This window comes from Corynebacterium testudinoris, from assembly GCF_001021045.1.
GTDB lineage: Bacteria > Actinomycetota > Actinomycetes > Mycobacteriales > Mycobacteriaceae > Corynebacterium > Corynebacterium testudinoris.
Genome location: NZ_CP011545.1, coordinates 1,142,314 through 1,372,999, shown reverse-complemented (window position 1 = coordinate 1,372,999; position 230,686 = coordinate 1,142,314). Strand labels below are relative to the sequence as shown.

Annotated in this window: 209 protein-coding genes, 5 tRNA genes, 3 rRNA genes and 2 pseudogenes (2 of these 219 running past the window's edge); 104 read left to right on the top strand and 115 right to left on the bottom strand. The window is 62.6% G+C overall.

Features of this window, described 5'->3' with window-relative positions; genetic code table 11:
* Positions 1-649: the 5' portion of a YncE family protein gene (locus CTEST_RS06635; protein ID WP_201774801.1), read on the bottom strand. The gene continues 380 nt to the left of window position 1, outside the view; 649 of the gene's 1,029 nt are visible here — the first part of the coding sequence; it begins with the start codon at positions 647-649; its stop codon lies beyond the left edge, outside the window.
* Between the two features lie 23 nt (positions 650-672).
* Entirely contained in the window at positions 673-1,635 is a 963-nt protein-coding gene (locus CTEST_RS06630; RefSeq protein ID WP_047253078.1) for an aldo/keto reductase, read from the bottom strand.
* On the opposite strand from CTEST_RS06630, the gene CTEST_RS06625 reads away from it, so the two are divergent.
* The 10 genes from CTEST_RS06625 (at position 1,618) to CTEST_RS06580 (ending at position 12,345) form a co-directional block, all read left to right on the top strand.
* Entirely contained in the window at positions 1,618-2,484 is an 867-nt protein-coding gene (locus CTEST_RS06625) for an undecaprenyl-diphosphate phosphatase (protein WP_047253077.1), read from the top strand. The genes CTEST_RS06630 and CTEST_RS06625 overlap by 18 nt on opposite strands.
* A gap of 10 nt (positions 2,485-2,494) precedes the next feature.
* Positions 2,495-3,748 (top strand): cysteine--1-D-myo-inosityl 2-amino-2-deoxy-alpha-D-glucopyranoside ligase, encoded by a 1,254-nt coding sequence (gene mshC / locus CTEST_RS06620; protein ID WP_047253076.1) that lies wholly within the window; start codon positions 2,495-2,497, stop codon positions 3,746-3,748.
* Positions 3,749-3,772: 24 nt separating this feature from the next.
* On the top strand, positions 3,773-4,153 hold the full coding sequence (locus CTEST_RS06615) for a hypothetical protein (RefSeq protein WP_047254276.1): 381 nt from the start codon (positions 3,773-3,775) through the stop codon (positions 4,151-4,153).
* Between the two features lie 5 nt (positions 4,154-4,158).
* Positions 4,159-4,830 (top strand): HAD family hydrolase, encoded by a 672-nt coding sequence (locus tag CTEST_RS06610; RefSeq protein ID WP_047253075.1) that lies wholly within the window; start codon positions 4,159-4,161, stop codon positions 4,828-4,830.
* Between the two features lie 18 nt (positions 4,831-4,848).
* Positions 4,849-5,112 carry a phosphoribosyl-ATP diphosphatase gene (locus CTEST_RS13795; RefSeq protein WP_047253074.1) on the top strand — a complete coding sequence of 88 codons (264 nt, stop codon included), beginning with the start codon at positions 4,849-4,851 and terminating at the stop codon, positions 5,110-5,112.
* A 15-nt stretch (positions 5,113-5,127) separates the two neighbouring features.
* Positions 5,128-5,973 carry an ATP phosphoribosyltransferase gene (gene hisG / locus CTEST_RS06600; RefSeq protein WP_047253073.1) on the top strand — a complete coding sequence of 282 codons (846 nt, stop codon included), beginning with the start codon at positions 5,128-5,130 and terminating at the stop codon, positions 5,971-5,973.
* Positions 5,974-6,126: 153 nt separating this feature from the next.
* Positions 6,127-7,629 carry an aspartate ammonia-lyase gene (aspA, locus tag CTEST_RS06595; protein WP_047253072.1) on the top strand — a complete coding sequence of 501 codons (1,503 nt, stop codon included), beginning with the start codon at positions 6,127-6,129 and terminating at the stop codon, positions 7,627-7,629.
* A 139-nt stretch (positions 7,630-7,768) separates the two neighbouring features.
* On the top strand, positions 7,769-9,079 hold the full coding sequence (locus tag CTEST_RS06590) for an anaerobic C4-dicarboxylate transporter (RefSeq protein ID WP_311775542.1): 1,311 nt from the start codon (positions 7,769-7,771) through the stop codon (positions 9,077-9,079).
* Between the two features lie 60 nt (positions 9,080-9,139).
* Positions 9,140-10,798, top strand: coding sequence for a formate--tetrahydrofolate ligase (locus tag CTEST_RS06585; RefSeq protein ID WP_047253071.1), 1,659 nt, complete (start codon positions 9,140-9,142; stop codon positions 10,796-10,798).
* Between the two features lie 239 nt (positions 10,799-11,037).
* Positions 11,038-12,345 carry an HNH endonuclease signature motif containing protein gene (locus CTEST_RS06580; protein WP_236686165.1) on the top strand — a complete coding sequence of 436 codons (1,308 nt, stop codon included), beginning with the start codon at positions 11,038-11,040 and terminating at the stop codon, positions 12,343-12,345.
* Between the two features lie 81 nt (positions 12,346-12,426).
* Here the strand turns inward: CTEST_RS06580 and CTEST_RS06575 are convergent, their stop codons facing one another.
* Together CTEST_RS06575 and CTEST_RS06570 are read right to left on the bottom strand one after the other, a co-directional pair.
* A complete protein-coding gene (locus CTEST_RS06575; protein ID WP_144413238.1) occupies positions 12,427-12,630 on the bottom strand; it encodes a hypothetical protein in 204 nt (67 codons plus the stop codon).
* A 362-nt stretch (positions 12,631-12,992) separates the two neighbouring features.
* Entirely contained in the window at positions 12,993-13,817 is an 825-nt protein-coding gene (locus tag CTEST_RS06570) for a RecB family exonuclease (RefSeq protein ID WP_047253069.1), read from the bottom strand.
* A gap of 36 nt (positions 13,818-13,853) precedes the next feature.
* On the opposite strand from CTEST_RS06570, the gene CTEST_RS06565 reads away from it, so the two are divergent.
* From CTEST_RS06565 to CTEST_RS06515, 11 genes are read left to right on the top strand one after another with little or no spacing between them, the layout of a single operon-like run.
* Positions 13,854-15,107, top strand: coding sequence for a M18 family aminopeptidase (locus CTEST_RS06565; protein WP_047254273.1), 1,254 nt, complete (start codon positions 13,854-13,856; stop codon positions 15,105-15,107).
* Between the two features lie 25 nt (positions 15,108-15,132).
* Entirely contained in the window at positions 15,133-15,969 is an 837-nt protein-coding gene (locus CTEST_RS06560) for a tRNA (adenine-N1)-methyltransferase (RefSeq protein ID WP_047253068.1), read from the top strand.
* Positions 15,970-15,990: 21 nt separating this feature from the next.
* Entirely contained in the window at positions 15,991-17,490 is a 1,500-nt protein-coding gene (gene arc, locus CTEST_RS06555; protein ID WP_047253067.1) for a proteasome ATPase, read from the top strand.
* A gap of 20 nt (positions 17,491-17,510) precedes the next feature.
* Positions 17,511-19,052 (top strand): depupylase/deamidase Dop, encoded by a 1,542-nt coding sequence (gene dop, locus CTEST_RS06550; protein ID WP_047254272.1) that lies wholly within the window; start codon positions 17,511-17,513, stop codon positions 19,050-19,052.
* A 21-nt stretch (positions 19,053-19,073) separates the two neighbouring features.
* Positions 19,074-19,262: a ubiquitin-like protein Pup gene (locus tag CTEST_RS06545; RefSeq protein ID WP_047253066.1), complete on the top strand. Its 189-nt coding sequence runs from the start codon at positions 19,074-19,076 to the stop codon at positions 19,260-19,262.
* A gap of 3 nt (positions 19,263-19,265) precedes the next feature.
* Entirely contained in the window at positions 19,266-20,690 is a 1,425-nt protein-coding gene (gene pafA, locus CTEST_RS06540) for a Pup--protein ligase (protein WP_047253065.1), read from the top strand.
* A complete protein-coding gene (locus CTEST_RS06535) occupies positions 20,687-21,640 on the top strand; it encodes a helix-turn-helix transcriptional regulator (protein ID WP_047253064.1) in 954 nt (317 codons plus the stop codon). The genes pafA and CTEST_RS06535 overlap by 4 nt, the downstream gene beginning before the upstream one ends.
* Before the next feature lies 1 nt (position 21,641).
* The gene (locus tag CTEST_RS06530) at positions 21,642-22,616 is read left to right on the top strand and encodes a helix-turn-helix transcriptional regulator (protein ID WP_047253063.1); all 975 of its coding nucleotides are present in this window, start codon (positions 21,642-21,644) and stop codon (positions 22,614-22,616) included.
* Between the two features lie 38 nt (positions 22,617-22,654).
* A complete protein-coding gene (gene tatA, locus CTEST_RS06525; protein WP_047253062.1) occupies positions 22,655-22,951 on the top strand; it encodes a Sec-independent protein translocase subunit TatA in 297 nt (98 codons plus the stop codon).
* 6 nt (positions 22,952-22,957) lie between these two features.
* Positions 22,958-23,944, top strand: a complete 987-nt coding sequence (gene tatC, locus CTEST_RS06520) for a twin-arginine translocase subunit TatC (RefSeq protein WP_376701782.1) — start codon at positions 22,958-22,960, stop codon at positions 23,942-23,944.
* A gap of 22 nt (positions 23,945-23,966) precedes the next feature.
* Positions 23,967-26,759, top strand: a complete 2,793-nt coding sequence (locus tag CTEST_RS06515; protein WP_047253061.1) for a DEAD/DEAH box helicase — start codon at positions 23,967-23,969, stop codon at positions 26,757-26,759.
* Here the strand turns inward: CTEST_RS06515 and CTEST_RS06510 are convergent.
* Positions 26,756-27,403, bottom strand: a complete 648-nt coding sequence (locus CTEST_RS06510) for a trypsin-like serine peptidase (RefSeq protein ID WP_047253060.1) — start codon at positions 27,401-27,403, stop codon at positions 26,756-26,758. The two genes, CTEST_RS06515 and CTEST_RS06510, sit on opposite strands and share 4 nt — an antisense overlap.
* On the opposite strand from CTEST_RS06510, the gene CTEST_RS06505 reads away from it, so the two are divergent.
* The 3 genes from CTEST_RS06505 to CTEST_RS06495 are packed head-to-tail and all read left to right on the top strand — an operon-like array spanning position 27,393 to position 29,981.
* Positions 27,393-28,478 (top strand): M24 family metallopeptidase, encoded by a 1,086-nt coding sequence (locus CTEST_RS06505; protein WP_047253059.1) that lies wholly within the window; start codon positions 27,393-27,395, stop codon positions 28,476-28,478. The two genes, CTEST_RS06510 and CTEST_RS06505, sit on opposite strands and share 11 nt — an antisense overlap.
* Before the next feature lie 7 nt (positions 28,479-28,485).
* On the top strand, positions 28,486-29,256 hold the full coding sequence (gene ygiD, locus CTEST_RS06500) for a 4,5-DOPA-extradiol-dioxygenase (protein ID WP_047253058.1): 771 nt from the start codon (positions 28,486-28,488) through the stop codon (positions 29,254-29,256).
* Between the two features lie 2 nt (positions 29,257-29,258).
* On the top strand, positions 29,259-29,981 hold the full coding sequence (locus CTEST_RS06495) for an SDR family oxidoreductase (RefSeq protein ID WP_047253057.1): 723 nt from the start codon (positions 29,259-29,261) through the stop codon (positions 29,979-29,981).
* On the opposite strand, the gene CTEST_RS06490 is transcribed toward CTEST_RS06495, so the two are convergent.
* The gene (locus CTEST_RS06490) at positions 29,978-30,424 is read right to left on the bottom strand and encodes a hypothetical protein (RefSeq protein ID WP_052844318.1); all 447 of its coding nucleotides are present in this window, start codon (positions 30,422-30,424) and stop codon (positions 29,978-29,980) included. The two genes, CTEST_RS06495 and CTEST_RS06490, sit on opposite strands and share 4 nt — an antisense overlap.
* Positions 30,425-30,453: 29 nt before the next feature.
* Here CTEST_RS06490 and CTEST_RS06485 point away from each other — a divergent pair, with 29 nt between their 5' ends.
* The 4 genes from CTEST_RS06485 to CTEST_RS06470 are packed head-to-tail and all read left to right on the top strand — an operon-like array spanning position 30,454 to position 34,568.
* Positions 30,454-31,752 carry a lipase family protein gene (locus tag CTEST_RS06485; RefSeq protein ID WP_083985471.1) on the top strand — a complete coding sequence of 433 codons (1,299 nt, stop codon included), beginning with the start codon at positions 30,454-30,456 and terminating at the stop codon, positions 31,750-31,752.
* A gap of 10 nt (positions 31,753-31,762) precedes the next feature.
* The gene (locus CTEST_RS06480; protein WP_047254268.1) at positions 31,763-32,278 is read left to right on the top strand and encodes an FxsA family protein; all 516 of its coding nucleotides are present in this window, start codon (positions 31,763-31,765) and stop codon (positions 32,276-32,278) included.
* Positions 32,275-33,738, top strand: a complete 1,464-nt coding sequence (gene lnt, locus CTEST_RS06475) for an apolipoprotein N-acyltransferase (RefSeq protein WP_047253056.1) — start codon at positions 32,275-32,277, stop codon at positions 33,736-33,738. The genes CTEST_RS06480 and lnt overlap by 4 nt, the downstream gene beginning before the upstream one ends.
* A 32-nt stretch (positions 33,739-33,770) precedes the next feature.
* Positions 33,771-34,568, top strand: a complete 798-nt coding sequence (locus CTEST_RS06470; protein ID WP_047253055.1) for a polyprenol monophosphomannose synthase — start codon at positions 33,771-33,773, stop codon at positions 34,566-34,568.
* Positions 34,569-34,627: 59 nt separating this feature from the next.
* Here the strand turns inward: CTEST_RS06470 and CTEST_RS06465 are convergent, their stop codons facing one another.
* Positions 34,628-35,005 (bottom strand): RNA polymerase-binding protein RbpA, encoded by a 378-nt coding sequence (locus CTEST_RS06465; protein WP_047253054.1) that lies wholly within the window; start codon positions 35,003-35,005, stop codon positions 34,628-34,630.
* A gap of 127 nt (positions 35,006-35,132) precedes the next feature.
* Between CTEST_RS06465 and CTEST_RS13850 the strand changes: the two genes are divergently transcribed.
* The 5 genes from CTEST_RS13850 to CTEST_RS06450 all read left to right on the top strand — a co-directional run bounded on the left by CTEST_RS13850 (position 35,133) and on the right by CTEST_RS06450 (position 38,617).
* Positions 35,133-35,480, top strand: coding sequence for a hypothetical protein (locus tag CTEST_RS13850; RefSeq protein WP_083985469.1), 348 nt, complete (start codon positions 35,133-35,135; stop codon positions 35,478-35,480).
* Between the two features lie 6 nt (positions 35,481-35,486).
* Positions 35,487-36,197 carry a YceI family protein gene (locus tag CTEST_RS06460; RefSeq protein WP_047253053.1) on the top strand — a complete coding sequence of 237 codons (711 nt, stop codon included), beginning with the start codon at positions 35,487-35,489 and terminating at the stop codon, positions 36,195-36,197.
* Entirely contained in the window at positions 36,194-36,376 is a 183-nt protein-coding gene (locus CTEST_RS06455) for a hypothetical protein (protein ID WP_047253052.1), read from the top strand. Before CTEST_RS06460 ends, CTEST_RS06455 begins: the two co-directional genes overlap by 4 nt.
* Positions 36,377-36,821: 445 nt before the next feature.
* Complete coding sequence (locus CTEST_RS13340) at positions 36,822-37,682, top strand: serine hydrolase domain-containing protein (protein ID WP_158408152.1); 861 nt, start codon at positions 36,822-36,824, stop codon at positions 37,680-37,682.
* Between the two features lie 173 nt (positions 37,683-37,855).
* A complete protein-coding gene (locus CTEST_RS06450) occupies positions 37,856-38,617 on the top strand; it encodes an amidohydrolase family protein (protein ID WP_047253051.1) in 762 nt (253 codons plus the stop codon).
* An 8-nt stretch (positions 38,618-38,625) separates the two neighbouring features.
* Here the strand turns inward: CTEST_RS06450 and CTEST_RS06445 are convergent, their stop codons facing one another.
* Both CTEST_RS06445 and CTEST_RS06440 read right to left on the bottom strand, forming a co-directional pair.
* Positions 38,626-39,105: an SRPBCC domain-containing protein gene (locus CTEST_RS06445; protein WP_047253050.1), complete on the bottom strand. Its 480-nt coding sequence runs from the start codon at positions 39,103-39,105 to the stop codon at positions 38,626-38,628.
* Between the two features lie 37 nt (positions 39,106-39,142).
* On the bottom strand, positions 39,143-40,132 hold the full coding sequence (locus CTEST_RS06440) for a bile acid:sodium symporter family protein (protein ID WP_083985465.1): 990 nt from the start codon (positions 40,130-40,132) through the stop codon (positions 39,143-39,145).
* Positions 40,133-40,287: 155 nt separating this feature from the next.
* On the opposite strand from CTEST_RS06440, the gene CTEST_RS06435 reads away from it, so the two are divergent.
* Entirely contained in the window at positions 40,288-43,218 is a 2,931-nt protein-coding gene (locus CTEST_RS06435) for an FAD-binding and (Fe-S)-binding domain-containing protein (protein ID WP_047253049.1), read from the top strand.
* Here the strand turns inward: CTEST_RS06435 and CTEST_RS06430 are convergent.
* Entirely contained in the window at positions 43,215-44,495 is a 1,281-nt protein-coding gene (locus CTEST_RS06430) for an SAM-dependent methyltransferase (protein WP_047253048.1), read from the bottom strand. The genes CTEST_RS06435 and CTEST_RS06430 overlap by 4 nt on opposite strands.
* Positions 44,496-44,647: 152 nt before the next feature.
* Between CTEST_RS06430 and CTEST_RS06425 the strand changes: the two genes are divergently transcribed.
* The 7 genes and pseudogenes from CTEST_RS06425 to CTEST_RS06390 all read left to right on the top strand — a co-directional run bounded on the left by CTEST_RS06425 (position 44,648) and on the right by CTEST_RS06390 (position 53,808).
* Positions 44,648-46,060 (top strand): NAD(P)/FAD-dependent oxidoreductase, encoded by a 1,413-nt coding sequence (locus tag CTEST_RS06425; protein ID WP_047253047.1) that lies wholly within the window; start codon positions 44,648-44,650, stop codon positions 46,058-46,060.
* Between the two features lie 209 nt (positions 46,061-46,269).
* Complete coding sequence (locus CTEST_RS06420) at positions 46,270-48,363, top strand: pyruvate formate lyase family protein (protein WP_047253046.1); 2,094 nt, start codon at positions 46,270-46,272, stop codon at positions 48,361-48,363.
* Between the two features lie 13 nt (positions 48,364-48,376).
* A complete protein-coding gene (grcA2, locus tag CTEST_RS06415) occupies positions 48,377-48,628 on the top strand; it encodes an autonomous glycyl radical cofactor GrcA2 (protein WP_047253045.1) in 252 nt (83 codons plus the stop codon).
* A 9-nt stretch (positions 48,629-48,637) separates the two neighbouring features.
* Positions 48,638-49,516, top strand: coding sequence for a pyruvate formate-lyase-activating protein (gene pflA, locus CTEST_RS06410; protein WP_047253044.1), 879 nt, complete (start codon positions 48,638-48,640; stop codon positions 49,514-49,516).
* Between the two features lie 125 nt (positions 49,517-49,641).
* Positions 49,642-50,460: a hydroxyethylthiazole kinase gene (gene thiM / locus CTEST_RS06405; protein WP_047253043.1), complete on the top strand. Its 819-nt coding sequence runs from the start codon at positions 49,642-49,644 to the stop codon at positions 50,458-50,460.
* Between the two features lie 38 nt (positions 50,461-50,498).
* Positions 50,499-52,609 (top strand): annotated as a pseudogene (locus tag CTEST_RS06395) (bifunctional hydroxymethylpyrimidine kinase/phosphomethylpyrimidine kinase).
* Positions 52,610-52,632: 23 nt separating this feature from the next.
* On the top strand, positions 52,633-53,808 hold the full coding sequence (locus tag CTEST_RS06390; RefSeq protein WP_047253040.1) for a saccharopine dehydrogenase family protein: 1,176 nt from the start codon (positions 52,633-52,635) through the stop codon (positions 53,806-53,808).
* A gap of 119 nt (positions 53,809-53,927) precedes the next feature.
* On the opposite strand, the gene CTEST_RS06385 is transcribed toward CTEST_RS06390, so the two are convergent.
* A complete protein-coding gene (locus tag CTEST_RS06385; RefSeq protein ID WP_047253039.1) occupies positions 53,928-54,527 on the bottom strand; it encodes a class I SAM-dependent methyltransferase in 600 nt (199 codons plus the stop codon).
* Positions 54,528-54,621: 94 nt separating this feature from the next.
* On the opposite strand from CTEST_RS06385, the gene CTEST_RS06380 reads away from it, so the two are divergent.
* Positions 54,622-55,671 carry a magnesium and cobalt transport protein CorA gene (locus CTEST_RS06380; protein WP_047253038.1) on the top strand — a complete coding sequence of 350 codons (1,050 nt, stop codon included), beginning with the start codon at positions 54,622-54,624 and terminating at the stop codon, positions 55,669-55,671.
* A gap of 258 nt (positions 55,672-55,929) precedes the next feature.
* On the opposite strand, the gene CTEST_RS06375 is transcribed toward CTEST_RS06380, so the two are convergent.
* Positions 55,930-56,391, bottom strand: coding sequence for a PaaI family thioesterase (locus CTEST_RS06375; RefSeq protein WP_047253037.1), 462 nt, complete (start codon positions 56,389-56,391; stop codon positions 55,930-55,932).
* A 103-nt stretch (positions 56,392-56,494) separates the two neighbouring features.
* Here CTEST_RS06375 and gndA point away from each other — a divergent pair, with 103 nt between their 5' ends.
* The 6 genes from gndA to CTEST_RS06345 are packed head-to-tail and all read left to right on the top strand — an operon-like array spanning position 56,495 to position 64,047.
* A complete protein-coding gene (gndA, locus tag CTEST_RS06370) occupies positions 56,495-57,949 on the top strand; it encodes an NADP-dependent phosphogluconate dehydrogenase (protein WP_047253036.1) in 1,455 nt (484 codons plus the stop codon).
* A 57-nt stretch (positions 57,950-58,006) separates the two neighbouring features.
* The gene (locus CTEST_RS06365) at positions 58,007-59,323 is read left to right on the top strand and encodes a DEAD/DEAH box helicase (RefSeq protein ID WP_047253035.1); all 1,317 of its coding nucleotides are present in this window, start codon (positions 58,007-58,009) and stop codon (positions 59,321-59,323) included.
* A gap of 23 nt (positions 59,324-59,346) precedes the next feature.
* Complete coding sequence (locus CTEST_RS06360; RefSeq protein WP_047253034.1) at positions 59,347-60,729, top strand: hemolysin family protein; 1,383 nt, start codon at positions 59,347-59,349, stop codon at positions 60,727-60,729.
* The gene (locus tag CTEST_RS06355) at positions 60,726-61,778 is read left to right on the top strand and encodes a hemolysin family protein (RefSeq protein ID WP_047253033.1); all 1,053 of its coding nucleotides are present in this window, start codon (positions 60,726-60,728) and stop codon (positions 61,776-61,778) included. The genes CTEST_RS06360 and CTEST_RS06355 overlap by 4 nt, the downstream gene beginning before the upstream one ends.
* A complete protein-coding gene (locus CTEST_RS06350) occupies positions 61,765-62,634 on the top strand; it encodes a hypothetical protein (RefSeq protein WP_047253032.1) in 870 nt (289 codons plus the stop codon). Before CTEST_RS06355 ends, CTEST_RS06350 begins: the two co-directional genes overlap by 14 nt.
* A gap of 33 nt (positions 62,635-62,667) precedes the next feature.
* Complete coding sequence (locus CTEST_RS06345; RefSeq protein ID WP_047253031.1) at positions 62,668-64,047, top strand: hypothetical protein; 1,380 nt, start codon at positions 62,668-62,670, stop codon at positions 64,045-64,047.
* An 86-nt stretch (positions 64,048-64,133) separates the two neighbouring features.
* Here CTEST_RS06345 and CTEST_RS06340 read toward each other — a convergent pair whose 3' ends face one another.
* From CTEST_RS06340 to secA2, 5 genes are all read right to left on the bottom strand, one after another.
* Positions 64,134-64,697, bottom strand: a complete 564-nt coding sequence (locus tag CTEST_RS06340) for a MerR family transcriptional regulator (protein WP_047253030.1) — start codon at positions 64,695-64,697, stop codon at positions 64,134-64,136.
* Positions 64,698-64,825: 128 nt separating this feature from the next.
* Positions 64,826-65,425: a bifunctional nuclease family protein gene (locus CTEST_RS06335; RefSeq protein WP_047253029.1), complete on the bottom strand. Its 600-nt coding sequence runs from the start codon at positions 65,423-65,425 to the stop codon at positions 64,826-64,828.
* Positions 65,422-66,159 carry a transcriptional regulator FtsR gene (gene ftsR / locus CTEST_RS06330; protein ID WP_047253028.1) on the bottom strand — a complete coding sequence of 246 codons (738 nt, stop codon included), beginning with the start codon at positions 66,157-66,159 and terminating at the stop codon, positions 65,422-65,424. Before ftsR ends, CTEST_RS06335 begins: the two co-directional genes overlap by 4 nt.
* 20 nt (positions 66,160-66,179) lie before the next feature.
* Complete coding sequence (gene odhI / locus CTEST_RS06325; RefSeq protein ID WP_047253027.1) at positions 66,180-66,608, bottom strand: oxoglutarate dehydrogenase inhibitor Odhl; 429 nt, start codon at positions 66,606-66,608, stop codon at positions 66,180-66,182.
* 105 nt (positions 66,609-66,713) lie between these two features.
* Positions 66,714-68,975 carry an accessory Sec system translocase SecA2 gene (secA2, locus tag CTEST_RS06320; protein ID WP_047253026.1) on the bottom strand — a complete coding sequence of 754 codons (2,262 nt, stop codon included), beginning with the start codon at positions 68,973-68,975 and terminating at the stop codon, positions 66,714-66,716.
* A 103-nt stretch (positions 68,976-69,078) separates the two neighbouring features.
* On the opposite strand from secA2, the gene CTEST_RS06315 reads away from it, so the two are divergent.
* The 3 genes from CTEST_RS06315 (at position 69,079) to CTEST_RS06305 (ending at position 70,777) form a co-directional block, all read left to right on the top strand.
* The gene (locus tag CTEST_RS06315; RefSeq protein ID WP_047253025.1) at positions 69,079-70,239 is read left to right on the top strand and encodes a bifunctional alpha/beta hydrolase/OsmC family protein; all 1,161 of its coding nucleotides are present in this window, start codon (positions 69,079-69,081) and stop codon (positions 70,237-70,239) included.
* Positions 70,236-70,625 (top strand): YchJ family protein, encoded by a 390-nt coding sequence (locus CTEST_RS06310; RefSeq protein ID WP_047253024.1) that lies wholly within the window; start codon positions 70,236-70,238, stop codon positions 70,623-70,625. The genes CTEST_RS06315 and CTEST_RS06310 overlap by 4 nt, the downstream gene beginning before the upstream one ends.
* A gap of 78 nt (positions 70,626-70,703) precedes the next feature.
* Positions 70,704-70,777: transfer RNA gene (locus CTEST_RS06305), tRNA-Pro, on the top strand.
* A gap of 402 nt (positions 70,778-71,179) precedes the next feature.
* Here CTEST_RS06305 and CTEST_RS06300 read toward each other — a convergent pair.
* From CTEST_RS06300 to CTEST_RS06255, 9 genes are all read right to left on the bottom strand, one after another.
* Entirely contained in the window at positions 71,180-72,532 is a 1,353-nt protein-coding gene (locus CTEST_RS06300) for an HNH endonuclease signature motif containing protein (protein WP_144413236.1), read from the bottom strand.
* Between the two features lie 170 nt (positions 72,533-72,702).
* Positions 72,703-73,895 (bottom strand): IS3 family transposase gene (locus tag CTEST_RS06295; RefSeq protein WP_407919233.1). Its coding sequence is split into 2 segments (ribosomal slippage): positions 72,703-73,608 and positions 73,611-73,895, totalling 1,191 coding nucleotides; the frame shifts between segments, so codons are not numbered across the junction.
* A 655-nt stretch (positions 73,896-74,550) separates the two neighbouring features.
* Entirely contained in the window at positions 74,551-75,342 is a 792-nt protein-coding gene (locus tag CTEST_RS06285) for an ABC transporter ATP-binding protein (RefSeq protein ID WP_047253022.1), read from the bottom strand.
* A gap of 1 nt (position 75,343) precedes the next feature.
* Positions 75,344-76,255, bottom strand: a complete 912-nt coding sequence (locus CTEST_RS06280; protein ID WP_047253021.1) for an ABC transporter permease — start codon at positions 76,253-76,255, stop codon at positions 75,344-75,346.
* Complete coding sequence (locus CTEST_RS06275; RefSeq protein WP_047253020.1) at positions 76,252-77,256, bottom strand: ABC transporter substrate-binding protein; 1,005 nt, start codon at positions 77,254-77,256, stop codon at positions 76,252-76,254. Before CTEST_RS06275 ends, CTEST_RS06280 begins: the two co-directional genes overlap by 4 nt.
* Before the next feature lie 96 nt (positions 77,257-77,352).
* On the bottom strand, positions 77,353-78,381 hold the full coding sequence (locus tag CTEST_RS06270) for a diacylglycerol/lipid kinase family protein (RefSeq protein ID WP_047253019.1): 1,029 nt from the start codon (positions 78,379-78,381) through the stop codon (positions 77,353-77,355).
* 10 nt (positions 78,382-78,391) lie between these two features.
* Positions 78,392-79,261, bottom strand: a complete 870-nt coding sequence (locus CTEST_RS06265) for an alpha/beta hydrolase family esterase (protein ID WP_052844317.1) — start codon at positions 79,259-79,261, stop codon at positions 78,392-78,394.
* Positions 79,258-81,015, bottom strand: a complete 1,758-nt coding sequence (locus tag CTEST_RS06260) for an ABC transporter ATP-binding protein (RefSeq protein WP_047253018.1) — start codon at positions 81,013-81,015, stop codon at positions 79,258-79,260. The genes CTEST_RS06265 and CTEST_RS06260 overlap by 4 nt, the downstream gene beginning before the upstream one ends.
* Positions 81,012-82,478, bottom strand: a complete 1,467-nt coding sequence (locus CTEST_RS06255; protein WP_047253017.1) for an ABC transporter transmembrane domain-containing protein — start codon at positions 82,476-82,478, stop codon at positions 81,012-81,014. Before CTEST_RS06255 ends, CTEST_RS06260 begins: the two co-directional genes overlap by 4 nt.
* 35 nt (positions 82,479-82,513) lie before the next feature.
* On the opposite strand from CTEST_RS06255, the gene CTEST_RS06250 reads away from it, so the two are divergent.
* A complete protein-coding gene (locus CTEST_RS06250) occupies positions 82,514-83,296 on the top strand; it encodes a class I SAM-dependent methyltransferase (RefSeq protein ID WP_047253016.1) in 783 nt (260 codons plus the stop codon).
* A 30-nt stretch (positions 83,297-83,326) separates the two neighbouring features.
* Here CTEST_RS06250 and der read toward each other — a convergent pair whose 3' ends face one another.
* From der to CTEST_RS06225, 5 genes are all read right to left on the bottom strand, one after another.
* Entirely contained in the window at positions 83,327-84,877 is a 1,551-nt protein-coding gene (gene der, locus CTEST_RS06245; protein WP_047253015.1) for a ribosome biogenesis GTPase Der, read from the bottom strand.
* On the bottom strand, positions 84,874-85,554 hold the full coding sequence (gene cmk, locus CTEST_RS06240) for a (d)CMP kinase (protein ID WP_201774837.1): 681 nt from the start codon (positions 85,552-85,554) through the stop codon (positions 84,874-84,876). Before cmk ends, der begins: the two co-directional genes overlap by 4 nt.
* Positions 85,555-85,565: 11 nt before the next feature.
* Positions 85,566-86,507: a pseudouridine synthase gene (locus tag CTEST_RS06235; RefSeq protein WP_047253013.1), complete on the bottom strand. Its 942-nt coding sequence runs from the start codon at positions 86,505-86,507 to the stop codon at positions 85,566-85,568.
* Between the two features lie 62 nt (positions 86,508-86,569).
* Positions 86,570-87,121, bottom strand: a complete 552-nt coding sequence (gene scpB / locus CTEST_RS06230; protein ID WP_047253012.1) for an SMC-Scp complex subunit ScpB — start codon at positions 87,119-87,121, stop codon at positions 86,570-86,572.
* The gene (locus tag CTEST_RS06225) at positions 87,118-87,732 is read right to left on the bottom strand and encodes a sulfurtransferase (RefSeq protein ID WP_052844316.1); all 615 of its coding nucleotides are present in this window, start codon (positions 87,730-87,732) and stop codon (positions 87,118-87,120) included. Before CTEST_RS06225 ends, scpB begins: the two co-directional genes overlap by 4 nt.
* Before the next feature lie 149 nt (positions 87,733-87,881).
* On the opposite strand from CTEST_RS06225, the gene CTEST_RS06220 reads away from it, so the two are divergent.
* A complete protein-coding gene (locus CTEST_RS06220; RefSeq protein ID WP_047253011.1) occupies positions 87,882-88,445 on the top strand; it encodes a GNAT family N-acetyltransferase in 564 nt (187 codons plus the stop codon).
* 3 nt (positions 88,446-88,448) lie between these two features.
* On the opposite strand, the gene bioD is transcribed toward CTEST_RS06220, so the two are convergent.
* Positions 88,449-89,123, bottom strand: coding sequence for a dethiobiotin synthase (bioD, locus tag CTEST_RS06215; RefSeq protein WP_047253010.1), 675 nt, complete (start codon positions 89,121-89,123; stop codon positions 88,449-88,451).
* Complete coding sequence (locus CTEST_RS06210) at positions 89,120-90,409, bottom strand: adenosylmethionine--8-amino-7-oxononanoate transaminase (protein WP_047254264.1); 1,290 nt, start codon at positions 90,407-90,409, stop codon at positions 89,120-89,122. The genes bioD and CTEST_RS06210 overlap by 4 nt, the downstream gene beginning before the upstream one ends.
* 85 nt (positions 90,410-90,494) lie before the next feature.
* Here CTEST_RS06210 and CTEST_RS06205 point away from each other — a divergent pair, with 85 nt between their 5' ends.
* Positions 90,495-91,979, top strand: coding sequence for a peptide MFS transporter (locus CTEST_RS06205; RefSeq protein WP_047253009.1), 1,485 nt, complete (start codon positions 90,495-90,497; stop codon positions 91,977-91,979).
* Between the two features lie 63 nt (positions 91,980-92,042).
* On the opposite strand, the gene CTEST_RS06200 is transcribed toward CTEST_RS06205, so the two are convergent.
* From CTEST_RS06200 to argC, 27 genes are all read right to left on the bottom strand, one after another.
* Complete coding sequence (locus CTEST_RS06200; RefSeq protein ID WP_047253008.1) at positions 92,043-92,366, bottom strand: hypothetical protein; 324 nt, start codon at positions 92,364-92,366, stop codon at positions 92,043-92,045.
* Positions 92,367-92,438: 72 nt separating this feature from the next.
* On the bottom strand, positions 92,439-93,251 hold the full coding sequence (locus CTEST_RS06195; protein ID WP_201774836.1) for a segregation and condensation protein A: 813 nt from the start codon (positions 93,249-93,251) through the stop codon (positions 92,439-92,441).
* Between the two features lie 50 nt (positions 93,252-93,301).
* Positions 93,302-94,171, bottom strand: a complete 870-nt coding sequence (locus tag CTEST_RS06190) for a ParA family protein (RefSeq protein ID WP_047254262.1) — start codon at positions 94,169-94,171, stop codon at positions 93,302-93,304.
* A gap of 154 nt (positions 94,172-94,325) precedes the next feature.
* On the bottom strand, positions 94,326-95,228 hold the full coding sequence (gene xerD / locus CTEST_RS06185) for a site-specific tyrosine recombinase XerD (RefSeq protein ID WP_047253007.1): 903 nt from the start codon (positions 95,226-95,228) through the stop codon (positions 94,326-94,328).
* Positions 95,225-95,899: an NUDIX domain-containing protein gene (locus tag CTEST_RS06180; RefSeq protein WP_047253006.1), complete on the bottom strand. Its 675-nt coding sequence runs from the start codon at positions 95,897-95,899 to the stop codon at positions 95,225-95,227. The genes xerD and CTEST_RS06180 overlap by 4 nt, the downstream gene beginning before the upstream one ends.
* 35 nt (positions 95,900-95,934) lie before the next feature.
* Complete coding sequence (locus CTEST_RS06175) at positions 95,935-97,566, bottom strand: CTP synthase (protein ID WP_047253005.1); 1,632 nt, start codon at positions 97,564-97,566, stop codon at positions 95,935-95,937.
* Positions 97,567-97,666: 100 nt separating this feature from the next.
* Positions 97,667-98,602 (bottom strand): copper transporter, encoded by a 936-nt coding sequence (locus tag CTEST_RS06170; RefSeq protein WP_047253004.1) that lies wholly within the window; start codon positions 98,600-98,602, stop codon positions 97,667-97,669.
* Between the two features lie 21 nt (positions 98,603-98,623).
* Positions 98,624-99,805 (bottom strand): putative cytokinetic ring protein SteA, encoded by a 1,182-nt coding sequence (steA, locus tag CTEST_RS06165; protein ID WP_047253003.1) that lies wholly within the window; start codon positions 99,803-99,805, stop codon positions 98,624-98,626.
* A gap of 48 nt (positions 99,806-99,853) precedes the next feature.
* Positions 99,854-101,575, bottom strand: coding sequence for a DNA repair protein RecN (recN, locus tag CTEST_RS06160; RefSeq protein ID WP_047253002.1), 1,722 nt, complete (start codon positions 101,573-101,575; stop codon positions 99,854-99,856).
* Between the two features lie 27 nt (positions 101,576-101,602).
* Positions 101,603-102,553: an NAD kinase gene (locus CTEST_RS06155; protein ID WP_047253001.1), complete on the bottom strand. Its 951-nt coding sequence runs from the start codon at positions 102,551-102,553 to the stop codon at positions 101,603-101,605.
* Positions 102,550-103,374: a TlyA family RNA methyltransferase gene (locus CTEST_RS06150; protein WP_047253000.1), complete on the bottom strand. Its 825-nt coding sequence runs from the start codon at positions 103,372-103,374 to the stop codon at positions 102,550-102,552. Before CTEST_RS06150 ends, CTEST_RS06155 begins: the two co-directional genes overlap by 4 nt.
* Before the next feature lie 10 nt (positions 103,375-103,384).
* Entirely contained in the window at positions 103,385-103,585 is a 201-nt protein-coding gene (locus CTEST_RS06145; RefSeq protein WP_144413234.1) for a hypothetical protein, read from the bottom strand.
* Positions 103,582-104,574 (bottom strand): HAD-IIA family hydrolase, encoded by a 993-nt coding sequence (locus CTEST_RS06140; RefSeq protein WP_047252998.1) that lies wholly within the window; start codon positions 104,572-104,574, stop codon positions 103,582-103,584. The genes CTEST_RS06145 and CTEST_RS06140 overlap by 4 nt, the downstream gene beginning before the upstream one ends.
* Positions 104,575-104,591: 17 nt before the next feature.
* Positions 104,592-105,470: a tetratricopeptide repeat protein gene (locus CTEST_RS06135; protein ID WP_047252997.1), complete on the bottom strand. Its 879-nt coding sequence runs from the start codon at positions 105,468-105,470 to the stop codon at positions 104,592-104,594.
* Positions 105,471-105,590: 120 nt separating this feature from the next.
* Positions 105,591-105,708, bottom strand: a 5S ribosomal RNA gene (gene rrf / locus CTEST_RS06130).
* A gap of 194 nt (positions 105,709-105,902) precedes the next feature.
* A 23S ribosomal RNA gene (locus CTEST_RS06125) occupies positions 105,903-109,000 on the bottom strand.
* 463 nt (positions 109,001-109,463) lie between these two features.
* Positions 109,464-110,993: ribosomal RNA gene (locus tag CTEST_RS06120) — 16S ribosomal RNA — on the bottom strand.
* Together the 16S, 23S and 5S rRNA genes form the textbook arrangement of a ribosomal RNA operon.
* A gap of 611 nt (positions 110,994-111,604) precedes the next feature.
* A complete protein-coding gene (tyrS, locus tag CTEST_RS06115; protein ID WP_201774835.1) occupies positions 111,605-112,876 on the bottom strand; it encodes a tyrosine--tRNA ligase in 1,272 nt (423 codons plus the stop codon).
* A 9-nt stretch (positions 112,877-112,885) separates the two neighbouring features.
* Entirely contained in the window at positions 112,886-113,077 is a 192-nt protein-coding gene (locus CTEST_RS06110; protein ID WP_047252995.1) for a Trm112 family protein, read from the bottom strand.
* An 82-nt stretch (positions 113,078-113,159) separates the two neighbouring features.
* Positions 113,160-114,593, bottom strand: a complete 1,434-nt coding sequence (argH, locus tag CTEST_RS06105) for an argininosuccinate lyase (protein WP_047252994.1) — start codon at positions 114,591-114,593, stop codon at positions 113,160-113,162.
* A complete protein-coding gene (locus CTEST_RS06100; protein ID WP_047252993.1) occupies positions 114,594-115,793 on the bottom strand; it encodes an argininosuccinate synthase in 1,200 nt (399 codons plus the stop codon).
* A gap of 70 nt (positions 115,794-115,863) precedes the next feature.
* The gene (locus CTEST_RS06095) at positions 115,864-116,340 is read right to left on the bottom strand and encodes an arginine repressor (protein ID WP_047252992.1); all 477 of its coding nucleotides are present in this window, start codon (positions 116,338-116,340) and stop codon (positions 115,864-115,866) included.
* On the bottom strand, positions 116,337-117,299 hold the full coding sequence (argF, locus tag CTEST_RS06090; protein WP_047252991.1) for an ornithine carbamoyltransferase: 963 nt from the start codon (positions 117,297-117,299) through the stop codon (positions 116,337-116,339). The genes CTEST_RS06095 and argF overlap by 4 nt, the downstream gene beginning before the upstream one ends.
* Before the next feature lies 1 nt (position 117,300).
* A complete protein-coding gene (locus tag CTEST_RS06085; RefSeq protein ID WP_047252990.1) occupies positions 117,301-118,482 on the bottom strand; it encodes an acetylornithine transaminase in 1,182 nt (393 codons plus the stop codon).
* 2 nt (positions 118,483-118,484) lie between these two features.
* Positions 118,485-119,420 carry an acetylglutamate kinase gene (gene argB / locus CTEST_RS06080; RefSeq protein WP_047252989.1) on the bottom strand — a complete coding sequence of 312 codons (936 nt, stop codon included), beginning with the start codon at positions 119,418-119,420 and terminating at the stop codon, positions 118,485-118,487.
* A gap of 12 nt (positions 119,421-119,432) precedes the next feature.
* Positions 119,433-120,593: a bifunctional glutamate N-acetyltransferase/amino-acid acetyltransferase ArgJ gene (gene argJ / locus CTEST_RS06075; RefSeq protein WP_047252988.1), complete on the bottom strand. Its 1,161-nt coding sequence runs from the start codon at positions 120,591-120,593 to the stop codon at positions 119,433-119,435.
* A gap of 30 nt (positions 120,594-120,623) precedes the next feature.
* A complete protein-coding gene (gene argC, locus CTEST_RS06070; protein WP_047252987.1) occupies positions 120,624-121,676 on the bottom strand; it encodes an N-acetyl-gamma-glutamyl-phosphate reductase in 1,053 nt (350 codons plus the stop codon).
* 150 nt (positions 121,677-121,826) lie between these two features.
* Between argC and CTEST_RS06065 the strand changes: the two genes are divergently transcribed.
* From CTEST_RS06065 to CTEST_RS06055, 4 genes and pseudogenes are all read left to right on the top strand, one after another.
* Positions 121,827-123,143 (top strand): LGFP repeat-containing protein, encoded by a 1,317-nt coding sequence (locus CTEST_RS06065; RefSeq protein WP_052844315.1) that lies wholly within the window; start codon positions 121,827-121,829, stop codon positions 123,141-123,143.
* Between the two features lie 293 nt (positions 123,144-123,436).
* Positions 123,437-123,808: a hypothetical protein gene (locus CTEST_RS13330; RefSeq protein WP_083985459.1), complete on the top strand. Its 372-nt coding sequence runs from the start codon at positions 123,437-123,439 to the stop codon at positions 123,806-123,808.
* A 1,264-nt stretch (positions 123,809-125,072) separates the two neighbouring features.
* Positions 125,073-126,310: pseudogene (locus tag CTEST_RS06060) on the top strand (IS256 family transposase).
* A 210-nt stretch (positions 126,311-126,520) separates the two neighbouring features.
* Positions 126,521-126,799 (top strand): ATP-binding protein, encoded by a 279-nt coding sequence (locus tag CTEST_RS06055; RefSeq protein ID WP_052844314.1) that lies wholly within the window; start codon positions 126,521-126,523, stop codon positions 126,797-126,799.
* Between the two features lie 297 nt (positions 126,800-127,096).
* Here the strand turns inward: CTEST_RS06055 and pheT are convergent, their stop codons facing one another.
* The 9 genes from pheT to CTEST_RS13065 form a co-directional block, all read right to left on the bottom strand.
* The gene (pheT, locus tag CTEST_RS06050) at positions 127,097-129,610 is read right to left on the bottom strand and encodes a phenylalanine--tRNA ligase subunit beta (protein WP_047252986.1); all 2,514 of its coding nucleotides are present in this window, start codon (positions 129,608-129,610) and stop codon (positions 127,097-127,099) included.
* A 36-nt stretch (positions 129,611-129,646) separates the two neighbouring features.
* A complete protein-coding gene (gene pheS, locus CTEST_RS06045; RefSeq protein ID WP_047252985.1) occupies positions 129,647-130,693 on the bottom strand; it encodes a phenylalanine--tRNA ligase subunit alpha in 1,047 nt (348 codons plus the stop codon).
* 75 nt (positions 130,694-130,768) lie between these two features.
* On the bottom strand, positions 130,769-131,644 hold the full coding sequence (locus CTEST_RS06040; protein WP_047252984.1) for a DMT family transporter: 876 nt from the start codon (positions 131,642-131,644) through the stop codon (positions 130,769-130,771).
* A 6-nt stretch (positions 131,645-131,650) separates the two neighbouring features.
* Complete coding sequence (locus tag CTEST_RS06035; RefSeq protein ID WP_047252983.1) at positions 131,651-132,466, bottom strand: TrmH family RNA methyltransferase; 816 nt, start codon at positions 132,464-132,466, stop codon at positions 131,651-131,653.
* Positions 132,467-132,476: 10 nt separating this feature from the next.
* Positions 132,477-132,872 (bottom strand): TM2 domain-containing protein, encoded by a 396-nt coding sequence (locus CTEST_RS13325; protein WP_047252982.1) that lies wholly within the window; start codon positions 132,870-132,872, stop codon positions 132,477-132,479.
* 170 nt (positions 132,873-133,042) lie between these two features.
* Positions 133,043-133,426, bottom strand: coding sequence for a 50S ribosomal protein L20 (gene rplT / locus CTEST_RS06025; protein ID WP_047252981.1), 384 nt, complete (start codon positions 133,424-133,426; stop codon positions 133,043-133,045).
* Between the two features lie 51 nt (positions 133,427-133,477).
* Positions 133,478-133,672: a 50S ribosomal protein L35 gene (gene rpmI / locus CTEST_RS06020; protein WP_047252980.1), complete on the bottom strand. Its 195-nt coding sequence runs from the start codon at positions 133,670-133,672 to the stop codon at positions 133,478-133,480.
* Positions 133,673-133,707: 35 nt separating this feature from the next.
* On the bottom strand, positions 133,708-134,265 hold the full coding sequence (infC, locus tag CTEST_RS06015; RefSeq protein ID WP_047252979.1) for a translation initiation factor IF-3: 558 nt from the start codon (positions 134,263-134,265) through the stop codon (positions 133,708-133,710).
* Positions 134,266-134,537: 272 nt separating this feature from the next.
* On the bottom strand, positions 134,538-135,053 hold the full coding sequence (locus tag CTEST_RS13065) for a hypothetical protein (RefSeq protein ID WP_052844313.1): 516 nt from the start codon (positions 135,051-135,053) through the stop codon (positions 134,538-134,540).
* A gap of 225 nt (positions 135,054-135,278) precedes the next feature.
* Between CTEST_RS13065 and CTEST_RS06005 the strand changes: the two genes are divergently transcribed.
* Positions 135,279-137,270, top strand: a complete 1,992-nt coding sequence (locus CTEST_RS06005) for a DUF2339 domain-containing protein (RefSeq protein WP_047252978.1) — start codon at positions 135,279-135,281, stop codon at positions 137,268-137,270.
* Between the two features lie 10 nt (positions 137,271-137,280).
* Here CTEST_RS06005 and uvrA read toward each other — a convergent pair whose 3' ends face one another.
* Positions 137,281-140,130: an excinuclease ABC subunit UvrA gene (gene uvrA, locus CTEST_RS06000; RefSeq protein ID WP_047254259.1), complete on the bottom strand. Its 2,850-nt coding sequence runs from the start codon at positions 140,128-140,130 to the stop codon at positions 137,281-137,283.
* A gap of 132 nt (positions 140,131-140,262) precedes the next feature.
* Here uvrA and CTEST_RS05995 point away from each other — a divergent pair, with 132 nt between their 5' ends.
* The 3 genes from CTEST_RS05995 to CTEST_RS05985 are packed head-to-tail and all read left to right on the top strand — an operon-like array spanning position 140,263 to position 144,054.
* Positions 140,263-140,877, top strand: coding sequence for an MBL fold metallo-hydrolase (locus CTEST_RS05995; protein WP_047252977.1), 615 nt, complete (start codon positions 140,263-140,265; stop codon positions 140,875-140,877).
* Positions 140,878-140,930: 53 nt separating this feature from the next.
* Positions 140,931-141,842 carry a DoxX family protein gene (locus CTEST_RS05990; protein WP_047252976.1) on the top strand — a complete coding sequence of 304 codons (912 nt, stop codon included), beginning with the start codon at positions 140,931-140,933 and terminating at the stop codon, positions 141,840-141,842.
* Between the two features lie 10 nt (positions 141,843-141,852).
* On the top strand, positions 141,853-144,054 hold the full coding sequence (locus CTEST_RS05985) for a HelD family protein (protein WP_083985458.1): 2,202 nt from the start codon (positions 141,853-141,855) through the stop codon (positions 144,052-144,054).
* A 43-nt stretch (positions 144,055-144,097) separates the two neighbouring features.
* Here the strand turns inward: CTEST_RS05985 and CTEST_RS05980 are convergent, their stop codons facing one another.
* The 7 genes from CTEST_RS05980 to rpsA form a co-directional block, all read right to left on the bottom strand.
* The gene (locus CTEST_RS05980) at positions 144,098-144,541 is read right to left on the bottom strand and encodes a universal stress protein (RefSeq protein WP_047252975.1); all 444 of its coding nucleotides are present in this window, start codon (positions 144,539-144,541) and stop codon (positions 144,098-144,100) included.
* A 61-nt stretch (positions 144,542-144,602) separates the two neighbouring features.
* Positions 144,603-145,058: a universal stress protein gene (locus tag CTEST_RS05975; protein WP_047252974.1), complete on the bottom strand. Its 456-nt coding sequence runs from the start codon at positions 145,056-145,058 to the stop codon at positions 144,603-144,605.
* Between the two features lie 10 nt (positions 145,059-145,068).
* Positions 145,069-147,165 carry an excinuclease ABC subunit UvrB gene (gene uvrB / locus CTEST_RS05970; RefSeq protein WP_047254257.1) on the bottom strand — a complete coding sequence of 699 codons (2,097 nt, stop codon included), beginning with the start codon at positions 147,163-147,165 and terminating at the stop codon, positions 145,069-145,071.
* A gap of 26 nt (positions 147,166-147,191) precedes the next feature.
* Complete coding sequence (locus tag CTEST_RS05965; RefSeq protein WP_047252973.1) at positions 147,192-147,692, bottom strand: FABP family protein; 501 nt, start codon at positions 147,690-147,692, stop codon at positions 147,192-147,194.
* Between the two features lie 7 nt (positions 147,693-147,699).
* Positions 147,700-148,305 (bottom strand): dephospho-CoA kinase, encoded by a 606-nt coding sequence (gene coaE / locus CTEST_RS05960; RefSeq protein ID WP_047252972.1) that lies wholly within the window; start codon positions 148,303-148,305, stop codon positions 147,700-147,702.
* Positions 148,306-148,322: 17 nt separating this feature from the next.
* Entirely contained in the window at positions 148,323-150,350 is a 2,028-nt protein-coding gene (locus tag CTEST_RS05955; protein WP_047252971.1) for a glucose PTS transporter subunit IIA, read from the bottom strand.
* Between the two features lie 335 nt (positions 150,351-150,685).
* Positions 150,686-152,155 carry a 30S ribosomal protein S1 gene (rpsA, locus tag CTEST_RS05950; protein ID WP_047252970.1) on the bottom strand — a complete coding sequence of 490 codons (1,470 nt, stop codon included), beginning with the start codon at positions 152,153-152,155 and terminating at the stop codon, positions 150,686-150,688.
* 218 nt (positions 152,156-152,373) lie between these two features.
* On the opposite strand from rpsA, the gene CTEST_RS05945 reads away from it, so the two are divergent.
* From CTEST_RS05945 to CTEST_RS05935, 3 genes are read left to right on the top strand one after another with little or no spacing between them, the layout of a single operon-like run.
* On the top strand, positions 152,374-153,129 hold the full coding sequence (locus CTEST_RS05945; protein WP_083985457.1) for a class I SAM-dependent methyltransferase: 756 nt from the start codon (positions 152,374-152,376) through the stop codon (positions 153,127-153,129).
* Positions 153,126-153,542 carry an SRPBCC family protein gene (locus tag CTEST_RS05940; RefSeq protein WP_047252968.1) on the top strand — a complete coding sequence of 139 codons (417 nt, stop codon included), beginning with the start codon at positions 153,126-153,128 and terminating at the stop codon, positions 153,540-153,542. The genes CTEST_RS05945 and CTEST_RS05940 overlap by 4 nt, the downstream gene beginning before the upstream one ends.
* Positions 153,539-154,198 carry an HAD-IA family hydrolase gene (locus CTEST_RS05935; RefSeq protein ID WP_047252967.1) on the top strand — a complete coding sequence of 220 codons (660 nt, stop codon included), beginning with the start codon at positions 153,539-153,541 and terminating at the stop codon, positions 154,196-154,198. The genes CTEST_RS05940 and CTEST_RS05935 overlap by 4 nt, the downstream gene beginning before the upstream one ends.
* On the opposite strand, the gene polA is transcribed toward CTEST_RS05935, so the two are convergent.
* Positions 154,173-156,776 carry a DNA polymerase I gene (gene polA / locus CTEST_RS05930; RefSeq protein WP_236686164.1) on the bottom strand — a complete coding sequence of 868 codons (2,604 nt, stop codon included), beginning with the start codon at positions 156,774-156,776 and terminating at the stop codon, positions 154,173-154,175. The genes CTEST_RS05935 and polA overlap by 26 nt on opposite strands.
* Before the next feature lie 179 nt (positions 156,777-156,955).
* Here polA and CTEST_RS05925 point away from each other — a divergent pair.
* From CTEST_RS05925 to CTEST_RS05915, 3 genes are all read left to right on the top strand, one after another.
* Positions 156,956-157,032, top strand: a tRNA-Leu gene (locus tag CTEST_RS05925).
* Positions 157,033-157,351: 319 nt separating this feature from the next.
* The gene (locus CTEST_RS05920) at positions 157,352-158,479 is read left to right on the top strand and encodes an ATP-grasp domain-containing protein (protein WP_144413233.1); all 1,128 of its coding nucleotides are present in this window, start codon (positions 157,352-157,354) and stop codon (positions 158,477-158,479) included.
* Positions 158,476-158,805 (top strand): MFS transporter, encoded by a 330-nt coding sequence (locus CTEST_RS05915; protein WP_047252965.1) that lies wholly within the window; start codon positions 158,476-158,478, stop codon positions 158,803-158,805. Before CTEST_RS05920 ends, CTEST_RS05915 begins: the two co-directional genes overlap by 4 nt.
* On the opposite strand, the gene CTEST_RS05910 is transcribed toward CTEST_RS05915, so the two are convergent.
* A protein-coding gene (locus CTEST_RS05910; RefSeq protein WP_407919233.1) for an IS3 family transposase occupies positions 158,806-159,998 on the bottom strand; the annotation gives its coding sequence in 2 pieces (ribosomal slippage) (positions 158,806-159,711 and positions 159,714-159,998; 1,191 coding nt in all).
* A gap of 72 nt (positions 159,999-160,070) precedes the next feature.
* Here CTEST_RS05910 and CTEST_RS05900 point away from each other — a divergent pair.
* The 6 genes from CTEST_RS05900 to CTEST_RS05875 all read left to right on the top strand — a co-directional run bounded on the left by CTEST_RS05900 (position 160,071) and on the right by CTEST_RS05875 (position 165,774).
* Entirely contained in the window at positions 160,071-160,955 is an 885-nt protein-coding gene (locus CTEST_RS05900) for an MFS transporter (RefSeq protein ID WP_047252964.1), read from the top strand.
* Positions 160,952-162,115 (top strand): ATP-grasp domain-containing protein, encoded by a 1,164-nt coding sequence (locus CTEST_RS13060; RefSeq protein WP_052844312.1) that lies wholly within the window; start codon positions 160,952-160,954, stop codon positions 162,113-162,115. The genes CTEST_RS05900 and CTEST_RS13060 overlap by 4 nt, the downstream gene beginning before the upstream one ends.
* A gap of 182 nt (positions 162,116-162,297) precedes the next feature.
* Positions 162,298-163,185, top strand: a complete 888-nt coding sequence (locus tag CTEST_RS05890; RefSeq protein ID WP_083985697.1) for a DUF368 domain-containing protein — start codon at positions 162,298-162,300, stop codon at positions 163,183-163,185.
* Positions 163,185-164,102 (top strand): ABC transporter substrate-binding protein, encoded by a 918-nt coding sequence (locus CTEST_RS05885; RefSeq protein ID WP_047252963.1) that lies wholly within the window; start codon positions 163,185-163,187, stop codon positions 164,100-164,102. Before CTEST_RS05890 ends, CTEST_RS05885 begins: the two co-directional genes overlap by 1 nt.
* Positions 164,099-165,007, top strand: coding sequence for an amino acid ABC transporter permease (locus CTEST_RS05880; RefSeq protein ID WP_047252962.1), 909 nt, complete (start codon positions 164,099-164,101; stop codon positions 165,005-165,007). The genes CTEST_RS05885 and CTEST_RS05880 overlap by 4 nt, the downstream gene beginning before the upstream one ends.
* A 2-nt stretch (positions 165,008-165,009) precedes the next feature.
* Positions 165,010-165,774 carry an amino acid ABC transporter ATP-binding protein gene (locus CTEST_RS05875; protein ID WP_047252961.1) on the top strand — a complete coding sequence of 255 codons (765 nt, stop codon included), beginning with the start codon at positions 165,010-165,012 and terminating at the stop codon, positions 165,772-165,774.
* 13 nt (positions 165,775-165,787) lie between these two features.
* On the opposite strand, the gene CTEST_RS05870 is transcribed toward CTEST_RS05875, so the two are convergent.
* The 11 genes from CTEST_RS05870 to CTEST_RS05825 form a co-directional block, all read right to left on the bottom strand.
* The gene (locus CTEST_RS05870; RefSeq protein WP_269082332.1) at positions 165,788-166,534 is read right to left on the bottom strand and encodes a sulfite exporter TauE/SafE family protein; all 747 of its coding nucleotides are present in this window, start codon (positions 166,532-166,534) and stop codon (positions 165,788-165,790) included.
* A 9-nt stretch (positions 166,535-166,543) separates the two neighbouring features.
* Complete coding sequence (coaD, locus tag CTEST_RS05865) at positions 166,544-167,029, bottom strand: pantetheine-phosphate adenylyltransferase (RefSeq protein WP_047252960.1); 486 nt, start codon at positions 167,027-167,029, stop codon at positions 166,544-166,546.
* Positions 167,030-167,061: 32 nt separating this feature from the next.
* Positions 167,062-167,631: a 16S rRNA (guanine(966)-N(2))-methyltransferase RsmD gene (rsmD, locus tag CTEST_RS05860; RefSeq protein ID WP_047252959.1), complete on the bottom strand. Its 570-nt coding sequence runs from the start codon at positions 167,629-167,631 to the stop codon at positions 167,062-167,064.
* Complete coding sequence (locus CTEST_RS05855) at positions 167,628-167,837, bottom strand: acetyl-CoA carboxylase biotin carboxyl carrier protein subunit (RefSeq protein WP_047252958.1); 210 nt, start codon at positions 167,835-167,837, stop codon at positions 167,628-167,630. The genes rsmD and CTEST_RS05855 overlap by 4 nt, the downstream gene beginning before the upstream one ends.
* A 52-nt stretch (positions 167,838-167,889) precedes the next feature.
* The gene (locus CTEST_RS13670; protein WP_158408151.1) at positions 167,890-168,183 is read right to left on the bottom strand and encodes a CPBP family intramembrane glutamic endopeptidase; all 294 of its coding nucleotides are present in this window, start codon (positions 168,181-168,183) and stop codon (positions 167,890-167,892) included.
* Between the two features lie 437 nt (positions 168,184-168,620).
* Positions 168,621-169,025, bottom strand: a complete 405-nt coding sequence (locus tag CTEST_RS05845; RefSeq protein WP_047252956.1) for a DUF1129 domain-containing protein — start codon at positions 169,023-169,025, stop codon at positions 168,621-168,623.
* A 15-nt stretch (positions 169,026-169,040) separates the two neighbouring features.
* Positions 169,041-169,379: a PadR family transcriptional regulator gene (locus CTEST_RS13320; protein ID WP_083985455.1), complete on the bottom strand. Its 339-nt coding sequence runs from the start codon at positions 169,377-169,379 to the stop codon at positions 169,041-169,043.
* A 52-nt stretch (positions 169,380-169,431) separates the two neighbouring features.
* Positions 169,432-171,540 carry an ATP-dependent DNA helicase RecG gene (locus tag CTEST_RS05840; protein WP_047252955.1) on the bottom strand — a complete coding sequence of 703 codons (2,109 nt, stop codon included), beginning with the start codon at positions 171,538-171,540 and terminating at the stop codon, positions 169,432-169,434.
* Positions 171,540-172,973, bottom strand: coding sequence for a DAK2 domain-containing protein (locus tag CTEST_RS05835; protein ID WP_047252954.1), 1,434 nt, complete (start codon positions 172,971-172,973; stop codon positions 171,540-171,542). Before CTEST_RS05835 ends, CTEST_RS05840 begins: the two co-directional genes overlap by 1 nt.
* Before the next feature lie 11 nt (positions 172,974-172,984).
* Complete coding sequence (locus tag CTEST_RS05830) at positions 172,985-173,629, bottom strand: uracil-DNA glycosylase (protein WP_047252953.1); 645 nt, start codon at positions 173,627-173,629, stop codon at positions 172,985-172,987.
* A gap of 1 nt (position 173,630) precedes the next feature.
* On the bottom strand, positions 173,631-174,629 hold the full coding sequence (locus tag CTEST_RS05825; protein ID WP_047252952.1) for a thiamine-phosphate kinase: 999 nt from the start codon (positions 174,627-174,629) through the stop codon (positions 173,631-173,633).
* On the opposite strand from CTEST_RS05825, the gene CTEST_RS05820 reads away from it, so the two are divergent.
* Positions 174,628-175,569, top strand: a complete 942-nt coding sequence (locus tag CTEST_RS05820) for a DUF3515 domain-containing protein (protein WP_047252951.1) — start codon at positions 174,628-174,630, stop codon at positions 175,567-175,569. The two genes, CTEST_RS05825 and CTEST_RS05820, sit on opposite strands and share 2 nt — an antisense overlap.
* Here the strand turns inward: CTEST_RS05820 and CTEST_RS05815 are convergent.
* On the bottom strand, positions 175,566-176,642 hold the full coding sequence (locus CTEST_RS05815; RefSeq protein ID WP_047252950.1) for a D-alanine--D-alanine ligase family protein: 1,077 nt from the start codon (positions 176,640-176,642) through the stop codon (positions 175,566-175,568). The two genes, CTEST_RS05820 and CTEST_RS05815, sit on opposite strands and share 4 nt — an antisense overlap.
* A gap of 157 nt (positions 176,643-176,799) precedes the next feature.
* Positions 176,800-177,798, bottom strand: coding sequence for an NAD(P)H-dependent glycerol-3-phosphate dehydrogenase (locus CTEST_RS05810; protein WP_269082331.1), 999 nt, complete (start codon positions 177,796-177,798; stop codon positions 176,800-176,802).
* Between the two features lie 155 nt (positions 177,799-177,953).
* On the opposite strand from CTEST_RS05810, the gene CTEST_RS05805 reads away from it, so the two are divergent.
* Positions 177,954-178,958, top strand: a complete 1,005-nt coding sequence (locus CTEST_RS05805) for an NUDIX hydrolase (protein ID WP_047252949.1) — start codon at positions 177,954-177,956, stop codon at positions 178,956-178,958.
* A gap of 5 nt (positions 178,959-178,963) precedes the next feature.
* Here CTEST_RS05805 and leuD read toward each other — a convergent pair whose 3' ends face one another.
* Both leuD and leuC read right to left on the bottom strand, forming a co-directional pair.
* Positions 178,964-179,554: a 3-isopropylmalate dehydratase small subunit gene (gene leuD / locus CTEST_RS05800; RefSeq protein ID WP_047252948.1), complete on the bottom strand. Its 591-nt coding sequence runs from the start codon at positions 179,552-179,554 to the stop codon at positions 178,964-178,966.
* Positions 179,547-180,983, bottom strand: a complete 1,437-nt coding sequence (gene leuC, locus CTEST_RS05795) for a 3-isopropylmalate dehydratase large subunit (protein ID WP_047252947.1) — start codon at positions 180,981-180,983, stop codon at positions 179,547-179,549. Before leuC ends, leuD begins: the two co-directional genes overlap by 8 nt.
* 60 nt (positions 180,984-181,043) lie before the next feature.
* On the opposite strand from leuC, the gene CTEST_RS05790 reads away from it, so the two are divergent.
* Both CTEST_RS05790 and CTEST_RS05785 read left to right on the top strand, forming a co-directional pair.
* Positions 181,044-181,754: an IclR family transcriptional regulator gene (locus tag CTEST_RS05790; RefSeq protein ID WP_047252946.1), complete on the top strand. Its 711-nt coding sequence runs from the start codon at positions 181,044-181,046 to the stop codon at positions 181,752-181,754.
* A gap of 623 nt (positions 181,755-182,377) precedes the next feature.
* Entirely contained in the window at positions 182,378-183,031 is a 654-nt protein-coding gene (locus CTEST_RS05785; RefSeq protein ID WP_236686153.1) for a LysE family translocator, read from the top strand.
* A 241-nt stretch (positions 183,032-183,272) separates the two neighbouring features.
* Here CTEST_RS05785 and CTEST_RS05780 read toward each other — a convergent pair.
* From CTEST_RS05780 to CTEST_RS05770, 3 genes are all read right to left on the bottom strand, one after another.
* Positions 183,273-183,345: transfer RNA gene (locus CTEST_RS05780), tRNA-Glu, on the bottom strand.
* A 716-nt stretch (positions 183,346-184,061) separates the two neighbouring features.
* A tRNA-Glu gene (locus tag CTEST_RS05775) sits at positions 184,062-184,134 on the bottom strand.
* Between the two features lie 37 nt (positions 184,135-184,171).
* Positions 184,172-184,243, bottom strand: a tRNA-Gln gene (locus CTEST_RS05770).
* 192 nt (positions 184,244-184,435) lie between these two features.
* Between CTEST_RS05770 and CTEST_RS05765 the strand changes: the two genes are divergently transcribed.
* Together CTEST_RS05765 and CTEST_RS05760 are read left to right on the top strand one after the other, a co-directional pair.
* Positions 184,436-184,897: a DUF2975 domain-containing protein gene (locus CTEST_RS05765; protein WP_047252944.1), complete on the top strand. Its 462-nt coding sequence runs from the start codon at positions 184,436-184,438 to the stop codon at positions 184,895-184,897.
* Positions 184,897-185,115: a helix-turn-helix domain-containing protein gene (locus CTEST_RS05760; protein ID WP_047252943.1), complete on the top strand. Its 219-nt coding sequence runs from the start codon at positions 184,897-184,899 to the stop codon at positions 185,113-185,115. The genes CTEST_RS05765 and CTEST_RS05760 overlap by 1 nt, the downstream gene beginning before the upstream one ends.
* Here CTEST_RS05760 and gltX read toward each other — a convergent pair.
* Positions 185,112-186,596, bottom strand: a complete 1,485-nt coding sequence (gene gltX, locus CTEST_RS05755; protein ID WP_047252942.1) for a glutamate--tRNA ligase — start codon at positions 186,594-186,596, stop codon at positions 185,112-185,114. The genes CTEST_RS05760 and gltX overlap by 4 nt on opposite strands.
* 1 nt (position 186,597) lies before the next feature.
* On the bottom strand, positions 186,598-186,723 hold the full coding sequence (locus tag CTEST_RS13920; RefSeq protein WP_260452868.1) for a hypothetical protein: 126 nt from the start codon (positions 186,721-186,723) through the stop codon (positions 186,598-186,600).
* Positions 186,724-186,843: 120 nt separating this feature from the next.
* Here CTEST_RS13920 and CTEST_RS05745 point away from each other — a divergent pair, with 120 nt between their 5' ends.
* The 8 genes from CTEST_RS05745 to CTEST_RS05710 are packed head-to-tail and all read left to right on the top strand — an operon-like array spanning position 186,844 to position 195,648.
* Positions 186,844-187,752: a choice-of-anchor M domain-containing protein gene (locus tag CTEST_RS05745; protein ID WP_047252940.1), complete on the top strand. Its 909-nt coding sequence runs from the start codon at positions 186,844-186,846 to the stop codon at positions 187,750-187,752.
* Positions 187,753-187,760: 8 nt separating this feature from the next.
* Positions 187,761-189,290, top strand: coding sequence for a choice-of-anchor M domain-containing protein (locus CTEST_RS05740; RefSeq protein WP_047252939.1), 1,530 nt, complete (start codon positions 187,761-187,763; stop codon positions 189,288-189,290).
* Positions 189,287-190,783, top strand: a complete 1,497-nt coding sequence (locus CTEST_RS05735) for an anchored repeat ABC transporter, substrate-binding protein (RefSeq protein ID WP_047252938.1) — start codon at positions 189,287-189,289, stop codon at positions 190,781-190,783. The genes CTEST_RS05740 and CTEST_RS05735 overlap by 4 nt, the downstream gene beginning before the upstream one ends.
* Positions 190,780-191,691, top strand: a complete 912-nt coding sequence (locus tag CTEST_RS05730; protein ID WP_047252937.1) for a choice-of-anchor M domain-containing protein — start codon at positions 190,780-190,782, stop codon at positions 191,689-191,691. Before CTEST_RS05735 ends, CTEST_RS05730 begins: the two co-directional genes overlap by 4 nt.
* Positions 191,692-192,435, top strand: a complete 744-nt coding sequence (locus CTEST_RS05725) for an anchored repeat-type ABC transporter ATP-binding subunit (protein ID WP_047252936.1) — start codon at positions 191,692-191,694, stop codon at positions 192,433-192,435.
* Entirely contained in the window at positions 192,435-193,355 is a 921-nt protein-coding gene (locus CTEST_RS05720) for an anchored repeat-type ABC transporter permease subunit (RefSeq protein ID WP_047252935.1), read from the top strand. The genes CTEST_RS05725 and CTEST_RS05720 overlap by 1 nt, the downstream gene beginning before the upstream one ends.
* Positions 193,352-194,500, top strand: a complete 1,149-nt coding sequence (locus CTEST_RS13915; RefSeq protein WP_047252934.1) for a choice-of-anchor M domain-containing protein — start codon at positions 193,352-193,354, stop codon at positions 194,498-194,500. The genes CTEST_RS05720 and CTEST_RS13915 overlap by 4 nt, the downstream gene beginning before the upstream one ends.
* A gap of 35 nt (positions 194,501-194,535) precedes the next feature.
* Positions 194,536-195,648 carry an isochorismate synthase gene (locus CTEST_RS05710; RefSeq protein ID WP_047252933.1) on the top strand — a complete coding sequence of 371 codons (1,113 nt, stop codon included), beginning with the start codon at positions 194,536-194,538 and terminating at the stop codon, positions 195,646-195,648.
* A gap of 38 nt (positions 195,649-195,686) precedes the next feature.
* Here the strand turns inward: CTEST_RS05710 and CTEST_RS05705 are convergent, their stop codons facing one another.
* From CTEST_RS05705 to CTEST_RS05685, 5 genes are read right to left on the bottom strand one after another with little or no spacing between them, the layout of a single operon-like run.
* Complete coding sequence (locus tag CTEST_RS05705; RefSeq protein WP_047252932.1) at positions 195,687-196,487, bottom strand: fumarylacetoacetate hydrolase family protein; 801 nt, start codon at positions 196,485-196,487, stop codon at positions 195,687-195,689.
* Between the two features lie 31 nt (positions 196,488-196,518).
* Positions 196,519-197,175, bottom strand: coding sequence for an exonuclease domain-containing protein (locus tag CTEST_RS05700; protein ID WP_047252931.1), 657 nt, complete (start codon positions 197,173-197,175; stop codon positions 196,519-196,521).
* Positions 197,175-199,031, bottom strand: coding sequence for a DUF294 nucleotidyltransferase-like domain-containing protein (locus CTEST_RS05695; RefSeq protein ID WP_047252930.1), 1,857 nt, complete (start codon positions 199,029-199,031; stop codon positions 197,175-197,177). Before CTEST_RS05695 ends, CTEST_RS05700 begins: the two co-directional genes overlap by 1 nt.
* A 49-nt stretch (positions 199,032-199,080) precedes the next feature.
* Positions 199,081-200,556, bottom strand: coding sequence for a hypothetical protein (locus tag CTEST_RS05690; RefSeq protein ID WP_047252929.1), 1,476 nt, complete (start codon positions 200,554-200,556; stop codon positions 199,081-199,083).
* A gap of 52 nt (positions 200,557-200,608) precedes the next feature.
* A complete protein-coding gene (locus CTEST_RS05685; RefSeq protein WP_047252928.1) occupies positions 200,609-201,622 on the bottom strand; it encodes a 3-isopropylmalate dehydrogenase in 1,014 nt (337 codons plus the stop codon).
* Positions 201,623-201,803: 181 nt separating this feature from the next.
* On the opposite strand from CTEST_RS05685, the gene efeU reads away from it, so the two are divergent.
* From efeU to CTEST_RS05665, 4 genes are all read left to right on the top strand, one after another.
* Positions 201,804-202,706: an iron uptake transporter permease EfeU gene (gene efeU, locus CTEST_RS05680; protein WP_047252927.1), complete on the top strand. Its 903-nt coding sequence runs from the start codon at positions 201,804-201,806 to the stop codon at positions 202,704-202,706.
* 31 nt (positions 202,707-202,737) lie between these two features.
* Complete coding sequence (gene efeO / locus CTEST_RS05675) at positions 202,738-203,991, top strand: iron uptake system protein EfeO (protein WP_047252926.1); 1,254 nt, start codon at positions 202,738-202,740, stop codon at positions 203,989-203,991.
* Between the two features lie 5 nt (positions 203,992-203,996).
* The gene (gene efeB / locus CTEST_RS05670; protein ID WP_047252925.1) at positions 203,997-205,253 is read left to right on the top strand and encodes an iron uptake transporter deferrochelatase/peroxidase subunit; all 1,257 of its coding nucleotides are present in this window, start codon (positions 203,997-203,999) and stop codon (positions 205,251-205,253) included.
* A 270-nt stretch (positions 205,254-205,523) separates the two neighbouring features.
* Positions 205,524-205,796 (top strand): MerR family transcriptional regulator, encoded by a 273-nt coding sequence (locus CTEST_RS05665; RefSeq protein ID WP_221710172.1) that lies wholly within the window; start codon positions 205,524-205,526, stop codon positions 205,794-205,796.
* 69 nt (positions 205,797-205,865) lie between these two features.
* Here CTEST_RS05665 and CTEST_RS05660 read toward each other — a convergent pair whose 3' ends face one another.
* Complete coding sequence (locus tag CTEST_RS05660) at positions 205,866-206,492, bottom strand: TetR/AcrR family transcriptional regulator (protein ID WP_144413230.1); 627 nt, start codon at positions 206,490-206,492, stop codon at positions 205,866-205,868.
* Between the two features lie 38 nt (positions 206,493-206,530).
* Between CTEST_RS05660 and CTEST_RS05655 the strand changes: the two genes are divergently transcribed.
* Positions 206,531-206,983, top strand: a complete 453-nt coding sequence (locus tag CTEST_RS05655) for a nuclear transport factor 2 family protein (protein ID WP_047252923.1) — start codon at positions 206,531-206,533, stop codon at positions 206,981-206,983.
* A gap of 185 nt (positions 206,984-207,168) precedes the next feature.
* On the opposite strand, the gene CTEST_RS05650 is transcribed toward CTEST_RS05655, so the two are convergent.
* From CTEST_RS05650 to CTEST_RS05630, 5 genes are all read right to left on the bottom strand, one after another.
* The gene (locus tag CTEST_RS05650) at positions 207,169-208,365 is read right to left on the bottom strand and encodes an MFS transporter (protein WP_047252922.1); all 1,197 of its coding nucleotides are present in this window, start codon (positions 208,363-208,365) and stop codon (positions 207,169-207,171) included.
* Positions 208,366-208,382: 17 nt separating this feature from the next.
* Positions 208,383-208,964 carry a TetR/AcrR family transcriptional regulator gene (locus CTEST_RS05645; protein ID WP_047252921.1) on the bottom strand — a complete coding sequence of 194 codons (582 nt, stop codon included), beginning with the start codon at positions 208,962-208,964 and terminating at the stop codon, positions 208,383-208,385.
* A gap of 839 nt (positions 208,965-209,803) precedes the next feature.
* Positions 209,804-210,286: a flavin reductase family protein gene (locus tag CTEST_RS05640; protein WP_047254250.1), complete on the bottom strand. Its 483-nt coding sequence runs from the start codon at positions 210,284-210,286 to the stop codon at positions 209,804-209,806.
* Between the two features lie 9 nt (positions 210,287-210,295).
* A complete protein-coding gene (locus CTEST_RS05635; RefSeq protein WP_047252920.1) occupies positions 210,296-211,348 on the bottom strand; it encodes an acyl-CoA dehydrogenase family protein in 1,053 nt (350 codons plus the stop codon).
* Complete coding sequence (locus tag CTEST_RS05630; RefSeq protein ID WP_047252919.1) at positions 211,348-211,896, bottom strand: OsmC family protein; 549 nt, start codon at positions 211,894-211,896, stop codon at positions 211,348-211,350. The genes CTEST_RS05635 and CTEST_RS05630 overlap by 1 nt, the downstream gene beginning before the upstream one ends.
* A 205-nt stretch (positions 211,897-212,101) precedes the next feature.
* On the opposite strand from CTEST_RS05630, the gene CTEST_RS05625 reads away from it, so the two are divergent.
* From CTEST_RS05625 to CTEST_RS05615, 3 genes are all read left to right on the top strand, one after another.
* Positions 212,102-212,812, top strand: coding sequence for a GntR family transcriptional regulator (locus CTEST_RS05625; protein ID WP_047252918.1), 711 nt, complete (start codon positions 212,102-212,104; stop codon positions 212,810-212,812).
* Between the two features lie 135 nt (positions 212,813-212,947).
* Positions 212,948-214,297: an MFS transporter gene (locus CTEST_RS05620; protein ID WP_047252917.1), complete on the top strand. Its 1,350-nt coding sequence runs from the start codon at positions 212,948-212,950 to the stop codon at positions 214,295-214,297.
* A gap of 12 nt (positions 214,298-214,309) precedes the next feature.
* Complete coding sequence (locus CTEST_RS05615) at positions 214,310-215,248, top strand: ornithine cyclodeaminase family protein (protein ID WP_047252916.1); 939 nt, start codon at positions 214,310-214,312, stop codon at positions 215,246-215,248.
* On the opposite strand, the gene serA is transcribed toward CTEST_RS05615, so the two are convergent.
* Complete coding sequence (gene serA, locus CTEST_RS05610) at positions 215,245-216,831, bottom strand: phosphoglycerate dehydrogenase (RefSeq protein WP_047252915.1); 1,587 nt, start codon at positions 216,829-216,831, stop codon at positions 215,245-215,247. The two genes, CTEST_RS05615 and serA, sit on opposite strands and share 4 nt — an antisense overlap.
* A 114-nt stretch (positions 216,832-216,945) precedes the next feature.
* Positions 216,946-218,733, bottom strand: a complete 1,788-nt coding sequence (locus tag CTEST_RS05605; RefSeq protein ID WP_047252914.1) for a GmrSD restriction endonuclease domain-containing protein — start codon at positions 218,731-218,733, stop codon at positions 216,946-216,948.
* A 130-nt stretch (positions 218,734-218,863) separates the two neighbouring features.
* Here CTEST_RS05605 and CTEST_RS05600 point away from each other — a divergent pair, with 130 nt between their 5' ends.
* The 4 genes from CTEST_RS05600 (at position 218,864) to CTEST_RS05585 (ending at position 222,552) form a co-directional block, all read left to right on the top strand.
* Positions 218,864-219,835 (top strand): ABC transporter substrate-binding protein, encoded by a 972-nt coding sequence (locus CTEST_RS05600; RefSeq protein WP_047252913.1) that lies wholly within the window; start codon positions 218,864-218,866, stop codon positions 219,833-219,835.
* Positions 219,832-220,599 carry an ABC transporter permease gene (locus tag CTEST_RS05595; RefSeq protein ID WP_047252912.1) on the top strand — a complete coding sequence of 256 codons (768 nt, stop codon included), beginning with the start codon at positions 219,832-219,834 and terminating at the stop codon, positions 220,597-220,599. The genes CTEST_RS05600 and CTEST_RS05595 overlap by 4 nt, the downstream gene beginning before the upstream one ends.
* Positions 220,592-221,308: an ABC transporter ATP-binding protein gene (locus CTEST_RS05590; RefSeq protein WP_047252911.1), complete on the top strand. Its 717-nt coding sequence runs from the start codon at positions 220,592-220,594 to the stop codon at positions 221,306-221,308. Before CTEST_RS05595 ends, CTEST_RS05590 begins: the two co-directional genes overlap by 8 nt.
* A 101-nt stretch (positions 221,309-221,409) precedes the next feature.
* Positions 221,410-222,552, top strand: a complete 1,143-nt coding sequence (locus CTEST_RS05585; protein ID WP_052844310.1) for an HNH endonuclease signature motif containing protein — start codon at positions 221,410-221,412, stop codon at positions 222,550-222,552.
* A 248-nt stretch (positions 222,553-222,800) separates the two neighbouring features.
* On the opposite strand, the gene ilvC is transcribed toward CTEST_RS05585, so the two are convergent.
* From ilvC to CTEST_RS05570, 3 genes are all read right to left on the bottom strand, one after another.
* Positions 222,801-223,814, bottom strand: coding sequence for a ketol-acid reductoisomerase (ilvC, locus tag CTEST_RS05580; protein WP_047252910.1), 1,014 nt, complete (start codon positions 223,812-223,814; stop codon positions 222,801-222,803).
* 112 nt (positions 223,815-223,926) lie between these two features.
* Entirely contained in the window at positions 223,927-224,442 is a 516-nt protein-coding gene (gene ilvN, locus CTEST_RS05575) for an acetolactate synthase small subunit (RefSeq protein WP_047252909.1), read from the bottom strand.
* 5 nt (positions 224,443-224,447) lie between these two features.
* Positions 224,448-226,322, bottom strand: coding sequence for an acetolactate synthase large subunit (locus CTEST_RS05570; RefSeq protein ID WP_047252908.1), 1,875 nt, complete (start codon positions 226,320-226,322; stop codon positions 224,448-224,450).
* Positions 226,323-226,609: 287 nt separating this feature from the next.
* Here CTEST_RS05570 and CTEST_RS05565 point away from each other — a divergent pair, with 287 nt between their 5' ends.
* The 4 genes in view from CTEST_RS05565 to CTEST_RS05550 are tightly spaced (at most 10 nt apart) and all read left to right on the top strand, a layout consistent with a single transcriptional unit that may run on beyond the window.
* Positions 226,610-228,037 (top strand): mechanosensitive ion channel family protein, encoded by a 1,428-nt coding sequence (locus CTEST_RS05565; protein ID WP_047254249.1) that lies wholly within the window; start codon positions 226,610-226,612, stop codon positions 228,035-228,037.
* A 10-nt stretch (positions 228,038-228,047) separates the two neighbouring features.
* Positions 228,048-228,551, top strand: a complete 504-nt coding sequence (locus tag CTEST_RS05560) for a PH domain-containing protein (RefSeq protein ID WP_236686152.1) — start codon at positions 228,048-228,050, stop codon at positions 228,549-228,551.
* Positions 228,548-230,392 (top strand): dihydroxy-acid dehydratase, encoded by a 1,845-nt coding sequence (gene ilvD, locus CTEST_RS05555; protein ID WP_047252906.1) that lies wholly within the window; start codon positions 228,548-228,550, stop codon positions 230,390-230,392. The genes CTEST_RS05560 and ilvD overlap by 4 nt, the downstream gene beginning before the upstream one ends.
* Before the next feature lie 10 nt (positions 230,393-230,402).
* Positions 230,403-230,686 carry the 5' portion of a glycosyltransferase family 87 protein gene (locus tag CTEST_RS05550; RefSeq protein WP_236686151.1) on the top strand. The gene runs 979 nt beyond the window's last position, so 284 of the gene's 1,263 nt are visible here — the first part of the coding sequence; the start codon lies at positions 230,403-230,405; its stop codon lies beyond the right edge, outside the window.

Sequence of the window (230,686 nt, the reverse complement as noted above, 5' to 3'; positions counted from 1 at the left end):
CTTGGGCCTTCTTCTCCCAGTGGATGTCCTGGATCGTGGTGTTGGGAAGGTTGGTGCGCACCGCAACGTCCGCGGCACCGTTCACCGGGACGGTAAGCAGCTGGGTGGTGGGGCCGGCCACAGTGATCACCTCCGGGTCTTCGCCGTCGCGATACACAGCGACCTTGTCGGTGTCCGCGCTACCCGCGATGAGCTCACCGGTGCCGGTGAGGGACGCAGAGGCGACCGGGGCGATCTCGCTAACGGCGATGGTGGTGACGGTGGTGGGCACTGCGGCGTCGATAAGCATCACTTCATCCCCGCACGCCAAGACGAACGTGTCGCCGGTGGCGGTGAGGTCGGCGCAGGAATCCGGGACCTCGAACGAGGTGGCGGAACCGGCGTCGAAGGCGGCGACGGTGCCCACGACCAGGCGTGCGCCGGAACGCAGCCCGAGGACATCGCCCGCTAACTCCATGTCAGAGATCTCGGCGTAATCGGAGGGTAGGTCGATAACGCGGCCCGCCGGATTCTCCGACGCCGGGGAAACCGTGGCTACCGCATTGCCCATCTCCGGTCCCGGCTCGGGGGAGGAACCCACCTGGCAGGCGCCGAGAAAAAGGGAAGTGGCGGCCACTGCCGCCAGGGCTGTCACACGTCCGGATTTCACAAGTGTTCAGCCTATCAGGGGCCCTATCGGGAGACGTCGTCTAGCGCCTTCGTGATGGCACGGGGGAGGTGAGTGTCGGCGGCGTTGAGGAGTTCGGTGAGCTGCGCCGGGGTCGAGGCGCCGACAACGGTGGAGGCGACCCCCACTCGATCACGCGCCCACGCCAAGGCCACGACGGCCGGCGGGAGGCCCAATCCGTGGGCCGCGGTAGCGACGGCGTCGACCACGGTGTCCGATTTCGTACCCAATAGCGCATGGACCTCGGCGCGGGCCGAGCGGGGGACGTCCGTGCGGTAGCGACCAGCCAGCACCCCGCGGGCCAGGGAAGCCGCCGCAATGACCCCGACACCAAGGTGCGTGGCCGCAGGCAACAACTCCTCCTCAATGCCGCGGACAAGGAGCGAGTACTCGTGCTGAGTGGCCACGATCCGACCACCTGCCAGGGACTGGGTGACGGCAAGCTGCCAGCCGCCGTAGTCCCGAACCCCGGCGTACCGGGCACGACCAGTGCGCACCGCCCAGTCCAGGGTGTCCGCCACCTCGGCCGGGGGAGTCTTCTCATCCCAATAGCCGACCGACCAGAGATCCAGGTGATCAGTGTCCAATGCCCGCAGGGTCGAATCGAGCTGCGCGATGAGCGAACGTCGAGAGCAATCCACGCGGCGGCCAACCGGGGAATGAGGGTCGACGCCGGCGGAGGAGGAGAGCAGAATCTCTTCGCGGGGAATACCCGTCGTGTGCAACACCTCAGCCAGCAGGGCTTGCGCGGCGCCCGCCCCATACGCTGGTGAACTATCCACCAGGGTGCCACCGGATTTAAGAAAAATGCCCAAAAGTTCGGTGGCATCCTCCCGGGTGGTGGACTGCCCCCACCGGGCGGTTCCCAACCCGATTTCGGACACGCGCAATCCGCTGACACCCACAAGTCGCTGCTTCACTCGGTCCACAGTAGTAGTAGCGTTAGCCCGATGATTGAATTGACGCATGCGGCGGCGGCTGCAGACAACATGAGTTGGATTCAGGTTATTGTCCTGTCAATCGTGCAAGGTCTCACCGAGTTTCTGCCGGTAAGCTCCTCCGGGCATTTGCGGATCGTTTCCCAGTTGTTCTGGGGCCAGGACGCCGGAGCATCGTTCACGGCCGTGGTGCAGTTGGGCACGGAACTAGCCGTTCTGGTGTTCTTCGCGCGGGACATCTGGCAGATCCTCACCGGCTGGTTCCGCGGGCTGTTTAATAAGGAGCTGCGCGGCTTTGATTACCGCATGGGGTGGATGGTCATCGTTGGCACCCTGCCCGTGGCCATCATCGGCTACCTGGGCAAAGACATCATCCGCGAGGGCCTGCGCAACTTGTGGATCACCGCCACCGTGCTCATCGTCTTCTCTTTCGTGTTCATCCTCGCGGAAAAGTACGGCAAGAAGCAGCGTTCCTTTGATGAGCTGAATATGAAGGACGCCATCATCATGGGCTTCGCGCAGTGCCTCGCCCTCATCCCGGGTGTGTCGCGTTCCGGCGGCACCATCTCCGCGGGTCTGTTCCTTAACTTGGACCGCGAGGTAGCCACTCGCTTTAGCTTCCTGCTCGCCATCCCCGCCGTGCTGGCGTCTGGCCTCTTCTCGCTTCCCGATGCCTTCGCCCCGTCCGCTGGCCAGGCCGCCAGCGGCTCCCAGCTACTGCTCGGGGTGGGAATTGCCTTCGTCCTGGGTTACGCCTCGATCGCCTGGTTGCTGAAGTTCGTCTCCAACCATTCCTTCGCGTGGTTCGCCGCCTACCGCATCCCCGTCGGCCTGCTCGTCATGGCTTTGCTGGCGTTCGGTGTCTTGCAGCCCGTATAGAGTGTGAGTCATGCGTTCTTGGCCCACCCCCGTTGTCCCGCGTATCGACGCCGCCGCGGGTCCCACCGTCCCACTCACTCTCTACGACACCGCCGACGAGGCTATTCGCCCCGTCGGCGGTGTGAAAGACGATGGCAGCATCGGCATGTATGTCTGCGGAATCACTCCTTATGATTCCACCCATCTCGGGCACGCCGCGACGTATCTGACCTTCGATCTCATCCACCGCCAGCTGCTAGACAATGGCCACGAGGTCCACTACGTCCAGAACATCACCGACGTCGATGATCCGCTGTTCGAACGCGCCGAGCGCGATGGCGTGGATTGGCGCGACCTCGGCAACAGCCAGATCGATCTTTTCCGCTCCGACATGACGGACCTCTCTGTCATCCCGCCGCGGGACTATATCGGCGCGATGGAATCCATCGATGAGGTCATCGACTTGGTGCAGCGGTTGCTGGATAGGGGAGCGGCCTACGTGGTCGACGACCCCGAGTACCCGGACGTCTACGCCTCCATTACCGCGACGAAGCAGTTCGGCTACGAGTCCAACTACGACCGCGCGACGATGGATGAGCTCTTCGCCGAGCGCGGTGGGGATCCGGACCGGGCTGGCAAGCGTGACCCGCTTGATGCCCTCGTCTGGCGGGCGCACCGCGATGGCGAACCCGCCTGGGAGTCGCCTTTCGGGCCCGGTCGCCCCGGTTGGCACATCGAATGCTCGGCCATCGCCACGAATCGGTTGGGGGAGAGCTTCGCCATCCAAGGCGGCGGCAGTGATCTCATTTTCCCGCACCATGAGTTCTCGGCGGCCCACGCCGAGGCCGGTCTGGGGAGTGAGCGCATGGCTGGGCACTACGTCCACTCCGGCATGATCGGCCTCGACGGGGTGAAGATGAGCAAGTCTTTGGGCAACCTCGTTTTCGTTTCCAAGCTCACCGCCGCGGGCGTCGATCCTTCCGCGATCCGGCTCGGTGTCTTCGCCTCGCACTACCGCGCCAACCGGGATTGGTCCGACACGATCCTCGACACCGCCACGGCGCGGCTTGACACCTGGCGCCAGGCTGTTGCCCACGCTGGAACCCTGGACAGCGCGCGAGCGCTGGTCCAGGACCTCCGCGCGCACCTGGCGGCGGACGTGGACACGCCGGGGGCACTCGCGAACGTCGATAAGTGGGCGAGTGAGCCCCGCGGCGATGACGAGGACGGCGCAGCGGAACTCGTGACTACTGCCCTGGATTCCCTCCTGGGAGTGCGGCTTTAGCCATTTTCGGCCACAATGGCCAGCATGACCATTCGCGCTGAGTTTCAACCAGCTGTAGACGAGTTCATTGCTACGTTGACCGACTTTTCCACCGGAAGCTACCTCAAGGACGAAGACAAAGAATTCTGGGAGCAGCCCTTCGACCCGGCGGTCCTGCCGGAATTGCGGGGCATCCTGGAAAAGCTGCTGGACGGCCTGGACGCCCTGCCCGCCGATCCCACCTCGGAGCTATTGGTCGCGGTGGTGAACAAGACGGTCGGAGATCTTGAGACGTTCAACACAGCCCACCACGATGCCGTGCTGGAGCCCGAGGAAAAGGCTGAGCTCAACCAGATTATTCGTGATGCCTCCGCAGCAACCGGCGCCGAGGATGAGGCGTTGGCGGATCTGCCTGAGCTAGATTAAGCCGCATGCTCAAAGCAATATTCTGGGACATGGACGGCACCCTCGTGGACTCGGAGCCACTGTGGGGGATCGCCACCTTCGAACTCAGCGAACGGCTGGGGCGGCGGCTCACGCCTGAGCTGCGGGAGACGACCGTCGGCGGTAGTGTGCGGCACACCATCGACGTGTGCGCCGAGTACGCGGGCGTGCAATTGTCAGAGGCGGACTACGTCACCCAACGCCGGATCATCTACGACCGGATGGCAGAACTCATGTCTGAACAGCTGGAACCCAACCCGGGTGTCCAGGAGCTACTGGGTCAGTTCAGCGCAGCTGGTGTCCCGATGCTGGTAACCACCAACACTGAACGGGAACTGGCCGATCCTTCCATCGCGGCGGTCGGTGCCTCGTATTTCACCGGTTCCGTCGCCGGGGATGAGGTCACCCACCCCAAGCCGGCGCCCGAGATGTACCTGGAGGCGGCTCGCAGAGTCCAGGCCGATCCCGCCGATTGCCTGGTGTTCGAAGATTCCTACGCGGGAATGACCGCTGCCCGGGCCGCCGGATGCCGAGTCATCGGGCTCGCCGATGCTGGTCCGGACGGGGTGACGTTGCTCAAAGATGTGCACGGGGAGACCACCTTTGCGGGGGTCACTGCTGAAAAAGTCTGCGACTGGTTCGCGCGCCTGCCGGGGTAGTGGGCTACTCTAATCGCCGTGAAGAACTTTGACTCTCTCTACGCCGAATTGTCCGCCCGCGCGAAGGACCGCCCCGAAGGTTCCGGCACCGTCGCTGCCCTCGACGCGGGTGTGCATCATATTGGCAAGAAAGTCATCGAGGAGGCCGGCGAGGTGTGGATCGCCGCCGAATACCAGTCCGATGAAGAGCTCGCGGAGGAAATGTCGCAGCTGATTTATTGGACGCAGGTCATGATGGTCGCCCGCGGCCTCAACCCGGACGACATCTATAAGTACCTCTAGGAGCCTTTCGCCACCATGATTAAAATTGCTGTGCCCAATAAGGGCTCATTGTCCGAAGCTGCCGTCGAGATTCTCGCGGAGGCCGGATATAAAGGCCGCGGAGATTCCAAAGCCCTCGCCGTGTTTGATACCTCCAATGACGTGGAGTTCTACTTCCTCCGCCCCAAAGACATCGCCATTTACGTCGCCGCCGGCATGCTCGACTTGGGTATCACCGGGCGCGACCTAGCCCGCGATTCCCGCGCTGAGGTCCAGGAAGTTCTCTCGCTCGGCTTCGGAGGTTCGACCTTCCACTACGCCGGTCCCGCCGACGAGGAGTGGCGCATCGAGGATCTGGCGGGCAAGCGCATCGCCACCTCGTACCCGAATCTGGTGCGCGACGACCTCGCCGCTCGCGGCATCGACGCTGAGGTTATCCGCCTCGACGGCGCGGTGGAAATCTCCATCAAGCTGGGCGTGGCCGATGCTATTGCCGACGTCGTGTCCACCGGCAACACGCTGCGCCGACAAGGTTTGGCTACCTTCGGCGAGCCGCTCGTGGATTCGGAAGCCGTCATCGTCTCCCGCGCCGGCACTGAGCTCACGGCCGACGAGCGCGTTCTCCTCGCCCGCATCGAAGGCATCCTGCACGCGCAGAACTACCTCATGCTCGACTACAACATCACCCGTGATCGCCTCGACGAAGTCTCCCGCGTCACCCCGGGCCTGTCCGCCCCGACCGTCTCGCCCCTGGCGCGCGAAGACATGGTCGCCGTCCGCGCTTTGGTACCCCGCGTCCGCGCCAACGACATCATGGACGAGCTTTCCCAGCTCGGAGCCCAGGCAATCCTGGCTACCGAACTGCGAATCGTGCGTATTTAGTTACGTTTCTTCTCGCTTATCGACGTCCGTCCGTCCCCACCGCACCGCAGAAAAAATCTGCGGTGCGGTGGTTTCTGTTTTGGGGCTAGCATGGAGTCAAACACGATTCTTTCCTGTACGGAATACACCCAATCCCAGAGGAGATGCTCACACATGGCAAAAACGACTAAGGCACAGCCGAAGTCCGAGAAAGAAGCGAAAGACGTCAAGGAACACAATTCCACTGCCGTCGCCCGCGCCACCCGCACCGAGGAAGACCTGCTCGGCCACATGGAGGTTCCTGCGGACGCCTACTACGGCATTCACACCTTGCGCGCCATGGAGAACTTCCAGATCTCCCGCACCCAAATCAACGATGTGCCCGAGTTCATTCGCGGCATGGTCCAGGTGAAGAAGGCAGCCGCGATGGCCAACCGTCGCCTGCACACCCTGCCCGCCAAGAAGTACGAGGCGATCGTGTGGGCCTGTGACCAGATCCTCGATGAGGGTCGCTGCATGGATCAGTTCCCCATCGACGTGTTCCAGGGTGGTGCCGGCACCTCGCTGAACATGAACACCAATGAAGTGGTGGCCAACCTCGCTCTGGAGTACCTGGGTGAGCCGAAGGGCGCCTACGACATCATCAACCCCAATGACGATGTCAACATGTCGCAGTCGACCAATGACGCGTACCCCACGGGTTTCCGCCTCGGCGTCTACACCGCCATGACCACGCTCATCGAGGAGATTGATCTCCTGCAAAAGGCCTTCCATGAGAAGGGCCGCGAGTTCCAGGACATCCTCAAGATGGGCCGCACTCAGCTGCAGGACGCCGTCCCGATGACCCTGGGCGATGAGTTCAACGCCTTCGCCCACAACCTCGCCGAGGAACAGGCCGTCCTCCGCCACGCCGCCGACCGCCTCCTCGAGGTCAACCTCGGCGCCACCGCCATCGGCACCGGAGTGAACACGCCGGCAGGCTACCGCCACCAGGTCACCGCCTCCCTGGCTGAGGTCACCGGTCTGGACCTCAAGTCCTCCATGGACCTCATCGAGGCGACCAGCGACACCGGCGCCTACGTCCTCGCCCACTCGGCCGTCAAGCGCGCCGCCATGAAGCTGTCGAAGATCTGCAACGATCTCCGCCTGCTGTCCTCCGGCCCGCGCGCCGGCCTCAATGAGATCAACCTGCCCCCGCGCCAAGCTGGCTCGTCCATCATGCCGGGCAAGGTCAACCCCGTCATCCCCGAGGTGGTCAACCAGGTCTGCTTCAAGGTCTTTGGCAATGATCTTGTGGTGACGATGGCTGCTGAGGCCGGTCAGCTGCAGCTCAACGTCATGGAGCCGGTTCTGGGCGAGGCCCTGTTCCAGTCCATCCGCATCCTCGGCAACGCTGCCCGCGGACTGCGCGAGAAGTGCGTCGTGGGCATCACCGCTAACCCGGAGGTGTGCCGCATGTACGTGGAAAATTCCATCGGCATCGTGACCTACCTCAACCCCATCATCGGCCACCACAACGGTGACATGGTGGCGAAGGAAGCCACGATCACCGGGCGTTCCGTCAAGGACATCATCTTGGAGCGCGGCTTGATGGAGGAAGAGGAACTGAACAAGGTCCTCAGCGTAGAGAACCTCATGCACCCCCAATTCCGCGGTACGTTGTACCTCGATTCATAAAATTCCCAACGATACGGGAATAGAATCCGGATAGAAACCCTGTCCACTTGTGTTATTACCCACACAAGTGGACATTTCTATGCGCCCGGCCGGATACTTGAAGGAGTTGCCCAACTCAATAAAGGAAGGATTGGCCCACATGTTGTTGGTCCTCCAAATCCTCATCGTCCTCGGCGCCATCGTCCTCGGTGCCCGCCTGGGTTCGATCGCCATCGGCTTCGCCGGTGGCCTGGGTGTCCTCTTGCTCGCCGCCACCGGCGTCACCGTCACCGCAGAGGATATTCCCTTCGATGTCATCGGCATCATCATGTGTGTTATCGCCGCCATCGCCGCTATGCAGCGCGCCGGCGGCATGGATTACCTCGTCCACCTGGCCGAGAAGTTCCTTCGCCGCAATCCCAAACAAATCACCCTATGGGCCCCGGTCGTCACCTGGGCCATGACCGTGTTCGCCGGAACCGGCCACACCGCCTTCTCGACGCTCCCCGTTATCGTTGAGGTCGCCAAAGAAGGCAACGTCCGCCCCTCCCGCCCGTTGTCCGTCGCCGTCATCGCCTCCCAGATGGCGATCGTCGCGTCGCCCATCTCCGCTGCCGTGGTCTTCATGGCCTCCATCTTGGAGCCACTGGGCGTGAGCTACCTCCAACTGTTGGGCATCATGATCCCCGCCACCTTCCTGGCGATCTTCCCGACAGCCTTCCTCGCCAACCACCTCGGTCGCGATCTTGACGACGACCCCGTCTACCAAGACCGTCTAGCCAAGGACCTCGTCCGCAAGCCCATCGGGCAGGCTGCCTGGACCCCGCCCAAGGGCGCCAAGGCCTCCGTCTGGGTCTTCCTTGTGGCCATCGTCGGTGTCATGCTCTACGCCACTGCCATCTCCGAGCAGGTCGGCCTCATCACCGATCCGTCACTGCCGCGCAACGAAGCCATCATGTGCATCATGCTGGCCGCTGCCACCATCATCGTCCTCATTACCAAGATCCCGGCCGATGAGATCATCAAGACCCAGGTCTTCCGCTCCGGCATGTCTGCCGCGGTCTGTGTCCTCGGTGTTGCCTGGTTGGGCACCACGATCATCAACCACTACATCGAGAACATCCAGGTTCTGGCAGGCGACATCCTACAAACGAGCCCCTGGCTGCTGGCCGTGGTCCTCTTCTTCGCCGCCGCACTGCTGTACTCGCAGGCCGCCACCGCCAAGGCCCTCATGCCGGCCGCCCTGGCCATCGGCGTCAGCCCGCTCACTGCCATCGCGGCGTTCCCGGCCGTGTCCGCACTCTTCGTCTTGCCGACTTACCCGACCTTGCTGGCCGCCGTCGAGATGGACGATACCGGCTCCACCCGCATCGGCAAGTACGTCTTCAACCACCCGTTCCTGCTCCCTGGCGTCGTGTGCATCACGATCTCCGTCATCCTGGGCTACATCCTCGGAGCGATCATCCTCTAAAACCACATTCGAACTGTGATCTGAGGAACTGACTGCCCACCAGCCACTAGGCTGGTGGGCATGGTCTTATCTGACGTCGATATTGCACAAGCTCACACGCTTGAACCCATTACCGATATAGCGGACAGGGCGGGTATCGATCCTGCAGCTCTGACCCTATTTGGCAACACCAAAGCCAAGGTAGACATCACCCAACTCGTTGACTCACCCGCCAACGGCAAACTCATCCTAGTCACCGGGATCTCCCCAACACCCGCAGGCGAAGGCAAATCCACCGTTCTCATTGGCCTGTCCGACGCCATGACCCGCCTGGGGCACAAGGCCGCCGCCGCGCTCCGTGAACCCTCCCAGGGACCGGTCATGGGAATCAAAGGCGGCGCTGCTGGTGGTGGATATTCCCAGATCGTTCCCATGGAGGACATCAACCTCCACTTCACCGGCGACTTTCACGCCATCGCCGCCGCGAACAACACCCTCGCCGCACTCATCGACAACCACATCCACCAGGGCAACGACCTCAACATCGATCCCCGCCGCGTGTCCTGGCAGCGCTGTCTCGACGTCAACGACCGCGCCCTACGCAACGTCAACACCGGCCTGGGCGGCCCGGCTCACGGCATTCCCCGAGAAACAGGCTTCACCATCACCGCCGCATCCGAGATCATGGCCGTGCTCTGCATGGCAACGGACTTAGAAGACTTCAAACAGCGAGTTCGCGACATCACGATCGGCTTTACCTACGACAACCAGCCAGTCACCGCCGGCCAACTAGGTGCTGAAGGTGCGTTGAGCGCCCTAATGATAGACGCCCTCAACCCCAACCTCGTCCAGACGCTCGGCGGCACCCCCGCCTACATCCACGGCGGTCCCTTCGCCAACATTGCCCACGGATGCAACTCCCTCATCGCCACCCGCGTGGCACTACAGCACGCCGACATCGTTCTCACCGAGGCAGGATTCGGCTCCGACCTAGGGGCAGAGAAGTTCTTCGACATCAAAGCCCGCTACGGCAACCTCGATGTCAACGGCGCCGTCATCGTCGCGACGATCCGCTCGCTCAAATACAACGCTGGCGTCCCGCTCGATGAACTCAAAGAAGAAAACCTCGAGGCCCTCAAGGAGGGTGTCTCCAACCTGGCCCGCCACGTCTCCAACACCCAGCAATTCGGCGTCACGCCAGTGGTGGCACTCAACCTATTCACGTCGGACACCGTCGCTGAGCGAGAGTTCATGCGTGAGTGGGCTAAAGGTTTCCAGGTGCCCTTGGCCGAGGTCAATGTCTGGGCGGAAGGTGGAGCTGGTGCTGAGGACCTGGCCCGCGCCGTTGTGGACAACCTTCGATCGGGGTCAACGCCCCTGTATGACCCGCAGTTGGGCATTGAGAAGTCGATCGAGACCATCGCCAAGCGGATCTACCGCGCAGGGGAGGTGGAGTATTCCCCGCGTGCTCGCAAAGACCTCGCCATGATCAAGGCAAACGGGTGGGACAAGCTCCCGGTCTGTATCTCCAAGACGCAGTACTCATTCAGCGACAACCCGAGGGAACTTGGTGCTCCGGCAGGGCACACCCTTCACATCCGAGAGCTCCTGCCGCGAACCGGAGCCGGATTCGTTGTCGTCCTCACCGGAGACGTGATGACGATGCCGGGCCTGCCGAAGAAGCCTGCAGCCGACAACATCGACATCACGGCAGATGGAAAGATCTCCGGCCTGTTCTAAGAGTCATCCACCTTCATATACGACGCCGGTCTCCAGTGCAGTTGATGTCTACCGCACCTCCCGATCCTTAAATCGGGAGGTGCGGTCTATTTGGCTAACGCCGACAACTTGCCAGGTGATTGCGGGATTCGGCAGTCCGCTGGAAAGTTGCCTCACACCTCTTGCGATATTCGATTGCGTGTTCTACTATTGACGTTAGAACACGCAGGCGACACACGAGGGGGTGAACACACGTGACCATGGACATTGTCTTCCCGAACACACCGATCGAGGTGATCGACCCTTTCCGGGTCGCCCCGGTGCGCCCCGACCCCGAGCACTACTACGCGGTTAGTTGCCCTCATGATCCTGTTGCCCGCCAGGGCACCCAGTTACGTAAGCAGGACTATCAGCTGTGGCAGTCCTCCTTACCCGGCGATGAAGACGACATCGACCTTGTCCTCGCTCGTTTACGGCGCTCTTTGGGGCGGGGGGATAGCTTCCTGATGTCGGCGATCAATGCCCACCATCGCCTGCAGGAACTCCCGAAGCTTAAACAGGTCCAGGAGACTCATTTTCATCTTGATCTTCTGCGACTGAAAGCGATCGATAGTGTCTTGTGCAAGGCAGACACCACCGTCCTGGAGCATGTGGATCTCATTGATACCGAATTAGCGGAGTTTCTCACTCCAACCCGGGCTAATCAGGTCTTGCCGACGGTGGGGGCGATCAAGAAGCGTCTCAACGCGATCATCATCATGCTTGATGAGTCGATTTCTTCGGAGGATCCTGCCCCGGCCCCTGCTGATAGTTTCTCTATCTCTTATACCGATGGCAGAGGCGTTGTGCATGCTGATCTTGATGGGGTCACTGCCCACGAGATTGATCTCCGGGTACGTAACTATGCACTTGCTCATGGAGTCAGTCACGCCGAAGCGTTGTGTGCGTTGATCAAAGGGGAAGGCTCCACGACGGTGACGATTAACCTGTATCGGGCATCGGATATTCCTGGTGCCCCGGGGTGGGTGTCTGGGGTGGGGTACTTAAGGAGTAAGCGCACCCACGATTTGATGGAGTTGGCGAATAAGGGGGTGGATATGGATGCGATCCGGGAAAAGGTGTCGGCGGCGTATTCCACTCCGTCGGATATTCGTTCGTTGATTACCGGATTGGACGGGACGTGCGCGATGGGTGGGTGTGATGCACCAGCACACCGGGCACAGATGGATCATCGGATTAATCATGCTGATGGCGGGCCCACCAGTGCGGAGAACCTGGTGGCGTTGTGTGTGAAGCATCATGCGATGAAAACTGATCGCCGAGTCTTCTATGTCCTCGATCCGGCGACGCGGCAGAAGTTCTTCCTATTTGAGGATGGTACGTGGGCGGAGTCAGAGGGGGATGGCCCGCTGGCTGCTAGTGAGCGGCGGTGGATGCAGACGGTGTCGCAGCGAATTGCGAAGCGGCGGGCAAGGATCAGGTCGGAGTCCCAGGCCCAGCGGGCGGAGGAAGTGGAGCGGGAGGGGCCGCCACCGCCACCACCTCCGGAGGAACCACCACCGTTCTAGCTTTCCGAAGGCTGAAGGCTGGATGTGCTATGCCCTTACCCGAAAATCACACTGTACGACGCCATCGAGACAACGAGAAATCTACCCAGGCTGCTTCTGAATTCTCTTCGCTACAACCGTGCACACAATCGCTGCCAAAGCAATGGACACGATCCAGTCGATGATGGTGGGCCACTCAACCAGAAGATCAATAAGTAGTCGTGCCGCAATCGTAACGGCCAGCGCGACTATAGCAATAGTGAGTCCACCGTGGTCCTGCATCAATCGTTTCATGGATTCCTTCACGTTCGGCTTCTTTGTGCGAAACCTTATCCTACCCAAAAATCAGCGACCCAGGTGCATTTTTTGGCGCTTATTGGCCACGTGCCCGGGAGAAAAGGTCCGTAAACACTAGGTAGTGGAACGGGTTCCAGGTTGTCCTCAACTCTGTGCCTGCTGTGCGAGGAGAATTCCTGATGTTGTGGCGACCAAGGCAAATGCGATTGATAGGGCAGTTGCGCCCCTCACTAGTGCAACAAGTGACATCGCAGAGAGAAGGGATGCTAGGTGATTCCCTCCCAGCCCAGAGAGTTACCCAGGCCGAAATGAAGAGAATGAGGAGTGGTAGCCAAATGTTCCAGAGGTCTCCTCATAGAGTGTGGTTAGAGTCAGGAACCAGAGGTGGTTTCTGGAGTACCTGGCCATCCTGGATACTCCGGGGGAGTGCCACCAAACTCGGGGCATAAGGATTGGAAGGAGCACCATCCGCAGAGCTTCGAGGTTTGTGGACGAAATCGTCCGGATTGGCCGTCGGCGGTGATTTTCGCCCAAAGATCGGCGAGGTCACGTTCAAAGTATTCGAGCTCCTCCTTGGAGGGCTGGAGGAACATTGAATCAAGGACCTTGATGTACATCAATCGCAGCTGGTGGGGGATAGTTCCATGGAGACGCCAGTACACGAGGGCGTAGAAACGCATTTGGAATTGGGCATCATGGGACCAGCGGGGCTGGGGCTTCTTGCCCGTCTTGTAGTCGACGACGCGAACTTCGCCGGTGGGGGCGATGTCGACTCGGTCGATGAAGCCTCGCACCGGTACGCCGTTGGGTAAGACGGTGTTGACGTACATTTCGACGGCGTGGGCGTCGAAGCCCTGCGGGTTCTCCATTTCGAAGTAGCCGCGCAACAGGCTGCGGCATTCGATGAGGAAGTCCATGAGTTGGTCGTCGGGGACGAGCTGGGAAAGCTCATCATCCGCGGAGCACATCCCGGCCCAGGTTGGCTTGAGTTGCTTGACCGCTGCGGGATAGGTGCGCTCTTCTCGGGCGAGACCATGCATGTTTTCGAGCACCGCATGCACCAGTGTTCCTTTGACCTGAGCCAGTGTTTTCGGTTCCGGGAGGCGGTCGATGGCCCGGAAGCGGTAGAGGAGGGGGCACTGCTTGTAGTCGGAAGCTCGGGAGGGCGACAGGGCAAGTGGTCGAGGAGTGCTCATGATGCCTCACACCCTAGCCGTGGCACAGTGGTGGGTATGAACCAGACTTCAGATTTCCTTGACTTTATTGCGTCGTCGCCGAGCTCGTTCCATGCAGCGGAGGAGGTGGCGAGGCGGCTGGAAGAGGCAGGCTTCCACCGGCAAGATGAACAAGAGGCGTGGAATGCTGAGGCAGGGGGTCACGTCCTCGTGCGCGGAGGTGCGGTGATGGCGTGGTGGGTTCCGGAAGGTGCGGGGCCGCAGGCGGGTTTCCGCATCATTGGCTCACACACTGATTCACCTGGCTTTACGCTCAAGCCTCGGCCGGAGATTGGTGCGAGCGGCTGGCAACAGGCAGGCGTGGAAGTCTATGGCGGGCCAATTTTGGCGTCGTGGCTGGATAGGGAGCTGAGCTTCGCTGGGCAGATCGTGTTGGCGGATGGCTCTCAACGGTTGGTTAACACGGGACCCATCGCCCGCATTCCTCATTTGGCGATCCACCTGGATCGCTCGAGCGAGTTGAAGTTGGATCGTCAACAGCACATGCAGCCGGTGGTCTCGACCACCGGGGCGACGGTGCTGGACGCAGTGGCGGAGGCTGCGGGCGTCGATAAGCATGATATTTACGCACACGCCCTGATCACTGTGGATGCCCAAAAAGGCGACGTTTTTGGGGCGGATATGGAGCTTATCGCCGCCGGACGTATGGACAACTTGTCTTCGGTGCACGCGTCACTAGTGGCCTTCCAGCGGGCAATCGCTTCCGGCGATGCCGGCGATGATGTCCTCGTCCTCGCTGCGTTCGACCATGAGGAGATCGGATCGGCGTCGACGACTGGGGCGGCGGGCCCGATTCTCGAGCAGGTTCTCAGCCGAACTGCCGACGCGCTGGGTGCCACGGCGGACGAGTTTCAGCGAATGCTGCGGCGCTCATTCTGTGTTTCGGCCGACGCGGCCCATTCGGTGCATCCGAACTATGTGGGGAAGCATGACCCGGCTCATCAGCCGATCATCGGGAAGGGCCCGGTGACCAAAATCAACGCCAACCAGCGGTATGCCTCGACGGCAGTCACCGTGGCCAGGTGGGAGCATGCCTGCCGGTCGGCGCGCGTGCCGTCGCAAGTGTTTGTCGGAAACAACGACGTGCCCTGCGGATCGACCATTGGCCCCATCACCGCGACGCGCCTGGGTATCCCCACGGTTGATGTCGGGGTGCCGCTGTTGTCGATGCACTCGGCACGCGAACTGGCCGGCGTCCGCGACCAGCTGTGGTTCGCGGACGCGCTTGAGGCATACTTGATCAATCATTAATCCCCACGTGAGGAGCACTTCCCCCATGGCCTACTCCGGCCCGTTTCAACCCGGCGACCGAGTCCAACTCACCGACGCCAAGCGTCGGCACTTCACCCTGATTCTTCAGCCGGGTGCGAAGTTCCATTCTCACAAGGGCATCGTCGAACATGATCAGATCATTGGCATGGATGAGGGGTCGGTGGTGCGCTCGACTCTCGGGGCGGATTATCTGCTGTTTCGGCACCTGATGGTTGATCACGTGCTGTCGATGCCTCGCGGGGCAGCGGTTATCTACCCGAAGGACTCCGCGCAGATCATCCTCGAGGGTGACATCTTCCCCGGCGCCAGGGTGCTGGAAGCGGGAGCCGGATCGGGCGCGTTGTCCATGAGCCTGCTGCGTGCCATTGGTGAAAACGGCCAGCTGATTTCCTACGAGATCCGCCAAGATCACCTCGATTACGCCATGTCGAACGTGGATGAGTTCTTCGGGGGGCGGCCCGCAACCTGGGACCCGCGCCTGGGCGACCTCACGCAGGTGACTGTGGAGGACCTCGGCGGGCCGGTGGACCGCGTCGTGTTGGACATGCTGGAGCCGTGGGAATGCCTGCCTGTTGTCCGCGACGTCCTGATTCCCGGTGGAGTGTTCATGACTTACGTGGCTACGGTTCCGCAGCTGATGAAGGTCATGGAGGGTATCCGGGAGCTGCAGTGCTTCACCGAGCCGAAGGCCTGGGAATCGCTGGTGAGGGAATGGAAGGTCGAGGGCCTGGCCACCCGACCGGAGCATCGCATGAATGCCCACACGGCGTTTCTCATTTGGGCTCGGCGCCTGGCTGATGGGGTGACGCCGCCTCGCCCGCAACGTCGCGCGCGCAAGTAGGCGGCTGATTACAGTAAGGGTATGGAATCAGCCGACACCACGTCACTTAAGCGCGAACTGCAGACCCTGGGGACTCGTAACGCCAAGCTAGCCCAGTTACTCAAGGCGTCGCGGGACAAGCTCCAGGACTTGCAGGGGCAAATTGACGCGCTCGCGGAGCCAGCCTCGACCTATGGGGTCTTCCTCGATCATGGGGAAAAGGGACGGGACGCGGAGGTGTTCACCGCTGGGCGGCACATGCGGTTGAAGATTTCGCCGAATGTCGCGCCGGAGGCTCTGGTTCCGGGAACGTTGGTGCGGCTGGGGGATGGCGCCATTGTGGTCGAGGCCTGCGGCTTCACCGACACGGGGGAGCTGGCGATGGTGACGGAGCGGGTGACCACGACGAGGGCATTGGTGACCACCCATAACGGCGATGAGCGCTTGATTCGGCTGGCCACACCACTGCTTGATACGGCTCGAGCGGGAGATACTCTCCTCGTCGACACCAAGGCTGGTTTCGCCTTCGAGCGGATCCCCAAGACCGAGGTGTCGCAGCTGTCCCTGGAGGAAGTTCCGGACGTCACCTACGAGGACATTGGCGGCCTCGATGAGCAGATTGATCAGATCAAGGACGCCGTGGAGCTGCCGTTTTCCCATCCGCAGCTCTATCGCGATTATCAGCTTCATCCCCCCAAGGGCGTGCTTCTCTATGGCCCGCCGGGGTGCGGCAAGACGCTCATTGCTAAGGCGGTGGCGAATTCGCTGGCTACCCGGGTGGGAGATGGCTCCGCCAGCTACTTCCTCAACGTCAAGGGTCCGGAGCTGCTGAATAAGTTCGTCGGCGAGACCGAGCGCCGCATCCGCCTCATCTTTGAACGCGCCCGGGAGCTGGCCAGTGATGGGCGCCCGGTGATCATCTTCTTTGATGAGATGGAGTCGATTTTCCGCACGCGAGGTTCGGGCGTGTCCTCCGATATGGAAACGACCGTCGTGCCGCAGCTGCTCACCGAGCTCGATGGCGTGGAAAACCTGTCCAACGTCATCATCATCGGCGCCACCAACCGTGAGGAGCTCATCGATCCCGCGTTGCTGCGCCCCGGTCGACTCGATGTGAAGATCAGGGTTCAGCGGCCCACTCGCGACGGTGCGTTGGATATCTTCCGGCGTCATCTCACCGTTGATGTGCCGCATGCGGCACCGGTGGAGGAGTTGATTGAGGTGGGCGTCGATAAGCTCTTTGAACCCCGGCCTTACGTGGAGCTGACCCTCGTCGATGGACGGGTGGAAACGCTGTATTACTCGGACTTTGTCTCCGGCGCGATGATTGCCAACATCGTCGACCGGGCGAAGAAGCTGGCCATCAAGGATCACCTGGCGGGGACGAACACCGCTGGTGTGACGGCGCAACACCTCACCGAGGCTGTCCTCGCTGAGCATCACGAAAGCGAGGACCTGCCGGACACGGCGAACCCTGATGTGTGGAGTCGGATTACCGGGCGCCATGGATCTCGGGTCGTGGAAGCCCGTGTGGTGGGCTGACGTGGATTAGGGTGATGGGCATGACTCGTTTCATGGGAACGGAAATTGAATACGGGATCTCCACCCCCGCTGATCCGGGGTTGAGTCCCATCGTCACGTCGACTCATGCGGTGGTGGCCTATGCGGCGATGAATACCGGGGCGCGTTCGCGGTGGGACTATGAGGAAGAATCGCCGTTGAAGGACACACGCGGCTTTGACCTGCGGAGATACCACACTGTTCCCGTGGTCGATCCCGATGCGGTGGGCATCGCCAATGTGGTGACGGCCAATGGCGCGCGCTTCTACGTCGATCACGCCCACCCCGAGTACTCCTCACCGGAGTGTTCCAATGCCTATGACGCGATGGTCTACGACGCCGCCGGCGATCTCATTCTGCTCAAAGCGGCTGCCGATGTGGCGGAGTTGTACGAGGAGGGCGTGTCCATCCTCAAACATCACGATCCTTGCCCGCCGTTGAAGTTTTATAAGAACAACGTCGATGGCAAGGGCGCGTCCTATGGGGCGCACGAGAACTATCAGTACTCGCGGCAGACGGATTTCGATGTCCTCGCCCAGGCGCTCATCCCGTTCTTTGTCACGCGCAACATCATTATCGGTGCTGGTCGCATCGGCATCGGTGAGTCGGGGGAGCGGGAGGGGTTCCAGATTTCGCAGCGGGCGGATTACTTCTTCCAGGAGGTCTCCCTGGAGACGACGCTCAACCGCGGCATCATCAACACCCGCGACGAGCCGCACGCCAACGCGGTGAAGTTCCGTCGCCTGCACACCATCGTCGGCGATGCGAACATGTCGCAGTATTCGACCTTCCTCAAGCTGGGCATGACCAAGCTGGTCATCGACGCGATTGAGAACGGCGTGGACTTCTCCGATCTGCGGTTGCGCGATTCCGTCGCCGAGTTGAAGAACGTCTCGCATGACCTGAGCCTCACTCACTCCTTGCTGCTTCGCGACGGCCGCGAGCTCACCGCCATCGACATCCTGCGGGTCTACCTCTCCCGCGTCTCCGCGGTCGATGAGGTTGATCAGCGCGTCATCGCGCTGTGGGGCGAGGTCCTTGACCTGCTGGCGGACGATCCGTTGAAGACGGCTCATCTGCTGGACTGGACGGCGAAGTGGTCCCTGATCAAGGGTTATGTTGATCGTGGGCTGAGCCTCTCCGACGCGAAGCTGCAGCTCATCGACCTGCAATACTCGGACATTGATCCGGCGAAGTCGCTGTATCATGCGCTCGTGCGCCGCGGCCGAATGCACACGCTGGCCGCGCCGGAAGAGATCGAGCGGGCAGCGACCACCCCACCTGCCGATTCCCGGGCGTGGTTCCGCGGAGCGGTGTCGGCGAAGTTCGGCGAGGATGTCATCGCTGCCTCCTGGCAGACCATGATCCTCAAGGTCGGCGATGTCTCCGCCCGCCTGGCCACCAATGACGTCGACGGCCTCACCCGGGAGCAGGTGGGCGCGATTATCGACGCCGCGGGCACCACCGCCGAGCTGCTTCACGGTCTGCAGGCGGTCGGCATCGAGCCGAACAACACCTACGTCACCCACCACAACAAATCCTGATTGAAAGGTTGTACCCCCACCATGACCGGACCCCAGACCCAGGCCACCTCAGGTGGCGCCGGCGACAACGACGACGCCCTTGATGCCACGGCCGGGCAAGCCCAGCTCACCACCACCGGCACCGACGACCTCCTCGATGAGATCGACGGGCTGTTGGAAACCAACGCGGAAGATTTCGTCCGCTCCTACGTCCAGAAGGGCGGTCAGTAGGCCGTGGAGGGTCTGTTCGCGCGCCGCATCGTCGGGGTGGAGACGGAGTACGGGATCACCGCGGTTCCGGCAGACCCGAACGTCAAGCTCACGGTCGATGAGATCGCCCGCTATCTTTTTCGGCCCATCGTCGCCCGATACAACAGCTCCAACATCTTCACGCTCAATGGTTCGCGCCTGTACCTCGATGTCGGCTCGCATCCTGAGATCGCGACCGCGGAGTGCGATAGCCTCACCCAGGTGCTGAACTACGACCGGGCGGGGGATCGAATGGTCGATGACCTGGCCCGTTCGGCGGAGCAGGCCTTAGGCGCCGACGGCATCGACGCCAAGGTTTTTCTGTTTAAAAACAACGTCGACTCGGTGGGTAACTCCTACGGGTGCCACGAAAATTACCTGGTCGGCCGCCATCTGCCGCTGCGTACCTTGGGCAAGCTGCTGCTTCCCTTCATGGTCACCCGCCAGCTCATCTGCGGCGCCGGGATGATCGGTCGCGCCACGGGCACTTTCCAGCCCGGGTTCCTCATGTCCCAGCGCGCCGACCAGGTGTGGGAGGGAATTTCCTCGGCGACGACGCGCTCGCGGCCCATCATCAATACCCGCGACGAGCCGCACGGCGATTCTGAGCGATTCCGCCGCATGCATGTCATCGTCGGCGATTCGAATATGTCGGAGCCGACGTTCGCGCTCAAGGTCGGCTCAACGATGTTGGTGTTGGAGATGATCGAGGCTGGCGTGTCGTTGCCTGACTTCGAATTGGACAACCCCATCGCTCACATCCGGGATATTGCCCGTGATATCACTGGGTCGACGCTGCTGACCTTGAAGGATGGCGGCACCGTCACGGCGTTGGAAGTCCAGGAGGCGACCCTCGCGGCGGCTCAGGCGTGGGTGGAGGAGCGCCCCGATGAGGGAACCCCGACCGAGGAGCTGCGCCGGGTGGTTGATCTGTGGGCCCGCCAGCTCGACGCCATCCGCACGCAGGATTTCTCACTGGTTGACCGGGAGATCGACTGGGTGATTAAGTACACCTTGCTCAACCGCTACCGGGAACGTCTGGGCGAGGAGTGGAACAATCCCAAGCTCGCCCAGATCGATCTCGCGTTCCACGATTTTCGCCCCGGTAGGGGACTGTTTCCGCTCCTGCAGTCGAAGGGGCTGGCTCAGCGATGGACCACGGACGAGGAGATTGAGGCGGCGATCCTCGAGCCACCCACGACGACGCGAGCCCATCTGCGGGGCCGCTTCCTGCGCCACGCTGAGCGCCTGGGCGCCCCAGTGACCGCCGATTGGGTCCACCTGAAAGTCAATGCGCCGGAACCGCAACTGATTGAGCTGAACGATCCTTTCGCGGCCGTCGATAAGCGAGTGGACGGCCTGCTTGACTACATGGACGCCCACGCCGGGGACTACGGAGACGACGCATGAGCAAGCAAGATGCCGCCGTGCACCGGCTGACCAGCCTCGTGTTCGCGCTGCTGGCAGCGGATAAAAACGGCGGCCGACGCCTGACCCCGGCCTGGATCCGCGAGCACGTCGACGGCTATTCCGACCTCAACAACGACTCGTTTTTGACCAAGCTCCACCGGGACATCGCCACCCTCGCCCGCGCGGGTGTCCCCCTGGAAGCACGCCAGTCCGAGGAGAACGGCGGAGGCACGACCTATGGGCTGCAGTCCGCCGAGTACGAACTCCCCGCCATGACCTTCACCCCCGAGGAAGCGGCGGTGCTGGGGTTGGCGGGGGAAATGGGCCAGGCCAGCGAGCTGGGCGTGTTCGCCCGTTCCGGCTGGACCAAGTTGGCGGCCTCCGGGGCAAGCCGGGACCTGTCCCAGGCGCCCGTGTTTACAGCCGTCAACGACCTGAACACGCTCGCGCCCGAGGTACTGACCTCGATCCTCACTATCATTCGCAACGGCTTCCGCATGACGTTCTCCTACGCCTCGCTGCCCACGTCCGAGCCGGTGCGCCGAACGATGGACCCGTGGAGCCTGGTCAATCTCCATGGGCGCCTGTACCTTGTCGGCCACGACATCGACCGCGACGCACCCCGCTCGTTCCGCCTCAACCGGGTGAGCGATATCCGCGCGCGGCGCGAACTCGCCACCCACCCCGAGCCAGAATCGGTCCAGGAGATCGTCGAAGAATCGCTGCGGCTCGGCCGCCAACGGGTCGACGCCGTCCTGGACATCCCCGAGGGCGTCGCCCTGGAGCTCTCTTCTGCCGGCACCCGCCGCCCCGACGGGCTGATCGAGCTTATCGACGTCGACCGGGACTGGCTCGCTCGCACCGCAGCGGGCTTCGCGCCCGATGTCTCCGTCGTCGAGCCAGCCGACGTGCGCGCACAGGTTGCCGATCTACTCCAAGGAGCTCGATAGCATGGCTACCCATCAGGACTCGCCCGCGAAGCTCGACAGCCTCGTCCGCTCCCTCAACCTGCTCCCGTATTTTCAGGCGCACCCGGAGCGCAGCATCATGGAGGCCGCCAAGGATTTGGGGCGGACCCCAGGAGAAATCCTCGCCGACCTTCACCGCTTGACCTGCACGGGAGTCGGGCAATGGCCAGAGGAGCTGGTGGATCTTACTGCTGATTACCGGGCGGTGATGATCAACAATTCCCAGGGAATGGACCGCGCTTTGCGCCTCACCCCGACGGAAGCCGGGGCGTTGCTGTTGACGCTGGAATCCCTCGAGGCGATGCCGGGGCTCACCGACCGGGAGGCCGTGTTGTCCGCGGCGGCGAAGCTTCGGGGAATCTTGGCGCCGAAGGCCGTCGCGGTCTATGACTCCCTGGCCGCCGATGATCCCGCGGAAACCCAGCCCCAGGAGCTCATGCGCCGCGCCCTCGACGCGGGCCGCCGCGTTCGATTCACCTACTATTCGGCATCCTCGGATACCTCGACGGTGCGCACCGTTGATCCCGTGCGCATCTTCGTCAATGCCGGCGAGACCTACCTCACCGCCTGGGAGGAGACCAGCGGCGCGCATAAGCACTTCCGCGCCGACCGCATGAGCTCCGTGGAGCTGCTCGACGAGGCCGCCGCGCCGCACCTGAACCAGATGGCCTTTGACTCGAAAGATCCGTTCGGTTTCCGCGCGGTCGAGGAAAAAGCGGTGCTGGCTGTCGAACCCCATGCCACGTGGTTGGCGGATTATTTCCCCCTCACCCTGGGGAAGACGCTTATCGACGGCCGCGTCGAAGCCACCATGCCCGTCGGCTCCCGCGAGTGGTTCATCCGCTTCGTGCTCGGGCAATCCGATCGACTCAGCGTCATCGGGCCAGAATCTCTTGTCAACGCCGTGCACCAACGCGCGGTAGCGGGACTCGGCGCGTATGATAGGACGTCAGACTAGCTGCCTGCAGCAGACCCGCCCCGACTTGAAAGGTTCCAATGCCTAACCTCGGCCTTCCAGAGATCCTCATCATCGCTTTCCTTCTCGTCCTCCTCTTTGGCGCCAAGCGGCTTCCCGACGCCGCCCGTTCCATCGGTCGTTCCGCCCGCATCTTTAAGTCCGAGGTCAAGGAGATGAAGAACGACGACGAACCGCAGCAGACCCAGCAAGGCCAGATCACCACGGGGCAGCAGAGCTACTGGGATCAGCCCCAGAATCAGCCGACCCCGCAGGCCCAGCCGCAGCAACCTCAGCAGGGCTACCCCCAGCAGGGTCCCCAGCAGCCGCAGCAGTAATTGGTCATGACGACCGAGCAGAAACGCAAGCGATTCCGGTTTAAGAAGAAGCCGAAAAATGAGACCGGGGAGATGTCCCTGGTCGAACACCTCCAAGAACTCCGCCGCCGGGTCATTATCTCCTTGCTGGCGCTGATCGTGGGCACCATCATTGGCTTCATCTGGTACCAATCCGCCCCCTTCGGCTTGATGCCCTTGGGGGAAATCTTGCGTGGCCCCTACTGTTCTCTTCCGCAAGAGAGCCGGGCTGACTTCTCCGGGGACGGCCAATGTCGCCTCCTGGCAACGGGCGTGTTTGAAATGTTCATGCTGCGCCTCAAGGTCGGTGCCCTCGCTGGTGCCGTGTTGTCATCTCCGGTGTGGTTGTTCCAGATCTGGGAGTTCATCACCCCGGGGCTGTTGAAGAATGAGCGCCGCTGGACGTTCGTCTTCGTCTCCATCGCGGTGTCGCTGTTCGTCGCTGGCGCCATCCTCGCCTACTTCGTGGTCCACTTCGGCTTGTCATTCCTGTTGACCATCGGTGATGAGTTCCAGGCGGCCGCCCTGACCGGCGAACGCTACTTCGGGTTCCTCCTGGCATTGCTGTTGATCTTCGGAGTCAGCTTTGAAGTCCCGCTGTTTATCGCCGCCCTCAACATCATCGGCATCCTGGAATATGACGCAATCAAGGGCAAGCGCCGCGTCATCATCCTGGTGCTCTTCGTCTTCGCGGCCTTCATGACACCGGGACAAGATCCCTTCTCCATGGTGGTCCTCGCGCTCTCGTTGACCCTGCTGGTCGAAATGGCGCTGCAATTTTGCCGGTGGAACGACAAACGCCGCAACCGGGAACGCCCGGAGTGGATGGACCTCGACGACGAGGCTTCCTCCTCGCTCAATACCGGGCCCGGCGGAGTCGACGCCCCGCAACCAGTTGGCGCTCCGGTGCCGATCGAGCCGGCCGCTGACTTCAGTAACCGTCGCCAGCGACCAGATTTCGGCGACGTTCTTTAGAACCTTCAGTACCGTGGTGGTCATGAACGAAGACCACCACGTTTCCCATTTCTCCGAGTTTGTCGCCGCCCTGGATTTTCCCCTCGATGATTTCCAAATCGCTGGCTGCCAAGCCGTCGAGGAGGGGCACGGGGTGTTGGTGTGCGCTCCCACCGGTGCAGGCAAGACCATCGTCGGAGAGTTTGCGGTTTCACTCGCGTTGTCGCAGGGCACGAAGTGTTTTTACACCACTCCCATCAAGGCGCTGAGCAACCAGAAGTATCACGACTTGGTGGAAGCACACGGTGAGGATGCCGTGGGCCTGCTCACCGGCGACGTGTCCATCAATAGCCACGCCGAGATCGTCGTCATGACGACCGAGGTGTTGCGCAACATGATTTACGCCGGCTCTTTCGCCTTGGATCGGCTCAGCCACGTGGTCATGGACGAAATCCACTACCTCGCGGATCAGTCACGCGGCGCGGTGTGGGAAGAGGTGATCCTCAACCTGGATGAGTCGGTGAACATCATTGGGCTCTCGGCGACCGTGTCCAACTCGGAGGAGTTTGGCAATTGGCTGAGCACTGTCCGGGGCAACACGACGGTCATAGTCTCCGATACCCGCCCGGTTCCGTTGGAGCAATGGATGATGGTCGGCCGGAAGATCTATCCGCTGTTCGAGCCGGGCACAGGTGGGGAGGTCAATCGCGAGCTGGAGCGGCGGATCGACCGGCTGCAGGAAGCCGCCGCCACGGAGGGACGCGATGACTGGGAGTCCGGCCAGGGTTTCCGCGCTCGGGCTGCCGGCCGTCGTTCTGGGGCCAAGCGCCCACAGGATCGGCAGCGTCCCGTCAGCCGCCCCGATGTGCTCCGGGTGCTGCAGGGCATGGACATGCTCCCGGCGATCACCTTCATTTTCTCCCGGGCCGGCTGTGAAGGGGCGCTGTTCCAGTGTCTGCGTTCCAATCTGGTGTTGACCTCGCAGGAGGAGTCGCAGCTTATTGGTGAGATTATCGACGCCGGCGTCGCAGGCATCCCCGAGGAAGACTTGGAGGTGCTGCAGTTCAACCAGTGGAAGGCGGCGTTGCAACGTGGCTTCGCCGCCCACCACGCGGGCATGCTCCCTGCTTTCAAACACATCGTGGAGGAGTTGTTCGTGCGCGGACTCGTCCGGGCGGTATTCGCCACCGAGACCCTCGCGCTGGGGATCAATATGCCCGCGCGCAGCGTGGTGCTGGAAAAGCTGGTCAAATACAACGGCGAGGCCCACGTGGAGCTCACCCCGGGGCAGTACACCCAACTGACTGGCCGGGCCGGGCGGCGGGGCATTGACGTCATCGGGCACGCGGTCGTGCAGTGGTCACCGGCGATGGATCCGCGGGCGGTCGCTGGGCTCGCGTCGACGAGGACCTACCCGCTGATTTCTACTTTTGCGCCCGGCTACAACATGGCCGTCAACCTGCTCAACATGATTGGCTTCGAGCCCTCGTTGCGTCTACTGGAGAAGTCCTTTGCCCAGTACCAGGCTGACGGTTCGGTGGTCGATGAGGTCCGGGAGATCGAGCGGGCGGAACATCGCGTCCGGGAGCTGCGGGCCCAGTTGGACAAGGACATCGCGGTGTTTAATCCGCCCGCGATGGAGGGAGAAGACCCGGCGGAGCAGCTGGTGGAATACATGCGCCTTCGCCGGCAGCTGTCGGACGAGGAGAGGGCGGCGCGGCAGGATTCACTCAATCAGCGCGTCGAGGAGACCGTGCGCATCTTGGCGCGCCTGCAGTTGGGCGAGGTCATCGCGATCCCGGGCCGGAAGCACCCGGTGTTGGCGGTCGTCGTCTCACCGGCCAGCCAGGCCAAGGACCCGCGCCCGTGGGTAACCACGGAGCAGGGGTGGTCGGGTCGGATCGATGCCGCCGGTTTTGCTAACCCGCCGATCGTGCTGGGGCACATGAGCTTGCCGCGCAAGGTGACGGCGGCTCCACGCAAGAACACCCGCTACGTCACCCAGCAGTTCCAGCGCAATTCTTATGGGCGTCCGAAAAAGATGCGCCAGCAGGCTCGAGTGCGGGATTCGAAGCAGGTGGTTGCCCTGCGGGCGGAGCTCACGGCACACCCGGTGCATTCCTGGCCGACGACGGATCGGGAACAGTTGGCCAGGGTGGGGGAGAAGCTCACCCGCCGGGAGCGCGATCTCGCTCGCCTGCAGTCGCGGGTGGAGCGAGCCACGGACACCCTGGGCAAGCACTTCGAGCGCATCATCGGGTTGCTCTCGGAGATGAATTACGTCGAGTTCGAGGGGACCGGTCCGGAGCGCACACCGGTGATCACCGAGGAGGGTGCGCGGTTGGCGCAGATCCACAACGAGTCGGACCTATTGGTGGCCCAGTGCCTGCGCCGCGGTATCTGGAACGAGCTGGACCCGGCAGAATTGGCGGGAGTGGTGTCCCTGTGCACTTTCGAAAACCGCAAGTACTCGGGCGGTGGGGAGTCGCAGGCAGCGACCGAACGCATGGCGGCCGCCATGGACGCCACGGCCGGGATCTGGTCGGAGTTGGCCGCGGATGAGCGTCGTCATCGGTTGCCCATCACGCGAGAGCCGGAGGGCGGCTTCGCATTGTCTATACATCAGTGGGCGGCGGGTGCCCCGCTGGGCTACTGCCTCGCCGCTGCGGCGGAATCGGGTGCGGAGCTGACCCCAGGTGATTTCGTGCGCTGGTGCCGCCAGGTCATTGACCTGCTCGAGCAGGTGGCTAAGACCGGCTATACCGACGACATTAGCGCCAATGCGCGGCGCGCCATTGACGCCATCCGCCGTGGAGTGGTGGCCATCGGCAGCTAGTGGCGGTCCTGTAGGGTCGCCACCGCCTCGGCGATCGCGGGGCGGTGCGGGGCGAGCTGCTGACTGCTGCCGAAGCGGATGACGTTGCCTCCCCAGTCATTGCCGATCGATTGGAGCGCCACCAGCTCATCGCCGATGATGACGGGTGCTCCCGAGTCACCCCCAACGGTCGGGGGAGTGTTCCACAGCACAGCCGAGGGGCGGACGACAACCTGCCCGTTGCGGGCGATGGAGGCGGGGGAGCGTCCCCATACTCGACCGTGGCGTTCGGTCGCCCGGGCTGAACCTCCTCCGAAGCTGAGGGTGAGGGCACGAGCGAAGAGGGGTGGCCGGGACGTCGATACGCGAAGCAGCTGAGCTGCTGAGGATCGCCGATCCATGCGGACCACTGCCAGATCGGTGCGGGGAATGTGGAGGCTGTCCAGGACTAGGGCGTCAACCCGCTGTCCCGTGACGTGCACAGGGCCGGTCACGTGGGGGATAAAGTGGCCGCAGGTGAGCAGGTACTCGGTGTGGGCTTCGGCGGCGTTGAGGTCGGGGCTGATGAGGGCGCCGGAGCAATAGGCGGGGCCGGCCGACAGTCGCACAACGAAGTCGTCGTTCATCGTCTCTACGATACCGTCGACGCCTACCATGGTGGGCATGTCTGACATCGTCTACCGAAATCGTCTCACCCGTGCCGCCGAACTGGCCCGCGAGGCTGGGCTGGCTGGCCTCATTATTGGAACGGGCCCGGAGCTGGCGTATCTCACTGGTTCGTGGCTGTCGTCCCATGAGCGGCTCACTGCGCTGGTGGTACCCGCGGAGGGCGCGCCGGTGCTGCTGGCACCTGCCACCGATATCGGTGACGCTCCCCGAGAGCTTATCGACGTCCGCGGGTGGCGCGACGGCGATGATCCTCACCGCCTGGCAGTGGATCACCTGCCGCAGACGGGTGCGGTGGCACTCGGGTCGAGCCTGACGACCGTGCATGTGTTGCGACTGCAGGAGCTGCTCGGTGGACGGGCGACCGTGCCGGCCGCGACGACGCTGTCGGAGTTGTTCATGCGCAAGGATCTCGATGAGATCGCGCAGCTACGCCGGGCTGCCCACGCTATCGATGATGTCCACGCGCAGGTGCCTGGACTCCTGCGGGGCCGGCGCACGGAGGAAGAGGTGGCAAAGGAACTGGAGCAGCTCATTGTGGCGGAGCACGTGGCCGTGGACTTCGTCATTGTCGGATCAGGGCCCAACGGGGCGAACCCGCACCATAGTTTTTCTTCTCGGGTGCTGCAGGAGGGGGACTGCGTGGTGGTGGATATTGGCGGCACTCTCGACAGCGGCTACCACTCGGATTCGACCCGAACCTACACGGTGGGGGAGCCAACGCCGGAGGTTGCCGCCGCTTATGAGGTGCTCGAACGGGCCCATGGGGCGGCAGTGGCGGCGGTGCGTCCGGGGGTAACTGCCGAAGCGATTGATCGGGCGGCGCGCGAGGTGATCGCGGAGGCGGGCTACGGCGAGTTTTTCATCCATCGGACCGGGCACGGAATTGGGTTGTCCACGCACGAGGAGCCGTACATCATGGCGGGAAATGACCTGGTGCTGGAGGAGGGGATGTGCTTTTCCATCGAGCCGGGGATTTATTTGCCTGGCCAGTGGGGCATGCGACTGGAGGACATCGTGACGGTGACGTCGTCGGGCGCCGATGTGTTGACACGTCAACAACGTTCCCTATAATGGGGACATGACTACAAACGCATTGTTCGTTGGGCACGGCTCACCCATGAACGCCATCGACAACAACGAATTCACCCGCACCTGGTCCTCGCTGGGCAGCGGCATCGCCCCACGCGCGATCGTCTCCGTATCCGCCCACTGGTACACCGAAGGCACCGGTGTCACCGCGATGGACAACCCCCGCACAATCCACGACTTCTGGGGCTTCCCGCCGGAGCTTTCCGAAGTGACGTATGCCGCCCCCGGCGACCCCGAAATCGCCGAATTAGTCCGCGACGTCGCCAAGCCAACCTTGGTCCAGAATGACCACGAATGGGGCCTGGACCACGGCACCTGGTCGGTGCTCAAGCACATGTTCCCCGACGCCTCCATCCCGGTGGTCCAGCTCTCCATTGACGCCACCAAACCGTTAAGCGAGCACTTTGCGCTGGGCACCCGCCTGGCCACCCTGGCCCGGGACCATAACGTCCTCATCGTCGGCTCCGGCAATGTTGTCCACAACTTGTCCCTCGTGGACTGGCAGGCCGGAAACAACGGCGTGGCCTGGGCCGACAGCTTTGATGCCGCCGCCCGCGACATCATGCTCGACGACCCGTCCCGGCTGGAATCCTTAACCTCTCACCCTGATTTCCCTCGTGCCGTGCCCACCCCGGACCACTTCCTGCCGCTGGCCTACATCGCCGGAGTCAATGCGGAACTGGGAGGCCAGGTGGATGTTTTCAATGAACAGCGCACCTTGGGCAGCTTGTCCATGACCGGGTACCGAGTAGCCTCATAAACATGAGCAACGGCATCCTCCTCCTCGGCGGTACAAGTGACATCGGCGGTGAACTCCTGCTCCGCCTGTGCGCCGGGCGCCCGGTCGTGCTCACCGCGCGCCGCCCCTTCGCCCTGGAGGAGATCTCGCGTCGGGCCCTGGAGGCTGGCGCCACCGAGGTGCGGACCCTGGAGTTCGATGCCGCCGACTTGGCCTCCCACCGCGCCGTCGTCGACGCCGCAGGGCAGGTGAGCACGGCAATTGTGGCCTTTGGCATCCTCGGCGACCAGGAGTGCGCCGAGCAGGACGAAGCCCACGCCGTGGAGATAGCCACCATCGACTACACCGCCCAGATCAGCATGCTCACCGTGTTGGCCTCCACGATGGAGCGCGGTGAGATCGTTGCCTTTTCTTCCATCGCCGGCTGGCGGGCACGGCGCGCCAACTACGTCTACGGCTCCACCAAAGCAGGTCTGGACGCCTTCTGCCAGGGGCTTTCTGATCGCCTGCACGGCAGCCCATTGCGGCTGATCACCGCGCGGCCGGGCTTTGTCATCGGCTCCATGACGGAGGGGATGACCCCGGCCCCGATGTCGGTGACTCCGGAAGATGTGGCGGAGGCAGTGGCACAGGAACTATCCCGCGGCACGGGCAGCCGCACGCTATGGATTCCCAGGCGTCTCAGGCTGCTGGCGTATGTCATGCGGCTGGTCCCGCGACCGATCTGGCGGCGGATGCCCCGCTAAAACTCGGTGAGCAGGGGAGAGTTGGCATCGAAGACGAGCCCTAGCGGGGCCAGCACCCGGACTACCTGTTCCGCAATGTGCTCGTCCAAGTCCGTGATGTGGAGGACCCGGTCGGTGCACAGCACGATGGGAGTATCAATAACGTCGAGCATCCGGGCCATGTGCGAGGTCAACACACCCGGCGGCACGGCGGCGCCGAGGGTGACCAAGCCGTCGCTTTGCTCAATCCAGCCGATCTGACCCGTCGGGACGGTGCCGGGGGCGGAGCTGAGGGGCTCTATTGGGCCAGACGTGGAGGCGTGCAGGACTACGCCGCCCTCCATCGGGACGTGTAGGAGTCCGTCGGCGTGGTGGTCAGCCACGTGTGCGAGGGCCTCCCAGCCACCCGGGGCCACGACGGCGCCGGGGAAGGCAAGGATTTCGAAATGTTCAACGTCGGTCACAGGGCCACATTCTAGTTAGGGTGGTGGACATGTCCCGCATCCACCGCACCGGCGTCAATCGAACCGCTGCTCGCACCGCGCTATCCCTGGGGCACGCGGTCATGCGTGGAGGTGTGCGGCGTCTCATGGGGCGGCAGATGCCCCCCACTCGAGCCGTGGATTACCCGCGGTGGGAATCGGAGCCCGGCTTCGGTGACGCCACCTGGGTCATCGGCCAGCAACCCGGCACGCTGCTCAAGTCTTCGCCGATGCGCCTGCTGGGAACGGCTGGTTCCCTCAACCCCGCTACCGCCCAGCGCATGGAATACGTCACCACCGATGCCCGCGGCCACACCATCACTGCGACGGGCGCGTACTTCCATTCGCACAGCGTCTGGCGCGGCGGGGCCCGGCCGGTTATTGCCTTCGCGCCGTCGACACAAGGCGTGGCCAAGCATTGCGATCCTTCCTATAGCTGCACCGTGGGCGCGAGTGTGTTCCGCGCGCAGCCGATCGACGTCATCGCCGCCTACGAGCTGCCCGTGATCAATTTGTTGCTCGCCGCCGGCTGCCATGTCGTCATCACCGATTATCCCCGCGATCCCGACCTGCAGCTGCAGCTCTATTGCGATCACACCTCCGGTGCTCACTCGCTTATCGACGCCGTCCGAGCCTCCCACGTCCTCGGCCTCCCGCAGGAGGCCCCCTTGGGCATGTGGGGGTTCTCCCAAGGTGGAGGCACCGTGGCCCGCGCCCTGGAGGAGAAATCGTATGCGCCTGGCGTGGAGGTCAAGGCCGCCGTGGTGGGTGCGCCGCCCGCCCGCTTGGAAGACGTCTTGCGCCACGTCGACGGCAGCCTGGTCACCGGAGTGCTGGCCTACGCCACCGCCGGTCTCATGGTCACCTCCCCGGACATCCACGAGGAGATCTTCTCCGTGCTCACCCCGGAGGGAATCACCCAGCTCATGAACTACATCACCACGTGCGCCGGCGGATCGGTGCTGGCCTCCGGGTGGCAATCCTCGGCCACGTGGACTCGCACCGGGGCGACGTTGGGATCACTATTAGAAGACCTCCCGGCCGTGTCGCAGGAGTTCGACGCCCGACGCCTGGGGCGCGCAGCACCCACCGCTCCGGTGTTGCTGTGGGGCTCTAAAAATGATGACGTCATTCCCATTGACATCGTCCGCGCCCTGCATCGGGACTGGCGGCGGCTCGGTGGCGACATCACCTGGCGCGAAAACCTCACCCCGCGTCTCCCGGGGCGCACCGGCTTCAACCACTTCGGCCCCTATTATCGCCACATTGCCGAGGACGTCGGGTGGTTGCTTGATCAGTTACGACGGTAGGGTGGCGTACGTGCCATTCCTTCTCGCAGTCATTCCTTATCTCGTTATCGAAGCCCTCGCCTTTTGGGCCGTTGCCTCGTGGATCGGCGTCGGCTGGGCCATCCTCACGGTCTTCGCCCTCATGGCGATCTCCTTGATTTTGGCTGGCGTGGAAATGCGGCGGGTGAGCCGCGCGGCCGCCGCCCAAAAGATCGGCCCGGGTCGCCTCGCCGGCGATTACGGCCTGCTCACCGCCGGGGCAATTCTCGGCGGTATCCCCGGCATCGTGTCCTCGATCCTCGGCCTGCTGCTCATTTTCGCCCCGACCCGCGGCCTCATCCGCCAGGTCCTCGCCGTCAAGCTGGTCAAAACGGTTGAAGACCTCGGCGTGCGCAGCTTCGAGGCGACGAACGCCGGTCGCGCTCACACCAATTATGGGTCCTTCGGCGCCGGTACGGTCATCGATGAAGAGGAGATCCGCGGCTGGACCGAGAACATCCAGCCGGAGGATTTCGGCGGCGACCACCAGCCGAAAGACGATAAGTGAGCCTACTGCTCAGGCTGCTCATCGCGGCAGCCTCGGGGCTTTTCGCCTATCTTTCTAATGAACCCACGGGCTGGTGGTGGGCCGGAATCGCGGGCATGGCGCTCCTCTACGTGTCGCTTATGCCCTGGCGCTCGCGCCCGGGGTTCTGGTCGGGCGCGCTCATTGGTTTCCTCCATGCCCTCGTGTTGTACCTGTTGATGCTGCCGTGGATCGGCGAGTTCGTCGGCAAGCTTCCTTACATCGCCCTCGCAGTCTTCTGTGCGCTCTATGCCCTGGCCCTTGGCGTCGGCGGCGTGGCGATAGCCCGCTGGCGGTTCGGCTTCCTCGCCTTCCCCTTCTTCTACGTCCTCGTGGAGTGGGCTCGCAGCTCATTCCCCTTTGGCGGGTTTTCCTGGGTGCGCCTGGCCTGGGGCCAAATCAACGGCCCCTTGGCCAATCTTGCTGTCTGGGGTGGCCCCGCTTTGGTTAGCTTTGCCGCCGTGATGTGCGGCGTGGGCGTCGTCGGCCTGGTTCATCGGCGAACGCGCGTGGTGGCGGTGTTCGCGATCGTCGTGCCCCTGGCTGCTGGTCTGGCCACGGGGATGACGGTGGTTAACCGGGATAGCGCGACGGTGGGGGAGATCGAGGTCGCGGCCATTCAGGGCAACGTGCCGCGCATGGGCCTCGATTTCAATGCCCAGCGCCGTGCCGTCCTTGCCAATCACGCCCGCGTCACTGAATCGCTGGATGCTTCTCCCGACATCGTCATCTGGCCCGAAAACTCCTCTGACGTCAATCCCTTCGCGGACCCTCAGGCCCGCTCGCTTATCGACGCCGCCGTCGCCTCCGTCGACGCCCCCATCCTCGTGGGCACCATCACCCGGGACGAGGTCGGCCCGCGCAACACCATGATGGTCTTCGATCCGGAGACGGGCCCGGGAGACTACCACCATAAGCACTTTCTGCAGCCCTTCGGCGAGTACATGCCCATGCGAGATTTCTTCCGCCGGTTCTCCCCCTACGTGGACCAAGCGGGCAATTTCCAGCCCGGCGAACGCGATTTCACCGTCGACATCGGTGACATCGTCCTCGGCGTGGCCACCTGCTACGAAGTGGCGTTCGACCCGGCGTACCGGCAGGCTGTCCTCGACGGCGCGCAGCTGCTGAGCACCCCCACGAACAACGCCACCTTCGGTTTCACCGACATGACTTACCAGCAACTGGCAATGAGCCGATTGCGGGCCATCGAAACCGACCGGGCGCTCGTTGTGGCGGCCACCTCCGGTGTCTCAGCCATGGTCCATCCCGACGGTTCTGTCTCCCAAGAGACCGGGATTTTCGAGCCCGCCGCCCTCGTAGAAACCCTCCCGCTGAGAGATTCCATTACCTTCGCAGTCCGCCACGGTTTCGCAGTACAACTGGCGCTGATTATTATGGGTGGTGTCCTCGTGATTTCTGCTCTGGTAACCACCCGACGCTGATCACCAGCACCGATAAAACCAAGGAGATCTCTTTGACAAAGCCCAGTGACGCGACCCTGGTGATCATCCCCACCTACAACGAGCTGGAGAACCTTCCGCTCATCGTCGGGCGGGTCCGCGCAGCCACCCCGGACGTGGACATCCTCGTCGTCGATGACAACAGCCCCGACGGCACCGGCGAAAAGGCTGATGCCCTCGCTGCCGACGACACCCACGTGCACGTTCTCCACCGCGAGGGCAAGGGCGGTCTCCTGGGCGCCTACATCGCCGGGTTCCAATGGGGCCTCGAGCGCGAATACACCGTGCTCTGCGAAATGGATGCCGATGGCTCCCACGCCCCCGAGCAGCTCCATCTACTGCTGGAAGAGGTGGATAGGGGAGCGGACGTCATTATCGGTTCCCGCTACGTTCCCGGCGGCAAAGTTATCAACTGGCCCCGACAGCGGTGGATCCTGTCCAAGGGCGGCAACCTCTACATCTCCCTGGCACTCGGTGCTGGTCTCAGCGATATGACCGCCGGCTACCGCGCGATTCGCCGCGAGGTCTTGGAAGCCCTCGATTTCGATGCCCTCTCCGCAGCTGGCTACATCTTCCAGGTCGACCTCGCGTGGCGAGCCGTCACCGATGGCTACGATGTCCGCGAGGTTCCGATTACGTTCACCGAGCGCGAGATCGGTGAGTCCAAGTTGGACGGCAGCTTTGTCAAAGACTCCCTGCTCGAGGTGACCAAGTGGGGCATTAAGCACCGCACCTCTCAGGTGAAGGAGATCTCGAAAGAAGTTGGCAAGCTCGCATCCTACGAGTTCAATCGCCTTCGTCGCCGCCGCTAGGCACGACACATCACAAGGGCCGGTGAGGGGAATTCCCTCACCGGCCCTTGTTCTTATAACTACTCTGCCTGCTGAGCCTGCTGTTCCTTCAGCAGCCGAGCTGCCGAGCGGCGGCGCTTACGCAAGTGCTCAATGCGCTCCTCCAACAAGACATCAAGCTCCTCGATCGTCCGGCGCTCACGGAGCATATCCCAGTGGGTGCGCGGGGGCTTCGTCGGCTTGGACTCGACTCCCTCGCCCTCAATGAGCGTGCCCAGCTGGCCGTTCTTGCACATCCACTCCTCGGGGATTTCCGCATCGTCCGCAAAGGGGACGTCAAAAATCTCTCCGCTTTCGGTGCGGTACTTGACCATCTGGCGCGGGGCAAGGTCGTGGTCGCGGTCAGTTTCGTAGCTGACTGCGCCCATTCGACTGCCGCGGAGTACGCGATCTGCCATTGCGGCATCATCCTTTACTGTGGATTCCCGGGGTGAGGACCAAAAGCCCGTCCTCGACACTGATAGACGTACCAGTATAACGGACTACACCAGCCGTTTGTTCCCAAGCGTCTGTCGCCGATGGGCTATGGTTGATCGAGTGACGATAACCCATCCAGACCAGACACCCACGTGTGCCTGGTGTGGTCGAGAAATAAGCAGGTCAGGGCGGGGGAGACCCCGCAAGTATTGCACTGTTTCCTGCAAGCAGCGTGCCTACGAGCAACGGCATAACGTCACGGGTACCACTATCCCGCAGGATGCGGTTATTATTCATCCAGACCGCGTCACCCACCTGCGGGATTCTTTGTTTGAGCTGCGATGTGCGGCCGAAGACGTCGCCACAGCTGCGGCAGAAGGCGCCGAACCAGAAGAGATCAAGGACCTGTGTGCAGAGTTGGTGCAGCTCGCTCGGGCCATCGAAAAGTTGAGGTAATAGATTATGTCCGATAGATCAACGCCCACCGGCCGCAAACTGATCATTTCACTCTTCGTCGTCCTGATCGTGATCCTGGCGCTCGTCGCAGTGGTCCCCATGGTCTACTCCGCGTTCATGGGCCCCGGTGTCCGCACCGAAGGCGTGAACACAAACAACGTCAAGCCCGCTTCCACCGACATTAATGGTGAATGGGACGTGGCCCGCGGCGGGGGAGCCAACGCCACCTCCGTCGGATACACCTTCTTCGAGATCCTGCCTGGTGAGCGCAAGAATACCTCCGGCTCCACCTCCGCCGTAGAAGGCTTTGCGACGATCGAGGCCGGCACCCTCACCGCCGGATCCATCACCGTCGACATGGCAAAGGTCTCTTCAGACAACGAGCGCCGTGACATCAACGTCCGCAACAAGATCCTCAACACTGACACATACCCCAACGCCGTCTTCACCATCACCGAACCGGCCGACCTTTCCGCCGTGCCTGACGACGGCAGCGTCATGCCAATCACACTCACCGGCGACCTCGAGGTGCGCGGCGAAAGCCGACCGCTCATCCACGAGTTCGACGTGCTGCGCGATGGCGACCGGATTATCGTCGCCGGAGACGTGCGCATCAACCGCCACGACTACGGCGTTGAGTCTCCCGAGTTCGTGGCCGCCAAGATCGACGAAGAAGGCGAACTGAATATCCGCGTCTCCCTGGAGAAGGTTTCATGATCGCCACCCGCATGATCCCCGCCATGTGGATCCGCCTCGTTGTCATCATCGCCTTCGGCATCTTCATGGCCGTCCAGTCGCAGACCATCTTCGTCGTCATCTCGATCGGACTAGCCGGCCTGACTGTTGCCCAACTGATTTATGCGTACCGTCAAAAAGGCTCAGATCACGCTAAATAACGTCACAGTGACGTAATAAAGGTGGCCCGGAGCATAGGGGGAGAAGGAGCTCCAGGGCCACTTTTCGCGATTCCAAGGCTTGGCGAGGAGATGGCAATTCGAGATCGCCGATGCGATCAGACGCGTTAATCGAGTAGGTGCGCTGAGACACTCGATTAACGCGTCTACTCAAAACGTCATCTTCACATCGCCATGATCATTTTGGACCATTCCTCAGGGATAGCACTCGCATTTTTCGCGTCCAGGTCTGAATGTGCTCGCTAGCGGATCGCTGCACCGCCCACTAGGCTGGCCCGATATGAGACCAAGGCGCATTACAGCCACATCAGCGGCTGAAGGTGACATTGATCTTTCTTCTCAATTCCTGGAGGAGCTCCCACTCAACAGGCCTTTCTATTCGGCGTGCGTTGTTTCAGTCAACGAGCGCGGATCCAGATTCACCACATTGGGCAGCCCCATTGACGGAAATTTCCACATCGGTTCCGTTGGGAAAGGACTCAACGGGTTGATTTACACCGAGTTGACCCAGTTGGGAAGAATCTCGCCCGATGATCGACTCCAGGACTATCTACCTCTTGAAGGCACACCTGCAGGTCAAGTCACATTGGAGTCATGCTTGACTCACACTTCCGGGCTGCCCGCAGTTGGTGGTGGACCTGCCACATCTATTCGAGCTGTGCTGTCCGTATTTACAGGAGGCGATCCTCAGCCCGAGAGCTTTGGAGCTTTAATGAGGCAGCTTCGCAATTCGCCGGTGCAAGATCCGGGGAGTTTTAGCTACTCAAACCTTGCGGCCTCGGCGCTTGGACATGCTCTTGCGGCTGCCGACGGGGTTGACTATCCCAACTTGGTTCGCAATCGTCTCGAAGTTCCCCTTGGTTGCAGAAATCTGAAAGTCCAACAACCAGGAATGCAAAGGAAAGCGAATGAACCCAAGGCATATACAGTGCTGGGGAATACGCAGCATCCCTGGGCAGGTGTTGGATACGCGCCAGCGGGATCAATCAGAGGGAGTGCCCTGGACTTCACCAAGCTACTTTCCACAATGCTCAGCGTTGACGGACCCTATGCAGACGCATTCAGAGTCCGGCACACCGACGCCAGCGGATCAGTAGCAGCAGGATGGTTGCTCGATGACATCAATGGAAGGCAGATTTTCTGGCACAACGGTTATGCGTCGGGATTTGCTTCCCACGTCGTCATTGACCTTCATCGACGTCGAGGAGTCCTTATCTCGATTGTTACTCCTTGGCCTGATACCGACATCGAAGCAGTTGCGTTGGAGCTCTTAGAGAACAGTGCGTAGCTATAGGCGCGGTTCGCGGCTTAGCTGACCGAGTCCCAGACCACACCCCTCTAGCAGCAGTCCGATAATGTACATTATGTCATTTATTGTGGACGGCCTGCACCTGCCCCCGTATAGAACTGATGTCAGATGTCTAGGTGCGGTACCCCACCAAAAGTGACACAATCAAAGCTATGTCCCCGGCACTGTTCGACGCGCATTTCCACATCATTGACCCTCGCCACCCACTCATTCCGAACAATGGTTACGTGCCGCCGAGCTTCTCCACTGAGGACTACCAGCGGCGGACGAAAGAGCTCAATGTGGTGGGCGGCGCGGTCGTGTCCGGATCTTTCCAAGCTTTCGACACCGGCTACCTCGTGGCGGCGCTCCGAAAGCTGGGCCCTTGCTTTGTAGGGGTCGCGCAGGTCCCGGGCGATATTTCGGACTCGGAGGTACTTCGGTTGGACGCCTCGGGAGTCCGCGGTGTTCGCTTCAATCTCGCCCGAGGCGGTTCGGCCGGTTTGGCGGAACTTGATAGCTTGGCCCGCCATTGTTTCGACGTCGCGGGGTGGCACACGGAGCTCTATGTGGATTCTAGGCACTTGCCGGAGCTCCACGACGTTCTTGCCCACCTTCCAGCAGTGAGCATCGATCATCTGGGGATGAGCAAGGAGGGTCTCCCCCATCTGCTTCGCCTCGTGGAGGAAGGCGTGAAAGTGAAAGCCACTGGGTTTGGCCGGATCGACGTGGATGCGGTTGAGGCGATGAAGGCGATCATGGAGATCAATCCCGCGGCTCTCATGGCTGGAACGGATTTGCCGTCTACTCGGGCCCGTCGTCCGTTCCACGAGGATGACCTCCAACTCATTCAGGATTCTGTGTCGCCTGAGCATGTGGAGGCGGTTTTCCGCACGAATGCCGAGGATCTCTATTTGGATCCTATTCGACTGTAGGTAATTGTCTATACACGATAGGGCGGGCACAGTGCTGGGTGGTAGTCATCCCAGACCAAGCTTTCGATGTTCCCGCCTTCAAGTGCGAGCTCTAGTGCGTCGAGGTAGTACTCCCACCCCGGGCCCAGGTCTTCGGCCGAATAGGATAACTCCCCTACTGGCTGGCGGAACTCTAACGCTGTGGCCCCCTCTCTTTCTTGGAGGGCAACGCTGAGCCGCCACTCGCCGGCGGGGCTAGCTAGCATCACCTCGAGACGCTCTGGCGAAGTGCAGTGAAGGACGCGCGCGGCACCGGGGTGGTCGGGAGCTTCCCGGGTGGTGAGGAGAACCTCGCCAGTGGCTGGATCTCCGCTATAAGTGCCGTACCACTCCCCTAGCAGGGCTGATTCGGTGAGGTAGCGCCAGACGTTAGTCACGGGGTGCGTGATGTGGCGGTTGATGATGATCTCCCCGTCGGAGACTCTTCCGGTGGGTTGGCGATTGGTCATAGCAATGGCCTCCTTGAGCCTCCGTGGTTGGCCACAACTATACGGTCTGCTTGGCCTTTCGCGCGTCGTTTCGGCGGCAGAAGGCAGCGAAGATCGCGCCGGTGATGTTCGACCAGACGGTAGCGATGGCGCCGGGGATGGCAGCCTCGGGGCTGAAGAATTGGCCGGCTAGGCCGGAGGCAAGCGCGGAGTTCTGGGTGGCAACTTCGATGGACGTGGTTCGGCACGAGGCCACGTCTTGCTTGAGCACCTTGGGCAGGAGGTATCCGGCGAGGAAGCCGATGAAGTTCTGGATGGCCACACCTGCGACGGCGATCAATCCGACGGTGATCAGCACGGAGGCGCTTCGGGCGACGACGGTCATGAGCACGAGGACGATGACGATGATGGACAGCCACGGCAGGATGGGCAGGATCTTGTCCACCAGCTTCCCGGCAAACAGACGGATGAGCAGGCCGGCGGAAACCGGGATGAGCACGGTCTTGAGCAGGGAGATCGTCATTCCCATGGCATCGACTTCGGTGGACTGTCCGGCAAGCCACAGCATCAAGAGAGGAGTGACAATCGGAGAGATCAACGTGGACACGCTGGTCATGGCCACCGAGAGGGCGACGTCGCCCTTGGCCAGGTAGGCGATGACATTGGATGCGGTGCCGCCGGGCACGGAGCCCAGCATGATGAGGCCGACGGTGAGCTCGGGGCTAAACCCGAGCATCCAAGCGGCGGCGACAGCGCTGAGCGGCATGATGATGTATTGACAAGCTACGCCGATGAAGATGGGCCATGGGCGTCGGGCGATCGTCGATAAGTCGGGCATGGTCAGGGTGAGGCCCATGCAGAACATGATGATCATGAGCATGGTGCTCACGTGCGGCCCAAAGGGTTCCATCATGGAGGGGTTGAAGAACGCTATTGCTGCGCCGATGAGGATTGCCACGGGGAAGACGAGAACGGCGAGGGTCGCGGAGCGGTCCTCCACCGTCGTGCCGTCGGTTGTAGTGCGGTGGCTATCTGCGAAAGTCGTCACGGTGATGTTCCCCGGCTTTCCTGATTTGGCATAGATGAAACGTGGATGAAGTATTTTCAAGATACCGCATCGTTCCACTAGATGGAAACATGGTCCCAGAGGTTGGGATACGCTAATTCCCACGGTGGTAAGTCCACAGGATTAGGGTGAGAGGTATGCGAAAACTCTTCAGCCCTCAACCACAGACCATCGGGCGGCCCAAGGGAGCGACGTCTCAAGCTGATGCCGTGAGCGAGCGTTATCTCGAAGGCACACCTCAGCAGGTCTTAGATGAACTCGCCAGCATCGTCGGCAAAGATAACGTCCTTGGCCGCCTGAGCGACTTGGTCCGCTATGCCTCGGACGCTGGCCCCTATCGCACAGTTCCTAGTGTCGTCGTGCGGCCGCGGAATGCCCAGGACTTGGCCGGACTGATGGCCTACGCTCGCCAGAACAACCGGCACTTAGTGTTCCGCGCCGCCGGTACCTCTCTCAATGGCCAAGCGATGACCGATGACATCCTCGTCGACGTCAAGACGCACTTCGGCGGAATGAAGGTCCTGGATGAGGGTGCTCGGCTGTGGTCTCGTCCGGGCGTGATTCTCGGTGATGCCCAGGCAGTGCTGGCCCGCCACGGCTTCATGCTGGGCCCGGACCCGGGGTCAACATCGGTGTGCACCATCGGTGGTGTCATCGCCGATAACGCTGGCGGTATGCGCTGTTCCGTCCCCCGCGACACCTATCACAGCCTCGAGTCGGCCACGATCGTGCTCCCCTCGGGCACCGTCATCGACACCGCCGCCGAGGACGCGGATGAGCAACTCGCCCGCCTCGAGCCGGAAATTCACGCAGGTCTCATCGCGCTTAGGGAGGAAATTCGGGGGGATGACGAGCTGGTAGCACTGCTTCAGCGGAAGTTCTCCATTCGCAATACCAACGGCCTGCGGCTCGATGCTTTCCTGGATGAGGAGCGGCCCGTCGATATCCTCTTGCGCCTTATGGTGTCGTCGGAGGGAACTCTGGGCGCCGTGACCGAGTCGGTTATTCGCACCATTCCCCTGCCCCGCAAGAAGGCCGTGGCGTGGGTGATGTTGCCCGATCTTCGCCAGGCAGCCTCCTATGTCCACGCCCTCATGGAGACCGGCGCGGAGGCCTGCGAGCTCCTGGTGGCCCCGGTGCTTAAGCGGGCCGTCGGCAATTTTCCCACCGCACCGGCCGAGTGGGCCGACTTCGATGAGAATGCCGCAGCCCTTCTGCTGGAGGTTGGCGGTACGGATGAGGCGGATTTGGCCGACGCCATCAAGCGCGCCGAAGCTGTATTGATAAATGCGGAATTGCTCAGTCCGCTGCGCTTCGACGACACCCCGGACGGTATGCGTGGAGCCTGGAGCATCCGCAATGGACTCTTCGGGCTCATCGGTGCCGATCGCCCCCAGGGCAGCGCGCTCATCACTGAAGATGTCTGCTTCCCGCCCGCCGATGTCGGTGCGGGCGCCGCTGACCTGCTGGATCTACTGGCGTCCTACGGGTACCCCGAGATGGTGATGGGTCACGCGGCCTTTGGCAACCTGCACTTCTTCCTCCTGCCTAGATTCGACATTGAAGAGGAGCGGGAGGCCTACGCCAACTTCCTCGATGACCTCACTGACCTGGTCATTGGCAAGTATCAGGGTTCGCTCAAGGCGGAGCACGGAACGGGCGTCAACATGGCCCCGTTCCTCCAGCGTGAGTGGGGCGACCGCGCCTGGGAGCTCATGTGGGATGTCAAGGACCTCCTTGACCCAGCCGGGATCCTCGCCCCCAACGTCAAGCTGACCAGAGATCCCCTGGTTCACCTGCAGAACTTTAAATCTTTCCCGCAGGTCGAGGAGGAGATCAACCAGTGTGTTGAGTGTGGTTTCTGCGAGCCGGTGTGTCCGTCGCGGCACATCACGGTGACTCCCCGCCAGCGCATTGTCTTGCGCCGGGAGATGGCCCGTCAGCCGGAGGGGTCGAAGGTATTGGAGAAGCTCCAGGAGGAGTTCCAATACGATGGTATAGACATGTGTGCGGTGGATGGGACGTGTTCGATCCCCTGCCCGATCAGCATCGACACGGGCGCGGCGATGAAGCAGTTGCGCGCCCAACAGCATTCTTCAGGCGCGAAGAAGGTGGCGCTGAGCACCGCCAAGAACTGGGCCGCGGTGGAAAAGACCGCCCGCGTCGGTATGAGCGTGGCGGAGAAGCTCCCCACTCCCCTTCTGCGGGGCGCCGCCAACCTCGGCCGCACGCTCATCAATGAGGACCTGCTGCCCACGGTGCCCGGCCCGCTGCCCGACGCCGCCGCCTCTCACCTCCCGCTCACCACGCGCGAAGGGGCCAGTGCCCTCTACTTCCCCGCCTGTGTCAACCGGATCTTCGGTCAACCCGGCGATGCCTCCCCTGATCACTTGAGTCTGCCGGAGTCGGTGGTGGAACTCGGCCGACGTTCGGGTCGCCCGGTGTGGATCCCCGAGGGAGTGGCCGGTGATTGCTGCGGAACCCCGTGGTCATCCAAGGGCTACAAGGAGGGCTTTAACTACCAGGCCCAGCAGATCGCCCGCGACTTGGTGGAGTGGTCGGACAATGGTGCTCTCCCGGTTGTCGTCGACGCCGCCAGCTGCACCCACGGCTTGCTTGAGCAGGTGCCGCACGCCTTGGACGGTGAGCTGGCCGAGCAGTTTGCTCAGCTGCAGATCCTCGATGTGGTCGAGTGGCTCCACAGCGAGGTGCTCCCGGGGTTGCCCATCGTGCGCACGGTTGGTCGCGCTGCAGTCCATCCGACGTGTTCGACGATGCACATGGGCATCAACGATCAGCTGCGGGATCTGACGCAGGCCGCTGCGGATGAGTTGGTCGTGCCGGAGCGGGCTACGTGTTGCGGTACCGCGGGCGATCGGGTGTTGCTCCACCCCGAGTTGGTCAAGTCCGCGACGAGTGAGGAGATGGCCGAGCTCACGGGCCATTTCGACGCCTTCGTCTCCGATAACCGTACCTGCGAGATGGGCCTGGAGATGACCTCTGGCCACACCTACGAGAGCATTGCGGTGCTGTTGGAGAAGGTCTCGCGTCCGGTGGTGACGCCTTAGCGACGCCCCCGTCGGTGGCGATGCGTCAGGGTGAATTGGACGACGTCGAGCATGCCCAGGCGGAACATCGCCTCGCGGAGGGCGAATTGGTACCTCCACAGGCGCCGGTACACCGAGTCGAAGCCGTCGGCGGCGGCTTCGCGGGAGTGGCCCTCGAAAAGGGAACGCTGCATGGCTAGGGTCTGCTGCGCGTGCTCGGCGAGGTGAGTTTGTCCGACGACGCGCAACCCGGTTTCGCGGTCGACCAGCGTCTGCACGTCCACGACGGTTGGATAGTCGAGGCCGGGCCAGATGTAGGCCCGCAGGGCACCGAGGGCGGCGCGCGCCGCGGGGGTCATCGCCTCCGTCGCCACCGGGGTCTGGAGGGCGATGCGGCCGCCGTGGTCGAGGATGCGGTCGAAGGACCGGAGCAACTCGATCCGTTCGCGCGGCTCGAGAACCGCCAACTTGTCTACACTTATGATCGAGTCGTAGCGGCCCAACCAATCACGCGGCCCTGGCACCGGCTGCGCAATGACATCGGTGTGCACGTTATCCTCCACCCCAGCGAAGGTCAGCCGTTCACGCACGGCCGCCGCCTGCGCGGCATCAGCAGTCAGCGTATCGACGGTCGCCCGCCGCTTCGCCGCACCCATCGCCACCGCCCCACCGGAGCTGGGGAATTCCATGAGGTGAGTGCCGGGGGTGACCAGGGCGGCGTCGAGAAGCATCTCGGCGGTGCGACGCTGCGCGTCGCCCAAATCCCCGCGCTCGGCGCCGAGCGGTGGGGTGAACGTCGTCAGGTCGATGAAATGGGTATCCGGACCATCTGGGGCATGGGAAGGAACAGAGGTGCGGACAGTCGTCGGGACGCCCGAGGCGAAGACACCGCTGAAATCGCTCATGCCATCGCCGGAACTCAAATAGACTAGTTCGGCGGGGATCTCTCCCCCGCTCCCCACCGCCGCGGGCACACGGGAGATCCCGCGCGGGCGGTAACCGGTCCGCAGAAAAGCCGCCAGGACATCGGTGAGGGAATCGGTCCGCCACTCCCCGGCCAAATAGCCCTCCGCTACACCCAGCCACCCGGAAGCGGCGAGGCGGGAAAACAGCTCTTCGCGTTCCACGATAAGGTCGGCTCCTCCCTCGGGATCGAGGGAGAGACCGGCATTGCTGCAGGCGCGGGCGAAAGCAGCCTCGGCGAGGCGCGCGCGGACGTCGATAAGCAAGCCGGAAGGCACCTGGGCGATTCCGGGCCACGCTTGCGCGTCGATGGTGTCGAGATGGGAGGGCCTCACAAGCGGTCATCCTATCCATCTGACAAGGCAATTCCCGGCAGGCGCGGCGTGCGAAAACCCCAGTTGTTGTGACCCGAACTGTGATTAGTCATATGAGGGTCTAAAGTAGGGGTGATCTTTTCCGCCCGTAGAACAGTTGAGGAAACAATCTCATGTCTAACACCCCCTTTCGTCCTGAAAGTGGACGCCACCATGTGGTCATCGTCGGTTCCGGGTTCGGAGGCCTGTTTGCCGCTAAGGAATTCGAGAAGGCTGACGTCGACGTCACGCTCATCGACCGCACCAACCATCACCTGTTCCAGCCGCTGCTCTACCAAGTAGCCACCGGCATCCTTTCCTCCGGCGAGATCGCCCCCTCCACGCGCCAGGTGCTGCGCAATCAGGAAAACGTGAGCGTGGTCAAGGCTGAGGTCACGGACGTCGACCTGGAAAACCGCCTGGTCACCACCTCGCTCGGCGCGTATGATCGCGTGTTTGAGTATGACTCCCTCATCGTCGCGGCGGGCGCGTCGCAGTCCTACTTTGGCAATGATCACTTCGCCGAGTTCGCGCCGGGCATGAAGACTATTGATGATGCGTTGGAGATCCGCGCCCGCGTCATCGGTGCTTTCGAGCGCGCCGAGCTGGCCAAGGATGCCGCTCAGCGCGAGCGTCAGCTCACCTTCGTCATCGTCGGAGCCGGCCCGACCGGCGTGGAGCTGGCCGGCCAGTTGGCCGAGCTCTCCCACCGCACCCTGGTGTCCGAGTACTCTAACTTCTCCACTTCGGCCGCGAAGATCATTCTGCTGGACGGCGCTCCGCAGGTTCTCCCGCCGTTTGGCAAGCGCCTGGGCCGCAACGCGCAGCGCGAGCTGGAGCGCCTCGGCGTCGATGTCCGCCTCAACGCGCTGGTGACCAATGTCGACGAGAAGACCGTCACCTACAAAAACGCCAACGACGGCACCGAGCACACCATCGAGGCCTTCACCAAGATCTGGTCCGCCGGCGTGGCTGCGTCCCCGCTGGGCAAGCTCATCGCCGGGCAGGCCGGGGTGGAGATCGATCGCGCTGGCCGCGTCATGGTCAACCCGGACCTCTCCGTTGGTGACTACGGCAACGTCTTCGTCGTCGGCGACATGATGAACTACAACGGTCTGCCCGGAGTGGCCCAGGTGGCCATCCAGGCCGGCCAGTATGTCGCTGAAAACCTGGTCAACGAGGCCTCCGGCAAGTCCACCCCGGAGCAGCGCGAGGACTTCGAGTACTTTGACAAGGGCTCCATGGCCATCGTCTCCCGCTTCAATGCCGTGGTGAAGATGGGCAAGGTCGAGGTCACCGGCTTCGCAGGCTGGCTGTTGTGGCTGGGCGTGCACGTCGTCTTCCTCGTCGGCTTCCGCAACCGCCTCGTCTCCATGCTCAACTGGGGTGTGAACAGTGTCTCGCGCACCCGCTACAACCTCGCGACCACTCGCCAGCAGCTCCACTCGCGCACCGCGTTGATGAAGCTGCAGCAGTTCACCTCCGAGATTGAGGGCGATACCCCGATCGAGCTGCGCGATACCGCGAAGTTCACCGGCAAGAAGTAACTGCCCCCGCTTGATTGACACCGGCGGCCCGCCTCCCTTCCGGGAAGGCGGGTCGTCGGTTTTTGCCTATCGACGTCCCCGGTGGTCACGCCCTGCGACAAAATGTGGTCAGACCACGTATACTGGGCGAGAATACAGTGACGTCTGGGTCACACCGCGTCACGGTTTACTGTTCATCACACAAGAGAACACTCTGAGAGGTACCAACTGTGACCACCGTTACCGCGCCTGACACCCAGGCTTGGGAAGGTTTCCATGAGGGCCCATGGCAAGAAGCCATCGACGTCCGCGACTTCATCTCCCGCAATTTCACCCCTTATTCCGGAGATGCCGAGTTCCTGTCCGGCCCCACCGAGAAGACCCTCCGCACCTGGAAGCATCTGGAAGACAACTACCTGTCCGTCGAGCGCCAGCGCCGCGTCTATGACGTCGACACTTCCACCCCCGCCGACATCGACGCCTTCGCGCCCGGTTTCATCAGCGACGACGACAACGTCATCGTCGGCCTGCAGACCGATACCCCGCTCAAGCGCGCCATGATGCCCTACGGCGGATGGCGCATGGTGGAGACCGCGATTCGGGAAGCCAACCTAGAGCCGAACGAAGACATCAAGAAGATCTTCACCCGCTACCGCAAGACCCACAACGAAGCTGTCTTCGATGTCTACACCCCGCGCATCCGCGCCGCTCGCTCCTCCCACATCATCACCGGCCTCCCCGATGCCTACGGCCGCGGCCGAATTATCGGTGACTACCGCCGCGTCGCCCTCTACGGCGTGGACAAACTCATCGCCGAGAAGGAGGCCTCCAAGCACGCCGCCGGCCCCCAAGGTTTCTCCGAGCACTGGGCCCGCTTCCGTGAGGAGCACTCCGAGCAGATCAAGGCTCTGAAGAAGCTCAAGACGATGGCCGCTTCCTACGGCTTCGACATCTCCGGCCCCGCCGCCACCGCCCAAGAAGCAGTGCAGTGGACCTACTTTGGCTACCTCGGCGCCGTGAAGTCCCAGGACGGCGCCGCCATGTCCATCGGCCGCCTGTCCTCCTTCTTCGACATCTACTTCGAACGTGACTTGGCCAACGGCACCATCACGGAGGAAGACGCTCAGGAGATCATCGATTCGCTGGTGCTCAAGCTGCGCATCGTCCGCTTCCTGCGCACCATCGACTACGACCAGATCTTCTCCGGCGACCCCTACTGGGCCACCTGGTCGGACGCAGGCTTCATGGCTGACGGCCGCCCGCAGGTTACCAAGACCTCCTTCCGCTTGCTCCAGACCCTGCGCAACCTGGGCCCCGCTCCGGAGCCGAACATCACGGTGTTCTGGGATCCGCAGTTGCCGGCCGGCTACAAGGATTTCTGCGCCGCGATCTCGATCGAGACCTCCTCCATCCAGTACGAGTCGGACAAGCAGATCCGTGACCGCTGGGGCGATGACTCGGCGATTGCCTGCTGCGTGTCGCCGATGGCCGTGGGCAAGCAAATGCAGTTCTTTGGCGCCCGCGTCAACGCCGCGAAATCCCTGCTCTACGCCATTAACGGCGGCCGCGACGAAGTAACCGGTAAGCAAATCACCACTGAGGGCGAATTCAGCCCCATCGAAGGCGACGGCCCGCTCGACTTCGACGAGGTCTGGAACAAGTACGAGGAAATGCTCAACTGGGTCATCGGGACCTACGTCGAGGCCCTCAACATCATCCACTGGAGCCATGACAAGTACGCCTACGAGGCCATCGAGATGGCCCTCCATGACTCGGACATCGTTCGCTCCATGGGCTGCGGCATCGCAGGCCTGTCCATCGTCGCCGACTCCCTATCGGCCATCAAGTACGCCAAGGTCACCCCGGTCCGCGACGACACCGGCCTCATCGTGGACTTCATCACAGAGGGCGACTTCCCGGTCTATGGCAATGACGACGACCGCGCCGATGATATTGCCGCCACCATCGTCCACACCGTCATGGCGAAGATCAAGGAAATTCCGATGTACCGGGATGCCATCCCGACCCAGTCGGTCCTGACGATCACCTCTAACGTCGTCTACGGCAAGGCCACCGGCAACTTCCCCTCCGGCCACCGCGCGGGCACCCCGTTTGCTCCCGGAGCCAACCCGGAGAACGGCGCCGACAACCACGGCATGGTCGCGTCCATGCTGTCCGTGGGCAAGCTTGACTACCACGATGCCCTCGACGGCATCTCACTCACCAACACCATCACCCCGTCCGGCCTCGGCCGCACCAAGGACGAGCAGGTGTCCAACCTCGTCGGTGTCCTCGATGCCGGCTTCATCATGGACGAGAACTAAGGAGAACCTAGATATGTCCACCAAGACTTACGACGAGCGCCTCAACGACATGAAGGCCAACCGCGCCGAGCACAACATGGAGTCCGGCCTTTACCACGCCAACATCAACGTGTTGGACGAGTCGACCCTCCATGACGCCATGGCTCACCCGGAGGATTACCCGAACCTCACCGTTCGCGTCTCCGGCTACGCCGTGAACTTTGTCAAGCTCACCGAGGAACAGCAGCGCGACATTATCTCCCGCACGTTCCACCACGGAGCCTAAGTAATTTCGATGGCCCATAGTTCGGACGGGGTCACCGGGGTCGTCCACCTCGAACCAGAGGTGGGCGAGCGAGTCCGCGGCGTGGCAGGCGGCCTCGGCGGCACCGAAGACCTGGCGGAAGATCTGACCCGCCCGGAGCTCATGGCAGCCCGGCAAACCGGTGACGTGGCCCTCGTGCATTCGTGGGAAATGGTCACCGCGGTCGATGGTCCTGGCACGCGCATGACGCTGTTTCTCAGCGGCTGTCCCCTGCGTTGCCTGTACTGCCACAACCCCGACACGATGGAAATGCGCACCGGAACCTTGGAAAAGGTCGAGGACGTGGTCAAGCGGATCACACGCTACAAGCGAGTTTTTCAGGCCTCGCAAGGCGGGTTGACCATCTCTGGTGGCGAGCCGCTCTTCCAGATCGCCTTCACCCGTCGTGTCCTGGCCGAGGTCCACGCGGCCGGCATCCACACCGCGATTGATACCTCCGGCTTCCTGGGGTCGCGGTTGCGCGATGAGGACTTGGACAACATCGATCTAGTCTTGCTTGACGTGAAGTCCGGCGACCCCGATACGTACAAACGGGTCACCAGCCGGGAGTTGCAGCCCACCATCGACTTCGGTGATCGCCTCGCGGCGGCCAACAAGCCGGTGTGGGTTCGTTTTGTCCTCGTACCGGGGCTGACGGACGATCCGGCGAATGTGGCAAGCGTGGCCGACATTGTCTCCCGCTGGCCGAATGTGGAGCGGGTGGAGGTCCTCCCCTTCCACAACATGGGTGCCGATAAGTGGCGTGAGTTGGACATGACTTACCAGCTGTCAGACGTCAGACCTCCTACCCCCGAATCAGTCAACGAGGTCCGTGAGGTCTTCCGATCACGGGGGATGCTGACGTACTAGCCCTTTAAAGGATTGGCCGCTTGCTCTGCTAGCGTATGGAGCAGATGACATGGGGTGCACACAGCAACCGCGCTGAGCGCAAACTCATTGACACTGCACCAGTTTGCACTTGCGAAGGGATAGTCATGGCCTCTTCCGGGCTTTCTACCAGTACCTTTCCGGTTCTCGTCGCATCCCTGCGCGAGCACGCACCGCTAGTGCATTGCCTGACCAACTCTGTGGTCCAAGAAATTACCGCCAATGTACTTCTGGCTGCGGGGGCATCACCGGTCATGGCGGACTCTCCCCTCGAGGTCGAAGAGTTCGCCTCGAAGGCCGACGGGATCCTCATCAACTCTGGTACCCCCACCCGCGACAGCCTGGATGCCATGCGCACGGCGATTGCCACGGCCAACGCCTCCAACAAGCCCTGGGTTCTCGATCCGGTGGGCATTGGGGCTGCCAGATTTCGCACCGAGTTCCTCTACTCCTTGCTCGACAGCCATCCGACGGCAATCCGGGGCAACGCTTCCGAGATCCGGGCCCTGGCTGGGGAGGACGTGGTCGGCAAAGGCGTCGATTCGCTCCATGACGTCCCCGGCGCCTTCAACGCCGCACATCTCCTCGCGGAGCGCACCGGCGGCGTGGTCGCGGTCTCCGGCCCGGTCGACCTCATTGTCTCGCCATCCCGCTCCAGTTGGCTGACCAGCGGCAGCGGCCTCCTCCAACGCGTCGTGGGCACTGGGTGTGCGCTGGGTGGATTGACAGCGGCCTACCTCTCCATCCCCGGCGCCAATGCCCATTCCGCAGTCATCGCCGCGCATGCCCACGTGGGCGCCGCGGGCCAGATCGCCGCCCGCAAGACGATGTCACCCGGCAGCTTCCGGGTCGCCTGGCTCGACGCTTTGTATGAGGTCTGCCCGGACATGGTCCATGACCTCGTCAACGTGGAGGACACCCAGTGACGGTGGACTGGGGCTTGTACCTGGTCACCGACCCAGACATGAGCGATCGTCGGGTGGTTGACGTGGTCGCCGACGCCGTGGCTGGTGGGGTCAGCGTGGTGCAGCTGCGCGACAAGGTGAGCTCTGACGAGGAACTGGAGGCCACGGCCCGGGAAGTGCTCGACGTCGTGGGTCCCCAAGTCCCCCTGTTCATCAATGACCGCGTCGAGGTGGCCCGCCGCGTCGGCTGCCACCTTCACCTTGGGCAAGACGATATGCCGTTGGCCCGCGCCAGAAGAATCCTCGGGCCGGAGCCGATGATCGGGCTATCCATCGGCTCCCATGCCGAGTTCGATCGTCTGCTTGGCTGTGCTCCGCCGTTCCCCTCGGTTGTCGGCATCGGCCCCGTCTTCGATACCTCCACCAAGGCCGACGCCCCGGCGGGCCTGGGCCTGCCGCTGGCCACTGAGCTGGCTTCCCGTGCACAGGAGGTGGGCATACCCGCCGTGGCCATCGGTGGGATTCAGCAGGCCACCGCTGGCGGGTTTTCCGGATCATCCTGGGACGGGATCTGCGTTGTTTCAGCCATCATGGCCGCACCTGACCCCCGGACGGCTGCTCACCAACTTCGAGAGGCATCGACTCTATGATCCCCCGCATTCTGTCCATCGCCGGCACCGATCCCACGGGTGGGGCCGGAATCCAGGCCGACCTCAAATCCATCGTGGCAGCCGGAGGCTACGGCATGTCGGTGGTCACGGCGCTGGTGTCGCAAAACACCCGCGGGGTTCGCTCGGTATTCGCTCCCCCGCTCGAGTTTCTCACCGATCAGCTGGAGGCAGTCTTCACGGACGTCACCGTCGATGCCATCAAGATCGGCATGCTTGGCGACGCCGAGACTGTCGACACCGTCCGCGCCGCCCTGCAGCAATTCGCCCACGGTCCGGTCGTCCTCGACCCCGTCATGGTGGCCAGCTCGGGGGATCGGCTTCTTGATGAAGCCGCCGAAGCTGCGGTTCGGGCGCTGGTCGCCGAGGTCGATGTGGTCACCCCAAACCTGAGGGAATTGGCCGTCCTCGTCGAGGAAGACATAGCCGCCGATTTTGATGCGGCGCTGGTACAGGCCGCGGGGCTAGCCCGGACGTCGGGGACCGTGGTCATCGTCAAAGGCGGACACCTGACCGGACCGGTCGCCGACAACGCCGTCGTCACCCCCACCGGCGACGTCCACCGGGTGCCCAGCCCGCGTGTGGACACGAGGAACACCCACGGGACCGGCTGCTCCCTTTCCTCGGCCTTGGCCACGAGGATCGGTGCCGGGGAATCAGTGGAAGAAGCTCTCGCCTGGTCAACTCGCTGGCTCCACGAAGCCATCTCCCATGCCGATTCCCTCGGCGTGGGAAGCGGGAACGGGCCGGTGGACCATGGGCACCGCGGACGTCGATTAGCGACGGCCGCCTCGGCCGCGCCATGGCCGCACCTGCGGGGCGAGTTTTCCACCCTCCCCGCACCGACTCCTCACCTCGCCTCTGCGGGACCCCATACCCAGAAACTCTGGGACCTCACCGGCCAGGTGTGGCACGACATCATGGAGCTGCCCTTCATCCAAGGATTGCGCGCGGGAAACTTGCCGGCGAGTGACTTCGGGTTCTACCTCGACCAAGATGCCCAGTACTTAAGCCGCTACTCCCGCGCCTTGGCCCTGCTCTCTGCCGCAGCCCCCGACCAGGAAGCTCAGGTCGGATGGTCAGAAGGCGCCACCGGTTGCATCGTCGCCGAAGCCGAACTGCACCGCAGCTGGCTCCATGGACACGACCTGACCATCTCCGCACCCTCGCACATCACCATGGCCTACACCGACTTCCTCGTGGCGACGACCGCCGTGGAGGACTACGTGGTCGGCGCGGCTGCCGTCTTGCCCTGCTACTGGCTCTACGCCGAAATCGGGCTCGACCTCATGGCTGACAATCACGCCGATCATCCCTATCACGCCTGGTTGAACACCTACGGGGGCGAGGAATTCATCCACGGTGCCCGCGGCGCTATTGCTCGGGTGGAACGGGCGCTATCGGTGGCCACTGACGAGCAGCGCCAGGCCGCAACCCGGGCCTATCTCACCGCCTGCGTCCACGAGCGAGAGTTTTTCGACCAAGCAGACCGGGCGTGGTAGACACTGGCTCTAGGCTGGAGCGCATGACTGATCTCGATATCGTTGTCCACGGCGCCACCGGCTTCGTCGGTCGGCTGACCGCCCAGTACCTGAGCACGATCCCCGGCATACAGGTCGGGCTTTCCGGCCGTGACGCGGCCAAGCTGGAGGCGGTGAGAGACGAACTCGGCGTGGAGTGGGACATCATCGCCGTCGACGCCCTTGATGCCGCCGATATGACGACCCTGGCGGCTCGCACCAAGGTCGTCATCTCCTGCGTAGGCCCGTACACCCGCCTGGGTGAACAACTCGTGCGTGCCTGCGCCGAGGCCGGTACCGACTACGTCGACCTCTGCGGCGAAGCACTGTTCATCCGCGACATGATTGATCAATACCACCCGACAGCGCAGCAAAGCGGTGCCCGAATTGTCTCGTCGTGCGGCTTCGACTCGGTCCCCTCTGACATGGGGATGTTCGCCCTGCACAGCTACGCTGGAGAGCCATTCCGCGAGGTCACCATGGTGGTAGAGGAACTCAAGGGCGGGATTTCCGGCGGCACGATCGATTCCATGCGTGCCGTCTCCGCCCAGGCTCGATCGGACCGCGACCAGGCTCGATTGCTCCACAACCCCTACACCCTCTCCCCCATCCCTTCCGCGGAACCGCGCATTGAGGGCCTGGAAAAAGACTTCGACGTGACCAAGCTTGCAGACGGCCGCTGGTCCGGCCCCTTCTTCATGGCCATGTTCAACACCCGCATCGTCCGCCGCTCCAACTCCCTCCGCGATCACGCCTATGGGCCCTTCCGCTACCACGAGCGCTGGGCCACCGGCCGGGGGCTATGGGGCCGCATCCGGGCTCTCGGACTCGCAGGAATCACCGCCGGATTGTTCTGGGTTATTCAGCAAAAGTTCGCCCAACGGTGGATTCCCAGCCCCGGGGAAGGCCCCTCCGAGACGGACCGGAAGAAGGGACGCTTCACAGTCCGGCACGTCGGCACCACTGAATCTGGCCGCCAAGTCACCTGCACAGTCTCTGCCCTCGGCGATCCTGGCTATGAGGTCACGGCGATGATGTTGAGCCAGGCCGCACTCACGCTGCTGCACAACCCCGGCGGGACGGGCGGAGTGCTCACCCCCGCGACGGCCCTCGGCGCACCCTACGTGGAGCGGTTGGAGTCTGGTGGGATGAGCTTCACGCTGGCAGGCGACCCCGCATAGTTGTATTGACATTGCTCGCAGCTGGGCCAGAACGGTAGTGCATGATGCGCGCAGAGCTTCACGTCGATGCAGCTAAACCGCCTTTTCTTCGTAGACTAAATATAACTACTAGCGTTCAGCTACGCGGTGGTCTCGGAGCCTGCCCGCAAGATCGCAACGAGGAACGTCGAGTCCTCATCGAAGGGATCAAGCTCCCAGGACTCGAAAACGTTCTCCGGCTCGAGTCCCACCGAGCGGGCGGTGTCGAGGAAATCGTCGAAGCCCCAGCCGCGGCCCGCGCCGAAGCCGACGACGAGGCGCCCGCCGGGCTTCAGTGCCTCGGCGAGGTGAGCCAGGGCATCGCGGCGGCCCGCCGGATCAATAAAGCCCATGACGTTGCCCGCGGAGACGGCGATATCGAAGCCGCCTTCTGGGATGGGATCAGTGCTGAGGTCCCCTACTTCCCACCGGGCATCGGGATAGTCGTTGCGTGCGTAGTTGATGAGCACCGGGTCGATATCGGTGCCGACGACGTCGTGGCCGCGGGCGGACAAATAGCCACCCACCCGACCGGTGCCACAGCCGGCGTCGAGGATGCGTGCGGCGCGGGGCACGAGGGCGTCGATAAGCCGTGCTTCCCCGTTGATGTCCTGACCTTCGGCGACTATGGAGCGCCACCGGCGCGCATAGTTTTCCGAATGCGCTGGGTTGGCTGCTGTTATCTCTTTCCACGTGCTCATAGAAATCAGTATAGGGACGCCGCTCCCACCTCACGGGGCGGGTAATCTAAGGCGGTTAGCTTGTCCTCATCGCCGCACTAGGAGACCCCGCGCCATGGCACCGACGCCCCCTTCGCCCTCATCGCCCGGATCCCGTCTCCGAGTGCCCTTCGAACGCGCCATTGATCACTGCCGTGTTTTCGTCGAAGGCCGCCGCCTTCCCGGTGAGTACGTCCCCTCCTCTGCCTTGAAGGAGACCAGGGAGCACCCGGGAGGATTCGTCTGGCTCGGCCTGCACGAGCCGGACGAGGCGCAGATGGAACGGGTGGCGGAGGAGTTCGGAATTCACCCGCTCATCGTCGAGGACGCCGTCACCGCACACCAGCGTCCCAAGGTGGAACGATATGACGACCAGCTGTTTCTCGTCGTCCGCTCAATCCGTTACTCCGAAGAAGAAAAGGTGAGAGATTCCCGCGAGATCATCGAAACGGGTGAAGTCCAGATCCTCATCGGCAAGGACTTCATCATCACCGTCCGGCACGGCGCCAACCTTCCGGACCTTTCCAACATCCTTATCGACGACCCCGAGATCTACGCCCTCGGCCCCTCCACGCTTGCCTGGCGCGCCGCCGACTACCTCGTCGACGAATACAGCCGCATCTCCGACCTCCTCGGCGAAGAAGTCGACGCCCTGGAAGAGGAAGTATTCACCCCAGGATCCCGGTTCAACGTCGAGCAGATCTACTGGTACAAGCGAGAAATCCTGGAAATGCGCCACTCCACGGATCCGCTCGGCCCCGCCCTAAAAATGCTCATCATCGACCATAAGGACCTGCTTCCGAAGCAGGTGCGCAGCTACTTCCGCGACATCCTCGACCACGAACTCAGCGTCAAAGACCAGATCGGGGGCTACGACGAGCGCCTGTCTGCGCTTATCGACGCCTCCGTGGCCAAGATTACGATGCAGCAGAACACCGACATGCGCACGATCTCCGCGGTCGTTGGCATGGCCGCCGGCCCCACTCTCATCGCCGGTATCTACGGCATGAACTTTGAGAACATGCCCGAACTGAAATGGGAGTACGGCTACTTCATTGTCCTCGGCATCATCTTTGCGTTCATGGTCATCGCCTTCTTCTGGTTCCGCCGCAACGACTGGCTCTAGCGACCGTCTCTAGACTCCGGGGCGATGTGCCCTGCCCGTTTTCGGTTGTATTCCTATTTGTTGACCTTAAGTACTTGTATTGACTACTCAACACAGCAGCCCAAACCTGAACTTTAAGTCGCCAGATACTTGCAGCTCAAGGGCATGGCAAGTTATCACTATTTATAGCGACCACCGGGCTTGCGCTAGCCTCTCCCCCAACCGCAGATGCCGCACCCATGGCAGATAGTCACCCCGGCGATGGCCGTGTATATATGTTTATTTGCCTCGCAGGACCATTGTCCGCAGGGTCGAGCGAGCGACCAAGCGCCCCTGATTCATCATGAGAACTTCCCACAGCTGGGTGCGTGCCCCCAGTTGGATCGGCGTTGCCTTCGCCTCGATGACGCCATCCCGGACGGCGTCGATAAAGTCTGTTGAATTGTTGACCCCGACGACGGGGGCGCCGGCCGACACGACGCCGGCGAGGCTGCCCACGGATTCGGCGAGGGCGCAGAATACGCCTCCGTTGACCAACCCGGCGGGTTGCAGCAGATGCTCCTTGACCTCCAGGTCAGCGCGCACCCGACCGTCGGCGATCTGGGTGTAGCGCACCCCCAGGTGAGCGTCGAGGCCGCCCTTCTGCGCGTTCACGACATCAAGCATTTCTGCATCGAGGGAACGTCCCGTGCCCTTCAATCGGAACAGGTCGGTGTAGCTGAATTCTGGTGTATTTGTCATAGGTGCTGAGCTTAATGGCGTTGGCTGCTCAGCTGCTGGAATCTCGGGACATCTCCGGCGCACCAGTTACCTCGCGGCGAGTCGGCGCGTAAAGTGAGCAACCATGAGCACTCCTGAATCACTCGCCCAGATCGGCGTGGTCGGCCTGGCTGTCATGGGTTCCAACCTCGCCCGCAACTTCGCCCACAAGGGCCACACTGTCGCGGTGTTTAACCGCAGCCCAGAGAAGACCCGCACTCTCATCGCAGAGCACGGTGATGAGGGCACCTTCATCCCTTCGGAAACCATTGAGGATTTCGTCGCTTCCCTCGAACGCCCACGCAAGGCGATCATCATGGTTCAGGCTGGTCCGGCGACTGATGCCGTGATCAATCAGCTCGCCGATGCCATGGATGACGGCGACATCATCATTGATGGTGGCAATGCGCTCTACACCGATACCATTCGCCGCGAGAAGGAGATGGCTCAGCGCAATCGCCACTTCGTTGGCGCTGGCATCTCCGGCGGTGAGGAAGGCGCGCTGACTGGTCCGTCGATCATGCCGGGTGGCCCCATCGAGTCGTGGGAGACCCTCGGGCCGCTGTTGGAGTCCATTGCCGCCAATGTCGATGGCACCCCGTGCGTGACTCACATCGGCCCCGACGGCGCTGGCCATTACGTCAAGATGGTGCACAACGGCATTGAATATGCCGATATGCAGGTCATCGGCGAGGCTTATCAGCTCCTCCGCTACGCCGCGGGTATTCAGCCGGGCGAGATGTCGGACATCTTCGCCACGTGGAATAAGGGCGAGCTCGAGTCCTACCTCATTGAGATCACCGCCGAGGTGCTCAAGCAGGTCGATGCCGAGACCGGCAAGCCGCTTGTCGACGTCGTCGTGGATGCCGCCGGCCAAAAGGGCACCGGTCGATGGACGGTCAAGGAGGCCCTTGACCTGGGAATCCCCGTCACCGCCATCGGCGAGGCGGTCTTCGCCCGCGCTCTGTCCTCCTCCCTCGACCAGCGCGCTGCCGCCCAGGGAGTGCTCCCCTCCGGCCAATTAGCTACGTTCGAATCGCTCGGCCTGGACAAAGAGCAGTTCACCGAGGACGTGCGCCGTGCGCTCTACGCCTCGAAGTTCGTCGCCTACGCCCAGGGCTTCGACGAAATCAAGGCCGGATCCGACGAGCATGATTGGGGCGTTGATCCCCGCGATCTGGCCACGATCTGGCGAGGCGGCTGCATCATCCGCGCCAAGTTCCTCAACCGCATCGTCGAGGCCTACGACCGCAACCCTGCGCTCCCGTCCCTGCTGCTTGATCCTTACTTCACCGGTGAGCTCGAGGGGCTCATCGACTCGTGGCGTCGGGTCATCGTCGTAGCTACCCAGTTGGGCCTCCCGGTCCCGGTCTTCGCCTCCTCGCTGTCTTACTACGACAGCCTGCGGGCCAAGCGTCTGCCCGCTGCCCTCATCCAGGCACAGCGCGATTACTTCGGTGCGCACACTTACGGCCGCGTGGACAAGCCGGGCGCCTTCCACACTCTATGGTCGGGCGATCGCACGGAGATCCTCACGTAGGCGACCATAAGGTTTGGGATACCGAGTATTAGGCGGCCAGGTACTACAGTGAAGTCAATGACCACATTCAAGGACCTCGGCCTGCCTCTTCCCATCGTGCGTGAACTTCAGCGGCAGGGCATCACCGAGCCTTTCCCCATCCAGGAAGCCGCCATCCCCGATGCGCTGGCTGGTAGGGACGTCCTCGGGCGTGGCCCGACCGGCTCGGGCAAGACCTTCACTTTCGGCCTGCCCATGCTCACCCGGTTGTCTGAGTCCGGGGCATCCCGCCCCGGGCACCCGCGTGCCATCGTTTTGACCCCGACGCGCGAGCTGGCTGCCCAGGTCCGTGAGCGCCTGGAGGAGCCGGCCGCCGCGTTGGGTCTGCGCGTCCTGGACGTGGTCGGCGGAGTCAACATCAATCGCCACATCCGGTCCTTGGCATCACCCGTGGATCTGCTCGTAGCTACTCCGGGCCGCGCTCAGGACCTGCTCGATCAAGGCAAGCTCTTTTTCGATGAGGTCGCTATCGCCGCCCTCGACGAGGCCGATCAGATGGCTGACATGGGTTTCCTTCCTCAGGTGCGTCGCCTCATGGACCGCACTCCGAAAAATGGCCAGCGCCTGTTGTTTTCGGCCACCCTCGACGGTGACGTGCAAAAGCTCATTGACCGTTACATGCATGATCCCGTGACGCACTCCACCGCACCGGTGAGTGCCAGCGTGGACACGATGACGCACTTCCGGTTGCTCGTTGGTGATCGGGATTCGCGCCACAGCGTCATCGAGCGCATCGCCGCCCGCGATGGCAAGACGATCATGTTTATGCGCACCAAGCACGGTGTCGACCGGCTGGTGAAGAAGTTGCGGCGCGTCGGAATCAATGCCGCTGGTCTTCATGGCGATAAGGGCCAGTCCACGCGCACGAACGCGCTGGCTGGTTTCGCCGATGGCTCCGTGCCTGTTCTCGTGGCCACGGACATCGCCGCCCGCGGCATTGACATCGATGACGTCTCCCTCGTCGTCCACGTCGATCCGCCCGCTGAGCACAAGGCGTACCTCCACCGCGCGGGCCGCACCGCCCGAGCTGGCACGTCCGGAACCGTGGTCACGTTGGTGATGGACGAGCAGCGCAAAGAAGTAGACACCCTCATGCGCAAGGCAGGCGTGAAAGCCAAGGAAATCGCCGTCACCGCCGATTCGGATGTGCTGGCCAAGATCACCGGTGCCCAAGCCCCGTCGGGTAAGTCCTTGATTCCCGTGGGCCAGCAACAGCCCCGACGTCGGGGTGCTGCCCCGAAGCGCGGCGAGGGTGCTGGTTCCAGGCGTGGCCGCCCGCACGGTCAAGGCAATCGTTCCGGCAACGCTGGCAATCGGCGCCGACGCTCCTCCTAACCTCCCTGACGAGATAGACCTCCATGGACATATTCCTCAGCATCCTCTCGCTTCTCGGGTTCATTGCGCTCACGGCGTCCACTGGCCTGTTTGTGGCCATTGAATTCGCTCTGACCGGTATGGAACGTTCCACGGTGGACAACCATGCCCGGGACAAGGGCGACCGCAGTGCACTCGCCGTCCAACGCGACTACGGCAACCTCTCCTTCGTGTTGTCCGGCGCGCAGTTGGGCATTACCGTCACCACGCTGGCGACGGGCTTTTTGGCCGAGCCGATCTTGGCTCGCTACTTCACTCCTTTGTTGGAGTTGGTGGGTCTGTCGGAGACCTCCTCGTCGGCGGTTGCTCTGGTGCTCGCGCTCATCGTCGCGACGTTCTTGTCGATGGTTTTCGGCGAGCTTGTGCCCAAGAACATCGCGATTACTCAGCCACTGAAGACGGCGCGGGTGGTCGTCCACCCCGTCAATGCCTTCAACGTGGTGTTCAAGTGGTTCATCGTGGCCATGAACCGCTCCGCAAACTTCATCGTGCGCAAGCTCGGTTTTGAGCCTGCGGATGAGCTCGCGTCTGCTCGTTCTTCCCAGGAGCTGGGCACGTTGGTCCGCAATTCTGCCGAGCACGGCGGGCTGGACATGGATACTGCCGAGGTCATCGATAAGTCATTGCAGTTTGGTGATGCCATTGCCACGGAGTTCATGACACCGCGCTCGACGATTGATTCGCTCGGGGTGGATGACACCGTGGATGATCTCATCGCGCTGGCCCTGGAAACGGGCCACTCTCGTTTTCCCGTGGTCCGCGGCGACCTCGATGACACCGCCGGCGTCGTCCACATCAAGGACGCGTTCTCGGTCCCCCGCGAACAGCGTTCCACCACCACGCTTGGTTCCTTGTGCCGCGCCGTGCCCATCGTCCCTGACACGCTTGATGGCGACGCCGTCCTCAACGCCGTGCGTTCCGCCGGCTCCCAGGTTGTCCTCGTCGCCGATGAATATGGCGGAACCGCCGGCCTGGTCACCATTGAAGATGTCGTCGAGGAGATCCTCGGCGAGGTCTACGACGAACACGATGATGAGGAAGCTGAGCGGGATTTCCAAGCCTTTGGCTCCTCGTGGGAAGTCTCCGGCCTGGTGCGCATCGATGAGTTGACCCAGCGGGTCGGATACACCGCGCCCGATGGTCCCTATGAAACCTTGGGCGGGTTGTTCATGACCACCCTGGGGCGTATCCCCCGGGTCGGCGACCTGGTTCTCCTGCCTGAGGCCGACAATCCTGCCCGAGCCGAATTCGAGTCCGGCTATGACGGGCGTTGGATTGCTCGCGTCACCGTCATGGAGGATCGTCGGGTGGACAAGGTCGTCATCACTCCCGTGAGCGATGAGGAAGCCAAGGAGTACCAGGCATGAGTATTTTCACCACCGTCCTGCTCATCGTTGGCTTGCTGTCTGCCAACGCCTTCTTCGTTGCCGCGGAGTTCGCGCTCATCTCCTCGCGCCGCGATCGTATAGAATCCCTCATCGCTCAGGGTCGTCCGGCCGCCCGCAAGGTCTTGTACGCCACCGAGCACCTGTCCATCATGTTGGCGGGAGCTCAGTTCGGCATCACCATCTGTTCGCTGATCTTGGGCAAAGTCGCGGAACCGGCGGTGGCACATTTCATCGAGGAGCCGTTCCTGGCGTTGGGTATGCCGGAGAACCTCCTGCATCCGATTTCCTTCGTGATCGCCCTGGGCATCATCACCTTCCTCCATATTCTTTTCGGCGAGATGGTGCCCAAGAACATCGCCATCGCGGGCCCGGAAACGCTCGCCATGTGGCTTGCCCCGGCCATGATTTGGTGGGTGCGCCTGACCCGGCCGCTCATCGAGTTCATGAACTGGATCGCCCGCTCCACTCTCCATGCCTTTGGTATTGAGCAAAAAGATGAGCTGGATTCCACGGTCGACGAAGCCCAATTGGCGTTCATGATCAAGGAGTCCCGCGCCGAAGGTCTGCTCGATGCGGAAGAAACCCTCCGGTTGTCCAAGGCCCTGCGATCGGAGACGCGCAGCCTCAAGGAGGTCATGATTCCCCTGGACCAGGTGCGCACCCTCGACTTCGGCCGCCGTGGCCCGACGTTGAAGCAGTTGGAGCTCGCGGTCGTTGAGACGGGCTTTTCCCGCTTCCCGGTAACCGGCCAGGATGAGTCTTTCCTCGGCTACATTCACGTCAAGGATGTCCTCGATCGCCTGGCTTCCGCCGACGAGGACGAGGTCATCCCGCGTTCCCAGATCCGGCCACTGACCATCGTTGACAGCTCAGGTCTCATGGATGAGGCGCTGCGCAAGCTCCACCGCGGCTCGGCGCACATGGCGCAGGTCCGTGAGCGAGGCGAGCTCATCGGCGTGATCACCCTCGAAGACCTCATTGAGGAATACGTCGGAACCGTCAACGACTGGACCCATGAGGATTCTTGATACCCCGACATGGCGGGCGAGGCAGGACGCCCATATCGCCCGCGCGGAAGCCTTGACCAGGGATCACCTCGATCGTCGACGCCGAGGAATTACGCACCCGGTATTTGACTTCCTATTTGAGTATTATCCGGTTCGCCCGGCACATTTACGCCGCTGGCACCCCGGCTACGGCTTGGCCTTGGAGGGCCACACCGAGCATGCGCAATGGCGCGATTACCAGCTCATCAGCGCCCCAGCTGCCACGACCGTCGACCTCTCGTCACTGTGGCAACGCCGCGGCGAGACATATGTATATATTCGCGATCTTCTGCAGCGAACCAACCTCAACCCCGCCCACTTCGATTGTTTCGGTCTCCACGAATGGGCAATGGTCTATCGCACTGACCACCCCCGCCACGACCTGCCGCTGCGGCTGGGCGCGGCGGGGAGTGACGCGGTCGTCGATAAGCACAACATTCGGTGCACCCACTTCGACGCCTTCCGATTCTTCACCCCACCGGCCCGGGCGCTGAATATCGCCGTGCTCGAGCGCGCCGATCAGCCTGAATTCGACCAGGCCGGGTGCGTGCACGCGACGATGGACCTGTTCAAATGGGCCTCTAAGCTGGGCCCTCTCGTTCCCGGCGAGGTCCTCCTCGACGCCTTCGAGCTTGCCGTCGATGCCCGCATCCTCGACATGGAGGCCTCCCCCTACGACTGCCGTGACTACGGGTTGGGCGTCGTGGCCATCGAAACGGCAGCGGGGAAAGCCGAATACGTGGCCCGCCAACGCGCCCTCGCCGACCACGGAAAACCCCTGCGTGATCGGCTTGTCGCCATCATCGCCGCTGCAGAAGTGGATACACTGAATCCTTAAATAGCTTATCGTCTCAGGTGAGGATAAACATCCATGGGCCGTCATTCCAATGGACAACCGAACAACCGTCTCTCCGGCGGGCTCATTGCTGCGGCGATTGTAGCGGTCCTCGCCATCATCTTCCTGGTGGTGTGGTTCATCGCCCGCGACAACAATGAGGGCGAAAAGTTCGCCGCCTCCGCCGAGTGCATCGATGGGGACCTCATCTTGCCCATCGCCGCGGCCGGGACAACCGCAGAAGACTTGGTGAACAAGTACAACGAGTCCAATCCCGTCGTGCGTGACTACTGCGTCAAGGCTCAGATCGTCGACTCCGTGGACTCCGCCGCCCTCTACCTCGCGCCCGATTCACCCCGCACCGTTCAAGCGTTGGGCACCCGCACCGTCTCTTCCACCTCTCCGGTGGCCGTGGACGCCTCGCAGCTGTGGAATGCGGACGGCGGCGACCTGAGCAACATCGATCCCGCGACGATTACCTACCCCGTCGCAACGGATCCTGATGCGGCCGTCGCTGTCGCCACCGCCTTGGACCCAGAGCGGGCAGCCGAGCTCATCGCGCGGGATCGCAACGCCACGATTGCCGATGCCTCCGGGGTCATCGCCGTCGGACCGGCCGATGACATCGACCGCTCCGCTGGCTCGCTTATCGACGTCGCCGGGGCCGAGGTCATCCACGTCGCCCACGTCCTCAACCCCGCTGGCTCAGTGACAGAGGAACAGACCCGCGCGGCCGCCGACTTCGCCGAGATGAGCTCCATCCAGTCTCAGGTTCCCGCCAATCTTCCCGACCGGAAGGCCGCGTGGGCCGTCGTGGGCACCGATACCCCGGCGAGCTCCACCGCGCCGGCCACCTCCCCCTCGGCGTCTGCCCCGAGCGACACCCTCATCCTTCTGGACACCTCCTCCGCCGCTGGCGCGACCTTCTTCGGCGAGACCACCGCCGCCCTCTCGGCCACCGCTCTCGACTTGGGCGCCGACGGCCACCAGGTGAGCGTGTGGAACTATTCCTCCCCGCTCAACCCCGGCGTGACCAAGGGCTGGCGCTCCAACGTCAACTTCACCGACAGCGGTGAACCGGGGGCGAATGCCCTCCTGCGCTTTGGCTACGGCGGCGTCCCCCAGACCCGTTCCTCCCTCGTCGCGGCCGCCGGCGCTGCCTCCGGTCACGCTCGCACCTCCGGCGAGAGCACCCGCATCCTCCTGGTCACCACCGGCACCGCTCAAGATATGGACGATGCGGACTTCACCCAAGCCTTCTATGGCGCCGTCGCCGGCGCAGACGTCAAGGTTGACGTCATCCACCTCGGATCTGACCCGAGCGACCAGGCCGTCGCCGGAGTCGCTACCTCCACCACCACGGTCACCTCCCCGGACCAGCTCGACAGCGCGATACGCAAGGCGGTTGGTCTCTGACGAATAACGCCGCTTCCCCCCAACCTTCTCGCCCGTGAGCGGAGCGAGAGGTGGAGGGAAGCGGCGTTAGTGTTTGCGGGGTCTAGCTAAGACGTCTTACGGGTGCGACGGGCGGCGAGCTCATCCATCCCGATGACCTCGGCCCCGGACTCGTCATCGACGCGCTCGGAGGGGAAGGAAGCGATGGTGCCGGTCAGTTCCTTCATGATGCCCGGAACGGCGATACCGAACACGCCCTGGCCGCCACCAAGCAGGTCAATGACCTCATCGGCGGAGCGGCATTCGTAGACGGTGGTGCCATCTGAGACGAGGGTGATCTCGGCGATGTCGTTGGCGCCGCGGTCCCGCAGCTTCTCCACCGCGAGGCGGATGTTCTGGAGGGAGATGCCGGTGTCGAGGAGGCGCTTGACAATCTTCAACACGAGGATGTCGCGGAAGGAGTACAGGCGCTGCGAGCCGGAGCCACGGGCACCACGAATCGAGGGGACGACCAGCTTGGTGCGGGCCCAGTAGTCGAGCTGACGGTAGGTGATGCCGGCGACCTGACAGGCGATGGGGACGCGGTAGCCTACCTCTTCCCCGGGGCCGAGGTCGAAGAGGGATTCTTGGATGGGGGCCTGCGGGGTGTCCGAGTGCTCGTGGGTGCTCACGTAATTACTCCAATGGTGTTTGGAAAAACGCCTTATGCGTCATTTAAAGCCAAGAGTAGAGCAACGTCAAGGCACAACTTGGCAACACGCCGTAACTCTAACCCTCAAGTTGAAGATTAGACTTCATTTTACTCGTTGTCACCTTTAGTCACATCGGTGTCATCTTCCCCACCAGTCTCAAGGAAGTCCGACTCGTCCATGCCCAGCGAGCGCATCATCTCTTCGAAATCAGCATCCGCCTGGGCATCGCCCGACGCCGACACCTCATCGTCTCCGTCGGATTCCTCCGCGGGGCTGAAACGCAGCCCGAAATACTCCTCGAGCACATCATCAGAGATGAAAAAGGACGCCTGGGTGAGCACGTCTTCCTCCACGTGGATATCAATCTCCAGTGCGCGGGCCAGCTTGATGGCATCGGATGGTCGGGCGTCAATCTCCTCGCCATCGTTAAACACCAGGGACGCGATGAACACCCCCTCGAAGTGGCTAATGATGTTGACGGCCGTGACCCCGCTGGTCAAGCGAGTCGACATCTCCGCCATGAGATCTGGGGTGCCTGGCCGTCGAGGGATAAAGCCCTCATCGCGGGCCTCCAATTCGGCGGCTGAGAGCGGCGACATCCAGATGGGAAGGATTCGGTTCTGCTCCGCCCAGCGCAGCAGAACACAACTAAAGTGCTCCGGACCCGTGGTGTGCACCCCGTGATACTCGACCGGGATGAGGGTCATGATTCGAGCTCGTCGCGGAGAGCGCTCTTCACCAGAGAACTGTGCAAGGACACGGCCAACGCGGTCATCTGCTGGCCCATGTCCTCCGCCCGCTGGCGCGCAGTCGAGCCCTTTGATTTGGCCACCGGGGAAATGACCTGGCCAATGAGGTCAGCCTGGCGGCGGGCCGTGTTGCGCATGGACTTCAAGTGGCGCGCATCGAAGCCGAACCCCTTCAGCGCCTCAGCGGCGGACACAATCTTGATGTCATCGACAGAGAAGTAGCCAGCGCCATCGGGCTTGATCAGCCCGATCTCGAGCAGCTCAATGACCAGGGGCAGTTCGACGCCAGCCTGGCTGGCCAAGTCGGCATCGGTGAGACGGGACGCAGCAGGCTTGCGGAAGTCTTCGGGTGACGCACCCGTGGTGAGGATCGCGGCGACAGCGCCGGAATCCATCGCCTCAAGCTGCTCACGGATGACCTTGAGCGGAAGGTAGTTGTCCCGCTGGGTCACCAAAATGTAGCGCAGACGCTGAACGTCATCGTTGGTGAACCGCCGGTACCCCGACGCCGTACGCTGCGGCGTAATCAGCCCCTCGGCTTCGAGGAAGCGAATCTTAGAGACGGCTACATCCGGAAACTCGGAGCGCAACAACTCCAAGACCTTGCCAATGGACAGAGTCCGGGCGGAGGTCCTGGCAGCGTTGTCACCCGAGGCCGCACGGACTGCCGTCGACTTTCGAACTGCACTCACTGTCTCGGACTAATTTCCCTCTAGTCGGCCTTGGGACCGGCGAGGAAGACTAGACGGAACTTGCCGATCTGCACCTCATCGCCCGTGGTCAAGACCTGGGAATTACGCGGCTCGCGGTTAACGTATGTGCCGTTGAGGGACCCCACATCGAAGACCTCAAACTCGCCTTCGTTGGCGCGAAACTCCGCGTGACGGCGCGACACGGTGACATCATCGAGGAAGATGTCGGATTCAGGGTGGCGCCCAGCCGTAGTGATCGGCTGGTCCAGCAAAAAGCGGGCGCCTGCATTGGGCCCGCGCTTGACGACGAGAAGGCCCGCCCCAGCAGGCAGATTATCTGCCCCAGAGGCGGCCGGAGCGGCGCCGGACTCCATTTCCTTCAGCAAATCAGCTCGGAAGACCGATGTGGTCTCGACCTGTGCCTCAGGAGTCCCGGTGTTCTCACTCATTTCAAAACCTCCGATTGTCGAAACTATGACTGTTTGCAATCATAGCCGTTGTCGCCCGGCTTGGCGGGCACGGGGACGGCGAAGCCGCCGATTCACCCGCGTTGATCAGCGGAAAAGATTTCCGATCCCGGACACGACCGAATTGCCTGATCCGGCAAGCGGGTTGTCGGAAACCATGTAGGTCCACGTGGCGGAAGGCCGGGCGAGGCCGTTGTCGGCAAGATGTGCCCCAGCGTCGTCGATAAGCACTGTGTTAAACGTCTCCACAGCCTCGTCGACGGCGCGCTGCGCCACGCTCTTGAACTCGCGCACCGCTATGCGGTGATACTCGTCGATCGGCGTTTCGCGGGCAATCGCGCGCAGGTGAATGGATTCGCGCACGTCATCCATGACGGCCAGGTGCTCCGCCCACTCATTGTCCAGGTGGAAGAGCATGATGTCCCGGGCGGCCTGCTCCCGCACGCCCTCGTCGAGCTCACTCAACGTCGAGGCCTTCTCCGGTGCGCGTTGAGACAGTTCCTCCCACGCGAGCGGGGTATCTAGCAGACGTGCGCGGCGCTCATCGAAAATATCGCGCTGATCGGCGAGCAGCTGGTTGTACTTCCACGTCTGAGCATGGATTTCCAACAGCTGGCCCTCAGTGACCCGCTGGCAATGCGCGACAAAGTTGGCGATCCGGTTCGAGGTGATCCGCCCCAACTCATCCGGCTGCGCGGTAATGGACTCACCGGAGCCACCAGAGACCACGACATCGTCCTCCAAGGAGACGAAAAACAGTGACAGGCCCGGGTCACCCTGTCGGCCAGCCCGACCACGCAGCTGATTATCCAACCGCACGGTTCGGTGACGGGAAGTACCAATAACAGCGAGTCCACCAAGCGTGGCGACGCCGTCGTGGTCCCGCTCATCCGCCCCGCCGAGGCGGATGTCGGTTCCCCGGCCCGCCATCTGCGTCGAAACCGTCACCCGGCCCAGGTCGCCTGCCTCAGCAACGATCCGGGCCTCTTCCGCATCATTCTTGGCGTTGAGCACATTGACCTCGATGCCCCGCTCACTTAGAGCTTCCGCCAAGGCCTCGGACTCAGCGACGTCGTGGGTGCCCACGAGGACCGGCTGGCCATTGGTGTGCAACAGGGTGATCTCCTCGACGATGGCCCGATTCTTCTCCGCCGCCGTGGCGTAGATCCGATCGGCCTCATCGAAGCGCTGGAGCTCCTTATTCCTCTCGATCTCCGAAACGTGCAGGCCATAGAATTGCCGCAACTGATCCGTGGCCTCGACAGCGGTGCCGGTCATCCCGCACACCATGGGGTAACGCCGCATGAGGGCCTGCAACGTAATCGTGTCGAGGATCCTTCCGCCCTCGGTGACGTCCAAGCCCTCCTTAGCCTCCACGGCGGCCTGAAGGCCGTCGGGCCAACGCTGAAGATCGGCGACACGGCCCCGCGAGGCGTCGATAAGCGCAACCTTGCCATCATCCACCAGATAGTGAATATCACGAATAAGCAGGGCTTTCGCATGCAAAGCGAGATTGACGCGGACGAGGGTGGTCCCAATATGCTCATCGTCATACAGCGAAGAAATACCCAAAGCCCCCTCCACTCGCGTCGCGCCGGCATCGGTGAGGAACACGTTCCGGCGATCATCGTCGATGGAATAGTGCTCGGTTTCACGCAGTGTGCGCACGACCTCGGTGATCTTCCCAGTGGTCTCCACCCCCGGCTGGCTACCCGCGAGAACGAGAGGCACGAGGGCCTCATCCACCAGCACCGAATCCGCCTCGTCGACCAGGGCGACGTCTGCTGGGGCCTGCACGGCGTCACGACGGCGGGTGACCTGCTGATCGCGCAACACATCAAACCCGATCTCATTGACCGGGCCATAGATAACGTCGCTGGCGTATACCCGACGGCGTTCCTCCGGGCCCAACTTCTCCGTGATAGCGCCGACGCTCAGCCCAAAGAAGGACACGAGAGGCTGCATCCACTCCGCGTCACGCCCAGCAAGATAATCATTAATGGTGATGAGGTGGACGCGCTTGCCCATGAGGCCAAACCCCGTCGCCGCCATCGCCCCGACCAAGGTCTTGCCCTCGCCGGTGGCCATCTGAATGACATCGCCCTCCAGGAGGCGCAACACCGCCTGCGACTGGACCGGGAACGGCGCCAGACCCAGCGTGCGTTCCGACGCCACCCCCAACACAGCGAGGAACTCCGCCGGATCCGAGAGAGTGCCACCGGCAGTGAGGTCACGGGCCCGCTGAGCCAAGGCAGCATCATCGAGGTGCGACAACTCCGCCGTGCGGGCTGAAGCATCCTCGACGATCGCCACACTCCGCTTTTGGTTTCGCGACTGCTGCGCCCCCATTGCCTTCCAGAACCAATTGAAAGCCAAGGACCCACTCCTTATGAATTGCTGCTTAAACCGTCTCTTTCACAGTAGTTTAAGCAGACTCAACTACCATGAGCGCATGCATTCTCTGAGCGTGACATTGCCCTCCAGCACAAGCACCACGATGGCCGGCACGATTGATTTTCCAGACTCTACGCCCATCGCCTATGCAGTTTTCGCCCACTGTTTCACCTGTTCACGTTTCGCTCCGGCCGCCTCCCGCGTGTGCAAGACCCTCGCCGAGCACGGCATCGCGGCCCTTCGCTTCGACTTCCCCGGTCTCGGGCAGTCCGAGGGAGAGTTCGCCGACACCTGCTTTAGCCAAAACGTCGCCGATATCATCGCCGCCTCTGATTGGCTAACAGAAAACTACGAGGCACCTCAGCTCCTCGTCGGCCATTCCCTGGGCGGTGCCGCCGTCCTCAAAGCAGCGACGAAACCTGAGATGGTCTCCATCAACGCCGTGGCCACGATGGGCGCGCCTTTCGATCCCGCGCATGCGGTCCTCCACTTCGCCGATCGAGTGAAGGATGCCGACGAGGACGGTTCCGTCACCGTTGTCCTCGGCGGTCGCGACATCGTCATCTCGCGTGAGTTCCTCGAAGACCTCGCCGACACCGACCCGCAGCAGTACCTGCCCACCCTGCGCAAGCCGCTCATGCTGCTGCACTCCCCCGTCGACCAAACCGTCGGGATTGAAAACGCCCAGAACATCTTCCGCCTCACCCGCTACCCGAAGTCCCTGGTCAGCATCGACAAGGCCGATCACCTCTTCACCCGCGGCACCACGGCTCAACGCGCCGGCCGCCTCATCGCCGAATGGGCCCGCCCCTACCTCAAGCCAACGCAGGTCCCCTCCCCCGTGTCCGACGGGCAAGCCGTAGCAACCATCGCCGCCGGCACCCGCCTCGGATCAGTAGTCCGAACCTCGCGCGAGGCGATCGTCACCGACCGCCCCAAGGGAAACGGCGGGAAAGGCGCTGGCGTCAGCGCCCTGGAACTGCTCATGTCCGCCCTCGCCTCAGCCACCTCCGAGGCCGTCCGCGCCGCCGCTCGTGGCATGAAGCTTGACGACGTCCGCGTCACCGTCATCCACGTCCTCGACACCACCTTCGAACGCAAGGTGGAACTCATCGGCACGCTCACCACGGCACAGCGCCGCGAGCTTCTCGACGCCGCCGCCTCCACCGACATCCAGGGCATGCTGTCCGGGGCCAACATCATGGACGTCTCAGCATGACCTTTCCTCCAGATCGCCGGTGCCCCTGCGGGACTGGCCTGACCTACGAACAGTGCTGCGGCAAATACCACGCCGGGGCCCTCGCCCCCACCGCAGAAACGCTCATGCGCTCCCGCTTCACTGCCTTCGTCACCCGCGACGCCGACTACCTCCTGCGCACCTGGGACCCCGACACCCGACAGTTCGAACTCACCTTGGTCGACCTACCCATTACCTTCTACCGACTTGACATCCTCGACGTCGTCGACGGCGGACCCCTCGATACACAAGGCATCGTCGAGTTCGAGGCGTTCTTCAAAGGCGATCCCCCAGGAAGCCAACGGGAACGCTCAACCTTCCGCCGCATCAACGGCCAGTGGTATTACTCCAACGGTGCAGTCTCCTAAAAATGCTTCATGAACAGCAGATTCGTCATTTCAGATGACACTGTTGTAACCTAAACGAGTTGCAAAATGCTGCAACGGCGGACTGTGGCGCAGTTTGGTAGCGCACTACACTGGGGGTGTAGGGGTCGCAGGTTCAAATCCTGTCAGTCCGACAAACAGCAGGTCAGAGCATATAAACAGGCTCTGGCCTGTTTTATTATTCGGTTGTTTTCGCTCCTCAGGGCGTTTTTAACGTTACAACGTGCCCACGGCATCATCAGCCGCCTGCTGCGCTGCGGGCGCCACTTATGGCACGTATATGGCACGGAATCCGCACTTGCCCATCCCGGCTTCTCCTGACTGCGAACTTCAGACAAAGTACACCACGGGGGTAGGTTGCCCTCCTCGTCATTCGGAGGCAGCTTTCCGGTGACTATCTGGATCTAAATAGCCATCAATAGGTGAACTTCAAAATGAATCGGAGTCCGGGAAGCATTGGCTATGGAATAGCACTGCCCCGCCAGCGTGGAAGTCTTGCTGCTGATGGCGTGCAGCGCTAGTAGCCGCCTCGGCGGTCAACTATCAAAAGGACGTCCCCACTCAGAGCAATTAGAACGCTCGCTAGGTGGTGGTGGTTTCTCCGGTTCGCCTTGCTCTCTCCTCTGAGCCTGAGACTCCGACCGAATCCTCGCCCTGCGCTTGCTGATGCGTTGGGACACCGTCTGCATCCACCGCCGCTCACTAGGAGCTAGTGGGCCGTCTCCTTCGGACTCCGCCCACGACCCATCATCAAACAGAAAATACTTCCGCCTCGTCACCGGATCCAACACATAAGTCACCCGCCGGTCAGTTTTCATCCCATGATGCTTCACACACAACGGCGCAAGGTTTGCTGCCGTCGTGGGCCCACCATCAGCATGATTCACCCGATGATCCATCTGCGCCCGATGAGCCGGAGTATCACACCCACCCACCGCACACGACCCATCCAGACCAACCACCAGGCAACGAATATCAGCCGGGGTCGCATACGCAGACGAAACCTTTTGGGCGATCGCATCAAGATCAATCTCCGCATCCACCCGGTTCAGCAGATCCTCAGTCTGCTTAAGCGTCAGATACCCCACCCCAGACACCCACCCCGGCGCCGTCGGGATATCCGACGCCCGATACAGGTTAAGGGTGACATTCGTTGCCCCCTCCCCCCTAATCAACGCTACGAGTGCCTCCGCCTGGCTAACCCCATGAATAATCGCATACCTGCGGACCCGGAGGTCTATCTCTTGGGCGGTGATCCCATCAAGATCAGCATGCAACAGACCCCGGCCATCCTGGAAGGCTATTGAGACACTATCAACCGGTGGTGGTGCGGGATCCTCAGCAGAGATCGAATCATCAAGCATCGTGATGATCGCGTTCAGACGGTTTTTGATCTTGCCTGCCGTCGGCAGAATCTGATTCGCCCGGGTGGGAGTCAAAAACTCTGCTAGTTCAGTATCAATGAGATCGAGGTGCTCTAACACAGTCGTGTCTGCTTTGCACAGGACACTATCAATGACCTTCAGCCGTGGGAGGTCAAGATGGAAGTGCTGCTCTTGGACTGCCTTTAACTGTGGCAGTTCGTTGAGGCGATGGTGAGCACTGATCGAAGACATCAGGAACTGATCCCCACGCCCCAACGAACGCCGCAACCGAGCAAGCACCATGTCGATGTCCTCATCATCACCGGGCAGGACTGATTGCCACAGCTCGTGGTCTTCTTGGCGCATCTGTGTTCCCCGACGAGCAACAGGATCATCAGGTGAACTAACAGCGTAGTAGTGCTGGGGGCGGGCAAGTATCTCTTTAAGGTGCGCCTCCACCAGTGACATGCTGGTGTCGAGAGAAAGCGCTCGTGGCTTTCCTGAGTAGACAATCTCAATACTCACGTGCGTTCACCCCCCTACCCTTCGCTTGCGTGTTCTAACCTCAATGTTAGAACACATCATCGATCCAAGCAAGGGGTAGAGGCAACTTTCCGAGAAATTCTCTACTGCCGTCATGGGGACGGAAACCTGCGCCGCTGGGGTCTGCTGCACGATCAGGTGACAGTGGTTAGTCACGCAGCCTGATCGGCTGGTGTGGTCATGATTGTCTCGAACTCGATCGGGGTCAAGCGGCCTAGGCGGTCCTGTCTGCGGCGTCGGTGGTAGGTCCTCTCGATCCAGGTAACGATGGCGATCCGGAGCTCTTCTCGGCTGGCCCATGCGCGGCGGTCGAGGACGTTCTTCTGCAGGAGTGCGAAGAAGCTCTCCATGGCTGCGTTGTCCCCGCACGCACCGACGCGGCCCATGGATCCGGTCATGTCGTGAATGCCCAGAGCGCGCACGAATTTCCGGCTACGGAACTGAGACCCGCGGTCGGTGTGGACCACGCAGCCGGCCACGTCGCCGCGGCGGGCGACCGCGTTGTTGAGGGCAGCCACGGCTAGGCGGGACTTCATCCGCGAATCGATCGAGTACCCCACGATCCGGTTGGAGTAGACATCCTTGAACGCACAGAGGTAGAGCTTGCCCTCATTGGTCCAGTGCTCGGTGATATCGCCGATCCACAATTCGTTCGCGCCATCGGCCTTGAACTCGTGCCGGGTTCTGCCCTCCTCATCGGTGACGGCGCAGAGGTCATCGTGGACCGGTGGACCGGGCTTCTTACCGTTCTTGCCGCGTTTCTTCCCGAACACCGACCACCAGCGGTTGTCTGAGCAGATCCGCCACGCAGTGCGCGCTGCCATCGGTTGACCGAGATCGCGGGCCTCATCCACCAAATAGCGGTAGCCGAACTCGGGATCATCCCGGTGGGCGTCGAACAAGGCATTGGCACGGTAAGCCTCATTCAGCTCTGCATCGGTGATCGGGTCCGCCAGCCACCGGTAGTAGGGCTGGCGAGCAAGATTGAGCACCCGACACGTCACCGTGACGGGGACACCGTCCACGGCCAACTCACGAACGAGCGGGTACATCATTTTCCCGGCAGATTGGCCTGCGAGAGATACGCCGCGGCACGGCGGAGGACCTCGTTCTCCTGCTCCAAGAGACGGATCCTCTTCTTGGCGTCGCGCAGTTCAGCCGACTGAACCTGAGTCGAGCCCAACACTTCACCGTCCTCGAGGTCAGCCTTCTTCAGCCACGAGTACAGGGTAGTGAAGTGGACCCCGAAGTCCTTGGCGATCTGGGAGAGCTCGACACCGGGCTCACGATTCCGTGCGACACGGACAACGTCATCGCGGAACTCTTTGGGATAGGGCTTGGTCACGGTGTACATCCTTCCAGCCCAACCATCTGATTAGGCTGCTCGGTTGTCACCTGATCGTGCAGCAGACCCCTGGGTTACCTTGATTGGCCGCACTGCATCGAGCGCGATCAGCCGCGCCTCCTGCTCTTCAACTGAGAATCGCGGCGTATCCCAAGGGACTAGACCGATGTAGATGAATAGGTCGAGACTGTCGTCTTCGAACGGCATTCGCCGGTCACTCTCCGAGTCATACCTGAGGAGATCGACGACCCTCGTAGTGATTGTCTTTCTTGCCGGACAATTGCCGTCGGCGAGCAAAGCCCGCAACCGCTCACCGCCTACTGTGCCCAGGTCGAGGATCGTGTGGGCCTTGGTGCTCGCAGATCGGCAATCCTCTTCGAAATCCCACTAGGGCTCGTCAGCGCGTAGACGCGCGTCAAGTGCTGAAAAGTCCCAGCCGACCATCTTTGACTAAACGTACGCCCGCTTCCACTCTTCGAACCTTTCGCAAGTCGTCGTGCTCGCGTCGTCCTGCAATACACACCCGCTCCTCATTGCCCGCGCCTAGCAGTGTCTGCGGAGAACTTCTTCACGCGCGCTAAATCGGAGCCGGCCTCCAAGGTTCGGAAGCCTGATGCTGCCCATGTGAGTGACGGGTGCGCTTACAAATCCTCGGCTAGCCCAGGAAGGCCTTATCAGAGAGCGTCGCTCCCTTGATGTTGGCAAATTCTTGGAGGAGGTCGCGAACGGTGAGCTTGGCCTTGTGCTCGGCGCTGGCTTCGTAGACGATCTGGCCTTCGTGCATCATGATCAGGCGGTTACCTAGTCGCAGGGCCTGTTCCATGTTGTGGGTAACCATGAGGGTAGTGAGGTTTCCCTCGGCGACGATGCGTTCGGTCAGGGCGGTGACCAGGTCGGCGCGTTGGGGGTCGAGGGCTGCGGTGTGCTCGTCGAGAAGCATGATGCGCGGGTTGGTAAACCCGGCCATGAGGAGGGACAGTGCCTGGCGTTGGCCGCCAGAGAGGAGGCCCACTTTGGCACTGAGGCGGTCCTCGAGGCCCAGTTCGAGGGAGGCGAGGTGGTCGATGAACTCGGCGCGTCGTTTTGCAGTGAGGCTGAGCCCGAGGCCACGGCTCTTCCCGCGCAGCCATGCGAGGGAAAGATTCTCTTCGATGGTGAGGTTCGGAGCGGTGCCGGCTAGCGGGTCCTGAAAAACGCGGCCGACGTAGCGGGCGCGCTTGTATTCGGGGAGTTTGTTGACTCGCTTGCCGTCGATGATGACGTCGCCAGAGTCGACGAAGAGCCGTCCGGCGACGGCGTTGAGCAGGGTTGACTTGCCTGCGCCGTTGGAGCCGATGACGGTGACAAAGTCGCCCTCGTCGAGTTGTAGAGACAAATCGTTCAGCGCGACCCGTTCGTTGACGGTGCCCGGGAAGAAGGTCTTGGTAATTCCGTTGACTTGCAGCATGTCAGGCTCCCTTCGCTGCCAGGGCGGGCTCGGGCGCGCGGACGGCTCGGGACTTGGGCTTCCCGCTGACCATCGCTTTGAACCGTGGGAGGAGCAGCGCCACGATCACCAGTAAGGCCGTAATGAGCTTCATGTCGTTGGGGTTGAGGCCAACCTGGAGCGCGGCGAAGATGATGAGGCGGTAGATCACGGCACCGACGATGACGGCGTAGACGGCGAGCCAGAGGTTGCGCTGGCCGAAGATCGCCTGGCCCATGATGACGGATGCGAGGCCGACGAGGATGAGGCCAATGCCCATGGAGATGTCGGAGAAGCCTTGGTACTGGGCAATGAGCGCGCCGCACATGCCGACAAAGCCGTTGGACAATGCGAGGGTGAGGGTCTTGGTGAAGTCGGTGGAGACACCGAAAGAGGTGATCATTTGGCCGTTGTCGCCGGTGGCGCGCAGCGACAGCCCGAGGTCGGTCTTCAAGAAACCGACAACGAGCGCGCCGAGCACCGCCATGATCACTGCCAGTCCCCCGATGCCACCCCAGGTGTTGAGCAGTCCGGCCTCACGCAGCGGGGTGAATAACGTCTCTTGGCGCAACAGGGGGATGTTGGCGCTGCCCATGATCCGCAGGTTGATGGACCACAGGGCGATCATGGTGAGGATGCCAGCCAGCAGGCCGTCGATGCGTCCCTTGGTGTGCAGCAAGCCGGTGACGCCACCGGCAATGAAGCCGGTGCCAAAACCGGCGAGCGTAGCGAGGGCGGGATGCCAACCGTTGAGGATACCGACGGCGGCGGTGGCCGCGCCCGTCGTAAAGCTGCCGTCGACCGTCAGGTCGGGGAAGTTAAGCACACGGAACGTCAGGAAGACGCCGAGTGCCATGACCCCATAAATTAGGCCGACTTCGACCGCGCCGATCATACGGTTTCGGCCTCGCTGAGGATCTCGGCGGGAATGGTGACACCCTGGCGGGTAGCGGCATCCTCGTTGATGATGTAGGAGAACTCGGTGGCGGTCTCCACGGGCATGGTGGCCGGGTCAGCGCCATCCTGCAGGATGCGCAGGGCCATCTCGCCGGTCTGGCGGCCGAGCTCGCGGTAATCAATACCCAAGGTGGCTACGGCGCCACCCTCCACGGTGCCAGCTTCCGCACCGATGACCGGGATCTGCTTCTGCTCAGCGATCTGGATGAGGGAAGCGATGCCGGAGACAACCATGTTGTCGGTGGGAACGTAGATCGCGTCGACGTCGCCCAGTGCCTCCACTGCCTGCTGGATCTCATTGACCGTGGTGACGGTCTGGGTCTTGACCTCCAGGTCGAACGGGCCAGAGGCCTCCTTGACGGCGTCGACCTGGACCTGGGAGTTGACCTCGCCCGAGGCGTAGACGATGCCCACGGACTTGGCATCGGGAACGAGCTGCTTGAGCAACTCCAGCTGGGCGTCGATCGGCGCAGCATCGGAGGTGCCGGTGACGTTTCCACCCGGGGCGTCGTTGGACTCCACGAGATCGGCGGACTCAGCATCGGTCACCGCGGTGAACAGCACGGGAAGGGTGGTGATGTTCTGGGCAGTTGCCTGAGCGGCCGGCGTAGCAACCGCCAGCACGAGGTCCTTGTTGGAGTTGGCGAACTGCTGCGCGATGGTCAACGCGGTGGACTGCTCGCCGTTGGCGTTCTGCTCGTCGAATGTGACGTCAACACCAGCCTCGTCGAAGGCCTCCTTAAAGCCGGCAGTCGCGGCGTCGAGCGCGGGGTGCTGCACGAGCTGGTTAATGCCGATGGAGTAGGACTCCCCGCCAGCATTGTCGGAGCCCGAGGCGTCGGAGGAAGAGCTGCCCGAGCCGGAGGAGCAAGCGGTGAGGGTGAGGGCCACGGCGGCAGTGATGCCGGCCAGCGCCCGGGAAGTGCGGGAGGAGAACATGCGGTAGTCCTTCACAGTCAGATTTCCAACAAAGTAGTGATCTAATACGCACATCAATCTACTTTGCGCACCCGTCACACGGTACTGCGCCCCCGCTTAGCTCCCCCCGCGCACGCTCATCTCCCCAGGTTCTTCCATCGGCGGTGGCGAAGGTTCGCGCACGACGAGGCCACCGGGATCGATGCTGATTGTGAAGGCTGTTACTTCGCCGATGTCGTCGCCATCGACCTCGAACATCTCGGGGTGCTTGACGGAAACCTCAAGGTGGGTTCCGGTGAGGTAGCGCAGGGAACTGAGGTCCTGGGATCCGCCGGTGACAGGGCTGTCGTTGCGGCTGAGGCCGCGTCGGATTTTCTCGCCCGCCTGGTGGATGAGCTTGCCGGCAATGCGGGCCCAGCCGAACACTCCGGTCGGCCGGATGATCACCAGATCGAAGATCCCATCAGTGGCCTGAGCATCGGGCAGCAACGGCAGACCGCCCACCAGTTCCCCACAGTTTCCCACGATGAGGGAATGCACTCGGGTTTTCTCACGCCCATCACCGTCAAGGCGATAGGCCAATCGAATTCGGTTGCCGCCCGCCAGGGACTTGGCAATAGCCACCCCGTAGGCGAGGAAACCGACCTTTTTCTTCAGGTCATCGTCGGTATTGACGATCATCTGCGCATCAATTCCCACCCCGGCCATCACGACGAAATCAAAAGTCTCGTTCGACCCATCCGCCCTGGTGACCTCGGCGCTGCACAGGTCAATCGCGGTATCTCGGCCCCCGAAAACCGTATCGATGGCCTCATCCATATCCAGCGGCAGCTTCAAGTTGCGCGCCAACAGGTTGCCAGTCCCCTGCGGAATGACGCCTAACGACGCCCCGGTGTCCCGCAGCCCCGCCGCCGCGGCCCGCACGGTCCCATCCCCGCCGCACACCGCGACCATCGTCGCGCCCGCCGCAACGGCGTCGCGGGCCTGCCCCTCGCCCGGATCGTCTTCGGTGGTCTCGTACCAGTCCACCTCTCCCCACCCATGCTTATCGACGGCCGCCCCTACCGCAGCTTTCAGCTCATCGAGCTCAACCTTCGCAGGATGGTAAACGACGGCGGCGCGTTGCTTCGGCACAGGAGTACTCATAAGCGCCAAGCTACACACCGAAGAAGGAACGGACCTCGGCGGTAGCTCCTTGCGGCCAGACGTGTTCACCCCCGCCCACGCGCAGGTGGCTCAACGGCATCTCGCATCCCTGCCAATGCTGCTCAATCTCATTCGTGCTGCGACGGACGATGACGGACTCATCGCAGCCGTTGCGTTTAGCCACCTCACTGAGCACCTCGGGCACCGCCTCGTAGTCCGTCCCGTGGCGGCGGCCTCCGTAATAGTTGATGGTCTGATCGTGAGTTCCATGAATATCGAGCCAGGCGACGGGGGTGTGCGAACAATCTTTCATAATCGCCGTGTAATACGCGGCTCCCACTGGAGCGACGGCGGTGATGGTGTCGGGCATTTGGCAGGAAAGGAAGGCGGCAAATCCCCCACCGTTGGAGAAACCAGCGGCGAAAATTCGCCGATGATCGACAGTGAATCGCTTGTCCACCTCGCCGAGGATGGTCCGCACGAAGCCGAGGTCCTCTGTGCTGGAGGTCTTGGCGTAGGGGGCGGGCGCCCAAGCTTTGTCCACGCCATCGGCAAACACGACGATCGCCCGAGCCTTATCCAGCTGCGTCACGTCTCTCATGTTTTGCGCATCTTGGCCCCAGCCGTGGAATGCGAGAATGACGGGCCAGGCCCGGGTGCTGTCGTACCCGGGTGGCGTGGAAATGAGGTAGGAGCGCTTCTTTCCTTCCGAGTTCGTAATCACCCGGTCAATCGACCCGGCATTGACCTCCTGGGCCAAGGGGGCAGCCGTGGTAGCGGGAGCCGACGGTTCAGCGGCGATAATGCGTGAGGCATCTCCGATGGTGCAACCGGTCACCATCACGCACAGGGCCGCGAGGAGGACGGCGACGCGCCTCACGATTCGCGTCCCTTCGACCAGGCCGCCCACAGGTCGGTGTAGCGGCCGCCGCGTGAGACGAGCTCGGAGTGGGTGCCTTCCTCGACAATGCGGCCCTCATCCATAACAGCGATCCTATCGGCGCGGGCTGCCTGATCAAGTCGGTGGGCGATGACCAAGGCAGCCCGATCCCGAGTGACCTCCTCGGCGGCGGCCTCTAGTTCTCCGGCGCTGGCCGATCCGGCCTCGGCGGTGGCCTCGTCCATGACCACGACCTTGGGGTCGAGCAACAGAATCCGTGCCAGCGCCAATTGCTGCGCGGCGACCGGCTCGAGCTGGTGCCCCCGCGCTCCGACCTCGGTATCTAAGCCATCGACAAGGGAGTCGAACCACTCAGCGTGGACCCGCCCGAGGGCTGCCGTGAGCTCGGCGTCGGTGGCATCCGGTTTGGCCAGCGTGAGATCCTCGCGCAGAGTGCCGGAGAAAACGTGAACATCCTGGGAGATCATCGCCAGGCGGGCGACCCGCTCGGCGTCGGAAAGCTCGGACACGGCGACCCCATCGACGGTGACGGTGCCTTCGTCGGGGACCCGCAGCCCCGCGACCAGAGCGGCAACCGTGGTCTTACCGGCGCCAGAGGCACCCACCAGAGCGAGAGTCTCGCCAGGACGAATGCTCAGGGAAACGTCCTTGACGGCCCACCCGCCATCGTCATAGGCAAAGCTGACATCCTCCATGAGGACCTCACCGACCGGGGCTGCCGCACCGGAATCAGGCACGGGCGCTGGTGGGTCGATGACAACTCCGACGATGCGGGACAGGGAGGCGTAGCCGGACTGCACGGTATCGAGCACCCGCATCGTCATCATCAGCGGCCCGCGCAGGCGAATGAGCATGAGCATCGCCGAAGTGACCTCACCCACCGACAAAATCCCCTGGTTGACCACGTGATAGCCCACGAGCAGACCACCGGCCAAGATGAGGAATTCACCAATGGACATCCACACTTGCAAGACGATCATGGTCATGCGGGCGGCGTAACCGTTATCCACCACCGCTTGAGAAGTGACGCGGATCCTTTCGTGCATGTCCGCTTCCATGCGGTAGGCGCGAACAGTATCCCGACCGTGGATGGCCTCCAGGAGCTTGCGGGCACGATCGGCCATCGACGCACGCTCGGCGGCAAACCGGCCAGGAGCCACCGCCAGATAGCGGCGGGACGCCACGTAATAGAGCGGAGCCACCACCACGAGGATGATGAGGAACTGCCAGTTCAGTGACACCAACGCGACAGCGGTAGCAGCGATGACGAACAACGAGCTGCTGAGGATGGGAACAGTTTCCGTCACCGCGGAGGACAACACGGCGACATCATCAGTCGAACGCGACACGAGGTCGCCAGTTCCCGCATCCTCGACGCGGTGCACCGGCAGGCTCAGCGCCGTGCCCACCATGTCCTCACGCAAATGGGCGATAACCCGTTCGCTCAGCTTGGACACGACGTAAAAACCCGCCGCACTGAAAAAAGCCCCCGCGATTGCCGCCAGAACTAGGTAGACGGTGACTCTGACGAGGCCGGTGCCGCCGCCGATAACGATGTCGACCATACGGCCAAGCAACCATGGCACTGCGACCGTCGCGGCCGCGCCGAGGCTGAGCAACACGAGCGCATAGAAGGCCCGCACGCGCGCGCCGGGAACACGCGCGATCTGGCGACCCACCTCGCGCCGGACCTCGTTGAGGTTGGCCAACGGGAAACGCAACTGCGTGCTCATAGCTTCACCTCGGCGGAGGATTCGAGGACGCGTTCGGCGACGGCCTTCCACGCGGGCGCATTTGTAAATACAATTGTGGGACGAGTACCCCGCCGTTCCGCTACCCGCTGTGAGATGGCGGCCTGCGTGACGGAGTCAACGGCCGTCGTCGGGTCCTCCAGAACGAGGACTTCTGGATCGGCGGCAATCGCCCGGGCGAGAGCGACTCGCTGACGCTGCCCACCCGAGAGATTCCTTCCATTCTCCCCCACCTCCCGCTCTGGGCCTCCGGGGATGTCCTCGGCCGAGGCGCAATGTAGCGCCGCCAGCGCCGTGGCACGGTCGGGGTGAATGTTGTCGAGGACGCTGCCGTCGAACAGGTCCGCCGTGTGGGGAGCGACGATGACCCGATCCCGCGGGGCAAGGATGATGTCGTCGGGTGCGTGATCAGTGACCACCGTCAACCCTGGGGGAAGTGCCGCCACCGAGGTCCGCTCTTCTGCGAGTGCGTAAGGCGCGCACAGTACTTCCTGGACGCGCGCGCCCGAGGCTTGAGCTGCAGCCCATCGAGAGGCGATGTTCTTGCCCAGCATCGTCATCGGAGTGATGATGAACTGCGTGAGACCAATGGCGGTGATGAGGTCTCCGATGGAAATCTGGCCGCCGATGGCCAACCAGGCGGCAGCGACCGCGATGCTGATGATGTACATGAAGCCCGCTGTATCGGTGATCGCGTCCAGCCGCGCCTCGGCCGCGTTGGCGTCCACGGTGCGATCATAGGCATCATCCGAAATCCCCTGGTAGCGACCATGAACGGTGGTCACTGCCCCAAGGCCCTTGAGGATGCGCAAGCCTTGGACGACATCAGTCGCAGCGGCGGCCGCCCGCGCCAACGCCGCCTGGCGACGGGCGGAACGCTTGCGCAGCGGCTTGGCGGCCCACAAGGCGATCCACACGAGCAGCGGCCCGCCGATGAACACCGCTACCCCGAGGGGCACGGAGATGGTGAGCATGACGATGCCGACGTAGAGAATCGAGGCCAGCTCCGCCACCGGGAACACCGTCATGAACACGGCATCAGCTATCCGCTGAGTATCTGAGGAAGCAATCGACAGCAGCTCACCGGCCGTGCGACGCCGGGGTCCGCCCATGCCGCGCGGATCCTGGATGCGGTCGGTGACCTCCATTCGCAGGTCATGGCCAATCACGAGGATCGCTCGGTTCATCAGGGCGCGTCCGAACCAGTTGGCGATCATGCCGACGACAAATACGGCGGCCAATGTTCCCAGCCACAGGAACAGTCGCTGGGCATCTAATTCCGCGATGGCCTCATCGATGGCCTTGCCGATGATGAGCGGCGAGAGACCATTGCTGAGGAAGCCAATTGCGACGCATATGCCCGCCGGAACAGTCCACTGCCAGCGTGACAGCACCGTCCGCGGCAACCAGTGTGGATCATTGGCCGCCGGGAGTCGTCGTGTCATGGGTAGCCATCTTAGACGACTAAGGTTGAGCTACGATGACCAGCTCACCCGCCTTTCGCCCCGCCTCTACCAAGGATGCGCCGACCTTTCTCGATAGCGCTCACCGCCACTTGTCGGCCTCTGCTTTTCGACGTGGCGCCGACACCTACGATGCGGTCCGCCCCGGCTATCCGCCGGAGGTCTCTGCTCTGGTTGCCGATTACCACCGGGTCCTCGACCTTGGCGCCGGCACCGGCAAGCTCACCGCCGATCTCATCGCAGGAGGGCACGAGGTGTTAGCCCTCGACCCCAGTGAAGACATGGTGCGGGTGCTTGCCCGTTTGGCCATCCCCGTGTGGCGGGCGACCGCGGAAGCTACATCGCTCGGTGTCTCGATTGATGCCGTGACCTGCGCCCAAACCTGGCACTGGGTCGATTCCGCCGCAGCCTGCGCGGAGCTGGACCGCATCGTCAGGCCGGGCGGTCGGGTCGTGTTGGCGTGGAACAACCTCGACGTTTCCCACCCGTGGATCCTGCGACTAGCTCGGATTATGCACTCGGGAGATATTCAGCGCCCAGGTTTCCTCCCCGAGGTCCACTCCCCGTGGGAGATCACCGAGGAGTTGCGCACCGGGTGGATCCAGCACTTGCGGGTAGAGCAGCTGTTCGACCTCATGGCCTCCCGCTCGTACTGGCTGCGCTCCAACGAGAAGGTCCGGGCGCGGATGACGGAGAATCTGCGCTGGTATCTCTTTGATCGCCTGGAGTACCACCCGGGCCAGCTGGTGGCTATCCCCTATCGGACGGACGCCTTCGTGCTCGAGCGCGCCGCCGCGTGACAACACTCCCCGCCAGCCCGGGGCGCACCCCTACTTCCGCTGGCGACGCTCGCGCACACGGACCGCAATCCGTACCGGCGTGCCGTGGAAGCCGAAACGCTCACGGAACTTGCGCTCCAGGTAGCGGCGGTAGCCCGCATCGAGGAAGCCGGTGGTGAACAAGACGATCACGGGCGGCCGGGTCGAGGCTTGGGTGGCAAAGAGGACGCGCGGCAGGCGGCCGTTTTTCATCGGCGGCGGGTTAGCAGCAATCGCCTCGCGCAGCCAGGTATTGAGCTGGCCGGTGGAGATGCGCTTGTCCCAGTTCTCCAGGGCTTCCAACATGGCGGGTTCGAGGCGCTGGAGGGCGCGGCCCGTCTTGGCGGAGATGTTGACGCGGGTGACCCAAGGCAGGTGGGCGAGCTGGAGATCGATTTCCCGATCGAGCTCGTAGCGGCGGTCCTCGTCCATGAGGTCCCACTTGTTAAAGGCGATGACCATGGCTTTGCCGGACTCGAGGATCATGGTGATGACGCGTTGGTCCTGCTCCGAGACGGGCTCGGAGGAATCGATGAGCAGGACGCAGACCTCGGCGGCGTCGATAGCCGCGCGGGTGCGCAGGGAGGCGTAGTACTCGTGGCCCTGGGCTGTTTTTACCTTTTTGCGCAGTCCGGCGGTGTCGACGAATTTCCATAGGTGTTCGTCGAGCTGGACGAAGGAATCGACGGGGTCGACGGTGGTGCCGGCGACGTTGTCCACGACTGAGCGCTCTTCCCTAGCCAGCTTGTTCAGCAGAGAGGACTTGCCCACGTTCGGCTTGCCCACGAGGGCGACGCGGCGTGGGCCTTCGACGATGGACTTGTCGCGGGGGACCTCGGGGAACTTCTCCAGCACCTCGTCGAGCACGTCGGCGCCGCCGCGGCCGTGGAGGGCGGACACGGGCCAGGGATCGCCAAGCCCAAGGGCGTAGAACTCGGCCATGTCGGCGTACATCGAGTCGGAATCAAACTTGTTGGCCACGAGGATGACGGGGACATCGGCTTTTTGCAGGTTGCGGGCCATGACGGCATCGGTTTCGGTGATGCCGACCTTGGTGTCCACCACCATGACGATGACGTCAGCGGATTCCATGGCGATTTCGGCCTGGCGGGCGATCGCGCCGTGAATGCCCTTGACGTTGGGGTCCCAGCCGCCGGTGTCCTGGACCCAGTAGCGGCGTCCGTTCCAATCGGCGAGGTACTTGATGCGGTCGCGGGTGACGCCGGGGAAATCCTCCACGACGGCTTCGCGGCGGCCGAGGAAGCGGTTAACCAGGGTCGACTTGCCCACGTTGGGCCGGCCGACGATGGCGACGGTGCACAGTTCTTCTTCGAGGTGCTCGGGGTTTTCGAAGCCCATGCGGGCCTCAAGTGCTGCCCACTGTTCCTCGGTCATCTCTTCGAAGTTGAAGTCCTCGGCGTCGAACTCGGCTGGGGCCCAGCCGTCGCCGGGGGCGAGCTCTTCCTCATCGATGAACACGCCCTCGGCGTCCATTTCTCCGCCACCGGGGGTGTGGAAAACGAACTGGGTGTCTTCTTCGTTGTCGTAGTCGTTGGTGCTCATCGGGCGCTCTCCTCCACCAGTGTCATGAGGGTGTCGAGCACCTGGGTGAAGCTGAGCTCCGAGGTGTCGACGATGATGGCATCCTCCGCCGGGCGAAGCGGGGAGGTTGCACGGTTGGAATCTAACTCGTCGCGACGCTCAACGTCGGCGAGCACGGTGTCAAAGTCTGCCTCGCGGCCGGCCGCGACATCTTGGTCGAAGCGACGCCGGGCACGAACCTCGGCGGAGGCGGTGAGGAAGACCTTGACGGGGGCGTCGACAAGCACGACGGTGCCGATGTCGCGGCCTTCGACGATGGCGCGATGCGCCTGGGTTGCTAATCGACGCTGCAGTGCCACCAGGTTGTCCCGAACCTGCGGGATGGCCGACACGGCGGAGACATTGCGGGTCACTTCCGAGCCACGGATCTCGGCGGAGACGTCCTCCCCGGCCAGCAGCACTTCGGTGGAATCCGGGTCGTCGTTGACGGATAACGGCAGGTCAGCGGTCACCTCAATGACTCGATCGGAGTCAGCGGGATCGACTCCGGCGCGGAGAACCGCGAGGGTGGCCACGCGATACATCGCTCCGGTATCCACATACTTCGCCTCCAGCTCGGTGGCTAGACGGCGACACGTCGTCGACTTGCCCGTTCCGGACGGGCCATCGACGGCGAGCAGCAAACCCCCATCGGGCATGTTGGACAAGGTCACAGCTCGACCGCCTTGTACAGCGAGGTCAGCTCGGAATCATTGAGCGCGCGGATCGTGCCGGGCTTTTGCTCACCGAGTTGGACCGTGTGCAGCTTGGTACGCACTAGGCGCTGCACCGGGAAACCGGCTTCCTTGAGCATGCGACGGACGATGTGCTTGCGGCCCTCATGCAGCTCGATGCGGATGAGCGACTGGCCCATGTGGGTATCCACGATCTGCACAAAGTCGGCCTTCGCGGGACCATCGTCGAGCTCGATGCCCTTTTGCAGGCGGTGGACGAGGCGCTTGTCGGACTCTCCGAGCACGGTAGCCAGGTAGGTCTTGCGGACCTCGTGCTTCGGGTGCATGAGGCGGTTAGCCAGCTCACCATCGTTGGTCAGCAGCAGCAGGCCTTCGGTGTCGGCGTCGAGGCGGCCGACGTGGAAAAGCCGCTGACCGGAGACTGTCTTCTCCGCGACAATGTCGCCGACGCACGGCCGACCCATGTCATCGGACATGGTGGACTGCATCCCGCGCGGCTTGTTCAGCAGGAAGTACTCGTGGTTTTCATTGACGTTGATACGCACGCCATCGACGCGGATAACGTCGACGTTCGGGTTGACTCGGGTTCCTTGGGTCTTGACAATCTTGCCGTTGACTTCGACTCGGCCCTTATCAATAAGGACCTCGGCGTGGCGGCGTGAGGCGACCCCGGCTTGGGCCAGGACTTTTTGCAGGCGGATGCGTTCATCGGAGACGGGCTGATCATCGACGAGCCAGTCGGCGCCGAGGCTGCGGGCCACGGAATCGGCGGTGGCGGCTTCCTTGCGGCGCTGATCAGAGTTGACGTTTTGGCGGCGGGCGGGGCGCGCGTTGGACAGCGGAATCTCGGATGCCCGCAGCTTCTTAGGCTGCTGGTCCTTGTCCGGTGTGCCGTCGCGGCGAGCGGGTGGAGTCACGTAGATCGTGTCCTATCTGTAGTTTTAGGTCTAAATCCTGCCCCACCCTACCCGAAGTGGGGCTAGAACTCCTCATCGATGGAGTCCACATCAGGCAGCAACGGCGCCAAGTCGGGCAGGCGCTCGAGGGAGTCGATGCCGAGCAGCTCGAGGAAAAGTTCGGTCGTGGCGTAGCGGTGCGCGCCGGTGGAGGGCTCGATATCGACCTCCTTGATCAGACCACGCAGGTGCAGGGTGCGCATGACACCATCGACGTTGACACCGCGCACACCGGAGATCTGCGAGCGCGTGGCCGGCTGCCGGTAGGCAATGACAGCGAGGGTTTCCAGGGCGGCGCGCGATAGCCGGGTTTGCGAGCCGTCCAGGAGGAACTGCTCCACCGCAGGGGCATTGTCGGTGCGGGTGTACAGCCGCCAGCCCTCGGCGGTTTCCCTCAGGTCGAAGCCGGATCCGCGTTCATTAAATTCCGTGGCGATCTCGGTGAGCAAGGACACGACCGTGTCCGCGTCGACGTCGAGGACTCGGGCCAAGACGGTATCGGTCGCCGGGGAATCGATGACGAGGAGGATGGATTCCAGGCGCGAGCGCAGCTGCCCAATCATTGGCAGGCTCATGACGTAGCCACCTCCCGTCCACTGTCAGGACGGCCCCACTCGGACCACGACTCCTCATAAACAGCTAGGTCATCGTAACCGGCGAGAGCGGCGGCAAAGGCATCCACGCAGGCAGTCACCCCGGAACCACAAGAAAACGTCAGGTCTTCTCGCTGCCCCGCGGAGCGGGCATCGACGACGAGGCGGGGGCTGGCGGTGACCATCGCGGCGTCGATAAGCAATCCAGGATGGGGAGGTCCCGTGATGGTGCCGCGGTGGGAGGGACGGGCAAAGGGTGCGGTTTCCCCGGTCCACGGGCCATCGAGAACGCGCACATTGGTGAGCCCTGCCGCGCGCGCGAGCCACCACACGCGGGGTGCTGTGGCCCCGGCCTGCTGGTCATAGATCACGACTGGAGTGTCATCGCTGATGCCGTAGGAATCGAACAGTGCCGGAAGGTCAGCCCGCGCGGTGTGCGGAAGCGGGCTGGCCTGATCAGAGAAATCGGCCTCCAGGTCGGCGAGGAACGATCCGGGGATGCCCGAGGTGGGTGACGTGGGGCCCATGGAGGCGCACAGGACGACCGAGGGCCCCTGCGTGTCGAGCTCTCCAGCGTCAATGAGTAAAGACATGCCGCCTAGTCTAAAACTAAACCCTTCCGGGTGCTGTCACCTGCACGAATGACCACCAAGTGAAGGTGTGATCAACGGCATGTGAAGTCGTTAAAGTTTTTCGTGCAAATCACCTTCACAACAATTAGTGATGTGTGTAACATGCCGGTATGAGTACGATCACCCGCACCGACCGCTTGATCTTGATGCCGCTGACCTCGGAGCATGACGCTGAGGCATACAAGGTATATAGCGACAAGCGCATCTGGGCCCACCGCCCCCAAGCCCGCCACGAGGACGTCCGCGAGACCCATGTTCTCATCGGCCGCACTCAAGCGTCGTGGGCAGCGAAAGACTTGGGCCCATGGGGCGTCTACCTGCGCGATCAGCCGTCGGAGTTCATTGGCGTTGGCGGCCTAGAACTCGTCGATGGGCGCGTATGGGACCTGAAGTACCGCTTCCGCCCCGACAAGTGGGGCAATGGCTACGCCACCGAAGTCTCCGAGGCAGCCTTGCGCCTGGCCAAGCGCCTCGATCCGGACACCCCGGTGACCGCGCGCATCACCACCAACCACCCATCTTCCGAGCGCGTGCTGGAAAAGCTGGGCCTGCGTCCCGTGTGGGAGGGTCGCCGAGTGGGCACCGAGGGCAACCCGGATGAGCCCGATGTGCGCATCTACTCTGACCGCGAGCTGCCCGTTGAGATCCTGGAGTTCCTCAAGGCACGACCCTAGTTCCTACTCCCCCGTCCAACAGCCCGTCGGTAGATTCCGGCGGGCTGTTTCTGCGAAGTCAGTGGCCTGACCCAGCCCGGCGGGAAGCGTTCCCCACAGCGGTGTCCCCGTCACCACGGGCAGCTCCGCGAGATTGAGCTCAGTTGCCAGGTCTGGCTGGGCAGGCAGTGATCCGCCGATGAGGCCAATAACGTTAAGGCCCCTCGCCTTGGCGGCCTCCACGGTGAGCGCTGCGGCGTTGAGTGAACCCAACCCCAGCGTGGTCACCACCACCACATCCGCGCCGAGACGCTGGGCCAAATCTGCGCAGGTTTGGTCATCGTTAAGCTGAACGAGCAGTCCGCCGGCTCCCTCGACGAGCACGACGGTGCCGGGCGCGTCCAGGTCGCGAATGCGGGCCGCTATGGCGTCCAGATCCGGTGCCGGCAGGTGAGCCCGACGGGCCGCGAGGTTGGGGGCGAGCGGCTCCGGGTAGCGGTGGAATTCCTCTCCTGACAAGCCAGTGAGCTTTTCGACGACCCCGATATCTCCCCGGTCCGCAGCGTCCCCGATGCCCGTTTGCACGGGCTTGACGGGGATGACCCGGTGGCCGTCGGCCGCGATACGGACGGCGAGTGCCGCCGTGGCGATGGTCTTGCCGACATCGGTGCCGGTTCCCGTCACGAAGATGATGCTCATTGTGCTTCCTTCCCTGGTGCCACTGCAGCTGTGACAGCGGCGCAGATGGTGGCGAGTTCGCCCGGTGTGCAGATGTAGGGCGGCATGACGTAAATCAATCGGCCAAATGGTCTGATCCACACGCCGTGGTCAAGGGCGGCGCTGGTGGTTCGGTGCATGTCAACCGGTTCGGTCATCTCCACGACACCGATGGCACCCAGGACCCGGACATCGGCGACGCCGTCGCAGTGCCGGAGAGGCTCGAGACCTTCCTGGAGTGCAGCTTCAATCATGGGCACCTGGGTGCGCCAGTGGCCTTCCTGCAGCATCCGCACCGATTCCGTGGCCACGGCACAGGCCAACGGGTTGGCCATGAAGGTCGGGCCGTGCATGAGCGCTCCGCCGCCGGCCGGACTATCAATGGCATCGGAGACCTTCAGGCTGGTGAGGGTGGCCGCCAAGGTCATGAATCCACCCGTCAGCGCCTTGCCGACGCAGAGGATGTCCGGGTGGAGTCCCTCGGTGGCAAACAGTGCTCCGGTCCTTCCCCATCCGCTGGCGATTTCGTCAGCGATGAAGAGGATCCCTCGGCGCTCACACAACTCACGCACTTCCGCGACAAGAGCGCCGTCATGAAAGCGCATGCCACCTGCGCCCTGGACCACCGGCTCGATGATGAGGGCGGCAATGTCGGCGGTGATGAGCTGATCCATCGTAGCGACGTATTCCGCGATCACGTCCGCACTGGCACCCCGAGCCGGCGGTGCGGGGGCGAATACTTGTCGGGCCAGAGTGCCGTCCCACATGGCGTGCATCCCACCCTCGGGATCGCACACGCTCATCGCGGCGAAGGTGTCCCCGTGGTATCCGCCGCGCCACGTCAGAAGCTTGGTGCGCTCCGGGTGGCCAATCCCCCGCTGGTATTGGAGTGCCATCTTGATGGCCACTTCCACGGACACCGACCCAGAGTCCGAGTAGAAGACCTTGGTCAGATTCGGGTCAGTGACCTCCACGAGGGCTTGGGCTAGTTCCACCGCCGGCCGGTGGGTGAGCCCGCCGAACATGACGTGGCTCATGGTCTCTGCCTGGCGTTGAGCGGCGGCGACCAGCCGCGGGTGGCTGTGTCCGTGCACCACTGCCCACCAGGAGCTCATGGCATCGATGACCTCACGGCCGTCGCCAAGCGTGAGGGTGACTCCACTGGCAGATTCGACCGGCAGGGTGGGGATGCCCGCTGGGGCGTAGGGGTGCCAGATGTGTGCGGCGTCGAGCCTGTGCACATCGGCGAGACTGAGCGTGGGGGGCATAGCGTCCTTCGAGAGGTTGAACATTGTTCAAGTTTAGGCAGGGCTTTGATCCTAACGCATGCACCCGTCTGGCATGATGCTGCCCATGACAGCAATTGAACAACGTTCAGGGGTGACGGCTGACCGCCACCCCGTGGCCATGCCGGCCGTCGTCAGCATCGAAATGTGGGAGCGCTTCAGCTTCTACGGAATGCAGGCCATCCTCGCCTACTACCTCTACGCCACGATCTCCGACGGCGGCCTAGGGATGGACAAAGTGGAGGCCACCGCCCTCGTCGGCGCCTACGGATCCCTCCTCTACCTGTGTGCCTTCGGCGGCGGATGGGTCGGCGATCGCCTCTTCGGCCCCGAACGAACCCTGCTCCTCGGGGCGGGAATGCTGATGTTCGGCCACCTCAGCCTCTCGCTCATCCCCGGCTGGCTGGGCACAGCCCCCGGCCTCATCGCCATCGCCGTGGGTTCGGGGCTGCTCAAGACGGCGGCCATCACCGTGTTGGGCCGGGTCTACCCATCGAACGGCGCCCGCCACGGAGTCGCCTTCCAGCTCTTCTACCTGGGCATTAATGTCGGCGCCTTCTTCGGCCCCCTGCTTACCGGCTGGCTGGCCGCCCGCTACTCCTACCACCACGGATTCGGCGCCGCCGCAGTCCTCATGGCGGTGGGCCTGGCAATCTACCTCTCCTTGCGCCCCCGCATGATGACCTCACTCAACGAGTCCGCCCGCAGCGCCATCACCACCGTCCCCAATCCGTTGTTCGGACCGGCACGATTCCTCGTGCCGCTGGCCGTCATCGCCATCGCCGCGGCACTGCTGGCCGTGGGGATGCGCAGCTTTGCCACCCTGGCCACCGTCTTACTGATCGCCACCGTCAGCGTCGCCGTAGCCCTGTTCATCCAGATGTTCCGCTCGCCGCTCGTGAGCACCCAAGAACGCCACCGGGTGGCCGCCTTCCTGCCGATGTTCATCGCCTCCACCACCTACTGGGCGCTGCTCGCCCAAACCTACGGCGTGTTTGCGGTCTACTCCGCCGAAAGACTTAACCGCACCTTCCTCGGCTTTGACATCCCACCGGCATGGACCCAGTCGCTTAACCCGCTGTACATCCTCACCCTGGCCCTGCCCCTGGCGTGGGTGCTCGCACGCCTGCGCACCCGCCGCGGCCTGCACTCCGCCACCACGATGGCCTCTGGTCTCCTCATTGCCGGGGCGGGCATGCTCGTCCTGCTCCCCTTTACTGGCGGCGCCGCCGGATCCACGCCCTTCCTCGCACTCGCGGGCTGCATCCTGCTCTTCTCCTTGGGCGAGCTCCTCATCGGCCCCGTCGGCATGGCGGCCACCAGCGCCCACGCGCCCGCCGCCTTTGCCACTCGCTTCTCCGCGCTCTACTTTCTCACCTTGGCCATCGGAACCTCCCTGGCCGGGTCACTGTCCCGATTCTTCGACCCAAGCAACGCCGTCGCCGAACGCACCTACCTTCTCAGCGTCACCGGCACCGTCGTTGCCATCGCGGTGGGCGTGTTCTTTGCAGCCCGCGCCTTGCGGCGGACTACGGAAGAAACCGCAGCCTAGGTTGGGCTAGATCTGGTGGCCTGGACAGCATGGTCGCATCCTCCGTGGTGCCTAGCTAGATCCTCAGCCTGCCTGGGGAATGCTGTTCTTTCCCCGGACGCTCAGGAGAACGAAAGCGACTGCCGCGGCAGCACACCCGAGGGGTAGAGCATATGTGAGCCGATCGGGCATGAGGTAGCCAAGTCCAGCCAGGAGGAAGAGGGTAATAAGTGCCCAGGAAGGCATCCGCTCTTCGCGGGTGGATGCCTTGAATGGCTGCCCGCCAACAAAAGTCACTGCCATGAGGAGAAGAGCAGGAATGATCGCCAGTACTAGTTCATTGAGCGTAATGAAGTAGATAAACCCTCCGAAGAGAATCGACGCGATTCCACTGAGCCACCTGGTCATTTCGCTCTCCTCCCGGCACCAATCACTATTCGCAATCGACTCTACGATACCGAATGCACCGCAAGCCGTGAGTCAGTCCCAGTTCCTCGCCGCGACCACGGCCGGGTCGACGTCGAGGCCTGTCCAGGCAACGGTGAGTTCCCCCAGTGGCTCAGCCTGCTCAGCCTCCACGGCCTTGGCCTTGTAGAGCTCTAGCAGGGCGAGGAATCGACCCACGACCTCCATCGACAAGGTGCAATCACGAGTCAATGCCGCGAAAGTTAGCCAATGATTTTGTCCCATGAGCCGCAGGGTATCCAGAATCCGGCCAGCCTGTTCCGGAACGGAGACGGCGACCTGATGGATATGGCCAATCCCGACTTCCTCTGGTGGCTTGGGCCGGAAAACACTCGCCGCCATCTCCGCAAAGGTCGCAGGCGTGTGGCCGAGCGTCACCGGAGGGAGGAGATCAGCAAACTGCTCTTCCATTCCAACCGCCCGCGGGTACCGCCGCTGAGCGTTCTTTTGCCGCTGCGCAAACAGGTCCGCCACCTGCTTATACGCCTTGTACTGCAGGAGACGGGCGAAGAGAATATCGCGGGTTTCTAGCAGTGCGAGGTCTTCCAAGTCGTCGACCTCGCCGCGGGGAAGGAGCCGGGCGGCTTTCAGGTCCAACAACGTCGCCGCCACCACGAGGAACTCCGTCGTCTCATCCAGATCCGCGGTTTCCCCGAGACGCCGGGTGTAGGCAATGAAATCATCAGTGACTTCGGAAAGTGCGACCTCGGTGACGTCGAGCTTCTTGGCCCCGATGAGCTGCAGGAGCAGGTCAAAAGGACCCTCGAAGTTCTTCAGGGCAACGCGGAAGCCCGGCAGCTCTGGTTGCTCCGCCACCGCGGCGGGCAGATCCGCCGACCTGCGGGGCGGGATAGTAATCGTCGGTGCGGACACGTGAATTAGCTGGTCCGCTCCAGGACCTCGAGCGCGAGGTGGCGATACTGCTCGGCGCCCTGCGAGCTGGGTGCCCAGGTGATGATGGGCTCGCCGGCCACGGACGTTTCTGGGAAGCGGACGGTGCGAGTGATCACGGAGTCAAAGACTTGATCGCCAAAGACCTCCACCACGCGCGACATCACTTCCCGGGCGTGGGAGGTCCGGCGATCAAACATCGTGACCAAAATGCCGAGGATCTCCAAATCAAAATTGAGGCGGTCACTCACCTTCTCCACCGTGTCCGTCAGCAGCGCGAGGCCGCGGAGAGAGAAGTACTCGCACTCCATGGGAATGATCACACCATGGGAACACGCCAGCGCATTAACGGTGAGCAGTCCCAGGGAGGGCTGGCAGTCGAGGATGATGAAGTCATAGTCCTTCATCACCGGGCGCAGCGCCCGGGCCAGCGTCTGCTCGCGGCCAACCTCATTGACCAACTGGATCTCCGCAGCCGAGAGGTCGATGTTGGCGGGGACAAGGTCCATGCCCGGGACGCTCGTCGAGTGAATGGCGGAGTGAATGGAGGTTTGGTTATCGATGAGCAGGTTGTAGACCGTCAGATCGAGCTCGTCGAAGGGCACGCCAAGTCCGGCGGACAAGGCACCCTGCGGGTCTAGGTCAACGAGCAACACTTTCCGGCCTTGCTCAGCCAGGCAAGCACCCAGGTTAATCGTGGACGTCGTCTTACCCACGCCGCCCTTTTGGTTACACATGGCGATGATCTTGGCGGGACCGTGCTTTTCTAAAGGGGCAGGTTGAGGCAGATCGCGGACGGGCCGTCCGGTCAATCCGAGTTCAGAACCCGGAGTCTCAAAGAGTCCGTCTCCGGTCACAGTCACTCCCTCTTCCTTGACGTTGCTTACACGACTTACACGAATGTCATCCACAGACTACCCCCACTCGCGCCGTGCTGGTGGAGGCGCGTCCAGGGCTTGATCCTCGTCCGCCCAGTCAAGCGCACAGACCAGACTTTTTCCGGTGTTCCACCTATGCGCGTGGGTGCGCTTCCCGCCACACCTGGCGCAGATTCTCCGCCGTCACGTGAGTATAAATCTGGGTCGTGGTCACCGAGGAATGGCCAAGCAGTTCCTGGACGGAGCGCACGTCGGCGCCGCCCTCCAACAGGTGGGTGGCATAGGAGTGGCGGAGGGTGTGCGGCGAGATGTCTTTGGCCAACCCCGCGCGCGCTCCCGCGCTCTTGAGCACCGCCCAGGCGGATTGCCGGGACAGAGCCCCACCGCGCTTATTCAACAGCAGAGCGTGAGATGCGCCGGTGGCAAAGGCTGGGCGTGCCCGCACGAGGTAGTCATTCACCGCAGCCAGTGCTTGAGAACCGACCGGGACGATTCGCTGTTTGTTGCCCTTGCCGGTGATGCGCACAATGCCGTCGCAGTCCACGAGGTCATCAACGACCAACCCCAAGACCTCCGAAATGCGGGCTCCGGTCCCGTAGAGCAACTCCAATAGGGCCCGATCGCGCAGGTCGACGGGAGTGGCGGTGTCGTCGTTGGGGACGGCGTCGATAAGCATGGACACCTCCTCGATGCTCAACGTGTCAGGCAGGTGCCGGCCGGTGGCCGGCGGAGAGACATCGGCGGCGACATCGACGCCGATGAGGCCTTCGAGGAGGGCGAATTTGTGCAGCCCCCGCACGACGACGAGGGCCCGTCCGGCGGAGCTGGCCGCAAGTCCACTGCGGCGCAGGTCGGCGACGTAGGCCTCAATGTCGATCGCCTGGACTGCCGCCACGTCGTCGATCCCCGCGGCATCGAGCCACTCCAGGTAGCGATTGATGTCTCGGCGGTAGTTACTGAGAGTGTTCGCGGACACACCGCGCTCCACGGTGAGGTGGTTAAGCCAAGCGGTGGCGAGGTCGCGGGCAGAGGTCACCGCGGCAGCTTCTTCAGGTCGGGAACAATGCCCGAATCGATGCGGCGCTGCGCCAGGCTGTGCGGCCGCAGATCGAAAGGAACCGACACGGGGCGAGCTTCCGCGCGCCCCGACAGCACCTCGGCGGCGGCGAAGATCCCGGCGATGGCGATCGAGTTGACGATCTGTCCGGACATGATCATGTCCACGGCCTCCTCGATGCTCACCCACTGGTGATCCATGTCCGCCTCCTCATCATCCGGCGCAGCGGGTTGCTCCCCCTCCCGGAGCGAGGTCGCCAGGAACACGCGCACCGACTCATCGCAGAATCCGGGGGAAGTCACCAGATCCACGAGGACGGACCAAGACTCGGCGAGAAGACCAGCTTCCTCCAGCAGCTCGCGTTGAGCCCCGGTGACCTCGTCTTCGCCAGCGATGTCGAGCAGGCCCGCGGGCAGCTCCCACAGCCGACGCCCGACCGAGTGCCGGTACTGCTGGACCAGCGGCAGTCGGCCGTGCTCATCGACGGCAACGACTGCGACCGCACCGAAGTGCTCGACGATTTCCCGGTTCGAGACCGTGCCGCCGGGCATCTCTACCCGATCTTGCCGCACGGCGAGAATCGGAGACTCGAGGAGCACGGTCGAGCCGTGGACAGAGAAATCGTGAACGTGGTGAGAACGGGAATCCATGCCCACCAACATAGTCCCACTAACAAAGATCAGTACTAGGTGAGGGCAGCGCCGACGAGCCCCACAAACAGCGGATGTGCCTTCGTGGGTCGGGACTTGTACTCCGGGTGGGCCTGGGTAGCGACAAAGTAGGGGTGTACGGAGGTCGGGTACTCGACGAATTCGACGAGGGTGCCGTCCGGGGAGGTCCCCGAGAACACCAGCCCGCTGCCCTCTTCGATGGCGGTGCGGTACGTGTTGTTGACCTCATAGCGGTGGCGGTGGCGTTCGCTCACGTCGGTGGAACCATACAGCCCGGCCACGACGGAATCTTCCGCCAGGACGGCCGGGTAGGAACCCAAGCGCATCGTGCCGCCCAGGTCGGCCTCGCCGGAGACGGCTGCGCGCTGTTCCTCCATGGTGGAAATGACCGGGGCGTTGGTCTCGGGATCGAATTCGGTCGACGTCGCGCCCTCAATGCCGGCCCGTTGGGCTGCTTCGATGACGATGCACTGCAGTCCGAGGCAGATGCCCAGTAGCGGGATGCCGTGGTCGCGGCAGTGGCGAATGGCGGCAATTTTTCCGTCGACGCCGCGGGTGCCAAAGCCTCCGGGAACCACGACTGCGTCGATACCCTCGAGCGCCGAAGCGGCATCGTCGGCGCAGGAGTCGGACCCGATCCAGGCAATCTTGGCTTCCACGTGGTGGTGGAAGCCCGCCGCGCGAATGGCTTCCACGACCGATAGGTAGGCGTCGGGCAGGTCGATGTATTTGCCCACAATGCCGACGGTGATGGCGCGCTGCGGGTTTTCCACTCGTTCCAGCAGATCGCGCCAGGTCGTCCAATCCACGTCCCGGAAGGGCAGGTTGAGGCGGCGGATGAGGAAGGTGTCTAGCTGATCACGGAAGAGGACCTCGGGGATCCGGTAGATCGAGGGGGCGTCGGCGCAGGAGACGACGCCTTCGGGTTCGACGTCGCACATGAGCGCGATTTTCTCCTTGAGTCCCGCTGGAACTTCCCGGTCGGCACGCAAAACGATGGCATCGGGCTGGATTCCGATGGCGCGCAGCTGCGCGACGGAGTGCTGCGTCGGCTTCGTCTTGAGCTCACCGGAGGGCGCGAGGTAAGGAACGAGCGAGACGTGAATGAAGAAAATGTTGGCGCGTCCCACGACCTGGCGCACCTGGCGCACGGCCTCGAGGAAGGGTTGGGACTCGATATCGCCGACGGTGCCGCCGATTTCGCAGATAACGACGTCGGGTCGATCACCGTTGGCATCGGGCTCGCCCATCGCCAGGATGCGGTCTTTGATCTCGTCGGTGACGTGTGGGATGACCTGGACGGTCTTGCCCAGGTAGCCGCCGCGCCGCTCACGGGCGATGACCGAGGAGTACACCTTACCGGTGGTGACGTTGGCGTTCTGGGTGAGGTTGCGGTCGAGGAAACGCTCGTAGTGCCCCAGGTCAAGGTCTGTTTCCGCGCCGTCCTCGGTGACAAAAACCTCGCCGTGTTCGAAGGGGTTCATTGTGCCGGGGTCAACGTTGAGGTACGGGTCCAGCTTTTGCATGGTGACGCTCAGCCCGCGGGCGATGAGCAACTGGCCCAGGCTGGCGGCCGTGAGCCCCTTGCCTAAGGAGGAGACGACTCCCCCGGTGACGACGATGTATTTGGTCGGCTCGGCTGCCATGGCATCCTCCTGAGAATATAAAAATCCGCAGGTGCATCGGTTGATTGCACCTACGGACCCTCAGCATAACACCAATATCTAGTAGCTGATAGTTACGCCTTTAAGGTGCGGGAATGGCCGCGTCCGCCGACGCCGCGCTGCCATACGCTCCGGCCTCGCCAGCCAGCTGGTCGCGGACGGCAAGCACGGTGGCCAGCTGGCCCCAGGAGCGGTCGACGGAATCGACCGTGGATACGCCGGTCCAATTGGCCCGCACCTTCGCTATGACACCGCTTTCCGACGCCGCCGTGCGGATCCGTCCCGCCAACACCACACCGTTGCCACGCGAGTCGAGCGCCTCAGAGAAATCGGCGAGGTTCTGCGCAGCAAAAGCCGCATCACCCTCCCCGTCCGAGTCACCGGTAATGATGACCACAACCTGGCCCGGGAGGATCGTCCCGGATTCGAACTCCACGTAGCCAGCATCGCGAAGGGTGCTCAGCAGCAGTGCCCGATCCTCGGAGCTTGCCTGCTCCTCACCGTTGTCGGGATTGAGCAGCAAAGCGGAGCCGAGAGCCTCCCCCGCATGCACGCCCGGATCAAGGCGATCCACAGAGAGTTCCGCTCCCGCCGGGAGCGTATTAGTCACAATCGACTTGAGCTGGTCCGCTCCCTCCCGGGAGAAGAACTTCTGCGTCAGCGTGATCGTGCCGGCGTCGATGGCACCAGAGGCTTCCAAGAGCGTCTCGACGCCCTCCACGTCCCCCGCGTCCGCGTCAGCCGTGCGCATCACCAGCACCGGGCGATCGTCCAGGGTTCCGCGCACCGTGCCGGTCACCAGCTCCTCGATGACGCTATCCGCAGAAGCCGCCTGCGACTCGGCGATGTTTGCCTGCTCTTCCGCTGCCGCCAGCTCATCCCGATTCGAGGACAAGGACACGCCCCCGCCGTCGGACATGTTCGGGGCGAGCACCAGGGTGCCCAGGGCAACGCCCACCGCCACTCCGACGCCACCGCCAGCGATGAGCCAGCCACCTACTCCGGGCTTTCGTGCCATGAGACTGAGACCCACCCTCCCCTATTTGAACCAACCCTGGACGGTCAGTGCAATACCGTTCCAGGTGTCGATGAGGTTGTTGACAAAGCTATCCGAACCCGTCAATCCCACGATGAGGATGATCGCCGCCAGGGCCACGATGATGCCCAGCACGGCCCACAGCCACGCGAGGTTGGAGCCGCCGCGCACCACGTAGAGTTCCGTAATGGCCTTGGCATCGACCAGCTTGGCGCCGACCTTGGTGCGGGTGAGCAACGCCGACGGGGTCGCGGAAGGATCATGGGCGAACACCGCGTCGAGATCAAAGCGCGAACCAGCATTCACGATGAGTTGCGCGCCGTGATAATCCGCAAGCAACAGCGCTAGGTCCGTGGCGGAGTCCGTCGCCGTGGGAAACGTCATCGCCCCAATGCCGAGATCCTGAATCCGCTCCAGCCCGGCGGCGTGGCCATCCGGATCGGCGGGCAACACCACGCGCGCGCCGCTGCGGAGGACATCAGCGCCAATGCCAGCCGGGTTGCCCACAATGAGATCCGGCTTGTATCCCAGCTCCAACAAGGTGTCGGCAGCCTCGTCCACACCAATGATGACCGGGGAGTATTCCCGAATGAAATTGCGCAGGTGCTTGACCTCGTCCCGGTGATCCGGGCCGGGGCTGACGACCAGGACCTTGCGGTCCTGGAACTGGGCGCCGGTGTCGGGGATCCCGAGACCGTCGATAAGCAACGGACCCTCGGAGTGAATGAACTGGATCGTATTGCCGAAGTAGGCCTCCATGTGGTCGACCAGGCCTTGCTGCGCCTCCGTGAACGACGCCTCCGCGGCCTGCGCATTGACGATCTGCCCGGAGCCGATGGTCTTCTCACCCACGTGAATGCCACCATCGTCGGTGATGCGCCCGCGTTTGCCGTCCTTGAAGCCATCCAAGAGTAAATCCCCCGCGCCCTCAACGAGGAGGATGCCCGCCTCAAGCAGCATGTGCGGACCGAAGTTAGGCACCGCGCCCGTGCTAAACCGAGCGAGGTTAATCACCGCGGCCGGTGACGCATCCAGGAGCCTTTGCGCATCCTGGCGGGTGATGTCCGGCGCATTGACCACGGCCAAGTCGCCGGCACGCAGGCGTTTGACACCCTTGCCGGACGTGCAATCGCGCAGGGGTCCCTGCAGGCCGGGCAGGTCAACGTTGCGGGAGAACAGACTCATGGGGTCATTGTGGCGCGGGCAACGCGATCGGTGGTGAAGGCGCGCGGGTTAGGAGGAACGAAACTCCGCCCGTTCACTGCGCGCCCGATCGAGCAGCTCCGTGGCGTGGGCCCGGCCGGTGTCCGTCCCGTCAAGGCCCGCGAGCATGCGCGCCAACTCCTCAACCCGTTCCTGATCACTCAAGGTGACCACACCAGAGGTCACGGCATCATCCCCCACATCCTTGGCCACGACCAGGTGAGTGTCGGCATACGCGGCGACCTGGGGCAGGTGCGTGACCACGATGACCTGATTGCGGCCAGCCAAGCGAGCCAACCGCCGCCCGATCTCCACGGCAGCCCGCCCGCCGACTCCGGCATCGACCTCGTCGAAGACTAAAGTCGCCCCCTCACTGTCGGCGGAGAGGATCACTTCCAGGGCAAGCATGACGCGGGAGAGTTCACCACCCGAGGCCGAAGCAGCGAGCGGCCGGGGATCCGTGCTGGCGTTGGGGGCGAGCATGAGTTCCACCGAATCGGCGCCATCGCGGCCCGGCTCGCCCACGCTGATATTGACGACCATGCGTGACTTGCCCATCGCCAACCCTTGCAGCTCGGCGGTGACAGCCTCCCCCAGGGCGGCGGCGGCCTTTGCTCGGGCGGCACTGAGTTTCTTCGCCGCGGCCGTCATGGTCTTCTTCGCCGCCGCTACCTGCTTTTTCAGCTCATCAAGAGCCTCGGAGGAAATATCGATCTTGGCCAGGCGAGCGCGGGCCTTATCCCGCCAGGCGATGACCCCATCGGCATCATTGGCGTATTTGCGGGTGAGCACCTTGAGCTGTTGCTGACGCTGTAGGAGCTTCTCCAGGTGGTCAACATCGGAGGGCAGGTCCGCCAGATAGCTGCCCAATTCGGCGGAAATATCCCGCAGGCCCGAAGTCATCTCCGTGAGGCGTTCTCCCAGTTCCTTAAGGGCACCGTCCTCGGAAGCCACGAGCGCTGCTTCAGCCCGGCCCAGCAACGTCGAGGCAGCCTCCTCATCGGCGGCGTAACCCCCGAACGCTTCGGGCCCATCAATCGCCCCGAGGGCCGTCGTGGCCTGCTCCCGCAGGCTATCGACGTCCTGGAGGCGACGAATCTGCGTGAGCAACGACGCATCTTCCCCCGATTCTGGCTCCACGGCATCGATCTCATCGAGTGCGAATTGCAATCGGTCAATCTCCTGGGCGAGCTCGCGGCGCGATTCGGTGCGTTCCTGCAGGTCCTTCGAGAGCGAACGCCAAGTCTGATAGGCCCCACGGTAGGCGGCGAGCAACGGGGCAATAGCCGGATCGAAGCGATCGACGGCGGCGAGCTGCTGCTCGGGTGCCAACAAGCGCAGTTGGTCATTTTGCCCATGGATGGTCAACAGCGGAGCGGTGAACTCAGCCAACGTCGCCGCGGGCACCGAGCGGCCACCGAGGTGGGCGCGGGAGCGCCCCGCCGCACTGACGGTGCGGGAGGCGATGTACTCGCCGTTTTCGTCGGCGGTGCCCCCCGCGGCGTCGACAAGCTCCCTCACCCCCTCCACCACTGCAGCCGAGGGGATAAACCGGCCTTCGACGACCGCCTGCGGGGCGCCATTGCGCACCCGAGAGGCATCCGCGCGACCGCCGGCCAACAGGCGCAAACCAGTCACGACCATGGTTTTGCCGGCCCCCGTCTCGCCGGTGAGCACAGTTAACCCTTCGGCCAATTCAGCCGTGGCCGCCGGGATGACGCCAAGATTCTCGATGGCAATGTCTGCGAGCATGCGCGCCAGCCTACCCGAACACTCGTGCTAGTTCTTCGACGAGGTCCGCGGACCCCGCCACCCAGAGACCGGCAGACGCAACTTCGTCACCAGACGATCAGTAAACGTCGAATTATCCAACCGCACCCAGCGGACAGACCGGCGCCCCCGGACAACCTCCACCCGCGACCCGGGCGGCATGGGAATCGGCCGGAAACCATCCATCACCGCCATCGCGGGAGAAGCATCGGGGTTCGACTCCACGGCGACGGTGGAATAAGGCGACACCACGAGCGGTTTCGTGAACAACGCGTGGGCATTATTCGGCACGACCAAAATGGCGTCGAGCTCCGGCCACAGCACCGGACCACCGGCCGAAAACGCGTAGGCGGTGGAGCCGGTCGGGGTGGAAATAAGGACGCCATCGCAGCCAAAGGACGACACCGGCCGCCCATCAACTTCCAGGGTCGCATCGAGCACGCCCCGCCGGTTGAGGTTTTCCACGCTGACCTCGTTGAGAGCCCAGCCGCGGCCGATGACCTCCAGATCATTGTCCAACACCGTGACATCAATGGTCATGCGATCCTCGATGCGGTATTCCCGATCAATGACCCGGCGGATCGCCTCATCCAACGACTCGGCCTCCCACTCCGCGAGGAAGCCAACGTGGCCTAGGTTGATTCCCAACACGGGCAGATTCACCGAATGTGCCAGGTCTGCGGCGCGCAGGAACGTGCCATCGCCGCCCAAGACCAGCACCAATTCGCATCCCTCCGCCGCTGTCCGGGAATGGGTGACGCGCTCCAGCGGCGACAAAATCGCGCTGCCTTCGAGGGGTCGACCGTCCTGATGGACGAGCACCCGAACCTCAATCCCTGCCGCCTGCAACAGCTCCGCGGTGCGCTCCGCAGCAGAAATGTTAGAGCTGCGCCCCGTGTGGGGGACGAGTAACACCGTTCGGGTTTTCGTGGGTGCAGCAGGTACAGTCGGTGCGCTCACTGGGGTCCTTCCTTCACGGCCGCGAGAATCATGGAGTTGAGTTCCTCCGGCGTCGGGGCGGTCGCGCCGCCATCCTTGACCAGCCATAGGAAATATTCTACGTTCCCGCTCGGCCCCGGCAATGGGGAGGCCACCACGCCGCGGCAGCTGAGCCCAAGGGTACGAGCAAATTCGGCGACTTCGAGGGTGACCTCCGCGCGCAGGTGCGAGCTGCGCACGACGCCACCATTTCCGAGCCGATCTTTCCCCACTTCGAATTGTGGCTTGACCATGGGGAGCAGGTCGGCGCCGTCGACGAGGGCGTCACTGATCGCGGGCAGGGTCAGCCGCAGCGAGATGAACGAGAGGTCTCCGACCATGAGGTCGCAGGGACCATCAGTCATCTCTGGGGTGAGATTCCGGATATTCGTCCGGTCGAGCACCCGAACTCGCTCATCGTCCTGCAGCCGCCAGATCAACTGTCCGTACCCCACATCGACGGCGACCACCTCCCGGGCGCCGCGTCGAAGCAGCACGTCGGTGAAGCCACCCGTCGAGGCACCCGCATCCAACGCTTTCTTCCCTTCGACGCTCAGTCCGAGCGGCTCGAAGGCCTCCAGCGCCCCCAGGAGTTTGTGCGCTCCCCGCGACGCCCAATTGTCATCGCCGGATTCTTCCACCCGAATCGAGACCTCCGGCTCCACGACCGTCGCAGGTTTAAGCGCCGGGAAGCCGCCAACGATCACCCGACCGTCCTTGATCATCTCTACCGCGTGTTCCCGCGATCGGGCGATCTTGCGTCGCACCAGTTCAGCGTCAAGACGCCGCCGTGACACGGCCATCCGCGCCCTCCTACCCCTCGTTGTCCTGCAAAGCTCGGTGCAGCACCGCGTGCGCCCGAGTGAGCTGTTCCGCCTCCGCGGCAAGGCCATCGACCTGCTCGCCGAGGATCTCATCCATCTGCTTATCGACGTCCGCAGGGCTCAACCGATGCGCCTGCCCCTCGCTTGCCCGTTGGGCAAGCTCTGCCGGAGTGACCACTGCGTGTGTCACCGCCACCCGGCGACGACACGCTCCGCGTCGTCGGACATGGGGCGAATGAGCGCCGGCTCCTTCTTCCATGCCCACGCCACCTCAAGCACCGTGCGCAGGGCCTGAATTGACGTCGACTCTGGGGTTCCGCGCTCCAGGAGAATATCTGCCCCATCAATCCGGGCGGTGAATCCGCCTTGCGCCCCGGGACGGAGTTCCTTCTCTGGCAGGTTGAGATCAAGGAGACTTTGGCCCAGGTAGGTGGGCCGTTGTTCCTCCGGAGCCTCGATGAGGGCCAGCTCGCCCGACACTCCAGTGAGGACATGGAAGGTAGCCATCCGCGCCGCGTTGCCACCCTGAATATCTGTGTCCAGGCGATCGCCCACTGCCAGCGGGGCGCGAACTCCTAGGCGATTCGCCGCCGAGTAAAACATCGCCGGACCGGGCTTGCCGGCCGATTGCGGCGCCACGCCCGTCGCGGACACCACCGCCGCAACCATCGAGCCGTTACCCACCATGAAGCCCCGTTCCGTGGGCAACGTCGTATCCAGGTTGGTGGCAAAGTAGGTTGCCCCCTTCCGGATGGCCAACGCTGCCTCGGAGAGTTCCCGCCATCCGAGATCGGGATTCATACCTTGGAGAACGGCCTTCGGATTGTCATCAGCGCTGCTGACCACGTGGTAGCCCGCCTGGGTGGCCAATGCCCGGAAGGAATCAGTGCCCACAATGAGGACGGTGTCTCCGGACTGTAGGTACTCCGATGCCATGTCGAGGGCCGCCTGCGCCGAGGTGACGACGTCGCTATCGCTCGTGTCCAGCCCCATCGCGCGCAGCTTCTCCGCCACGACTTCGGGACCCCGCATGGCGTTATTGGTGACAAACATACTCGCGACGCCAGCGGTGGCAGCCCCCGAAATGGCCTCGATGGCACCGGGAATCGCTCGCCCGCCCTCCCACACGGTTCCGTCGAGATCGAGGAGCAGGGCATCGTGATTGGAGAGAAGACTCATGCCCTCGACTCTACTTGTCAGCCGAGTTCTTGTAGACGCTGGGCAGCATCAAGCAGCTCGTCCTCATCAATCTTGTCGACGTGAGCAAACCACGTCTTAGCCTCATCAACGCGGCCGGCGGCGGCGAGCGCGTCACCGTAGGCATACGCCAGGCGGGCAGCGAAGGGCCCCGTCGAGTCAAGAGACGGTTCCAGGCGCTGCAGGGTTACTACCGCCGAGTCGGCCTGACCCATATCCAAACGCGCACCAGCGACAACGATCGCCAGCTCGACCTTTCCTTCCGCATCAAGCTGACGGGCCTCCTCCGAACGCCCAAGCTCCACGGCCTTCTCCGGGCGGCCCAAACCGCGCTCGCAGTCAGCCATGACGGCCAGCAAGCCGGGACCGCCGGACATGCGGCGAGCAGCGCGCAGCTCCGCGAGAGCTTCCTTCCATTCACCAGCCCGATAAGCGGCAATGCCGTTGGTCTCCCGAGCCACCGCGACCCGACCCGCGCGGTTCTTCGCGGCCTGGGCGTGGCGCAGCGCCAGCTGGGGGTCATCCTCCATGAGGGTGGCGGCCATGATCATGTGCTTGGCGACGCCCTCCGCGTTGTCCTTCGACAACACCTTCAGGTCCTGCAGGACCATGGGATCGAGGTCATGGATATCGATATCGCCGGGCAGATCCGGCTCGGTCATGCGCTTGTTCAGTCGCTCTTCCCGGAAACCCGAACGCTGGGGCGCGGAGCGGTTGGAGGACGAACGCTCCTCACCTGCCCGCTGAGCGTGCCGGCGGTCGCCTTGTCCGCCGCGCCGATCGGGTCGGCCGCCGCGGTCAGAACGATCCGAGCGTTCACCCCTGGCGGGTTTCCGATTGTTGGACTGGTTACGATCACGTGACGGACGATCAGACATAGACCCATTCTTCCCGAAAAGCCCCACGAAGGGGGCACAAATGACGACAGGCGCGGCCTACCGAGGAGAAGACTCTCAACTCGGTAGGCCGCGCCTGTCATTCCTCTTTTAAGTTTTTAGTGTCGGCGGTAACCTACTCTCCCACACCCTCCCAGGTGCAGTACCATCAGCGCAACCAGGCTTAGCTTCCGGGTTCGGAAAGGGACCGGGCGTTTCCCTGCTGCCATCAACCACCGACACACCCACCAGAACAACACCCACCACCCACACAAGGCGATGGACATGCTTCGTTCTGTGACACGAGTGTGCTGTGTCAGACACTGCATAATGGACGCGAACCACCAACCACCCCAACAAGGGCAATCAGATGATCTCATTTTTTTTGTTACGTTGCGTAAAAAACACCCACCAACCACCACAGCAGTCAAATGTGTGTGTGTTTTGTTGGTCTATTAGTACCAGTCACCTCCACACCTTACAATGCTTCCAGATCTGGCCTATCAACCCCGTCATCTACAGGGGACCTCACACGAAACCTCATCTCGAAACAGGCTTCCCGCTTAGATGCTTTCAGCGGTTATCCCTTCCGTACGTAGCCAACCAGCCCTGCCCCTGGCGGAACAACTGGCACACTAGAGGTACGTCCGTCCCGGTCCTCTCGTACTAGGGACAGCCTTCCACAAGTTTCTACGCGCGCGGCGGATAGAGACCGAACTGTCTCACGACGTTCTAAACCCAGCTCGCGTGCCGCTTTAATGGGCGAACAGCCCAACCCTTGGGACCTACTCCAGCCCCAGGATGCGACGAGCCGACATCGAGGTGCCAAACCATCCCGTCGATATGGACTCTTGGGGAAGATCAGCCTGTTATCCCCGGGGTACCTTTTATCCGTTGAGCGACACCACTTCCACAAGTAGGTGCCGGATCACTAGTCCCGACTTTCGTCCCTGCTCGAGTTGTCACTCTCACAGTCAAGCTCCCTTGTGCACTTACACTCACCACCTGATTACCAACCAGGCTGAGGGAACCTTTGGGCGCCTCCGTTACATTTTGGGAGGCAACCGCCCCAGTTAAACTACCCACCAGGCACTGTCCCCAACCCAGATCATGGGCCAAGGTTCAGGTATCCAATCCGATCAGAGTGGTATTTCAACAACGACTCACACACAACTAGCGTCACATGATCACAGTCTCCCACCTATCCTACACAAACCGAACCGAACACCAATACCAAGCTATAGTGAAGGTCCCGGGGTCTTTTCGTCCTGCCGCGCGTAACGAGCATCTTTACTCGTACTGCAATTTCACCGGGCCTGTGGTTGAGACAGCAGGGAAGTCGTTACGCCATTCGTGCAGGTCGGAACTTACCCGACAAGGAATTTCGCTACCTTAGGATGGTTATAGTTACCACCGCCGTTTACTGGGGCTTAAATTCTCCGCTTCGACCCCCACAAGGGAGATCTAACAGGTCCTCTTAACCTTCCAGCACCGGGCAGGCGTCAGTCCGTATACCTCAACTTCAACGTTTTCGCACGGACCTGTGTTTTTAATAAACAGTCGCTTCCCTCTATTCTCTGCGACCACCACCAGCTCAAAAACGAAATGTTCTATCACCAACAGTGGCCCCCCTTCTCCCGAAGTTACGGGGGCATTTTGCCGAGTTCCTTAACCACAGTTCACCCGAACGCCTTAGTATTCTCTACCTGACTACCTGTGTCGGTTTAGGGTACGGGCCATATACATACATCGCTAGAGGCTTTTCTCGACAGTACGGGATCACCACATTCACCCACAAAGGGCTACGCATCACGCCTCACACACATTGAGGGGCGGATTTACCACTCCCCTCGTGCCACACGCTTACACCACAATCCAATAAGTGGCGCGGCTACCCCACTGCGTCACCCCATCACTTGGCTACTACCAGATCAGGCCCCACGCACTCCCACCACCAACCACAGCAAAACTGCAGTCCGATGATGATCGCGGGTGGTTAGTATCACTGATTCACACATGGGCGCACATACACGGGTACCAGAATATCAACTGATTGTCCATCGACTACGCCTGTCGGCCTCGCCTTAGGTCCCGACTCACCCTGGGAAGACGAACTTGACCCAGGAACCCTTAGTCATCCGGCGGATGAGATTCTCACTCATCAATCGTTACTCATGCCTGCATTCTCACTCGCACACACTCCACGCCCCCTCACGGTAACGCTTCACAGCAGTGCACGACGCTCCCCTACCCAACACCCACCCCAAAGGATGGGTTGTTGCCGCGGCTTCGGCGGTGTACTTGAGCCCCACTACATTGTCGGCGCAGAACCACTCGACCAGTGAGCTATTACGCACTCTTTCAAGGATGGCTGCTTCTAAGCCAACCTCCTGGCTGTCTTCGCGATCCCACATCCTTTTCCACTTAGTACACGCTTAGGGGCCTTAGCCGGCGATCTGGGCTGTTTCCCTCTCGACTATGAAGCTTATCCCCCACAGTCTCACTGCCATGCTCAACTTAACTGGCATTCGGAGTTTGGCTGACATTGCTAAGATTGTCGTCCCGCTCAACCAACCAGTAGCTCTACCTCCAGCAAGCAACACACAACGCTGCACCTAAATGCATTTCGGGGAGAACCAGCTATCACGGAGTTTGATTGGCCTTTCACCCCTACCCACAACTCATCCCCTCAGTTTTCAACCTAAGTGGGTTCGCGCCTCCACAAAGTCTTACCTCTGCTTCACACTGGCCATGGGTAGATCACTCCGCTTCGGGTCCAGGACATGCCACTAACAACACCCTCGTTAGGATTCGCTTTCGCTACGACTACCCCACACGGGTTAACCTCGCGACATGCCGCTGACTCGCAGGCTCATTCTTCAAAAGGCACGCCATCACACACAAGAGGTGCTCTGACGGATTGTAAGCACATGGTTTCAGGTACTATTTCACTCCCCTCCCGGGGTACTTTTCACCATTCCCTCACGGTACTATCCGCTATCGGTCACACTGAGTATTTAGGCTTACCGGGTGGTCCCGGCAGATTCACAGCAGATTTCACGAGCCCGCTGCTACTCGGGAAAAACACCAACACACACCACAAGCTATTAACGTACGGGACTCTCACCCACTCCGGTAGGCCATCCCAGACCACTCCCGCTCAACTTGAGATAATGCGCGATGAGGTGACAGCCCCACCAAGATGCATCCCACAACACCGCATGCGCAACCCCTGTCAGGTATCACACACACACGGTTTAGCCTCATCCACGTTCGCTCGCCACTACTAGCGGAATCATTATTTATTTTCCTCTCCTGCGGGTACTGAGATGTTTCACTTCCCCGCGTCAACCTCCACCACGACTATGAATTCATCGTGAGGTGACCACCCATAACGATGGCCGGGTTTCCCCATTCGGACATCCTCGGATCAACGCTTAGTTGTCAACTCCCCGAGGCTTAACGCAGACTCACACGTCCTTCATCGGCTCAGCATGCCAAGGCATCCACCATGCGCCCTTACACAAACACACACCCCACACACCACACACCCACCCCAAAAAGGCAAGCACGCAGCATGCGGAGCATAAAAAACACAACACTATAAGCCCACAGACTCACAGCACAACAAAAAATAAAGATGCTCGCGTCCACTATACAGTTCTCACACAACACACCACCCACCCATCCACCACCCACCCCACACGGAGGCACAAGGGAAGTAAACAACATGGATGATCACAGTCGAAACAACAATGTTGTCCCAGACACCCAACAGCATGCCAATGCACAAAAACTTTCAACGCTTGCGACAACAACCACACCATCAACCACACGTGGCATGCGATCCACCCGATTAATAAAACGGCAGCGGGTCAACACTCGTGACCACCAACCACCACCCCACACACCACAACCAGATGTCAAGCAACAACCACAACTGTGACCATCACCCACACCAACGGTGCGCGGGAAAAAAATACTTAAGCTCCTTAGAAAGGAGGTGATCCAGCCGCACCTTCCGGTACGGCTACCTTGTTACGACTTCGTCCCAATCGCCGATCCCACCTTCGACAGCTCCCCCCACAAGGGTTGGGCCACTGGCTTCGGGTGTTACCAACTTTCATGACGTGACGGGCGGTGTGTACAAGGCCCGGGAACGTATTCACCGCAGCGTTGCTGATCTGCGATTACTAGCGACTCCGACTTCATGGGGTCGAGTTGCAGACCCCAATCCGAACTGAGGCCGGCTTTCAGCGATTAGCGCACCCTTACGGGCTGGCAACGCGTTGTACCGACCATTGTAGCATGTGTGAAGCCCTGGACATAAGGGGCATGATGATTTGACGTCATCCCCACCTTCCTCCGAGTTGACCCCGGCAGTCTCTCATGAGTCCCCACCATAACGTGCTGGCAACATAAGACAAGGGTTGCGCTCGTTGCGGGACTTAACCCAACATCTCACGACACGAGCTGACGACAACCATGCACCACCTGTATACGAACCACAAGGGAAACCACATCTCTGCGGCGATCTCGTATATGTCAAGCCCAGGTAAGGTTCTTCGCGTTGCATCGAATTAATCCACATGCTCCGCCGCTTGTGCGGGCCCCCGTCAATTCCTTTGAGTTTTAGCCTTGCGGCCGTACTCCCCAGGCGGGGCGCTTAATGCGTTAGCTACGGCACAGAAGTCGTGGAAGACCCCTACACCTAGCGCCCACCGTTTACGGCATGGACTACCAGGGTATCTAATCCTGTTCGCTACCCATGCTTTCGCTCCTCAGCGTCAGTTACTGCCCAGAGACCTGCCTTCGCCATTGGTGTTCCTCCTGATATCTGCGCATTTCACCGCTACACCAGGAATTCCAGTCTCCCCTACAGCACTCAAGTATTGCCCGTATCGCCTGCACGCCCGGAGTTAAGCCCCGGAATTTCACAGACGACGCGACAAACCACCTACGAGCTCTTTACGCCCAGTAATTCCGGACAACGCTCGCACCCTACGTATTACCGCGGCTGCTGGCACGTAGTTAGCCGGTGCTTCTTATCCAGGTACCGTCACCACCCCCAAAGGATGGCTTCGTCCCTAGCGAAAGAGGTTTACAACCCGAAGGCCGTCATCCCCCACGCGGCGTCGCTGCATCAGGCTTGCGCCCATTGTGCAATATTCCCCACTGCTGCCTCCCGTAGGAGTCTGGGCCGTATCTCAGTCCCAATGTGGCCGTCCACCCTCTCAGGCCGGCTACCCGTCGACGCCTTGGTAGGCCATTACCCCACCAACAAGCTGATAGGCCGCGGGCTCATCTCGTACCGAAAAAACTTTCCACCCCCCACACTAAAGGAAGGTTATATCCGGTATTAGACCCAGTTTCCCAAGCTTATCCCGAAGTACGAGGCAGATCACCCACGTGTTACTCACCCGTTCGCCACTCGAGTACCCTGCAAGCAGGGCCTTTCCGTTCGACTTGCATGTGTTAAGCACGCCGCCAGCGTTCGTCCTGAGCCAGGATCAAACTCTCCATAAAAAAATTTCAGAAGAAACAATTCAAGGCAGAGCCCAAATTCCCAACCAAAAAACAAACAACCAACGATTTTACAAAAAAATCATCAACTGCTCACACCCACCCCCACACCCGACGGGGCAAAACAAGGAGGCGGGCTAAAAAAAATATACGACAACGATTCACATCACTGCACGCACCGGACACACTCACCACCCACACACCCCCACCACAAAAGCAAGAACATGCACATGGCGCGTTATTTACCGTGGCACCCGATCCAAAAAAAAGGTACCACCCGGCACACACCAACCACACCCACCAACAACACGCCGGCAGGCACAGCTGGCCAACAGCACAATCATCATCACAAACAAAAGTACATTGGCACACTATTGAGTTCTCACACAACATCTGCACGCAGCTTCTCACCCAAGGGCTTGTCGTCTGCGGCTGGAGGTCCGACTCTAGCTGATCTCTTCAATCAAAGTCAACTCTGAGTTAATCTCCGTGTCATCTTCGCAGTGTCTCGGTTTCCCTCGTCCCTGCTCGGCGACTTGGACTAAGTTACGGCAAACGCCCCTACCCGGCAAATCGCCAGGTAGGGGCGTATATTTCACGCAAAGAGACAACCGTTAGACGGTCACTCGGACGCCAGCGAAGTTCTTCTTCCCTCGCCGCAGTACCAACCAGGCCCCATGGAGCAGATCGTCCGCGGCGGGCTCCCACTCTTCGCTCTCAACGCGCACGTTGTTCACGTACACACCGCCCTCTTTGACGGAACGGCGAGCGGCGCCCTTGGACTCGGCGAGACCGGATCCGACGAGTAGGTCGACGATGGGGCGCGGCTGGTCGCCCGTGACCTCAAACACCTGGGTCTCGGACACGGCAGAGGCCAGGGTCTTTTCGTCAAGTTCGCTGAGTTCAGCACGCCCGAACAACGCCTGCGCGGCCAATTCAACCGCAGCGGTGGCCTCCTCGCCGTGGACGAGGTTGGTCATCTCGCGGGCGAGGCGCTTTTGGGCCTCGCGTTTGAAGGGGCGCTCGGCAACTTCTACCTCGAGTTCGTCGAGTTCTTCCTGGCTGAGGAACGTGAACCACCGCAGGTAGCGGATGACATCGGCGTCGGCGGCATTGATGAAGTATTGGTACCAGGCGTAGGGGCTGGTCATCTCCGGGTCAAGCCAAAGGGAGCCGCCGCCTGTCGATTTGCCGAACTTCTTGCCTTCGGAGTCAGTGACCAGCGGCACGGTCAGGGCATGAACGGCGTCGCCGTCCATTCGGCGGACGAGGTCGACGCCGGCAACGAGGTTGCCCCACTGGTCGCCGCCACCCACCTGCAGGGTGCAGTCGAAGTTGCGGTGCAGCTGCACAAAGTCATTGGCCTGGAGCAGCATGTAGGAGAACTCGGTGTACGAAATACCGTCGTTGTCCAGGCGACGCTTGACGGTGTCGCGCGCCAGCATGGTGCTGAGGGGGAAATGCTTGCCAATATCTCGCAGGAAGGCGATGACGGACAGGTTCTCAGTCCAGTCGTTGTTGTTGACCAGTTGGGCGGCATTGTCGCCCTCGAAGGAAACGAAACGAGAAAGCTGGCCGGAAATTCGCCCTGACCACTCGGCAACGGTGTCGGCGGAGTTCATAGAACGTTCGCCGACGTCACGCGGGTCACCGATCATGCCGGTAGCACCACCAGCGAGGACGAGGGGTCGATGCCCGGCTTGCTGGAAACGGCGAAGCATGAGCAGCGGCACGAGGTGCCCTGCGTGGAGGGAGGGACCTGTGGGGTCGAAACCGCAGTACAAGGTGATCGGGCCGGCGTCGGTGGCCTCGCGAAGTTTGTCGAGGTCAGTGGATTGGTTGATGAGCCCGCGCCACGTCAGCTCGTCGATGATGTTCATGAAAATGGTGATCCTTTAGTGTTCGTTGGTGGAAGCTGGCGGCCAGGGAGTCGCTTCGTCGATAAGCATGACGGGGATGCCGTCATCGATGCGATAGGCGAGGCCGAGCCGTTCATTGACCAGGACGTTGTCCTCTTCCAGATAGGTCAGCGGGCCCTTGTCCTTGGGACAGGCCAGGACCTCCAACAATTGCGGATCAAGACTCATAGTGGCTCATCGTACCCGGCAGCGAGAGGGACGAGAAAACCCCGACATCCTCGGGTTCGAGGTGTCGGGGTTGGTGGGCAACTTAGCTGCGCACCGGCGTCGTCGCCCACGTCACGTGAGCTTTCGACGCTTCGGCCACGCGCTGGCGTTGCTCGTTGACGCGAACGCCGGCTGTGCCGCCTCGGGTCGCGCGGGAGGCCACGGCACCATCGATGGTCAACACCTCTCGCACGGCGGGGGTCAGTCGCTTATCGACGCCCTGCAGTTCCGCGTCAGTGAGTTCGTCCAGACCCACGCCCCGCGCCTCTGCGAGGCGCACGCATGCGCCGGAAGCTTCGTGCGCCTCACGGAACGGAACGCCCTCCCGCACCATCCACTCGGCCAGGTCCGTGGCCAGGGTGAATCCTGCGGGGGCGAGCTCACGCATGCGATCTTCATGGAAGGTGAGGGTGGAGACGAGCCCCGTCATCGCCGGAAGCAGCAGGTTGAGCTGGGCGATCGAGTCGACGATCGGCTCCTTATCTTCCTGCAGGTCGCGGTTGTAGGCCAAGGGCTGAGCCTTGAGCGTGGCCATGAGCCCGGCGAGGTTGCCGATGAGGCGACCGGTCTTGCCGCGGGTGAGCTCGGCGACGTCCGGGTTCTTCTTCTGCGGCATGATCGACGAGCCCGTGGACCACGCGTCGGACAACGTGACGTAGCCGAATTCGGGAGTACACCACGCGATGATTTCTTCGGCGAGGCGAGACATATCAACGGCGATCTGGGCGAGCACATAGGCCGTCTCGGCCGCGAAGTCACGCGAGGAGGTTGCGTCGATGGAGTTATCGGCGGCCGAGTCGAAGCCCAGCTCCGCGGCGATTGCTTCGGGGTTGAGCTGGAGGGAGGAGCCCGCGAGGGCTCCGGAACCATAAGGGCTCACGGCCAGGCGCTTGTCCAGGTCGCGGATTCGCTCGATGTCGCGCAGCAGCGGCTGCGCGTGGGCGAGCAGCTGGTGTGCGAGTAGGACGGGCTGCGCGGCCTGGAAGTGGGTCTTGCCTGGCATGATGGCGTTGGGGTGGCGTGCGGCCTGGTTAACGAGGGCGTCGATAAGCTCGGTCGTGCCGACCGCGATGCCGCGGACGGCGTCGCGGACCCACATGCGAAACAGCGTGGCCACCTGGTCGTTGCGGGAGCGGCCTGCGCGCAGTCGTCCGCCGACCTCGGGGCCGACGCGATCAATGAGACCGCGTTCCATGGCACCGTGGACGTCCTCGTCGGTCGGCTCGGGACGGAAGCTGCCGTCGGCGACGTCGCGACCCAACTGCTCCAACCCGGCCAGCATCGTGTCCAGATCCGCATCCGACAGCAAGCCAGCAGAGTGCAGGACCTTGGCGTGCGCCTGGGAGGCGAGCACATCATAGGGGGCGAGCACCCAGTCGAAATGCGTGGACACGCTCAGGGCGAACAGTGCCTCGGCGGGGCCGCCGGAGAAGCGGCCACCCCACAGGGCGCCCTCGTTGGTTCCGTGTTGCTCCATCTACTTGGCCTCCCGGTCCCGACTGTTGGCGATCTTGGAGGACAGGCCGTGCAGCTCCACGAAGCCCTTGGCCAGCGTCTGGTCGAAGGTATCGCCGGTGTCGTAGGTGGCCAGGTTGAAGTCGTAGAGCGAGTGGTTGGAGCGACGGCCATTGACCACGATGTTTCCAGCGTGCAGGACGAGGCGGATGTCGCCGGTGACGTGCTCCTGAGTGGATTCGATGAAAGCATCGAGGGAGCGCTTCAGCGGGCCGAACCAGAGGCCGTCGTAGACCTCCTCGGACCAGCGGGCGTCGATAAGCCGCTTGTACCGTGCCAACTCACGCTCAACGGTGACATCCTCGAGGGCCTCATGGGCCTTGATGAGGACGAGGGCTCCGGGTGCCTCGTAGATCTCGCGGGACTTGATGCCCACGAGGCGGTCCTCGACCATGTCGAGACGGCCCACGCCCTGCGCGCCGCCGCGGCGGTTAAGCTCCTCGATGGCCTCCAGCACGGTGACGGGGCGGCCGTCGATGGCGACGGGCTTGCCACCCTCGAAGGAGATGATGAGTTCATCGGGGGCGTTACCCAGGGACGGATCCTCGGTGTAGGAATAAAGGTCCTTCGTCGGCGGGTTCCACAGATCCTCCAGGAAGCCGGTCTCGACGGCGCGGCCCCACACGTTCTGGTCAATGGAGAACGGCGACTTCGTCGACTGCTCGATGGGCAGGTCAATTTCCTCGGCGAAGGCGATGGCCTTGTCGCGGGTCCAGGCGTAATCACGGGCCGGAGCAATGATCTCCAGGTCCGGGTTGGTGTTACGGAAACCAACCTCGAAGCGGACCTGATCGTTTCCCTTACCGGTGCAGCCGTGGGAAACGTGGGTGCCGCCGTGCTCGCGGGCGGCTTCGACGAGGTGCTTGACAATCAACGGGCGGGAAATCGCCGAGACCAGCGGGTACTGCTTCATGTACATGCCGTTGGCCTTGATGGTGGGCAGGCAGTAGTCGTTGGCGAACTCGTCCTTGGCGTCAATGACGATGGACTCCACCGCACCGCAGTCGATCGCACGCTGGCGCACGGACTCCATGTCTTCGCCCCCCTGGCCCAGGTCGAGGGAAACAGCGACAACTTCGCCACCGGTCATCTTGGCCAGATAAGGGATGGCGACGGAAGTGTCAAGGCCACCGGAGTAGGCGAGGACGACGCGTGCAGTCATGGAAATTTCTCCTTAAAGGAAAGTACTTGCAGGAAGTAAGTGGTGATACGGATTAGAGAGTACCGGGGTCTCACCGCGAGGTGAGCAGCTCCCCCAGCTCGTGCCCGGTCATGGGGTCCCGGGCGAGGACGAAAATGGTGTCGTCGCCGGCGATGGTGCCCACAACCTCGTCGAGGGAAACCCGGTCAATGAAGCTGGCCAGGTATTGCGCGGCGCCCGGCGGGGTGCGCAACACCGCGGTGTTGCCGGAGGAATCGACAGCGACGACGAGCTCATCGAGCATCCTTCGCAGCTTCTCCCTCGGCCCAGACAGCGACTCCGCCAGGGCTTGTTCGACGACGCCGACCGTGTAGTAGGCGCGCCCGTCATCGGGGCGAACCTTCTTGGCACCGAGCTCATCCAGGTCCCGCGACAGGGTGGCCTGAGTGATGTCGAAGCCTTCGTCGAGGAGCAATTCGGACAGTTGCACCTGGCTGGACACCCGGGTTTTGTCGAGGATGTCGAGGATCTTCGCCTGCCTCGCAGTGCGGGTGGCGGGAACGCTCATCGCTGACCCGGCTGATTCTCGAGCAACCACACCAGCAGGGCCTTCTGGGCGTGCAGGCGATTTTCCGCCTCGTCGAAGACGCGGGAGGCGGGGCCGTCGATGACTTCGGCGGTCACTTCGTTGCCGCGGTAGGCCGGGAGGCAGTGCAGGAAGATCGCCCCATCGTTGGCCTGACCCATGATCTCCTCGGTGACCTGGTAAGGCAAGAAGGGGGTCCGACGATCCTTGCCATCGTTTTCTTGCCCCATGGATACCCAGGTGTCGGTGATGACCACGTCCGCGCCTTCCACCTCGGCGAGGTCACAGGTCACGGTGACGGTGGCTCCGGTCTCCGCTGCACGCTGGCGCGCCCGCTCGACGAAGCGCTCAGCTGGGTGGAAGCCCTCGGGTGCCACGATGGAGATATCCATGCCCGCGGTGGCGAATCCCAGCATGTAGGAGTTGGCCATGTTGTTATCGCCATCGCCGAGGTAGACGGCCTTCTTGCCGCGAAGGCCGGCCGGGCCTTCCTCGGGGCTGAGGTTTTCCACACACGTCTGCAGGTCCGCGAGGATCTGGCAGGGGTGCAGGTCATCGGACAGAGAGTTGATGATCGGCACCGTCGACGTTTCGGCCATGGCGTGGAACCCCTCATGGTCGAAGGTCCGCCACACGATGGCCTCGACATAGCGGGACAGCACCGCGGCGGTGTCCTGCAGGGTCTCGCCCTTGCCCATCTGGGACTGGCTCGCATCCACCACAATGGGGTGTCCGCCCAGTTGAGCGATGCCGGCGTCGAAGGAGAAACGCGTGCGCGTGGAGGTCTTATCGAAGAGGACGGCCACCGACATCGGCCCTTCGAGCGGACGCTTGGACAGCGGGGCCTTCTTCAACTCTGCAGCGAGGGTGAGTACCTCGGCCTGCTCAGCCGGGGTCAGGTCATCGTCGGCGAGGAAGTGCCGGACAGCGGGTTGCGTCATGTTAATTCTCCTGGAAGTTCAGTTCAACGAGTAGATCATTGAGGGCTTGGCCCGCCGTGGCGATCTCCTCGTCGGTGATCACCAGCGGCGGGGTGAGCCGCAGGACGTTGGCAGCGGGGGCGTTAAGCACCAGGCCGTGCTCGAATCCCTTCGCCACCGCTTGCTTTGCGACGTCGCGGTCCAGCACCACACCCAGCATCAGTCCGCGTCCGCGGACCTCCTGCACGCCGACAATCTGGGATACCTTGCCCGCCAGCACCTCACCCTTGCGGGCGACCTCAGCGCAGAAGGCATCGTCAACGATGGACAGCACGGCGTTGGCGGCCGCGCAGGCAATAGGGTTGCCACCGAAGGTCGTGCCGTGAGCACCCGGGGTGAACAGCTCGGCTGCTGCGCCGCGGGCGACGGTAGCGCCAATGGGCAGGCCGCCGCCGAGGCCCTTGGCCATGGTGATGACATCCGGCAAGACCCCGTCATGCTCGAAGGCAAAGAAGGTGCCGGTGCGGCCCACCCCAGTCTGGACCTCATCCACGATCATGAGGATGCCGTGCTTGTCGCACAGATCCCGAATACCCTGCAAGAATCCCTCCGGCGCCGGGATCACCCCCGTCTCACCCTGGATAGGCTCCAGGATGATGGCGGCCGTGTCCGTCGGGTTCGCTTCGACGAGTTTGGTGAGGTAGTCGAGGTCACCATAGGGATAGAACTCCACGCCGGCGGGCATCGGCTCGAAGGGCTCGCGCTTGTCCGGCTGCCCGGTCATCGCCAGCGATCCCATGGTCCGGCCGTGGAAGCCGTGGACGGCGGCCAAGATGCGCGTCCGCCCGGTCAGGCGGGCAAGCTTGAAGGCCGCTTCGTTGGCTTCGGCCCCGGAGTTGCAGAAGAACACGCGGGCGGAATCGTCGCCCACTTTCTCCTTCAACGCAGCGGCCGCGCGGACCACAGGCTCGGAGGCAAAGAGGTTGGACACGTGCCCAAGCGTCGAAAGCTGCGAAGTCACGGCCTCGATGATCGTCGGGTGGGCGTGTCCGAGGGAGTTAACGGCGATGCCGCCGAGGAGGTCGATGAGTTCTCGGCCTTCGGCATCCACCACGACGGCGCCGTGCCCGGAGACGAGCTCCACCGGTGGGGTGCCGTAATTGTTCATCAACACCTGGTTCCATTGTTCTACGGCATGGGGCATGCTCAGGTGTCCTTTCTGAAGACGGTGCCAGCGGGGTAATCGTCGCGGTCATAGCCATCCGGGAGCACCATCGTGCCGATGCCGCCCATGGTGAGCAGCTCGAGGATGACGGAGTGGGCAATGCGGCCGTCAATAACGTGGGCGGCGCTCACCCCGCCTCGTACTGCTTGCAGGCAGGATTCCATCTTCGGGATCATGCCCGAATCCAATTCCGGCAGGACCTCGGCGAGCTCGGCGGTGAGGATCTTCGATACCAACGAGTCCCGGTTCGGCCAGTCGGTGTACAGCCCCTCGACGTTGGTGAGGATGACGAGGCGTTCCGCGCCGATCGCCTCCGCCAGGGCACCCGCAGCAGTATCGGCGTTGATGTTGTAGACCTCCCCATCGTCGCCTGGGGCGATGGTGGAGACAACCGGAATGCGCCCGGCGTCGATAATGTCCATGAGTGCCTCGGGGTTGACGTTGGTGATATCACCCACGAGCCCAATGTCAGTGGCCACTCCCCCGACATTCACGTAGCGCTTTGTCGCCCTGAACAGGCCGGCATCTTCGCCAGACGTGCCGACGGCGTAGGGCCCGTGCGAGTTGATGAGGCCGACCAGGTCGCGGCCGACCTGACCGAACAGCACCATTCGCACAACCTCCATGACTTCCGGAGTGGTCACGCGGAAGCCCCCGGTGAAGTCCCCATCCAGGTCAAGGCGTTTGAGCATGGAGGAGATCTGCGGGCCACCGCCATGCACCACCACCGGTTTCGCCCCCACAGTGCGTAGGAACACCATGTCGGCGGCGAAGGCAGCCTTGAGGTCCTCATCGATCATGGCGTTGCCGCCATACTTGACCACAACGATCTTGTCGCGGAAATGCTGCAGCCAGGGCAAAGCCTCGGCCAAGACATGCGCCCGGGCCTCGCTGCTGAGATTGCTTAAAGTATCCATGTCAGGCGTTTCCTAGCTGGAGTAGGCGGAGTTGATCTCCACGTAGTCGTGGGAGAGATCCGTGGTGCGGACGGTCGCGCGGCCGGGGCCGTCGATGCCGAGGTTGACCAGCACCTCAATGTCGGCGCCGGAGAGGTCGACGTCTCGCGCGCCGGGGGTGCCGGTGGTGTTCACGCACACTGCCTCCCCGTTGAAGTACACCGAAATGTGGTCGGGGTCCATGTCTGCCTCTGCCATGCCGACGGCCGCGAGCACGCGCCCCCAGTTCGGGTCCGAGCCAAACATGGCGCATTTGAACAGGTTGTCGCGTGCCAGAGTCCGGGCAGCATTCACGGCTTGCTCATCGGTAGACGTTCCCTCCACCGTGACGGTGACGCGCTTGGTTACGCCTTCGGCGTCGGCCTGCATCTGCCGGGCGATGTCTTCGCTTGCCTGCAGGACCGCGGCGTTGAGCTCGTCCTGGGTCGGAGTGATTCCCGAAGCACCAGAGGCGAGGAGGAAGACCGTGTCATTGGTCGAAGTAGAACCGTCAATATCAAGGGTGTCGAAGGTGACGTGGCTGGCCGCGCGCACTGCCTCATCGAGCATCGCCGGCGTGGCGCTAGCGTCGGTGGTCAAGCAGACCAACATCGTAGCCAGTGAGGGCGACATCATTCCGACGCCCTTCCCCATCCCACCGAGCGTCCAGCCCTCAGCGTTGACCACGGTCTCCTTCTTCACCAGGTCGGTGGTCATGATGGCTTCGGCTGCCGCCTCACCGTTGTCGCCCAAAGAGGTCGACAGATTATCGACGCCCGCGCGCATCTTCCCCATCGGCAGCACCTCACCGATGAGCCCGGTGCTGCACACCCCGACATCCGTCGGGGCAATGCCCAGCAGGTCTGCGACCTGCTGCTGCAACTCAGCGGCATCCTGATCTCCCTGCACACCATTGCAGGCATTAGCGTTGCCCGAGTTATACAGCACCGCCTTGATCTGCCCATCGGCAATCGCCACACGCGAGAGCTTCACCGGCGACGCCACCACTCGATTACGAGTGAACACCGCTGCGGCATGAAACTCCGGCCCCTCATTGACCACCAAGGCCATGTCGGGATTGCCAGAGGGCTTAATGCCCGCGGTCAATGCTGCAGCACTGAAACCAGCAGGCGCAGTGATTCCGATGGAGCTCATACTTTTCTCCTGAGAGTGTGCGGGAGGTTTTTAAGGGGCGACGGCAACGGCGAGAAGTCCCGCCGTTTCCTCGAGGCCGAGGGCAAGATTCATGCATTGGACAGCCGCACCGCCAGTACCTTTGGTGAGGTTGTCCAACGCCGACGTCATCAGCAAACGTCCCGATCGCTCATCAACTTCGACCTGCACGTGACAGTAGTTGCTACCCACGACATTTTGGGTTTGCGGCTGCTGCCCCTCAGGCAATAGGTGAATGAAGGGCTCGTCAGCGTAGAAAGCCCGATAGGTCTCCGTGGCGATTTGCTGGGTAACTCCCTCGACTAGCGGTGCCGTAACCGTGGTGAGGATCCCCCGCGGGAGCGGGGCCAACACCGGAGTGAAACTAACGGTGACCTCAGCGTCAGTGACCTCAGCGAGGTTCTGGATGATCTCCGGCGTGTGCCGGTGCTTCCCAGCCGTGTTGTAAGCCTTGAGATTGCCCATGACCTCCGAGCCGAGCAAACCAACAGAGGCCTTCTTGCCTGCTCCCGAAACCCCAGTAACAGAAACGACGGCGAGGTCCGGCGTAATCAACCCACCCGCGACTGCCGGCAGCGCGGCCAGCGTCGCCCCGGTGGGAAAACAGCCCGGAACCGCTACCCGAGTGGAGCCTTGCAGCTCTTCTCGGTGACCGGGAAGCTCCGGAATGCCATATGTCCACGTGCCCGCATGCTCCGAACCGTAGTAATGCTCCCACTCCCCCGCATCCTGCAAACGGAAGTCGGCAGCACAGTCAATGACGACAGTGTCTGGGTTAGCAGAAGAAAGCGCCTGACCGATCGGACCAGAATGGCCGTGCGGAAGCGCAAGGAACACCACATCGTGGCCAGCTAAGACCTCCGGAGTAGTGTCCTCAATAATCCGGTCGGCTAGCGGCGACAGGTGGGGCATCAATTCCGCCACCGCCTGACCTGCCGACGATCCGGCGGTCAATGCCCCAATCTCTAACTCGCCAGAGACGTACGCGGGGTGGCTGAGCAGCAGGCGGAGAATCTCTCCGCCCGCGTAGCCAGTAGCGCCTGCGACTGCAACCTTGTATGCCATGACGGACAATCTAGCACTTTATGCAGACTCGTGCAAACTATTCAGTCTATCAATGTGGACATCCCCCACTCTTTACCCCCAAATCTCACTTACCCGACAATTCCTATCTTTGCACCTATAGTTACAGGTTCCACCATATAACCTCCAAAGATGTTCACAGTGAAAACACTGAAACGAATTGTCACCACCGCTGCAGCTTTCATCATGATCGGTGGGCTCATGCCCCCGGTTGCCACCGCCCAAGCTGACCGCACAGTCACCCCCGATGAGATCGACGCCTACGTCGCCGAATACGAACAAGACCCACATGTCACCCCCGTGGTGGACGGTGTGGGAGGCATCAGCGACGCCGAACTCGCCGCATACCACGATCTCGTCCGCGCCACCCAGGAAGCAGGCGAGCCTGAAACATCGCTGGTCCCTGGAGAAATGTGGTCCGATACTATCGGCCTACCCGCAGACGTGAGCAAGGCAGACGCTGATGCAGCAGAGATCGCCATCGCCACCGAGCAGGAGACCCTACCCAGTATCAATTCTCTGAACAGTCTGGATAGGATCAATTCCCTGAACAGTCTGGATAGGCTCGATGATCAGATGATGGCACGGGCATCAAACTGCAGGACCTTCTTCTTCTCACCCCACCAGGTGTGCGGAGCCATCCTAGAAGCCTATGAATCCCTCGGCGGACAGTTCAGCTGGCTCATGCACCCGGTCGAACCGATGTATCTCAACCCTGACGGACAGGGCTACCGCCAGATGTTCCGCAATGGTTTCATCTACTGGCACCCGAACACCGGCGCCTACGCCGTAACCACCCGCAGTGCCGTTGTCTGGAACCGTAACGGTTGGGAACAAGGATGGCTTGGATACCCCACCAGTGCTGAGGTGCCGGTGCGAGGATCGAACCCCCTTACCGGCGAGATCAACGGTTGGGTCCAGAGCTTCCAGGGCGGACGGATCTATCGATCATCGATTCTGAACGGTTTCCATATCGCAAGCATCAATGGTCTAATTTTGGAGAAATGGCTCGAATTGGGGGGACCTAACAGCCCACTAGGATTTCCAATTGCAGACGAAGCCGTAACACCTGATTCACAGGGCAGGTTTTCCGTTTTCCAGCATGGTCATATTTACTGGCACCCACAGGTGGGAGCATGGCCAGTAGCTGGAGACATACTTGCAACTTGGGAGGCTAGTGGGTCTGTATCTGGGGAATTCGGATATCCGATCGATGACCCACTTGCCCAAGGCGATGGCGAATACACTCAGTTATTCGAACGAGGGCTTCTTTACGGAAAATGGCTACACCCTGACGACGCATCGAAATATGCAAGCAGAGGAGATGCTCCTGGCCCCAACTATTACACTCGAGTACTACCTTGCCTAAGTTATGAACGGAGTGGAGACACTTTGCTCGCAGCATTTAGCGTGATCGATAAGCGATCAGTCGTATTCCTAGACTGCTAGAGATTCAGAAATCATATGGTTTCAGTTGCCAACCCAAATAGTGGTCATTTCTACAACATTCCTCCCACGGAGGCCGACTGGTACAACTTTATGTCCTGCGTTGCCCACACATTGAACGCCCAGCCATTCTACGAAGTTGACCCCGGAAACTGGGGACGGCAGCGTCGCAACTTATATAGTGATACTGGAAGCGTGGTAGTAGTATCTCGCGACAATCGGTTGGTCACTGCATGGGCCGGCGGCCCACCAAAAAGCGGCGATTGGAAAAAATGTCGCGAAGGGTTGTACTAATAATGAAAGGCTCCACGGAAGACCAACCGCTGCTGTGCCTGAGGCCAGAATTCGGCCACCCCACCTCTCTATGGGCTGATATTGTTCCCTTTCCACGAAGTGGGCCTCGCGTCGTAACCTATCCAGATGAAATGGGGTTGTCTGAAGAATTGGGTGACCGTCTGTACCGCTGGTCCCGCCTATGGCGTGAGAATTTCCTTGGAAGAGAGGATCGACCTGATGGAAAACTCAGATGGCGCCCTGGTTTCAATATTAGAGAGTGGATTGACGAAGGCCTCTGGATTGAGAAGGCGCTTATTTCGGAACTGCCCGAGTATGACATCGACTTTTTGTGGCGCCACTGGGTTCCCGGCTACTTTTCCGGGGACAATTAAGGACTTTTCGGTGTTGGAATGCCACGTGATTCAAAGTAGTCGGGCTCATCGTACTTGAGAGCGCAGCTGGTCGGTAGTGTGGAAGGAATGTTGGTCCCGGGATGTAAGCCGAGGTTTTCCGATGATGGGATTTCCGACGTTGCCCATCAGGAAAACCTCGACATTCTTAACAATTCCTTTGATTTCCTTGGCGTTAGTGACTGGGTCGCGCCAGCATCGTCCTTCTAGGGTGGAACCTAGTCTCCGACTACCCCAGGCTGCCACATCCCATCGTTAAGATGAGACCGTTTTCGCCAGTAATCTCATAAGTCGTCGGCCCGCGCTCTCAGTGGCGCAGTCGCGGTTCGGCTTCCGCTCGGAAAACGACTTCGAGATGGCTGGATCCGCTAAGATTACTACGGCGTCTTGAGTAGAACCCTGTCCACTTTCGAGGTCCAGTTCCCAGAGAGGCAGGCGTTCATTGTGACAAGAGCACGTCTATCAACGGATCAGATCCTCTACCTTTCCGGAGTAGTCGCGGCCCCCTGGGCCGAAATCGGAGCGATAGCGCTGGGCTTCATAATTCTGCTGATAGGGCGTTTAGTCCCCGGCGACTCCAGTCCAGATCGTGCCAACTAACTCATCGCGATTGGAGCCCTCGCCATAGTTTTCGGTCTTTCACTCGAAGTCGCGCAGATCGATTCCAAGCTCTGGGACATCGTCTATCTGCTCGTGGGCGCTGCAATCACCGGGGTTCTCCTTGCGCTGCCTCCAGGTCCGGTGTCGTTCTTGGGCTTTCTGTTCTGTCTTGCCCCGCCCCTACTGCTGGCTGGGGCATAAACGGCGTTGCACAGATGCCTGGTACGACACCGAATCACGAACTCTTCTATCAGGGAAAGGCGCCACGCCGGGGCCTAGGTTCAACAATTTCACACGAACATCAACGCCGAAGCTACGTGACTGAGGCCAGTTTTGCGCACCCTAGCTAGGCCCGAAACTGAGTGAATCGAAAACCTCCGACATAATCTGAGTTGCAGGCCCTCTCCCCTACCGGTCTCGACGTTCAAAATTGGCCTGTCGAGGAGCAATAACTCCCTGGGCCAAGGCGGCGGTGCGATTGTCCTTCAACCCCACGTGGCCATGATTGGCCGGTGACGTTGGATGGTTATGTCCTCTAGCGTGGTGTATCTGTAGCTGCCGGTGACGACCCCCAGGGAAAATGTGGGCGACCACCGCAGGTACCTTTCGAATCAACTCCTACATCTCCTCGAAAGGACAACCCACGATGGCCGCTGGCCCTCATTCTATCGACCCGACCACCTACCTCGACGACCTGCTCTCCCAGGCCTCGCCGGACCTGATGCGGCAGATGCTCCAAAGCTTCATCAACCAAATCCTGTCGACCCAGGCCGATCAGGTCTGCGGCGCCGATTACGCCACCACCAGCGATGCTCGCGTCAACACCCGCAATGGCTACCGCACCGCGACCTCGACACCCGGGTGGGCACCATCGACGTCGCCATCCCGAAACTACGCACCGGCTCCTTCTTCCCCGACTGGCTGCTGGAACGACGCACCCGAGCCGAACGAGCCCTGACCACCGTGATCGCCACTTGCTACCTCAAAGGGGTCTCCACCCGCAGGATGAACGACCTGGTCGCCACCCTCGGGATTAACAACCTCTCGAAGTCCCAGGTATCCGAGATGGCCAAAGAACTCGACACCATGGTCGAGGACTTCCGCACCAGACCATTGGATACCAGCCCGTATCTCTACGTCTCGTGTGACGCGTTAACCATGAAAGTCCGCGAAGGCGGACGGGTGGTGAAAACCTCCGTGTTGTTGGCCACCGGGGTTAATGCTGAAGGCTACCGGGAACTATTGGGCATGCAGGTCGCCACCGCAGAGTCATCAGCGTCGTGGACTGGGTTCTTCCGGGATCTTAAGGCTAGGGGCCTTAACGAGGTGTACCTGGTTACTAGTGACGCGCACCTGGGTATCCAGCACGCGATCGGCGAGGTATTACCGAATGCGTCATGGCAGCGGTGTCGGACCCATTTCGCCAAGAATCTCTCCGGGCTGGTGTCGAAGACGCAGTGGCCGACGTTATCGGCGATGTTCCACACGATCTTCCAGCAACCGGATGCAGCATCGGTGTGGGCCCAGGCGAGGGAGGTCGTGGCGTTTTGCGAGCAGAGGTTTCCGCATGTTGCTGACTATCTGGAGGAGTCGTTGGATGAGCTGTTGGCGTTTACGAATACGCCGAAGTCGGTGTGGAAGAAGGTGTGGTCGAATAACCCGACTGAGCGGCTCAATCGGGAGATCCGTAGGCGTACTGATGTCGTGGGCATCTTTCCCAATCGTGAGGCTGTGATCCGTTTGGTGGGGGCTGTGTTGGCGGAGCAGCATGATGATTGGATTCAGCAGAAACGGTATATGTCGTTGACGAGTCTGGAGCAGACCAAGACGCTGATGAGGGCTAATATCATTGACCCCGGTGAGAAGGCTGAGGTGGTGGCATGAACCGGTATTGGTATCGGGTGCGTGCCGGCCCTTGGGGTCGTTAGGCCTTCAGTTTTATCGAAAGGTAGAAACACCACTCCCGCGGACTTGACCACGTTGGATGTTAGGGACGTGTATTTTGAAGCAGCGTGGTAACGATCCTGAAACGCTGGAGTGAGCTTCGTGAAGCACAAAACACAGATAGGGCCCAGGCCTTCGAAACGTCTGTAGTTGATCAACCAGGTCACCACCACAGAGCTACTTGCTCTGGATAGTTTCCCGACCACCCCGATCAACACCGACACCTCGAATATGCTCCTTATTGTCCTGTACGCGCGGGAAGGAAAAGGATCGATGATGGTGACCTCGCAGTTCGATCCGGAGAAGTGGTACACATCCATGGCTGAAAAAGTCGTGGCTGAGTCATTGCTCAACCGTCTTGTCGGTGGAGCGGAGATCATCAGTTTGGACGGGCCGAACATGAGACTGCGGCCGACCATCGTCGAGTAACTGTCAAGCCCCGTTGTATGGTCATCCACCGTGGTGGGCAGTTGCTTCATGATGCCCACTGCGGTGCTTCACGATGATTACCACGCCGCTTCAAAATACACGTCCGGAACACATTGGATCGTATGCTAGTGCAAAGACCCAGCTCACGACCTGGCCGTCGGCCTTGTAGCCGGCACAAAATACAACAGTGACCTCTTCCACGCATTTAACAAGCCGAATGCGGGAGGCAACGGCTACGGAGGCACCCACCATCGAGGGGTGTCTCCGGCCATTGCCTCCCGCATTAAGGAGCGAAGGTTAGGCGCGCATATCGGCGCCGAAGCGCTCCTTCGCCAGTGCGGCCGCAGCGAGCCGACGCTCATTGGCCTCCTCGTCGGTGAGGGTGCGATCCTGGGCGCGGAAGAGCAGAGCAAAGGCCAGGGACTTCTTGCCCTCGCCGAGCTGCTGGGAACGGTAGACGTCGAAAAGCTCGACGCTTTCCAGCAGGTCTCCGGCACCTTCGGCGACGACTCGCCGAACATCTTCGGCGGGGACCGACTCATCGACGACGAGGGCGATGTCCTGGTGGAGGGCCGGGAAGGAGGACAACACCGGGGCCGGGAAGGTCTCTTCCAGCGGCAGGGCGGTGACGTCGATTTCCATGGCGCAGGTGCGGGCCGGCAAGCCCAGAGCCTCGATGACCTGGGGGTGCAGCTCGCCGGCGTGGCCGACAACGGTGCCGTCGACTACCAAGGCGGCGCAACGCCCCGGGTGCCAGGGCAGCGTGTTGGCCGAGACCACGTCGAGCTCGACGCCTGCGGCACGGGCGACAACTCGGGCTGATTCGATGGCGTCGGCGTAGGAGTATGTACGGCCCTTGCCCCAGGGACCCTCGAATTCGATGTCGCCGGTACCGACGGTGGCGGCATGCAGCGGCTGGTACGGGAGGGATTCCCGCAGCTCCTGCAGTACCTCGTCGGAGGGACGCTGCTTTACCGAAGGCATCGGGGATACGTCGTCGCGAGCGAAGGAGACCTGCTGGATGCCGAAGAGCGCGACGTCGCCGAGCCCCCGGGCGACGTTGCGGGCCAAAGAGTCGAGCATCGAGGGCAGCAACGTGGTGCCCAGGATTCCGCGGTCGGCCTCGAGAGGGTTTCGCACCGCGACGGCCTGGCGGCGCTCGTCGTCGGCCGGCAGGCCCCAGGTATCGAAGGTGTCGTTGGGAATGAAGGGGCTGGGCAAGATTTCGGCGTAGCCGTTGTAGGCCAGTGCGTGGCCGATGGCCCGGCGGCGGGCCTGGGCAGGGGTAAGTCCGCGGCCACCGGCCGGGGTCGGCAGGACGAGCGGGATGTCTTCCAGTCCTTCTAGCCGCATGATCTCTTCGATGAGATCCTCCGGCAAGGCGAAGTCAGTGCGCCAGGTCGGCGGGGTGACGGTGAGCTTGCCACCGCATTCGGAGACCTCAACGGCGCAACCGACTTCTTCGAGGCGGCGGATAACGGTGTCGCGGTCGTAGTCCACGCCGATGAGCTCGGAGGGGTGGGTCACGCGCATGGTGATGGCCGAACGTGCGGGGACCTCACCGATGAGGGTGCGGCCCTCATCGACGCTGCCGCCGGCAATGTCAACGAGGAGGGCGCACGCCATGTCGAGGGCTACCTCGACGATGGCTGGGTCGACGCCCCGCTCGAAGCGTCGAGAAGCTTCCGACGACAACTTGTGCCGGCGGGAAGTGCGGGCGACGGTGATGGGGTCCCACGTCGCGGCCTCGAAGTAGACATCGGTGGTCTGCTCCGAAATCTCCGAACGCGTGCCGCCCATGACGCCAGCCAGGGACTGGATGCCGGTCTCGTCGCAGATGACGACGTCGCCCGAATCGAGGGTGCGCGTGACGTGATCGAGGGTCTCGAACTTCTCCCCCGCCGTCGCATTGCGCACCACCAGGCCGCCGGAGATCTCGGCGGCATCGAAGGCGTGCATCGGCTGCCCGAGCAGCAACATGACGTAGTTGGTGACGTCGGTGGCGACGTTGACCGGACGCTGGCCGGAGAGCATGAGCTCGCGCTGCAGCCAGAACGGCGACACCGCCTGCGGGTCGATGCCGGTGACTTTGCGCAGGCCGAAGCGGATGGTCTTGGTTTCCGGCTTGACGTCGATGTCGATGAGCTGACCGGCGGGAGCCGGGACGTCGGAAAGCTCGAAGCCGCCGACGGCGGGTTCCAGGGCGACGTCGGTGTAAGTGAGATCGAAGGCCGAGGCGATCTCGCGGGTAAGACCACGGGCGGACAGCGCATAGCCGCGGTCCGGGGTGATGTTGACGTCGAAGACCGTGTCGCTCAATCCGAGGGCCTCGCGGGCATCCTGACCGGGCTCGCCATAGGACGGATCGAGCGTGATGATGCCGGGATTCTGCTTGTCGGTGAAGCCGAGCTCGGCGGCCGAGCAGATCATGCCGTTGGAAATGTGGTCGTAGGTCTCGCGGGCAGCGATCTTGAAGCCACCGGGCAGTTCGGAGCCGGGCAGCGCGACGACGACGGTGTCGCCTTCAACGAAGTTGCGGGCGCCACAGACGATGCCCTGGAGCTCACCCGTGCCATTGGCGTCGCCGACATCGACGAGGCAGTAGCGGATGGGCTTTTTGAACTGCGTCAGCTCTTCAATGTTTCTCACCACACCGATGACCAGCGGGCCAGTCGTCTCCGGGATAGGAGCGAAACCCTCGGTCTCGAAGCCGACGCGGACGAAGCCGGAGTCCAGCTCCTCGTTCGACACAGCGAAGTCCGGGTTGGCATGACGGAGGAGTCCGGTCACCCAGTTCTGAGCGATAAGCATATGAATTTCCCTCTTTTTCTTCTCGAACCGGGGTGACTACTTGGCAATGCCGAACGGCAGGGTGAAGCGGACGTCGCCCTCCACCATGTCGCGCATGTCGGACAAACCATTGCGGAACTGCAGGGTGCGCTCAAGCCCCATGCCGAAGGCGAAGCCGGTGTAGACCTCCGGGTCGATGCCCACTGCCCGCAGGACGTTCGGGTTGACCATGCCGCATCCGCCCCATTCGATCCAGCCAGCGCCGCCCTTTTTGTTGGGGAACCAGACGTCCACCTCGGCGGAAGGTTCGGTGAAGGGGAAGAAGTTCGTGCGCATGCGGGTGCGGGTCTCCGGGCCGAACAGGGTCTTGGCCAGGTGGTCCAAGGTTCCGCGCAGATGAGCCATGGTCAGCCCCTTATCCACGGCCAATCCCTCGACCTGGTGGAAGACGGGCGTGTGCGTCGCATCGAGCTCATCGGTGCGGAACACTCGGCCGGGGCAGGCGATGTACACCGGCACATCGCGATCGAGCAGCGTGCGGACCTGAACCGGGGAGGTGTGCGTACGCAGCACCTGCTTGGAGCCCTCCACGGAGACATGGAAGGTGTCCTGCAGCGTGCGGGCCGGGTGATCGGGGAGGAAGTTCAACGCATCGAAGTTGAAGTACTCGGCCTCGACCTCGGGGCCGTCGGCAATTTCCCAGCCCATGGCGAGGAAGATGTCCGAAATCGACTCCATCAGGGAGGTAATGGGGTGCAACGCTCCCACCTGATGGCGGGTGGTGGGAACCGTCACATCGACGGTCTCTGCCACCAGCTGTGCTGCACGGTGCTGCGCTTCGAGCCGCTCCGCCACGTCGGCAAAATGCTTTTCGACGCAGCCACGTGCCATATTCACCAATCGACCAGCATCCTTGCGCTGATCCTTGGGCAAACTTCCGAGCGCGCGGCGTGCCTGAGGAATCGGGGCCTCATCGCCCAGGTGATCGCGGCGAGCGACAGCCAATGACTCAAGGTCCGATGCGGCGTCAAAAGCAGCCACAGCCTGGTCAGCGGCGGCGTTGAGACCCGCCTCGGTCAGTTCAATTCCCGGTGTGTCAGACACGTGACGCTACCCGAACCCTTCCATGCAGTGAACACTTCAATTTGAGACTCGTACAGCATACCTGGCCGACCTGATTTAGAGCTGTCGGGGCTTGCGCGGGCGCCGGGTAGCCAGGGCAACGCCAATGGCAACGGGGATACACATAGCCAGGGCGAGCGGGGAAACCGCCTCGCCCAAGATGAGAGCACCCAGCGCGATGCTGATGAGCGGCGGCAGAAAATGAGCGACCGCCGCCCGATCTGGACCGGCCTCGCGGATGAGCTGCAGCCACATCGTCATGCCCAACACCGAGGCCCCGAGGATGAGGTAGGCCTCGGCCACGATGAACGGCGTGCTGAAAGTGGGGGTGTCTTCGAAGAGGAGTGACAGGCCGAGGGCAGGGATACCCGCGGCCAGGCTTTGAATACCTGTGGACAGCCACGGACTTCCCGGCGGCACGAGCTTCGGGGTGAGCACCGTGCCAGCCACCAGGCAGGCGACCGCGCCCAGGGCGAAGAGGATCCCCCGCCACTGTGTCTCCCCGCTATCCAGTCGCGTCCACGCCGAACCGACAACACCGAGGAAGCCCACGACACAGCCGATCCACTGCGTGATGAGCAGCGCTCGCCCCCGCAATGCCGAGATCACCAGCACCGCCAACGGAGTCAGCGCGGTGATAATCGCTGCCATTCCGGCTGAGACATACGGCATCGCGCTGGCCATGAGGCCGAGGTATCCGAGATTGTTCAATATCCCGATGACGATGGTGCCTTTGACCCCACTACGGGTCAGGGCTTTGCGCGCACCCCAGGCCGCGGCGATCATGATGGCACCGGCGATGGTGCAGCGAATGCCCACGATCGCGAACGCCCCGGCAGACTGACTTGCCACCTTCATGGCAACGAAAGCCCCCGACCAGATGGTCGCCCACGTGAGCGTGAGGGCAATGAGGCGGGCAGGAGAAATCGTCACCGTGAGCTATTCCTCGCGCGCTTGCGCCTTGGCGGACTCATACAGACAAATGGAGGCTGCGGTGGCTAGGTTCAGCGACTCGGCGCGCCCCCGGATGGGAATACGCACCCGGTGGTCCGCCGCACTGAGCAGCTCCTCCCCCAGACCGTGTGCCTCATTACCGAACAGCCACGCCGTCGGCTTCTCCAGCAAGTCCCCGGCCTCGTCGAGGTCGACTTCACCGTCCGCAGCTGTGGCCAGAATCTGGAGACCAGCCTCCCGCAACTGACCCAGCACATCCTTGACGCCCGTATTGCGAGCCACCGGAAGGTGGAACAGGGAGCCTGCCGACGCCCGCGCAGCCTTACTCGACTGCGGGTCCACCGTCTCCCCCGCGAAAACCACCGCATCGGCGCCCATCGCATCAGCCACCCGGATCAACGTTCCCGCGTTTCCTGGGTCATTGGTCTCTACCGGGACACACACCAAACGTGGGCGCCCCTGGATCGCCCGGCCCACGGTCCACAGCACGGGCTCGCACAGCGCGAACAGGCCCGTGGTGGTCACCGTATCGGAGAGGTGCTTGGCCGCGCGCTCGTTGATCGGATGGACGTAGACGCCCATGTGACCGGCAGTAGCGACGATCTCAGGGTACCGAGCAGCTGCCTGTTCGGTGACGAAAAGGTCCTTGGCCGCCCCGGTTGCCACGGCTGCATCCACGGCGTTCTCCCCTTCCACGAGGAAGGCTTCCGCCTTCTTGCGGGCGGCAGCACGGTGAAGCTTTGCCGCATTGACAATGCGGGGCGTGCGCTCGGTGAAAGGATCGTCGAAATTTAGGTGCATGCGGCTAACGCTAGCTCAACGGGAAGCCGCGGGAATCATGGGCCATCTGACCGCTACCGACGAGGATGAGAATGAACTCCACGAAGGCCCAGGCACCAACCGCCATGATGAAGATGAAGCCGATCAGTATGAAGGCCGTGAACCAGCCAAAGATAGTGAGCCCAAGCTGAATGAGTCCCCGGTTGGTGTAACCCAGGTAGAAGTTGTGCACACCAAGAGTGCCGAAGAAGAACGCGAGGAGTGCCGCCACGATCTTGGACTTCTGCGCATATGGCGGGTAGCCATAGGGCTGAACGGGAACTGCATACTGGGGCTGGGCCTGGGGCTGGGCGAAAGCGTGGTAGTTGTTGGCAGCCGGATCAATCGGCATACCGTCCTGGTCGTAGTGCTGATAAGGCTGCGTCATGGAACCTGTTCCTTAGGTCATAGAAGAGTACGAGCGAATAGGGGCATGCTAACAGCAGCCCCCGACATGAGAGCATTTGGTTCGCACGTATCGACGACGCGACGGCGTAAGCACGCCAAAACCCCTGTTCCGTGCAGGAACAGGGGTGAATGACGAAGACAAAGAGTGCTTTACGCAGCCTTGGGAGCGTTAACATCCTCCGGGAGAGCTGCCTTGGCAGCCTCGCACAGAGCGGAGAAGGCAGCGAAGTCGCTGACAGCCAGCTCGGCGAGGATCTTACGGTCGACCTCGATCTCGGCCAGGCGCAGGCCGTGGATGAGACGGTTGTAAGTGATGTCGTTCATGCGGGCAGCAGCGTTGATGCGCTGGATCCACAGCTTGCGGAACTCGGACTTGCGCTTACGACGATCGTTGTAAGCGTAGGTCATGGAGTGCAGCCACTGCTCCTTGGCCTTACGGTAAAGGCGGGAGCGCTGGCCGCGGTAGCCCTTAGCGGACTTGAGAATTGCGCGACGCTTCTTCTTGGCGTTGACGGACCGCTTGACACGTGCCACGGTGATACTTCCTTACAGTGCTGAGAATTTGTGGGGTGGACAGGCGGCCTGTTAGGCCTTGCCGAGGAGACGCTTGATGCGCTTGGTGTCGGCCGGAGCGACATCCTCGGTACCCTTCAGACGACGGGTACGACGGGACGGCTTGCCCTCGAGGAGGTGGCGACGGCCGGCCTGCTCGCGGCGAAGCTTGCCGGAGCCGGTGATCTTCACGCGCTTAGCGGTGCCCTTGTGGGTCTTCTGCTTCATGAGAGTTAAGTCCTTAAATCCCGATTAGTTGTCTTCTACTTCTTACCCTTGCGCAAGGGGCCCAGAACCATGGTCATGTTCCTGCCGTCTTGCTTCGGTCGCATCTCGACGACGCCATAATCCTTGACGTCCTCGGCGAGGCGCTCGAGAAGGCGGTAACCCAGCTCCGGACGTGACTGCTCACGGCCACGGAACATGATGGTCACCTTGACTTTGGATCCCTTCTCCAGGAAGCGGACCACGTTGCCCTTTTTCGTCTCGTAGTCGTGGTCATCGATCTTGGGGCGGAACTTCTGTTCCTTGACCACAGTCTGCTGCTGGTTCTTGCGAGACTCGCGGGCCTTTTGGGCCTGCTCGTACTTGAACTTTCCGTAGTCCATGATCTTGGCGACCGGCGGCTTAGCGTTCGGTGCGACCTCGACCAGGTCGAGATCAGCATCGAAAGCGAGCTTCCGGGCATCGTCCGTGCGGACAATGCCGACCTGTTCTCCGCCCGGGCCGACAAGGCGGACCTCGGGAACTCGGATACGCTCATTAATTCGAGCTTCAGCGCTGATGTGTGACTCCTCAAATAGCAGGGTTTCGTGATTCATACCGTGCCACTAGCAAAGGGTCCCATAAGAAAAACCCGCCTGCCTGGAAGGCATGCGGGAGATCTCACTAGTATGACGCCAGGGCCTGAGCAACTGGCGTTTCTACAAATGACCTGTATCCAACCGGCGAGCCGGTGGCATGAGGTGGGATGATCTCCACTTGTGACCCGAGCCCCTGGAGAGGCGCTACGGGTGGTAGTGGGGACTACCTTAGCCACCGGGGACCGCAAGAATCAAATCGACGCGCTGAAGCGCGGACGTCGATAAGCAATTTAATCCCGAATTGCCCGCTCTTCGAGCACGATGAGCGCATTGTCCCCGCCCTGACAGACGAAAGAATTGGTGGCCTCCGGCCGACACACCACCTGATAGGCCTGGCCGGTAACAGGACTGGTCACCCGCACCTCATGCTGGGTGGGGTTGCCAGCATTAGCGGCCATGGCGATGGCGACATTGGAAGCGAATTCGCAACTTGTGGCATCACTGGCCCGGAAGATCCGCCAATTGACGTTGGCGGCGCATTGCTCAGCACCCGCGGGCATCGAGAAGGCCGGAACAGGCTCAACAGAAGTCGTGGGCGCGGTGGTGGAGGGGGCCACGCTCGACGTCACCGTCGTCGTAGTCTGAGAAGTAGTGCTGGTCGCAGGCGCGGAACTAGGAGCGGCCGTGGACACCACCGTCGAGGTCGGCGGCGCAGCAACCGGGGCATCATCCCGAGCCAGGAAGGCATAGTAAAGCCACACGCCGAGGATGACGGCCGCGAGGACAAGGGCGGCGAGGATCACCATCGCCAAACCAGAACGGCTCCGATCCGCTGGCGCAGATTCCGGGAAATACTGCGGAGCGGCGGGCCCAGACTGTGCAGCAAACTCGGATGTCTCCGGATCCTCAGGTGAAGGCGGAAATTGCCCAGTGGCCATATGCTGCTCCTCGGACGGTCTCAGTTTGATATCGGACGGGCACTGCGCCCGTGAACGGTAGCGGGGCCAATCTTAACGGCCTAGTCTTTAGCCATGGAAAATGACCATCGTTCCACACTGGGGATTCGGATTGCGCTCTCCCGGCTGGAAAAAGCGGAAAAGCTGCTGGCAGAAACCCGCAAGGGATTAGAAAGCATGGTGGAGCGGGACGAAACCACTCTCCCCACCCACGGTACTGCGGAGGCCACAGTTCCCACCATGTCTCCCACTGTGGCTCCCACCCTGGCGACGATAGCCGAGCCACCCGCGCCCGCCCAGCAGAGCCCATTCGCCCCGGCCACCGCACCGAGGCCGGTCGCTGCGACGTCCCCCTATGCCAAGCAACCATGGTTCGATCCCCAGCGGGCTGCTCAGCCACTCAAGTCACCCAGGCCTCCCAAGCCCCCAAAGCCACCGGTGCCGCTGGAGACCAAGGTCATCCGGATCATCGCGGTCGTGGGCTCGTTGATCACGGTTGCTGGCGTGGGATTGGCCGTCGCCTTGGCCATCCAGAACGGACTTCTTGGCCCGCTCGGTCGAGTTTTGCTCTCCGTCCTCCTGGCAGCGATCTTGCTCGGCGCTGGGCTGTGGCTGGATCGCCGCCGCGCAGTCGACGCCTCCGTGAACCCTGGTGTCAGCGCCCTGGTCGTTACGTCCTTCATCACCCTGGCACTTGTGGTTAACTCGCTGTTCTCACTGCTGGGCTGGTGGCCACTCTGGCTGGCGGTTGCCGTCATGCTGGCCATCTGGATCGCCTATCTCGCCCTGACGAGGGTGCGGAAGATGCGCATGGTCGGTTTCGCGATGTGTATCGTCGCCGTATTCCTCGTGATGAGCTTCTTCACTTCCGAAGACACAGGTAGCTGGCCCATCGTCATCGTGCCGCTTACTCTTCTTGCGCTCACCTGGAAGACCTCCTGGAACGAGGTTCACTTCGCCGCAGCCGCGACCGCCGTCATTGTGCAAATTGGTTACACCATGACGGTGTGGTCGGAAGCAACGATTCTCGCCGTCCTGGTCGGGATCGTCACCGCGCTCGCCTTTGTCTGTGTCTCCCTGTTTGACCCGCTGGAAGACAACTCCACCAACACCGTCACCGGCATTATCGCCCCCTTGGTCCTGCTTCTCGTCGCCGTCGAATTGGCGGAGAATACCTGGACCATCTGGCTCTTCCTCCCCGCCACCGCAGCGATGGCGGCGCTCGGCTACTCTCGCTCCTCCAAGCTGGCCACCCACATGGCGCCCATCGCGCTGGCCGCGACAGCCGTTGCGTTCGTCATGGTGTGGGACTTCACCCCGCCATTGGGCACTGGCGCGCGCCTCGACTCGACGATCGTCGTCGCCTTGTTCTTCGTCGCCGCGATTGGCACGACCATCTGGTTGTCCCTCCGCGCCGAAAGCCGCATCTGGCCGTGGGCCTTCTGGCTCGGCGCCGCGGTCATTGTCACGTGGAACCTCTCCCGGAATGTCCTCTCGAAGACTCCCCTATGGCTCACGGACACCAGCGCGTTGATCCAAGCGCTGCTCATCGTGGCGTTCCTTGTGGTGGCGGTCCGCTACCGCAAGTCGCTGGCCGTCCTCCCCATCCCTGCGCAGGTCGTTTTCGCCGTCGCCGGCCTTCACCTCTCCATGGTGGCGCTGGTGACCGTATCCACGTGGGTGGGAACCTTCATCGGGAATACCACCGGCATGTGGTTGGGCTACCTCGTCGGCCATGCTGGAACCTCCATCCTCTGGATGGTTCTGGCTGCCTGGATCCTTCTCGCCGCGCGCGGCCTGTCGGAGCGCGCCTCCCTCGGCGCGGGCATGGTGCTGGCCGTCGCCGGTGTAGTCAAGCTCGTCTTCTTCGACCTCGGGAACCTGGAAGGCCTCCCCCGCGCCGTGGCGTTCCTCGTCTGCGGTGTCGCCTTGCTGGCAATGGCCGCGCTGCGGGCTCGCCGCAAAGACCCCGTCGCCGAATCGGGCAATGCCGCCCCGGCGACGGCGTCGGAGGCTTCGCCGGCTCATGTGCACCCCGACACCGAGACGCGCACCACCGACGTCTAAAGCCCGACGTCTACAGCAACTCGGCGAGGAACTGCCCGGTGTAGGAACCGGGCACCGTAGCCACATCCTCTGGCGTGCCCTGGGCGACGACGGTACCGCCGCCGGAACCACCGTCGGGGCCCATGTCGATGATCCAGTCCGCAGACTTGATCACGTCGAGGTTGTGCTCGATGACCAGGACCGAATTCCCCTTGTCCACGAGTCCCTGGATGACGAGCATGAGCTTGCGGATGTCCTCAAAATGCAGGCCGGTCGTCGGCTCATCAAGGATGTACACGGTCCGGCCGTTGGAGCGCTTTTGCAGCTCGGCTGCGAGCTTGACGCGCTGGGCCTCACCACCCGACAGGGTGGTGGCTGATTGGCCGAGGCGGACGTACCCCAGGCCGACGTCGACGAGCGTCTTGAGATAGCGGTGGATCGAGCCGATGGGCTCGAAGAAGTCCGCCGCCTCAGAAATCGGCATGTCGAGCACCTCGGCGATGTTCTTGCCCTTGTAGGTGACCTCGAGGGTTTCCCGGTTGTAGCGCGCGCCGCCACAAACCTCACAGGGGACATACACGTCAGGCAGGAAGTTCATTTCGATCTTCAGCGTGCCGTCACCCTGGCAGGCTTCGCAGCGTCCTCCCTTGATGTTGAAGGAGAATCGCCCCGCTTTATAGCCGCGCACCTTGGCCTCGGTGGTCTCGGCGAAGAGCTTTCGGACCTTGTCAAACACCCCCGTGTAGGTGGCGGCGTTGGAGCGTGGGGTCCGGCCGATCGGCGACTGATCTACCTGGACCAACTTGTCGAGGTGCTCGGTACCTTCGACTCGCTTCGCCCGGCCCGGCACTTGGCGTGCCTTATTCAGCTTATTGGCCAGAGTCTTGGCCAAAATCTGGTTGATCAGCGTGGATTTGCCGGAGCCCGATACTCCGGTGATGCAGCACAGCACGCCGAGCGGAATGGAGACGTCGACGTTTTGGAGGTTATTCTCCCGGGCCCCGACGATCCGCAGTTCGCGCTCGGGGTCAATGGCACGACGATCGTCAGGCACCCCCAACACCTTGCGACCGGAGAGGTAGGCGCCAGTGAGGGACTCTTCGCTTTCGTACAGCCCAGCGGGCTCGCCCTGGTAGACGATCTCGCCGCCGAACTCGCCGGCTCGCGGTCCAACGTCAACCACCCAATCGGAGGCGCGGATGGTCTCCTCATCGTGTTCGACGACGATGAGGGTATTACCGATGTCTCGAAGGCGTTGCAGCGTGGCAATGAGCTTCTGGTTGTCTCGCTGGTGGAGACCGATGGAGGGTTCGTCGAGGACGTAGAGCACGCCTGCCAGCCCTGAGCCGATCTGCGTGGCCAGGCGGATGCGTTGCGCTTCGCCGCCGGAGAGCGTGCCAGCGGAACGGCTGAGGGTGAGGTAGGACAAGCCGACGTCGAGAAGGAATTGCAGGCGGGCCTGAATTTCCTTGAGCACGGCCCCGGCGATCATTTCCTCCTTCTTGCCCAGCACCAACGAGTCGAGGAACTCGCGGGCGTGGAGGATGGAGAGTCCGGTCAGCCCGGCGATGGACTTCTCGCCGTGTGCCTCAGAGGCCAAGCGCACAGCGAGGATTTCGGGCTTGAGGCGCTCGCCGTGACAGGTCGGGCAAGCAACTTCGCGGGTGTAGGCGAGGAAGCGCTCTTTCGACCATTCCGACTCGACTTGTTCAATCTTGCGGTTGAGGTAGCCCATGACGCCCTCGAAGGGACGCGAGTAGCTACGGACCCGCCCGAAGCGGTTTTTGTACTTGACGGGAACCACCACGCTGGAGCCATGCACGAGGGCCTTGCGTTGGACGGTGGTCAGCTCCGAATAGGGGGTGTCAGCATTGAAGCCCAGCTCCTCCCCCAGCCCCTCAATGAGCTTTTCAAAGTAGGTGTGGTTGGGGCTGGCATTCCACGGCTGAATGGCGTTGATGACGGGGGCATCGGGGTCCGGGATGATGAGGTCAATGTCAACCTCGGTGCGGGTACCAATGCCGTCGCAGGCCGGGCACGCACCATAAGGAGAGTTGAAAGAGAACGCCCGCGGTTCCAGCTCATCCACGTGGAGGGTGTGGCCGTTGGGGCAGGCCAGCTTTTCGGAGAAGCGGGCGAAGCGCTGAGGATCGTCTTCCGGAAGGGAGACGAATTCCAGGACCACCACGCCGTCAGCAAGCTGTAGTGCCGTTTCCACCGAGTCGGTGAGGCGCTGGCGCTGGTTGGGTTTGACCTGCAGGCGGTCAACGACGACATCGATGTCGTGCTTGATCTGCTTCTTCAACGTGGGCGGCTCGGAGAGTTGGTACACCTCACCGTCAACCCTCACGCGCGAGTAGCCCTGCGAGGCAAGGTCGGAGAACAGGTCGACGAATTCCCCCTTGCGGGTGCGAACAACCGGCGCCAGGACCTGGAAACGTAAGCCCTCCTCCATGGCGAGGACTTGATCCACGATCTGCTGCGGCGTCTGACGGCGCACAACAGCGTCACACACCGGGCAGTGAGCGGTACCGGCGCGCGAGTACAGCAGGCGCAGGTAGTCATAGATTTCCGTGATGGTGCCCACCGTGGAGCGGGGGTTGCGGTTGGTGGACTTCTGGTCGATCGACACTGCCGGGGACAGACCTTCGATGAAGTCGACGTCCGGCTTGTCCATCTTGCCCAGGAACATGCGCGCATAGGAGCTCAGCGATTCCATGTATCGGCGCTGGCCCTCCGCAAAAATCGTATCGAAGGCCAACGACGACTTTCCCGAGCCGGATAGCCCAGTGAAGGCAACCATCTTGTCGCGGGGCAGGTCAACATCCACACCCTTGAGGTTGTGTTCACGTGCTCCGCGCACCACGAGGCGGTCTGCCACTTTATTGTCGCCCTTCTCTAGACCTTGGTCACTCAACTGCCAACATCAACAACGCGCGGCCGGATTTCCTTCCGGCCGCTTTCACTTCTCGAACATACCAACGATGCTACCTTCGTGGCTACTCTAGTCACTATGACTACGCAGACACCTACCGAACTCAGCCTTCGCCAGCTGTCCGTTTCCGAGATGGACAATAACTGCTACCTCCTCGTCGCCGGGGATGAGGCATTGCTTATCGACGCCGCGGACAACGCCCCCGCCCTGCTCAACCTCGCCGAGGAAGCGGGAGCCCGCATCACCGCGGTCCTGACAACTCACCGTCACCCCGATCACCACCGGGCCCTCGTCGAGGTCCTGGAGGCAACTGGCGCGACCCACTACGCGTCCTTCCTGGACACTCCCGCGTTGCCCGCTGCGGTCGATGTGGAGCTCAATCATGGCGACACGATCGAGTTCGCTGGGCATAGCTTCCCGGTAGCTATTCTCCGCGGCCACACCCCTGGTGGCGTGGCCATCTCCGCGGAGATCGACGACCAGACCCACCTCTTCGTCGGCGACAGCTTATTTCCTGGCGGCCTCGGCAAGACCACCTCGGAGAGCGACTTCGTCCGATTATTCAACGATGTGTCGAAGCGAATCTTTGACGTCTACTCTGATGACACCATTGTCGAGCCCGGGCACGGCGCCTCCACCACGCTTGGTGCGGAACGACCGCACCTAGAAATCTGGTGGGAGCGCCGTTGGTAGGAAATACTCGCTAAGGTGGATTGAGTACAAACGTCGCATAAAAGGAGCCAGAGATGATCCGCAAGATTGCCCGACCCATGATCGCTTCCGTCTACATTGCGGACGGTGCTGACAGCCTCCTCAACACGAAGGAGCACACGGAGAACGCGGAGTCCCTCATCAATCGCGTGCGTGCGATCCTCCCCCGCCAGTACGCCCGCCAGGTCCCGCAGGACCCGGAGTTGGTCGTCCGCGCTATCGGTGGCGCCAAGGTTGCGTCCGGCGCTGCCCTGGCCGTCGGTTTCCTGCCTCGCGTCTCGGCCTCGGCGCTGGCTATCCTCGCTGTGCCGACGATGATCAGCCGCCACGCGTTCTGGGAGACCCAGGACAAGCAGGAGCGCCAGGCTCGCCGCTCCGGCTTCCTCACCAACGCGGCTCTGCTCGGTGGCCTGCTCATCACCTCCATGGACACCCAGGGCAAGCCGGGCGTTCGCTGGCGCGCCAACAAGGCCGTCGAGAACGCTAACCAGAAGGTTCAGGCTGCCCTGCCCACCAAGTCCGAGACGGAGAAGCTGGGCGACAATGCCCGCGATTGGTTCGAGGATGCCTCCGAGAAGGTCTCCGAGTACGCCACCCGCGCCCAGGATTACGTGGCCGACAACAAGGACGAGTGGTTCGACTCTGCCGCCGCAGCTGCCACCACGGCCACTGCTGTGGCTGCTGGCGCCGCTCACAAGGTCTCCGATTACGTCTCGGAGAACAAGGACGATTGGCTGTCTGCCGCTCAGGACAACGCCAAGGCTGCCCGCAAGTCAGTGGTGAAGACCGCTGCCAAGGCCCAGGATCGCGCCGACGAGGCATATGCCCAGGCAGAGAAGAAGTCCGGCCGCGCTGCGAAGAAGGCTCGCAAGAACGCCTCCAAGCTCCAGGGCCGCGCCAACAAGGCGATTCACAAGGCTCAAAAGAAGGTCGGCGACCTGCGCTAAGTATTGCGCTATGATGGTGCCTCCGTTCTTCCAGGAGGTACCACGCTTGACTGAGCACGACAATCGGGAGTTAGCGCGCGAACAGGCCTACACGGATGGCCTGTTCGCGCGTCTTGACGCAGAAGTGTCACAGGCCAACCAGCGCCTGGCCGAAGTTCAACTAGAAGTCGACCCCGCTAACCCGGACGCGGATGCCCTCATCCGCCGCGAGACTGAGTATCACAGTCTCAATTCCAAACTTGACCGCCTGAATCTCGCCCAGTTGGGCTTGGTTTTTGGCCGCATCGATATCGCTGATCCGGCCGAGGGCCCGGGGCTGGATCGTCGCTACGTCGGCCGCATGGGCCTGGATATTCGCGAGGAGGGCTACCGCACTCTCCTGCTGGATTGGCGCGTGCCCATGGCCCGCCCGTTCTACCTCGCCACTACCGCTCAGCCCGAGGGCGTCCACTTGCGCCGCCACATCCGCACGACGGGGCGCGAGGTCACTGGCATTGATGACGAGTATCTCTCGGGCGAACTAGCTGGCCAGGGGCGCAGTGGGGTCGGCGGCGAATCAGCCCTGTTCCAGGCGATGAAGGCGGCCCGCACCGGGCGCATGAAGTCTATTGTGGAGACGATTCAGCGCGAGCAGGACCTCATTATTCGCGATGAGACCCGCGGCGTCATGGTCGTCGAGGGTGGACCAGGCACGGGCAAGACCGCCGTCGCACTGCACCGCGTCGCGTATCTGCTGTACACCGCCCGCGAGCGGCTGTCCAAGACCGGCGTCCTCATCGTCGGTCCCAACTCAACGTTCCTCGACTACATCTCTCACGTCCTCCCCGAACTCGGCGAGACCGGCGTAGTGCTCTCCACCGTCGGCGACCTCTACCCCGGCGTGTCCGGCACCGCGGAAGAATCCCTGCTCACCCGCGAGATCAAAGGGTCGGAGGAAATGGTCACCATCCTCACCGAAGCGGTCCGCGCCTATCAAACCCTGCTGGAGGACCCCGTCGAACTAGCACACGGGTCGCTCACCCTGCTTATCGACGCCCCGATGGTCAAGGCCGCGCGCACCCGCGCGCGCCGCGCGCGTCGTCCACACAACGAGGCTCGCGCGGTGTTCGCTGAGCACCTCATCGATCAGCTCGCTCGCCAGCTCGCGGAGAAGATCGGCGCCGATCCCCTCGGAGGGAAGAACCTCCTCTCCGCCGCCGACGTCGACCAGTTGCATGATGACCTGGCGGAAGAGGCGGACGTCGATAAGCTCATTGACCGCTTCTGGCCTGAGCTGACCCCGCAGCGCGTCCTGCGCGAATTGTTGGAGTCTGCCGAGGCTATCGACGCTGCTGCCAGCGCCTACGACGACGAAACCCGCCAGGCACTGCTCCGCCCGGCTGGCTCCGAATGGTCGGCTGCCGATGCGGCGCTGCTCGACGAACTCGCCGTCCTCATCGGCCTGCCCGAGGACGCCACCGCCGAAGCGACGTCCGAGGAAGATATCGACGACGCCCAGGAATTGCTCGATATCCTCGAATCATCCGCCTCCGTCGACGACGATGACCTCGGCGACATTTTCGACGCCGAACACCTCGCCGCAACCGACGTCATCGACGCCGAAACCCTCGCCCGCCGCCAAGACACCCGCGACTCCCTCTCCACCGCCGAGCGCGCCCGGGCCGACCACAACTGGGCATACGGCCACGTCATCGTCGACGAAGCCCAAGAGCTATCCCCGATGGAATGGCGGATGGTCTTCCGCCGCATCCCCTCTCGCTGGATGACGCTCGTCGGCGATACCGCCCAGACCGGCTCCCCCGCCGGCGTGGACACGTGGGCGACGGCACTGGAACCATTCGTGGGCACCCGATTCCGCCACCACGAGCTGACCGTCAACTACCGCACCCCCGCCGAGATCATGGAGGTAGCCAACCAAATCCTGGCGATAATCGATCCAGCTGCAACACCGGCTCTGACCATCCGCGAATCCGGCCAGCCAGTGCGCTTCCTCCCCGCCGGTTCCGAGGTCCCCGTGGAGGACGAAGGACTCACCCAGCTCATCACCGCTGATAACGTCACGGAAGTAAAGGGCCTGGAGTTCGACCACGTCATCGTGGAAGACCCCGCGGCGATCGTCGCGCAATCACCGCAAGGCTGGCAGGACCTCTACGTCGCCATCACCCGAGCGACGCAGACGTTGACCATCGTCGGTGAGCTGCCCGAGGCATAACAAAAAAAGGGGCCCAACAAGGGCCCCTTTGTGCAAACGTGTCTTAAGCGACGGTGTGGACGATCATGACGTCACAGTCCGACTGACGGGCAACATCCGCTGGGACGGAGCCGAGCAGGCGACCGGTGAGGGAGTTGATGCCACGGTTACCGACGACGAGCAGATCAGCCTTGTTGTCGTTCACAATGGCCATGAGGGCCTCGACCGGGGTGCCCGGGCGGATGGCCTTCTCGATCTTGGTGGCGCCGACCGCACGGGCAGCCTCTTCACCAGCGGCGAGGTTAGCCTGGGCGGTCTCGTCGCCCAGGATCGTCACCGAATCCTGACGCAGCGTCTTGGAGGCCGCGTCCTTATCCTCGTAGTAGGCGCAGCCAATGATGAGGGTGGCGTCGAATGCCGCGGCGATTCGGGCAGCGCGCTCGACGGCCAACAGGGAAGACTTCGAGCCGTCCGTGCCAACAACGATCTTTTGGTAGTTATCACTCATGGGACTTGTCAGGACCTTTCCTCGGAGGTGATTGATTGAGCTATGTTAGCAACGATACGCGTTAGGAATCGACGCCTTCGGTATTCACGATCATAACGTTGACCGAGGAATGACGGACGACCTCAGTCGGGATATTGCCAAACACCCTGCCGGTCAAGGTATTGACACCCTTGTTGCCCACGACCAGCAGGTCAATCCCATTATCCTCGACTTCTTGGACGAGGACCGCTGCGGGGGCACCCGCACGCTTCCGCAGGTCGATCTTGGTGGCGCCTTCCTCCTCCGCGACAACCCGTGCGTCGCGCAAGTACTCGTCCGCGACGTCCTCTCCGACGATCGGGATGGCCGAGACATCCGAGTGCGGCGAATTGAGCAGGGATCCGGAAGCGGAGTGCCACGCGACGATAATGACGAGGGTGGCGTCATAGACGCGAGCCAGGCTGGCTGCGGCACGAACAGCCAAGAGGGAGGAATCAGACCCATCGGTGCCGACGGCGATGCTGTTGTACGTAATCATGCCCTCCAGATTACATTCCAATGTCTTTCATGCCGCGCTGTTCCTTTTTCAGGTCCGCAATCTCATCGCGGAGTCGGCCGGCCAACTCGAACTTGAGGTCGCGGGCAGCGGCCCCCATTTGGGCAGTGAGGTCGTCGATGAGCTTCTGCAGCTGCTCCATCGGCATGTCGGAGGTATCGGGTCGCTCGACCATCGCGGCCTCCCCGCCCGACGGAGCGCCTGCCTCGGGGTTGTTTTCATAGACCTGGTCTAGGATGTCGGCTATCTTTTTCCGCAACGGCTGGGGGTCAATGCCGTGCTCGGTGTTGTAGGCGATCTGCTTCTCGCGGCGCCGTTCCGTCTCGTCGATGGCCTGCGCCATGGAGTCGGTGATCTTGTCGGCGTACATGATGACCTCGCCGGAGACGTTGCGGGCGGCGCGGCCAATCGTCTGGATCAATGACGTCGCCGAGCGCAGGAAGCCTTCTTTGTCAGCGTCGAGGATGGCCACCAAAGACACCTCGGGGAGGTCAAGCCCCTCGCGCAGCAGGTTGATGCCGACGAGGACGTCGAACTCACCGAGCCGCAGCTGTCGCAGGAGTTCCACGCGCTGCAGCGTGTCGATGTCGGAGTGCAGGTAGCGAACCTTGATCCCGTTCTCTAGGAGGTAGTCAGTGAGGTCCTCCGCCATCTTCTTGGTCAAGGTGGTGACCAACACTCGTTCGTTGTTGCTGGTGCGCTCTCGAATCTCGTGGATGAGGTCGTCGATCTGGCCTTGGGTCGGCTTCACCGTCACCTTCGGGTCCACGAGACCGGTCGGGCGAATGACCTGCTCGACGAACTCGCCACCAGCGGCCGCCATCTCGTATTTGCCCGGCGTGGCCGAGAGGTACACGGTCTGACCAACGCGCGCCTCAAACTCCTCCCACGTCAGCGGCCGGTTATCCATAGCCGAGGGCAAGCGGAATCCGAACTCGACGAGGTTGCGCTTACGCGACATGTCCCCCTCGAACATGCCGCCGATCTGCGGAACGGTGACATGAGACTCGTCGATAATGGTGAGGAAGTCTTCGGGGAAGTAGTCGATGAGGGTCGCGGGGGCGGTACCTGGGCCACGTCCATCGATGTGGCGCGAGTAGTTCTCAATGCCGGAGCAAAAACCCACCTGCTCGATCATCTCAAGGTCGTATTCCGTGCGCATGCGCAGGCGCTGGGCCTCCAGCAGCTTGCCCTTGTTTTCCAGGTCAGCGAGTCGCTCGGCCAACTCGGCCTTGATTGCCACGACCGCTTTCTCCATGCGCTCGGGGCCAGCAACGTAGTGCGTCGCAGGGAAAATACGGATGTCCTCCACCTGGCGCACGACATCGCCGGTGAGCGGGTGGATGTAGTAGAGCGCATCAATTTCGTCGCCGAAGAACTCCACGCGCACGGCCAGCTCCTCGTACGCGGGGATGATATCGACGGTGTCGCCCTTGGCGCGAAACGTGCCCCGCTGGAAGGCGATGTCGTTGCGTTCGTACTGAATGTCCACGAGCAGACGCAGGAAGCGATCGCGTTCGACCTCCTCCCCCACGTTGAGCACCACCGAGCGGTCGAGGTAGGACTGAGGAGTGCCCAGGCCGTAAATGCTCGACACTGAGGACACGACGACGACGTCGCGGCGGGAGAGCAACGCGGACGTGGCCGAGTGCCGCAGGCGCTCCACATCATCGTTGATCGAGGAGTCCTTCTCGATGTAGGTGTCCGTCTGCGCGATGTACGCCTCAGGTTGGTAGTAGTCGTAGTAGGAGACGAAGTACTCGACTGCGTTGTTAGGTAACAACTGCTTGAGCTCATTGGCTAACTGCGCGGCCAAGGTCTTATTTGGTGCCATGACGAGGGTGGGCCGCTGCTGCTTTTCAATCAGCCACGCCGCCGTAGCCGACTTACCGGTACCGGTAGCACCAAGGAGAACGATGTCTTCCTCTCCGCGGTTGAGTCGGGCGTCCAGGTCCGCGATCGCGGCCGGCTGATCGCCCGCGGGTTGGTACTCCGAGATGACTTCGAAGCGCCCGTCGCTTCTTTCGATCTCGCCGACGGGACGATGCTCTGAGTGGGACAAGACTGGGTGTTCAGCTGCAAACGCCATGGCCCACATGGTACACCTGTTCGGTGTTAGTCGTCCGCGCCGTCGCCCTCGGCCTTTCTCAGCACACTGTCCAGATGGCGTTGGCGGGGTTGGCCGGCAGCTGCCATATCAAACGTCGTGGTCAGGACGTCGCCATCGATGATGTAGGTGCGGGCCGTCGACTCGACGGGCTTGGACGTGCGGGAGTTGCTCACCGTCGATTCATCGAAGGTGAGGGTGGCGCGGTCGTCGATAAGCTCGGCTGTGCCGTGGAGGAGTTCGGTCTGGCCGGTGGGCTGCGCGAGGATGAGTTCAATCCTGCCGTCCGGTTGGGGGCGGAGGAAGCCGAGCTCGGTGTGCATGGGCGCCCCGGTGTCGAGATGTCGCGTGCGTTGTTCGTAGCGCAGGAAGGGTTTGCCGGGCAGCGCCGTGAACGTCACGGTCTCGATATAGCGAAAGTCCGAGATGGTCGGATAGTGTCCGTGGCCCTCACCGTGCCAGGTTCCGATGAGGAAGGCGAAGGGCGCAACATGTGGGTGGTAGTCCATGACTTGATCATGTCACTTCCAAGCCACGAATACGCTCGATGAGATCAGCGACCTGCCGGTCGAGGCTTTCCAGATTGCCATTGTTATCAATAACCACGTCCGCCGGCGCCAGCCGCACCTCATCCGAAATTTGCGCGTCCAAGCGCCGCCGGGCGTCCTCTTCCGTGAGCCCACGCCAGGCCACCAGGCGGGCCACGCGCGTCTCAGCATCGACATCCACGACCACGACTAAGTCCATGGCCTCGTGCAGCCCGTTGTCCACCAACAGTGGCATGTCGTAGACCACCGCCTTCTCCCCCGCCGCCTCTGCCGCGGCAAAACGACGCGCCGTCTCGGCCTGAATCCGCGGGTGAGTGATGGAGTTGAGCAGCTCGGTGTGCTCGGAGTCCACGAAGGCGCGGGTGGCCAATAGTGAGCGGTTAAGGGAGCCGTCCTCGTTGAGGATGTCGTGGCCAAAGGCCTGCGCCAACTCCGCCAAGGCGGGCTGCCCAGGCTTGACGATGTCGCGGGCAATGAGGTCCGCGTCAATGATTGGTAGGCCGTGGGAACGCAAAAGATCGGCAACGGTAGTTTTACCGCTGCCGATCCCTCCGGTGAGTCCAATGCGAAGCATGAACCCGAGTCTAGCTTTTACTCGTCGTTGGCCTTGATGGTGATGATGTTGTCACCCAGGTTGACGTGCTCTGCGGGGTGACCCTCGACCGACGCGAACTTCTTCGTGTTCACCACGAGCACCGGGGTGACGGCAGAGAAACCAGCCTCCGCGATCTTGGCGGTGTCGAAGCGGATGAGCGGGGTTCCGGCAGTGACCTGCTGGCGCCTCTCCACGAGAACCTCGAAGCCTTCGCCATTCATCTGCACAGTGTCGACGCCGATGTGGATGAGCAGCTCCACGCCGCTATCCAGGCGCAGGCCGACAGCGTGGCCGGTCTTTTGCACGGTGAGGATGAGGCCGTCCGCCGGGGCAACGACGGTGTCGCCGATCGGCTCGATACCAACGCCATTGCCCAGGGCACCGCTAGCGAAAGCAGCATCCGGAACCTCGGCGAGCGGCATGACCCGGCCCTCGAGCGGGGCACCGAGCTCAGTGATGGCACCAGCCATGAGAGCAGGCTTGACAGCGGTCGCGGTAGCGGTGCCACCTGCGGCGGCAGCGCCGCCGATGACTGCGGCGTCCAGCGACGCAGCGTCGATACGCTCTTCTTCTGCCTCATTGGCAGCTTCGCGCTCAGCGGCAATCTTGGCCAAAGCCTCGGCCTTCTCGTCCTTGGTGCGGTAGTCGAAGAAGATGACCAAGAACATCGAGGTGAAGAACGCCACGGCGATGCCGATGGTGTAGCCCCACCACGGGTCCATGGCCGGGATGGTGAGCAGGGAGGTGAAGACGAAGGCGTATGCCTTGATGTTGAAGATGCCCATGACGACGCCGCCCAGGAAACAACCCGGCAGCAGTCGAGCGTAGGACTTCCTGAAGCGCAGGAGAACACCGTAGAGGGAGGGCTCCGAAATACCACCGAGCAGACCGGCCATCATGCCACCAAGGGAGACCTGGCGCATGGACTTGTTGCCCTCGCGGAGGGAGACGATCATGACGCCGGTGACCACACCGAAGCAGGCGAAGTTCCATGCACCCATGGGGCCCTGGATGAAGTCGTAGCCGAGGGTGGCGATGTTCTGGATCATGATGGCGTTGAGCGGCCAGTGCAGACCCAGCGGAACCAGGAACGGGTACAGCAAAGGAATGATGATGGCCAGGATGAACGGCGAGAAGTTGTTAACCGCGTCGAGGAAGCTCGAGATTCCCTCACCGATAAAGATGCCGAATGGGCCGAGGAAGAAGGCGGTAGCCGGGATCATGATGAGCAGCGAGAAGAACGGCACGAACACCATCTGGACCGACGAAGGAATGATCTTCTTCAGACCCTTCTCCACCCAGAACAGGCCAATAGCGGCGATGAGCGGCGGGAAGACCTGACCGGCGTAGCTGTTGATGACCATGGGCAGGCCAAAGACCTGGACCACGTCGCCGGGCTCGCCGAGGGCGAGGAACTCCGGGGTGAGCAGGGCGGCCGGGATTGCGGCGCCCACCCATTCGTTGGCGCCCAGCTTGCGGGCTGCGGTGGCACCCACCATGATCGGCAGGAAGTAGAACACCGAACGCCACATGGCATGCATGAACACGTACGTCGGCGGCTGCTCATCCATCGGCGCGCGGAAGTCCTGCAAGCCGAAGGTATCGGCGAGGACCAACAAGGTGATGATCAGCGAAGCGCCGAGCAGTGCCCACAGGATCGGGCGGAAAGTATCAGAGAGGAATTCGAAGGCGTAGTCGATGAACGAGTAGCGGGACCGAACGCCGCCGTACTCCTTCTTCGACGAAGCAGCCTTCTCATCCGAGTCACCCATTCCGGGCTCTTTCGTGATGTCGCCGTAGTACTCAGCCACGCCACCGCCCATCACCACCTGCAGACCGGTGGTGCCTTGCTTAACCACACCGAGGACGGCGGGATCTGATTCCAGGGCAGCGACGTCGACCTTATCTTGGTCGGCTAGTTGGAAGCGCAGCCGAGTGGCACAGTGCGTCAACGAGGTAACGTTTTCGGCACCGCCCACCTCCTTAAGGATGTGCTGCGACGTCGATGTCGTCTTGGACGCCATGTATGGGACCTTTCTCATGGGCCGTGCCCGACGACTGAAGAAGACGGGCACAACCTCGACTGTTCCGGAAACCCTGGGAGGAAAATTCCCCCGTGCTTTGGAGAAGCTGTCAAAGCTTCCGGTATGACAACGCCATTCTATCCCTCATCCCCACATAAACGGAACATCCAGGTCCCAAATACTTGGTGTCGTGTGGGACAAGGCAGACTTAGGCAAAAATTGTCATGACCAGTGGGCAGGCCAACACCCCCGGACAGCGAAAAACCGCCCCCGTGCGGTCGATCCGATTTCTCGGACCGGCGCACAAGGGCGGTTGAACTGCTAGCTAGCTGAGCTTAGTTGCCAGCGAGCTTCTCGCGGAGAGCAGCGAGCTGCTCATCGGAAGCGAGGGAACCACCGGTGGTCTCCACCTGAGCGATGTCCTCGGATGCCGGAGCGTCAGCATCCTCGGTCTCAGAGGAGTAGTTGGTGGCAGACTGCTCAGCAGCCTCGGCGGCAGCAACACGGGAACGCTCGATCTGAGCGGTGTGCAGCTGGAAGCGACGCTCGGACTCAGCGTAGCGAGCCTCCCATGCCTGACGCTGCTCCTCGAAGCCCTCGAGCCACTCGTTGGTCTCGGGATCGAAGCCCTCGGGGAAGATGTAGTTGCCCTGCTCGTCGTAAGAGTCGGCCATACCGTACTTGGACGGGTCGAACTCCTCCGAGTAATCCTCATCTGCCTGCTTGAGGGAGAGGGAAATACGGCGACGCTCGAGGTCGATGTCGATGACCTTGACCATGGCCTCTTCGCCGACGGTGACAACCTGATCCGGGACCTCCACGTGGCGCTGAGCCAGCTCGGAGATGTGGACGAGGCCCTCGATGCCCTCTTCGACGCGCACGAAGGCACCGAAGGGAACGAGCTTGGTGACCTTGCCGGGGACGATCTGGCCGACAGCGTGGGTGCGTGCGAACACGCGCCACGGATCTTCCTGGGTGGCCTTCAGCGACAGGGACACGCGCTCGCGGTCGAGATCGACGTCGAGCACCTCAACGGTGACCTCATCGCCGACGGTGACAACCTCAGACGGGTGATCGATGTGCTTCCAGGACAGCTCGGAGACGTGAACCAGGCCGTCGACTCCGCCGAGATCGACGAAGGCACCGAAGTTGACGATGGAGGACACGACGCCCTTGCGGACCTGGCCCTTCTGCAGCTGGTGCAGGAACTCAGAGCGGACCTCAGACTGGGTCTGCTCGAGCCATGCACGGCGGGATAGGACCACGTTGTTGCGGTGCTTGTCCAGCTCGATGATCTTGGCCTCAAGCTCCTGGCCGATGTACGGATCCAGGTCGCGGACACGACGCATCTCCACGAGGGAGGCGGGCAGGAAGCCACGCAGGCCGATGTCCAGGATGAGGCCGCCCTTGACGACCTCGATGACGGTACCGGTGACCGGCTCCTCGTTCTCCTGCAGCTTCTCGATGGCACCCCAGGCGCGCTCGTACTGAGCCCGCTTCTTGGAGAGGATCAGACGGCCCTCCTTGTCCTCCTTGGTGAGGACCAGTGCGTCGATCTGATCGCCGACCTGGACGACCTCGTCCGGGTCAACATCGTGCTTGATGGACAGCTCGCGGGACGGGATAACGCCCTCGGTCTTGTATCCGATGTCGAGCAGGACCTCATCGCGGTCAACCTTGACGACGGTGCCTTCGACGATGTCACCATCGTTGAAGTACTTGATCGTGGCGTCGACTGCTGCGAGGAAATCCTCAGCGGTGCCAATGTCATTGATGGCAACCTGAGGGGTGTTGGTGTTGGGCATGTGTTCAGTTGCTCCGAGTTGGATAGGAGATAGAAAGTGGACAGGAACGAATCTCTCAAAAACCCACCTAGTGGCGAGTTTTGATCACACCCTGGGGTCGTGCAGGCCCTCCCATTTCGACCTAACGCGCCTCAGAGCTGCGATACGCCCTTGACACAGTACCCTGAAAGTGCTTCCCCGGCAAGCTTCGAAACACCGCCCTGACATGGAGGTTTTCCTTGACCACTTCAGACACTTCCGCCACGGCCAACCGCGCGTGGTGGGACGGCGATGCTGACCGCTATCACGCCGATCACCCATCGTATCTGGACGGTTTTCATTGGTCCCCGGAAATGCTCGCGGAATCCTCCGCCCGGCTGCTTGGCGACGTCCGCGCACTCAAGGTCCTAGAAATCGGGTGCGGGTCCGCACCGTGTTCCACCTGGTTGGCACATGATGGCGTCGGCTTTGTCACCGGTTTCGACCTCTCCCGCGAGATGCTTCGCCACGCGCAGCCAGGTGTCCCCTTGGTCCAGGCTGATGCTCAGGCCCTCCCCTATCGCGACGCTTCCTTTGACGTCGCCTTCTCCGCCTTTGGTGCTTTCCCCTTCGTCGCCGACATTGATCAAGTGCTTATCGACGTCGCGCGGGTCCTCCGCCCCGGCGGGCGCCTCGTGTTCTCGGTCAACCACCCCATGCGGTGGATCTTCCCCGACGATCCGGGGCCAGACGGCCTCGTCGCGGGCATCTCCTACTTCGAGCGCGAGTACTTAGAAACCGACGACAACGGCACGGTGACCTACGCCGAATACCACCGCACGATGGGTGACTGGGTCCGCACCCTCAACGCCGCCGGCTTCCACCTCGACGACATTGTGGAACCGGAATGGCCGGACGACCTTGACCAGACGTGGGGTCAGTGGTCGCCACTGCGGGGCCGGATCTTTCCTGGCACGGCTATCTTCGTCGCCCATCTGGGTATCGTGGAGCCATGAATCTAAGCCCTGACATCACCCCGGAGGGTGCTGGCTCCATCGTCAACAATTCCATTCGCTTCGATCGCTCCCTCGCGGGCTCCGTGGAGGAGATCTTCGAGGCGGTCTACGCGATCATGGTCTCGCCGGACGGCACGGTTGATTTCCACTATGGGGATGACGGCAATGCCACCGGCGAAGTCCTGACCAAGGATGTACCTCACACCCTCGTCCACACCTGGAGTGGCCCGGGCCTGCCGGTATCCACGGTGACGTGGAAATGCGGCGAGGGCAGCATCCGGCTGCTGCATGAGGGTGTGGTCGGCGACGAAGCAGTGGAATATGCCGTGTGTTGGCACCTGACCCTCGACCGCCTGAGCGGCGATACCTCGGACGTGGACAAGCTGTATCAGTACTACGGGCACGTCGCATGAAGTATGAGGCGATCCTTTTTGATATCGACGGCACCCTCGTCGACTCCACCCCGGCGGTAGAAAAGGTCTGGAACAGTTGGGCCGCCAGCGCAGGCCTTGATGCCGACGCCATCTTGGCAGTCAGCCATGGCCGCCGCACCCGGGACACCCTTGCCGAGTTCATCCCGGAGGAAGACATCGCCCAAGCGATGGCGGACATGCGGGTCATCGAACTCGCCGAACTTCATTCGGTGACGGCACTGCCGGGGGTACGGGACATCCTCAGCGCGTTGCCCACGGACCGCTGGGCGGCGGTGACCTCCGGTGATCGGGAGCTCATGGTCGCCCGATTGGAAGCATCGGAGGTGCCGGTACCCCACGTCCTCGTCGATGCCGATGACGTCGCTGCCGGCAAGCCAGACCCGGAGGGCTACCTGTTCGCCGCCGCTCAGCTCGGCGTCGACCCGACTCGGTGCCTCGTGGTTGAGGATGCCCCGGCGGGCCTGCAGGCTGGCCGCGCCGCCGGAGGCGGCGTGCTCGCCGTAGCTACATCGCACCCGGCGAGGGAGCTGGAGGGGTTGGGTGACACGGTCGTCGATACGCTGGCGGACGTAGAGTTCATCGTCGACGACGACGGCATCACCGTGGTAACTAGTGAGCAGCCTCGTCCCAATTAGCACCATGACCTGCAGAGACCTCTAGGGGAACGCGCAGAGTGATCGCCTGATCCATTTCCCGCTCGACGATTTCCCGCACCTGCTCCAGCTCCCCCGGAGCGATTTCCACGACCAGCTCATCGTGGACCTGGAGGAGCACGCGGGAGGTGACCCCCGCCGCGCGGAGCGAACGATCGACCCGGATCATCGCGACCTTGATGATGTCCGCCGCAGTCCCCTGAATCGGCGCGTTCAGGGCCGCACGCTCCGCATTCTCCCGGGCCACGCGGTTATCCGACGTCAGCTCCGGCAGGTACCGACGCCGCCCAAACAACGTCGAGGTATAGCCATCCTTGCGGGCCTTGTCCACCACCTCGGCGAGGTAGCGCTGGACGCCACCGAAACGCTCGAAGTAGTTCTCCATGATCGCCTTCGCCTCACCCGCCGGGATATTGAGCTGCTGGGAAAGCCCAAAAGCAGACAAGCCGTACACCAGGCCATAGGACATCGCCTTGACCCGACGGCGCAGCTCAGGTGTGACCTCATCAATGGGGACGTCGAAGACCTTGGAACCGACGAAGTTGTGCAGGTCCTCGCCCTCGCGATAGGCCTCAATGAGCCCCGGGTCCTGCGACAGGTGCGCCATGACGCGCATCTCAATCTGCGAATAGTCCGCGGTCAGGAGCGTCTCAAAATCCTTGCCCACCACGAACGCCGAACGAATCTTGCGCCCCGCCGGGGTGCGGACGGGAATGTTCTGCAGGTTCGGATCAGTCGAGCTCAGCCGACCCGTCGAGGCCACGGTCTGGTTGAAGGTCGTGCGAATCCGCCCATCCGGCTGAACCGTCTTGATCAGCCCTTCGAGCGTGGTCTTCATCTTCTGATACTCACGGTGCGCGAGCAGGTGATCGAGGAACGGGTGCGGATGCTTCTCCGCCAGGCCTTCAATCTCCTTCGCCGCGGTGGAGTAACCCGTCTTGGTCTTCTTGGTCTTGGGCAGGCCAAACTTCTCAAACAGCACCACTTGCAGCTGCTTCGGGCTCGAAAGATTCAAGGTCGGATCCCCGGCCAATTCCCGAGCCGCGGTCTCCTCCTCCGCCACCATGTCGATGAACGAGCCCAGCTGATCCTCCAAAATCTCCACATCAACCGCGATACCCACGGCCTCCATCTCGGCGAGGATGCGGGCCAGGGGAAGCTCCATATCGAAATACAACTCGAACGCGTTGATCTCCTTGAGCTGCTCAGTGAGCTTCTCACTCAACTCCAACACGGCGACAGCAGAATCCACCAGCGAGGTATCCCCCATCAGGGACAACTGCCCATCCGGCTCCGCGAGCTGACGCTGCAAATGCCGCTGATAAACATCCTTGAGGTCATAGGTCCGCTGCCCGGGCCGCAGCAAATACGCCGCGATCGCCGTATCCTGCGTCACCCCATTGAGCACCATGCCGCGGCCAGCAAACATATGAAACGCCGCCTTCGACTCGTGCAGATACTTCGGATCATCCGAAGCCAACCACTCCGCCAACGCCTTCTCATCGCGAGGAGACAGGTCGACAGCCTCCACACTCACCGCGTGCCGTTGCTTATCGACGATCGCGAAACCCGACACATCACCCTGCCCCGGGTTAGGCGTCCCCACCGCAAACAACGCCAAGCCCTGCCCGCCGCGCTCCGCCAACCAGTCGGCGAGCTCGGCGTCGTCGATGACGACGTCGGCAAGCTCCACCGACTCCTGGATTTGGGAACCCTCCGTGCGGACGACCGCCAGCACCCGCTCGCGGAGATTCGTACCAAACTGCAGAGCATCAAACTGCTCAGCCACCGCCGCAACATCCACCGGCCGAAACTCCAACTGATCCGGGGTGACCGGCAGCTCCATATCCGTCAGCATGTGCGTGAGCTGCCTATTGAGCTTCACCTGCTCAATCCGCTCCCGGAAATTCTCCCCCGCCTTACCCTTAATCTCATCGGCGTGCTCCAGCAGATTGTCCAACGTCCCGTACTGCTGGATCCACTTCGTCGCCGTCTTCTCCCCCACCCCAGGAATGTTCGGCAGGTTATCCGACGGGTCCCCCCGCAACGCCGCGAAATCTGGATACTGCTCCGGAGTCAGCCCGTACTTCTGCTCCACCGCCTCCGGAGTAAACGTATGGATCGTGGACACCCCGCGCATCGGATACAACACCGTCGTCTTCGGATCCACTAGCTGCAGATAATCACGATCGCCGGTGACGATGAGCGTCTCATAATCAAGCCCCTTCGCCGCCGTAGTCAACGTGGCGAGGATGTCATCCGCCTCATAATTTTCCATACTCAGCGTCGTGATACCCAAAGTCCCCAGCACGTCCTCCAGGATCCCGACCTGCCCCTTGAACTCCTCCGGCGACGCCTCCCGCTGCGCCTTATACTCCGGGAACATATCCGTGCGGAACGTCTTCCGCCCCACATCAAACGCCACCGCAACCTTGTCCGGCTTCTCCTCCGCCAAAATATTGGCCAACATGGACAAGAACCCATAGATCGCGTTGGTGTGCTGACCCCCCGTCGTGGAAAAATTCTCCGCCGGCAAGGCATAGAAGGCACGGAAGGCCATGGAGTGACCATCAATGAGCAGAAGGCGATTGTTCTCGTTCACCCGACCCACTCTAGCGACTAACAATCCCCACCTTCCCAGGGGCGATTTTTCGCCACCGGCCGCCCTAGACTAAACTGCTCCAAGTACGTTCGATGCTGCTGCGAGTCACAGCGTCAAGCGGGCAGCACAAGAGCACGGCCCTCGTAGCCCAATTGGCAGAGGCAACGGATTCAAAACCCGTTCAGTGTGGGTTCGAGTCCCACCGAGGGCACCATTTATGTGTTTAAACATGGTCATACTGAGGGCCTCCCGCCGGTTTCGGCGGGAGGCCCTCAGTTTTTCGTTGGTCAACCCACCCTCTGATAGTGCGGGGCGTTAGGCAGGGTGCCAAAATTCTCTAAAATGAATAGTGCTACCTATCGTTTCCGCAGGTCGCGGAGATACGGGTTTCGCATTCTAGAGAATTTATGTTGATCGCGACTTCCTGATCGCGCAATTTCTTCACACCGGGCGACCACCTAGTCGGTAACCTGTACAGAAAGCCTGGATCGATAAGCGATTGAGAATAGACCGTAGAGGCGGTGTGGACAGCCTTGAAGATCCTTCTCGCTGTGGAAGCCATGACCATTGGCGCGAGCAAGCTAGCTGAGCGCGCTGATGAGCTCGGGTATCAATTGAGGCTTCTCGCCGAAGACCCATCCCTGTACTCCGACCTAGACGGCGTCGAGGTCGTCATTTTTCCCACCCGTGATCACGCGGCTATTCGCAGCTACGTCGACGGAATCCGCGACGAGCTCGGTGGCATCTTCAGCCCAACAGACACCTGGGGCGTGATTGCCGCTGAACTACGAGAAGAGTTTGATCTCCCGCGCAGGCACTCGGCCGCCCAGTTGAGGGACCTGCGCGATAAGCAATGGGTCAGGCGCACACTTGGCGAGGTCGCCGTCGATTCCTTCCCGCGGATCATCAAACCACGCGGTGGAACGGGCTCCACAGGAGTGACCCTTGTGCACAACGAAGACGAGCTAGCTAGCGCCCTCGGCTCCGTTGACGATGCATCGTCCTACGTCATCGAGCCTTACTATCGCGGCCCGCACTACTCGGCTGAGCTGTGGTCAAATGGCACTACGACGGTCTTTTTCGGAGTGACCAACCGTATCCTCACGCCACCGCCGCTCTTCCTCGAGAAGGTCAAAACCTTCCCTCATGAGCACGGCACCCCATGGGAAGCATCGGTCGAACAGTGGGCCCGGGAGATTTTATCCACGCTGGATTACCGTGTCGGGTTCGCCCATCTCGAGTTCATCGAAACTGCAGCCGGATTCGAGTTAGTCGAGATCAATGCCCGGATGCCGGGCGCACTCATCACCCCGGCAATCGAGGCGTGTACAAACTACGACCCCTACGCATTGATTATCGACGACGCCCTCAACCGTCAACCTGAGCTCCCCGAACGACGGGAGATCATCGGAGGCCACAGTCACGTCAGCCTCTACGCCAGCGCAACCGGACGCCTCACCAGCATCGACGGGCTTCCAGATCTGAAGAATTATCCGGGCGCTCCGGGCTGGGTGCCCGCGAAATCCCCGGGAGATGAGGTCCCCGATATCTCCTCGTTTAGGGCGCGGATTGGCAACGTCTACGCCACGGCCAATAGTCCGGCATTAGCGCAGGACCGGGCTATCGCGGCGTCACAAGTGATCACAGTGGAGATCCAGTGACCAACCAGAATTCCGACCATTCCACATCGTCCACGAGGCTGTTGCTGATAGCGATTGTTGTCAGCGGCATCACGACGTTCATGTTCTACCCGCTGATCACCCTCGAACTGCTCGATCGAGGGATCGGCGCCGGCGCCACCGGCCTTATCCTGGGATTGTTGTCCGGCACGGGCCGGATTTTGTCTGGGCTCATTGGCAGGGTCAATGCCCGCCTGGGATCGCGCACTCTCGCCGTGGGTGGTCTCGCTTTGCGCAGTGTCGGCCTGCTGGTGTTCGCATTCGATGGCACCACCGGGTCTGCTGCACGATCAGGTGACAGTGGTTAGTCACGCAGCCTGATCGGCTGGTGTGGTCATGATTGTCTCGAACTCGATCGGGGTCAAGCGGCCTAGGCGGTCCTGTCTGCGGCGTCGGTGGTAGGTCCTCTCGATCCAGGTAACGATGGCGATCCGGAGCTCTTCTCGGCTGGCCCATGCGCGGCGGTCGAGGACGTTCTTCTGCAGGAGTGCGAAGAAGCTCTCCATGGCTGCGTTGTCCCCGCACGCACCGACGCGGCCCATGGATCCGGTCATGTCGTGAATGCCCAGAGCGCGCACGAATTTCCGGCTACGGAACTGAGACCCGCGGTCGGTGTGGACCACGCAGCCGGCCACGTCGCCGCGGCGGGCGACCGCGTTGTTGAGGGCAGCCACGGCTAGGCGGGACTTCATCCGCGAATCGATCGAGTACCCCACGATCCGGTTGGAGTAGACATCCTTGAACGCACAGAGGTAGAGCTTGCCCTCATTGGTCCAGTGCTCGGTGATATCGCCGATCCACAATTCGTTCGCGCCATCGGCCTTGAACTCGTGCCGGGTTCTGCCCTCCTCATCGGTGACGGCGCAGAGGTCATCGTGGACCGGTGGACCGGGCTTCTTACCGTTCTTGCCGCGTTTCTTCCCGAACACCGACCACCAGCGGTTGTCTGAGCAGATCCGCCACGCAGTGCGCGCTGCCATCGGTTGACCGAGATCGCGGGCCTCATCCACCAAATAGCGGTAGCCGAACTCGGGATCATCCCGGTGGGCGTCGAACAGGGCATTGGCACGGTAAGCCTCATTCAGCTCTGCATCGGTGATCGGGTCCGCCAGCCACCGGTAGTAGGGCTGGCGAGCAAGATTGAGCACCCGACACGTCACCGTGACGGGGACACCGTCCACGGCCAACTCACGAACGAGCGGGTACATCATTTTCCCGGCAGATTGGCCTGCGAGAGATACGCCGCGGCACGGCGGAGGACCTCGTTCTCCTGCTCCAAGAGACGGATCCTCTTCTTGGCGTCGCGCAGTTCAGCCGACTGAACCTGAGTCGAGCCCAACACTTCACCGTCCTCGAGGTCAGCCTTCTTCAGCCACGAGTACAGGGTAGTGAAGTGGACCCCGAAGTCCTTGGCGATCTGGGAGAGCTCGACACCGGGCTCACGATTCCGTGCGACACGGACAACGTCATCGCGGAACTCTTTGGGATAGGGCTTGGTCACGGTGTACATCCTTCCAGCCCAACCATCTGATTAGGCTGCTCGGTTGTCACCTGATCGTGCAGCAGACCCACCTTGCTCTACGCAATCGGTGCGGCCGTTGCGAGTATCGGCAGCAATGCCACCGCGTTAGCACTCAAGACTGAGCTCATGCGGACGTCTTCTGATCGACGGACAATTACGATGCGCTCCATCGCGGTCAACATCGGCGCATTGGTGGGCCCGTCGATTGGCGGAATTGTGTATGTCACCGCCTCATTTTCGGCGATCGTCTTCTCGGTCATTATCTCCTATGTCCTGCTGGGCATAGGCCTATATTTTGTGACGTTTAAGGCCCCGGAGGAACAGACCCGTGCAGTGCCGGAGGGTACCTCCGGGGCGCGGGAGGGACGCGGCGTCGATAAGCCTTTCCTTGTTCTCCTTGGCTGCACCCTGGCGTACTGGGGGATCTATTCGCAGTGGCCGCTGGTCGTCCCCGTCTACGCGGAAAGCGGCTTCGGCACGCCTTTGGGCTCGACCTGGGTCTACACCGGAAACGCCATCCTCATTCTGGCGTTGCAGTACCCGCTGTTGGTCAGCCTGCTGAAAGGTGTGCGCTCTCCTTTCATCCTCGCCGGAGGATTCTTGCTTTTCACTGCGGCGTTCCTCGTCCTGCCCTTGCCTGCTGGGCCTGCGGCCGTGATCGTATTCGCAACGTTGTTTAGCGTCGCGGAGCTTCTCATCAGCCCGACGCTGGACGAAGTAACTGCCAGGCTCCGCACGGACGGTGCTGGGCTTACTCGTGCGTATGGGACGACAGCGATGATTGGTGGTGTTTCATCGCTAGTTGGTGCCAGCGTGGGTGGCATTCTCATCGAGCAGTTCGGCTCACCAGGGGCAGTGATCTGGCTTGTCTTACCCATGACAGTCCTTGGTTTTGTCTGTTCCCTCATCCTCTTGCGCGGAAAGGCGCTCGCATGATCTTCTATGTGCTCAGTCCTCGACAGTCCGTTCTTGACGCCGCCGTGTCGGTCGGTGCTAACGCCGTGGTCGTTTCTGATGCTGACACCGTGGCAGCACGCCAGCACGCCCACCAGTCCATCGAAGTCGCTGATCCTCTCGATCCGCTGGAGGTAGCAAGGGCACTCGAACCGCTCATTGACCAGGGTGAAGATGCGTTGTGCGTCGGTCTTGGTGACGATTCTTCTCAGGTCGCTGCCCTGGTGAATAGTGCATTGGGCCTAACTGGTGGGAAGTACGCCTCGTTTTCCAGTTTGGAGGTTATGCGGGATAAGCACCGGCTCAGGAATGTGTTACCGGCTGGCTCGGGCCTGAATGGGTTGCACTGGACCATGACCCTGGGAGACGACCCTGCCGCGGACCTTCGACCATTGTTTGCTCAGGTCTCCAATGGGATCGTCGTGAAGCCTCATTCCGGGTCGGGCAGTCGCGGAGTCCACAGCATCGCCTCGGAAGGTGAGTTGGAGGCACTCCGATTGGAGCCTGGCTCGTATGTGGTTGAGCAAAGGTTTGTTGGCCCGGAGTTTTCCGTGGAGGGCATGTCATGGGATGGGCAGTACCGGCCGTTGGTGGTAACGGAGAAGTCAACGGGTGGGGCCAGTGGTCTGGTGGAGACTGGTCACCGCCAACCGGCGCAGATCGACTCGCAGGCTCGTGAACGTCTTTGTGCTGCGGCCCGGGAGGTTCTTGATCATGCTGGGTATCGTTTCGGGCCGTCTCATATCGAGTTCATCCTGGAGGACGGTCAACCTCGGCTGATTGAGGCTCATGGCCGGGTCGGCGGGGATCGGATTGCTGATCTGATGGCGTGGAGCGTCGGTGCTTCCATTTTCGAGGTGCTCTTCGGCTCCTACGTGCACCAGGAACTTCCGTCGTTGCACGAGTCTGGTGGCCAGGCGGCTGTCCTTTTCCCGGACTTGCGCTCCTGGCCGCACGGAGATGAGCAATGGCTTCGCCAGGTCCGCGAGCATGCTGGTGTGGAGGAGGCGGGAATTTTGAAGGAAGACGGAACCCGTGGGGATATCAATTGCTCTGCGGACAGGCATGCTTATGTGATCGTGTCCGGCAGCAGGATCGATGAGTCGATCGATTCCCTGCACCGCCACGACCTGATCTCCTAGTGCTCGGATCAGCGGTCAGACAGCATTGATGTGCCGCTTTCGCTGCGTCTCACTCTGATTTTGCGGAGCCATGCTCTAAAGTTGGAGGTCGATTCATGCCCTTGACCATGGAAGGCCTTTGGAAGGCCTACGAGAGGCCCTCGAAAGGCAACGTGTCCACTAACACCATTCATCCAGCCCCGATGTCGCAGAGTCCTTTGACTATTGCGGCCAACATTGTTCGCGGTGCCCTCATCGGCATGGCTGAGCTCGTGCCTGGCATTTCCGGTGGCACGGTCGCCTTGGTTGTCGGTATCTACGAACGCGCTTTGCACAACGGCAATGCGCTGCTACGCCGCAAGTTCAGCCAGGTCGACTGGTTCTTCCTCGCTGCTGTGGGCGTGGGCATGGTGACCGCTGTGTTCACCATGTCGACGGTCATGCACACCTTCGTCGAGGAGAACACGGAGTACGCCCGCGGGTTGTTCCTTGGCATGGTGACGGTGTCTATCTGGGTGCCGTTGGCGATGATGGATCCCCGTGATGTGCGCAAGCGCGGATGGGTGCTTGGCCTGGTATTCGTCCTCGCGGCGGCGTTGAGCTTCTTCGCGACCGGATTCACTTCGGCACCGCAGACCAATCCGTCGCTGATCGTTATCTTCTTGGCGGCGTCCATCGCTATTTGTGCTCTCGTGCTTCCCGGCATTTCAGGATCGTTCTTCCTCATGGCGGTTGGCCTGTACTCCCCCGTCATGGGCGCTATCTCGGATCGAAACTGGACCGTCATCCTGACCTTCGCTGCTGGCGCTTTGCTGGGCATCATCTTGTTCATCCGCCTGCTCACCAAGGCTATGGAGCGTTACCGCTCGCTGACTCTCACCGTCATGGCCGGCCTCATGCTGGGTTCCTTGCGTGCGTTGTGGCCGTGGCAGTCTCCCGATGCGGAGCTGCTCGCGCCCGGCGATAACCTTCTCCCCATCGTTGGTCTCGCCGTGCTCGGCGGTGCCATTGTGCTCGCCTTTATCATCGCTGACCGGGTGGCTTCCGCTCGCAGCGATTCGGATGTTGTCTCGGAAACGCAGCCGAACTGATGATGCGTCCGACAACGAAGCGGAAGCTGACTGCCGTTGTGTCCACTCTGGCGGCCTCGACTCTCCTGGCTAGTTGCGTCACCAATGTGGAAGACGGCAAGCCAGAGGGGTGGGAACCGATTATCCCTGATGAGGTTCCGGAGATTGCGGCCATGGTTCCGGAGGCTGTCAGTGCGGATGGTGTTCTCACCGGTGGTAGCAATCCGCCTTTCGCGCCTTTTGAGTTCAAAGATTCCAACGGTGACATCATCGGGTTAGAAATGGATCTTGCGCGGGCGGCTGCTGCCGTCATGGGTCTGGAATTTGCGCCTGTGGAGCAGGACTTCGCCATGATTTTGCCTGCGGTCCAGGCTGGAACGCTGGATATTGGCGCTAGTGGTTTCACGGACAATCCGGAGCGTCGCCAGAATTTTGACTTTGTTAATTTTCTGTATGCGGGTGTGCTGTGGGCTCAGCAGACGGGTGTCCCGGTTGATCCGGACAACGCCTGTGGCTTGACAGTGGCGGTTCAGCGCACCACGGTGTCAGAGACCGATGATGTTCGCCCCAAGTCGGAGGCGTGCGAAGAGGCGGGCGAAGATCCCATCACCATCCTTTCTTATGACACCTCCGACAATGCCGCGCTTGCACTTCTCGTCGGTCGCGCCGATGCACTGTCGGCCGACTCCCCGGTGACCGCCTGGGCCGTGTCGCGGTCGGAGGGAAAGATGGAGCTGACGGGTGAGATGTTCCAGGCTGCGCCCTATGGGTGGGCGCTGCCGAAGGACTCTCCCCTCGGGCCCGCGATGGCGGCCGCCTTGCAGCACCTCATCGACAACGGTGACTATGAACGCATTCTCGCCCAGTGGGGCGTCGAAACTGGTCTGCTGGATCAGGCCCTGATCAATGAAGAACCTGTGGAAGGAATTTCCTCATGACCACCACCCCGCAGCCTATTCAGGCGAAGCCTCTGCGCCATCCGGGACGGTGGGTGTTGGCGGCCATCGTGCTCGCTGTGACGGCCTGGTTCATTATTGGCGCTGTGACCAATGAGGCCTACGGTTGGGCGACATACCGCAGCTATCTTTTCGATACCCGTATCGCTACCGCCGCGTTGCACACGCTGGCGCTGACTGTTTTGGCGATGCTCATCGGCGTCGTCCTCGGCGCCACTCTCGCGGTCATGCGCATGTCGCCGAATCCCGTGTTGCGGGGCGTGGCGTGGGGTTACCTGTGGGTGTTCCGCGGCACTCCGGTGTACGTGCAGCTGGTATTCTGGGGCCTGCTCGGCTCGCTTTATCAAAGTATCAACGTCGGGTTCACTGAGGTTGATCTCAGCGGGATGCTCAAGAACGCTTTCATTCTCGCTGTTCTTGGCCTGGGCCTCAACGAGGCCGCCTACATGGCCGAAATCGTCCGCTCCGGTATTTCCTCCGTTCCTGAAGGCCAGATGGAAGCATCCAAGGCGTTGGGCATGAGCTGGTGGATGACCATGCGCCGCACGGTTCTTCCGCAGGCCATGCGCATCATCATTCCCCCGACCGGCAATGAATTGATCTCCATGCTCAAGACCACCTCGCTCGTCGTTGCGGTCCCCTACAGCTTGGAACTTTATGGTCGCTCAATGGATATCGCCGCCGCACTCTTCGAGCCGGTACCGATGCTGCTAGTCGCCGCGACGTGGTACCTGGCCGTGACGTCGTTGCTCATGGTGGGCCAGCACTTCCTGGAAAAGCACTTTGAGAAGGGTGCCACGCGCCAGCTCACCGCCCGTCAGCTGGCGTCCTTGGCTGATGCTGAGGGCACCGTCCCCGGCAACGTCACGATCGTGAAGGAGAACTAGTCATGACCGATCTCATGATCGACGCCCAGCAGGTGTGCAAGTCTTTCGGGCAACTCGAGGTGCTCAAGGGCATCGACATGCAGGTGCCCACCGGTACCGTCACCTGCCTCATCGGCCCGTCCGGCTCCGGCAAGTCCACTTTCCTGCGCTGCGTGAACCACCTCGAGCAGGTCACCGCTGGTCGGCTCTACGTCGACGGCGATCTCATCGGCTACCGCGAGCGCGATGGAGTGCTGTACGAGATTTCCGAGAAGGACGCGGCCCGCCAGCGCGCCGATATCGGCATGGTGTTCCAGCAATTCAATCTTTTCCCGCACCGCACGGCGCTGGAGAACATCATTGAGGCACCCATCCATGTCAAGGGCGTCTCAGCTGCCGCAGCCAAGGAGCGCGGTATGGAGCTGCTGGAAAAGGTGGGGTTGACGCACAAGGCCAATGCCTACCCGCTGCAGCTTTCCGGTGGTCAGCAACAGCGCATCGCGATCGCCCGGGCGGTTGCCATGGAACCCAAACTGATGCTTTTCGACGAGCCCACCTCAGCCCTCGACCCCGAACTTGTCGGGGAAGTTCTGCGAGTGATGAAGGAATTGGCTAACGACGGCATGACCATGCTGGTGGTCACCCATGAGATGGGTTTTGCCCGCGAAGTCGCCGATTCGGTGGCCTTCATGGATGGTGGCGTGGTCGTCGAAAATGGCACTCCGGCGGAGGTGCTGGACAATCCGCGCGAGCGCCGCACCCAGGCGTTCCTCTCGTCGTTGCTCTAGCCGCGATCGCGGCTTAGATCATCCCGCTTATGCCGCGGATGAGGGCCGTAAGACCGCCCGCGGTGGCCAGCAGCAACGAGAGTTTGCGGGCTTGTTCACGCGGCACCTTCCGGCTGAGCTGCACCCCGATCCACAGGCCAAGTGCCATGCCGAGGACGCCGACGGGCCAAATGAGCCAGTCGGTCTGAGTGAGATCGCCCGCGCCAGATAGCACCTTGGTCAGGAATGAAATCAGTCCGGCGACCATGAAGATCGGCTGCAGGGTCGCAGCGAAGGACTGCTGCGGCCATCGTGAAGCCTGTGCGTACACGGTGATGGCTGGGCCCGCGATACCGGCGAGGGTGTTCATGAAGCCGCCCGCGATGCCGGCGACAACGGCCGGAGCGGTGCCCGAAACCGGCGGAATGAACCGCTTGCCAAAGGTCGTGACGGCTAGCGCCAGCAGCAGCAGCCCGCCGACCAGGGCTTGCAGGAGATCTCCAGAGACTTCGCGGACGAGCAAGGCCGCTGGTACCGAACCGACGATGAGCACCGAAGAGATGATGGCAAATTTGCGCCAGTCGACATATTCGCGCACCGTCATCGTGGTCGCCGCAGCGTTGAGGAACGCGAGGATGTTCACCACCAGAATGCCCTCCACGGGCCCCATGATGACCACGAGGACGGGTCCGGCGATGAGCCCCAGTCCCATGCCGGAGATGCGCTGCATCGCCGAGCCGATGACGACAACGATGAAAATGAGAGCTAGATCAAGGAACACCCGATTAGGCTACCCCAACGCCTCTCGGTATTTGGCGGTTACCGCATCCACGACGAGGTCGGGAAGCAATCCGGACACGTCGCCCCCGTATCGGGCCACCTCTTTGCACAGCGAGGAGGAAATGTAGCCGTATTTTTCATCGGTGAGGAGGAAGAAGGTGTCAACCCCCGACAGGCGGCGGTTCATTTGCGCCATCGGGAGTTCGTATTCGTAGTCCAGGGCTGTGCGCAGGCCCTTGACCAGGGCATTCACCCCGTGCTTCGTCGTGTAATCCACGAGCAGACCCGCCCACCAATCCACGCGCAGATTGGGGATGTCTTGGGTGACCCGCTCAATGAGGTCGATGCGTTCCTCCACCGAAAATAGCCCAGAGGGTTTCTTCGGGTTTCCCGTCACCAAGACGATGACTTCATCGAAGTGGGAGGCAGCGCGCCGATAGATGTCGAGGTGTCCCATGGTGACGGGGTCAAAGGATCCGGGGCAGACGGCTTTCATCGCTTCTCCTGGTTTGTCGGCGTTAGTCGGCGTTAATCTGCACGGTGGTAGACGGCCATGTCCATGCGGGCAATGCCGTACGTGCGCTTTTTCAACTTTTGGGTGGTCGGTTCGAAACCGGCAGGCCAATCCGTTTCCGGGGAGTCAACATGTCGCTCAACGACCACGGCCGCGCCATCAGTAAGCGCGGGCTCCAATGCTTCCAGCATGTCGCGCACCGCCTCATCAGCGAGGTCATACGGCGGGTCAGCGAGCACCATGTCAAAGTAATTCTGCGGGGCCTGCGCCACGTAGGTCGATGCCTTCATCGCCTCCACACGCACGGCAGGATGCTTAACGACGCCCACGTTGTGAAGAATCACCTCCACCGCCTGGGGATCGCTCTCAACTAACACGACCTCCGCGGCCCCCCGCGAAGCCGCCTCCAAGCCAAGCGCGCCAGAACCTGCAAAGAGATCAAGCACGCGGGCCTCGAGGAATCCAAAGCGCACCTGCAACGAGGAGAAGAGTCCTTCGCGGGCACGGTCAGAAGTCGGCCGCGTGCCACGCGGCGGCACTTTGATGGTTCGCCCGCGGGCCTCACCAGCGATGATGCGGGTCATGCCCCCACCTCCAGCAGCACATCGCCGCCCAGCACATCACTGAAGTCCTCATGAGAAATGCCGGTAACCACCCCGGGCCCCGGGGCGACAACGGGAGCTTCGAGCTTCACTGCTTCTACCGTGGCCAGCCGATCTCCTGTGGCGACGGTGTCACCGACGGCGACGTGATATCGCACAATGCCGGCGAATGGGGCGAAGATGTTCATGGTTACACCCTAATGCACCGGCTACCGTGGCTAGGAAGCCTGGACCGAGGAGCTACACCAAGGCCGCCAGGATCGTCGCCGAGGCGATGGAGTTGATGGTGATGTGCATAGCCAAGGGTGCCCAGAGGTTGCCGTGGAAGATCCGCAAACCTCCCAAGACAAGACCAAGGCCCAGCATGTACGGCAGCAGAATCGGGATCCCATGCACGATTGCGAAGATCACCGAGGATGCCACGACGGCGATGCCCGGCCCCCAGCGTTGGCGCATTGAACTCAGCAGCACGCCGCGAAAAAGTAGCTCTTCCCACAAGGGTGTCAACACGGCTATGCCGATGAAACCTGCCATAGCGAACACTGGTGATAGTCCGGCCATGCCTTCGCTGGTGCTACTTCCGGGTATGGGGTCTTCCCCGCCGAGGACTGCAAACATGGTGGCCTGGATCGCGACCAGAATGATCAAGGCGCTAGGGATCTGCCACATCAAGTGAGCTAGTCGCCATGTAGGGCGGCACACTCCGATCGCAGCTGGGGACACCCCGGTCCGCTGAAGAAGTTGCACCAAGAAAAACAGACAGAGAATCGCATGGACGACTAGCGTCAGCGAAAGCACTCCGACTAGGTTGTCGCGCATCGCATCGATTGCCAGGGCTAAGAGAACCACGGCACCGAACACAACGATGGTGATCGCGATGCATCCACCCACCGCTAGAGCTGCGGTCCTCAACCGAGGATGTGCCGAGGTGCTTAAACGTCCCGAGGCTAGTTCCGGGAAAGTCGGCTTATTCATCGGCGTGGGAGCCGTTGGTGCTCCGTGTAGCTAGTGGGGAGCCGGTGGTCAACGATTGACCCGATAGCTACCCCAAGGATGAGGAGTAGAAGCAAAACAATTATTCCGGCGAATTGCTCGACGATCACATTGGTGAACCCAAACCACTGTGGCCAGATGGCATACACCGCCACGCCGAGGATTCCGAGAAACCCAAACACGCCGAGTACCTTCCTGCCCGGCGTGCTCTTCTTAGGGCCTTCGAACTTCTCGGCGTAAGCCTCAGGCCGCCCGAACTCCTCTTCGGCGGTGCGTCCGGTGGAGTTCACCGCGTCATCGACCGTGTACAAAACTTCGGAGACTTGGTCTTCATCACAGCCTCGGCGGCGAAGCTGGTAGGCAAGGTCATTGTGGTAGCTCACGGGATAGTGCTCCTGTCATTGTTCGCTCGTCGAATGGAGCGTTGTGTTTATCAGCTCACGTGCCGCCGACCATGTTTGTTCCAGGTCTCGGAAGTGGCTTCGCCCTGCATCGGTAACTGTGAGGATTTTTTTAGCCGGACCGGCTTCAGGCGTTCGCCACTGGCTGGTGATGTAGCCGGCTTCCTGCAGTTTGTTCAAGTGCGGGTACACCGTTGTTCCTCGAGCCTCGATGCCCGCCTCACGCAATTGCTCGACCAATCCATAGCCGTGGCTCGGACGGACCATGAGAAATTTCAACAACAGCAATGGCAGTGCCGGACGCAACCAGTCTCCGAGACTTAGGGTGTCTGACATTCCCCCATCGTAATCGCAACTACTTTGTACAGCAACTAGTTTCCCTCAAAAACTAGCTCTTCTCCAAGTACTCCCGATCATCGCGGTCAATCTCCAGGACCAGGCGCTGCGCGAGGAGGGGATGACGGTCCACCAGAGCTGCGGCGTCGGCATTCGCGAGTGTGATGATGTCGATGTCTTGGAGCAGGTTGAGCAGCTTCACAGTGCGTACGGCGCCGGATTGGGAGGTACCGAGCACATCGCCCTCTTGGCGTTGGTAGAGATCGAGTTCGGCGAGGGCGAAGCCGTCGGTCGTGGCGGCGATTTGTTCCAGGCGTTGATACCCGGGGCTGCCGGGTTCGGCGAAGGTGTGGAACAGGCACAGGGAGGCGCGGGCGCCTCGGCCGACGCGGCCGCGCAGCTGGTGGAGCTGGGAGACGCCGAAGTGGTCGGCTTCGCGGACGAGCATGATGGAGGCATTGGGGACGTCGACGCCGACCTCGATGACGGTCGTCGCGATGAGGATGTCCAGTTCGCCGGCGACGAACATCCCCATGACCTCGTCCTTGGCGTCGGTGGGCATGCGGCCGTGCAGGATGCCGATGCGGTAATCGGCAAACGGGCCGGAGGAGAGGACCTCGAAGAAGTCGAGCACTCCCCCGTCGCCGTCAATGCGAGGGCAGACGATGTAGGCCTGATGGCCGGCGTCGATCTCCTCGCGGATGCGCTGGAGGGCGCGGTGGACCCACGTGGGGCGGGACTCGGGCACGAGGCTGGAGTGGATGGGCACGCGACCGCCGGGGAGCTCTTTCAGCGTGGATAGAGAGAGATCGCCGAATACGGTCATGGCGATGGTGCGCGGGATGGGAGTGGCGGTCATGACCAGCAGGTGTGGGGTGATACCGTCGCGGCCTTTGGTGCGCAGGCGATCGCGTTGTTCCACGCCAAAGCGGTGTTGTTCGTCGACGACGACGAGCCCGAGGTCGAAGAACTCGACGCTGTCCTGGATGATCGCGTGGGTGCCCACGACGATGTCGGCTTGGCCGGAGACGATGTCCAGCAGGGCTTGGCGTTTGGCGGACACCGGCATGGACCCGGTGAGGGGGACGACGGTGGCGGGGACGGCGGCGTCGGCAAGCAGGGCGGTGAGGGTGCGCGCATGCTGGACTGCCAGGACTTCCGTCGGCGCGAGCAGGGCGCATTGGCGGCCGGCGTCGACGGCCTGCAGCATCGCGAGGAGGGAGACGATGGTTTTGCCGGAGCCGACCTCGCCTTGGAGGAGGCGGCTCATGGGGTGGTCGGCGGAGATGTCGGCGGTGATGTCCGCGAGGACTTCCTCCTGCCCTGCGGTGAGCTCGTAGGGCAGGCGGCCCAGCAGCTCGGCCCGGTAGCCGTCCGGCGTGGCGGGGAGGGCGGGGGCGACGCGCTTGAGGGTATCGAGACGTCGTAAAGCCATCACCAACCCGAGGGTGATGGCCTCGTTGTACTTGAACCGACGCAGGTTCGGCTCGGGGCCCTCCGGGCCGGGCAGGTGGATGCCACGGATGCAGTGATCGAAGCTGACCATGCCTTCGGGGGTATCACCGAGGGGCTCCGGAATGGGCGGCAGGGTGGCCAAAACGTGCTGGATGGCGCTCATGATCCGCCAGGAGGTGATGCGCGAGGTCGCCGGGTAGACGGGAACGTAATCGAGCTTGCTCAGGAGTTCATCCGGGTCGCCGTAGGCTTCGAGGCTTTTCAGCGAGCCCGTCCCGACGCCTTTTCGCCCCGGCTCGGGGATGACGATGAAGTCCGGGTGCTGGAGCTGCGGGGTTCCGCGGAAGAACTTCAGCTTGCCGGCGAACATGGCCCGCACGCCGCGGTGGAGGATGTTCGCCACGTAGGCGGAGTGGAAAAAGGAGGCGGTGAAGACGGTACGGCCGTCGTCGATGGTCACGCGCGTGACGGTGTTGCCGCGGGCCAACGGTTGGGTGGTCACTCCGGTGACCTCTCCCACGCAGGTGATCATGTCGCCTTCTTCAGCGTCCTCGGCGAGCACGCCGGAGCCGTGACGAGAGTAGGCGCGCGGGAAGTGTTCGAGCAGCTCGCCGCAGGTTTCATAGCCGAAGGCGGAGGTGATGGCCTTGGCCTCCTTCGCAGGGAGGACCGCGGTTAGCAGCCGATCATCCGACCATCCGAGCACTACTCGACTCCGATCTCCACCAAGTGGTCCAGCCCGTCCGCGGGGAAGGCCATCACATCGAGGCCCAATTCGGCCTCTAGCTTATCGACGTCCAGCTCCACCCGCGACAGCACAACCACCTGCTCCGCCCCGTCCCCCAGCAAAGGCAGGCACACCCGCTCGGTCGCCTGCTCCACAGTTTCGCCCGGAGCGCACTCGGTGAGGATGGTGGTGCGCATCGCCGCGGCGGCCTCGGTCATGGCATAGGCCGCCACGCTCACCGGGACGGAAGGATTGTGCACGGTCAGCGCAGCAATACCAGAGACCAGGCGGCTCGTGGGGACGATGGTGAGGGTCTGCTCGAAAGCATGGGTGGCGCGCTCAACGGCAACGAGCTGGCGCTGATCCAGCTGGCCATTGGGCAACAATATGAGTTCCTGGGCGCTGGTGGTGCGCACCTCGGCGAGGATCTCCGAAACAATATCCTCCCCCGGCGTGACCACGACCGCGCCCGCCTCCCGGTACAGCTCCGCGATGGAACCGGCCGGGGTGACGGCCACGACGACGCGGCGGGGGGCGCCGACTTGGGGGGCATCGGGAAGCACTTCGAGGCGCAGATCAGTGACCTGACCGGTGGCAAAGGCCGCCTCAATAACTGGACCGGCCTGACGAGAATGAATGTGGACGCTGCCGCAGTTCTCCTCTGCCCGCGCGATGCCCAGGCTATCGCCCATCCCCTGCAAACGTTGCTCAAGCAGCGCGAGATCGCCGGTGAAGAAGAACATGATCTCCAGTTCCGCGGCCTGACCGTGAACCTCCGTCGGTGCGGAACTGACGGCGGCGCTGCCTTCGACCTCGGCGAGCAGCGCCTCCAGCAGGACGAGCAGGCCCATGCCACCGGCGTCGACCACCCCGGCATCGCGGAGCACATCAAGCTGGGAGGGAGTTTTGGCCAACGCAATCCGGGCGGCGGCAACAGCAGCCGTGACAACCTCGTGGAGATCCTCCCCCGCTTCCTGGGCGGCAAGTGCGGCGGAGCGCAACACGGTAATGATGGTGCCCTCCACCGGCTTGGAGATCGCCCGATCCACCAACTGCACGGCCGTGGTCAGCGCGTAGGCGACATCCGGGCCCGCGATCTGGCCGACCACAGCGGCATCAGCAATCGCCCGGAGCACCTGGCTCAGCACCAACCCAGAATTTCCCCGGGCACCCCGCACGCTGCCAATGGACAACGCCCGCGCGACCTGGGCAACGTCATCGTGGCTGGCCAACTTCTTGGCCTCCGCCAGGGCGGCTTCCATCGTGTGCGCCATGTTCGAACCGGTATCCGCATCCGGGACCGGGAAAACATTGAGGGCGTTGATTTCCGCCCGCCGGGCCGAAAGCTCAGCGACCGAACGAGTCGCCCAGTCATACAGCCGGGGACCGTCTATCGCACGCGGAAAGGACATAGGACGTTAGTCTACAGCTGCCAGTTCACCGGTTCGGCTCCGGCGGCAACGAGCAGGTCATTGGCCCGGGAAAATGGTCGCGAACCGAAGAACCCGCGCGAGGCCGACAACGGTGAGGGATGAGCTGACTCGATCCGAGGATGATCGCCTAAGAAACGGGCAGCCGATTGGGCATCGCGGCCCCACAGAAGTGAAACCAGTGGCTGATCCCGGGCAGCCAGGGCCCGGATCGCGGCCTCGGTCACCTCTTCCCACCCTTTCTTACGGTGCGAGGCCGGGGCACCAGGCCGGACGGTGAGGACCCTATTGAGGAGGAGAACGCCCTGGCGCGTCCACGGGCTCAAATCACCATCCTCAGCGACGGGCAGACCAAGGTCGGTGCCCAGCTCCCGGAAAATGTTCTGCAGGCTGCGCGGCAGTGGCCGCACCCCGGGCCGGGTGGAAAAGCTCAAGCCCATGGGATGACCAGGTGTGGGATACGGGTCCTGGCCAACGATCAGGACCTTCACCTCGTCGAAAGGATTCTGGAAGGCACGAAGGATGTCATCGCCAGCTGGGAGGTAGGCGGGTTCGGAGCGGAGGAAATCTCCCAAGGCGTGGATGCGATCTTCCACGGGTTCAAGTGCCGGGAGCCAGGAGGAGTGAACGGGCAACATGTTAAAAACTCACCCATCCGTCGGTGTAAGCGGGCGCAGCACCATCAACGGTGACGCCATCACCCTTGGTCACCCTGCCAATGGCCCGGAAACCGGAGGGTGGTTCCCCCGCGGTGGTGGCCAAAAGAGTGTGATCTTCCCCGCCAGAGAGGACCCACTCCCACGGGTCGGCGTTGAGAAGCTCGGCTGCCTGGAACAGCAACTCATCGGGGCTGATGTCGGCGGAATGGAGGTCGATGCCCACCCCGGAGCGCCTGGCCACCGTGGACAGGTCAACGACGAGGCCATCGGAATTGTCCGTCATCGCCGTCGCGCCCGTGGCGCGGGCGATGACCCCGCGACCGGGGTTGAGGCGTGGGGCACAGTGGGCGTCGATAAGCGGTCCAAACACCGGCGGGATGTCCGCGCGACCGAAGGCCCTGAGCAGGGCCAAGCCGGCTGCCGACCATCCGATCCGGCCATGGGCGACAACCCGTTGGCCCAGGCGAGCACGGTCGAGCCGCAGCGGCGGACGGGAACCACCGAGCGAACCGATGGCCGTCACCGAAATGACGAGCTCATTCGCCGAGGTCAGATCCCCACCCACAAGCTCAGCCGAATACGACCCCACCCGCTCCGCGATGCCCGCGGCGATGCCCGTGAGATAGCTCAGCGGCGTCTCCGGCGGGGCCGCGATGGCCAACAACGCGGCGATCGGACGAGCCCCCATCGCCTCAATATCGGCGAAGTTCTGCACAATCGCCTTCTGACCAATCTCCTCCGGCGTGGACCAATCCACGGAAAAATGCCGACCCTCAATGAGCATGTCCGTCGTAGCCACCCCCTGAGAATTAGGCGAGGCGTGGGACAACACCGCCGCATCATCACCATTTCGCGTCGACGGGGCGGCCTGCACGATTGCCTCAATTGCGCGATGCTCGCCGACCTCACCGAGCGTCGGGCCGGAAAAGTGGGATGGGAAGTGGGTCACACCAGTCCTTTCGATAGACTTGCGGTCCATGAGCACCATTGCCTCCACCCAATTTAGCCGTTCCGGGAAAACCGCCATCTATCTCTCCCTGGTCTTGGCCGTGGCGATGGTGGTGGGGGTACTCCTGGGGGCGAAGCTCGTGTTCAGCCGAGCCGCCGACCAGCCCGTCGGCATGACGGAACTTCCCGCGCCGATGGCGGACTCCGCCGAATGCGCGGCCGTTGTGGACGCGTTGCCCGAGGATGTGGTGGGCCACGACCGGGCCCAGATCGCCGAGCCCGCTCCCGCCGGCGTCGCCGCGTGGGCCTCCAGCTCCACCGAGCGCATCACCTTCCGCTGCGGCATCGACCTACCCATGCAGTACAACGAATACTCGCAGGTCCAAGACATTGATGGGGTGGAATGGCTGCAGGTATCGGACGTTACGCCCGGCTCAACCCTCTCCTCCTGGTACACCGTCAACCGCTCCCCGGTCGTCGCCGTCACCGCTGATGAGGCTTCCCTGGGTTCCGCGGCCGACCCCGTCACTGAGCTCGCGGGCGCCGTGTCCACGCTTCCCGTTGTTGCTACACAGCCCAACCCGGCGCCGCTGTCCCAGCTCGCCGCTGGCGATGTCGGCGATTGCGGGCCACTGATGGCCGCACTGCCAGAGTCAGTCGCCGATGGCTATTCGCGTATCGACGTCCCCGAGACCACCACCGCGGCCTGGGCCGCAATCGGCCGGGAACCGGTGGTCATCCGCTGCGGCGTCGCCCCGCCCGCCAACTACGAGGCCGGCGCCCGTCTCACCCAAGTCGACGACATCCCCTGGTTCGAGGACACGACGCTGGCCAATGGCACGACGTCCTCCACCTGGTTCGCGCTGGGACGCTCGACCGACATCGCCGTGAGCGCGCCCCAGGAAGTGGGCAATGCCGCCGTGGTGACCTTGGGCCGACTCATCGCCGAGCACACCCCGGAGCAGTCCTAGCGGGCGAGTGCCTCCTCGACGAGGGTGCGCAAGAGGTCCTCGTAGGCGAGACCACTCGCCGCGAAGGCCTGTGGATACATCGAAATGGGCGTGAAGCCGGGCATGGTGTTGATCTCGTTGACCACCGGGCCCTGATCAGTGACAAAGAAGTCCACCCGAGCCAGGCCCTCGCAGTTAAGGGCCTGGAACGTATCGATGGCCATGCTTTGCAGCGCTGTGGTCATGTCCTCGTCGAAGGGCGCCGGGATCGTGGCCGTAACCACATCATCGAGGTATTTGGTCTCGAAACCATAGAAACCTTCGACCGAGTCGCCGGTGCCGTTGAGCATGGCCGGGACCGAGGCAACGACGCTGCCGTCCGGGCGCTCCAACACGCCTACCTCTACTTCTTCGCCGACGATCTCGGCCTCGACGATGACCTTGTTGTCGAATTCCAGTGCCAGGGCAACGGCGGCTGGCAGATCGGCCCAGTCCGTCACCTTGGATACCCCGATTGATGAACCCCCGCGAGCAGGCTTGACAAACACCGGGAGGCCGAGGTTTGCCTTTTCTTCGGTCGTGAGCTCCGTGCGATCCCGCAAGATCACCTCCGGGGTGATCGGCAAACCGACCGCCGCCATGAGCTTCCTCATGTACTCCTTATCCATGCCGCAGGCGGAAGAAAGGACGCCGGTACCCACGTAGGGAATGCCCGCCATCTCCAGCAACCCCTGAATGGTGCCGTCCTCGCCGAAGAGACCGTGAAGCGCCGGGAAAATGACATCGACCGTGGCATGAAGCTCACCGGTCTCGGCATTGCGGATCTGGCCCCGCGTGGCCGGGTTAAGGGAAAGGGCGAGTTCAGGGCCCTCGTCACCAACGGTGGGCAGCTGGCCATCTCGGAAGACGAGAACGCTGGGATCTGACTCCCCCGCCGTCCACTTCCCCTCCGGTGTGATGCCGATAGCCACGACGTCGAAGGCCTCGGGGTCCAGGTGGTCCATGATCGCCCCCGCAGAGACGCAGGAAACTGAATGTTCTGAACTACGGCCGCCATAGACGACCCCGACGCGAATACGTTGTGGCTTTTCCATGGCGGTTAGCCTACCCGGCTGGCGCACGTGACAGGAAGTGGCGCAGCGTTCGAGGGAGGCTGCCAAAGTGCGATCTGACTAGCCTCATTAATCGAGTGACCAATCCAGGCTTCTCGATTAATGAGGCTAGTCACATCACCCTTTCCAGGCGCGCGCCCTATTCCGACTTCTTTGACCGGCCCATCAACGCCGTCACCATGTCAGAGACCTCCAGTCCCTTGTGGCACACCGCGAATACCGCTTGAGTGATCGGCATCTCCACTCGGTTGGCTTCCGCCAGCTGGAAAATGGAATTGGAGGAGATGACGCCCTCGGCTACCTGGCCGTGGGTAGCTTCCGTCGCTTCTTCGAGGGTGCCGCCTTCTCCGAGCCGGAGACCGAAGGTGCGGTTACGGGACAGCGGCGAGGTGCAGGTGGCCACGAGGTCGCCCATGCCAGCCAGCCCGGCGAAGGTACTGGGATCGGCGCCCATGGCCGCGCCAAGTCGAGTGACTTCCGCCAGGCCGCGGGTGATCAAGGAAGCCAGGGTGTTTTCACCCAGTCCACGGCCGGCCGCCATGCCACACGCTAAGGCGATGACGTTCTTGCAGGCTCCACCGAGTTCGACCCCCACCACATCGGTGTTGGTGTAGGGGCGCAGGTACGGCGTGGCCACGGCTGCTTGGACGAGCTTGGCGCGGTTGTCGTCCACGCACGCGATGACGGTGGCGGCGGGCTGTTCCTCGGCGATTTCGCGCGCGAGGTTCGGGCCGGACAGCACCGCCACCCGTGTGGGGTCGGCGCCAGTGATCTGGCAGATGACCTCGCTCATGCGCAGGTAGGTCCCGGTTTCCACACCCTTGGAAATACTGACCAAGGTGGCGTCGGCAGGAATGAGTGGGGCCCAGTCGGTGAGGTTGTCGCGCATCGTCTGGCTGGGGACGGCGAAGACCACGATGGTGGCGTTTTCTAGCGCGGCGGCGGCATCCGAGGTCGCGGTGATAGCGGCGGGGAGCACGATGTCGCCGAGGTAGTCGGGGTTGGTGTGGGTGGTCTGGATCTGTTCGGCCAGCTCAGGGCGGCGGGCCCAGAGCGTGACGGTGTTCCCGGCATCAGCGAAGACCTTCGCGAGGGTAGTTCCCCACGATCCGGCTCCCATGACTGCGACGTTGACCACGTGGCTCTCCCCTTTTCGTTAGTTGGTACAAACAGCTTAAAGGATGACGTTTCCCCCGGGCCAAGCTACCGGTCACGATTGGGTGTCTATCGTGCGTCGCAGCCTGTCATGCGTCAAGATGGGAGCAACGCAGTTCACCATTTTGAAGGAGTGTCATGGCGAAAAAACCCCAGCGACATGAGATCGACAAGGATAAGGATTCTGCCTTGCTGGTCAACGGCCGCCATCAGGTGATCCCCGCTGACCCCGCGGGGCAGTTTAAGCGGGCGACGCTCGCGGCCGGCGCGGTGCTGTGGCGGGGCGACATCACTGATGTGGACTCCCTTGAGGTCGCGGTTATTCACCGCCCGCATTATGACGATTGGTCGTTGGCCAAGGGCAAGGTCGATCCAGGTGAGTCGCTGCCGACGACCGCTGCCCGCGAGATCCTCGAGGAGACGGGCTACGACATTCGCCTGGGCAAGCTCCTGGGCAAAGTGACCTATCCGGTTCTCGACCGCACGAAGGTGGTGTACTACTGGACCGGCGAGGTCATTGGCGGTGAGTTCACCCCGAATGGCGAGGTGGATGAGATCCGGTGGCTGCCGATCGCGCAAGCCCGCGAACTGCTCAGTTATGACGTGGATATCCAGGTGTTAGCGAAGGCGGAGAAGCGTTTCCGCCTCCCGGCGACTTCCCGCATCTTGTATGTCCGCCATGCTCGCGCGCATCAGCGCCGCAATTGGCACGGCGATGACAATCTGCGCCCGTTGGATAAGAAGGGGCGTCGGCAGGCGGAGATGCTCGTCCCGATGCTGCTTCCTTATAAGCCGCATACGGTCTATTCGGCGCTGCCCGATCGGTGCCAGGCCACGGCTGCCCCGTTGGCGGATGAGCTCAACCTCGACGTGGTCGTCGATCCGGCCTTGGGCGATGACGCCTGGCTGTCGGATATGGTGAGCGCGCAAGCGCGCTTTCAAGAGCTTATCGACGCCGGAGGTACCTCCGTCGTCGTCGCCCAAGGCACCATCATCCCCGACATGATTGCCTGGCTTAGCGCGAACGGACGCCTCCCGCTCCACGAGATCGAAGCGAAGAAGGCGTCCGTGTGGGTCCTGTCCTTTAACGAGGGCCAGCTCACCGGCGCGGACTATCTAGCCAGTCCGCTCCCGGTGAAATAGTTCCCTCAGGCCGTGATTTCCGGTTTGAAGGATGGCCGGGTGTTTTCGTAGCGGGTGATGGCGGGTTCGTCGCGAAGCGTCAGGCCGATGTCGTCGAGGCCTTCCATCAGCCGCCAACGGGTGTAGTCGTCGACGGAGAACCGGTAGACGTTCTCCCCCGCGCTGACCGTGCGGGAATCGAGGTCGACGGTGATTTCCATGCCCGGCTCGGCTTCGAGCTGCTTCCACAGCAACTCGATGTCGGCTTCCTCCATCTCCCCGGCGAGGAAACCAGCTTTGCCGGAGTTGCCGCGGAAGATGTCGGCGAAGCGCGAGGACAGCACGACGCGGAAGCCGTAGTCCATGAGCGCCCACACGGCGTGTTCGCGGGAGGAACCGGTGCCAAAATCGGGGCCCGCGACGAGGATCGAACCATTGCGGTAGGGCTCCTGGTTGAGGACGAAGTTCTCGTCCTTGCGCCAACCGGCGAACAGGCCGTCCTCGAAGCCGGTGCGGGTGACGCGCTTGAGGTAGACGGCAGGGATGATTTGGTCGGTGTCGACGTTCGAGCGGGTCAGCGGGACTCCGACCCCGGTGTGAGTGGTGAACTTATCCACGATTGTCTCCTGAGAGGTCGGCGGGAGAGGCGAGGTGCCCCAGGACTGCGGTGGCGGCGGCAACGGGCGGAGACACGAGGTGCGTGCGTCCTCCCGGGCCTTGACGGCCTTCGAAGTTGCGGTTCGAGGTAGACGCGGAACGCTCACCGGGCTTGAGCTGGTCGGGGTTCATGCCTAAGCACATGGAGCAGCCGGCGGTGCGCCACTCGGCACCGAACTCGGTGAAGATCTTGTCCAGCCCCTCTTCTTCGGCCTGTTCCTTGACCATGGTCGAGGAAGGGACGACGAGCATGCGAGTGTTCGCGGCGATCGAGCGGCCTTGGACGACCTCGGCGGCGGCCCGCAGGTCCTCGATCCGCGCATTGGTGCAGGATCCGAGGAAGACGGTGTCAATGGCGACGTCGCGAAGCGGGGTGCCGGGGACCAAGCCCATGTAGGCCAGGGCCTTCTCAGCGGCGGCCTTGTCGGAGTCATTGGTGAAGGACTCCGGGTCCGGGACATCCGCGCTCAGCGGCAGGCCCTGACCTGGGTTGGTGCCCCAGGTGATAAAGGGGGTCAGCGCTGAACCGTCGATCTCCACAACCGTGTCGAAGGTCGCGCCCTCATCCGTCGGCAAGGTCTTCCAATACTCCACGGCGGCGTCCCAATCGGCGCCCTTCGGAGCGAACTCGCGGCCATGAACGTACTCGAAGGTCTTCTCGTCCGGGGCGACCATGCCAGCTCGGGCACCGGCCTCAATCGACATGTTGCAGATCGTCATGCGGGCTTCCATGGAGAGCTTTTCTATCGCCTCGCCGCGGTATTCGATGATGTGCCCCTGGCCGCCGCCGGTACCGATCTTGGCGATGATCGCCAGAATGAGATCCTTCGCCGTCACCCCCGGCTGCAGCTCACCGGAGACCTCGATGGCCATTGTCTTAAACGGCTTGAGCGGCAGAGTCTGCGTGGCCATGACGTGCTCGACCTCGGAGGTACCAATGCCCATCGCGATCGACCCGAACGCGCCGTGCGTGGAGGTGTGCGAATCGCCGCAGACGATCGTCATGCCCGGCTGCGTCGCGCCGAGCTGCGGACCCACGGTGTGCACGATTCCCTGCTTGACGTCACCCATCGGGTGCAGGCGCACCCCAAACTCGGCGCAGTTCTTGCGCAGGGTTTCCACCTGGACCCGCGAAGTCGGCTCCGCGATCTCAAGCAGGTTGCCGGACACAATGCCCTCGGTGGGCACGTTGTGATCCTCGGTAGCGAGGTGAAGGTCAGGGCGGCGAAGCTTACGTCCAGCGAGGCGCAGCCCATCGAAGGCCTGCGGGGAGGTAACTTCGTGGAGGAGCTGCAGATCGATATAGAGCAGATCGGGGTCCCCGTTCTCGCCCTTGGCAACAATATGGTCATTCCACACCTTCTCGGCGAGCGTGAGCTTGTCGGCCATGGATGTTCACCGCCTCTTTCCTTCTAGAAATCTCATACGATGGGATGATAGTATCACCGCATGGGACAGTATATCGCAGTTTCCGGCATTAAAGTACTCGATCGCTCCGTAGCAATCCTCCAAGCGGTCGCCGCCGAACCACTCTCGCTCACCGAACTGTGCGAGAGAACCGGCCTGCCCCGCGCCACCACACATCGCCTGGCCACCGCCCTCGAAGCACACCGCCTCCTTTCCCGCGGCACAGACGGCCGCTGGTCCACCGGCCCCACCATCGCCGCCCTCAATGCCGGCGGCAAAGACCTGCTTATCGACGCCGCCCTCCCCCTCATGTCCGCACTCAAAGACGTCACCGGAGAATCCGTCCAGCTCTACGAGCTCGACGGCGACACCCGCACCTGCGTCGCCTCCCAAGAACCCGCCAGCGGACTCCAAAACACCGTCCCCGTCGGCTCCCAACTCCCCCTCACCTCCGGGTCCGCCGCCAAAATCTTCCTCGCCCACGGCAGCACACAGCTTCGCGACGCCCTCCTCCCCCACGCTGCCTTCACCGCCGAGGAACTCGACGAGGTCCGCCTCCAAGGCTGGTCCGAGTCCGTCGCCGAGCGCGAAGTCGGCCTCGCCTCCCTCTCCGCCCCCGTCTTCTCCTCCGCAGGCACCCTCGTCGCCGTACTCTCCATCTCCGGCCCCGCCGAACGCCTACGCCCCCACCCCGGCGACAAGTGGAGCGCCGAACTAGTCAATTCCGCGCACCAGCTGTCGAAAGCGTTGTAGGCCTTCGCACACTGTTCTTTCGTCGCTGGAAGTAGCTGGCGTCGCGATCAGGGCGTCGCGATCAACATGAATTCTCTAGAACGCGAACACCCATTTTCCGCGACCTGCGGAAACGTGAGTTGGCCGGATGCATTCTAGAGAATTCTGGTAGCCACCAAGCCTGCCAACGAAAAAATCAGGGCCTCCCATGCCGGTAACACGAGTACAAATGCTCTTGGCTGCTTTTCTGGTTTGGTGGCTAACCCAAAACCCGCACTTCCTAACAACTTTGCGGGTTTGGAAGGGGGATTCACCCTGGAGTTGTTAGGAAGTGCGGGTTTTATGGTCCGCGTGGAGTCAAGGAACAAGAAGTGCTGGTGCTCCGGCCTAGTACGGGGGCGTCGTCCTTAGTCAGTACTCCGAATGACTCGCCGCATTGAGTAGTGCAGCTGCCCGAGAAAGGCGCTCATGGCGGAAGTATGAAGGCCTGGGCGTCTTCCATCGGCGGCCCGCCGATGAGACTTAAGGCAGTACGGCAGTCCACCGCCTCAAGTGAGACCTGTTGATCGCTGTTGAGGTGGCTATTTGAGGATAGATCTCCGACCCTTTTCGTCCCTCAACCCGCCCTTGTGTGCCGCCCGATCGTGGAAGAGAATGTCTTTATGCTTCCGCTAGCAGCGATTCTCGGCTTCGGCTTGGCCATCACGCCTCTGGTACTGACACCCGGAGCGAGCTTCGCGCTGGTCAGTACTCGCGGTCTGGCTGGCGATCGACGAGGTGCTTGGGCGACCATCGTCGGGACGGCGGCCGGAATCCTGACTCATGCCGTTCTCGCAGGTTTTGGACTCGCTGCGTTGGTAATGCGCTCCGCCGAGCTTTACCACGTTGTCCGCCTGGCCGGGGCGGTCTATTTGGTTGGTCTCGGGATGTATCTCATTTGGCAAGGTTATCGCCGCCAGCCGAAGACCTCCCGGAACGAACAGACAGACTCTGCCGGGCATCAGTGTCGACGACTATGGCAGGCGTATGTGGCAAATGTTTTGAATGTGAAGGCTGCCTCGGTGTATCTCACGCTGGCTCCACAGTTCGTCAACACCGAAGGCGTTTCCGTGTCTGCCATGCTCACCTTGGCCGGTGTCCATATTGTTGTCATGACCGTGTGGCTCGGCGCATGGTCGTTTGGATTGACGTCCCTAGCTGTCCGTTTCGATCCTCGGAGGTGGATCCGGGTGATCAATGCGGCGGGTGGAGTTGCCCTCATTGCATTGGGCGTCCGCAGTTTCCGCCCTGCCGACTAATCCTATTGAACTCCCCGGAGCTACAACGCCTTCGCACACTGTTCTTTCGTCGCCGGAAGTGGCTGGCGTCGCGATCAGGGCGTCGCGATCAACATGAATTCTCTAGAATGCGAATGCCCACTTTCCGCGACCTGCGGAAACGTGAGTTGGCCGGATGCATTCTAGAGAATTCTTGTAGGCACCAAGCCTGCCAACAAAAAATCAGGGCCTCCCACCAAGTGGTGGGAGGCCCTGATAGTTGTACCCCGTACGGGATTTGAACCCGTGTTACCGGCGTGAGAGGCCGACGTCCTAGGCCGCTAGACGAACGGGGCTGGTTCGCTATTTTCGCGGTGTCCGATGAGGACTTCATAACAATAATCTGCCCCCTACTTCTGCCACAAATCACCTGGCCAACGAGCATTGTCCGGGTCGGAATGGGCACATAGAAACCCACCACCTGCGAGGTGGTGGGTGATTCCGAACCTTGGACGATGGGAGATCCACCGCTACCGACTGTGGTTGCGAAAGTTTCGTTGACCCGAGTTCGTGATGCCTCGTGGCCACGTCCGCTGGGGTTCCTTGGGAACTTTAGGGGCCGGGGGTTGGCTTGTCCTTACCGTGGGGTTCGGTTGACGCCATTCGCTTCATATCGCTCCCGTGTAGCTCCTACTTCGCGCATGCTGTGCGCCTGGAAGTTCTGGATTCTGGCGATGCCGCTTATGGGAGGACGCCTGCGATGCGTCCGGAGATATGGTTATAACTTTCTGCCATATGCTCTCCTTCCGGTATCTTCCTACAGTCGGAGTACCGATCTTCCCTCTACCTGGTACCGGGTCTTTGAGGTGGGATCCTCTCCGTTAATTGCACTATATGCCCAGTCCACCGGCCTGAAAAGGGTCTTTGACACAATCGTTATCAGACGTTACCCCCGCCACACTATTGGCCCAGCTGTGAGCCACGCACCAAAAGTTAGTTCGGGGGTGAAACTTGTTTCCGAAACGCCAACAAGGCCTCCAAACATTGCGTTTGGAAGCCTTGTTGGCAGTTGTACCCCGTACGGGATTTGAACCCGTGTTACCGGCGTGAGAGGCCGACGTCCTAGGCCGCTAGACGAACGGGGCGAAGCGAATGAACCTTCGCCAGCAGATTGCTCTGCGGCTGGCCTACCAGGACTCGAACCTAGAATGACGGTACCAGAAACCGTTGTGTTGCCAATTACACCATAGGCCACTATGTGATTTTTTGTCCCTCACTCGCGGTGAGCAACGTTGAATACTATAACCACAATGGTGCAACATGGCCAAATCCGCTGGCCACGGCACATTCCGAGCCGCCACCCCGCCCGCACCGAAGCATGACTTCCCAATCGCCAGTCTATCGATATACGATAGGTTTCTCACGTTCATCGATAGTAGGAGCGCTATGTCAGCCAGACTCGTCACCCTTCTCCGGGGCATTCTCATCCTCGGCATCATCGGCAGCGGTGCCATTCAACTCCGCTTTGCCATCGGCATCCTCTTCTTCGGCACCGAAGCACTCCTTGCCCGGATAGCCCTCACCCTGTGCATTGTCATCGGCTTGGGTTGCCTCCAATTCGCTGCGGTGTGCATTTGGAAGCTACTCAACTTGGTCAACGCCGATACGGTCTTCTCCCCCACGGCCATTCGCTGGGTAAACCGCATCATTGGCGCCATTTTTGGGTTCGCCGCCTGCATCCTTGTCGCGGGTTACGTCGTCGCCGAGGTAGATGATGCACCGGGGCTCATCTTCGTGGCGTTCCTGGCTGCCCTTCTGGTGTGCGGAGTCGCTCTCATCGTCTATGTCCAGCGCACTCTCCTCATTAAGGCGACGGGATTCTCTGCCGATCTCGAGGGGGTCATCTGATGGCCACCGATGAGGGAAGCATCGTCGTTGATATTGACGTCATGCTGGCCACACGCAAGATGTCCGTTGGAGAGCTCGCCGAGAGGGTGGGCATCACCCCGGCCAATCTCGCGGTGCTGAAAAACGGAAGGGCCAAGGCGGTTCGTTTCACCACCTTGGCCGCTTTATGCCACGCCCTGGACTGTCAGCCCGGGGATCTGCTCCGCTACGCCCCTTAGGCCTCGAAGGGAGTTACGGCGCGAGCTGCCCGCAGGCGAGCGAGGGTGGAGTCGCGTCCGAGGAGCTCCATTGACTCGAACAGCGGCGGGGAGACGGCCGCTCCGGAGACGGCGACGCGCAGGGCTCCATACGCCTTGCGGGGCTTGAGCTTCAGATCCTCAATGAGTGCCTTGGACAAGGCAGCTTCGATTTCCGGGGTGGTCCAGTTGGACACGGCTTCCAGGGCAACGATGCCGGCTTCGAGGGGCTCGACAGCGTCCTCCTTGAGGTTCTTGCGGGCGGACTTTTCGTCCAGGACCAGCTCGGAATCCGGGGTGACCAGGAAGTTGAGGAGCCCGTAGGCGTCGGACAGCACCTTGATCCGGGTGTGCACGAGGTCGGCGGCGATGGCGAACTTGTCCGCCGGGTAGTCGGCCGGGAAGTCGGTGTACTCGCTCAGGTAGGCGCGCAGACGTCCGGCAAAGTCCTCGGAGGAGAGCAGACGAATGTGGTCGGCGTTGATGGCCTCGAGCTTTTTCTGGTCGAAGCGGGCGGGGTTGCCCAGCACGTCGGCGACGTCAAAGTTGGCCACCAGGTCGTCGACCGAGAAGATGTCCTGATCCGCGGACAGTGACCACCCGAGGAGTGCGAGGTAGTTGAGCATGCCCTCGGGGATGATGCCGTTTTCGCGGTGGTTGAACAGGTTCGATTCGGGGTCGCGCTTGGACAGCTTTTTGTTGCCCTCGCCCATAACGAAGGGCAGGTGGCCGAATTCGGGGGTGAAGTCGGTGATGCCGATGCGCTTGAGCGCTTCGTAGAGTGCGAGCTGGCGTGGGGTGGAGGGCAGGAGGTCCTCGCCGCGGAGGACGTGCGTGACCTGCATGAGGGCATCGTCGACCGGGTTGACCAGGGTGTACAGGGGGGCGCCGTTGGAGCGGGCGACGACGAAGTCGGGTTGGGTGGCGGCTTTGAATTCCACCTCGCCGCGGACGAGGTCGTTCCACTTCCAGTCTTGCTCGGGCATGCGCAGGCGCCACACGGGCTGGCGGCCTTCGGCCTCGAAGGCGGCGACCTGCTCCTCGCTCAAGTCGCGATCGAAGTTGTCGTAGCCGAGCTTCGGGTCGCGACCGGCTGCCTTGTGGCGTTCTTCCACCTCCGCTGCGGTGGAGTAGGCGGGGTAGACCTCGCCGGCGTCGATAAGCTTTTTTAAGACATCTGCATAGATGTCCATGCGCTGGGACTGGCGGTAGGGCTCGTGCGGCCCGCCCTTTTCGACCCCTTCGTCCCAGTCGAGGCCGAGCCAGGTGAGGCCGTCGATGATGGCTTGGTACGACTCCTCGCTGTCGCGGGCCGCATCGGTGTCTTCGATGCGAAAGACCATGACTCCGCCGGTGTGGCGGGCGTATGCCCAGTTGAACAGGGCGGTGCGCACCAGTCCGACGTGCGGGGTTCCGGTGGGCGAAGGGCAGAAGCGAACTCGAACATCAGTCATGCCCGTCATGTTACTGGTCGTGGGCGCGGGCGTCGGCGGAGGTCCCGATCCTCGGCCAATGCCGGGGGTATTGGTAGGCGTTTTCATTAGCAATTGCGGTGAGCAGGAGCTTTGCGACGCCCACGTGCCCAAACATCAACGACACCCTCACGGTAGCCGGGGGTAAACCCACAGAGAGTTTTAATGACATCGTTTTTCATTTGTTATGGTTCGCGCGTCAGCATCTCAACCCCCTAGCCCGCCCCGAAAGGCCCCCATGTCGCGCATCCGCCCCTGGTACCTCGCCATCGCCACCGCCACCACCCTGGCTGTGGCAGCACCGTCACTCGCTATCGCCGACACGGCCCCGGGAACAACCAACCGCTGCGAGGGCCTCCTCCAGCTCGATCGCGGGCACGTGGATATCCAAGCCACCCTCAGCGGCGACACCATGGGCATCCACCTCAAAGACGAAACGACCGCACAACGAGTCGATCGCCGCCTCGACGAGGTCATGCTCGTCGCCGGGGACAACGCAAAGGTCACCCGCAGCGCCGGCCTCATGCAGCCAGAGCTCAACGTCCTCGGCGACCAGGGATCCGAGTTCTACCTCCTGCCCATGACCCAGAACCAGTCCATCATCTGGCCCGGACACAACACGATGGGCCTCGACTACGCCCACATCGATGGCACGGTTGATCTCCACCTAGAGCCCCGCACCCGGCCCGAGGGCGGCGAGCTGGCCATGTTCCTCAGCAGCCTGACGGGCGTGGACGTGCTGCTCAACACCGCGGAGAGCGACACCACAATCGAGACCACCTACGCCGCGCACGTGCACACGAACTGGGCCTTCACCAAGCCGGGCCTCTACACCTTCGACACCTATTACTCCGCCACCTCCAAGGCAGGTAAGGCCCTCAAGTCGGAGCCTCAAACCCTCACGGTGGCCGTCGGTGCGAAGGGCCTGGCGGACTGCAGCGTGGTGGAGCAGCCGACGACCACTGCACCCACTACCGCTCCCATCACAACTTCGGCACCGACTCCAGCACCGAATTCTTCCAGCTCCGGCGTCGAATCCTGGCAGATCGTGGCCGGCATCGTCGGTTCCGTGACGGCGCTGGGCCTGGGCAAGTTCTTTATTGATAACCGGACCAATCTCGCCGCCTGGTTCCGCTCCTTCGCTTAAAGGATCACATGTCGCACCTCATCATTCGCCGTCTGGCTGCCACCATCGTGATGCTGTTTATCGCGGTGGGGTTGGCACCGCCCGTCTCCGCCCAGGCCATCACCTTCGATTCCGGCCACGTTGATGCTTTCCACGTGAGCACCGACGGCGGGTCGTTGGTGCTGGACCTCAAGGAGGACGTCACCGGCACCGGTGTCCGCCACTCCCCCGAAGGCGTGCATCTGGTCGTCTCGGATGCCGCGTTCACGGATACGACGGCGCAGATTAACGAGATCGGCCAGGCGACCTACTTCCTGCCGCAGACGCAGAACCAGGCAATCTTGTGGCCGGGGTGGGATACCCAATCGGCGGAGGGCTTCCGGGCCATCGACTTCCACTTCCACGAGGTGTCCGGGCCCGGCGAGGTCATGCTGTTTGAAAGTTCCGGCTTCGGGGAGCTGACATCGGTCCTCTCCTCGGGCGGCTACGCGCTCTCTACTGGCCAGGTGATTCAGCAGCCGTACCCGGCGCACCGTCACGTCAACTGGGCGTTCACCGCCCCCGGCACGTACCGGATGGTGGTGTCCGCCCAGGGCGCGGATGCCTCGGGCCAGGTCCAGACCAGCAATCAGGCCACGTACACGTGGGTAGTCGGCTCCGGCGATGCGCCTGCTCCCGCCCCGCTTATCGACGCCGCCCCGGCACCCGCCGCGGCCCCCGCCGCAGCACCTCGTGCGGCGCAGGCCGCTCCCAGCAGCGGAACGTGCACACCCGGCGTGACCCCCATGATTAAAGACGACCGCACCGTTCCACCCGTGTGGAAGGCGACCACCGAGGTCGAGTTTTCGCTTGGCGAGTCCGCCGTCAAGGAACTCCCCGCGCCCATCGGTTCCGTTCCAGCGGGCAAGGTGTGGATAATCGGCTCCACCCAGGAGCAGGGAGTGCCCTGGGTGGGGGCGAATACTCAGCACCCGTCGATGCGCGAGCACACCAGCGGTGACGTCACCTGGGAGTTGACCTCCTTCGCCGGACCCGGCCCCATGACGGTGTACACGCAAGGTGGCCTGGGTCAGATGGTGGGAGATGAATGGTTCCGTGCGACCCCGGACCAGGTGCAGGGCTCCCACGCCATCGCCCCCAACTCCCATGTTCACCCCAGCTGGGTATTCGGCGCGCCTGGAACGTACCAGGTGAGCATCCGGCAATCGGTGGCGCTGAAGGATGGCTCCCGGGTGTCCGGCTCTGGGGTCATCACCTTCCAGGTGGGCAACGGCGCGGGCAATGCCGGCGACGGACACTTCGACTTGGGTGGGGTCGTGGACCCAGCTGGCGGGGATTGCGCCCCTGCTGCACCCGGCGGTGCCGTCGGCGCGGCTGATGGCCCCGCTGCCGCTGCCCCGGGTCAAACCCTCGCCACCCCGGTGACCAGCCTCACCGCCGCGAGCCAGGAACCGCGTGATCTCACCATCCCCGTGGCCATTCTCACCGCCGGCCTCGTGGTGCTGGTGGGTGGGACCGTCAGCTACATCGTCATGCTGCGTCGACAGATCCCCGCATGAGAAGCCTCGTGACTATTGCAGCACTCGCGGCTAACCTAGTGGCGCTGTCCGCGTGTGCTCCGGCGACCGGGAGTGAACACGATGGGCGAGAGACATCGGTCGTTGTGACCACACCCATCCTTACCGACCTCACCCGCCAGGTCGCCGGTGAGCGGGCCGCGGTCACTGGCCTCATGCCGCCCACGGCCGACCCACACACGTTTGAGCCGGGGCTGCGGGCGGTCCGGGACATTGCCAATGCTGACCTCGCCCTCACTCACGGGCTGTTGTTGGAGCAACAAGCACTGATCACTACCGTCACTAACTCCAGCCCAGCCGGGACCCCCGTTACGGCCGTGGCGGAGAAGGCCTCGACGTATGGGGCCACCCTCATTCCCCTGGTGGAAAACGTGGCCCTCGACGCGGTGTGGCTCGGGCTCCGCGCCGCTCCCGCAGAAGGTTCGGAACCCGTGCCACTGTCTCTTCGAGAGGTCCGCGGCCCGGGGGACGTCGCGGCGTTTATCACCTCGACGTTCGGTACCCCGGAGGTGTTGTTTAACAGCGCCGATGGACTCGACGACAAGGACACCGTCCTCCTGCCCCCCGGTGCCCATACCCACGTGTCGTGGGCTTTCAGCTCCCCCGGCGTCTACGAACTCGATATCACCTCCGGTGAGTTGCCCGCGGCAACGGTGACGGTAGCGGTGGGGGTGGATGCGGCGGCGTCGATAAGCATGGTGAACCCGGTGATCATCGATGCCGGACACGTCGACATCGCGGCCGGGGAGACCAACCTCATTGGTGATGCCCCCGATGGGGCTGATCGGGCGCACCGCTACCCGCTTGAATCGACGGTGATTGCCGTGCCGTCGAGCACCCTCCAGCCGATCCCGGGCGACCCCGGGTACCGCTTCCTCGGACGCCCCGGGCAGGAAACATACCTGCTGCCGCAGGCGGTGCTCGGGCGACACGTGCACGGGGAAATTGACCCGCACCTGTGGCACGACGTGGCCAATGTGCAGGCGATGGTGGAGGTCATTCGGGATGAACTGTCGGCGGTTGACCCAGCTGGGGCGGCTGTCTACCACGCGAATGCGGCTGCGTATCTCGCCCGCCTGGATGAGCTCGACGCCACGATCAAAACCACCTTGTCTACCATCCCGGCGCGCCACCGCCATCTCATCACAACCCACCACGGCTACTCCTACCTGGGGCGAGCGTATGGGATGTCGATCGCGGGATTTGTCACCCCGAATCCTTCGGTGGAGCCGTCTCCCCGTGACCTCATTGCTCTCACCCGCACGTTGGAAAACCTCGAGGTACCCGCAGTGTTTCTCGAGCCGGAACTGGCGCGTGGTGCAACCGTCCTCGGCGAGACTGCTGATCGGCTCGGCGTGCGCGTGTGCCCGATCTATGGAGACACCTTTGACACCACCGTGACCACGTATCTCGATCTCATGGCTGCCAATGCCCGCAGCCTTGCCGACTGCCTCACTCCTGGAAAGACATCATGAACTCTCTTCGCCGACGCCTCCTGCCCGCTGTGTTGATTGCCGCCTTGGCGTTGCCCCCGGCCGCTGTCGCCGCGCCGCAGGCACCCGCTGATCCCGCCTTGCACCAGCTCGTCGGTGCTGATGAAACCATCGCTCCGGCTGGGGAGGAGGTGGTCATTTCCGCCGGGCATGCCGATCTGGGGCCGCTGATCACCATCGACGGGGTGGACCTGCTCGTGCGCGATGACACCGCCGATCCCCCGGTGTGGCGACACCTCGATGATGTCGTGTTCGAGGTCTCAGACGCGGCCGCGCAGACGTTGCCACCGGGCGATGCTTTCGATTTCACCGGCGCCGCGGGCGGCGCGCAGGTGTGGGTGGTCCCGCAAACCGAGGTGGCCGGGGTGCCGTGGTTGGGCTGGAACACCCAGTCCCCCGCCCTCGTCGGGGCAGCCGACCGCGGGGTCACTCTGGAATTTGCTGGGCATTCCGGGCCGGGCCAGTTCAGCCTCTTCCTCCAAAACGGCGGGTTTGAGCCTCCGCAGCAGTTGTGGAACTCCGCGGCGGAGGGGACCCAGCCGATGTGGGTGGAGCTCAATACCCACACGCATGCCAATTGGGTGTTCAGCGAACCGGGCATCCACCAGGTCGCGGTGACCGCGGTGGTGCCGCTTCTCGACGGCACGACCCTCCGCGACACCGAAGTAGTCACCCTCGCCGTCGGTTCCGGTGCCGATGTGGCTGCCGCGCAAGGCACGGAGTGGTCGGGCGCGTTCCGGGAGGCGGATTCTCACTCCAGCGTGGTGGGCGATCTGCCTTCCTCCAGCGCCGTGGCGTGGATCGTCGGCGGTGTCGTGCTGCTGGTCGTGGTCATCGCGGCTGTTGCCATGGTCATCCGCCCTTCTCGTAGCAGTCGGGGGCGGAAGTAGATGTTGCTGTCGTGTGAAGAAGTGTCAGTGTCTCTGAGCGGGCGCCTGGTCATCGACGGTGCCACCCTGGGCGTCGATCGCGGTGAGTTTGTGGGGCTGCTCGGCCCCAACGGCGCCGGCAAGACCACCCTGCTGCGGGCCATCCTCGGACTCCTCCCGACCACCGAAGGCCGAGTGAGCGTGGCAGGACGGCACGGCCGCGACATCCGCCGGGTTGTTGGCTATGTCCCCCAACGCCACGACGTCTCCTGGTCCTTTCCCATCGATGCCTACGACGCGGTGCTCAACGGCCGCACCGGGCTCATCGGCTGGGCCCGGCGCGCCCGTCCCCGAGACCACGAGGCCGTGGAGGAAGCCCTCGACCGGGTCCGGCTCCGCGGTTTGGCCGATCGCCCCATTGGGGAGCTGTCCGGTGGGCAGCGGCAACGGGTCCTCGTCGCCCGCGCCCTAGCCACTCGCCCCAAGGTTCTCCTGCTTGACGAGCCTTTCACTGGCCTCGACATCCCCAGCTCCGAGCACTTGCTGCAGCTTTTCCACGAGCTCGCGGCCCAAGGCACGGCGATCATCATGTCCACCCACAATCTCTCTGAGGCGGTTCATTCCTGCCACCGGTTGATCCTGTTCAATCGGGGCGTCGTTGCCACTGGGACGCGGGCGGAACTCAATCGGCCCGAACCGTGGGCTGAGACCTTCGGGGTGGGAATGGATTCCCCGCTGCTCACGGCCGTGGGGGTGCGCAGCTGATGCTGGACATTTCCTTCGTCGACTTCCTGCGCGACCTCAGCAATCCTGCCTTGGGGTTTTTACCCCGGGCGCTGGTGATCTCCGTCATTGTGTCCCTGGTGTGCGGGGTGGTGGGCACGCATGTGGTCCTGCGCGGCATGGCGTTTATTGGCGACGCCGTCGCCCACGCCGTCTTCCCCGGCCTCGCCATCGCCTTCGCCCTGCAGACCTCAGTCATCCTGGGAGGTGCAATCGCGGGAGTCACCGTCGCCATCCTCATCGCGGTGTTCTCTCAGCGCCGACGCGTCGCCGAGGACACCATCATCGGTATCTTCTTCGCCGCGTCCTTCGCCCTCGGATTGGTCATCATCTCCCGGGTCGATGGCTACACCGCCTCGTTGACCAGCTTCCTCTTCGGTTCCATCACCGGGGTCTCCGACATCGACATCATCACCGCGGCCGCCGTGGGCACCATCATCGTGGGCCTGCTGGTGGTGCTGGCTCCCCAGCTCACGGCCGTGGGTTTAGATAGGGAAACCGCCCGGGCCATGAACCTGCCCGTGTTCCTTTTGGACATGCTGCTCTACTTGGCCGTCACCGCAGCCGTGGTCATCTCAGTGCGCACCATCGGCAACATTCTCGTCCTCGCCCTGCTCATCACCCCGGCCGCCACCGCCCGCCTGCTCACCGACCGGCTGTCCACCATGATGTTCCTCTCTGCAGGATTCGGCGCGCTGGGATCGGTCATCGGCCTCTACCTCTCGTGGGCCATCGACCTTCCCACCGGCGCCACCATCGTCCTCACCGTTACCGCCTTCTTCCTCATCACCTGGCTGCTCTCTCCCAGCCAGGGCCTGCTCACCGGCTATCTTCGCCGCCGTCCCGACCACCCAGCCCCGCAGACCTATCCGGGCCGACACCGATTGGACACCCCGTCATGACCAGGACACGACGTCACCGCCACCTCCCTGCCCTCCTCATCACCGGCCTGCTGCTTACCCCCACCACCGGGGCGCTCACGGTCGTGGCACCCCCCGCACTCGCCGCCGACCAGGCTTGCACCCAGGCGGTGGGCGGAAAGCGGGCTTTCGCCGACGGCCACCAGGACATGCTGCTGCGCTCTGACGGGGTGGTGTTGGATTATGAACACCGCGAGACGTTCAGCTCTGGGGAGTTCCTCTTCGAAGTCCCCGACAGCGCCCGCAGCGCCACCGGCTGGGTCCTGCCGCAGACCCAGGAGGCGGGCCTGCCCTGGCCGGGTTTCTCCACGACGGGACTGTCCTACGGGGCGGACATCAGCCTTGCCAGCTTCTCCGGGCCGGGACAGATGACCGCCTACCAAGGCGACCTGTTCGGCACCACCACCCGCCTGGATAGCTCTGACACCTCGGTCACCTGGGATTTGCCCGCCAACACCCACGCCCACACCGCATTCTCGTTTACCGAGCCCGGCGCCTACGAGATGACCTTCCGCTTCACCACTTCCGCCAACGGCACCCACGACATCTCGACGATGTTCCTCGTCGGCAGCGTGGCCATCGCAGAGTCTGCCACGGGGACAGTCACCGTCTCCTGCGACAACTCCACCGGGAGCGGCAGTCCGAAGGGACCCGTGGAGCAGCTGACCGCCGACCTCACCGGTGTGACCAAGGAAGTGAGCAAACTCGATAGGGCAATGGGTGGGTTTCTGGATTCGGTGAAGAAGGAAATCACGCCCTCGACTACCCCGAGCAGCGCCACTGCGCCGACACCTGCCAGTGCATCTCCTTCCCGCCCGGCACCCACGGCGCCTCAACCACGTCCGCAGGCCGCAGCCCACCCAGCGGCTCCGGCCGCACCCGCATCTCGACCCGCCCCCAGTACCCCAGGGCAGACGAGCACCCCGGCGACAGCGCCTCCCGCAGCAGCATCCCCGGCACCGGCGACTCCTGAGATCACCCAGGTCAGCACCACTGCGCCCTTCGTCGGCGTGTTGTCCGGTACGGCGTGGGGCCTGGGAGTGACGGCACTACTCGGCGGAATCGCTCTGTTTGCCTCCGCATTTCGGATGCGTTCCCGCCTGCCCCGCGAGGACCAGCACGACTAACGGCCGACGGCCAGCGGACGGTAAGGTATTTCTCCATGTGTGCCCATCGCCCCGCCAGTGCGCCGGACTTTCTGTTGTCCCGCGCACACGGCTCGGTACGCACCCAAGGGTGCGTGGAGTCGTTCACGGACCCGTGGGCTGCGATCGACGCTCTCAAGGCTGGCCGCGTGCCGATTGTTGTGGGAGCACTCCCCTTCGACCGTTCCGCACCCGCCGCTCTCACGGTCCCGGAGACGGTCATCCGTGAAGATGGTCCCCTGGAACCCCACGCCTATTATCGTCAAGGCCCCGGGTCGCTCATGTCCGCCACCTTCGCGGGGGTGGACCCCGAGCCGGAGGAACACCTGCGCCGGGTGGAGGCGGCGATCAGCACCATTCAGGCCTCCAAGTTGGAGAAGGTCGTCCTCGCCCGCGCCGTCGACATCACCTTCGATCCGCCGGTGGATCCGCTGCTCGTCGCCGCCCGGCTCATCGACAATTCGGTCAACCGTGATGGGTTTATCGCCGACCTGTCCCCCGCCGGAGTGCCAGGCGCCATGCTCGTGGGCTCCTCCCCCGAAGTGTTGATCAAGCGCCAAGGCTCCACCGTGTCGGCTTATCCGTTGGCGGGTTCGGCTGCCAGGCACCCGGACCCAGCCACCGACACGCTCATCGGCAAGAGGCTGGCGGCTTCGGCGAAGAACTTACAAGAGCACGCCTACGTCGTCGAGCACCTACGCTCCACGCTGGCGCCTTTCTGCACCCGCCTGGACATCGCCGCACTCCCCGAGGTCACCATGACCAACGAGATGTGGCACTTGGCCACCCCGATCGTGGGCACGCTCGCCGAGCCTGCGTTGTCCGCCCTGGAGCTGGCACTTCACGCCCATCCCACCCCAGCAGTTTGCGGGACACCTACCGACGCCGCCGAGGCACTCATTCACACCGCAGAATCCGATCGCAGCTTCTACGCCGGGGCCGTCGGCTGGTGTGATGACTCCGGCGATGGCGAGTACATGGTCGCCATCCGCTGCGCCGAGGTCGCCGGGGACGGCCGCTCCGCCCGAGCCTGGGCCGGGGGCGGCATCGTCGCCGACTCCGATGCCGAGGAGGAGCTGGAGGAGACGACCGCTAAATTGCGGACGATCCTGCGTTCCCTCGGCCTGTAGCACCGCGCCGCGGCGGTGAGCTCCTCGGCGTCGATAAGCTAAGCGCGGGCAACCGGATTCCCGAGCTTGCCGATGCCCGGGATATCAATCTCGATGAAATCGCCCGGGACCATGGCCTCGGTGCCAGCCGGGGAACCGGTGGAGATCACATCACCCGGCAGGAGAGTCATGGAGGCGGTAATGAACTCGATGATCTCTGGGATCGTCATGATCATTTGGTCCGAGTTGGAGTCTTGCTTAATCGAGGTCACGCCATCGTGGGTGAGGCGGGCCTTGATGGGCAGGTTCTCGATGTCAATGCTGTCGATATCGGTCTCGATCCACGGGCCGAGCGGGCAGAAGGTGTCGATGCCCTTCGCGCGGGCCCACTGACCGTCGGCGAACTGCAGATCACGGGAGGAAACGTCGTTGACGATCGTGTAACCCAGGACCACAGACTTCCAGTCTTCAGCCTTGACGTTCTTGCACGGCTTGGCGATGACGATCGCCAGCTCGCCCTCAAACTCCACCTTCGTGGCAAAGTCCGGGATGCGGATGGGAACCCCGGGGCCGACAACGGCCGTCGGCGGCTTGAGGAACAGCGTCGGCGGAAGATGCTCCGCCGACTGCTGGAACACCTCGGCGACGTGGTCGGCGTAGTTGCGGCCAATGGCCACGATCTTGCCGGGCAGCATCGGCGCCAGCAAACGCACGTCCTTCAGCGGCCATTCGCGGCCGGTGTACGCCGGCTCCACAAACGGATGCTCCTTGACTTCCTTCGCGACTAAATTGTTCTCGTCTTCCCCGTCGATGACGGCGAAACACATTCCTTCAGGGTGGGCAATTCTTCCAAAGCGCATGGGAGACAGCGTACTTGTTTCCCCGCCGCCATCAATCCATGAGATCCTTCAGCGTCGTGGCCGGGAGATTTACCCGATGCGCCGAGTACTGCTCAGCGCACGCCAGGGCATCCGTGAGCGCGTTGTGGTTGTGATAGCTGGGCAGGCCGTAGCGGGCACGCACCCGCGCCAAGCGCAGGTCCTCGCCCCGCGGATAGGTTCCCATTCGCTCCATGTGTCGGCGCTCGATGGCAAAGGTGTCCACCACGGGGACGTCCAACCCAGCACCGAAGTGCTTTTTCGCCGCCGCAGAAAGAAAGCCCGTCTCCATCGCCGCGAAGTGCGCGAGCAGCGCTCTGCCCTGCAGGGCCTCCAGCAGTTGGCCGAGAGCATCAGCGGCGGGCACCCCGGCGGCAATCTCGTCGTCGGTGAGATGGTGAATGGTGGCGGAAGAACCCACGGAGAAGCCCTCGACGCCGCGCAGCACGACGTAGCCGGCGCCCGACAAGTCGATCGTCGCGCCGTTGACGGGCACCCAACCGATCGACACCAGCTCGTGCTTGTCGGGTTTGAGCCCGGTGGTTTCCACGTCGACGGCGAGCAGCTGGAGATCATCCAAGGACGTGGCATCGCTCGGTGGCGTCGCCAGATAAAACTCCGCCAGCGCCCCAGTCGCCTTCCGCGCTGGATGGGAACGGAAAGGCCACATTAGATGTTCCTCACCGGGTACTTGGTGGCCAGGGCGTTTTGCATGTCCTTGATGATCTGGAAGCTGTCGCGCAGGTGCTCACGATCGAGCTTGGACAGCTTGTTGGGGTCGATGTTGTAGTTCGGAGTGACCTTGTCCCGGATCTGCAGCACCTGATGGCGAAAGGTGATGGTGCGCAGGTACTCGAAAGCATCCAATAGATCTTGGGAGCCGCGGACGGAGACTCCCCCGGCCTGAGCCGCTTCGGTGAGGCGGCGGCGAGTGCTCACGGCCTGAACCCCGGACGCCAGGGAGAACAACCGCGCCATCTGGACGATGCCGGCGGTACCACCCTTCTTCACGTTAAGGGTATTGGCATATTCGCCCGAACGGTCGACGACGAGGCCGCGGAAGAAACCCAGCGGCGGTTCACGGCGCGCCGCCAGGGAGGCGAGGTGGGCGTGCAGGCGCCTCGCACCGTGCGCCATGGACACCGCATCGGCGTGGACTTGTTCCGCCATCTCGGCGTCGCCGTGAATGGCGCGGAAATCGAAGAAGGTTTGCGCATGCAGCAGGGCATCGGGGTCGGGCGCGGTGATCCACGTGTGGAAGGTCTTCGTCCACTCATTGACCGTCATGCGCCACTTTGGGTTCATGGCCATCATGTCGCCGGGGCACAGGACCTGCCCGGCGGTGTCGAGCCCCCGGTTGACGTACTCGGACAGCTGCGCAAAATAGGCGCCGTGTTCGGCCTCATCAAAATCATTGGACAGCACCAAGGCGTTGTCCTGGTCGGAGGCCAATCCCATTTCACGGCGCCCCTGGGAGCCGACGACCACGAAGGCATACGGCACCGGCGGGGCACCGAACTTCTCCTCGCCCAGCGTGAGCAGGCGGCGGGCGAGGGAGTCAGCGGCGATGGTCATCATCCCGGCTGTTTCTTCGGCGGAGGCCCCGCGCTCAATGAAGCGGGCAGCGACCTCGGAGGCCTGCTCGTAGGCGTGTGCCAATTCCTCCGGGGAGTTGCGGCGCGACAGATCAGCCGTGAGGTAGATGGGATCGTGGCGCAACAGTCGCATGACATCCGCAGTGGAAACGATGCCCGTCAACTGCCCCTCATCGACGATGGGCAGATGGTGAATACGCAACTCGGCCATGAGCAACATCGCTTCGAACGCCAAGGTGTCCGAGGGGACCGTCCGAGGATTGGCGGTCATGATCTCGGTGATGGGCAAGTGAATATCCAAGCCTTGGGCTACCACCCGACCACGCAGGTCACGGTCGGTAACGATGCCCTGGACCCGACCGTCGACGGTGATGAGCAACGACGACACCCGGCGCTCTTCCATGAGTTGCGCCGCTTGTTGGATCGTCGACTGCGGCGTGATGGACGCCGGGTCGGAGACCTTGAAATCATCCAATTGGGTACGCAGAACCTCGGACGAGGGATCATCCCGCAGCTCGTTGGCGGCGGCGCGGATGCGATGGGATTGCGACTGATAAAAGCGGCCGATGTCCGGGTTACGGTCGATGAGCGCAGCGAAGTCCTCCCGCGGCAACGTGAGCAGGAGCGAATCCTCCACCGCGATCATGGAATATCGCGACGCATTCTCCCCCACGAGGGTGGAGTAACCAAAGGTCCGTCCAGCATCGCGTCGGTCGAGCAGAAGCCCACCCTCACCGACGATGTCGATCGCGCCGGAACGAATGAGGTAGAGAAAGTCATTGGGCTGTCCCACGGCGACGATTTCCTCGCCCCGGCGAACATAATTCATGCTCATCCGAGCCGGAAGATGATCCAATTCCAAGGCGGGCAGGCGGGTGAAAGGCTCCAGGTCGGCGATGAAATCGCGGACCTCTTCAAGTTCGACCGTCATATCCCTAGCGTAGTGGGGCACCTGGGCCGGGGTACCTTTTAGGCACAAACTATTGGTATGACACGAACCACGGCCGCGGCGCGACCTCATAGGTCTGCTCCGGCGAGAACGTCGGGGTGTCTTCGTCGATGAAGTTCTTCCACGCCATGAACCAACCAGGGCCCAGTCCCTCCTGGACCGCGTACCAGGTGTCCAGCTTCTCCCCGGGGCTGCCATGGCCGTCGGCGTGGAGAATGAAGGCCAGTTCGGGGCGATCGGTGATGATCTGCTCGCGGTCACGGATCATCTGGTTCTGGAACTGGTGGAGGATGAGGCCTTTTTGCGGGAGGTTGTTGTCGCGCACGAGAGCGGCGAGCCAGTCCGCGACCTCGTTCACCTCGGCGGCCTGCACGTGGCCAACCTGGGTCAAGGGGGTGTCCTCCGGCCCGAGCTTCCACTCGGGGTCGAGGGCAAGGCCGACGTTGGGGCGCTTCAGCAGGTCCTCATAGACCTTGGCCTGCTCCAGCAGGCTGGCCCGGCCTGGCTGAAGATCGAGGAAGGCATAGCCACCGGCATCGGTGATCGCGTCGATGTAGGGGACAAACTCGGCCGGATCGCCGACGTTGGTGTACTGGCCGCTGTCACCGGGCGACGCCGAGGCAACGGTGACGATGATCTCGAAGGCCGGAACCACCGGCTGTTCTTCCAGCGGCTGGTAGTTCGCGATGTGCTCTTGAATCCGCTTGACCGACTCCTCCGGGCCCTGCTCCCCCATCACGCCGAGCGCTCCACCGGAGGGGTGCCCGTAGAAAGCGACCATGCGCCGTCCGGGGAAGACGAGTCCACCGCCACCGGGCAGCTCACCATTTTTCGCCAGGTCGATGGCGGTGGCGAGGTGTTGTTGGCTACCAAATTCCTGGCCTAGAGCAATGACGTCGCCTTCCTGGACGGTTGCCATCGATTCTGAGCTCACCCGCGGGTCGGGATAGGACAGTACCTCTACCTCGGCTCCGGCGGCGCGGGCGGTGGCCACCGATGGCAGCGAGGTGCGCTCGGTGGCCAACATGGTGGGCATTTTCAAGGGATGATCGGTGTGTTCGACTCCGTCGACGCCGCTGGCGCTACCGGGATCCAAGCCGGCTACATCGGCGACGCTGAGCACCTCCTCCGTGCCTTCGGAGGGTTCTATCACGTCCACGCCCCCCGGCAATGGGCCCACCGAACCGACCGTGATCGCGCGGGTGGCTCCGAGGCGGGCGATTTCCGCGTCCGCGTCATCGCCGGCGAGCAGGAGCGGGGCCCCGGCGGCGACCGCGTAGTGGGCGGCTTGGGACAGTGCTGGTGGGGAGTCGGCGGAGACGACGACGACCTCGGCGGCGTCGAAAAGCCGCTGCGAGGTTTCCACACCCGTGGCGGATGCGATGACTTCCGACCCGGACATCTCCAGCGCTGCTTGCTGCGCTTCCGGGGTCTGAGAATTGGTGGAACATCCCGTCATGGCCACGAGACTCGTGGCCATGACCAGTGCTGCTATGAGACGCCGCATGCGTGTCTCCCCTTGCCTTGTAGTAGTCCGCTACAAGGACACGCTACGCACCCTAGGTCAGGGCCGCGACGATGCGGTCGCCCACCTCAATGGTGCGCACCTCTCCAGTTCGGGTGGCCACATCGGCGGCGACGGCCTCCTCGATGCGGAGCGCTGCGGCCTCGTCGCCCAGGTGGCGCAGGAGCATCGCCACCGACAGGATCGCGGCGGTAGGGTCTGCGATGCCTTGGCCTTCGATGTCGGGCGCGGAGCCGTGGACCGGCTCGAACATCGACGGGTTGGTGCCGGTGGCGTCGATGTTCCCGGAGGCGGCCAGGCCGATGCCACCCGAGACAGCGCCGGCCTCATCGGTGAGGATGTCGCCGAAGAGGTTGTCGGTGACAATGACATCGAAGCGGGAGGGGTTGGTGATGAGGTAGATGGTGGCGGCGTCGATGTGGGCGTAGTCGACGGTGACCTCGGGGTACTCGGCCGCGACCTCGTCGACGGTGCGCTGCCACAGTCCGCCGCCGTGGACGAGGACGTTCGTCTTGTGCACTAAGGTGAGGTGCTTGCGCCGGGTCATGGCCAGGTCGAAGGCGTAGCGGATGACTCGTTCCGCGCCGTAGCGGGTGTTCACGGAGGTTTCGTTGGCCACCTCGTGCGGGGTGCCCACGCGGATGCCGCCGCCGTTTCCGGTGTACGCACCCTCGGTGCCTTCGCGGACGACGACGAAGTCGATCTCGCCGGGGTTTTTCAGGGGGGATTCCACGCCGTCATAGAGCTTCGAGGGGCGCAGGTTGACGTGGTGGTCGAGGGCGAAGCGCATCTTCAGCAGCAGGCCGCGTTCGAGGACTCCGGGGGCGACGAGGCCCGGCGCGCCGATGGCGCCGAGGAGGATGGCGTCGTGCTCGCGGAGGGAATCCAGGTCGGCGTCGGTGAGGAGTTCGCCGTTGCGGAGGTAGCGGCGGGCTCCGAGGTCGTAGTCGGTGGTCTCGACGTCGTCGCGGACGGCGCGGAGAACTTTGAGTGCCTCGTTGGTCACTTCGGGGCCGATGCCGTCTCCGCCGATGACTGCAAGTTTCATTGTATGGAATTCCCTTCTCACCTAATGGACTTCCTCGACAGCTTAGCAGGTCGCCATCGACCCTCACTCCTCCCCCATTCCGGGGTTACATGACCTAGCCCACACCCCCAAAACTATGTCCTCCACTCGCAGGTGGCCTTAAGGTTAGCCTTACCTCCTCCATTTCTTGAAAGGTTCGACCATGTTCCTCGCCTCCTTTCTCATTGGTCTTCGCGAGGGCATGGAGGCAGCGCTCATCGTCAGCATCCTGCTCGCCTACGTCAAACGCCAAGACCGCAATGACGCCCGGGTATCCATCTGGTGGGGCGTCGGCCTCGCCGTCGTGGGCTCCCTCATCCTCGGCGCGATCTTCACCTTTGGCCGCTACGGCCTGAGCTTCGAGGCACAAGAGATCATCGGCGGCACCATGTCGTTGGTGGCAGTGGCGATGGTGACCTGGATGGTCTTCTGGATGATGCGCATCGGACGACGCATGAAAGCCGAGTTAGAGGAGGAAGCCGCCGAGGCACTGAGCTCCGGCGCGCGGGCGATTTTCTGGATCGCCTTCGTCTCAGTAGCCCGCGAAGGAATTGAAACTACCCTCATGCTGTGGGGCTGGGCCGGCAACCCCGTCGCCCTGCTCGGGGCGCTCACGGGCATCCTCGTCGCGGTCGGCTTGGGCTACGGCCTCTACCGCGGCGCCATCCGGATCAACATGGGTTCCTTCTTTTCCTGGTCCGGCGTGTTCCTCATCATCATTGCCGCCGGAATCCTCGCCTACGGCATCCATGATCTGCAGGAGGCGGCGGTCTTGCCTGGCCCCTTCTCCGGCGCCCCCATCGCCCCCACCCACCCACGCACGGGTGAAGTCCTCACCGGGTTCGACGCCTACCCCTTCTGGGGCGCGGCCTACCCCTTCGGGTGGGCATTCAACGTCGAACACCTCATTGAGCCCAGTGGCGTCCTCGCCGCCTTCCTCAAGGGCACGATCGGCTTCGTCCCGCAGATGACCTGGTTGGAAGTCACCTGCTGGGCTGCCTACCTCCTGGCTGTTTTCCCCGCTTTCCTGCGTCGGGCCCACTTCCGGACCCGCACCTCCCACTGACCCTCATCCCCGACCACTTGGAGCATTGACCATGAACAAATACGCCCTCGGCGCCCTCACTGCCGCCTCCACCCTGCTGTTGGTCAGCTGCGTGGACAACTCGGACACGGCGGCGGATGGTGCCATCACCGTCTCATCCACGTCCGATAAGTGCACGGTGTCCACCGCCTCAGTCACCAGCGGCAACCACACCTTCACCATCACCAACGACGGCGACAAGGTCACGGAGTTCTACCTCCTGGGCAGCGATGGCCTGCGCATTGTCTCTGAGAAGGAAAACATCGCGCCGGGTTCCAGCGCGGACCTGACCGTCACCCTGCCGCCGGGCGACTACTTCACCGCCTGCAAGCCGGGTCTGCGCGGCGCGAATGTCGGCCAGGCCGCCTTCCAGGTCACCGGCGACGCCCTCGAGGTCGACGCTTCCGATCAGCAACGTTTCGATGAGGCGGTGACCTCCTACGTCAACTTCGTCAAGAACGAGGTTGCCGAGCTGGTCCCCAACGTCGACGAGTTCGCCACCGCCTACATCAACGGCGACGATGAGAAGGCCCGCGCCCTCTACGCCCCCACCCGCGTCAACTATGAGCGCATCGAGCCCCTCGCCGAGGCCCTGGGCACCCTCGATCCCCGCATCGATTACCGCGAGGTCGACTACTTGGCCGAAGCCGAGGACCTCCAAGCCGATGATCCGACCTTCACCGAATGGATCGGGTTCCACCGCATCGAGAAGGATCTGTGGCCACCGGCGGAAGACGATCGCAATGCCGATGGCTCCCCGGCCCGTGAGGGCTGGGAGCCCTCGACGCCTGAGGACCGCAAGCGGATTGGTGAGACGCTCATCGCGGACGTCGATAAGCTCTATGACACCGTCCACGCCCCAGACTTCGCCGCCGAGCAGGAAATCACCATCTCCACCGTCTCCAACGGTGCCAGCGGCCTGCTCGAAGAAATCGCCGTGACCAAGGTGACCGGCGAGGAAAACTGGTGGTCACACTACGATCTGTGGGACTTCCAGGCCAACCTGCAAGGATCGCGCATCGCCTTCGACCTCGTCGCCCCCATCGCCGAGTCCAAGGGCGAGGAAGGCACCGAGCTAGTCACCGAGATCAACAAGCGTTTCGACGACCTGCAAGCCCTCCTCAACGAATACGGCTCCCTCGACGCCGGCTTCACCATGTACGACGAAGTCACCGCCGCCCAACAGGCCGAACTCACCCGCAAGATCGATGCCCTGCGCGAGCCGCTCTCGCGGTTGACGGGCACCGTGCTCAGCATCTCGGAGTAACCCACATGTCCACCATGAATCGCCGCCAACTGCTCGGACTGCTCGGCGCCGGAGGGCTCGGCGCGGCCGCGGGCGCCGGGGCCGGAGCGGGAGTCGGCTACGCCATCGCCCAGCCCGATCCCCCGCCCGAAACCGACGAGCTGGTCTACCCCTTCGAGGGCGAGCACCAAGCCGGGATCATCACCCCGGCGCAGGATCGCCTCCACTTCGCCGCCTTCGACCTGGCGGAAGGCACGAGCCGGGAGGACCTCATCGACCTGCTCGAACGGTGGACCGCCGCCGCTCGTCGCCTCGTCATCGGCGGAGAAATGAGCGCGCGCGGCGCCTTCGGTGGTGGACCCAACTTCCCACCCGACGACACCGGCGAAGCCTTCGACCTCGGCCCATCCGGCCTCACCCTCACCTTCGGGTTCGGCCGTTCGCTTTTCGACGACCGCTTCGGCCTCACCGAGCGCCTCCCCGCCGACTTCGCGGACCTCCCCGTCATGGTCAATGACTTCATTGACCCCGTTCACAGCGACGGAGACCTGTGCATCCAGGCCTGCGCCAACGATCCGCAGGTGGCCTCACACGCCATCCGCAATCTCACGCGCCAGGCCATGGGCACGGCCGCGCTGCGCTGGTCCCAGGTGGGCTTCGGCCGCACCTCCTCGACCTCCGAAAGCCAGAAAACCCCACGCAACCTCTTCGGCCAAAAAGACGGCACCAACAACCTCAAGGCCGAGGAGCCGGAGTTGCTGGAAGAACACGTGTGGATCGGCCCCGACCAGGGCCAGCAATGGGCCGTCGGTGGGTCCTACCTCATCGCCCGCAGGATCATCATGACCATCGAGGTGTGGGATTCCCTCCAACTGGAGGAGCAGGAGCGCGTCACCGGCCGCGACAAATTTGAGGGCGCGCCGCCGACCGGAACAAACGAGTTCGATGCTCCCGATTTCCACGCCCGCAATGCCCGCGGGCTACCGGTCATCGACGAACGCTCCCACGTGTTCCGCACCCACCCCGACAACAACGACGGCATCCAGATGCTGCGCCGCGGCTACAACTTCATCGACGGCAACGATGATCAGGGGCGCCTCAACGCCGGACTGTTCTTCATCGCCTACGTGAAAGACCCCGCGCGCTTTGCCCGGGTACACCGCAACATGGCCCGCGACGACATGTTCATCGAGTACCTCAAGACGACGAACTCGGGCGTGTACATCGTGCCGCCCGGGCTCGCCGACTCTGCGAATTTCGTCGGCGAGGGTCTGTTCGCCTAGATCTGATACTCCGGGAACAGGTGGATCTGCGTGGGCTGCCGTAATCCGGGCCGATGCCGACCTGCATATGCTTGAGGGGCACAACGTGGCTCGGCGAAGGGGCAGTAAGCACTTCCTACCGACTGAACCGTCAGAGCTGGCTGACGACACCCCGCGCAGTGAGGAATCTTCCTGGTGACCTCACTCAGGAAGAACCGCGCGAACATAGCCTTGGGCCCACGGAATCCCTCTTGCAAGAACTCGTAGCGGCACGACCTTGGACCGAATTCGGTGACGGTGCACGTCACTGTCGTGTCGATGGGTCCACCGCGCCACGGCCAGCGCATCCGTCAGTTGCTCGACGCCGGGCTGAGCACTGCCACGATCCACACGGTGCTGCCGTGCCTGACCGATCGCGCGGGACAACTCACACCGATCTGCTCAGACACGATCGAAGATCTTCACCGCGAACAAGCCCGCTTCGAAGCATCTATCGAAGCACTCGTCGCCTCGCGAGACGCAATCAGCAGCGTCATCGACGCCGGACGAACCGTCAACGGATGACTACGTCGAGTGTGGAATGCTGTGGCGGAGCAAAAATGCCCGATCTTGATCGTCCTTCTTCTGCGGCCCTTAGCCTGCGATGAGCCTCTCAATGTTCGGTCGATTTCCGTGAAACCCGACCGAGTCGAGTGCCGCGTGGATGCTCTGAGCAATAAGCGCACTGTCGATCGGTGGCAATCCAGGCATCACGGCTCGCATGAACAAAGGGCCAGTCAGCAGGTCAGCAATCCAATTGGCGTCCACATCGGCAGTGACCTCACCGCGATTCCGGGCACGGTCGAGGATGACTCGCGTATAGGCGCGACGGGGTATGAGATAGTCGCGGAAAAACGGGGCGCCGACCTCTGGATCGCTATCGACATGCGCGAGCCATCCCGTCAGCCCCCTGGTGATCACCGGATCGGTGAAGAGTCTGTACTGGCGGCGCTGCACCTCGATTAAATCGCCAACGAGGCTGCCAGTGTCAATGTCCTCGTCGGTTCCGTGCCGTGAGGCGAGGATGTGAGGCACCACGTCGGCGAGGTGCCGGAACCGGCGATAAAACGCGGGCTTGTTGCTGCCTGCTCTGGTGACCACTTGATCGAGTGTGACGGAGGCGTATCCGTGTTCCGCGACTAACTCAGCCATCGCTTCGACGATATTGTCCTTGATCTGACTCTTGCGCGGACGCCCTGAACGAACCATAGTGTTACTCACGGTAACATAAATCGTGACGGACTTGGGAAAGGTTGACAATGTATAAGCGGATCGTCAGAGCCAAAGTGAGAGGCGTATTTGAACGGATCAACGCAGGCGACTACATGGCGATGGTCGACGGCCTTGCCCCCTCTTTCGAGTACCGTTTCCACGGTGACCACGCGCTGGGAGGACGCCGCACCACACGTGAGTCGATGATCCGCTGGTGGGAGCGCGTTATGGACCTGTTGCCGGGTGCGCAATTCAACATCCGTGATGTGCTCGTCGACGGCGGCCCGTGGCGCACTCGAATCGCTGTGCGTGCCTCGATCAGTGGCGAACTGCCCGATGGCACGAGGTACGAGAACACGGTGTTCCAGTTCATGACTTTGGTATGGGGCAAAGTCGTTTCCGTCGAGACGTGTGAAGACCTTCAGAAACTTGGATGTGCGCTTGCTGTTGTTGCGGAAGCAGGCACGACCGAAGCCCTCGCCGCTCCGATCACCGACTAGGTTGGGTGAACCAACGTCGTTCAAGGCCCATGTGTGCAGTACTACCTCGAACATGGACCCCACAGACAAGCACAAGAGGTGCGGCGTTGCTCTGGGGTTCGCGTAGTTCCCAGTTTGGTTACTGCAGCCAGGCGCGTCCTACCCAGTGTCGTTGGACCGAACACGCCCACTACCGAGCAGGAAAGTCACTTTCCTGGCGCATTCTCGTGCTGCCGTCCGGGAAGCCGTGTCAGGGCAATAGCACCGATCGCGACCAAGACCGCAGAACCTATCGTCATCGCCGCGGAGAATCCGATCTGCTGCACCCCGAAGCCGGCCAGAAGCGGCCCGATCGCGAGCCCTACTGCGTAGGCGAAGTTGTAGAGCGCGAACGAACCACCAAGGGTTGGTGGCTTCGAACGGAAGCCTTGCTCACTAATAAGGGTGGTCGCAGGGGCCAGGAGCAGTGCGGAAGAAATGCCAAGGAGTGCCATCCCCACGCAGGTCTGCCACAGCTCACCCGCCCAGCCAATGACCAAGAGTGAACTGGCAGCAGCGACCACGCCTGCACCGATGAGCACCTTTGACGACGCCGTAGCCACGTACTTTCCGACGACGGGGTTCGCGATGATCGCTGCCAGCGAGGCCAGTCCGAAAAGCAGCCCGATAACGAGCGAACCTACCCCCAAGTGCACGGGAAGCACCGGCTCGATCGCCGAAAGGACACCCGCGCCAATAGCAATGGCAAGCACGATCGAGACCGAGCCAGGCACCCGCAGCACTGCAAGCGGACCCGCAGTGTCGTCGATAACCCGTGGTGTGCCTTTGACAAGGACGATGCGCAGTACCCCGTCAGCTAGGGCGATACCGGCTGCGAGGAGGAACGGGGAGGCTGTGCCTAGGTGCTCGACCATGAATCCGGCAACAGGCGGGCCGAGGAGCACACCGAGGGTGAGGCTAGAGATCGCGATGCCCATCGCTTGTCCGCGCTTGTCGAAGCTCGTGGTCGCCGCGATCAGGGAAAGCGCAGCAACCCAGGACATACCCCCAGCAATGCCCTGGGCAAGGCGGGCGATCAACAGAAGCCAGTAGGGGCCGCCGGTGGCGAACAGCAGCGTCGCGGCAGCAAGACCGACGAGTCCGATCAGCAGCGGGGTCTTCGGTCCATGTCGATCGACGAGACGCCCCGCGAACAACGTCGCGACGATCATCGCGACCGCGTAAGAGGCGAATAGGATGCCGGTGGCCGCTGGCCCTTGCTCGACCACGGCGGGAAGCAGCGGGAGCACGGGAACGGCAAGGCCGTGCACGAGCATGTCGGTGAACATCGCGGCCGCGCCGACGATGAGGGCGCGGGTCGGGGTGGTGCCTCGACCAGGCGAGGCGGGATCGTGTGTCGTCATGAGGTGACGAGTCCTTTCTAAGAGAGCAACCCCCTCACCAACGCCGCAACTGCGGCGTCCTGGTTTTCGGGTTGCGGAAGATCATGGGGTCGAGTCACCGCGGTCACGGTGAGTCCTTGCAGCAGCACCAGCACCAGGCCCGCGACCACTCGCGGCGGGATTGAGGTCTTCTCGTGGGCCAGGGTGGTGGCGATCTGTTCGCGCCAGCTATCCAGTGCCGTGTGCTTGCTCGTAGTGTTGCCGTCGGACTGAGGCGCGACTAGCACCGTCGTTGAAGCCAGCGCCCGGAACAACTCATCCGAACGCAGTGCACTGACGAAGTCCGCCAGCAGGGTGTGGAGCCACGTCGCGGCATCCGCCACGGGCACTTCCTGCGTGAACAGGCGGTCGCCGTACTCTCCCCAGCCCCACTCCAGTGCATCCGACAGCAAGGCCTCCTTGGACCGGAAGTGGTGATTAAGGGCGCCGCGAGTAACTCCAGCCCGTTCGGCGACTTGCTCAAACGTTGCCCCCCGCCACCCCTTCTCTTCGAAGGCCATTAATGCCGCACGTAACAGCGCTTCCCGCGTCCGTGCGGCTTCCTCAGCCGTGCGTCTCATACAAACATGCTAACACGTATGTAAAAGTATGTAAACGGGTCGGGACCATCGATGACTGAACCACGCCGAGTGCACAACGCTGTGGGGATATAGAAACGGTTGCGTCTAAACCGCTTGAAATCCAGCCCCAGTCTATGTACGTAACGCAGTATCCTGCGCTGATGCCAGGCTCGATGCTCGGCTTTTGCCCCTCGGCGCGGGAGGAAACCTGTGGAGTGCATCGATCAACACCAGTATGGCCCGCTGACATAGCCGCTCCAGAGTAATGCTCACGTTGTCAGGATTGTCGACTGCTTCGATCTCCGTTATCCGCGCAACGTTCACGGCACGATGAGCCTCGAACGAGGCGGATCGCAAGCCGTTGGTTCAGCGCCCTCCGTTGATGAAGTGCCAATCGGCGTCGAACGCTGCACGCGAGCGAGGATCATCCGGTAGCTTGCAGCAACACAACTCGACCAGAATGCAGAAGCGTCCAATTCCATCTACCAGCAAGGAGCTGGCACCTTTGGAGCCGCTTCCCTACTAGGGCCGACACATCTTTCGCATTGATGGACTGGGAGCAGATCGAGCGCTAATAGTTCAGGCAGATGTATTGCAATCCCTGCTTGCGCATCGCCGTGCCGCCTGAGGCACACCGAATCAGGCCGGAGAAGGGACGTAGGCACTTTTACGACGCCACGGCAGGCCGCCCCGCCGCTGGCCTCGCCCTCAATCTATGTTCCGCGCGTCCGGTGAAATCGGTTGACTGCAACTGAGCAGAAGTGCACGTCCACAGGTGTGCATGCGCAATACTTCGGCTAGCTCAAAGCGGCGAATTTCGTCGGCGAGGGTCTGTTCGCCTAGATCTGATACTCCGGGAATAGGTGGATCTGCCCGCGCTGATACAACAGCGGGCGGGTGGATTCATCGGTCCCACAGTCCTCGACCGCGACGGTGATGATTGTGTGATCCCCGCCAGCGTGGAAGTGGGCGATGTGGCCGACGAACCAGGCTGCCGCGCCGTGCACCGTGGGCACGTTATTCGCGTGTCGTTCGGTGTGCACGCCCTCAAAGCGGTCGATGCCGCGGCGGGAGAATTGCCGCGCGAGGTGGTCTTGGCCTTCTGCGAGCACCGACACCCCGATGGGCCCGCCGAGCTGGAGGTACGGCAGCGAGGTGGAGGCGTTGTCCACGCTGAGCACCACCATCGCGGGGTCAAGCGACAGCGAGGAGAATGCGCTGACGGTGAGCCCGACGTCCTGCCCCTCCGGGGTATGGGTGGTCACGATGGTCACGCCGGTGGGAAAAGTCCCGGCCGCCGCCCGAAGGCGTTCTGCGCTCACGTGCACGCCTTAGCCCTCCTGCTGTTGGCGGGCGCGCTGCAGCTCCCACTTCAACTGGGTCTCTGAGGGCGATTGCACGGGGATGAACGCGGCCTCGCGGAAGCGCCTCGAGGCCGGCGAACTTTGGGCATACCCCGCCCCACCCGCGAGGCGAACCTCGAGGTTGGCGGCGGCGACCGCGGCTTCGGCTGCGGCCAGGCGCAGCTCCAGCAGCTCGACCTTGGTCACTGCCCCGCGCTCGTCGATGCGTCGCGCGAGGTCCTCTTGCTTATCGACGAGCGCGTGGATCCGCTCTGCGGTCTCCTCCACGTCGTCGGTGAGCACCTCATTGACGCCGTGGAGGCGCTGGGCGGCTGCCTCGATGGCGGCTTCGGCGACGCCGAGGCATTCGGAGGTTTGGAGCACGACGAAGGTGGGTCGCACGGCGGCGACGAAGGACTCGAAGTCGGTGCTGAGCACCTGCTCGTCGGCAATGAACACCCCGTCCAGGGACACCCACGCCGAGGAGGTGGCATTGAGACCCAGCAATGCAAAAGGTTTGCCCAGGGTGACGCCGGGGGCATTGCCATCGAGCACGACTAGCACCCGCTCACCGGCCTCAGTCTTGGCGGCGGTGACGATGATGGCGTCATCGGCGAGGTTGGAGGCCCAATTCAACTTGCCGGTGAGGACATAGCCGTCCTCGACTCGCTCGGCGTGGAGATCGATCTCCCCGGCGCCGGCGGCCTCCTTGAAGGCCGCGGCCATGCCGGTGACGCCAGGGCGCCGGCCCTGCAGCACGGTCGGCAAGATCTCGCGGGCGTAAGCGGTGTCCGCGGTCTGGAGGTAGGTAGCCACCATGGAATGGGCCCACAACCCGAAGGCGACGGACAGATCCACGGAGGCGATCTCTCGGAGCTGGCGAGCCCGCTCCAACAAGTCTTCGCGCAGGATCTCCCCGCGCTGCCCCAACAGCTCGATGCCGTAGCGGGCGGGAATCTCGTTCTTGTCCACCGCCTTGGCACGGTCAGCGATGGTGGCCAGGACCTCCGGCTCGACCACGGTGGTTGTCGTCGTGGTCATCAGATCAACTCAGACGTCAACGTGGCGGGGCGGGTGTAGGTGTTGACGACGGGCGACCAGGTGATGGCATCCTTTTGAATCTGGTCGAGGGTCTCGCGGTCGGCATCGCCTTCGAGATCAATCTTGACGCGTACATCAGACACGCCCGGACGCTTGTCATCGTTGAGGTCGCCCACACCCCAGGTCGGGGAAATGTCGATATCGGACTCGATGTCGATGGCGATCTTGGTCAAGGTGACGCCACGGTTAGTAGCGATGGCCTGGATGCCCACCGAGATGCACGCCGCCAGCGCGGACTGGGCGACCTCCGTGGGGTTGGGGGCGGAATCGTCGCCGAGGAGCTGCGGCGGCTCGGACACCAAGACCGGCTCCAGGTTGCGGATCTGGGTGTAATTGCGGAAGAGGCCGTCCGCCTCCGTGTGGGTGCGGATGGTCTTGCGTCCGCCCTCCGGGTTGTTGATGTTCTTCTCGGCCAAGGAGGCGAGCTTCTCAGCGTCGATGGGCTGCAGCGGCTCGCCGGGCTGGTGGTTCGGGGTGAGGTCAGACATGTGGGGTGTGCTCCCTGGATTGTTGAGGTGTCAGTATTACTCCCGACAACATAGCACCGACTAGTTCACCCATAACATACCGTCCTGTCTATTTTGTTTCACGGCCGACTGGATTGGCATGGCTGAACTGCAACGACGCGGCGACAAGGGGGTGAATAAAACAATTCGCTCCGGGGCCGGCGGCCCCTGAGGCATAATGCGGACTATGCCCGGCACACCTCCACCTTCCGCGCTCACCGATGCCCGTCGACTCCCCCGCCTCGACGAGCCGCGCGACAGCCCCCTGCGCGAACAGGTCGCCGAGCACCTCCGCCACGCCATCATCGTTGGCGAGCTTGCCCCCGGCCAAGTGCTCAGCGCCCCCACCCTGGCAGAGAAGTTCAGCATCTCCGCCACTCCTGTCCGCGAGGCCATGCTGGACCTGGCCAACGAAGGTCACGTCGTCGCCCTGCGCTACAAGGGCTACCGCGTGGTGGAGGTTTCGCCGGAGGTCCACGCCCAGCACCTCGAGCTGCGCCGGTTCATTGAGATCCCCCTCATGGTGCGGCTCGCCGAACAGGGAATCCCAGACTCCCTGCTTGCTTCATCGCGCTCTTTGGCCGCCGATGGGTTGGAGGCGGCCATCAGTGGGGACCTCATCGAGTTCATTCGGCTCGACTCGTCGCTCCACCTGGGCCTGCTGGCCGCGGCGGGCAACGCGGTGGCGGTGCGCCACATCCGCTCGCTGCGCTCAATGGCCAGGTTGTCAGGGTTGCGCGACCTCGCCGATTCCGGCCAGCTGGAGAATACCGCCCGGGAACACATTGATCTGGTGGAGACCATTGCCCGTCGCGACCCGGAGACGATGTCATCGCTGATCAGTAGGCATTTGGGTCACGTGACCGGCGTGTGGGCGGGCAACTCCGCGGTGACGTAGCGGGCCGGTTTTTCTGCAGAAACCTAGACGCGGGACCCAGTAACATTGTACTGTGCCGTACATCACTTACATTGGTGGTGACGGCTCATAACACACCGGGCCGGATGCCAACCCGAACCAGTAAAGGCCGCGCACATGACCGAACCTGTCACCACTCCGCCTCGAGAAACTAAGCGAAAGCACGCCCGGGTCCTCACCGCCGCACTCTCCGGAAGCTCCATTGAGTGGTACGACTTCTTCCTCTACGCCACCGCCTCCGCACTAATCTTCAACCACCAGTTCTTCCCCACCGAAGATCCCTTCGTCTCGCAGATGCTGTCCTACCTGACGCTGGCGCTCACCTTCTTCGTCCGCCCCTTCGGCGGCATCATCTTCTCCCACTTCGGCGACCGAGTGGGACGCAAAGTCACCCTCGTGGTCACCCTCACCATGATGGGCGCGGCCACCGTCGCCATCGGCCTCATCCCCACCTATGACCAGATCGGCATCGCAGCGCCCATCCTGCTCGTGATCTGCCGCATCATCCAGGGCTTGGCCATTGGCGGCGAATGGGGCGGCGCCATGCTCCTCGCCTTCGAGAATGCACCGAAGGGCCGCCGCGGATTCTTCGGCTCAGTGCCACAGATGGGCATCACCATCGGCATGCTCCTCTCCTCGCTCGCCTTCGCCATCGTGTCCGCATTCGGCGACGAGTTCCTCCTCGGCATCGGCTGGCGTATTCCGTTTATCGCCTCCATCATCTTGGTCTTCGTCGGCCTGTGGATCCGCTCCGGGCTCGGCGAAACCGAAGACTTTGAAAAGGCCCGCAAGAGCGGCGATGTGGCCAAGATCCCGCTGCTGGAAACACTCACCCACCACTTCCCCGCCGTCCTCGTCGCCGTGGGCATCAAGGTCGTCGAGACCGCGCCCTTCTATATCTTCGCCACTTTCGTCGCGTCCTATGCCACGGGCACCCTCGACTTTGAGCGCTCTACGGTCCTCAACGCGGTGAGCCTCGGCGCGCTGGCGTCGACGATCATGATTCCCATCATGGGCGCGCTGTCTGACCGCGTCGGGCGAACCCGGGTGTACGTCACCGGCGCTGTCGCCATCGCGGCTTTCGCCTTCCCCTTCTTCCTCCTCCTCGATACCGGGGCCAACTGGGCGGTCTTTGCCGCCGTGGTCATCGGCTTGGGAGTGGTGTGGCCACCGGTCACCGCGACGCTGGGTACCATGAGCTCGGAGATCTTCTCTCCCCGAATCCGCTACACCGGGGTCACCTTGGGCTACCAGATCGGCGCCGCGCTCGCCGGCGGTACCGCACCGCTCATCGCCACCTGGTTGCTCCACGAGTTCAACAATGACTGGCACCCCATCGCTATCTACATCATCATTGCCGCAGCCATTTCCCTGTTGGCGGTAGCCTTCGCCCCGGCCATCGCTCGCCGAGAAGCAGCGAATGAAGCGGCCCTTGAAGCCACCAACGCATCCACGACTACCTCCTAAGGCACCATCGTCATGACTTCCCCCCACTCCACCGCCCCCCGTTGGATCACGGCCGACGACATCAGCGCCGCGGTCAGCGTTCAGCGCGCCCGTCAGCTCCTGGAGCAGGCACTGCTGTCCGGGTTCCAGCCCGCCACCGACCCCGCGCGCATCAATATTCCGGTCGGCGACACCGGGCACGTGCTGCTCATGCCGTCGGTCCTCAGCGACTGGACAGGTACGAAGATTGCCACCGTCGCCCCCGACAACCCCTCGAAGGGCGCGCCCCGCATCCAGGCGATCTATCTGCTCATGGATGCTGACACCCTCACTCCGCAGGCCCTCATGGAGGGCAACGCGCTCACCACCTTGCGCACCCCGGCCGTCAGCGCCGTCGCGGTGGATTATCTGGCGCGGCGCGAGCCCGTCGAGCGGATGGTGCTGTTCGGTACCGGCCCCCAGGCGCTAAGCCACATCTCCGCGATGGCGGAGGTTCGTGAGATCCGCGAACTCGTCGTCTGTGGCCGCGACGATGCCAAGATCGCCGCTACCGTCGAGGCGGGGCTCGCCGCGGGCATTCCGATCGCCCGTGCGGGCGGCGCCGATGACGTCAGCCAGGCCGATCTCATCGTCTGCTGCACGTCCGCAGCCACCCCGCTTTTCGACGGTTCCCTCGTCCCCGACCATGCCGTCGTCGTCGCCATGGGTTCGCACGAGCCCGAGGCTCGCGAACTCGATTCCGCGCTGCTATCGCGCGCGCAGGTCTTCGTGGAAGATCACGCCACCGCGATGCGGGAGGCTGGGGATGTCATCCAACCGATCAATGAGGGAGTCCTCGCGGAGGACTCCCTCATAGATCTCGTCGACCTCGTTCATGGCGTGGCCGAGGTCGATCCCATTCGCCCACGCGTGTTCAAGTGCGTGGGTATGAGCTGGGAAGACCTCGCCGTCGCCGTCGGTGTTATTAACTAAGACAGATCGATCTGCACCGAGGTAGCCCCGAGGGACTCGGCGATGGACTTCTCCAGCGCCTCGGGGATCTCGCTGTCGACCCGCAGGATGAGGGTCGCGCCGTCGCCCTTCGCCGCCTGCGTGAGGGCGGCGGCTTCGATGTTGATACCCGCATCGCCGAGCTGGGAGCCAACCTTGCCCAAGGCACCGGGGGCATCGGTGTATTGCAGGAAGAGGTTGCGGCCCTCGGCGCGCATGTCGACCCCCCGGGCGTCGATACGCACGATCTTTTCCACCCGCTCCAGGCCGGTGAGAGCACCGACGACAATGGACGTGGAACCGTCGGAGGCAATCGCCTTGACCTCGACGGAGGAACGGTGCGTGCTGGACTCGGAGGCCGTATCAACCTGGTAGTCAAGGCCACGGGACTCAGCGATGGTCGGGGCGTTGACGAAGGTGACCGGCTCATCGGTGATGCCCGAGAACAGGCCACGAACAGCAGACAGGCCAAGGACGGAGAGGTCATCCTCGGTGGACAACTCGCCGCGGGCCTCGACCTCGAGGGCAACCGGGGCGGCATCCAGCAGGCGACCAGCCAGCAGACCGAGCTTGCGGGTGAGCTCCAGCCACAGGGCGACCTCCTCGCCGACGCGACCGCCGGAGACGTTGACCGCATCCGGCACGAACTCGCCGGCCAGGGCCTTGAGCACGGAATCGGCTACGTCGGTTCCGGCACGATCCTGCGCCTCAGCGGTGGAAGCACCCAGGTGCGGGGTGACGATGACCTGCGGGAGATCAAACAACGGAGAATCCGTGCAGGGTTCGGTGGAGTACACATCGAACCCGGCGCCCCAAATGTGGCCGGACTTGATGGCATCGGCCAACGCCTGCTCGTCGACAAGCCCGCCGCGGGCGGCGTTGATGATGATCTGGCCCTTCTTCGACTTGGCCAACAGCTCAGCATTGAACATGCCGGCCGTTTCCTTCGTCTTGGGCAGGTGAATGGTGATGATGTCGGCGCGAGAGACCAGCTCATCGAGGTCGACCAACTCAACGCCCAGCTGCGCGGCGCGGGCCGGGTTAGCGTAGGGGTCGAAGGCGATGATCTTGGTCTCAAAAGCGGAAAGACGCTGGGCAAACAGCTGACCGATGTGACCGAAGCCAACAACACCGATGGTCTTGCCAAAGATCTCGACGCCGTTAAACGCCGAACGCTTCCACTCGCCCTCACGGAGGGTGGCATCGGCAGCGGGGATCTGGCGAACGGTGGCCATGAGCAACGCGATGGCATGCTCGCAGGCGGAGTGAATGTTCGAGGTCGGGGCGTTGACCACCATGACACCACGGTCGGTAGCGGCGGCGATGTCAACATTGTCCAGACCGACGCCGGCGCGGCCAACAATCTTCAGGTTCGGCGCGGCTTCCAGGACCTCGCGGGTAACCGTTGTCGCGGAACGGACGAGGAGAGCATCCGCCTCGGGGACCGCTGCCAGGAGCTCCGCGGTGTTCGGGCCGTCAACCCAACGCACCTCCACGGAATCTCCGAGTGCTTCAACGGTGGAAGGGGCGAGTTTATCGGCGATCAGAACAACGGGCTTGCTCACGAGGGGCTACTCCTGCTTCTCAACAACTACGGTATGGACCGAATGACACTCTAGTCGCTGGCTTTTCCAGCAGTACCCGAACCTCCAATTAAATTCACCTACGCGTAGAAAACCTTAAGACTCGAAGGCGTTCGGCCCTTCTTCTCCACCCGAATAGTCCGAATCATCCACATCGCGAATAATCGGCTTGCCCATGGAGTGTTCGATGATCTCCAGAATGCGAGTACGCCGGTCTCGCAGGAACGACCGCATGTCATCGTGGTGGAGCATGTCCGGATCTAGTTCGTGGGTTGCCAGCACGGCATCGAACTCGTCATCTTCCATGAGCGACTTGGACTGCACCCGAGCCAAGTAGCGGGACGGGCCGTATCCGTCAATGACCACCTCGGTGCGCTTACCCATCGGGGTGCGGTTGAGCACGCTGTCAGCCAAAACCGGGTCGATGCCGTGATCGATGCACCATTGAAGGGGGAAGACACGGAAGAACCCCGGGTTAAGCTCCGGGAAGGTCCACCGATCGAAGGGTTGGGCGGTGCGCCAATCGCGGGCACCTCGCGCCATGAGCAGGGCGTAAATACCCTGGTAGACACCGGAATTCTCCCGCACGGAGAACAGGCGCGACTCGGAGAAGGACGCATCCCGGACGGTCTTGGGTACCTCGTCGGTGTCCTCGAGGATCCAGGCGGTGACCTGGTCGACGTCGCGGGCCGAGCGGCTGATCACAGCTGAGGACCCATAGAGCTCACCGAAGATGCCGCACCAGAACCACTGGTTGAGGCGGTCCCACGCGCGGGTGGAGGCGAGCGCACGGGGATGATCGGAGAGGACGGCGAAGATGACGGCCAACGGGATGAGCTGCGCGGTATAGGGCACCTGCTCGATGGTGAGCATACAGCGTTGGGAAAGGAACTCCGCCGACTCCCGGAAGGTGATGCGCAGCTCGTGGCGGGCCTGCAGATAGTCGGACAGAGTGAGGTTGAGAATGTCCTCGCGTTGACCCGCCGAGTGGCCCTTCCGCGCGGAGACCAACAAGGCCACCGCCGTGAGGAAATCAGTGCGGTTGACGTTGTCCAGTGCCGGATAGCGGCGCAGGATGGCCTCGGTGGCTTCCCAATCTTCAGAGAGCCTAAAACTGGGGTCCTCGGTAGCGAAGACGGCGGTAAGCAGCTCGAACACGTCCATTTGCAAGCCGGTGGAATTGGCCTGGGCGAAGATGGAGCCCACGCCGGTCTGGGCGGTCTCGCGGTTGAGCAGCACCATGGGGATGTCATAGGCGGATAGGGGGCGAACGACGCGGTCATAGAAACGCTTGACGGTGTCGCGCATGCCGGGCTCGGCGCCCAGGTCGAAGAGGAAGTCGGTTCCGGATTCCCACAGCAGGTCGGCAACAGGCACGCAGCCCGCGGCGACGGCGGCTTCGCGGCTGGTCACCCCGCCCGGGATCGACGGCCCGAAGTGGGACATGACGGTACCGGACTCATCGACGGCAAAGACAGCCTCGTCGGGCATGACCTGGGCCTCTACGGCGCGGGTGACGTCGACGTAGAAGGTGCGGCGGATCCGCTTGGAGCGGAAATCAACGGTGTCCACTCCCCCATCCCCAGCCAAGCAGTGATAGAGGGTGGTCAGGCGCTGTTGGCCATCCAGGAGGAGCAAGCCGGGCTCGACTCCCGTGTCGGGTGCGCCGGCGATGGGGCGGGGACGAAAGCGCATCGGGGCGTCTCGAGTATCCAGGGAAAGCAGTGAGCCCACCGGATAGCCGCGCAACACGGTGACAAGGAGGGCCCGGATGCGATCAACATCCCAGGCGTAGGAGCGCTGAAAGTCCGGCAATTGGAGGTCGCCGCGGTTGATCTGCGCGATAAGGTCGGTCAAGTCGTAGCTTGGCGTGGTAAAGCCCATGGGGTCGAGTCTAGCCCTGAGCACCCTAATAATCTTCTTAGTGAATGAAATGTCGACAATTCAATGAACCGATCTGTACAGTTTGGTCGATCCTTAAAAGACCATCCTGTCTAGCTCGGAGGTTTCCTTCTTGTCGACGCTCACTCGCCGCACCTTCCTCGGTGCCGCAGCCCTCGGCACCCTTGGGCTGCTCGGTGCGCAGAAGCTCACTGCCTCCCCCGCGGGCGCAAATGGCAGTGCCATTACCGTCGGATATGTTCCGATTGCCTGCTCGTCTCCCCTCCTGCTTGCCGACGCCACGGGAGCCTTCGCCCGCCGCGGCCTCGACATCCGCCTCAAGCGCTACGCCGGCTGGGCCGAACTATGGACGGCCTTTCTCACCGGGCAACTCCACGTCACGCACATGCTCGCGCCGATGGCCGTGACACCGACTTCGCGCCCCACCACCCTGGCTTACACCCTCAACACCAATGGCCAGGCACTCACCATCGCCTCCGATCTCCACTCCCAGGTCAACGGGCTGGAAGACCTCCGCGGCCGCGTCATCGGCATCCCCTTCGAGTACTCGATCCACGCCCTCTTGCTTCGCGATGCCCTCGCCTCCCGCGGCATCGATCCCATCGCTGACCTGGAGCTCCGCCTCCTCCGCCCCGCCGACATGGTCGCCCAGCTCGAGGTTGGCGGCATCGACGGCTTCGTCGGCCCCGAACCCTTCAACCAACGCGCCCTCGTCTCCGGGGCTGGCCGGGTACTGAATATGACGAAGGAATGGTGGGATCGCCACCCCTGCTGCTCCGTCTCCATGGGCACCGACTGGATGACCGCCCACCCCGGCGAAGCGACCGCAATCACCGAGGCCCTCGCCGAAGCCAGCGACTTCCTCAACGCACCGGGCAATCACGCCGCCGCGGCGGCCACGCTCTCCCAGGAGAAATACCTCAACCAGCAGGCAGCCCTCATCGAGCCGGTCTTCGAGGGCGCCTACCGCAATTGGGCCGGCGAGGACGTCATCGATCCCGAGCGCATCCACTTCGGTGACGCCACCGATCCGAAGGCTACCGCTTGGATGTCTGAGCAGATCACCCGCTGGGGGCTGGCATGAGCGATCGCATCCGCGCGGGCCTCCTCGGGCTCGTCCTCTTCGTCATCGCCATCGCCGCCTGGCAGTTGTCGGCCGACCACCTCGCCGCCATCGCCCCCACCCCGCTCGGCGTGTGGAATCGCGGCGTCGAGATCCTCTCTGACCCCTTCTACCGTGACGGTCCCGCGAGCGTCGGAATCTTTTGGCACCTGGTGACATCGCTGCGGCGCGTACTCACCGGCTTCCTCCTCGCGGCAGTGATCGCCATCCCCCTGGGTTTCCTCCTCGGGCGCCTGCAGATCCTCCGCTGGGCTATCGACCCTTTGGTGCAAATCCTCCGCCCGGTCTCCCCGCTCGCGTGGCTGCCCATCGGCCTGGCCCTGCTCCAGGACGCGGAGCGCACCGCTGTCTTCGTCATTGTGCTTTCCGCCCTGTGGCCCATCTTGCTCAACACTATCGACGCCGTCCGTACCATCAATCCGACCTACCTCAAGCTCACCTCCACGCTCGGCACACCGCTGTGGCTGAGCATCACGCAGGTGTGGCTCCCGGCCACCTTGCCCGGCATCATCACGGGCCTGCGACTGTCCCTGTCCACGTCGTGGCTGGTCATCATCGCCGCCGAGATGCTCGTCGGTGGCCAAGGAATCGGCTTCTTCGTGTGGAACATGTGGAACCGCCTCGATATCAACGCCATCGTCGTCGCCATCATCCTCATTGGCCTCACCGGCCTCATTCTTGACCACCTGGTCTCCGCCCTGCAGAAGACGGTTCGCTATGACTAACGCCATCTCCCTCGACAGCATCACCCGCTCCTACGGCTCCACCCGCATCATCGCGCCCACCTCCGTGGACATTGAGCCGGGCCAGTTCGTCTCCCTTCTTGGCCCGTCCGGCTGCGGCAAATCCACCATCCTCTCCATGCTCGCCAACCTCGACAATCCGTCCACCGGCACTGTCGACGTCGAAGGCCTGTTCGCCGTTGTGTTCCAAGACCACGCCCTCCTCCCGTGGATGTCCGCCCGCGCCAACATTGAATTCGGGTTGCGCTCCGCCCGCCCCTCACTGTCATCCGAGGAGCGCCGCGCGGTCGCCGATCGTCGCCTCGCCGAGGTCGGGCTTATCGACGCCGCCGATCGCCGCCCCGCCCGCCTATCCGGCGGCATGCAACAACGCGTCGGCATCGCCCGCGCCTTCGCCGTCGAGCCGGAGATCTTGCTTCTCGACGAACCCTTCGGTGCATTGGACGCCCTCACCCGCCGCGAGCTGCAGCTCGCCCTCCTCGACCTCTGGGAATCCGATCGCCGCACCGTCGTCATGGTCACCCACGACGTCGACGAGGCGATCCTGCTCTCAGACCGCATCCTCGTCATGTCCCCCAGCCCCGACGCCACGATCATCGCGGACATCGCCGTCGACCTCCCCCGCCCGCGCCACGACGTCGAGGTTCCCGCCGAACTCCGCCGCGAACTGCTCGGACTCCTCCACAGCTAGCGCTGCCAACAAAGTCATCTCCACCCCTTGCGGTATTAGCAGGTCTGTTCTAACATTGTGATTAGGACACGCAAGCGACACCACAAGGGGGGTGAGCACCCGTGACCACCACCAATACCTACCACTCACCCGTAGAAGCAGCACTCCAACGCTATCTAGACCGTCTGAAGTACTACTACACCGTCAGCTCACCCCACGACCCCATCGCCCGCCGGGGAACACAACTACGACGAGACGACCACCACCTCTGGCAATCCATCCTCCCCGATAGCAACGACGACATCGACCTCGTCCTTGCTCGACTACGCCGGTCATTAGGCCGCGGCGATGGCTACCTCATGTCCGCAATTAGCGCCCACCAACGACTGCAGGAACTCCCCGCCCTCAAAGACATCCAGGAACACTACTACCACCTCGATCTCCCCCGCCTAAAAGCCATCGACAGTGTCCTATGCAAAGCAGACACCACCATCGACAAACACCTCGACCTCATCGACACCGAACTCGCAGAATTCCTCACCCCCACCCGAACCAACCAAGCCCTCCCCACCGTAGGAGCAATCAAAAAACGCCTCAACGCGATCATCATCATGCTCGACGAATCCATCTCCGCCGACGATCCTGCCCCAGCCCCAGCCGATAGCCTCTCCATCACCTTCACCGACGGTAGAGGGATGATCAGAGCTGATGTTGATGACCTCACCGCCCACGAGATTGACCAACGAGTCCGCAACTACGCCACCACCCACGGGATCAGTCAGGCCCAAGCACTAGTAGCACTGATCAAAGGAGACGGCACTACCACCGTCACGATCAATCTCTACCAAGCCTGTGACATCCCGAACGCTCCTGCGTGGGTCAGCGGACTAGGATACCTGCCCCGCTCTAAAACCCAGCACCTCCTCGACCGGGCGGACAGTCAGGTTGAAATGGATGCGATCGGGACGAAAGTCTCCTCAGCGTATGCCACCCCCGCTGATATCCGCTCCCTCGTAGTTGGATTGGATGGGACCTGTGCGATGGGCGGGTGTGATGGCCCAGCCCATAAAGCACAGATGGATCACCGGATTAATCACGCTGATGGTGGGCCCACCACGGCAGCCAACCTCGCAGCATTATGTGTCAGACATCATGCGATGAAAACGGATCGTCGGGTCTTCTACGTCATGGACCCCATCACGAGGCGGAAGTATTTCCTGTTTGCTGATGGCACGTGGACCGAGTCAGAAGGAGACGGCCACTAGCGGCAAGTGAGCGCCGGTGGATGCAGACCGTGTCCCAGCGGATAGCCAAACGTAGGGCGAGGATCAGGTCGGAGTCTCAAGCCCAAAAACGCGAAGAGCTCGAGCGGGAAGGACCACCACCGCCCCCGCCAGAACCAGAACCACCACCGTTCTAGCCGCCCCAAGAGAACCCAGCCGGACACAGAAGAACCCTCCGGGGCGAGAAGCCATCACGCGTCTCGCCTCCGAAGGGCTATCAACCGCTGCTCTTAGGCAGTGGCGTCGAGCGGGTTCTTCACCCACGACATCAAATCGCGAAGCTTGGTGCCGGTCTCCTCGATCTGGTGCTGAGCGTACTCGGCGCGCAGACCCTCAAGCTCCTTGTTGCCGTTCTCGACGTTGGCAATGAGGCGCTTAGTGAAGGTGCCGTCCTGGATGTCGGACAGGATGTCCTTCATGCGGGACTTGGTGTCGGCGTCGATGACGCGCGGGCCGGAGAGGTAGCCACCGAACTCTGCGGTATCAGAGACCGAGTAGTTCATGTTAGCGATGCCGCCCTCGAACATGAGGTCAACGATGAGCTTGAGCTCATGGAGACACTCGAAGTAGGCCATCTCGGGCTCGTAGCCAGCCTCAACGAGGACCTCGAAACCGGTCTTGACCAGTTCCTCGGTGCCACCGCACAGGACGGCCTGCTCACCGAAGAGATCGGTGACGGTCTCGGCCTCGAAGGTGGTGGGGATAACGCCGGCGCGAGCGCCGCCGATGGCAGCTGCGTAGGACAGGCAGAGATCCTTGCCGTTGCCCTTCGGGTCCTGGTCGACTGCGATGAGGCAGGGGACGCCCTTGCCGTCGACGAACTGGCGGCGGACGAGGTGGCCGGGGCCCTTCGGGGCGACCATGCCGACGACGACGTTGTCGGCGGGCTCGATGAGGTCGAAGTGGATGTTGAGGCCGTGGCCGAACAAGAGGGCGTCCCCGTCGTTGAGGTTGGGGGCGATCTCGTTCTCGAAGATCGACTTCTGGGAGGTGTCGGGAGCCAGGAGCATGATGACGTCAGCCCAAGCGGCGGCGTCGGCGTTGGTCTTAACCTCGAAGCCGGCTTCCTTAGCCTTGGCGGCGGACTTGGAGCCCTCGCGCAGGCCGATGCAGACCTCGACGCCGGAGTCGCGGAGGTTCTGTGCGTGGGCGTGGCCCTGGGAGCCGTAGCCGATGATAGCGACCTTGCGGCCCTGGATGAGGCCGAGGTCAGCGTCTGCGTCGTAAAGCAATTCAATAGCCATGAGAGAGGTTCTTGCCTTTCGCTAAAAGAATGGTTCCCATGTTGTTGTATCACATCATGAGATGAAATCCGCCCTATCTGGCGAATTTTCTCACCAGATGGGACAAATTGGCTTATTTCGAGGGTGCCATGGTCTTCGGGCCGCGGTTCAGAGCAATCTGTCCGGACTGGATGAGCTCGCGGATACCGAAGGGCTCGAGCACTTCCAGGAGGGCCTTGAGCTTGCCGGGGGTGCCGGTGACTTCAATGACCACGGAGTCCTGGGCCACGTCGACGATGCGCGCTCGAAAAATATTGGCCGCATCGACAACTTGGGGGCGGTTGGAATTGTCCGCATTGACCTTGACCAGCATGATGGCGCGGGCAATGGTGGACTCTTCCTCAAGGCGGACGACCTTGAGCACCGGGATGATCTTGTTCAGCTGTTTGGTGATCTGCTCGATGACGAGCTCATCTGCGTCCACGACCATGGTGATGCGGTTGATGCCCGGGGTGCCGGTGTCCGCCGACACGATGGACACGAGGCTGTAGCCACGACGGGTGAATAGCGCGACGACTCGGGAGATGATGCCGTCGACGTTTTGCACCAAGACGCTGAGGGTGTGGCGGGTGATGTCAGTATTCGCCATGAGACTTAGTTCTCCTTCTGCTGAGCTGATTCGTCGATGGCGGCATCGATGTCGGCGGGCGTTTCGGCGGCGGACTCCTCGTCGTCGAAGAAGGGTCGCAGGCCGAGGGCGTACTGGATCTCCGAGTTGGAGGCTCCGCCGGAGATCATCGGCCACACCTGGGCGTCCTCGCCCACGATGAAGTCGATGACCACGGGGCGGTCGTTGATGGAGCGCGCCTTCTCGATCGCGGGAATGACGTCTTCCTCGCGGGTGACGCGGATGGCGACGCAGCCCAGTGCCTCGGATAGCCCGACGAAGTCAGGGACGTATTCGCCCTGTTCGCGCAGCTTGGTGTTGGAGTAGCGGCCCCCGTAGAAGAGGGTCTGCCACTGGCGCACCATGCCGAGGTTGCCGTTGTTGATGAGGGCCACCTTGATGGGGAAGCCTTCGACGGCGCACGTGGTGAGCTCCTGGTTGGTCATCTGGAAGCAGCCGTCACCATCGATGGCCCAGACTTCGACGTCGGGCTGGCCCGCTTTGGCACCCATGGCGGCGGGGACGGAGTAGCCCATCGTTCCCAGGCCACCGGAGTTGAGCCAGGTGCGGGGGTTTTCAAAGTCGAGGAACTGAGCGGACCACATCTGGTGCTGGCCAACGCCCGCACAGTAGATGGCGTCGGGGCCCACAACCTTGGACAGCGTCTCAATGACGTACTGCGGGCTCATCATCCCGTCCGACTGCTTTTCGTAGCCGCGCGGGAAGCGCTCCTTGAGGCTGTTGAGGTAGTCGACCCATGCGCCCACTTCCGGGGCCGCCAAGTTCTTGGAGGACTTGTAGGTGCGTGCCAATGCCGAGAGGACCTCGCGGGCATCGCCGACGATCGGGACGGCGACTTCCTTGATCTTGCCGATCTCGGCGGGGTCGATGTCGGCGTGGATGATTTTCGCATCGGGGGCGAAACTGTCGACGTCGCCGGTGACGCGGTCGTCGAAACGCGTGCCGATGGCGATGAGCAGATCGGACTGCTGCATGGCGCCGACGGCGGGAACGGAACCGTGCATGCCGGGCATGCCCATGTTGAGCGGGTGGGAATGCGGGAATGCGCCGAGGGCCATGAGGGTGGTGACCACGGGGATTCCGGTGTACTCGACGAGTTCGAGCAGTTCCTTATTCGCGTCGGCTTTGATGACGCCGCCGCCGATGTAGAAGACGGGGCGCTCGGCCTGCGAGATGAGCTGGACGGCCTGCGAAATCTGCCGGGAGTGCGGCGAGGTAACCGGCTTGTAGCCCGGGAGATCAATCTTCGGCGGCCACACGAAATCTAGCTCGGCGTTTTGGACATCCTTGGGCACGTCGACGAGGACGGGTCCCGGGCGGCCGGTGTGGGCGAGGTGGAAAGCCTCGGCCATCGCCTGCGGGATGTCCTTCGCGTCGGTGACCATGAAATTGTGCTTGGTGATAGGCATGGTCACGCCACGGATGTCGGCCTCTTGGAAAGCGTCGGTCCCGAGGAGGCTGCTGCCGACCTGGCCGGTGATGGCGACGATCGGGACGGAATCCAGGTTGGCATCCGCCAGCGGGGTGACCAGGTTGGTGGCGCCGGGGCCGGAGGTGGCAATGCACACGCCAACCTTGCCGGTGGCCTGGGCGTAGCCGGTCGCTGCGTGGCCGGAACCCTGCTCGTGGCGCACCAGTACGTGACGTAGCTTGGTCGACGAGTACAGCGGGTCATACAGAGGGAGTACGGCTCCACCGGGCAGTCCGAAGACTATGTCAGTGCCAAGTTCTTCCAGGCTGCGGACGATGGCCTGAGCGCCAGTCATGCGCTCGGGGGTCCCTGCAGCTGCGGAAACCTTTTTGGCGACCGTTGCCGGGGTGGGCGATTGCGAAGCTGCCACGTTATCTAGCTCCTAATTCACAGGACTTTTTTAATTGGCGGGGCGGCGCACCATCGACCCCGGGGTGTGAGAGGTCTGAAATGAGCCAAGTCGACGACAGATTAAACAGCGACCACAATGACAAAACCCCCGTCTAGCACTAATGGTGGGTGCTAGTCGAGGGCGCTTGTCGAGACGACTGGGTAAGGCCGAAGCGGCGAGCGCCGTTAGGTAATTACCACGAGTCGAATGTTGATCATGGCCTTGATGATACACACTCGTTCCGGGATCGTCGTATCGTGGTCGGCATGCCCGTCGCTTATATGCTAACTAGGTTCTGGCAGTGGATCGCCGATCAAGGCTTGTCCTTGGCTTTATTGCTGGTCATCGCGCTATTGGTGCCCCGCGTCGGCCGGTTTGCGCAGCGGTGGATCAATCGCGGAGTGGAAGAAACCGGCGACGAGGATGAATCTAAAACCCGCCTCGTTGTGGCGGGTGTCTCGGTGTACATCGCCCAGATGATCGTCTTTTTCCTCCTGTTGGTCTTCTTCCTCCAGGTGATGGGCTTCTCGCTCGCGGGCGCCGCCATCCCCGCGACGGTGGCCTCTGCGGCCGTCGGTTTTGGCGCGCAATCGATCATCGCGGACTTCCTCGCCGGATTTTTCATCCTCACCGAGAAGCAGTTCGGCGTCGGCGACTGGGTTCGCTTCCAGGGCAATGGAATCGAGGTCGAGGGAACGGTCATCCAGGTGACCATGCGCGCGACCCGGATCAGGACGTTGGCCGAGGAGACGGTCATCATTCCGAACTCGACGGCGCGCGTATGCATCAACTCGTCGAACTATTGGTCGCGGGCGGTGGTGGTCATGCCGGTTCCCCTGTTGGGGTCTCGTAGCCCACAGGAAACCATCGAGCGTTCGGAAGCCGCCACCCGTCGTGCCTTGCGCCGCGAGGATGTCGCCCGGCAGTTGCTCGGCGAGTTGGATGTTCATCCGGCGGTGGGGATCAACCCGCCGTCCACTGTGGGCATGCCGTGGACGGTGAACATGCGGTTTATGGTGCAGGTGAAGGCCGGTTCCCAATGGCTGGTGGAGCGCGCCATCCGCACCTCGATCCTCGAGGAATTCTGGGACGAGTACGGCTCGGCCACCACCATCACGGGCGAGGTCCGCGAAACGGTCATCGCCACTTCGCTCGATGCCACCAAGCTTCTCGACGCCCCCCGTACCCCCAGTCCGCACGAATCCACCAGCGATGAACGCTCCCGCGTTCCCGACACCTTCCCCGCGGACCACGATCCTGCGGTGGATGACGGAGAAGTAAAGGAAGAGAAGGAATCGAATGTTTTCCGCTCTGAGGAGTTCAACTCCGGGTGGAAGAGGTTCGCGTCCCTGGGGGGACGCGTGCGGCCGTCGACAAGCTATTTGTTTGTTGCCCTGTTTGTGCTCCTCATTCTTAAAGGCTTGACGCTGGAAACGGCGGCCAGCTGGGACGGCAACAGTGGAGTGCTCGCTCCGCCGAGGGAGACTCCGGTGACCACCAGCGAGGTCGTGCCGACGGAACCGACGTATTCGCCGGAGCCGACGTACACCCAGTCCCCCACGCCGACGCCGACCCTGACGGACACCCCGACGCCCACGCCGACGGGGGTCACGCCAACACCCGAGGCAACGCCAGCGGAAACCCCCACCCCAGCGGCGACCCCAGAGATAGAGCCCACTCCGACCCTGAACTAGCATGGTCGGCATGAGTTCCGACGCCCCCGTTACTTTCCGCCCCGAACGCGCCAACCTCATCGTGGCGTTCCTCATCATTGCCATTGCCGGCCTCGTCCTGGGCACCATGTGGCAGTACTTGTGGATCCTGCTGTTCCCGCTGGCCTTCGTGTACTGGATCCTCCGGGCGAGGACAATCGTGGGGGACGAAGGGATTGATATTACTTACGCCTTCCGGCCAGGCACGTCGATTGGGTGGGATGACCTCAAGGGGGTTGGGTTCAAGGGCGCCCGGGCCCTGGCGACGACGAAGGACGGCAAGGAATATCCCATGCCGGGCGTTACCTTTAATTCGCTGCCCGAGCTGTCGAAGGCGTCGAATGGTCGGATCCCCGATGCGCTGACCGCGGGCCGCGACGCTGCCGACGAGAAAGTGGTCATCATCAACCGAGATGGTGATCAGATTCTGCTGACGAAGGAAGAGTACGCTGCACGTCTAGCAGCTAATCCCGAGACTCCGAGGAGCCAGCAATGATCCCTCTTCGTTCACGCGTGACCACGGTCGGCCGAAATGCCGCCGGGGCCCGCGCACTGTGGCGCGCCACGGGCACCAAGGAAAACGAGTTCGGTAAGCCCATCGTGGCTATCGTTAATTCTTATACCCAGTTCGTCCCGGGGCATGTGCATTTGAAAAACGTCGGCGACATCGTCGCTGAGGCCGTCCGCGCGGCCGGTGGTGTGCCGAAGGAATTCAACACCATCGCTGTCGATGACGGCATCGCCATGGGCCACAGTGGCATGCTCTATTCGCTGCCCAGCCGCGAGATCATCGCAGATTCCGTGGAATACATGGTCAACGCACACACCGCCGACGCCATGGTCTGCATCTCTAACTGCGACAAGATCACCCCGGGCATGCTCAACGCCGCCCTGCGCCTTAATATCCCCGCCATTTTCGTCTCTGGCGGCCCGATGGAGGCGGGCAAGGCCGTGGTGATCGATGGGGTGGCCAGCACCGCCCACGCGACGGACCTCATCACCGCTATTTCTGCGTCGGCGGATGAGTCGGTCTCGGATGCCAACCTTGCCACCATTGAGGAATCGGCCTGCCCGACCTGCGGTTCTTGTTCCGGCATGTTCACCGCGAACTCGATGAACTGCCTCACCGAGGCGCTCGGGCTGTCCCTGCCAGGTAACGGCACCACGCTGGCCACCCACACGGCTCGCCGCGATCTGTTTACCAAGGCCGGTGACATGATCGTCGACATGTGCCGGCGTTATTACGGCGAGGAGGACGAGTCGGTCCTCCCCCGCAACGTCGCCACGAAGGATGCCTTCACTAACGCGATGGCGTTGGATATGGCCATGGGCGGTTCCACGAACACGATCCTGCACACCCTCGCCGCGGCGCAGGAAGGCGAGATCGACTTCACCCTCCATGACATCGAGGAGATCTCCCACCGCGTTCCCTGCCTGTCCAAGGTGGCTCCGAACGGCATCTATCACATCGAGGATGTTCACCGCGCCGGCGGCATCCCCGCCATCCTCGGTGAGCTGCGTCGGGCCGGGCATATCAACGAAGACGTGCACACCGTCGCCTACGACACGGTCGATGGCTGGCTCAATGACTGGGATATCCGCGGCGGCAAGGCCATCGATGCCGCCGAGGAGCTCTTCCACGCCGCCCCAGGTGGCGTGCGCACGACCGAGCCGTTCTCCCAGTCGAACCGGTGGGACACCCTCGACACCGATGCGGTCAACGGGTGCATCCACGATGTCATGCACGCCCACAGCGCGGACGGCGGCCTCGTCGTGCTGCGCGGCAACCTCGCTCCCGACGGCTCCGTGCTCAAATCCGCGGGCGTGGAGGAAGAACTGTGGTCGTTCACCGGCCCGGCCCGCGTGGTCGATAGCCAGGAGGAGGCGGTCTCCGTCATCCTCAAGCGCGAGGTCCAGGCCGGCGAGGTCGTGGTCATTCGCTATGAGGGTCCCGCTGGTGGCCCCGGCATGCAGGAAATGCTCCACCCCACGTCCTTCCTCAAGGGGGCGGGCCTGGGCAAGAAGTGCGCGCTGATCACCGATGGCCGTTTCTCCGGTGGCACGTCGGGGCTCTCGGTGGGCCACATCTCCCCCGAGGCCGCCCACGGCGGGCTCATCGGGCTCATCGAAAACGGTGACCCCATCACCATCGACGTGCATACTCGCCGACTCTCGTTGGATGTGCCGGATGAGGAGATTGCACGACGCAAGCAAGCAATGGAGGCTTCGGAGAATCCCTGGACGCCTCGCCGCGAGCGCCACGTGTCCAAGGCATTGCGCGCCTACGCCAAGATGGCCACCTCCGCCGATAAGGGTGCCGTCCGACAGGTCGACTAAGGTGGTCGCGGTGACTACCGCAGCTAAAGAACCCGCCACACTCCCCCAGTCCTTCATCCTCAAGATGGTGACTGTGCTGGGATTGCTGGCGGGTCTCGGCGCTATAGGGCGGCAAATTGAGTTCACGACCTTCCCGGTGGACATGGTGGTCTACCGCGAAGGCGTGGTCGCTTTCCTCGAAGGCCGCGAGATGTATTCCGTGCGCATGCCCGCCGGGAGCACCGAGCTGCCGTTCATCTACCCGCCGTTTGGCGCCCTCGTGCTCGTGCCGCTGTCCATTCCGGGCGTCTTTTC

Excerpts from the sequence above, each read along its gene's own strand:
- CTEST_RS06625 (WP_047253077.1), top strand. The coding sequence starts at position 1,618 with ATGATTGAATTGACGCATGCGGCGGCGGCTGCAGACAACATGAGTTGG.
- CTEST_RS06630 (WP_047253078.1), bottom strand. The coding sequence starts at position 1,635 with ATGCGTCAATTCAATCATCGGGCTAACGCTACTACTACTGTGGACCGA.
- mshC (WP_047253076.1), top strand. The coding sequence starts at position 2,495 with ATGCGTTCTTGGCCCACCCCCGTTGTCCCGCGTATCGACGCCGCCGCG.
- CTEST_RS06615 (WP_047254276.1), top strand. The coding sequence starts at position 3,773 with ATGACCATTCGCGCTGAGTTTCAACCAGCTGTAGACGAGTTCATTGCT.
- CTEST_RS06610 (WP_047253075.1), top strand. The coding sequence starts at position 4,159 with ATGCTCAAAGCAATATTCTGGGACATGGACGGCACCCTCGTGGACTCG.
- hisG (WP_047253073.1), top strand. The coding sequence starts at position 5,128 with ATGATTAAAATTGCTGTGCCCAATAAGGGCTCATTGTCCGAAGCTGCC.
- aspA (WP_047253072.1), top strand. The coding sequence starts at position 6,127 with ATGGCAAAAACGACTAAGGCACAGCCGAAGTCCGAGAAAGAAGCGAAA.
- CTEST_RS06590 (WP_311775542.1), top strand. The coding sequence starts at position 7,769 with ATGTTGTTGGTCCTCCAAATCCTCATCGTCCTCGGCGCCATCGTCCTC.
- CTEST_RS06585 (WP_047253071.1), top strand. The coding sequence starts at position 9,140 with ATGGTCTTATCTGACGTCGATATTGCACAAGCTCACACGCTTGAACCC.
- CTEST_RS06580 (WP_236686165.1), top strand. The coding sequence starts at position 11,038 with ATGGACATTGTCTTCCCGAACACACCGATCGAGGTGATCGACCCTTTC.
- CTEST_RS06570 (WP_047253069.1), bottom strand. The coding sequence starts at position 13,817 with ATGAGCACTCCTCGACCACTTGCCCTGTCGCCCTCCCGAGCTTCCGAC.
- CTEST_RS06565 (WP_047254273.1), top strand. The coding sequence starts at position 13,854 with ATGAACCAGACTTCAGATTTCCTTGACTTTATTGCGTCGTCGCCGAGC.
- CTEST_RS06560 (WP_047253068.1), top strand. The coding sequence starts at position 15,133 with ATGGCCTACTCCGGCCCGTTTCAACCCGGCGACCGAGTCCAACTCACC.
- arc (WP_047253067.1), top strand. The coding sequence starts at position 15,991 with ATGGAATCAGCCGACACCACGTCACTTAAGCGCGAACTGCAGACCCTG.
- dop (WP_047254272.1), top strand. The coding sequence starts at position 17,511 with ATGACTCGTTTCATGGGAACGGAAATTGAATACGGGATCTCCACCCCC.
- CTEST_RS06545 (WP_047253066.1), top strand. The coding sequence starts at position 19,074 with ATGACCGGACCCCAGACCCAGGCCACCTCAGGTGGCGCCGGCGACAAC.
- CTEST_RS06535 (WP_047253064.1), top strand. The coding sequence starts at position 20,687 with ATGAGCAAGCAAGATGCCGCCGTGCACCGGCTGACCAGCCTCGTGTTC.
- CTEST_RS06530 (WP_047253063.1), top strand. The coding sequence starts at position 21,642 with ATGGCTACCCATCAGGACTCGCCCGCGAAGCTCGACAGCCTCGTCCGC.
- tatA (WP_047253062.1), top strand. The coding sequence starts at position 22,655 with ATGCCTAACCTCGGCCTTCCAGAGATCCTCATCATCGCTTTCCTTCTC.
- tatC (WP_376701782.1), top strand. The coding sequence starts at position 22,958 with ATGACGACCGAGCAGAAACGCAAGCGATTCCGGTTTAAGAAGAAGCCG.
- CTEST_RS06515 (WP_047253061.1), top strand. The coding sequence starts at position 23,967 with ATGAACGAAGACCACCACGTTTCCCATTTCTCCGAGTTTGTCGCCGCC.
- CTEST_RS06505 (WP_047253059.1), top strand. The coding sequence starts at position 27,393 with ATGGTGGGCATGTCTGACATCGTCTACCGAAATCGTCTCACCCGTGCC.
- CTEST_RS06510 (WP_047253060.1), bottom strand. The coding sequence starts at position 27,403 with ATGCCCACCATGGTAGGCGTCGACGGTATCGTAGAGACGATGAACGAC.
- ygiD (WP_047253058.1), top strand. The coding sequence starts at position 28,486 with ATGACTACAAACGCATTGTTCGTTGGGCACGGCTCACCCATGAACGCC.
- CTEST_RS06495 (WP_047253057.1), top strand. The coding sequence starts at position 29,259 with ATGAGCAACGGCATCCTCCTCCTCGGCGGTACAAGTGACATCGGCGGT.
- CTEST_RS06485 (WP_083985471.1), top strand. The coding sequence starts at position 30,454 with ATGTCCCGCATCCACCGCACCGGCGTCAATCGAACCGCTGCTCGCACC.
- CTEST_RS06465 (WP_047253054.1), bottom strand. The coding sequence starts at position 35,005 with ATGGCAGATCGCGTACTCCGCGGCAGTCGAATGGGCGCAGTCAGCTAC.
- CTEST_RS13850 (WP_083985469.1), top strand. The coding sequence starts at position 35,133 with ATGGTTGATCGAGTGACGATAACCCATCCAGACCAGACACCCACGTGT.
- CTEST_RS06460 (WP_047253053.1), top strand. The coding sequence starts at position 35,487 with ATGTCCGATAGATCAACGCCCACCGGCCGCAAACTGATCATTTCACTC.
- CTEST_RS06455 (WP_047253052.1), top strand. The coding sequence starts at position 36,194 with ATGATCGCCACCCGCATGATCCCCGCCATGTGGATCCGCCTCGTTGTC.
- CTEST_RS06450 (WP_047253051.1), top strand. The coding sequence starts at position 37,856 with ATGTCCCCGGCACTGTTCGACGCGCATTTCCACATCATTGACCCTCGC.
- CTEST_RS06445 (WP_047253050.1), bottom strand. The coding sequence starts at position 39,105 with ATGACCAATCGCCAACCCACCGGAAGAGTCTCCGACGGGGAGATCATC.
- CTEST_RS06435 (WP_047253049.1), top strand. The coding sequence starts at position 40,288 with ATGCGAAAACTCTTCAGCCCTCAACCACAGACCATCGGGCGGCCCAAG.
- CTEST_RS06425 (WP_047253047.1), top strand. The coding sequence starts at position 44,648 with ATGTCTAACACCCCCTTTCGTCCTGAAAGTGGACGCCACCATGTGGTC.
- grcA2 (WP_047253045.1), top strand. The coding sequence starts at position 48,377 with ATGTCCACCAAGACTTACGACGAGCGCCTCAACGACATGAAGGCCAAC.
- pflA (WP_047253044.1), top strand. The coding sequence starts at position 48,638 with ATGGCCCATAGTTCGGACGGGGTCACCGGGGTCGTCCACCTCGAACCA.
- thiM (WP_047253043.1), top strand. The coding sequence starts at position 49,642 with ATGGCCTCTTCCGGGCTTTCTACCAGTACCTTTCCGGTTCTCGTCGCA.
- CTEST_RS06390 (WP_047253040.1), top strand. The coding sequence starts at position 52,633 with ATGACTGATCTCGATATCGTTGTCCACGGCGCCACCGGCTTCGTCGGT.
- CTEST_RS06385 (WP_047253039.1), bottom strand. The coding sequence starts at position 54,527 with ATGAGCACGTGGAAAGAGATAACAGCAGCCAACCCAGCGCATTCGGAA.
- CTEST_RS06380 (WP_047253038.1), top strand. The coding sequence starts at position 54,622 with ATGGCACCGACGCCCCCTTCGCCCTCATCGCCCGGATCCCGTCTCCGA.
- CTEST_RS06375 (WP_047253037.1), bottom strand. The coding sequence starts at position 56,391 with ATGACAAATACACCAGAATTCAGCTACACCGACCTGTTCCGATTGAAG.
- gndA (WP_047253036.1), top strand. The coding sequence starts at position 56,495 with ATGAGCACTCCTGAATCACTCGCCCAGATCGGCGTGGTCGGCCTGGCT.
- CTEST_RS06365 (WP_047253035.1), top strand. The coding sequence starts at position 58,007 with ATGACCACATTCAAGGACCTCGGCCTGCCTCTTCCCATCGTGCGTGAA.
- CTEST_RS06360 (WP_047253034.1), top strand. The coding sequence starts at position 59,347 with ATGGACATATTCCTCAGCATCCTCTCGCTTCTCGGGTTCATTGCGCTC.
- CTEST_RS06355 (WP_047253033.1), top strand. The coding sequence starts at position 60,726 with ATGAGTATTTTCACCACCGTCCTGCTCATCGTTGGCTTGCTGTCTGCC.
- CTEST_RS06350 (WP_047253032.1), top strand. The coding sequence starts at position 61,765 with ATGAGGATTCTTGATACCCCGACATGGCGGGCGAGGCAGGACGCCCAT.
- CTEST_RS06345 (WP_047253031.1), top strand. The coding sequence starts at position 62,668 with ATGGGCCGTCATTCCAATGGACAACCGAACAACCGTCTCTCCGGCGGG.
- CTEST_RS06335 (WP_047253029.1), bottom strand. The coding sequence starts at position 65,425 with ATGACCCTCATCCCGGTCGAGTATCACGGGGTGCACACCACGGGTCCG.
- odhI (WP_047253027.1), bottom strand. The coding sequence starts at position 66,608 with ATGAGTGAGAACACCGGGACTCCTGAGGCACAGGTCGAGACCACATCG.
- secA2 (WP_047253026.1), bottom strand. The coding sequence starts at position 68,975 with ATGGGGGCGCAGCAGTCGCGAAACCAAAAGCGGAGTGTGGCGATCGTC.
- CTEST_RS06315 (WP_047253025.1), top strand. The coding sequence starts at position 69,079 with ATGCATTCTCTGAGCGTGACATTGCCCTCCAGCACAAGCACCACGATG.
- CTEST_RS06310 (WP_047253024.1), top strand. The coding sequence starts at position 70,236 with ATGACCTTTCCTCCAGATCGCCGGTGCCCCTGCGGGACTGGCCTGACC.
- CTEST_RS06285 (WP_047253022.1), bottom strand. The coding sequence starts at position 75,342 with ATGCTGCAAGTCAACGGAATTACCAAGACCTTCTTCCCGGGCACCGTC.
- CTEST_RS06280 (WP_047253021.1), bottom strand. The coding sequence starts at position 76,255 with ATGATCGGCGCGGTCGAAGTCGGCCTAATTTATGGGGTCATGGCACTC.
- CTEST_RS06275 (WP_047253020.1), bottom strand. The coding sequence starts at position 77,256 with ATGTTCTCCTCCCGCACTTCCCGGGCGCTGGCCGGCATCACTGCCGCC.
- CTEST_RS06270 (WP_047253019.1), bottom strand. The coding sequence starts at position 78,381 with ATGAGTACTCCTGTGCCGAAGCAACGCGCCGCCGTCGTTTACCATCCT.
- CTEST_RS06260 (WP_047253018.1), bottom strand. The coding sequence starts at position 81,015 with ATGAGCACGCAGTTGCGTTTCCCGTTGGCCAACCTCAACGAGGTCCGG.
- CTEST_RS06255 (WP_047253017.1), bottom strand. The coding sequence starts at position 82,478 with ATGACACGACGACTCCCGGCGGCCAATGATCCACACTGGTTGCCGCGG.
- CTEST_RS06250 (WP_047253016.1), top strand. The coding sequence starts at position 82,514 with ATGACCAGCTCACCCGCCTTTCGCCCCGCCTCTACCAAGGATGCGCCG.
- der (WP_047253015.1), bottom strand. The coding sequence starts at position 84,877 with ATGAGCACCAACGACTACGACAACGAAGAAGACACCCAGTTCGTTTTC.
- cmk (WP_201774837.1), bottom strand. The coding sequence starts at position 85,554 with ATGCCCGATGGGGGTTTGCTGCTCGCCGTCGATGGCCCGTCCGGAACG.
- scpB (WP_047253012.1), bottom strand. The coding sequence starts at position 87,121 with ATGAGCCTGCCAATGATTGGGCAGCTGCGCTCGCGCCTGGAATCCATC.
- CTEST_RS06225 (WP_052844316.1), bottom strand. The coding sequence starts at position 87,732 with ATGTCTTTACTCATTGACGCTGGAGAGCTCGACACGCAGGGGCCCTCG.
- CTEST_RS06220 (WP_047253011.1), top strand. The coding sequence starts at position 87,882 with ATGAGTACGATCACCCGCACCGACCGCTTGATCTTGATGCCGCTGACC.
- bioD (WP_047253010.1), bottom strand. The coding sequence starts at position 89,123 with ATGAGCATCATCTTCGTGACGGGAACCGGCACCGATGTCGGCAAGACC.
- CTEST_RS06210 (WP_047254264.1), bottom strand. The coding sequence starts at position 90,409 with ATGCCCCCCACGCTCAGTCTCGCCGATGTGCACAGGCTCGACGCCGCA.
- CTEST_RS06205 (WP_047253009.1), top strand. The coding sequence starts at position 90,495 with ATGACAGCAATTGAACAACGTTCAGGGGTGACGGCTGACCGCCACCCC.
- CTEST_RS06200 (WP_047253008.1), bottom strand. The coding sequence starts at position 92,366 with ATGACCAGGTGGCTCAGTGGAATCGCGTCGATTCTCTTCGGAGGGTTT.
- CTEST_RS06180 (WP_047253006.1), bottom strand. The coding sequence starts at position 95,899 with ATGGATTCCCGTTCTCACCACGTTCACGATTTCTCTGTCCACGGCTCG.
- CTEST_RS06175 (WP_047253005.1), bottom strand. The coding sequence starts at position 97,566 with ATGGCAGCCGAGCCGACCAAATACATCGTCGTCACCGGGGGAGTCGTC.
- CTEST_RS06170 (WP_047253004.1), bottom strand. The coding sequence starts at position 98,602 with ATGGCACGAAAGCCCGGAGTAGGTGGCTGGCTCATCGCTGGCGGTGGC.
- steA (WP_047253003.1), bottom strand. The coding sequence starts at position 99,805 with ATGAGTCTGTTCTCCCGCAACGTTGACCTGCCCGGCCTGCAGGGACCC.
- recN (WP_047253002.1), bottom strand. The coding sequence starts at position 101,575 with ATGCTCGCAGACATTGCCATCGAGAATCTTGGCGTCATCCCGGCGGCC.
- CTEST_RS06150 (WP_047253000.1), bottom strand. The coding sequence starts at position 103,374 with ATGGCCGTGTCACGGCGGCGTCTTGACGCTGAACTGGTGCGACGCAAG.
- CTEST_RS06140 (WP_047252998.1), bottom strand. The coding sequence starts at position 104,574 with ATGAGTCTTCTCTCCAATCACGATGCCCTGCTCCTCGATCTCGACGGA.
- CTEST_RS06135 (WP_047252997.1), bottom strand. The coding sequence starts at position 105,470 with ATGTCTGATCGTCCGTCACGTGATCGTAACCAGTCCAACAATCGGAAA.
- CTEST_RS06110 (WP_047252995.1), bottom strand. The coding sequence starts at position 113,077 with ATGAGTCTTGATCCGCAATTGTTGGAGGTCCTGGCCTGTCCCAAGGAC.
- argH (WP_047252994.1), bottom strand. The coding sequence starts at position 114,593 with ATGGAGCAACACGGAACCAACGAGGGCGCCCTGTGGGGTGGCCGCTTC.
- CTEST_RS06100 (WP_047252993.1), bottom strand. The coding sequence starts at position 115,793 with ATGACTGCACGCGTCGTCCTCGCCTACTCCGGTGGCCTTGACACTTCC.
- CTEST_RS06095 (WP_047252992.1), bottom strand. The coding sequence starts at position 116,340 with ATGAGCGTTCCCGCCACCCGCACTGCGAGGCAGGCGAAGATCCTCGAC.
- argF (WP_047252991.1), bottom strand. The coding sequence starts at position 117,299 with ATGACGCAACCCGCTGTCCGGCACTTCCTCGCCGACGATGACCTGACC.
- CTEST_RS06085 (WP_047252990.1), bottom strand. The coding sequence starts at position 118,482 with ATGCCCCATGCCGTAGAACAATGGAACCAGGTGTTGATGAACAATTAC.
- argB (WP_047252989.1), bottom strand. The coding sequence starts at position 119,420 with ATGGATACTTTAAGCAATCTCAGCAGCGAGGCCCGGGCGCATGTCTTG.
- argJ (WP_047252988.1), bottom strand. The coding sequence starts at position 120,593 with ATGAGCTCCATCGGAATCACTGCGCCTGCTGGTTTCAGTGCTGCAGCA.
- argC (WP_047252987.1), bottom strand. The coding sequence starts at position 121,676 with ATGGCATACAAGGTTGCAGTCGCAGGCGCTACTGGCTACGCGGGCGGA.
- CTEST_RS06065 (WP_052844315.1), top strand. The coding sequence starts at position 121,827 with ATGTTCACAGTGAAAACACTGAAACGAATTGTCACCACCGCTGCAGCT.
- CTEST_RS13330 (WP_083985459.1), top strand. The coding sequence starts at position 123,437 with ATGAAAGGCTCCACGGAAGACCAACCGCTGCTGTGCCTGAGGCCAGAA.
- pheT (WP_047252986.1), bottom strand. The coding sequence starts at position 129,610 with ATGCTTATCGCTCAGAACTGGGTGACCGGACTCCTCCGTCATGCCAAC.
- CTEST_RS06035 (WP_047252983.1), bottom strand. The coding sequence starts at position 132,466 with ATGCACCTAAATTTCGACGATCCTTTCACCGAGCGCACGCCCCGCATT.
- CTEST_RS13325 (WP_047252982.1), bottom strand. The coding sequence starts at position 132,872 with ATGACGCAGCCTTATCAGCACTACGACCAGGACGGTATGCCGATTGAT.
- rpmI (WP_047252980.1), bottom strand. The coding sequence starts at position 133,672 with ATGAAGCAGAAGACCCACAAGGGCACCGCTAAGCGCGTGAAGATCACC.
- infC (WP_047252979.1), bottom strand. The coding sequence starts at position 134,265 with ATGAATCACGAAACCCTGCTATTTGAGGAGTCACACATCAGCGCTGAA.
- CTEST_RS13065 (WP_052844313.1), bottom strand. The coding sequence starts at position 135,053 with ATGGTGATCCTCGCCGCCCTTGTCCTCGCGGCCGTCATCCTCGGCGTG.
- CTEST_RS06005 (WP_047252978.1), top strand. The coding sequence starts at position 135,279 with ATGGAAAATGACCATCGTTCCACACTGGGGATTCGGATTGCGCTCTCC.
- CTEST_RS05995 (WP_047252977.1), top strand. The coding sequence starts at position 140,263 with ATGACTACGCAGACACCTACCGAACTCAGCCTTCGCCAGCTGTCCGTT.
- CTEST_RS05990 (WP_047252976.1), top strand. The coding sequence starts at position 140,931 with ATGATCCGCAAGATTGCCCGACCCATGATCGCTTCCGTCTACATTGCG.
- CTEST_RS05985 (WP_083985458.1), top strand. The coding sequence starts at position 141,853 with ATGATGGTGCCTCCGTTCTTCCAGGAGGTACCACGCTTGACTGAGCAC.
- CTEST_RS05980 (WP_047252975.1), bottom strand. The coding sequence starts at position 144,541 with ATGAGTGATAACTACCAAAAGATCGTTGTTGGCACGGACGGCTCGAAG.
- CTEST_RS05975 (WP_047252974.1), bottom strand. The coding sequence starts at position 145,058 with ATGATTACGTACAACAGCATCGCCGTCGGCACCGATGGGTCTGATTCC.
- uvrB (WP_047254257.1), bottom strand. The coding sequence starts at position 147,165 with ATGGCGTTTGCAGCTGAACACCCAGTCTTGTCCCACTCAGAGCATCGT.
- CTEST_RS05965 (WP_047252973.1), bottom strand. The coding sequence starts at position 147,692 with ATGGACTACCACCCACATGTTGCGCCCTTCGCCTTCCTCATCGGAACC.
- coaE (WP_047252972.1), bottom strand. The coding sequence starts at position 148,305 with ATGCTTCGCATTGGACTCACCGGAGGGATCGGCAGCGGTAAAACTACC.
- CTEST_RS05955 (WP_047252971.1), bottom strand. The coding sequence starts at position 150,350 with ATGGCGTCCAAGACGACATCGACGTCGCAGCACATCCTTAAGGAGGTG.
- rpsA (WP_047252970.1), bottom strand. The coding sequence starts at position 152,155 with ATGCCCAACACCAACACCCCTCAGGTTGCCATCAATGACATTGGCACC.
- CTEST_RS05940 (WP_047252968.1), top strand. The coding sequence starts at position 153,126 with ATGAATCTAAGCCCTGACATCACCCCGGAGGGTGCTGGCTCCATCGTC.
- CTEST_RS05935 (WP_047252967.1), top strand. The coding sequence starts at position 153,539 with ATGAAGTATGAGGCGATCCTTTTTGATATCGACGGCACCCTCGTCGAC.
- polA (WP_236686164.1), bottom strand. The coding sequence starts at position 156,776 with ATGGCCTTCCGTGCCTTCTATGCCTTGCCGGCGGAGAATTTTTCCACG.
- CTEST_RS13060 (WP_052844312.1), top strand. The coding sequence starts at position 160,952 with ATGATCTTCTATGTGCTCAGTCCTCGACAGTCCGTTCTTGACGCCGCC.
- CTEST_RS05890 (WP_083985697.1), top strand. The coding sequence starts at position 162,298 with ATGTCGCAGAGTCCTTTGACTATTGCGGCCAACATTGTTCGCGGTGCC.
- CTEST_RS05885 (WP_047252963.1), top strand. The coding sequence starts at position 163,185 with ATGATGCGTCCGACAACGAAGCGGAAGCTGACTGCCGTTGTGTCCACT.
- CTEST_RS05880 (WP_047252962.1), top strand. The coding sequence starts at position 164,099 with ATGACCACCACCCCGCAGCCTATTCAGGCGAAGCCTCTGCGCCATCCG.
- CTEST_RS05875 (WP_047252961.1), top strand. The coding sequence starts at position 165,010 with ATGACCGATCTCATGATCGACGCCCAGCAGGTGTGCAAGTCTTTCGGG.
- coaD (WP_047252960.1), bottom strand. The coding sequence starts at position 167,029 with ATGAAAGCCGTCTGCCCCGGATCCTTTGACCCCGTCACCATGGGACAC.
- rsmD (WP_047252959.1), bottom strand. The coding sequence starts at position 167,631 with ATGACCCGCATCATCGCTGGTGAGGCCCGCGGGCGAACCATCAAAGTG.
- CTEST_RS05855 (WP_047252958.1), bottom strand. The coding sequence starts at position 167,837 with ATGAACATCTTCGCCCCATTCGCCGGCATTGTGCGATATCACGTCGCC.
- CTEST_RS13670 (WP_158408151.1), bottom strand. The coding sequence starts at position 168,183 with ATGGCAGGTTTCATCGGCATAGCCGTGTTGACACCCTTGTGGGAAGAG.
- CTEST_RS13320 (WP_083985455.1), bottom strand. The coding sequence starts at position 169,379 with ATGTCAGACACCCTAAGTCTCGGAGACTGGTTGCGTCCGGCACTGCCA.
- CTEST_RS05835 (WP_047252954.1), bottom strand. The coding sequence starts at position 172,973 with ATGTCCTTTCCGCGTGCGATAGACGGTCCCCGGCTGTATGACTGGGCG.
- CTEST_RS05830 (WP_047252953.1), bottom strand. The coding sequence starts at position 173,629 with ATGTTGCCCGTTCACTCCTCCTGGCTCCCGGCACTTGAACCCGTGGAA.
- CTEST_RS05820 (WP_047252951.1), top strand. The coding sequence starts at position 174,628 with ATGAGCACCATTGCCTCCACCCAATTTAGCCGTTCCGGGAAAACCGCC.
- CTEST_RS05825 (WP_047252952.1), bottom strand. The coding sequence starts at position 174,629 with ATGGACCGCAAGTCTATCGAAAGGACTGGTGTGACCCACTTCCCATCC.
- CTEST_RS05815 (WP_047252950.1), bottom strand. The coding sequence starts at position 176,642 with ATGGAAAAGCCACAACGTATTCGCGTCGGGGTCGTCTATGGCGGCCGT.
- CTEST_RS05805 (WP_047252949.1), top strand. The coding sequence starts at position 177,954 with ATGGCGAAAAAACCCCAGCGACATGAGATCGACAAGGATAAGGATTCT.
- leuC (WP_047252947.1), bottom strand. The coding sequence starts at position 180,983 with ATGGCCGACAAGCTCACGCTCGCCGAGAAGGTGTGGAATGACCATATT.
- CTEST_RS05790 (WP_047252946.1), top strand. The coding sequence starts at position 181,044 with ATGGGACAGTATATCGCAGTTTCCGGCATTAAAGTACTCGATCGCTCC.
- CTEST_RS05765 (WP_047252944.1), top strand. The coding sequence starts at position 184,436 with ATGTCAGCCAGACTCGTCACCCTTCTCCGGGGCATTCTCATCCTCGGC.
- CTEST_RS05760 (WP_047252943.1), top strand. The coding sequence starts at position 184,897 with ATGGCCACCGATGAGGGAAGCATCGTCGTTGATATTGACGTCATGCTG.
- gltX (WP_047252942.1), bottom strand. The coding sequence starts at position 186,596 with ATGACGGGCATGACTGATGTTCGAGTTCGCTTCTGCCCTTCGCCCACC.
- CTEST_RS13920 (WP_260452868.1), bottom strand. The coding sequence starts at position 186,723 with ATGTTTGGGCACGTGGGCGTCGCAAAGCTCCTGCTCACCGCAATTGCT.
- CTEST_RS05745 (WP_047252940.1), top strand. The coding sequence starts at position 186,844 with ATGTCGCGCATCCGCCCCTGGTACCTCGCCATCGCCACCGCCACCACC.
- CTEST_RS05740 (WP_047252939.1), top strand. The coding sequence starts at position 187,761 with ATGTCGCACCTCATCATTCGCCGTCTGGCTGCCACCATCGTGATGCTG.
- CTEST_RS05735 (WP_047252938.1), top strand. The coding sequence starts at position 189,287 with ATGAGAAGCCTCGTGACTATTGCAGCACTCGCGGCTAACCTAGTGGCG.
- CTEST_RS05730 (WP_047252937.1), top strand. The coding sequence starts at position 190,780 with ATGAACTCTCTTCGCCGACGCCTCCTGCCCGCTGTGTTGATTGCCGCC.
- CTEST_RS05725 (WP_047252936.1), top strand. The coding sequence starts at position 191,692 with ATGTTGCTGTCGTGTGAAGAAGTGTCAGTGTCTCTGAGCGGGCGCCTG.
- CTEST_RS05720 (WP_047252935.1), top strand. The coding sequence starts at position 192,435 with ATGCTGGACATTTCCTTCGTCGACTTCCTGCGCGACCTCAGCAATCCT.
- CTEST_RS13915 (WP_047252934.1), top strand. The coding sequence starts at position 193,352 with ATGACCAGGACACGACGTCACCGCCACCTCCCTGCCCTCCTCATCACC.
- CTEST_RS05710 (WP_047252933.1), top strand. The coding sequence starts at position 194,536 with ATGTGTGCCCATCGCCCCGCCAGTGCGCCGGACTTTCTGTTGTCCCGC.
- CTEST_RS05705 (WP_047252932.1), bottom strand. The coding sequence starts at position 196,487 with ATGCGCTTTGGAAGAATTGCCCACCCTGAAGGAATGTGTTTCGCCGTC.
- CTEST_RS05700 (WP_047252931.1), bottom strand. The coding sequence starts at position 197,175 with ATGTGGCCTTTCCGTTCCCATCCAGCGCGGAAGGCGACTGGGGCGCTG.
- CTEST_RS05695 (WP_047252930.1), bottom strand. The coding sequence starts at position 199,031 with ATGACGGTCGAACTTGAAGAGGTCCGCGATTTCATCGCCGACCTGGAG.
- CTEST_RS05690 (WP_047252929.1), bottom strand. The coding sequence starts at position 200,556 with ATGCGGCGTCTCATAGCAGCACTGGTCATGGCCACGAGTCTCGTGGCC.
- CTEST_RS05685 (WP_047252928.1), bottom strand. The coding sequence starts at position 201,622 with ATGAAACTTGCAGTCATCGGCGGAGACGGCATCGGCCCCGAAGTGACC.
- efeU (WP_047252927.1), top strand. The coding sequence starts at position 201,804 with ATGTTCCTCGCCTCCTTTCTCATTGGTCTTCGCGAGGGCATGGAGGCA.
- efeO (WP_047252926.1), top strand. The coding sequence starts at position 202,738 with ATGAACAAATACGCCCTCGGCGCCCTCACTGCCGCCTCCACCCTGCTG.
- efeB (WP_047252925.1), top strand. The coding sequence starts at position 203,997 with ATGTCCACCATGAATCGCCGCCAACTGCTCGGACTGCTCGGCGCCGGA.
- CTEST_RS05655 (WP_047252923.1), top strand. The coding sequence starts at position 206,531 with ATGTATAAGCGGATCGTCAGAGCCAAAGTGAGAGGCGTATTTGAACGG.
- CTEST_RS05650 (WP_047252922.1), bottom strand. The coding sequence starts at position 208,365 with ATGACGACACACGATCCCGCCTCGCCTGGTCGAGGCACCACCCCGACC.
- CTEST_RS05645 (WP_047252921.1), bottom strand. The coding sequence starts at position 208,964 with ATGAGACGCACGGCTGAGGAAGCCGCACGGACGCGGGAAGCGCTGTTA.
- CTEST_RS05635 (WP_047252920.1), bottom strand. The coding sequence starts at position 211,348 with ATGACCACGACGACAACCACCGTGGTCGAGCCGGAGGTCCTGGCCACC.
- CTEST_RS05630 (WP_047252919.1), bottom strand. The coding sequence starts at position 211,896 with ATGTCTGACCTCACCCCGAACCACCAGCCCGGCGAGCCGCTGCAGCCC.
- CTEST_RS05625 (WP_047252918.1), top strand. The coding sequence starts at position 212,102 with ATGCCCGGCACACCTCCACCTTCCGCGCTCACCGATGCCCGTCGACTC.
- CTEST_RS05620 (WP_047252917.1), top strand. The coding sequence starts at position 212,948 with ATGACCGAACCTGTCACCACTCCGCCTCGAGAAACTAAGCGAAAGCAC.
- CTEST_RS05615 (WP_047252916.1), top strand. The coding sequence starts at position 214,310 with ATGACTTCCCCCCACTCCACCGCCCCCCGTTGGATCACGGCCGACGAC.
- CTEST_RS05605 (WP_047252914.1), bottom strand. The coding sequence starts at position 218,733 with ATGGGCTTTACCACGCCAAGCTACGACTTGACCGACCTTATCGCGCAG.
- CTEST_RS05595 (WP_047252912.1), top strand. The coding sequence starts at position 219,832 with ATGAGCGATCGCATCCGCGCGGGCCTCCTCGGGCTCGTCCTCTTCGTC.
- CTEST_RS05590 (WP_047252911.1), top strand. The coding sequence starts at position 220,592 with ATGACTAACGCCATCTCCCTCGACAGCATCACCCGCTCCTACGGCTCC.
- ilvC (WP_047252910.1), bottom strand. The coding sequence starts at position 223,814 with ATGGCTATTGAATTGCTTTACGACGCAGACGCTGACCTCGGCCTCATC.
- ilvN (WP_047252909.1), bottom strand. The coding sequence starts at position 224,442 with ATGGCGAATACTGACATCACCCGCCACACCCTCAGCGTCTTGGTGCAA.
- CTEST_RS05565 (WP_047254249.1), top strand. The coding sequence starts at position 226,610 with ATGCCCGTCGCTTATATGCTAACTAGGTTCTGGCAGTGGATCGCCGAT.
- CTEST_RS05560 (WP_236686152.1), top strand. The coding sequence starts at position 228,048 with ATGAGTTCCGACGCCCCCGTTACTTTCCGCCCCGAACGCGCCAACCTC.
- ilvD (WP_047252906.1), top strand. The coding sequence starts at position 228,548 with ATGATCCCTCTTCGTTCACGCGTGACCACGGTCGGCCGAAATGCCGCC.